The sequence below is a fragment of the Pseudoalteromonas sp. L23 genome (assembly GCF_021728455.1).
Taxonomy (GTDB): Bacteria; Pseudomonadota; Gammaproteobacteria; order Enterobacterales; family Alteromonadaceae; genus Pseudoalteromonas.
On sequence record NZ_JAKKCW010000002.1, the window covers coordinates 57,672 to 288,357 of the forward strand.

At 43.3% G+C, this 230,686-nt stretch carries 181 protein-coding genes, 1 tRNA gene, 2 pseudogenes and 1 CRISPR repeat array (2 of these 185 only partly in view); of the genes and pseudogenes, 107 read left to right on the forward strand and 77 right to left on the reverse strand.

Annotated features, from left to right (window positions below):
• The 3 genes from msrA to L3V43_RS04165 form a co-directional block, all read left to right on the forward strand.
• Window positions 1–1,100, forward strand: partial view of a peptide-methionine (S)-S-oxide reductase MsrA gene (gene msrA, locus L3V43_RS04155; protein WP_039497723.1) — the 3' portion only. The gene continues 154 nt to the left of window position 1, outside the view; the window shows 1,100 of its 1,254 coding nt (coding positions 155–1,254); its start codon lies beyond the left edge, outside the window; its stop codon occupies window positions 1,098–1,100.
• A 339-nt stretch (window positions 1,101–1,439) separates the two neighbouring features.
• Complete coding sequence (locus L3V43_RS04160) at window positions 1,440–1,931, forward strand: GNAT family N-acetyltransferase (RefSeq protein WP_010604901.1); 492 nt, start codon at window positions 1,440–1,442, stop codon at window positions 1,929–1,931.
• A gap of 583 nt (window positions 1,932–2,514) precedes the next feature.
• Window positions 2,515–3,819, forward strand: coding sequence for a hemolysin family protein (locus tag L3V43_RS04165; RefSeq protein WP_069022505.1), 1,305 nt, complete (start codon window positions 2,515–2,517; stop codon window positions 3,817–3,819).
• Here the strand turns inward: L3V43_RS04165 and L3V43_RS04170 are convergent.
• The 8 genes from L3V43_RS04170 to dapE form a co-directional block, all read right to left on the reverse strand.
• The gene (locus L3V43_RS04170; RefSeq protein WP_237115993.1) at window positions 3,814–4,599 is read right to left on the reverse strand and encodes a thioesterase domain-containing protein; all 786 of its coding nucleotides are present in this window, start codon (window positions 4,597–4,599) and stop codon (window positions 3,814–3,816) included. The two genes, L3V43_RS04165 and L3V43_RS04170, sit on opposite strands and share 6 nt — an antisense overlap.
• A gap of 2 nt (window positions 4,600–4,601) precedes the next feature.
• A complete protein-coding gene (locus L3V43_RS04175) occupies window positions 4,602–5,981 on the reverse strand; it encodes an MATE family efflux transporter (protein WP_235368144.1) in 1,380 nt (459 codons plus the stop codon).
• Window positions 5,982–5,985: 4 nt separating this feature from the next.
• The gene (locus L3V43_RS04180) at window positions 5,986–6,951 is read right to left on the reverse strand and encodes a sterol desaturase family protein (protein WP_102056896.1); all 966 of its coding nucleotides are present in this window, start codon (window positions 6,949–6,951) and stop codon (window positions 5,986–5,988) included.
• Window positions 6,944–8,608, reverse strand: coding sequence for an NAD(P)/FAD-dependent oxidoreductase (locus L3V43_RS04185; RefSeq protein ID WP_102056895.1), 1,665 nt, complete (start codon window positions 8,606–8,608; stop codon window positions 6,944–6,946). The genes L3V43_RS04180 and L3V43_RS04185 overlap by 8 nt, the downstream gene beginning before the upstream one ends.
• Before the next feature lie 79 nt (window positions 8,609–8,687).
• Entirely contained in the window at window positions 8,688–9,224 is a 537-nt protein-coding gene (fldB, locus tag L3V43_RS04190) for a flavodoxin FldB (protein ID WP_102056894.1), read from the reverse strand.
• Between the two features lie 24 nt (window positions 9,225–9,248).
• Entirely contained in the window at window positions 9,249–10,904 is a 1,656-nt protein-coding gene (locus L3V43_RS04195; protein ID WP_235368141.1) for an NAD(P)/FAD-dependent oxidoreductase, read from the reverse strand.
• 56 nt (window positions 10,905–10,960) lie between these two features.
• Window positions 10,961–20,302 carry a hybrid non-ribosomal peptide synthetase/type I polyketide synthase gene (locus tag L3V43_RS04200; RefSeq protein WP_237115994.1) on the reverse strand — a complete coding sequence of 3,114 codons (9,342 nt, stop codon included), beginning with the start codon at window positions 20,300–20,302 and terminating at the stop codon, window positions 10,961–10,963.
• A gap of 34 nt (window positions 20,303–20,336) precedes the next feature.
• A complete protein-coding gene (dapE, locus tag L3V43_RS04205) occupies window positions 20,337–21,641 on the reverse strand; it encodes a succinyl-diaminopimelate desuccinylase (protein ID WP_102056891.1) in 1,305 nt (434 codons plus the stop codon).
• Between the two features lie 728 nt (window positions 21,642–22,369).
• Between dapE and L3V43_RS04210 the strand changes: the two genes are divergently transcribed.
• On the forward strand, window positions 22,370–22,684 hold the full coding sequence (locus tag L3V43_RS04210; protein WP_010604891.1) for a hypothetical protein: 315 nt from the start codon (window positions 22,370–22,372) through the stop codon (window positions 22,682–22,684).
• A gap of 339 nt (window positions 22,685–23,023) precedes the next feature.
• Here L3V43_RS04210 and L3V43_RS04215 read toward each other — a convergent pair whose 3' ends face one another.
• Window positions 23,024–23,941, reverse strand: coding sequence for a DMT family transporter (locus L3V43_RS04215; protein WP_237115995.1), 918 nt, complete (start codon window positions 23,939–23,941; stop codon window positions 23,024–23,026).
• Window positions 23,942–24,055: 114 nt separating this feature from the next.
• Between L3V43_RS04215 and L3V43_RS04220 the strand changes: the two genes are divergently transcribed.
• From L3V43_RS04220 to L3V43_RS04270, 11 genes are all read left to right on the forward strand, one after another.
• The gene (locus L3V43_RS04220) at window positions 24,056–24,535 is read left to right on the forward strand and encodes an Lrp/AsnC family transcriptional regulator (protein WP_102056889.1); all 480 of its coding nucleotides are present in this window, start codon (window positions 24,056–24,058) and stop codon (window positions 24,533–24,535) included.
• Between the two features lie 158 nt (window positions 24,536–24,693).
• Complete coding sequence (locus tag L3V43_RS04225; protein ID WP_102056888.1) at window positions 24,694–25,893, forward strand: lipoprotein-releasing ABC transporter permease subunit; 1,200 nt, start codon at window positions 24,694–24,696, stop codon at window positions 25,891–25,893.
• Window positions 25,886–26,575, forward strand: a complete 690-nt coding sequence (gene lolD / locus L3V43_RS04230; RefSeq protein ID WP_045990679.1) for a lipoprotein-releasing ABC transporter ATP-binding protein LolD — start codon at window positions 25,886–25,888, stop codon at window positions 26,573–26,575. Before L3V43_RS04225 ends, lolD begins: the two co-directional genes overlap by 8 nt.
• On the forward strand, window positions 26,568–27,797 hold the full coding sequence (locus L3V43_RS04235; protein WP_010604886.1) for a lipoprotein-releasing ABC transporter permease subunit: 1,230 nt from the start codon (window positions 26,568–26,570) through the stop codon (window positions 27,795–27,797). The genes lolD and L3V43_RS04235 overlap by 8 nt, the downstream gene beginning before the upstream one ends.
• 569 nt (window positions 27,798–28,366) lie before the next feature.
• Window positions 28,367–29,635 carry an efflux RND transporter periplasmic adaptor subunit gene (locus tag L3V43_RS04240; protein WP_235368136.1) on the forward strand — a complete coding sequence of 423 codons (1,269 nt, stop codon included), beginning with the start codon at window positions 28,367–28,369 and terminating at the stop codon, window positions 29,633–29,635.
• 40 nt (window positions 29,636–29,675) lie between these two features.
• Window positions 29,676–30,371, forward strand: coding sequence for an ABC transporter ATP-binding protein (locus L3V43_RS04245; protein WP_010604884.1), 696 nt, complete (start codon window positions 29,676–29,678; stop codon window positions 30,369–30,371).
• 9 nt (window positions 30,372–30,380) lie between these two features.
• Complete coding sequence (locus L3V43_RS04250; protein ID WP_237115996.1) at window positions 30,381–31,742, forward strand: ABC transporter permease; 1,362 nt, start codon at window positions 30,381–30,383, stop codon at window positions 31,740–31,742.
• A 2-nt stretch (window positions 31,743–31,744) separates the two neighbouring features.
• The gene (locus L3V43_RS04255) at window positions 31,745–32,965 is read left to right on the forward strand and encodes an FtsX-like permease family protein (protein WP_174168802.1); all 1,221 of its coding nucleotides are present in this window, start codon (window positions 31,745–31,747) and stop codon (window positions 32,963–32,965) included.
• Between the two features lie 60 nt (window positions 32,966–33,025).
• Window positions 33,026–34,345, forward strand: a complete 1,320-nt coding sequence (locus L3V43_RS04260; RefSeq protein WP_237115997.1) for a sigma-54 dependent transcriptional regulator — start codon at window positions 33,026–33,028, stop codon at window positions 34,343–34,345.
• Window positions 34,342–35,679, forward strand: coding sequence for an ATP-binding protein (locus L3V43_RS04265; protein ID WP_237115998.1), 1,338 nt, complete (start codon window positions 34,342–34,344; stop codon window positions 35,677–35,679). Before L3V43_RS04260 ends, L3V43_RS04265 begins: the two co-directional genes overlap by 4 nt.
• A gap of 401 nt (window positions 35,680–36,080) precedes the next feature.
• Window positions 36,081–36,539: direct repeats of the CRISPR family, unit length 35 nt; unit sequence GTTTCTACTGCCTCTACGGCAAATGTTGCTGCAAC.
• A gap of 413 nt (window positions 36,540–36,952) precedes the next feature.
• Window positions 36,953–38,929, forward strand: coding sequence for a hypothetical protein (locus L3V43_RS04270; RefSeq protein ID WP_237115999.1), 1,977 nt, complete (start codon window positions 36,953–36,955; stop codon window positions 38,927–38,929).
• Between the two features lie 1,202 nt (window positions 38,930–40,131).
• Here the strand turns inward: L3V43_RS04270 and L3V43_RS04275 are convergent.
• The 7 genes from L3V43_RS04275 to L3V43_RS04305 are packed head-to-tail and all read right to left on the reverse strand — an operon-like array spanning window position 40,132 to window position 51,740.
• On the reverse strand, window positions 40,132–42,066 hold the full coding sequence (locus tag L3V43_RS04275) for a reverse transcriptase domain-containing protein (protein ID WP_237116000.1): 1,935 nt from the start codon (window positions 42,064–42,066) through the stop codon (window positions 40,132–40,134).
• 8 nt (window positions 42,067–42,074) lie between these two features.
• Window positions 42,075–43,931: a hypothetical protein gene (locus L3V43_RS04280; RefSeq protein ID WP_237116001.1), complete on the reverse strand. Its 1,857-nt coding sequence runs from the start codon at window positions 43,929–43,931 to the stop codon at window positions 42,075–42,077.
• Window positions 43,932–43,941: 10 nt separating this feature from the next.
• The gene (locus tag L3V43_RS04285; RefSeq protein WP_237116002.1) at window positions 43,942–46,005 is read right to left on the reverse strand and encodes a TIGR03986 family CRISPR-associated RAMP protein; all 2,064 of its coding nucleotides are present in this window, start codon (window positions 46,003–46,005) and stop codon (window positions 43,942–43,944) included.
• A complete protein-coding gene (locus L3V43_RS04290) occupies window positions 46,005–46,535 on the reverse strand; it encodes a hypothetical protein (protein ID WP_237116003.1) in 531 nt (176 codons plus the stop codon). The genes L3V43_RS04285 and L3V43_RS04290 overlap by 1 nt, the downstream gene beginning before the upstream one ends.
• Complete coding sequence (locus tag L3V43_RS04295; RefSeq protein WP_237116004.1) at window positions 46,528–47,958, reverse strand: RAMP superfamily CRISPR-associated protein; 1,431 nt, start codon at window positions 47,956–47,958, stop codon at window positions 46,528–46,530. Before L3V43_RS04295 ends, L3V43_RS04290 begins: the two co-directional genes overlap by 8 nt.
• Window positions 47,955–49,988, reverse strand: coding sequence for an RAMP superfamily CRISPR-associated protein (locus L3V43_RS04300; RefSeq protein ID WP_237116005.1), 2,034 nt, complete (start codon window positions 49,986–49,988; stop codon window positions 47,955–47,957). The genes L3V43_RS04295 and L3V43_RS04300 overlap by 4 nt, the downstream gene beginning before the upstream one ends.
• The gene (locus tag L3V43_RS04305) at window positions 49,989–51,740 is read right to left on the reverse strand and encodes a hypothetical protein (RefSeq protein WP_237116006.1); all 1,752 of its coding nucleotides are present in this window, start codon (window positions 51,738–51,740) and stop codon (window positions 49,989–49,991) included.
• A 1,172-nt stretch (window positions 51,741–52,912) separates the two neighbouring features.
• Between L3V43_RS04305 and L3V43_RS04310 the strand changes: the two genes are divergently transcribed.
• Entirely contained in the window at window positions 52,913–53,359 is a 447-nt protein-coding gene (locus tag L3V43_RS04310) for a hypothetical protein (RefSeq protein WP_237116007.1), read from the forward strand.
• A 52-nt stretch (window positions 53,360–53,411) separates the two neighbouring features.
• Here L3V43_RS04310 and L3V43_RS04315 read toward each other — a convergent pair whose 3' ends face one another.
• From L3V43_RS04315 to L3V43_RS04330, 4 genes are all read right to left on the reverse strand, one after another.
• The gene (locus L3V43_RS04315; RefSeq protein WP_102056878.1) at window positions 53,412–54,860 is read right to left on the reverse strand and encodes a catalase; all 1,449 of its coding nucleotides are present in this window, start codon (window positions 54,858–54,860) and stop codon (window positions 53,412–53,414) included.
• A 190-nt stretch (window positions 54,861–55,050) separates the two neighbouring features.
• A complete protein-coding gene (locus L3V43_RS04320) occupies window positions 55,051–56,769 on the reverse strand; it encodes an AMP-binding protein (RefSeq protein ID WP_029215772.1) in 1,719 nt (572 codons plus the stop codon).
• Between the two features lie 227 nt (window positions 56,770–56,996).
• Window positions 56,997–60,170, reverse strand: coding sequence for a multidrug efflux RND transporter permease subunit (locus L3V43_RS04325; protein ID WP_010604876.1), 3,174 nt, complete (start codon window positions 60,168–60,170; stop codon window positions 56,997–56,999).
• Window positions 60,171–60,174: 4 nt separating this feature from the next.
• A complete protein-coding gene (locus tag L3V43_RS04330; RefSeq protein ID WP_102056877.1) occupies window positions 60,175–61,347 on the reverse strand; it encodes an efflux RND transporter periplasmic adaptor subunit in 1,173 nt (390 codons plus the stop codon).
• Between the two features lie 418 nt (window positions 61,348–61,765).
• Here L3V43_RS04330 and L3V43_RS04335 point away from each other — a divergent pair, with 418 nt between their 5' ends.
• On the forward strand, window positions 61,766–62,368 hold the full coding sequence (locus L3V43_RS04335; RefSeq protein WP_010604874.1) for a TetR/AcrR family transcriptional regulator: 603 nt from the start codon (window positions 61,766–61,768) through the stop codon (window positions 62,366–62,368).
• On the opposite strand, the gene L3V43_RS04340 is transcribed toward L3V43_RS04335, so the two are convergent.
• From L3V43_RS04340 to L3V43_RS04355, 4 genes are all read right to left on the reverse strand, one after another.
• The gene (locus tag L3V43_RS04340) at window positions 62,352–64,196 is read right to left on the reverse strand and encodes an ABC transporter ATP-binding protein (protein ID WP_237116008.1); all 1,845 of its coding nucleotides are present in this window, start codon (window positions 64,194–64,196) and stop codon (window positions 62,352–62,354) included. The two genes, L3V43_RS04335 and L3V43_RS04340, sit on opposite strands and share 17 nt — an antisense overlap.
• Before the next feature lie 89 nt (window positions 64,197–64,285).
• Window positions 64,286–65,473 carry a hypothetical protein gene (locus tag L3V43_RS04345; protein WP_237116009.1) on the reverse strand — a complete coding sequence of 396 codons (1,188 nt, stop codon included), beginning with the start codon at window positions 65,471–65,473 and terminating at the stop codon, window positions 64,286–64,288.
• Window positions 65,474–65,651: 178 nt separating this feature from the next.
• Complete coding sequence (locus L3V43_RS04350) at window positions 65,652–66,098, reverse strand: DUF3010 family protein (RefSeq protein ID WP_010604871.1); 447 nt, start codon at window positions 66,096–66,098, stop codon at window positions 65,652–65,654.
• Between the two features lie 34 nt (window positions 66,099–66,132).
• Window positions 66,133–67,125: an endonuclease/exonuclease/phosphatase family protein gene (locus L3V43_RS04355; protein ID WP_235368128.1), complete on the reverse strand. Its 993-nt coding sequence runs from the start codon at window positions 67,123–67,125 to the stop codon at window positions 66,133–66,135.
• Between the two features lie 229 nt (window positions 67,126–67,354).
• On the opposite strand from L3V43_RS04355, the gene thrS reads away from it, so the two are divergent.
• The 4 genes from thrS to rplT all read left to right on the forward strand — a co-directional run bounded on the left by thrS (window position 67,355) and on the right by rplT (window position 70,642).
• A complete protein-coding gene (gene thrS / locus L3V43_RS04360) occupies window positions 67,355–69,265 on the forward strand; it encodes a threonine--tRNA ligase (protein WP_095729293.1) in 1,911 nt (636 codons plus the stop codon).
• Between the two features lie 56 nt (window positions 69,266–69,321).
• A complete protein-coding gene (infC, locus tag L3V43_RS04365; RefSeq protein ID WP_095729294.1) occupies window positions 69,322–69,885 on the forward strand; it encodes a translation initiation factor IF-3 in 564 nt (187 codons plus the stop codon).
• A gap of 181 nt (window positions 69,886–70,066) precedes the next feature.
• The gene (gene rpmI / locus L3V43_RS04370; protein WP_010604868.1) at window positions 70,067–70,267 is read left to right on the forward strand and encodes a 50S ribosomal protein L35; all 201 of its coding nucleotides are present in this window, start codon (window positions 70,067–70,069) and stop codon (window positions 70,265–70,267) included.
• Window positions 70,268–70,282: 15 nt separating this feature from the next.
• A complete protein-coding gene (gene rplT, locus L3V43_RS04375; protein WP_010376973.1) occupies window positions 70,283–70,642 on the forward strand; it encodes a 50S ribosomal protein L20 in 360 nt (119 codons plus the stop codon).
• Between the two features lie 95 nt (window positions 70,643–70,737).
• Here rplT and L3V43_RS04380 read toward each other — a convergent pair whose 3' ends face one another.
• On the reverse strand, window positions 70,738–71,571 hold the full coding sequence (locus tag L3V43_RS04380; RefSeq protein WP_235368127.1) for an SDR family oxidoreductase: 834 nt from the start codon (window positions 71,569–71,571) through the stop codon (window positions 70,738–70,740).
• A gap of 126 nt (window positions 71,572–71,697) precedes the next feature.
• Here L3V43_RS04380 and L3V43_RS04385 point away from each other — a divergent pair, with 126 nt between their 5' ends.
• The 6 genes from L3V43_RS04385 to L3V43_RS04410 all read left to right on the forward strand — a co-directional run bounded on the left by L3V43_RS04385 (window position 71,698) and on the right by L3V43_RS04410 (window position 78,528).
• Entirely contained in the window at window positions 71,698–73,485 is a 1,788-nt protein-coding gene (locus L3V43_RS04385; RefSeq protein WP_237116198.1) for a M14 family metallopeptidase, read from the forward strand.
• A gap of 2 nt (window positions 73,486–73,487) precedes the next feature.
• Window positions 73,488–74,129, forward strand: coding sequence for an MBL fold metallo-hydrolase (locus L3V43_RS04390; RefSeq protein ID WP_102056871.1), 642 nt, complete (start codon window positions 73,488–73,490; stop codon window positions 74,127–74,129).
• A 111-nt stretch (window positions 74,130–74,240) separates the two neighbouring features.
• The gene (locus tag L3V43_RS04395) at window positions 74,241–74,699 is read left to right on the forward strand and encodes an Lrp/AsnC family transcriptional regulator (RefSeq protein WP_010376979.1); all 459 of its coding nucleotides are present in this window, start codon (window positions 74,241–74,243) and stop codon (window positions 74,697–74,699) included.
• Window positions 74,700–74,903: 204 nt separating this feature from the next.
• The gene (locus tag L3V43_RS04400; protein ID WP_102056870.1) at window positions 74,904–76,460 is read left to right on the forward strand and encodes a SulP family inorganic anion transporter; all 1,557 of its coding nucleotides are present in this window, start codon (window positions 74,904–74,906) and stop codon (window positions 76,458–76,460) included.
• Between the two features lie 173 nt (window positions 76,461–76,633).
• A complete protein-coding gene (locus L3V43_RS04405) occupies window positions 76,634–77,704 on the forward strand; it encodes a histidine kinase (RefSeq protein ID WP_010604863.1) in 1,071 nt (356 codons plus the stop codon).
• Window positions 77,704–78,528: a LytTR family DNA-binding domain-containing protein gene (locus tag L3V43_RS04410; RefSeq protein ID WP_010376983.1), complete on the forward strand. Its 825-nt coding sequence runs from the start codon at window positions 77,704–77,706 to the stop codon at window positions 78,526–78,528. The genes L3V43_RS04405 and L3V43_RS04410 overlap by 1 nt, the downstream gene beginning before the upstream one ends.
• A 129-nt stretch (window positions 78,529–78,657) precedes the next feature.
• Here the strand turns inward: L3V43_RS04410 and pyk are convergent, their stop codons facing one another.
• Window positions 78,658–80,091 carry a pyruvate kinase gene (pyk, locus tag L3V43_RS04415; protein WP_102056869.1) on the reverse strand — a complete coding sequence of 478 codons (1,434 nt, stop codon included), beginning with the start codon at window positions 80,089–80,091 and terminating at the stop codon, window positions 78,658–78,660.
• A gap of 442 nt (window positions 80,092–80,533) precedes the next feature.
• Here pyk and gndA point away from each other — a divergent pair, with 442 nt between their 5' ends.
• Window positions 80,534–81,907: an NADP-dependent phosphogluconate dehydrogenase gene (gndA, locus tag L3V43_RS04420; protein ID WP_010604861.1), complete on the forward strand. Its 1,374-nt coding sequence runs from the start codon at window positions 80,534–80,536 to the stop codon at window positions 81,905–81,907.
• 98 nt (window positions 81,908–82,005) lie between these two features.
• Here the strand turns inward: gndA and ansA are convergent, their stop codons facing one another.
• Both ansA and sppA read right to left on the reverse strand, forming a co-directional pair.
• Entirely contained in the window at window positions 82,006–83,016 is a 1,011-nt protein-coding gene (gene ansA / locus L3V43_RS04425; RefSeq protein WP_102056868.1) for an asparaginase, read from the reverse strand.
• 71 nt (window positions 83,017–83,087) lie between these two features.
• Entirely contained in the window at window positions 83,088–84,968 is a 1,881-nt protein-coding gene (gene sppA / locus L3V43_RS04430; RefSeq protein ID WP_102056867.1) for a signal peptide peptidase SppA, read from the reverse strand.
• Window positions 84,969–85,180: 212 nt separating this feature from the next.
• On the opposite strand from sppA, the gene L3V43_RS04435 reads away from it, so the two are divergent.
• The 5 genes from L3V43_RS04435 to L3V43_RS04455 all read left to right on the forward strand — a co-directional run bounded on the left by L3V43_RS04435 (window position 85,181) and on the right by L3V43_RS04455 (window position 90,844).
• Complete coding sequence (locus tag L3V43_RS04435) at window positions 85,181–87,142, forward strand: NADPH-dependent 2,4-dienoyl-CoA reductase (RefSeq protein ID WP_237116010.1); 1,962 nt, start codon at window positions 85,181–85,183, stop codon at window positions 87,140–87,142.
• Between the two features lie 63 nt (window positions 87,143–87,205).
• Complete coding sequence (locus tag L3V43_RS04440; protein ID WP_102056865.1) at window positions 87,206–87,913, forward strand: DoxX family protein; 708 nt, start codon at window positions 87,206–87,208, stop codon at window positions 87,911–87,913.
• Window positions 87,914–88,098: 185 nt separating this feature from the next.
• Complete coding sequence (locus L3V43_RS04445; protein ID WP_237116011.1) at window positions 88,099–88,647, forward strand: NAD(P)H nitroreductase; 549 nt, start codon at window positions 88,099–88,101, stop codon at window positions 88,645–88,647.
• 12 nt (window positions 88,648–88,659) lie between these two features.
• Window positions 88,660–89,292: a uracil phosphoribosyltransferase gene (upp, locus tag L3V43_RS04450; RefSeq protein ID WP_010377000.1), complete on the forward strand. Its 633-nt coding sequence runs from the start codon at window positions 88,660–88,662 to the stop codon at window positions 89,290–89,292.
• Between the two features lie 124 nt (window positions 89,293–89,416).
• Window positions 89,417–90,844, forward strand: a complete 1,428-nt coding sequence (locus L3V43_RS04455) for a M1 family aminopeptidase (protein ID WP_237116012.1) — start codon at window positions 89,417–89,419, stop codon at window positions 90,842–90,844.
• Window positions 90,845–90,912: 68 nt separating this feature from the next.
• On the opposite strand, the gene L3V43_RS04460 is transcribed toward L3V43_RS04455, so the two are convergent.
• Window positions 90,913–93,366 carry a TonB-dependent receptor gene (locus L3V43_RS04460; RefSeq protein ID WP_237116013.1) on the reverse strand — a complete coding sequence of 818 codons (2,454 nt, stop codon included), beginning with the start codon at window positions 93,364–93,366 and terminating at the stop codon, window positions 90,913–90,915.
• A 174-nt stretch (window positions 93,367–93,540) separates the two neighbouring features.
• Between L3V43_RS04460 and L3V43_RS04465 the strand changes: the two genes are divergently transcribed.
• Window positions 93,541–94,065 carry a YaeQ family protein gene (locus L3V43_RS04465; protein ID WP_235368121.1) on the forward strand — a complete coding sequence of 175 codons (525 nt, stop codon included), beginning with the start codon at window positions 93,541–93,543 and terminating at the stop codon, window positions 94,063–94,065.
• A 59-nt stretch (window positions 94,066–94,124) separates the two neighbouring features.
• On the opposite strand, the gene yfaE is transcribed toward L3V43_RS04465, so the two are convergent.
• The 5 genes from yfaE to ubiG form a co-directional block, all read right to left on the reverse strand.
• Window positions 94,125–94,397, reverse strand: a complete 273-nt coding sequence (yfaE, locus tag L3V43_RS04470) for a class I ribonucleotide reductase maintenance protein YfaE (protein WP_010604851.1) — start codon at window positions 94,395–94,397, stop codon at window positions 94,125–94,127.
• Window positions 94,397–95,527: a class Ia ribonucleoside-diphosphate reductase subunit beta gene (gene nrdB / locus L3V43_RS04475; protein ID WP_102056861.1), complete on the reverse strand. Its 1,131-nt coding sequence runs from the start codon at window positions 95,525–95,527 to the stop codon at window positions 94,397–94,399. The genes yfaE and nrdB overlap by 1 nt, the downstream gene beginning before the upstream one ends.
• A 53-nt stretch (window positions 95,528–95,580) precedes the next feature.
• The gene (nrdA, locus tag L3V43_RS04480; RefSeq protein ID WP_174168816.1) at window positions 95,581–97,866 is read right to left on the reverse strand and encodes a class 1a ribonucleoside-diphosphate reductase subunit alpha; all 2,286 of its coding nucleotides are present in this window, start codon (window positions 97,864–97,866) and stop codon (window positions 95,581–95,583) included.
• A gap of 355 nt (window positions 97,867–98,221) precedes the next feature.
• Window positions 98,222–98,869: an HAD-IA family hydrolase gene (locus tag L3V43_RS04485; protein ID WP_102056859.1), complete on the reverse strand. Its 648-nt coding sequence runs from the start codon at window positions 98,867–98,869 to the stop codon at window positions 98,222–98,224.
• Window positions 98,866–99,576 carry a bifunctional 2-polyprenyl-6-hydroxyphenol methylase/3-demethylubiquinol 3-O-methyltransferase UbiG gene (ubiG, locus tag L3V43_RS04490; RefSeq protein ID WP_010604847.1) on the reverse strand — a complete coding sequence of 237 codons (711 nt, stop codon included), beginning with the start codon at window positions 99,574–99,576 and terminating at the stop codon, window positions 98,866–98,868. Before ubiG ends, L3V43_RS04485 begins: the two co-directional genes overlap by 4 nt.
• A gap of 265 nt (window positions 99,577–99,841) precedes the next feature.
• Here ubiG and gyrA point away from each other — a divergent pair, with 265 nt between their 5' ends.
• The 9 genes from gyrA (at window position 99,842) to pyrF (ending at window position 110,334) form a co-directional block, all read left to right on the forward strand.
• A complete protein-coding gene (gene gyrA / locus L3V43_RS04495) occupies window positions 99,842–102,514 on the forward strand; it encodes a DNA gyrase subunit A (protein WP_237116014.1) in 2,673 nt (890 codons plus the stop codon).
• A gap of 211 nt (window positions 102,515–102,725) precedes the next feature.
• Window positions 102,726–103,808: a 3-phosphoserine/phosphohydroxythreonine transaminase gene (serC, locus tag L3V43_RS04500; protein ID WP_237116015.1), complete on the forward strand. Its 1,083-nt coding sequence runs from the start codon at window positions 102,726–102,728 to the stop codon at window positions 103,806–103,808.
• A complete protein-coding gene (gene aroA / locus L3V43_RS04505) occupies window positions 103,808–105,088 on the forward strand; it encodes a 3-phosphoshikimate 1-carboxyvinyltransferase (RefSeq protein ID WP_237116016.1) in 1,281 nt (426 codons plus the stop codon). Before serC ends, aroA begins: the two co-directional genes overlap by 1 nt.
• Before the next feature lie 254 nt (window positions 105,089–105,342).
• On the forward strand, window positions 105,343–106,059 hold the full coding sequence (cmk, locus tag L3V43_RS04510; protein ID WP_235368117.1) for a (d)CMP kinase: 717 nt from the start codon (window positions 105,343–105,345) through the stop codon (window positions 106,057–106,059).
• A gap of 96 nt (window positions 106,060–106,155) precedes the next feature.
• Entirely contained in the window at window positions 106,156–107,823 is a 1,668-nt protein-coding gene (gene rpsA, locus L3V43_RS04515; RefSeq protein WP_010604841.1) for a 30S ribosomal protein S1, read from the forward strand.
• A 61-nt stretch (window positions 107,824–107,884) separates the two neighbouring features.
• On the forward strand, window positions 107,885–108,175 hold the full coding sequence (ihfB, locus tag L3V43_RS04520; protein ID WP_010377033.1) for an integration host factor subunit beta: 291 nt from the start codon (window positions 107,885–107,887) through the stop codon (window positions 108,173–108,175).
• Between the two features lie 17 nt (window positions 108,176–108,192).
• On the forward strand, window positions 108,193–108,456 hold the full coding sequence (locus L3V43_RS04525; RefSeq protein ID WP_010377035.1) for a LapA family protein: 264 nt from the start codon (window positions 108,193–108,195) through the stop codon (window positions 108,454–108,456).
• A gap of 2 nt (window positions 108,457–108,458) precedes the next feature.
• A complete protein-coding gene (locus tag L3V43_RS04530; protein ID WP_010604840.1) occupies window positions 108,459–109,595 on the forward strand; it encodes a lipopolysaccharide assembly protein LapB in 1,137 nt (378 codons plus the stop codon).
• 28 nt (window positions 109,596–109,623) lie between these two features.
• Complete coding sequence (gene pyrF / locus L3V43_RS04535; RefSeq protein ID WP_010604839.1) at window positions 109,624–110,334, forward strand: orotidine-5'-phosphate decarboxylase; 711 nt, start codon at window positions 109,624–109,626, stop codon at window positions 110,332–110,334.
• Window positions 110,335–110,408: 74 nt separating this feature from the next.
• Here the strand turns inward: pyrF and L3V43_RS04540 are convergent, their stop codons facing one another.
• The 3 genes and pseudogenes from L3V43_RS04540 to L3V43_RS04550 form a co-directional block, all read right to left on the reverse strand.
• Window positions 110,409–110,729, reverse strand: a complete 321-nt coding sequence (locus L3V43_RS04540) for a hypothetical protein (protein WP_010604838.1) — start codon at window positions 110,727–110,729, stop codon at window positions 110,409–110,411.
• 42 nt (window positions 110,730–110,771) lie between these two features.
• Window positions 110,772–111,059, reverse strand: coding sequence for a hypothetical protein (locus L3V43_RS04545; protein ID WP_010604837.1), 288 nt, complete (start codon window positions 111,057–111,059; stop codon window positions 110,772–110,774).
• A 264-nt stretch (window positions 111,060–111,323) separates the two neighbouring features.
• Window positions 111,324–112,350 (reverse strand): annotated as a pseudogene (locus tag L3V43_RS04550) (IS3 family transposase).
• Between the two features lie 1,177 nt (window positions 112,351–113,527).
• Between L3V43_RS04550 and tssJ the strand changes: the two are divergent.
• The 31 genes from tssJ (at window position 113,528) to L3V43_RS04705 (ending at window position 158,221) form a co-directional block, all read left to right on the forward strand.
• Window positions 113,528–113,959 (forward strand): type VI secretion system lipoprotein TssJ, encoded by a 432-nt coding sequence (tssJ, locus tag L3V43_RS04555; protein ID WP_010377046.1) that lies wholly within the window; start codon window positions 113,528–113,530, stop codon window positions 113,957–113,959.
• Entirely contained in the window at window positions 113,959–115,299 is a 1,341-nt protein-coding gene (gene tssK, locus L3V43_RS04560) for a type VI secretion system baseplate subunit TssK (protein WP_237116017.1), read from the forward strand. Before tssJ ends, tssK begins: the two co-directional genes overlap by 1 nt.
• 16 nt (window positions 115,300–115,315) lie before the next feature.
• The gene (gene icmH, locus L3V43_RS04565; protein WP_010604831.1) at window positions 115,316–116,038 is read left to right on the forward strand and encodes a type IVB secretion system protein IcmH/DotU; all 723 of its coding nucleotides are present in this window, start codon (window positions 115,316–115,318) and stop codon (window positions 116,036–116,038) included.
• A 4-nt stretch (window positions 116,039–116,042) separates the two neighbouring features.
• Complete coding sequence (gene tssM, locus L3V43_RS04570; RefSeq protein WP_102056854.1) at window positions 116,043–119,753, forward strand: type VI secretion system membrane subunit TssM; 3,711 nt, start codon at window positions 116,043–116,045, stop codon at window positions 119,751–119,753.
• Window positions 119,754–119,760: 7 nt separating this feature from the next.
• A complete protein-coding gene (gene tagF / locus L3V43_RS04575; RefSeq protein WP_010604829.1) occupies window positions 119,761–120,753 on the forward strand; it encodes a type VI secretion system-associated protein TagF in 993 nt (330 codons plus the stop codon).
• The gene (locus tag L3V43_RS04580) at window positions 120,750–122,333 is read left to right on the forward strand and encodes a TssA family type VI secretion system protein (protein ID WP_237116018.1); all 1,584 of its coding nucleotides are present in this window, start codon (window positions 120,750–120,752) and stop codon (window positions 122,331–122,333) included. Before tagF ends, L3V43_RS04580 begins: the two co-directional genes overlap by 4 nt.
• A gap of 58 nt (window positions 122,334–122,391) precedes the next feature.
• The gene (tssB, locus tag L3V43_RS04585) at window positions 122,392–122,910 is read left to right on the forward strand and encodes a type VI secretion system contractile sheath small subunit (protein WP_010604827.1); all 519 of its coding nucleotides are present in this window, start codon (window positions 122,392–122,394) and stop codon (window positions 122,908–122,910) included.
• An 11-nt stretch (window positions 122,911–122,921) separates the two neighbouring features.
• Complete coding sequence (gene tssC / locus L3V43_RS04590) at window positions 122,922–124,448, forward strand: type VI secretion system contractile sheath large subunit (protein ID WP_174168826.1); 1,527 nt, start codon at window positions 122,922–122,924, stop codon at window positions 124,446–124,448.
• An 80-nt stretch (window positions 124,449–124,528) separates the two neighbouring features.
• Complete coding sequence (locus tag L3V43_RS04595) at window positions 124,529–124,861, forward strand: hypothetical protein (RefSeq protein WP_102056852.1); 333 nt, start codon at window positions 124,529–124,531, stop codon at window positions 124,859–124,861.
• Entirely contained in the window at window positions 124,854–125,342 is a 489-nt protein-coding gene (locus tag L3V43_RS04600; protein ID WP_233525154.1) for a hypothetical protein, read from the forward strand. The genes L3V43_RS04595 and L3V43_RS04600 overlap by 8 nt, the downstream gene beginning before the upstream one ends.
• A 165-nt stretch (window positions 125,343–125,507) precedes the next feature.
• Window positions 125,508–125,993: an Hcp family type VI secretion system effector gene (locus tag L3V43_RS04605; RefSeq protein WP_010377064.1), complete on the forward strand. Its 486-nt coding sequence runs from the start codon at window positions 125,508–125,510 to the stop codon at window positions 125,991–125,993.
• Between the two features lie 82 nt (window positions 125,994–126,075).
• Window positions 126,076–126,477, forward strand: coding sequence for a type VI secretion system baseplate subunit TssE (tssE, locus tag L3V43_RS04610; RefSeq protein WP_010604823.1), 402 nt, complete (start codon window positions 126,076–126,078; stop codon window positions 126,475–126,477).
• Entirely contained in the window at window positions 126,477–128,201 is a 1,725-nt protein-coding gene (gene tssF, locus L3V43_RS04615) for a type VI secretion system baseplate subunit TssF (RefSeq protein WP_010604822.1), read from the forward strand. Before tssE ends, tssF begins: the two co-directional genes overlap by 1 nt.
• Entirely contained in the window at window positions 128,202–129,167 is a 966-nt protein-coding gene (tssG, locus tag L3V43_RS04620) for a type VI secretion system baseplate subunit TssG (protein ID WP_233525153.1), read from the forward strand.
• A 28-nt stretch (window positions 129,168–129,195) separates the two neighbouring features.
• Window positions 129,196–131,883 (forward strand): type VI secretion system ATPase TssH, encoded by a 2,688-nt coding sequence (gene tssH, locus L3V43_RS04625; RefSeq protein WP_237116019.1) that lies wholly within the window; start codon window positions 129,196–129,198, stop codon window positions 131,881–131,883.
• A 26-nt stretch (window positions 131,884–131,909) separates the two neighbouring features.
• Window positions 131,910–133,949, forward strand: a complete 2,040-nt coding sequence (gene tssI, locus L3V43_RS04630; RefSeq protein ID WP_237116020.1) for a type VI secretion system tip protein TssI/VgrG — start codon at window positions 131,910–131,912, stop codon at window positions 133,947–133,949.
• 16 nt (window positions 133,950–133,965) lie between these two features.
• Window positions 133,966–134,388 carry a hypothetical protein gene (locus tag L3V43_RS04635; RefSeq protein ID WP_045963381.1) on the forward strand — a complete coding sequence of 141 codons (423 nt, stop codon included), beginning with the start codon at window positions 133,966–133,968 and terminating at the stop codon, window positions 134,386–134,388.
• Between the two features lie 17 nt (window positions 134,389–134,405).
• Complete coding sequence (locus L3V43_RS04640; RefSeq protein WP_235368108.1) at window positions 134,406–135,557, forward strand: hypothetical protein; 1,152 nt, start codon at window positions 134,406–134,408, stop codon at window positions 135,555–135,557.
• Window positions 135,544–136,584: a DUF2169 domain-containing protein gene (locus L3V43_RS04645; RefSeq protein ID WP_010604816.1), complete on the forward strand. Its 1,041-nt coding sequence runs from the start codon at window positions 135,544–135,546 to the stop codon at window positions 136,582–136,584. Before L3V43_RS04640 ends, L3V43_RS04645 begins: the two co-directional genes overlap by 14 nt.
• Window positions 136,574–137,476, forward strand: coding sequence for a hypothetical protein (locus L3V43_RS04650; protein ID WP_235368107.1), 903 nt, complete (start codon window positions 136,574–136,576; stop codon window positions 137,474–137,476). The genes L3V43_RS04645 and L3V43_RS04650 overlap by 11 nt, the downstream gene beginning before the upstream one ends.
• Complete coding sequence (locus L3V43_RS04655; RefSeq protein ID WP_235368106.1) at window positions 137,473–138,495, forward strand: DUF4150 domain-containing protein; 1,023 nt, start codon at window positions 137,473–137,475, stop codon at window positions 138,493–138,495. Before L3V43_RS04650 ends, L3V43_RS04655 begins: the two co-directional genes overlap by 4 nt.
• Window positions 138,492–142,301: a toxin VasX gene (locus tag L3V43_RS04660; protein ID WP_237116021.1), complete on the forward strand. Its 3,810-nt coding sequence runs from the start codon at window positions 138,492–138,494 to the stop codon at window positions 142,299–142,301. Before L3V43_RS04655 ends, L3V43_RS04660 begins: the two co-directional genes overlap by 4 nt.
• Before the next feature lie 13 nt (window positions 142,302–142,314).
• Entirely contained in the window at window positions 142,315–143,271 is a 957-nt protein-coding gene (locus L3V43_RS04665; RefSeq protein ID WP_235368104.1) for a hypothetical protein, read from the forward strand.
• Between the two features lie 50 nt (window positions 143,272–143,321).
• A complete protein-coding gene (locus tag L3V43_RS04670; RefSeq protein WP_237123925.1) occupies window positions 143,322–144,278 on the forward strand; it encodes a hypothetical protein in 957 nt (318 codons plus the stop codon).
• A gap of 51 nt (window positions 144,279–144,329) precedes the next feature.
• Window positions 144,330–145,286, forward strand: a complete 957-nt coding sequence (locus L3V43_RS04675) for a hypothetical protein (RefSeq protein ID WP_237116023.1) — start codon at window positions 144,330–144,332, stop codon at window positions 145,284–145,286.
• A 136-nt stretch (window positions 145,287–145,422) separates the two neighbouring features.
• Window positions 145,423–148,137 (forward strand): DUF5666 domain-containing protein, encoded by a 2,715-nt coding sequence (locus tag L3V43_RS04680; protein ID WP_237116024.1) that lies wholly within the window; start codon window positions 145,423–145,425, stop codon window positions 148,135–148,137.
• Between the two features lie 319 nt (window positions 148,138–148,456).
• A complete protein-coding gene (locus L3V43_RS04685) occupies window positions 148,457–150,496 on the forward strand; it encodes a bifunctional 2',3'-cyclic-nucleotide 2'-phosphodiesterase/3'-nucleotidase (RefSeq protein ID WP_237116025.1) in 2,040 nt (679 codons plus the stop codon).
• Window positions 150,497–150,566: 70 nt separating this feature from the next.
• Window positions 150,567–152,735 (forward strand): DUF6359 domain-containing protein, encoded by a 2,169-nt coding sequence (locus tag L3V43_RS04690; RefSeq protein ID WP_237116026.1) that lies wholly within the window; start codon window positions 150,567–150,569, stop codon window positions 152,733–152,735.
• 277 nt (window positions 152,736–153,012) lie between these two features.
• Entirely contained in the window at window positions 153,013–154,053 is a 1,041-nt protein-coding gene (locus L3V43_RS04695; protein ID WP_237116027.1) for an efflux RND transporter periplasmic adaptor subunit, read from the forward strand.
• A 9-nt stretch (window positions 154,054–154,062) separates the two neighbouring features.
• Window positions 154,063–157,179: an efflux RND transporter permease subunit gene (locus tag L3V43_RS04700; protein ID WP_237116028.1), complete on the forward strand. Its 3,117-nt coding sequence runs from the start codon at window positions 154,063–154,065 to the stop codon at window positions 157,177–157,179.
• 160 nt (window positions 157,180–157,339) lie between these two features.
• Window positions 157,340–158,221: a patatin family protein gene (locus tag L3V43_RS04705; protein ID WP_102056833.1), complete on the forward strand. Its 882-nt coding sequence runs from the start codon at window positions 157,340–157,342 to the stop codon at window positions 158,219–158,221.
• A 288-nt stretch (window positions 158,222–158,509) separates the two neighbouring features.
• Here the strand turns inward: L3V43_RS04705 and L3V43_RS04710 are convergent, their stop codons facing one another.
• Window positions 158,510–159,340, reverse strand: a complete 831-nt coding sequence (locus L3V43_RS04710) for a S1-like domain-containing RNA-binding protein (protein WP_010604803.1) — start codon at window positions 159,338–159,340, stop codon at window positions 158,510–158,512.
• 2 nt (window positions 159,341–159,342) lie between these two features.
• The gene (locus L3V43_RS04715; protein WP_102056831.1) at window positions 159,343–160,674 is read right to left on the reverse strand and encodes a DEAD/DEAH box helicase; all 1,332 of its coding nucleotides are present in this window, start codon (window positions 160,672–160,674) and stop codon (window positions 159,343–159,345) included.
• 208 nt (window positions 160,675–160,882) lie between these two features.
• Between L3V43_RS04715 and L3V43_RS04720 the strand changes: the two genes are divergently transcribed.
• From L3V43_RS04720 to L3V43_RS04760, 9 genes are all read left to right on the forward strand, one after another.
• On the forward strand, window positions 160,883–161,866 hold the full coding sequence (locus tag L3V43_RS04720; protein ID WP_017217357.1) for a rhodanese-related sulfurtransferase: 984 nt from the start codon (window positions 160,883–160,885) through the stop codon (window positions 161,864–161,866).
• 303 nt (window positions 161,867–162,169) lie between these two features.
• Complete coding sequence (locus L3V43_RS04725) at window positions 162,170–163,552, forward strand: NAD-dependent succinate-semialdehyde dehydrogenase (RefSeq protein WP_237116199.1); 1,383 nt, start codon at window positions 162,170–162,172, stop codon at window positions 163,550–163,552.
• Between the two features lie 107 nt (window positions 163,553–163,659).
• Entirely contained in the window at window positions 163,660–164,670 is a 1,011-nt protein-coding gene (locus tag L3V43_RS04730; RefSeq protein ID WP_237116029.1) for an L-threonylcarbamoyladenylate synthase, read from the forward strand.
• A 198-nt stretch (window positions 164,671–164,868) separates the two neighbouring features.
• Complete coding sequence (locus L3V43_RS04735) at window positions 164,869–165,906, forward strand: efflux RND transporter periplasmic adaptor subunit (RefSeq protein WP_237116030.1); 1,038 nt, start codon at window positions 164,869–164,871, stop codon at window positions 165,904–165,906.
• A 45-nt stretch (window positions 165,907–165,951) separates the two neighbouring features.
• On the forward strand, window positions 165,952–169,002 hold the full coding sequence (locus L3V43_RS04740; RefSeq protein WP_172439979.1) for an efflux RND transporter permease subunit: 3,051 nt from the start codon (window positions 165,952–165,954) through the stop codon (window positions 169,000–169,002).
• Window positions 169,003–169,236: 234 nt separating this feature from the next.
• A complete protein-coding gene (locus tag L3V43_RS04745) occupies window positions 169,237–169,608 on the forward strand; it encodes a hypothetical protein (protein WP_010379077.1) in 372 nt (123 codons plus the stop codon).
• 90 nt (window positions 169,609–169,698) lie between these two features.
• Window positions 169,699–169,789 (forward strand) — tRNA-Ser (locus L3V43_RS04750).
• Between the two features lie 53 nt (window positions 169,790–169,842).
• A complete protein-coding gene (locus tag L3V43_RS04755; protein ID WP_010604797.1) occupies window positions 169,843–170,226 on the forward strand; it encodes a hypothetical protein in 384 nt (127 codons plus the stop codon).
• A gap of 119 nt (window positions 170,227–170,345) precedes the next feature.
• A complete protein-coding gene (locus L3V43_RS04760; protein ID WP_010604796.1) occupies window positions 170,346–170,960 on the forward strand; it encodes an FKBP-type peptidyl-prolyl cis-trans isomerase in 615 nt (204 codons plus the stop codon).
• A gap of 213 nt (window positions 170,961–171,173) precedes the next feature.
• Here the strand turns inward: L3V43_RS04760 and L3V43_RS04765 are convergent, their stop codons facing one another.
• The 5 genes from L3V43_RS04765 to asnS form a co-directional block, all read right to left on the reverse strand.
• Window positions 171,174–172,136 carry a Gfo/Idh/MocA family oxidoreductase gene (locus tag L3V43_RS04765; protein WP_237116031.1) on the reverse strand — a complete coding sequence of 321 codons (963 nt, stop codon included), beginning with the start codon at window positions 172,134–172,136 and terminating at the stop codon, window positions 171,174–171,176.
• A 9-nt stretch (window positions 172,137–172,145) separates the two neighbouring features.
• Complete coding sequence (locus L3V43_RS04770; RefSeq protein ID WP_237116032.1) at window positions 172,146–174,539, reverse strand: TOMM precursor leader peptide-binding protein; 2,394 nt, start codon at window positions 174,537–174,539, stop codon at window positions 172,146–172,148.
• Window positions 174,540–174,609: 70 nt separating this feature from the next.
• Entirely contained in the window at window positions 174,610–175,065 is a 456-nt protein-coding gene (locus tag L3V43_RS04775; protein WP_237123926.1) for a hypothetical protein, read from the reverse strand.
• A 552-nt stretch (window positions 175,066–175,617) separates the two neighbouring features.
• Complete coding sequence (locus tag L3V43_RS04780) at window positions 175,618–176,628, reverse strand: heme-binding protein (protein WP_237116034.1); 1,011 nt, start codon at window positions 176,626–176,628, stop codon at window positions 175,618–175,620.
• 279 nt (window positions 176,629–176,907) lie between these two features.
• Entirely contained in the window at window positions 176,908–178,305 is a 1,398-nt protein-coding gene (gene asnS / locus L3V43_RS04785) for an asparagine--tRNA ligase (protein ID WP_102056823.1), read from the reverse strand.
• A 228-nt stretch (window positions 178,306–178,533) separates the two neighbouring features.
• Here asnS and L3V43_RS04790 point away from each other — a divergent pair, with 228 nt between their 5' ends.
• Window positions 178,534–178,968 (forward strand): AAA family ATPase, encoded by a 435-nt coding sequence (locus L3V43_RS04790; RefSeq protein WP_026000942.1) that lies wholly within the window; start codon window positions 178,534–178,536, stop codon window positions 178,966–178,968.
• Between the two features lie 272 nt (window positions 178,969–179,240).
• On the opposite strand, the pseudogene L3V43_RS04795 reads toward L3V43_RS04790, so the two are convergent.
• Both L3V43_RS04795 and L3V43_RS04800 read right to left on the reverse strand, forming a co-directional pair.
• Window positions 179,241–179,414, reverse strand: a pseudogene (locus L3V43_RS04795) (tyrosine-type recombinase/integrase); the annotation flags it as partial.
• A complete protein-coding gene (locus L3V43_RS04800) occupies window positions 179,395–179,538 on the reverse strand; it encodes a phage integrase N-terminal SAM-like domain-containing protein (RefSeq protein ID WP_323054422.1) in 144 nt (47 codons plus the stop codon). The gene L3V43_RS04800 and the pseudogene L3V43_RS04795, both read right to left, overlap by 20 nt.
• Window positions 179,539–179,873: 335 nt before the next feature.
• Between L3V43_RS04800 and L3V43_RS04805 the strand changes: the two genes are divergently transcribed.
• Entirely contained in the window at window positions 179,874–181,331 is a 1,458-nt protein-coding gene (locus L3V43_RS04805) for a hypothetical protein (protein ID WP_237116035.1), read from the forward strand.
• Between the two features lie 66 nt (window positions 181,332–181,397).
• Complete coding sequence (locus L3V43_RS04810; protein WP_237116036.1) at window positions 181,398–181,703, forward strand: hypothetical protein; 306 nt, start codon at window positions 181,398–181,400, stop codon at window positions 181,701–181,703.
• A 409-nt stretch (window positions 181,704–182,112) separates the two neighbouring features.
• Here L3V43_RS04810 and L3V43_RS04815 read toward each other — a convergent pair whose 3' ends face one another.
• Both L3V43_RS04815 and bioA read right to left on the reverse strand, forming a co-directional pair.
• Window positions 182,113–183,450: a lysine 2,3-aminomutase gene (locus tag L3V43_RS04815; protein ID WP_102056818.1), complete on the reverse strand. Its 1,338-nt coding sequence runs from the start codon at window positions 183,448–183,450 to the stop codon at window positions 182,113–182,115.
• Window positions 183,451–183,638: 188 nt separating this feature from the next.
• The gene (gene bioA / locus L3V43_RS04820) at window positions 183,639–184,928 is read right to left on the reverse strand and encodes an adenosylmethionine--8-amino-7-oxononanoate transaminase (RefSeq protein ID WP_174168854.1); all 1,290 of its coding nucleotides are present in this window, start codon (window positions 184,926–184,928) and stop codon (window positions 183,639–183,641) included.
• A 148-nt stretch (window positions 184,929–185,076) separates the two neighbouring features.
• Between bioA and bioB the strand changes: the two genes are divergently transcribed.
• From bioB to bioD, 4 genes are read left to right on the forward strand one after another with little or no spacing between them, the layout of a single operon-like run.
• Window positions 185,077–186,120, forward strand: coding sequence for a biotin synthase BioB (gene bioB / locus L3V43_RS04825; RefSeq protein ID WP_010604783.1), 1,044 nt, complete (start codon window positions 185,077–185,079; stop codon window positions 186,118–186,120).
• A 3-nt stretch (window positions 186,121–186,123) separates the two neighbouring features.
• On the forward strand, window positions 186,124–187,266 hold the full coding sequence (locus tag L3V43_RS04830; protein WP_237116037.1) for an 8-amino-7-oxononanoate synthase: 1,143 nt from the start codon (window positions 186,124–186,126) through the stop codon (window positions 187,264–187,266).
• Window positions 187,263–188,042 carry a methyltransferase domain-containing protein gene (locus L3V43_RS04835; RefSeq protein ID WP_010604781.1) on the forward strand — a complete coding sequence of 260 codons (780 nt, stop codon included), beginning with the start codon at window positions 187,263–187,265 and terminating at the stop codon, window positions 188,040–188,042. Before L3V43_RS04830 ends, L3V43_RS04835 begins: the two co-directional genes overlap by 4 nt.
• Window positions 188,039–188,734, forward strand: coding sequence for a dethiobiotin synthase (gene bioD, locus L3V43_RS04840; RefSeq protein ID WP_237116038.1), 696 nt, complete (start codon window positions 188,039–188,041; stop codon window positions 188,732–188,734). The genes L3V43_RS04835 and bioD overlap by 4 nt, the downstream gene beginning before the upstream one ends.
• Window positions 188,735–188,981: 247 nt before the next feature.
• Here bioD and L3V43_RS04845 read toward each other — a convergent pair whose 3' ends face one another.
• Window positions 188,982–190,487 (reverse strand): hemolysin, encoded by a 1,506-nt coding sequence (locus L3V43_RS04845; RefSeq protein WP_237116039.1) that lies wholly within the window; start codon window positions 190,485–190,487, stop codon window positions 188,982–188,984.
• 187 nt (window positions 190,488–190,674) lie between these two features.
• Window positions 190,675–190,878 carry a hypothetical protein gene (locus L3V43_RS04850; RefSeq protein ID WP_010604778.1) on the reverse strand — a complete coding sequence of 68 codons (204 nt, stop codon included), beginning with the start codon at window positions 190,876–190,878 and terminating at the stop codon, window positions 190,675–190,677.
• A gap of 115 nt (window positions 190,879–190,993) precedes the next feature.
• Between L3V43_RS04850 and L3V43_RS04855 the strand changes: the two genes are divergently transcribed.
• The gene (locus L3V43_RS04855; protein ID WP_102056813.1) at window positions 190,994–191,473 is read left to right on the forward strand and encodes a GNAT family N-acetyltransferase; all 480 of its coding nucleotides are present in this window, start codon (window positions 190,994–190,996) and stop codon (window positions 191,471–191,473) included.
• Between the two features lie 43 nt (window positions 191,474–191,516).
• Here the strand turns inward: L3V43_RS04855 and htpX are convergent, their stop codons facing one another.
• Together htpX and L3V43_RS04865 are read right to left on the reverse strand one after the other, a co-directional pair.
• Complete coding sequence (gene htpX, locus L3V43_RS04860; protein WP_010604776.1) at window positions 191,517–192,377, reverse strand: protease HtpX; 861 nt, start codon at window positions 192,375–192,377, stop codon at window positions 191,517–191,519.
• A gap of 147 nt (window positions 192,378–192,524) precedes the next feature.
• Window positions 192,525–193,049 carry a TetR/AcrR family transcriptional regulator gene (locus L3V43_RS04865; protein WP_010604775.1) on the reverse strand — a complete coding sequence of 175 codons (525 nt, stop codon included), beginning with the start codon at window positions 193,047–193,049 and terminating at the stop codon, window positions 192,525–192,527.
• A gap of 129 nt (window positions 193,050–193,178) precedes the next feature.
• On the opposite strand from L3V43_RS04865, the gene L3V43_RS04870 reads away from it, so the two are divergent.
• The 4 genes from L3V43_RS04870 (at window position 193,179) to L3V43_RS04885 (ending at window position 197,991) form a co-directional block, all read left to right on the forward strand.
• Window positions 193,179–193,385 (forward strand): hypothetical protein, encoded by a 207-nt coding sequence (locus tag L3V43_RS04870; RefSeq protein ID WP_010604774.1) that lies wholly within the window; start codon window positions 193,179–193,181, stop codon window positions 193,383–193,385.
• Between the two features lie 132 nt (window positions 193,386–193,517).
• The gene (gene purE / locus L3V43_RS04875; RefSeq protein WP_010372883.1) at window positions 193,518–194,000 is read left to right on the forward strand and encodes a 5-(carboxyamino)imidazole ribonucleotide mutase; all 483 of its coding nucleotides are present in this window, start codon (window positions 193,518–193,520) and stop codon (window positions 193,998–194,000) included.
• A gap of 1 nt (window position 194,001) precedes the next feature.
• Window positions 194,002–195,150: a 5-(carboxyamino)imidazole ribonucleotide synthase gene (locus L3V43_RS04880; RefSeq protein WP_237116040.1), complete on the forward strand. Its 1,149-nt coding sequence runs from the start codon at window positions 194,002–194,004 to the stop codon at window positions 195,148–195,150.
• Window positions 195,151–195,507: 357 nt separating this feature from the next.
• Entirely contained in the window at window positions 195,508–197,991 is a 2,484-nt protein-coding gene (locus L3V43_RS04885; RefSeq protein ID WP_102056810.1) for a prolyl oligopeptidase family serine peptidase, read from the forward strand.
• 26 nt (window positions 197,992–198,017) lie between these two features.
• Here L3V43_RS04885 and rrtA read toward each other — a convergent pair whose 3' ends face one another.
• The gene (gene rrtA, locus L3V43_RS04890) at window positions 198,018–198,602 is read right to left on the reverse strand and encodes a rhombosortase (RefSeq protein WP_010604771.1); all 585 of its coding nucleotides are present in this window, start codon (window positions 198,600–198,602) and stop codon (window positions 198,018–198,020) included.
• A gap of 82 nt (window positions 198,603–198,684) precedes the next feature.
• Between rrtA and ggt the strand changes: the two genes are divergently transcribed.
• The 8 genes from ggt (at window position 198,685) to L3V43_RS04925 (ending at window position 206,511) form a co-directional block, all read left to right on the forward strand.
• Window positions 198,685–200,445, forward strand: a complete 1,761-nt coding sequence (gene ggt / locus L3V43_RS04895; RefSeq protein WP_237116041.1) for a gamma-glutamyltransferase — start codon at window positions 198,685–198,687, stop codon at window positions 200,443–200,445.
• Window positions 200,446–200,617: 172 nt separating this feature from the next.
• On the forward strand, window positions 200,618–202,312 hold the full coding sequence (locus L3V43_RS04900) for an NAD-dependent malic enzyme (protein WP_237116042.1): 1,695 nt from the start codon (window positions 200,618–200,620) through the stop codon (window positions 202,310–202,312).
• Window positions 202,313–202,437: 125 nt separating this feature from the next.
• On the forward strand, window positions 202,438–202,653 hold the full coding sequence (locus tag L3V43_RS23790) for a hypothetical protein (RefSeq protein ID WP_323054417.1): 216 nt from the start codon (window positions 202,438–202,440) through the stop codon (window positions 202,651–202,653).
• 137 nt (window positions 202,654–202,790) lie between these two features.
• Window positions 202,791–203,495, forward strand: coding sequence for an SIMPL domain-containing protein (locus L3V43_RS04905; RefSeq protein WP_174168866.1), 705 nt, complete (start codon window positions 202,791–202,793; stop codon window positions 203,493–203,495).
• Between the two features lie 56 nt (window positions 203,496–203,551).
• A complete protein-coding gene (locus L3V43_RS04910; RefSeq protein WP_010604767.1) occupies window positions 203,552–203,926 on the forward strand; it encodes an MAPEG family protein in 375 nt (124 codons plus the stop codon).
• A 23-nt stretch (window positions 203,927–203,949) separates the two neighbouring features.
• A complete protein-coding gene (locus L3V43_RS04915; RefSeq protein ID WP_237116043.1) occupies window positions 203,950–204,582 on the forward strand; it encodes a sulfotransferase family protein in 633 nt (210 codons plus the stop codon).
• A 42-nt stretch (window positions 204,583–204,624) separates the two neighbouring features.
• Window positions 204,625–205,197: a tRNA-(ms[2]io[6]A)-hydroxylase gene (locus L3V43_RS04920; RefSeq protein WP_010604765.1), complete on the forward strand. Its 573-nt coding sequence runs from the start codon at window positions 204,625–204,627 to the stop codon at window positions 205,195–205,197.
• Window positions 205,198–205,242: 45 nt separating this feature from the next.
• Window positions 205,243–206,511, forward strand: a complete 1,269-nt coding sequence (locus L3V43_RS04925) for a S41 family peptidase (RefSeq protein WP_237116044.1) — start codon at window positions 205,243–205,245, stop codon at window positions 206,509–206,511.
• Between the two features lie 60 nt (window positions 206,512–206,571).
• On the opposite strand, the gene L3V43_RS04930 is transcribed toward L3V43_RS04925, so the two are convergent.
• The 21 genes from L3V43_RS04930 to L3V43_RS05030 all read right to left on the reverse strand — a co-directional run bounded on the left by L3V43_RS04930 (window position 206,572) and on the right by L3V43_RS05030 (window position 227,323).
• Window positions 206,572–206,940 (reverse strand): hypothetical protein, encoded by a 369-nt coding sequence (locus L3V43_RS04930; protein ID WP_237116045.1) that lies wholly within the window; start codon window positions 206,938–206,940, stop codon window positions 206,572–206,574.
• Between the two features lie 2 nt (window positions 206,941–206,942).
• On the reverse strand, window positions 206,943–207,614 hold the full coding sequence (locus tag L3V43_RS04935) for a hypothetical protein (protein WP_237116046.1): 672 nt from the start codon (window positions 207,612–207,614) through the stop codon (window positions 206,943–206,945).
• Between the two features lie 10 nt (window positions 207,615–207,624).
• Window positions 207,625–210,354, reverse strand: a complete 2,730-nt coding sequence (locus tag L3V43_RS04940) for a hypothetical protein (RefSeq protein WP_237116047.1) — start codon at window positions 210,352–210,354, stop codon at window positions 207,625–207,627.
• 8 nt (window positions 210,355–210,362) lie between these two features.
• Window positions 210,363–211,745 carry a hypothetical protein gene (locus L3V43_RS04945; RefSeq protein WP_237116048.1) on the reverse strand — a complete coding sequence of 461 codons (1,383 nt, stop codon included), beginning with the start codon at window positions 211,743–211,745 and terminating at the stop codon, window positions 210,363–210,365.
• A gap of 2 nt (window positions 211,746–211,747) precedes the next feature.
• Window positions 211,748–215,917 (reverse strand): phage tail protein, encoded by a 4,170-nt coding sequence (locus L3V43_RS04950; protein ID WP_237116049.1) that lies wholly within the window; start codon window positions 215,915–215,917, stop codon window positions 211,748–211,750.
• Window positions 215,910–216,308 carry a hypothetical protein gene (locus L3V43_RS04955; RefSeq protein ID WP_237116050.1) on the reverse strand — a complete coding sequence of 133 codons (399 nt, stop codon included), beginning with the start codon at window positions 216,306–216,308 and terminating at the stop codon, window positions 215,910–215,912. Before L3V43_RS04955 ends, L3V43_RS04950 begins: the two co-directional genes overlap by 8 nt.
• On the reverse strand, window positions 216,292–216,879 hold the full coding sequence (locus tag L3V43_RS04960) for a hypothetical protein (RefSeq protein ID WP_237116051.1): 588 nt from the start codon (window positions 216,877–216,879) through the stop codon (window positions 216,292–216,294). Before L3V43_RS04960 ends, L3V43_RS04955 begins: the two co-directional genes overlap by 17 nt.
• On the reverse strand, window positions 216,879–217,484 hold the full coding sequence (locus L3V43_RS04965) for a hypothetical protein (protein WP_237116052.1): 606 nt from the start codon (window positions 217,482–217,484) through the stop codon (window positions 216,879–216,881). Before L3V43_RS04965 ends, L3V43_RS04960 begins: the two co-directional genes overlap by 1 nt.
• Window positions 217,485–217,561: 77 nt before the next feature.
• The gene (locus L3V43_RS04970) at window positions 217,562–218,569 is read right to left on the reverse strand and encodes a hypothetical protein (RefSeq protein WP_237116053.1); all 1,008 of its coding nucleotides are present in this window, start codon (window positions 218,567–218,569) and stop codon (window positions 217,562–217,564) included.
• 17 nt (window positions 218,570–218,586) lie between these two features.
• Entirely contained in the window at window positions 218,587–221,532 is a 2,946-nt protein-coding gene (locus tag L3V43_RS04975) for a tape measure protein (protein ID WP_237116054.1), read from the reverse strand.
• Window positions 221,492–221,893 carry a DUF1799 domain-containing protein gene (locus L3V43_RS04980; RefSeq protein ID WP_237116055.1) on the reverse strand — a complete coding sequence of 134 codons (402 nt, stop codon included), beginning with the start codon at window positions 221,891–221,893 and terminating at the stop codon, window positions 221,492–221,494. Before L3V43_RS04980 ends, L3V43_RS04975 begins: the two co-directional genes overlap by 41 nt.
• A complete protein-coding gene (locus tag L3V43_RS04985) occupies window positions 221,854–222,177 on the reverse strand; it encodes a hypothetical protein (protein ID WP_237116056.1) in 324 nt (107 codons plus the stop codon). Before L3V43_RS04985 ends, L3V43_RS04980 begins: the two co-directional genes overlap by 40 nt.
• Before the next feature lie 12 nt (window positions 222,178–222,189).
• On the reverse strand, window positions 222,190–222,354 hold the full coding sequence (locus L3V43_RS04990; RefSeq protein ID WP_237116057.1) for a hypothetical protein: 165 nt from the start codon (window positions 222,352–222,354) through the stop codon (window positions 222,190–222,192).
• A gap of 26 nt (window positions 222,355–222,380) precedes the next feature.
• Window positions 222,381–223,280, reverse strand: a complete 900-nt coding sequence (locus tag L3V43_RS04995; RefSeq protein ID WP_237116058.1) for a hypothetical protein — start codon at window positions 223,278–223,280, stop codon at window positions 222,381–222,383.
• Window positions 223,277–223,444, reverse strand: a complete 168-nt coding sequence (locus L3V43_RS05000; RefSeq protein ID WP_237116059.1) for a hypothetical protein — start codon at window positions 223,442–223,444, stop codon at window positions 223,277–223,279. The genes L3V43_RS04995 and L3V43_RS05000 overlap by 4 nt, the downstream gene beginning before the upstream one ends.
• Complete coding sequence (locus L3V43_RS05005; protein ID WP_237116060.1) at window positions 223,441–223,878, reverse strand: hypothetical protein; 438 nt, start codon at window positions 223,876–223,878, stop codon at window positions 223,441–223,443. Before L3V43_RS05005 ends, L3V43_RS05000 begins: the two co-directional genes overlap by 4 nt.
• A gap of 11 nt (window positions 223,879–223,889) precedes the next feature.
• Window positions 223,890–224,333, reverse strand: coding sequence for a phage virion morphogenesis protein (locus tag L3V43_RS05010; protein WP_237116061.1), 444 nt, complete (start codon window positions 224,331–224,333; stop codon window positions 223,890–223,892).
• Window positions 224,333–224,797, reverse strand: coding sequence for a phage protein Gp36 family protein (locus L3V43_RS05015; protein ID WP_237116062.1), 465 nt, complete (start codon window positions 224,795–224,797; stop codon window positions 224,333–224,335). Before L3V43_RS05015 ends, L3V43_RS05010 begins: the two co-directional genes overlap by 1 nt.
• Before the next feature lie 60 nt (window positions 224,798–224,857).
• Window positions 224,858–225,802, reverse strand: a complete 945-nt coding sequence (locus L3V43_RS05020) for a capsid protein (protein WP_237116063.1) — start codon at window positions 225,800–225,802, stop codon at window positions 224,858–224,860.
• An 11-nt stretch (window positions 225,803–225,813) separates the two neighbouring features.
• On the reverse strand, window positions 225,814–226,197 hold the full coding sequence (locus tag L3V43_RS05025) for a hypothetical protein (protein ID WP_237116064.1): 384 nt from the start codon (window positions 226,195–226,197) through the stop codon (window positions 225,814–225,816).
• Window positions 226,190–227,323, reverse strand: coding sequence for a hypothetical protein (locus tag L3V43_RS05030; protein ID WP_237116065.1), 1,134 nt, complete (start codon window positions 227,321–227,323; stop codon window positions 226,190–226,192). Before L3V43_RS05030 ends, L3V43_RS05025 begins: the two co-directional genes overlap by 8 nt.
• 151 nt (window positions 227,324–227,474) lie before the next feature.
• Here L3V43_RS05030 and L3V43_RS05035 point away from each other — a divergent pair, with 151 nt between their 5' ends.
• From L3V43_RS05035 to L3V43_RS05050, 4 genes are all read left to right on the forward strand, one after another.
• The gene (locus L3V43_RS05035) at window positions 227,475–227,759 is read left to right on the forward strand and encodes a hypothetical protein (RefSeq protein ID WP_237116066.1); all 285 of its coding nucleotides are present in this window, start codon (window positions 227,475–227,477) and stop codon (window positions 227,757–227,759) included.
• 6 nt (window positions 227,760–227,765) lie between these two features.
• Entirely contained in the window at window positions 227,766–228,173 is a 408-nt protein-coding gene (locus tag L3V43_RS05040) for a hypothetical protein (RefSeq protein WP_237116067.1), read from the forward strand.
• A 267-nt stretch (window positions 228,174–228,440) separates the two neighbouring features.
• Window positions 228,441–228,689, forward strand: coding sequence for a hypothetical protein (locus L3V43_RS05045; RefSeq protein WP_237116068.1), 249 nt, complete (start codon window positions 228,441–228,443; stop codon window positions 228,687–228,689).
• Between the two features lie 7 nt (window positions 228,690–228,696).
• Complete coding sequence (locus L3V43_RS05050) at window positions 228,697–229,239, forward strand: hypothetical protein (protein ID WP_237116069.1); 543 nt, start codon at window positions 228,697–228,699, stop codon at window positions 229,237–229,239.
• Window positions 229,240–229,296: 57 nt separating this feature from the next.
• On the opposite strand, the gene L3V43_RS05055 is transcribed toward L3V43_RS05050, so the two are convergent.
• The 3 genes from L3V43_RS05055 to L3V43_RS05065 all read right to left on the reverse strand — a co-directional run.
• Window positions 229,297–229,782, reverse strand: a complete 486-nt coding sequence (locus L3V43_RS05055) for a DUF3775 domain-containing protein (RefSeq protein ID WP_237116070.1) — start codon at window positions 229,780–229,782, stop codon at window positions 229,297–229,299.
• A gap of 426 nt (window positions 229,783–230,208) precedes the next feature.
• Window positions 230,209–230,631 carry a hypothetical protein gene (locus L3V43_RS05060; RefSeq protein ID WP_237116071.1) on the reverse strand — a complete coding sequence of 141 codons (423 nt, stop codon included), beginning with the start codon at window positions 230,629–230,631 and terminating at the stop codon, window positions 230,209–230,211.
• Window positions 230,628–230,686: the 3' end of a hypothetical protein gene (locus L3V43_RS05065; RefSeq protein ID WP_237116072.1), read on the reverse strand. Its footprint extends 646 nt past the window's final position; 59 of the gene's 705 nt are visible here — the last part of the coding sequence; the start codon falls outside the window, past its right edge — the gene reads right to left on this strand; its stop codon occupies window positions 230,628–230,630. Before L3V43_RS05065 ends, L3V43_RS05060 begins: the two co-directional genes overlap by 4 nt.

Genomic DNA, 230,686 nt, shown 5'->3' on the forward strand with positions numbered 1-230,686 from the left:
ATGCTGAGTCTGGCTATGCCGACGGTAAAGGGTTTAAGCCAAGTTATAGAGAAATTATTAAATCGAGCCGACGCTTTGATGAAGACAACTATGCGGAAGTGGTAAAGGTAACTTACAACGCAAATCTTATCACCACCGATGCGCTGCTAAAGTACTACTTTGAAAGTCACGATCCAACCCAGAAAAACCGTCAGGGTAATGACGTTGGAACGCAGTATCGCTCGATCATTCTATACACAGATGAGCAGCAAAGTGACAAGGCCCACACATTAAAAGCGCAGTATCAACATTTATTATCTGAGCAAGGCTATGGCGACATTCAAACCAAGATCAAGCCACTTAGAAAATTCTATCCAGCGGAAGAGTATCATCAAAACTACTTAACCAAGAACCCTAAGGGATACTGCCCAGATCACAGCACGGGAGTGACCTTTGAAAAGGTGGCGAAAGATAAAGCTGATAACACTATGCTAGCCCAAGGTAAGCATATTGTGATTGTTGATGCTAAAAGCTATTGCCCTTATTGTGAAAAGCTAAAAAAAGAGGTGTTAAACGACTATCAAGGTGATATCCCACTTCATTTTCGCTATGCAGATCAACTCGAGGGACTAATGATAAAAACCGCGACTTGGGCGACGCCAACGATCTTATTTATTGAAAATGGTGTTGAGTCCCTTGGCTTTCAAGGTTTTATGGCGAGAGAAGAGTTTTATAAGGCACTTGGTGCTTTTAAGCTGGGTCGTTCAGAAGCTTTTGACATTGCTTTTCAAAAAGGCACAGAAAGACCATTTTGCAAGCAGTATGATATCTTTAAAAACACACCAGATGGCGTATTTATCGATAAATTAAGCGGCAAGATTCTTTTTGACACCCGAGATAGATTTAACTCAGGCACTGGGTGGCTGTCGTTTACTCACCCAGTAAAAGACAGCGTGACCTATCACAAAGATTTAAGCCACGGAATGGTAAGAACCGAAATACGCTCAAAAAGCAGCGGCATTCATTTAGGCCATGTATTTAAAAATGAAGGGCCAAAGGGTCAAGACCGCTATTGTATCAATGCCCAAGTACTTGAGTTTAAAGCGAGAGAGGCGCTTTAGGCATTACGCCTAAAGTTACCTTTTGCTCCGGAGCCAGAGATAAATTTAAGTCGAAGTTACTTTTGTGCATTAAGAGAGCGTGTTTACTTGTTAACTTTTCAAAGTGGTACTTTGGTTATTTTCTCCTCAAATTTGATCTGCCATTTAAAATACGTAAAAGTAATTCTCATGCACTGTATACATATTCTATGTCTGTTTTGTTTGTGGTGGCTCATTTCGGTACCGACAGCTTTAGTTTAAATAAGGGAGTAAAGACAGGTTTTATTGCCCGTAAACTTATTGGGAACGAATGAGGGTATTATGTTATGGTATAACTCTTAGACAACGAAGGATTTAGTCATGCTGACCTTAGCGCCATTCACCGCAACTCATGTAGAGGCAGTGAAACGAGTACACCTTGCGGAGGAGCAAATTCAATTTGCCGGTACCGCTGAATCATTTTTAGAAGATCAAAGTGAGACCACCCATTTGCATGTCATAAAGGTGGCTGATGAAATTATCGGATATTTTAAGTTTGATATTGCATATTCGAACACATATTCGTTTTGCCCAAAAAGCGGTTTAGGTTTAAGAGCATTTGTCATAGATAGCCAGCGACAAGGTCAGGGTCTAGGGACATTAGCCGCGAGTACATTGGTCCCTTATGCGCAGGCAAGTTATCCAGAGTTTGAGTCAATATATTTAACCGTAAATTGTAGAAACCCAGCGGCGATTACCTGTTACCTAAAAGGTGGATTTGAAGACACAAATGAAAAATACCTCGGTGGTCCTGCTGGCCCTCAACATATTATGAAAGCGTCTCTGATAAAAAAGCACAGTAGTGCATTATGACGTTGTACTATTTCTTTATCATTTAGTGCTTGAAGCACCTATATTTACCAAGAAATATAGTGGCGATAACAGAGATGGCAAGGAGGAAAAAGCACCTTTGGCTGTTTTTTTAAAGGTGTTGTAACCGCTTTAGATGCTTTTTCAAAGAGGCTCCTCTTAACATCGAAATTAATTGCGAGTAGATAACTCAATTTTCCGAAGTGCGTAAAGTTGAGCTCGCCATTGTCGTATTTGTCACCAACAAGCTTTGCAGAAGCGCGGCCGGATTTAAAACCATAAACTTGCGATTTGGCTCTTATCTCGCTTGGTGCTCTTGGACTTAACTTAATAGCATTTGTGCTTTACACGCCTCGTAGTGATCTCATGATAGGTTGAACATGCCGTTGACAAGCATATCATACCGCTAATTTGAGAGAGTGTATCAATTTTGTCATTTTCCTTCCTTGACGTACTTTTTTATTCGTCGCGAACAGTACGAGATAGGCGACAAAAATTTAATTATTTGACGCGAATTACATTGCTAAAGTCATAAAATAGGCGTATACATCGCGTCGAATTCTCGCTTTCTTTTTTAGGTGTATCTGTGGACTTTTTTTGGGTGTTGTTACTCATTAGCTTGAGTGCAGTTTTCGCGCTGTGTGAAATATCATTGGCAGCGGCACGCAAAGTTAAATTACAAACCTTATTTGATCTTGGTGACGTTAGAGCCAAGAAAGTATTGTATTTGCAGGCTAATGCGCATCAGTTTTTTGCTGCGGTACAGGTGGTACTCAATGCCTTGGCAATTGTTGCGGGTATGATAGGCGAGTCGGTGTTTACTCCTTATGTATTACAACTACTAAACTGGGTTGCGAGTTTTATGTTTGCCGATGTTGCAGCTCATGCCTCGATGTTATTGCAAATATCCACAGTGGTGTCGTTTTTACTGATCACATCGTTATTTGTACTGTTTGCTGATTTATTGCCAAAGCGAATAGCTATGGTTATCCCAGAAACTATCGCGATGCGATTTATCCATCTTATGCTTGCCAGTGTATGGATTTTTAAGCCTATTATTTGGCTATTTAACGTGTTCGCTGATTGGATTATAAAGCTATTCAATTTACCAAATGAGCGTGACGAACAGGTAACCCGTGATGATATTTATGCGGTGGTTGATCAAAGTGCTGAGCAGGGGGAACTGTGTGAACACGAGTACAATATCATTGGCAATGTGCTCGACCTTAACCAGACTAATATTACCCAAGCGATGATCAATCGCGATGCAATCGTGTGGTTAGACATTCAAGAATCAGAAGAAAACCTGAGCACGTTAATTCAAGCGCACAGTTTTCAACAATATTTGCTGTGTGACGGCTCGCTCGACAAAGTGATAGCTGCACCTGAAGCCAAACAACTGCTTAGTAATATTTTGGCTAAAAAGCCGTTACTGGATGGTCAACAACAAGAATTCCATAAGCCGGTCATTTTACTTGATACTCTAAGCCTTTCCGATGCGCTAGATGGGCTGAAAAGTCATGAAAGCAACTGTGCGGTGGTGATCAATGAATTCTCAACAGTGGTTGGGATGGTAACGTTATCCAGTATCTTGAATTTAATTGCACTGAAAGACGACCAAGCAATAGAAGCCCAATTTAGACAAAAGGATAACACCCGATGGCTAGTGCAGGGTGATATGTCGATTAAGGACTTTCAAGCTTCGGTGATTGAGTACGAGTTTGAACCGATTGAAGCCATAGAAACCTTAGCCGGTTTTGTGATCCACAGGCTAAAGCATTTTCCTGTCGAAGGAGAGGCGTTAGAAGTTGATGGCTTTAAGTTTAAAGTAATAGAAATTCAAGGATTGGCCATTAGGCAAATTGAAGTAACCAAAGAGCCCCAACTATAAGGGGCTCAGTGTTTCTAACACCGCGTTGATTTCTTTTAGCACCAAAGCCGAGGAATCCAGCATAAAAAAGTGCCGTCCAGGTATCGCTTTAGGCGTGATACCTTGTTTAAAGCAACTTTCCCAATGGTGCATATCCGTCCCTGTTGCTGCTTTATCCCGAGTACCATATAACACGGTTGCAGGCACGTCGAGTTTACAAGCCGAGTCGTATTGATAGGTCTCTCCCAGCTTAAAATCCGCTTTTAACGTTGGCAGCATCAGTTGTTGCAGTTCGATATCGTTGAGCAAAGCCGGTGGTAAACCGCCCATTAAATTTACCGCCGCAATGAACTTCTTATCGTCAAGAGTATGGTAGGGGGATTTTCTTATCGCATATTGCGGTGCCTTCCTTGCAGCAATAAACAGGTGTTTAACTATATTGCAGCTGCTATGTTGAAGTGCTAAGGCAAGCTCATACGCAATATAAGCGCCATTGCTATGACCGTAAAAAACGCTGGGTAATGGCGTTGCTTCGCTCAAAATAGATGCTATTGCTGCGACCAAGGTATGAATATTATCAATGGCAGCTTCATGACTTCGCTCCTTTCGTCCGGGTGCTTGGAGAGCATATAAAGCGACATCTTCAGGCAGTTTTCCTGCCCAGTTTTGATAAACAGCTGCATCTGCGCCAGCAAAAGGAAAGCAAATGAGTTGTTTGCGAATGGTGTTAGGCTTATTTAATAAAACTAGCCATTTTGAATCTATGCTATCTCTACATGTTTGTAATGCGACTTGGCTCATTGTTAACTCAATAGGTTCTTTTTAGTTGCTGTGAAAGTGGCTGGCAGTTTGTAGGTCGCGCGTAGCGAGAAAGCCACAAACGTAAGGCTCACGAGGGCTTGAACTACCACACTTAACACCGTGATATACCACAGTTCCGTAATCGTAAGTTGCTGTTGTTTTACTAACCAAATGATTGGCAGAACAAAGGTAAATAACCTTGTGGTGTTACTGTAAAGTGGTGGCCACGTATTACCTGAGGCTTGAAACAATCCCGAACAAGTGAAAATAACCCCCGTTGCGATAAAGCTCCAAGCGACGACATATAGAAAGTAACGGGTGTGTTCGATGACTTGTGGGTCTTCTGAAAATGGCATGGCGAGTTGAGCACCTAAGTGTGCTGCGAGTAAGGAAACTCCCAACATCAAGCTACACGTCGCGACCAGAGACCAATAGAATGCCTGTCTAAATCGTTTGAAGTTCCCTGCGCCGTAATTTTGTCCTGCTATTGCAGGCAGTGAAAATGCGACGGCCATCACGGGCAAAAACAGAGCTTGGATCACTTTCGAGCCAATTCCAAATCCGGCTTGTACATTGGTGCCAAAATCTTTTAATACCCAAAATGTTGTCGACATATAAACAAACATCAGAATAAGTTCTGCACCTGCTGGAAAACCCACTGAAAATAGCCTTTTTATGGTGTGACGATGAAACGTTAGAAACAATTGGCTATCTAGCACCAAATAACGCCTGTCGTAATTGAGATAAAACCAAAGTGAAAGCATGGCTATCACAACAGAAATGGAACTGGCCAGCCCCGCACCTGCAATGCCCATTTCTATTCCGAATAGCCATCCCGAGATTAAGATGGGCGACAGAATAATATTAATAATAAGAGAGCCGATTTGCGCGATCATCATTGGCTTTACAACACCAGTTCCTCTCAGTGCAGCACCGATTGTAGTCATAATAAACTGCAGCACTAAACAGGGTAAAAACCAGTATGAGTAGCTTAATGCTGCCTCTGTGGTGGCGGGATCTTCGCTGGTGATGTGCAGATAAGATTTGATGCCATAGATACCAGTTAGTAGCAAGATGGTACCAAGTACCACGGAAGCGAATAGTGCTTGGTTAAATACAAGATTGGCGCTGGACTGATCCTTTTCTCCTACCGCATGTGCAACTAATGTTGCGGTTCCGACATTCAAAATCTGGCTGACGGCGAAAATCAAAAACATGATATTGCCAATTAAACTGAGCGCTGCGACTGGAGCACTGCCCAAGTCTGAAACAAAATAGAGATCGGTAAGCACATAAAGTGTTTGCACAAACATCCCAATTGACATGGGTAGCGCCATAGCTACTAGATGCTTAGGTAAGGAACCTTGAGTTAGATCTTTCATGCAGCTACCTTTTCCTAATATCTACTGTTGAGGGAGTGGAACGTGACTCGATGTCATATTCTTGAGGTAGCGGAGTTGATTTGGTGTATCTTGGTCTATTTCCACGTTTACTGATGAACCATCGAAATGGATGAAGAATACCTTTAGCAACCTCAAAGGCACTTGGAAATAAATATGGCTTAGTAACTCCAACTTGAATTGGACTACTATCTGGGCGGTAAAAGAAACTTCCGAATAACTGATCCCAAATACTCAAATCAGAACCAAAATTTCCAGCCTCTTTCAATTCTACGCTATGATGGAAACGATGGAGCTCTGGTGTTGCCACGATGTAGTTTAGCCATCCCATACGAACGTTTACATTGGCATGAATGAAATATCCGTGCAGAGCAGTAAATTGACCGGCAATGAACATTCCTTCGGCTGAGAAACCAAGCAATAGAAATGTAGTCTGTATAACTAGCGCGCTTAACAATACTTCCAGAAAGTGAACGACAGAGTTATTACTTACCGTAACTTTGTTAGGCCGATGATGGATCCCATGAAAGCTCCAAAGAAACAGATGCCGATGTTCTAATCTATGTAGCCAGTACCCGATAAACGAGCCGACGAGAATGGCTAGAATGGCATTTTGTGCCAAGCTCAAAGTATTTTCGATAGGGGCGAGCTGGAGTGCAATTACTCGCACTAGTGTCTCGCTAAACGCCCCGTATACGATGACGAGAATAAAGCACAAGCCATCTCTGCTCCATTCCTTTTTACTGGGATGCCATTGTGTTTTAAACGGGTTTAGTCTTTCCATGATAATAAAATAGGCAATGATGATAAGCACACTAGAGAATGCTGCTAATCCAAGGTCAATGCCTTGTTGTAAGACAAAGATACTGTAACCAATAAGGATCAAAACGATCAAAGGGTAGCAAGTAATAGCAAAAAACCTACGAAGTTGGTTTTTGAGTGGACTAGGCATAATTGTCTGCCTCATTGGTGATGTGCTGCTTTGTGTTTTGCTGTTCTGGATAACAAACCCTAAATGGTTTTTTATCTTGTCGACAAAGGTATTGTGCAACATAGCGGCCACTTGCCGTTGAGTGTGTTACGCCGCTAAATGTGCTCCATTGCCCCGTATAATAAAAGTTGTCTAGATTCGGGAAAGTAGGACCATGCTTGATTTGGTAATTCTCTAATTCTTCTGTCAGTGGCGCAAAAGGGTGCCAAGCTAAAACGGTCCCATTGTGGTTCTCGGTATAACGTTCACTGGTTAATGGCGTTACAACATCTATAAACTCAACTTTATCTGTAAGGCCTTCAAAATATTGGTTAAGGAACTCGACTATCGCCTGACCCACTTTTTTCTTTGCTTGCTTATATTCGGGTGAACGGCGTTTACGTGTATATGGATTACGACTTTGCCCTGAAGAGGTAGATTGCACGACGCTTTGCTCCATCGCTTGCCATACGTCACTTTTTGATAAATAAGTGACGTAAAGAACTGACTTGCCACTTGGTGCATGATCTGGATATAGCGTATTGCGGATTTGCACACCAACCCCACTATGATAATTACCGACCAGTTGGTGCGAAATCGATTCGGGTAATAAGTAAGAGGTATAAGGGTCATGGTCTGAATAGTCTGCATTTACCGCAATAAATACCGCAACACAGCCCGGAAATACCACGCTGTTTGCATCTTCTTCTAGCTTTGTGAAAAGCTTATCCAGCACAGGGTGAGGGTAGCGATTTTGCAACATCTTACGAGTGAGTTTGTAACTATCACAACTGGCGACAACATAATCAGCGTAATGGACAGAGCCATCGGCTAATTGCACACCAACCGCGCGGTTATTGTCGGTGAGAATGTGCTCGACTTTACTTTTATAATGAATGTTTGTCCCTAGTTCTTTTGCCCGATTTGCCAATCGCTTTGCAAGGCCTAATGAACCAATACTAGGCACTCCTGCATTTTGGTTTGCAGCACAAGCTAAATTAAAGACAAAGGGCATTAATCGTAGCTCGCTATGGCGGTCAAAAATAATCCAGTTGAGTGCTTCCGCAAGCGTGGGGTTTGAAAAGCGCTTAGAAAAGTCTTCCATAGTGACAGCAAGCGTTTTCATAAAGGTGCGCATATAGGGTAGCAATTGCCACATCATTTTGCTTTTTTCCCACCATGTCATCAAGCCACCACTTTTAAGAAAAGGGAAATACGGCATACACTTGCGTAGTTTTCGGATATGTCCACACAATTCAATGATTAGTTTGCTATCTTCAGGAAAGCGCTCAATCAGGGTGGACTCTAACTTGTCTGGATCCACATAAAAGCGGATCTTTTCGCCGTTAGCCGTGACGACTGAGTTAAATATCTCAGTGTTGTAAATAGGCACGTTTTCAAGGCAGCCTAGCTCACCCCAGATGGTTGCCATTTCGTTGTTGGTTCCCGTGCCGTTTAACCAGCTGATACACCAATCGAAAGTGTATTCTTTTCGTTGCCAAGAGGTGCAACACCCTCCCGGCGTTTCATGCAGTTCGAAGACGGTGCATTGATAGCCATTCATTTGGCTATAAGCAGCGGTACCAAGACCAGACATACCAGCACCAATGATAATCACAGACTTTTGTTGTTCGGACATAGTTTCGTTCTTTTAATGATGCTCGACTAGCCATTTTAAATATCGAATTAGCCCGCCGAGCGAAAACACAAAGTGCGCCTTAAGCTGTTTCGCAGGTAAGTTCTTGAAGCACGGCGGCAATCTCTTGGCACCAGTCGTTGATGCGCTGCTCGGTGAGTTCTGGTTGGTTATCATCATCAAGCGACAAGCCGAGAAACTCACTGCCGTCTTCACTTAACCCTTTAGACTTGGTGAAGTGATAACCTGAATTTGGCCAGTAACCAATTGCTGTGGCGCCTTGTTCGGTTAGTTTATCGTGTAAGATGCCGATACCGTCTTGAAACCACTCATCATAACCAACTTGATCGCCTTGACCGAAGATAGCCACGATTTTTCCGCTGAAATCCTGTTGTGCTAGGCTTTCCCAACGTGACTCCCAATCATCCTGTAAACCACCGTATTCCCACGTTGAAATACCAAAAATCAAAAATTCATAGTTCTCGGTTAAGGTTAATTCAGTATCTGCTATATCAAAGAGATCGATGGTAAACTGGTTTAAGCTTGCTTTTATTAATTCTGCTGCGGCCTCTGTGTTACCTGTTGTGCTGCCATAAAATAGGCCAATACGAGTACTCATAATATTTCCTTTTAATTCTCTTGGTTAAGCAACATGCTGCTTTTGTTCTCTATAAGATTGAGGTTGGTGTAGTGGGTTTTCACCGATCCAAGCCTGAAACGGCTTGTCATCATCACGGCATACAAAGTGCAGAACATGTCTGCCTGTAGCTGCAGCGCGGATCAACCCGCCGGTTGTCACCCAGTGACCAGCCATATAAAAGTTGCTAAGGCCTGGCAGTCCCGTTGTCCCGTTGGCATTTATTTCGTCTTCTAAACTTTCACCACTTTCCAAAAATGGCTGCCACGCCAATACCGTTCCTTTGCTGTTGCGGGTATAGCGAACTTGAGTCAACGGGGTTGCGATGTCGATATATTCGATATGCTCTTTTAGTCCCTCAAAATGAGTGGAGAGCTTATCGATTATAAATTCACCTAAGGTCTTTTTAGCGAGGCGATATTGAACGCTACGCTTGACTCTAGTGTGATGGCGTTTAGTCGCCGTTGTTTCTTGAAAATTATTTAATTCAGCCCACGGCTCATAGGTTGAGAAGTAAGTGATATAAAGCACGGATTTGCCCTCTGGGGCGATATGGGGGTAGTGTACATTGCGCACCTGCACATTGATCCCCGGATGCGTCATACCTGGGCAGTGGACAAGATCTTGTTGGTCTAACAAGTGGGTGCGGCAATGGGGGTGATGGGTATAGTCCTTGTTTACCCCTAAAAACACAGAGACGTATCCTGGGAACATTTGACCATCGGTCTCTCTTAACTCGTCATATAACTTGTCTAACACTGGGCTGGAATACTGGCCATCAAGCATGTTTTTTACCACATCCGTACCGTCACATGCTGAGATCACGATATCGGCATACATTTTTTGGCCGTCGCTGAGTTCAACACCGATGGCTTTGTTGTCTTCGACCAAGATCTTATGTACTCGGGTGTTGTATATGATGTCACCCCCCAACTTTTTATATCTTGCTTCCATCGATTGTGCGAGACCTAACGAGCCACCTTCGGGCACACCTGCATTTTTTTTTGCCGCGCAGGCCAAATTAAAATAGAAAGGTAATAGCGGGAAACTAGGATGTTGCTCATAAAAGATAACGTTAAATGCCTTTTGCAGCAGCGGATGTGAAAACTTAGCGGCAAAGTCCGACATCAATGTCGCCATGGATTTGCGGATTAAATTGAATTTTTTGATAAATGGCCACATCATTTTTAGCTTCTGCCAGCGTGACATAATGCCAACTGGCACCAGAAAGGGATAAGCGTCTATCATTTTGACGAATTCACGAATGCCATCGCAAAATTGTGTGATGAGTTTCTTGTCAGCGGGAGAAATACTTAAGAGGTGGGCTTCGAGTTTATCTGGATCTGCATAGAAATGCACTTCTCCTAATTCTTCATCAATAACTGAATTGAAGATTTCAAAGTCTCTAATTTCTTTATCATCCAGCGCACCTAACTCTTGCCAGATTTGATTCATGCCGTTGCCTGTGCCACTACCCAGTAGCCAGCTAATACACCAATCAAAAATATAATCTCTGCGTTCCCACGATGTGCAGCAGCCGCCGGGAATATCGTGCAGTTCTAAGATCACGCTCTTGTAGCCGTTCATTTGTGCATAGCTACCGGTTGAGAGTCCACCCATACCGGCACCTATGATGATCATAGATTGTCTTTGTGTGGTCATAATTCTGTCCTTAAAGTCGTTAGAAAGCCCCAAAGCGATGGCTTTGGGGCGAGCTGTTACTCCACGTTTGTTGCTATTACCGCTTGGCTTTGGGTATCCTGTAGAATACTTTGCATAATTGCGCCGTTGCCTGCCTGCATCATATCTGGCATCAACATTTCCTCATGTTTACCAACTCCCTGATAGGTAATGACTTCGGCGTCTGATGCTGCATCCCAACTGGTTAGACGAGCAGCTTCTGCATGTGCATTTTGCTCGACGATAAAGTGCAGTTTTGCGTGAACCTGACCTAGGTTTTTCACTTTATAACACCAATCGATATAGTCTCTCGCTTGTGCCAGTGTATGCTCGTGTACCGTATTTGAGCCGGTGTGGCGGGCGAAATGTGCTTTTAACTCTTGCTCAAAGTGCGCGAAGTCTTGCTCCCGCATTTTGACTGTTTCGGTGATCCTGAATGAGTCTAAGATCACCACATCCCCGACACGTTGACCTCGGTTTTCCAGCTCCTTAGCAATCTCAAAGGCTAAATTACCGCCAAGGGAGTATCCAAATAGGGTATAGGGGCCATGAGGTTGAATTTGCATAATTTGGTCGGCATAGTCGCTAACCTTAGTGTCACTTTCGAGGTAATTAAAAGAGATCACTTCAGTGTTAGGCAATGCGTCGGCAAATGCCTTGTAAACGATGCTGTAACCACCCGCTGGTGGTAGCGCAAATAAACGAGTAGATTGACCCGCATTGAAGATAAGGTAAGGGGATGCGCCCGTTTCTTTTCCTGTTACTACATCTTCAATTGCACTCGCCATGCCATGTAAGGTTGTAAATCTAAATAGCTGATTAACTTCCATTTTGATGCTGAAGGCTGATTGGATCCTGACCATTAGCTCAATCAAATATAAAGAGTTACCGCCAAGGGCAAAAAAATCATCATGAAGACTAATGGATTTTTGCCCTAGCATATTGGACCAAATCTCAGCGAGCTGCTGCTCAAATAAGGTGGCAGGCGCTACGAATGCTCTTACCAACTCTGCGAGTTCAACCTGTGGTAATGCCGCTGCATCGATTTTACCGTTACTCAGTAATGGAAATTGCTCAATAGCAACCAGCTTACTAGGTACCATATAGCTTGGTAGCTGGTTCTCTAACTGCTCGAGGACAAACTCAGTACCGACCGCAAGATCCGACTCAAAGTAGGCAATTAATTGGGTTTGCCCGTGTACTTCTATCCCTTTTACATAGCTTCGCTTAATCCCTGGGATCTGGTTGATGCTAGACTCAATTTCTCCAAGCTCAACGCGGTGACCTCGTATTTTTACTTGGTTGTCGATACGTTGCAGAATATGTAGGTTGCCGTGTTTGTCCCACTTACCTAAATCACCTGTTTTATATACCCGTAGGGTGCTATTTTCTGACACGGGAAGTTGGATAAATTGGCTGGCATTTTTCTCTGGATTATTGAGATAGCCAAGACTTATGCCTTGCCCCGCAATTGCAATTTCGCCGACTGCGTTACTGGATACTAATTGGTTTTGCTTATCGAGCAAGATAAGTTGCGTTGCATTGAAAGGCTTGCCGATAGGCACCGTTGCACTGGTTTCTAAGTACTGCTCTGATTCCTCAAAGAAACTACTGTCTATGGTTGCTTCAGATGTGCCGTAGGAGCTAAATAGTCGAGCATCTTCTTGTAGCAATCCTTTGAGTGCGCGGTATTCAGCGATTTGCCATTGCTCAGAGCCAACAATCACTCTACGTAAGCTGGTGAATCCAACCTGACTTTGCTTTGCGAATAAGATGAGATTACGAACCACAGAGGGCACAAACTCAACCGTATCAATCTGCTGTGTCTCAATGAGGTCATACAACACCGGCATGTTCAGCATCATATTTTTAGGACACAACACTAAGTGCTTCGCATTGTAAAATGCGCGCGCGAGATCGCCACAAAACACATCAAAGGTTGGGCTGGCCAATTGTAAATGATGAGAGGTGGGTGCTAAATCAAATTGGGCTAACCAGTCCACAGCGATCGTAGCCCAGTTTTGATGGCTGACCTGGACAGCTTTTGGCGTACCCGTAGAGCCAGAAGTAAAGACAATATACGCGATGTCATTTGGCTGATGATTTAACGCCAAATTGTGCTCGCTGATTTCATCTCGTTGGCTTTGGAAGCTTTCCCAAAGTAGTGTAGGGTGATCTGATGTTAGCGCTTCTTCGCAAAGTAGTAACGTGCAGCGACTTTGCTCAAGCAACAGTTGCTTGCGTTCATTGGGTTGCTGCGGGTCAATTACCACAAAATGATGACCTGCTTTTAACGTAGCGATACAAGCAACAACTAATGCGATAGATTTTTCAAAATGTAAGGCAATCGTTTGACTAGGTTGGTTATCTAGCTGCGAATTAATTAGTCGCGCCAACTGATTTGCCTGACCGTTCAGTTCGCAATAGCTCAAAGTAGCAGCCAGTTCTCCGGCATTTGTTCCACAGGCAATGCTGAGGGCAGGAAGCTCAGGACTATGTTGCGCCGCATTTTCTATTTGGCTGACCAAAGTCGGTAATGCAGGTGCCTTTTGTTGACTTTCAGCAAATGTCGCCAAGGCGTCTATTGCGTCAGGACTTGTTAAGGCAAGCTCCGAAAGTGGCCGATTTGGACTATCAACGACCATTCGCGTCAGTGCGATATAGTCCCGAGCCAGCTGCGCTATCGTTTCGGTTTCGAATAGATCGGTATTATATTTTAATGTGCCTTTGAACACGCCATTTTCTTCATAGGTCGAAAGCGTAATGTCAAATTGACCTTCTTCTTCAGGCAGTTCCATGAATTGCATAGGAAAGCCCTTATAGTACGCGACATTATTTTCATCCATATGCGATTGCTCAACGCGGTGATTGAGCATTACAAACATGACCTGAAATACCGTAGAGCGGCTGGCATCATGTTCAATACCAAGCTTATCCACTAACAGCGCAAACGGATATTCTTGGTGATCTAGTGCGTTGAGGGTAATGTCTTTCACCTGCGCTAAAAGCGAAGTAAAGTGCGTTTCAGGATCAAACCTTGCGCATAGCGGTAGGGGATTCACAAAGTAACCATAGACGTTTGAAAACTCTGGATTTGTACGACCGGCCACGGGACTGCCAATAATGATCTCATCCTGCTGAGTATATTTATGCATGACTGCGTAATAGATGCTAAGCAACGCCATGAACATGGTGGACCCTTGTGCCTTTGCAAGGGTATTCAATGAAGACGTGAGGGCTTTATCCAACTCAAAATGATATGAATCACCAACGTTGGTGAGTACCGCAGGTCTAGGTTTGTCGGTTGCAAGGTCTAATACGGGGATCTCAGCAGGTAAGTGATTCTGCCAAAACTTATAGTTTGCCGCGCCGCGTGGAGAATGAACAAAGCGTGTTTCCCAATCGACAAATTTTTCATAGCTTGACGTTATCTCGCTGAGTGCTAACGGTTCACTTTTTGCAAAATGCGTATACAGTGACTGCATTTCATCGATAAACATGTAATTTGACCATGCATCTGAGATGATGTGATAAATCGTCACTGCAAAGTAGTAGCTTTGATCATTCTGCTTATACAAATACAGTCTAAACAGCGGGTCGTGCTCAAGGTCGAAAGGCTGTTCATTATCTGCAATCATCATAGGTTGAATATCTTCCCAAGACTTACCATGTACATCAATGACTTGCAGTGCATCCTCGCGATGAGTCCAGACTCTTTGATAGGGTTCGCCATCTTTAAAGAAGAAGTTTGTTCTTAACATTGGGTGGCGAGCAACTACAGCACTAAGGGCTTTTTTCAGCGCGTCGATATTCAGGGCACTAGGAATGTGCATCGCGCCGCCGATATTGTAGGAAGCGCTACTTGGGTTGAGTTGATTGATAAACCAAATCGCTTTTTGTCCATAGGAAAGTGGGAATTCAGCTTCCACATTGGCATCAGATACGATAATAGAGTTAACCTTGGTCTCGGAAACCGGCTGAACCTGCGATGTTTCTGTGGTTATGACTTCAAAGCCAAGCGACTCAACGAGTTTGTCATTAAGCTCTATACTTAATTCGTTGATAGATGCACCACTTAGAAGGCGTACAATCGTTAGGGTTTCACCAAAATGGGTGGTGATCTTATTTCTCAGTTCTGTCGCCATAATAGAGTCAATACCGAGATTACCGAGCGATAGATCTAATTCCACTTGCTCTCGTTTACAGCGTAATACTTGGCTGACAGCATTAGCGAGATGATCGGCAACAAGCGGTAACCGAAGCGCGCTGTCTGTTTGCTGGTATAAAGGAGCAAACTCTTGCTCTTGGTGGCTTTGCTTGTCGTTTTCTTGGGTAGCCAAGTGACTAAATAAACTCGGCTTTCCTGCATACCAATTGGTTACTTTGGACCAATCGGCGTCACACACTAAGAGTTGAGGTTGATCTTGGTCTAGAATACGTTCAAGCACAGCCATCCCCGCACTTGGTGAGATGCAGTTCATGCCCCTTTGGTTCTTGTAATGTTCGGCGAGACCCAACTCTTCAATCATACCAATAGCCCAAGGACCCCAGTTGATACTCAGCGCCGGAAGACCCTGATTGCGACGGTAGTGGGCGAGGGCATCTAAGAAAGCATTGCCAGAAGCATAGTTTGTTTGTCCTGCGGTAGTGACTTGAGCCGCGACAGAGGAGAAGAGCACAAAATGTTCGAGGTCAACTTTACTGAGTGCTTTGTGAAGCATCAACGCACCAATCGCTTTGGTGTCAAACACACCGTCAAATGCTCTGGTATCCATATTGCCAAGTAAGGTGTCATTGACGATACCAGCACAGAAAAATAATCCGTTGATCGGTGCTTGTGCACTTAGATGATAAGACTCAAGGGCCGCGTGAAGTTCACGCTCTCGAGTTAAGTCTGTCTGCCATAACGAGACATTAACGCCCTGATCTTCAAGGTGTTGAATAAACCGAACGCGATCATAGTTACGGTCGCGTGAGGTAAGTTCTGACCAACTCTTACGCTCAGGTAATTGACTCCTACCAAGCAAAATGAGGTTTCGTGCACCTCTATCGACGAGTAGCTGACAAACTAACTGACCGATTGAACCAAATGCACCAGTGATCAACTGTGCTTTATGGCTTTGCACGCGAGTTGGGAAGGCGGGTTGAAGTGACATTGCCTGCTCTAAACGAGCAACATAGGCCTGATTTTCCCTAAAAGCAACTTCCCCTTCTTGGCGGTCACTTAATAATCTAGCTGTGATATGTTCGGCATCATTTTGGCCATCAACATCGATGAGGCCACCCCAATTATCAACCAGTTCTTGCTGTGCGAGCACTCGGCTAAATCCAGTTAACGAAGCGGACATCACCGCGGTAAGTTGCTCACTATTAACGAGGCTGGCGTTGCGTGTTACCACGTAAAGCGGGAATTTACAGTCTTGTTCAATTACGGTTTTGGCTAGATTTAACAATGAATGTAGCGACTGACGTTTTTCTCTTTGCAGTTGAGCAAGGGTCAGTGATTCTATCGCGCTGTTATCTAGACTAAAACAATGCACAACGCCACGAATTTCTTGTTTGCCCAAAGTCTCGATAAGTTGTGACAGGTGATCCCGTGAATCGGGAACTAGCCATGCATGACAATGGTCTCTGTCGATATCAAAGTATTCTCCAGATTTAACGATACAGCTAGAGTGGCCAAGCTTTGCTAAACGTTCGGCTACCTGTTCGGCTGTTCCTGATTGATCTGCGAGGAGCACCCAACGCCCCGATGTGTCAGTTTCTTGTATTTCCTGATCAGGCTCTGCAAGCCAATTGACTTGGTAAAGCCAGCTATCTATGGTTCTGGTGGTGATCCCACTTGCAGCGGAGTCAACGCTTTGTGCAATAAAGTTTTTGATAACACCAAAGACTTGACCAGACTCATCACAGAGGTATAAATCACCGACCGTTTTTTCGTCGTCACGATGAGTGATTTGGGTATAACACCAAAAGTCAGTATTGTTCTGCCCGCAAAGCAGGATCTGCTCTAGCATCACTGGTAAGCGGATAGAGAATTGCTGAGCATTAGCACTTGCAAGCTCTGTAAATACTAACGTCTGGAAGCACGCATCTAGTAGACTTGGGTGTAGGGTAAATTGTGTTGTTCGCTCAAGTTGAGTAGGCCAAGAGATTTTGGCAAGCACGCCGTTGTCTGTTGCCCAGATCTGTTCAATGGCTCTAAAACATGGACCATATTCGTAACCAAACTCTTTTAGGTGTGCATAAAACTCATCGTGCTGCTGCGCGCTGGTAGCGGCACTACGAATAGCATTGAGATCAATAGGCTCAGCAAGGTTGGCGCTTTGTACTCGGCGGATTGTCCCTTGAACATGGCGGGTCGTTTTACCATCTTCAAGGCTTACCACTTTAAAATTCGGTTCATCATGGTGCAAAATGAATTGCACATTGGGAGCGTGTTCATTATTCAAAAATAACGCTTTATCGATGACAAAGTGGTCGAGTGCATAGCTGCCATTGCCCCAAGTCTCTTTGGCTGCAGCATACGCCATTTCAATAAAGCCAGCAGCGGGGAAGAGGGTATTGCCTTGGATTTGGTGACAGCTTAAAAAACTATCGCGATTTGTGTCGGTTACCGCGTTCCAAACATGTTCAGCTTCACTGCGTTTACGGCCCAAGAAAGCATGGTTACTTTGCCCTAAACGCACTTGATTAAAGTACTCAGGCTCGGTCCAAAAGCGTTCTTGCAAGAACGGGTAAGTTGGCAACGTAGTGAACTTACCTCGACCATTTATGGCTGACCAATTTAATTCAAAGCCTAAACCAAACAGTTGAGCTACGGCGTGGTAATAGGTGTGTTGTTCGTCGGATTTACGGCGCATACTCGAGACGACAACGCTTGAGCAACTTTGTTCTTCTGCGGTTTCGGCAATAGATGCGCCAAGCACAGGGTGTGGACCTAGTTCCAAAAATGCTTGATAACCTTGTTGTAATATTGCGCGGGTGGCATCAACAAAACGCACGGCTTGGCGGACGTTGAGCCACCAGTAGTTAGCATCAAGCTCAGGTCCCTCTGCAAGTGTGCCTGTTACCGTTGAATACAATGGAGTATGTGCGGTGTTAGCTTGAATACCAGCTAAACACTCGAGCAATTCGGTCTTAATCGGTTCCATAAACTGGCTGTGATAGGGCACTTCAACGCGGAGAAACTTGCAAAACACACCAGCTTCGCTCAGTTGTGTTTCGATACTGTGTAACGCATTTTCTTCACCAGCTAGGGTGACAGAGTTTGGACTGTTTACTGCTGCAATTTCAACTTGGTCGTTGAGATAAGGCGTGACATCACTGTCAGAGAGTCCTACCGCCATCATTTTACCTGTGTTGCGGCATTGATGTTGTAAACGGCTACGATGGACTACGATGGTGCAAGCATCTTTTAATGAGTAGACCCCGGCTTCATAAAATGCTGCTGCTTCACCAGTACTGTGGCCAACAATGACATCAGGTGAAATGCCGTGTTGACGCCACATTGCTGCAAGTGCAACTTGCACGGCAAAGTTTGCCGTTTGAGCGAGCCAAGTATATTGCATGTTTGACGCTGATTCATCGGCAAGCATTTCATCAGCCAATGACCAATTTGTAAGTGTTGACATATAGCTATCACACTCATCGATCATCGCTTTAAAAGTTGGCTCTGATTGGTACAGCTCACGGCCCATTGCCCACCATTGTGGCCCCATGCCGGTGAAGACCCATACGAGTTTTTGCTCATCTTTTTTCAGCGTGCGCAATGTACTGGCCGCAGCAAATTCAGCATCATGAGTTAGTGTTTGCAGTTGTTGTTGCAGATCCTCTGCATTTCTGAAACAAATTGCATGACGATATTGGTGATGTTCACGGCGCTCACCCAGTGTGTAGATAATATCACTGAGTGATGCATCGCTGTCTTGCAAAAATTCATTATGCGCTTTGGCAAAGCGATGGATCCCGTGTTGATCTCTTGCACTCAATGGATAAAGTTTTAGGCCATTCTCATTTGCTGGAGGTATTGATGGTACTTCTGGCGCAACAAATTCTTGAATAACCGCGTGGGAATTGGTTCCACCGAAACCAAAGGAGTTTACCCCCGCAACGGCTAAACCTTCATGCTTAGGCCAAGGTGTAAGTTTAGTGGGGATCTCATACGGCGCGTTGGCGTAATCAATCTTAGGATTAATTGATTTTAAGTGTAAATGCGGTGGGATCTGTTTGTTTTGAATGGCTTTGACCGCCTTGAACAAACCAGCCATACCAGCGGCTGCCTCGGTATGGCCAATATTGGTTTTTACCGAGCCAATGTAGCATTTATCGTCTTGATTACGGTTGATCCCAAGGAGTGTTCCAACTGACTTTGCTTCAATTGGGTCGCCAACAGGCGTGCCTGTGCCGTGCATTTCAATGTACTGCACTTTACCGGGGTCAATATTCGCTTTGGCATAGGTTTCCTTCATCAAGCGCAATTGGGCATCCCCATTCGGCACCGTGATCCCTTGTGTTTTACCGTCTTGGTTTACACCAGTGGCTAAGATCACCGCATGAATTGGGTCGCCATCCTTAATTGCATCATCTAAGCGTTTGAGCACAACAACGCCGGCGCCTTCAGCGCGGACATAGCCGTTTGCGGAGTCGTCAAAAGCATGAGAAAAACCAGTCGGAGATAAGAAACCGCCTTTAGACTCGGATACTGTGTATTGTGGTGCCAAATGTAATAGCACACCACCTGCGAGTGCCATATTACTTGCCCCGGTCTGTAGGCTTTTACAGGCCATATCTAATGCGACAATAGAGGAGCTACAAGCAGTATCGATGGACATGCTGGGGCCATTAAAGTCAAAAGTATGAGAGATGCGATTAGAAAGCATCGTCATCATAACACCCGTCGCAGTGTGAGCATCAATGTTGTCAAAATCTGGGTTAGTGAATTGCATGATTTTATAATCAAGCGTAAACCCACCCATAAAAACGCCGACCGACTCTCCTGCGAGTTCAGATGGCTTTTGCCCACCATCTTCCAACGCTTCCCAAGTTACCTCCAGCAGTTTACGTTGTTGAGGGTCCATAAACTCGGCTTCACGAGGCGTGATCCCAAAAAATGCTGGATCAAACTTATCGATATCATCGATATAGCCACCCCATTTTGAGCTCAACTTGCCTTTATTCGCTTTGACAGACGAATAATGAGTATCGATATTCCATCTCGATTCTGGGGTTTCTATGATGCAATCGACACCATGTTTAATATTTTCCCAAAACAATTCAGGACTATTCGCGTGACCTGGGAAACGACAACCCATGCCAATAATTGCTATCGGTAGCGTGTCGTTTGCGGGGCGAACAGAGCGTTCATTTTCGATTGCCATAATGCATTCCTTGAAGTTATCTATTTTCTGTTAATTAGCGAAGTTGCAGCAGTTCATCTTGAGTGGTTGAGTGAACATGAAGCGTAGGGTAGAGCAGGCGTTTATAGATGCCGTAGTAAAGTTGTTGAAGCTGGATTAAGTCGGATGTTGTTGTGTGTTCATCTATTTGATGAATGGTTTTGTTCACCAATCCAAGTTCTAATACTGAGGTTGATATTTCAGCAATAAAGCGGCCATCCGATGTTCCCCCTGCGGTCGATAGTTTTGGTGTGAAATGACATTGGTTGTTGATTTCATCGCAGACGATAGCGAGGGATGGAGAAGGGATCTCATCATTATTTACGCAGTAATAGGGTTTACAGGAGTTATTGGTCGTTAATGCATAATTGAGTGTATGTTTTTCGATGGTTTCTCTGACCAGCTGGACCAATTCATATTCGTTGTATGCGGGTGTATAACGGATATTAAAATTTAGCTGACATTGGCTTGGAATGATGTTGTCAACAAAATCGCCAGAATTTACATGAGTGAATTGTAGTGTGGTCGAGTCAAAGTTATCACAGTGCTTAGGCCAATCCATTGACAATAATGCTTGCATAATATTTTGCGCTAGATGGATGGCATTGGTCGCTTTTTGAGGGTAAGCCACATGTCCACTTTTACCATGTAAATTGATGGTAAAAGACAAAGCACCACGGCGGCCGACTTTCAGTGTATCTGCTACTTGCGCTTCTGAGCTTGGCTCTCCGACCAAGGTAAAATCAAATGTGATACGCTGCTGTTTTAAAAACTGAGTGATCCGCTTGGTTCCGTGTTCCGCTTCGCCTTCCTCGTCGCTAGTGAGTAGCAACCAAAGCTCTTTTTCCGGTATTCCAAATTCTGTCACTAGAGCCTCAATTGCACAGAAAAATGCGGCAATAGCGCCTTTCATATCAACAATACCTCTAGCGAAGAGGCAGCCATTGTGTTCTGTCAGCTTAAAAGGGTTAAACTGCCAATCTTGTGCACTTCCGGCCGGTACTACATCGGTATGACCAAGAAAAGCAAATCTAGCATCGCTGTTGTTACCTATGCTTGCGACTAAGTTACTTACATCACGAACGGGTAAGTGTTTGATTGAAAAGCCCAAAGCTCGTAACTCTTGTGCTAACCACAGTTGACAACCAACGTCATCTGGTGTGATCGACTTAAATGCGACTAACTGCCTTGCGATGTCAACAACGCGGTGGCTGGTATGTTTATCCTCATCAATACCTTGAAGCTCGTCATGAAGAGCTTCGATATCCTCTAGTGCTTCAGAGACAAGTTCAAAGCAAGTGCTTGAAGAAAAGTCATTCATCTCAAAAAACCTTAATGCAGAAGTATGATAAATAGGCAATTAAAAGCTCGCTTGTACACATTTTAATTACACTTCGTTCACAAGTTGCGTATTCAAACATTGAAATTCTTTAGATGCTAATGATTTTATTTTGACTAAATTAACCTAGATAATTTTATTGTTGTTTTTTATGAAGTAATAAAGTTTGTTATTTTTAATGCTGTTTGTCTAATTTTGATATTTGAGTTTTATTGAATTAATTTTGGTGTAAATGCTCTATGTACTAATATTCTGAATGTGTGAAAAGTAATTTATCTTAATAATCATGGGCGGGTTTTTGTTTCTTGAGTTATGTCTTGTGTTATTCGGAATTAAAAAAATGATGGTGTTTACGTTAATGAAATTGTTATTTTTTAAAGTGTGCGAGCTTGTTGTGTAAATTGCGCTATTAAGATAAATGGAATTAAACTTCGTTATTCATTTTTGTTATTTTAACTATGTTTTATATTTCTATTTATTCTAAATGTAGGAGGCCTAAAAGGTGTGGGCATACGTATGTGGGCAAGATTTTTTATGATGAAGTTTTAAGGTTTAAATTGTTTTTTATAAATTTAATGAATTTATTCTTGAGTTGTCATATTTAATGAATAAAATAGCGAGCGCTATAGAGCTTTTATTCAATATTTTGATTACTGTTACAGTATTTTGCTGTTTTTATCTATAGCGCTGACTTAAATTAAGGATGAAAAATGAAAAAGCTAATCACCGCACTCGTTGCATTCACCGCATTGTCTGTATCTGCTCAAGAAGTAGAAGAGGCGAAAGCACTCGTTACTCAACAAAACATTAAAATTGTTGCCATTGGCCAAAGCGGCTGGGATCCAATTTGGAGAGAGCCTACCTGTAGCATCCAAAAAACGGATGAAGATGCTGTAGGTAATGCTTACATGATCAGTCATTACGACATGTGTTTATGCCAAAACAGTAAAAAAGCGAGCTATCTGATTGAAGATACACAAAGCAACCCTAAGCAAGCAGCGGTTATTTGTTACCTAGAGCAGTAAGCTAGTCAACAGCAGCAGAGCAAAGTACTTGCACTTTACTCTGCTTTTATTACTGGTGTTTCCTTTAAGTTCAAATTAGCTAAATTAACTGATTTTTTGCTTTGGTGTGCTAAATAACCTGAGCTGCGGATAATTAATGCCTTTCTAGCAGCCAGTTTTAGCGCTAACTGCGTTGAATTCACTTCCAATAGCCAGCTATTGGTGCGTAAATTCGCCTTGCCTACAGGATGTAGGTACCTTAGCGAGAGCAGGACGCGGAAGCGGTGTTTTCCCTAAAACTCTCTGGCTAGACAAGGAAAAACTAAGTTGTGCTTTAGCAACAATGAGTTGGAACACTCCTTATCCAAACCTCAGGTTAAATAACTTGCCTAACTTCCAATCGAACTTTACAGCGCTGACGGCCGTTAAGATTAAAACAATCCCAAGCGTTTGTAGCATCGAAATCGTGTGCTCGAATGCAATAAAATCTACAAACAGCGCCACGACCGGATAAATAAAAGAAAGAATAGCGATTAATGTGGTGCTTAAGCGTTGAAACGCATCATACATGATCACATACATAAACCCTGTGTTGACGATGCCTAAGAATAGGATATTGCCCCAGCTCGATGAAGTCTCTGGGAAATGTGCAAAGTCAACCCAAGGCAATAAAAATAAACCGCCCAAAAAGATTTGGATCACAGCAACCACACCGGATGGCACTTGGCTTACCTTTTTTGTCATCAGCGTTGTAATGGTATACAGAAATGCAGCTCCAAGCGCCAGTAGCAGACCAAAAACGGCTTGATTGCTCTCTTGTGCAAAAATAACTGCGACTATTTCTTGATACGGGATCCCCACAACCAACCATAACCCCACCACGGCGATGGTCAACCATAAAAGGATTGCTTTACTTGGATACTGACGATAAAGCACCGCGCTTAGTAATACCAACATCAGAGGTTGTAGATGGTATGCGATGATTGAAATTGAAAAAGGAATATAGTCAAATGAGGCGAATAACAGCACCCAGTTTCCGACCAGCGCGATACCGCCGAGCAAGATGGTTATAAAAACGGGACCTTTAAACACCTCTTTTGTCAGTTGCTTTGTTACGAGCACGTATCCAAGAAGGCACAACGCGCCAATAACACAACGTAAAAATACCACGTTCCAATAGGATTGTTGTGCACTGACGACAAAGTATCCTATGGTGCCAGATAGCACCATAGCTATTACCATCTCTATCGAACCTTTTTCTTTATCTGAGCCAAACATTGTTCACACCTTGTCATATTCAATTCTATACTTGCATATTACTTAGGGTTTGCCGTATTGCTAATAGACAATAAAAGGCTAATTTTTCTATTTTCCTAAAAATGAAAGGCAAAAATGCGAAAATTAATTAATAATGAAAAATGGTCGCTTGATGCGATAGATAGCAAGCTTATAGCGCTGTTAGAAAACAACAGCCGAGTGTCTGTTGCTGAAATGGCTCGTGCTGTGAATATGTCTTCACCGAGTGTGAATGAGCGCATGAAACGTATGGAAGAGTATGGGGTAATTAGTAAATACAGTATTGAATTAGACCCAGCAAGCTTTGATTACCCGCTGACAGCGATTGTGCGTATTCGTCAGCATCCTGGTAAACTAAAACAACTTGAAGCGATGATCCAAAACATTCCTGAAGTGATTGAATGTGACAAAGTGACGGGAGAGGATTGTTTTTATGTGAGGTTGTGTTTTGAGAGTATGCCTAAGCTAGACGAAATTCTGGATAAAGTCTCCACGCTGGGTGATACCCACACATCGGTGGTGAAATCAACAGTAGTCAAACGCAGAAACGTGCCATATCAGATCCGCAAAAGGTAATCGCTAAGTATGGCGAGTAGTAACGTTTTGACGGGATAAGCAATGCACAGCTAAACGTCAACAAATTTATAGTTTGTCACACTTTTTATAGCAATCCTGCCATCAATCTGGTTTTGAGTATGTTAGTATCCGTGCAGCAGTTTTTTACGAGATAGATTATGTTTCAACCAGTTAGCCTCTTTGTTGGGTTAAGATATAGCCGTGCTGCGAAAGGCAATGCATTTATATCGTTTATCTCATTTTTCTCAATTGCGGGTATCGCCCTTGGCTTGATGAGTTTGATCACCGTCAGCTCAGTGATGAATGGCTTTGAGCAAACCTTAAAAGCCGCCATGCTTGATTTGATCCCGCATGTGCAAATTAAGGAAAATGAGCAACTTGATCAAAATAAATTACAAGCCATTGAAAATCATCCTTTGGTTAAGCAAGTTTCGCCATATGTTGCAAGTGACGTAATTCTACAAACCAATCAAGATTTGGTGGGTGTGCAACTTCAAGGACTATTTCAAGGGTATGAAACAGCGTTAGATGACGCCGTACGCGCAGGTAGCTTAACTCGATTGTATGAGCAAAAATACCAAGTGGCGCTGAGTCGCTATTTAGCCAATAAACTTGGTGTAAGCGTTGGTCAACAACTTCGCGTGATCATGCCTGAATTCACCACATACACACCGCTTGGCCGCACACCGACGCAGCGCTTATTCACCGTAGCTGCCATATATGATGGCCAAAGCGAAGCTGACACTTATTTGGCATTTGCCGACGGGAAGAGTTTACAGCGGTTAATGCGCAAGAAGCCAGAGCAATACGACCTTAACATTCATTTATATGATGCCTTTAGTCTGCCTGATTTTTATCAGCAAGCGGATAGCTTGTTACAAGGGCTCGAGGTACAGGATTGGCAAACTCAGCAAGGCACATTGTTTGCGGCGGTTGCAATGGAAAAGCGCATTATGTCGCTATTACTTGGCCTTATTGTGATAGTGGCTGTATTTAATATCATTTCAGCGCTATCTATGATGGTGAGTGAAAAGCAAGGGGAAGTGGCTATTTTGCAAACGCTTGGCTTTACACCACAAATGATAGCTAAAGTATTTATGGCGCAAGGGATGTATAACGGCATTTTTGGCACACTCATTGGTGTTGCTGGTGGATTATTGCTTTCGAACAATATTAATGAGGTACTCCACCTCGCAGGCCTTCAGTTGCTTGGTGGCGCTGAACTTCCGGTCAAAATAGAACTAACAGATTTAACGATTATGGCAGTGGGCAGCATATTGCTAAGCTTTTTAGCAACCTTGTATCCAGCTAAACGCGCGTCGAGTGTGCTGCCAGCAGAGGTATTAAGATATGAGTGATTTAGTCATTGACTGCCAAGATTTGGTCAAAAGCTACCAAGATGGTAAAGCCGAAGTAACGGTACTAAAAGGCGTTGATTTATCTGTAACCCAAGGTGAGATGCTTGCCATTGTAGGTAGCTCGGGTTCAGGTAAAAGTACTTTACTGCATATTCTCGGTACCTTGGATAAAGCATCCACCGGCAGTGTAAAAATCAAAGGTGTGGAAGTTGGCAAGCTGTCACGTAAAAAGCAGGCGGAATTTAGAAATAAGCATTTGGGTTTTATCTATCAGTTTCATCATTTGTTGATGGAGTTTAGCGCGGTTGAAAACGTGGCGATGCCATTACTAATTGCCGGTAATAAAGCAAAACAAGCCCGCGAAAAAGCATTACTCATGCTTGATAAAGTAGGCTTGAGTCATCGTGCTGATCATAAGCCTTCAGAGCTTTCTGGGGGGGAGAGACAGCGTGTTGCGATAGCGAGAGCGTTAGTAACAGAACCTGATTTGGTGCTAGCTGATGAACCAACCGGCAATCTTGATAAGCATAATGCGCTAAGGATCTATGACCTCCTAGCTGAACTCAATCAGCAACTAAAAACCAGCTTTGTTGTTGTAACACACGACCTAGAGTTGGCAGATAAGCTTGGTCGTGCAGTGCAACTGGACGATGGCAAAGTAGGTGTGTATCAGCATGCTTAGTTATTTTTTAAGCAAACGTTTTAGAGAGTCTAAACGTCAGCTTGGCTTTATTGGTTTTTTAACCCGTGCTTCTACGCTTGGTGTAATGCTGGGTATGGCAGTATTGATAGTCGCACTTTCTGTGATTAATGGTTTTGAAGAACAATTAGAGCAGCGGCTGTTGTCGGTGGTACCGCAAGTTAGTTATCAAGCACCTTACGACCCTATTCAAGCGTGGCAGCAAAAAGTAGAGATCTTGGAGAGTCAACGTGGCGTCGTAAGCGCGACGGCTGAAATTAACTTAACAGCCATGCTGCAATACAAAGGCACCTTAAAAGCGGCGCAGTTAAAAGGGATCGCACCGAATAGGCATCATACGGTGTCGAGCATAGGTGATTTTATAAAAGGCGCAGAACTAAAGGCACTAAAACCGGGTGAAGTGATCATCGGCAAAGGGATAGCTGACAAGCTTGGCGTCGTGGCTGGCGATAATATCCAGCTCTTGGTTGCTAACAAACATTCGGATAATCCACTCGCTGCGCCAAAGCGATTAACGGCGACGGTGGTGGGGCTTATCGATATGGGCGGGCCACTTGACCAAACATTATCCTTAGTGCCACTTAACGCACTGCAAGAAGCGATGGATTTTAGAGAAGACCAAGTAACGGACTTGCGTGCCAAGGTGAGTGATGTGTTTCAGGCACAGCAAATTGCGACATCAGCGGGCAGGGCATTACCCGATTTAGTGTACGTATCGTCTTGGTTTCGAACGCAAGGCGGACTGTATCAAGATATTCAGATGGTACGCACTATCGTCTATCTCGTGGTATTTCTGATCATCGCTGTAGCGAGCTTTAATATCGTCTCTTCTATGGTGATGGAAGTAAAAGAAAAGCGGGCGGATATTGCCATTTTGAAAACCATGGGTGCACAGGACAGTACGATTTTTTCGACTTTTGCGCTACAAGGTGTGACGTATGCAGGGATAGGTGCACTGCTAGGCACAGGGATCGGCATTTTTATTGCTATTAATATCCCCGATATTTTTAAAGCCTGGATCAATATGAGTGATACCAATCCGCTTGAAGGCGTCTACTTTATTGAGTACTTACCGAGCAAAATTATTTGGACAGACATTTATATCAGTTTAGTCACGACTTTTGTTATGGCTGTCGTCGCAAGCTTATATCCCGCTTGGCAAGCCACCAAAACGGATCCTGCCAAAGTACTGGGAAATGGCTGATGATGGCAAAAATTTATAGCCGGTAAAACCGGCTATAACAAGTTTATATTGGCTGCAGATAGATTAAATTCCCAATAGAAGAGGAAACGTTTGATCAAGTATCAAGATGTTTGCATGTGTTCACATCACTAAAATGTCAAAGTGACTCGCACGGCTGGACAGGCCCTAACCATCAAGCTTAAACATATTTTTTAATACCAATTTGTCTTAATACTAGCTCAATTTGAAGGTGTAAATCTGACGCTACCTGCGTTAAAAATTTCTTATTTAGAACAACTCAATAGCAAAATCTTTGCCTTGCAGATATGGATGTAGGCACCTTGGCGGTAGCAGGATGCAGTAGCGGTGTTATCGACAAAATTTTCTCGCTGCAGAATAGATCACTTAATTAAGCAAATTGATATAAAGCTCCCTTGTCCGCAAACTGTCCGGTGTCCGTCCAAATCCTCTCAATAAAGCCGTTAAATTACATAAATGGTATATAAAACAGTAAGATAAATTATGGCACGCTACTTGTTATTAGTTACTCATAATAATCGCGGACACCCTCTTGTCCGCAAGGAGGTAGCATGATTAAAGATACAAGTGCGCAAGATAAACAAATCGCAAAGAAACGAACCATAAAAAAGCCTGTGCTTGCGTTGTTGGCCGTTGGCATCACCTTAGGTGGATTGACCAGTGCTTGGCCAAGCATTAACACAATTTTATCTGCAGAGCAGACGGTATCGCGGGAGCAAGTACGTCTCGCCACGGTAGTGAGAGGTGATATCAGCGAAGATATTCGTGTTGAAGGGCGTACGCTGGCTGCGAATAATCCCGACTTATATGCCATCGCATCGGGCACAGTGACGCTAAACGTTAAACCAGGTGATGCCATCAAAGCAGGGCAAGCGTTGCTTAGCATAGACAGTCCAGAGCTTACCAACCGTTTACTGCAAGAAGAGGCGACATTTGAACGTTTACAAACGGAAGTTGAGCGCCAACGGATCTCGATTAAACAGCAGCTACTTGATACTAAACAACGCATGGAAATGGCGAAAGTAGACTTAGAAGCGGCAGAGCGGGAAATGGCACGCTCAAAACAAAGCATCGAAAAGCAAATTATCTCAAAATTAGAGCTTGAACAGTCAATGGTTGAACTTAAGCGCGCGCAGCTACAAGAGCGTCACGCCATCGATTCGCTAAAGCTTGAGCAAGAGCGACTTGCGTTTGAGCTAAAAAGTAGCGAGCTGAGCCTAACCAGACAACAGCATATTTTAGAAGAAGTGCAGCGTCAGGTAGCGGCACTTAACATTATATCGCCGTTGTCGGGTATTGTTGGTACGGTGCATGTCCAGCAAAAGCAGTTTGTACAGCGAGATGCGGCGCTAATATCCTTGGTTGACCTTTCAGAGCTTGAGGTTGAAGCGCAAATACCAGAAATTTATGCCGACAATCTAGGTGTCGGCATGGCCGCTGAAGTAATTATCAATCAATACCAATACCATGCAAAGCTGGTCGCTATTTCCCCTGAAATCGAAGCTGGCCGTGTCAGTGCGCGAGTACGCTTTGATGAACAACCAAGTGGTCTTCGCCAAAACCAAAAGGTATCTACAAGAATTATCCTGTCGCAAAAGCAAGACGTGCTCAAAGTAAGGCGTGGTGCATTTGTTGAAACTGGCGCAGGGCGTTTTACCTATACGGTTGTCGGTGAGCAGGTCGATCAAACACCCATTCAGCTCGGTGTAAAAAGTATTTCTGAAGTTGAAATTATCGAGGGCCTGAGTGAAGGACAAGAAATCGTGATTTCAAGTTTAGATCCGTTCAATAACAAAGCGCGAGTGTTACTCGGGAAGTAGCCCATCTCGCGTACCGAATAAGAATGAGAAGGAATAGACAATGTTAAAAATGAATGAAGTAAGCAAAATTTATCGCACAGATCTGATTGAGACTCATGCGCTCAGCAATGTTAATTTAACCATTGAAGAAGGGGAGTTTATTGCGGTCACAGGCCCGTCAGGGTCGGGTAAAACGACCTTTTTGAACATTGCCGGTTTGTTAGAGCGTTTTGAGCGCGGTGACTATTTTCTAGATGGTGAAAACGTTGCCAATCTTAACGATAAAAAGTTGTCTCAGCTAAGAAACGAAAAAATTGGCTTTATCTTCCAAGGCTTTAACCTTATCAGCGACTTATCTTTATATGACAACGTTGAAGTGCCGCTCATTTTTCGTGGGATTAAGGCCAGTGAGCGTAAAAAGCGCATTGAAGAAGCGCTTGAACTCGTTGGGCTTGCAAGCCGAATGAAACATCATCCCGCACAGCTAAGTGGCGGGCAACAGCAGCGTGTGGCTATTGCCAGAGCTTTGGCGGGGAAACCGCGATTCCTTTTAGCGGATGAGCCAACGGGTAACTTAGACAGCTTAATGGCAAGGCAAGTGATGGATTTATTACAAGAAGTGAATCAGGCGGGTACAACATTGATTATGGTAACCCATGACAATGAGCTGGCACGACGAGCGGGTCGTAACATCCAAATTCTTGATGGTGAGCTAACCGACATCACCAAATCTCAGCTAACTGAACTGGCAGTGTAGGAGTAAGCAATGAAAGAGCTAATACTATTAGCTTGGCAGGGATTAAAGCAAAAACCCAAGCTAAGCGCACTGATGGTGATCAACCTTGCAGTTGGGATCACGTTAATGTTGACGATGTCAGCCATTGTAAAACAAAGCAGCAGTGAGGTGATTGGTTATAAGGGAGATCACTTGTACACCGCAGGCCTGAATTTTTTTGATGGCGACCAAGACGTTGTCGATTTTAACCAATTTCCACGCTGGACATATCAAGATGCAGAGGCGCTTAAGCAAGCGGATTTACCATACGAGCATCTATCATTTAACTACACCACAGAGTTTATTGTGGGGCTGGCGGATAACTCAGTTAGACCTATTAGTGTAGAAGCTTCTGGTACAGATAGAGAAATGTTTAGTGTACTAGATGCGCCGTTTATCCACGGAGCTTCTTGGAGTGAACAAAGCCAGCAAAGTGGTGAAGCGGTCGCTGTGATCAGTAAAAACGCTAATGACCATCTTTTTGGTGGGGCGAATTCTGTCGGGCAGTTTATTCAAGTTCAAGGCGAACAAATACAAGTCGTGGGCGTGGTTGATTTAAGCAATTATAAACGTCGTTTCCAAGATTTGAGCTTTAGTAATAATTACAATCACGATGCATTTATCCCGCTAAATTATGCCTATGCGCAAAACTTTCCAAGAACAGGGCAAGTATCGTGTAGAACCGACGATTTATACACCGCAACCAACCCACGCAGCGGCAGTATCGACATGCTGAAAAGTGCTGAATGTGGTTATTTGACGGTTTGGTTCCAGTACCAAAATGATATGGGGGTGGCACATCTTGCAGAGCTAAAAACTTGGTTGAATAACTATACTGCAAATCAGCAAGTGGTTGGCCGTTTTCAACACAACAATCTCACCGATTTTTATAGCATGGGTGAGCTCTATATTTTGATCCAGCGTTTTATGGCATGGGAAGCCATTTACCTAACGTTTTCATATTTACTATTTGCCATTTGTCTAGTGAACACTGTGGGGATCCTACTGGCCAAATTCCAAGCCAATCGTAAGCTTATTTCCCTTTACCGAGCCCTCGGTGCAAATCGTGGGGTGATCATGAAAATTCATTTTCTAGAAATTCTCATGCTCACAGTTGCATCTGTGTTGCTTGGTTTTGTACTCGCATTTGCAGGACTCGAGTTGATGTTCCATTTGCGTATGTATCAGACGGATTATATGGCATTTGCCGAGCAGGTTCGTCAAATCTATCAGTTTGATGGTGAGCTGGCACTTTTGACCACCATAGGTATTTTCTTGGCGGTTGGGATATCTGGATTATATCCGGTATACCGTAGTAGCCGTGTATCACCAGCTGCAGAGTTAAGGGGGTAAGTATGGCGATTAAACATATTTTAAAACTGATCTTAAAACAAAAAAGTATTGCGCTGTTAATTATTCTACAAATCGCGATCACCGTGATGATTGTCAGCAATACCGCGTTTATCAGCTATGCAACGCTGCAAAACTGGCTAATTCCTTCAAAGTTGGAAGAGCAACAAATTCTCAATGTAACGACGCGTGTGTTTGATACCTCGGTAGACGTGCAGTCACTTATAGAAAAGGATATTCAAGCGATTGAAAATGTGCCTGGGGTCGTTGCCGCATCTTATGCTGGTAGAGAGCTGGTATTAAACAGCTTAGGCCCTGGATGGACTATTTTTAAAGATACCCAACCAGAAACGGATTACAGCGTGTTTGGCTACTTTGGCTTGGATGAAAAAGGGGTAGATGTACTTGGGCTTGAACTTGTTGAGGGGCGGAGATTTTATGCCAGCGAATTTATAAAAGGTGATGAGGCAACAAAAAATGCAGGCGTTATTATGATAAGTGACGACCTTGCCACGTCTTTATTTGGTGGTGACTCTGCCCTTGGGCAGACGGTGTATATTTCAAGACAACGCATTCCACATCAAGTGATTGGTGTTTATAAAGGTAAAATGCTTGGGGAAGGCGCAACGTACAATCAACAACACTACAATTCAGGGGTTGTACCTGAGGTCATATGGGGTAACCGTCAACGGGCAAATTATTTAGTCAGGGTTGAAAAAGGTGTGTCTGAGCGAGTGCTAGAAGAAGTTGAAACGGCACTGTATCACACCAGCGGACGAATGGTTGAGCGAGTAGAGTTTGTTGCTAGGGCAAAAAAACGTTTGTGGGATGGCCGTAGCACCTTTGCACTCACCATGGCAGGTATAAGCATCATAGCATGCGTGGTCACCGCGCTTGGTATTGTCGCACTTGTCAGCTTTTCTGTTAGCCTAAGAAAGAAAGATCATGGTGTACTTCGTGCGTTAGGAGCATCTAAAGGCAAAGTGATGTGGTCTTTAATTAAAGAAAATACAATTTTAGTCTTTATCGGTTTAGTGCTAGGCTTTGGTCTCTCGATTTTGCTTTACTATTTTTTGATGAATAATGTTCGCGTGCAAAGTGTGGTAGAGATCCCATTATTGGTTGGGGTCGCTATTTTTACTTGGCTTGTGAGTACATTGGCGGTGTACCTGCCTGCCAAAGAAGCTGCGAAAGTGTCGCCGGCACAAGTAACTAAATCGAGTTAATAATAAAAACAACAAAGCCCCGAAAGGGGCTAAATCTACAAATTAGGATCAAAAGCGTTCATGAGTGTATTGGTAATTGACGATAATCCGGATGTAATTCAAGCCATTAAAGTCCTTTTGTTACTCAATGATATTCCGTGTGAAGGTGTTACCTCTCCGCAGCTGGGCCTAGAGAAGGTTCGTAGCAAACAGTTCGACTTAGTTATTCAAGATATGAACTTTACCCGAGACACCACCCGCGGGGCAGAAGGTAAAGCCCTGTATAAAGCTATTCGAGATTTAGAGCCCGACTTACCCATCATCTTACTGACCGCTTGGACGAATCTTGAAATGGCGGTAGAGCTTATTAAAGATGGTGCGGCAGACTATTTAGCTAAACCTTGGAAAGACCATAAACTCGTCACCTCAGTGAAAAACTTGCTCGAAATGCGAGAATTACAAGAGCAAGTAAGTAGCGCCGCGAATCAGCGCAACGCCAGGTTACAAAAGCTAAAAGCGCAATACGAACTGTGTGGTGTGGTGGTTGCCGATCCTGCCATGTTGAGCTTGCTTGAAATGGCGACGCAGGTTGCGCACTCCGACGCGCCAATTCTGATCACAGGACCAAACGGCGCTGGTAAAGAGAAAATTGCAGAAATCGTGCAAGCCAATAGCAGCTATAAACATAAACCCTTTATTAAAGTGAATGCGGGGGCTATTCCGGCGGACCTCATTGAGGCCGAGTTATTTGGGGTTGAAAGTGGTGCTTATACAGGTGCACAAAAATCGAGGGCTGGACGTTTTGAAGCCGCCGATGGTGGCACTTTGTTTTTGGATGAAATCGGCAACTTGTCTTTGACAGGGCAACAAAAATTGCTAAGGGTTTTACAAAGCGGCGAGTTTGAGCGCGTTGGCAGTAACGTGACCAAAAAGGTGAGCGTTAGGGTGATCAGTGCTACCAACAGTAATTTACCAGAGGCCATTCGCGCAGGTACTTTTAGAGAAGACTTGTATTATCGGATCAATATGATTGAGCTTAAATTGCCGCCACTATCTGAGCGAAAAGAAGATATTGCCGTGTTAGTGGATCACTTTTTACCTAGCAATAAGAGTTTGAGTAACGCAGCAATGAAGCAGTTAAAGCATCATACTTGGCCTGGAAATGTCAGGGAGCTTGAAAACACCATAGGCCGTGCTGTGTTGCTGAGTCCCGGGCAAGAAATTGAGTGTGAGCATTTAGCAATTCAAACACCACAACATGAAGAGCCGCTTGAATATACACAAGCAGATATCGAAGCCGCATTAGACAGCGCTGATGGCGTAGTCAGTAAAGCCGCAAGAAAGCTAGGGTTAAGTCGGCAAGCACTATACCGGAGAATGGAGAAGTTTGGTTTAAAATGACGGTGTCTCTTCAAGCAGCGGTGTCTGCATGCTTATTTGTATCACTATTGGTGTTTGCGGCTATTCTATGGCTGGCAGCTTCATTTGCAATACCAATTACTCTGTCAATTCCGGTGGGGTTGCTTGTTGCAACGGTAGTAGGCGTTGTCGGTATCAGTTACTTTTTCTCTCGCCAACAACGGATCATAGATTGCTTAACGGACGGGATCCGCAGTTTTAAAGATCAAGACTTCTCAGTTCAAATTACACATTTTGAAAGCATAGAAATGTCTGATCTAATTTTGGAATATAATCGTTTATCGACAACACTAAAAAAGCAGCGCCACGCTACTAGCCAAAGGGAGTTACTACTCGATACCATTTTGCAGGTGTCGCCGGTGTCGATTATATTACTCAATCAGTTTGATCAGGTTGTATATGCCAACGACAAAGCTGGGAAATTACTCAATAACAAAAAATCTTTAAGTGGCCTTGTACTTCATCATGCCATCGCGAATGCAGATCCTAAGCTGCAAACAATTTTGCTACAAAAAGAATCCGGGTTTGTGACCTTTCAAGCCAATGATGAAAAGCAGAGCTATTACTTTTCAAGGCAGAGTATCACACTCAACCACCAGCCGCATGTATTGCTTATGTGTCAAAATCTATCTAGCGAAATGAGCCGCCAAGAGGTAGGACTTTGGAAAAATGCGATCCGTCTTATCAGTCATGAACTCAATAATTCATTAGCGCCCATTTCTTCGTTGACTAACTCCGCAAACACGATTGTTGAGCGCAGTGTTAAAGAACAAAATCATACCCTAGTCCAGTTGCTGCCTGATATGCTGGCAACCATTAATCGCCGCACGGAAAACCTCAGTGAGTTTGTGGCTAAATATAGCGAGTTTGCAAGATTACCTGCGCCACATATTACAGAACAACCGTTGCAGAGCTTACTTGATACCGTTAGTAAGCTTTATGACTTTACTTTGCTGGCACCACTTCCTGTGGAGCACGCCTTTTTTGATTCGGTACAGGTAGAGCAGGTGATGATTAATTTGGTTAAAAACGCCCATGAGTCAGGATCTAAAATAGAAGAAATAGGCGTTAAACTGCTGGTTGATTATCAACGCCTGATAGTCGTGGTTGTTGACAGAGGTGTAGGAATGGAAGAAGAAAAGCTAGCAAACGCAGTACTGCCATTCTTTTCCACTAAACCAAGTGGCACAGGGGTAGGATTGAGTATTTGTAATGAAGTCGCCATTGCCCACGGTGGACAACTTAAACTCTTTAATCGCAAAAAAGGTGGCTTAATGGTGCAGTTTGATTTACCACTCGTCGCACCAAAAGCATAGCGTTGTAATGACACTGACCCATATCTGGTAGGAGCGGGTTCACCCCGCGATCTTTTAGGTTGTAATGCCGCACCCTAAGCGGCGGAAATCTTTTTGCTTGGATAAATCAAGACCTACAAATAACATGCTTCATAGGTTTATCCTGTTGTCTTCATTTTTTGCTAAGCTCATATCTGGTAGGAGCGGGTTCACCCCGCGATCTTTTAGGTTGTAATGCCGCACCTTAAGCGGCGGAAATCTTTTTCCAGATAAATCAAGACCTACAAATAACAAGCTTCATAGGTTTATCCTGTAGGTCTTGCTTTATTGTTAATCTAGGGTGCTCACGAGGGCTTTTTAACGCTGTGTAATGTCTTAAACACCAATCATCATTTCTAGGTAGCGATAAACAATGCACCTAACCTCACACTGCCTCTACGGCAAATGTTGCTGCAACGTTTCCTTAATTCAGATGGAAATTTAAATAATTTTGAGTTTCTACTGCCTCTACGGCAAATGTTGCTGCAACTCAGGAGAAAAACTACCTAAAAATAGCCAAATGAAGGTTTCTACTGCCTCTACGACAAATGTTGCTGCAACCCAAGTTGTGGGTACTCAATGTACTCCTGACGAAGTTTCTACTGCCTCTACGGCAAATGTTGCTGCAACTTAATGAAATCAAAGTATCTATAAACAAGATTAGCGTTTCTACTGCCTCTACGGCAAATGTTGCTGCAACTGACCCATTTGTTTATAAGTTCGGATTAATTCAAAGTAGTTTCTACTGCCTCTACGGCAAATGTTGCTGCAACGGAGTATCGGTCAACATCGCTTGACGAGTGATAAGTTTCTACTGCCTCTACGGCAAATGTTGCTGCAACCCTACCTTCTGTAGCCCTTGACTGACACGGCCTGTAGCGGCTAATTGGATGAACCTCCAGCGCCAATCAAGAAACTGTGTTGATATTAGCAAAAAACAGCCATTTTGGAAGTAAAAATTTAAGCTAACTAATTGATTTAATTGAAATGGATGAACCTAAGGGTGGGTTTTTAGGCTAACAGTATGATAGTTATAGTATTTTTAAAAAATCCCTATATCAGGAAAGAGGTTCATCCAGAACCGTATTACCTTTTACTTATAACCTACTGCTTTATATTAAAAATACCTAAAAATTATACTTAAAATAAGTGAGATTTGTTTGCGTGATTAGCTTTTGTGAATATCACTTTACCTTACTCAAGAACTTACCTATTCTGCTAACTCAATTAACATTACGAAAGGAGTCAGTAAACGATGGGGTTAAATCAAGAAGCAATCACCGGCTATCTTAACGAGCTGTTACCAGACTCACAGCCAGACTTACTCAAAAGTGCAACCGACTACCTCAACCACCATGGAGAAATAGCAGGGTGGATAGCTGAGCAATCACCGCCAGTACAGCAACGCCTAAGTGCGCACTATATTACTGCCGAGCAGCCAAGGGCATTACAACAGCCGCTTAATCGAGAGGTTAGTACTAAGGTGGGTAATAATTGCTATCGGTTAATTATTCCCTCTACCCTTAGCGCAGATCTTACCAGTAAGCTGCCTTGCAGCGCACAAATTGACAAACATAAAGCGAATTATACGGCACTCAAGGCGTTAACTATCGCGCAGATTTTTGGTGAATTAGGCTTAAATACAAAGCATAGGCCTTGCCATAAGCAGCTTGTGTGGGAAGTTCGCCCGCTCACTCGTACGCTTGATGATCTTCATGATGAAATAAAGCTGCGCTTTTTACCAAAACTAGACGAGCCAACCTACAGTTTACCGTCATTGGGGTTAACTGCATCGGCCAAGCAGCAGTTACATGACAAGCACAATCGTTTGTGGCTAAAACTTGTTAAACCGGCACGGCACTTTTCTTATCAAAGTGTTGATAATGGCGAGTATTATTGCGAAATGCGTTTAGCAGATATGCAGCTGGTTTACATGCCAACAGGGTTGGTACTTACCATACTCTCAATACAATTTAACGACATTGTTCATTTACAAAACACCACACAAACAGAGCCAATTCTTACGCGACACGCCATTACATTGCAAGATTTAGTTGAACTGAATGCTGCGTTTTATCGCACCAAAGGGCAGTTAGCACTGTTTAATACTCAAGCGCGCTGGCAACAAAAAGCTGCGCCTTTTAGTTGGCTCGACATCATGAGTTTGTTACTTAATCAACGTAATTTAAATACAAACGAGCAAGTCAACAGTCCTTTCGCTCAGCAGTGGCAGCTTGCACGGCCACTTGGGTATATGCAAGCCTATTTACAGCAAACAAAGCAGCACTTAAACACACAGGTACAAAAGCTCATGTTTGCGCAAACAATGGCACTGCAATTGCGTTTAGCAAAGCGGCAGAGTATGGCCTATTTGATAACCGAGGATGAACTAGAAAGTGGCATTGGTGGGGCAGACATCCGACATCAGTTTTCACGGGAAGGGGGCTGTGTACTCATCAACCCCAACCGAATAGGGCAGCAACAGCGTATTTTTCATCAAGGCTTTATTGCCAACCAAGGTACGCAGTATGTAGCGGTATTGGTATTGGCGTATGCGGAATACTGCTTTTTACAGGCAATGCAAAATAGTACCCAAATGGATGGTGCGATAAGGCTTGAACAACAGGTTATTACTACCATAAAAGAGCAGCAACAATTATTATTGAGTCACCGCATTAATAACCGGTTTGCTGAAGTCAGTGTGTTGACCATGCTCAATCAGGTGTATTGCCAGTGGGATAACATATTTAATATTAACTTGTACCACCAGAGATTGGCTGAAGATATTCGCGAATATCATGAATTAATAGCGCTGTACCACCAGCAGCAATCTCATACACATAACGCAAAAATGGAGCAAGAAGCCAAACAGCTCAGGGAACAACAACAGCAACATCAAAATAAAATAAAAAATATCGCCACGTTAGGCACCGCACTTATTTTTATTGCCAGCGTGTTTGGCACTAACTTTGTAGAAATGACTACGCTATATTATGGTGAGCCAATTCGGTTTTTCTCAAGTGATTGGCATGCCGTATTTATTGGTTTGGTGATGCTCACGACCTCAGCTTTTGTCTATTATTCAAATCTAAGTATTAACAAACAAATTGCGCGAAAAGCCAGTGTCACACACCAAAAACAAAGCCATCCTAAGCGCAGCCGCTTGTCACTTACTTTACTAATATTTGGGCTTGTTTGCGTATTTGGCTGGGGTCATAAAATGTGGTTTTAGTCAATCACACACTAACATAGCTGCTTAGCAACCTGTAAAAACTACCTTTCGTTTTGCCAAAACCGCTCCTCAAGTAGGAGCGGGTTCACCTCGCTCGCTTTTGATTTAGCTGCCTTTACGGCAAATGTTGCTGCAACATGGATATAGTAGAGAGTCTGGATCAAGAAGAAATGTTTCTACTGCCTCTACGGCAAATGTTGCTGCAACGTAAATTTAAATGATTGTTACTACCAAATGCAAAAGTTTCTACTGCCTCTACGGCAAATGTTGCTGCAACACACAGCCCTTGAAGAACTGTGTGAAATCAAAAAACTGTTTCTACGCCTCTACGGCAAATGTTGCTGCAACGGAATTATGTATGCATGTCTTGGTGTTATCAGTCAGTTTCTACTGCCTCTACGGCAAATGTTGCTGCAACTCAAGGGGCTGTAATTGTAAATTTAGAGTCAGATCGTTTCTACTGCCTCTACGGCAAATGTTGCTGCAACAGAATTAGCGAGAAAGACGCTATTAGAAAGGCACGTGTTTCTACTGCCTCTACGGCAAATGTTGCTGCAACCCTACCTTCTGTAGCCCTTGACTGACACGGCCTGTAGCGGCAAATTGGATGAACCTCCAGTGTCAACCAAGAAACAGTATTGATTCTAGCAAAAAACAGCCGTTTTGGAAGCAAAAATTTAAGCTAACTAATTGATTTAATTGAATTGGATGAACCTAGCAACTGCTTTTTAGGTTAACTATATGATATTTTTAGTATTTTTAAAAAATCCCTAAATTAGGAAATAGGTTCATCCAGAATGGTATCAACTTTTGATTATAACCCATTGTTTCTTAATATAAGTTCCTCAAAAAAAGTGATAAAAGCTCCGCCCCAAAATAAAAGGTACAAGATTTTTAATATGGCGTTTACTCATACCGAGTAGGAGCGGGTTCACCCCGCGATCTTTTGTGATTTAGCTGCCTCTACGGCAAGTGTTGCCCCAACTTAAAGATAAATGGTCTCCTAGAAAAAACAAATTCGTTTCTACTGCTTCAACCACAACCACACTCAAAGCAGTCGCTAAGCTGAAAATACTCGCCGCGTAAAGCGGCTCCTACTTGGAGGAGTTAAATATTGGAGCTATATGCCAAGCACGAAGGAAATTTCTTGTGATGACCAGTAAACCTTATAATGTAGAAGGTTAAAGCGCGCTTGCGTTAGGTTATGAAAGTTCACCTTTTTTATTTTTTTGTTTACTGCGGTTGATTGTTTTATTAAGTGTAAACGACTTAGCCTGTGTTTCCTTATTTTGAGCATAAAATCGGATGGTTACACTCTCGTTGTGTGCAGTCTGCAGAGCAGAAAGTTGCTGCTTAAGCAGGTTGAGTGCATGGTTATCAAGTATTTTTATGTCGTACAACCCCATTTGTACTTTGTAACCATATTTAATTAAGAGCAACTCTACATATTTATTTAATACACTATTTGTGGTCTCTATGGCGACTAAATAGCGTAGGCTATATTGCAGCTCAATTAATGGATAAATACGTGGGCGACAAGTATCCAATCCCTGATGTGCGATTACTTTTTTCACATTTTCTAGCGTGCGCTCGGCTTGTTGTTTGGTTCGGCATAAAATCAAAAAGTCATCAGCGTAACGTACTAAACGCTGCTCTTGGTTACCTAAAATAGCATCGAAGGGAACGAGCATAAGATTGGCAAGTACAGGACTCAGTGAGCTGCCAAGGTTTAGCCCGCTTACTTGCGAAATATCATGTTGTTGTGTGTTGGCTATGGGGGCATGTAACATGGCGTTGAGTATTGCCCATAGCGGGTCATCACCATAGAGCGCCCTTAAGCGGGCGATAACTTGGCTAGGCTGCAAGCTGGCAAAAAATTGTTTAATGTCGGCATCTAGCACGTATTCATAACCGGCTCTTACTGCTTGCACAATGCTATCGCGTGCAGTTAAGCGCGAATATCCACGGCGGTAGGCATAACTTGATTTACTGTAGAGCAGATCAAGTGAGGTGCCGAGCCAAGTACTAAGTGCTTTATGGGCAACTTTATCTATAAATGATGGTAGTAATAATAGTCTTTGCTTTTGCCCCGGTTTATCTAGCATTTTGGGGTTAAGTGCACCCGGTTGGTAGTGCAGGTTTTGTAACGCGCTTAAGAGTCGCTCGAACGCTTGTTGCCCCCATGTTGATTGCGCGCTTTTTGGCAGTTTTTTAATTTCGTGTTGCCAAGCAAGTTCTAACGTTTGTAAGTTAAACACTTGTTTTAACAAAGGGGTAGTACGGGTAAGGGGAATAAATCCCAGCTCGCCTTGCTCACCGCACAAGTGGTATCGTCCCATCCCAAAATTGCGGTTTTGCCCAATCCCTATATATTGCCCTAATACTAAGGTTACCCAATTATCGTAACTAAGCTGGTGCGTATTTAGAGTGAGTGTACCTACTAAACCGCCAAGTTGTTTGGTCTGTTTTCCTTTGCTTTGGTAGCTGGTATCAGCCCAGTGCAGATCGGCGGTCATATCGCACTCTACTGGCGCTTGCCTTGCCGGTCTGGTATAGCCTAGTGCTTGGCACAAAGACGCATAGGCATCAAAACAGCGGTCAATAATAAGGCTGCCGTGAAGTTCATCACTTTGTTGATAAACTCGTTTCCCCGAGTGGCTGAGTCTAACTGGGCTTTGAAATGAAAGGGTGACGCTGTGGTGTTGTTCACTGTAGCGTTGCCATTGCTCTGCCTCTAGTAAAATCGAGTGGTGATCGTATTGCGTGGTCATTAATGGGTGCGCCACAGGCATTTGAGTCAGTGGGTCAAAAATTTGATGCAGCTTAATGTTATGGGCAAGCGCGCCGTAGCAATGAGCGGCGGAGCGTGGTAAGTTAGTTAGCTGAGTAAATAGCTGCTCAAGGTGTATTTCCGGTAGATTAATACTTATCAAATAAAAGCGATACCGCGTGCCCTTTTGATATTGAATAACGCCGCTCTCGGGCGCGTGCACTAATACGCGATTTTGTATTTGCTCAGGAATATTTAATAAGGTGTTGATAAAGCCCCGCAATACCGCTTGATGAAAAAACGGTATCGAGGTAGTCGCACTAAACTCAAGCTCTACACCATATACTCGAATGGGGTATAGACTCATTACGGCAATTAATCCTCGGTAAAATTAATAGGGGCGTTTAGCATCTGTTGGCATAATGTCTTTACTAGGTTGCTGTATAGATCACTTGCGCGCTGCTTGTTTGTTACTAAAAGGTCAAAAATATCCAAAAACAATGGCTGAGTTAAGAAGGCATACTCTCTATCCTCATCCCACAGTTTTGCGTGTATAAAGGTATTTTTTGCCTCTTTAACGTCAGTGGGCGAGAGGTAACCATGGGTAATACGGTTGCGGTACCGCTGTGGTGTTGATTCACACTTTTCCGGCTTAGTACGCAATGTATGTTCAAACTGTAGCAGTGGGTGATTGTTTAGATCCTCCCATCTAATTTGCTCGTTTTGTTTGAGTTTGGAAAGTGCAATAGCAAAGTCAAACAGCAAGTTGCGGTCAGAACCTTGTTCCGCTTTATATTTTAAAAAACGGTCAATTTTCAAGTCAAAACAACATGTTAATAACGAGTCAAGTGGCTTCTTTGTTTTACGTTGGAAGAGCGTGGTTATTTGCTCTTCATATTGCTTTTTAATGACTTCACACTGCGCTTTGGCTGCGTTTATCTCGAACTGGTTAGGTGTAAAACTATGACAGAGTAAATCTTGTGCTGCGACTTCTACAAAATCACAGGTAAAGCGGATGGCTTCTTGGTAATTACCCATCTTTAGTGCGGCTTCAATTCTAAATGCTGCCCACAAGCAGTTGGGTAATTCGGCCTCTGTGTTAAAGGGGAGGGCGGCTGGTAGTGTGGCGTTGAGTTTATCAATACTTACACGCCCTTGGAGCCATTCACTTGCTGTAATTAGGTTATGTGCCCAGCCTTTATCGCACCGATTTTTATTTTCGTCATCAACAAAAGGCTGTGCCAATGCTGCTGCCCCTTGAAAGTTGCCATGCTGTATCAGTGCAATACATTGTTTGCGCGCGCGCAGTGACACATCTGGACTTGGGTAATGGTGGGTATTGGCAAGTGTTACTGCTGGCGCTGAGCTTGAGCGCATTTCTGGCTCTGAGTAAGCCAAGACTTTATCAGCGTATAGTTCACAAATGGCCTCCAGTTGTGCCTTGAGCTTTGGAAAGCCGCCACCACAAGACAAGATTAACTGGTTTTGTGACGGTTCTACTCTTGAGCATAAGGCTTGAATTGCTGTAGAGATCTTTTCAAGAGCTTGGCGGTTTATGGGGTCGTTTTGGTCAGCGCCCTCTAATAGGTCATCGCCAGTTAAAAAGTTAAGATAGTACACGCCTTGTTTAATGTCAGCGCTGGTGCAGTAGGTATGGTCAAACTCTTGATTATAGGGCAGCTTCAAGCTTTTGCTTAGCCGGTTTGCGATATACGGGCCATAGGCGAATGGCTCTTTCTTCTTAATGAATGTGCTGAGTTTATTGCTTGCTTGTCGGTTGGTATTTAGCACTAGAACATAGTTAGGTGTAAAGTCTATGTGTTGTAGTTCATTCACTAAAGGGGCAATTTTTGGCAATAATAGCTCAGGGCAGTCTGGGGTTCTTAAGGTGCAGAATTTTGGTGCTGTAAACTTTGCTTTACCGTCATTAATGGTGAAGTCAAGATAAAGCGGCTTTTCTTGTTGCTCAAAGTCCTGTGCAGTTAACACATCTAGTGCTTCGTTGGGTTCGAGTAAAGTAAACGCCAGTTTCTGAGATGACGATCCTACATCAATACAGTGCTCAGCAAGGTAGCCACAAAACTCCGGGCGGCTGTGGTCGCCTATTGTCGCTAAAGTGGTGATGGCCTCGGTTTGGGCTTTATCCTGATCTTCACCTGCTTTTTTCGTCTCTTTAATTACTGCTTTAATATCGGTATTACCGATGGTGATAATTAGAATTTTGTTAGTCATTGCCAGTTCCCTATAGCGGACGAAGTATGTTGTCTTCAGTAGTGGTTTTTTGCCTAGACCCTCTTCTTACTCCTAATTCGTCTCGTTTCACGTTCGAATGGAACCGGTATGATTCGTTGCCATTATTTGGGAATGTATAGGTTTTTGAAAGGTCAAAGGTGTGTATTTTTATCCATTGTTTAATGTGGTTAAACGATTGTTGAGTAGATAAAAATGAGTTTATGAGCGCCGCCGCGGTTAAGTCGCTTTTACACTGTGTCGTGATTGAGTGAATTTTGGTTTGCACACTACCAAAGCCCAAGGAACGGGCATAACCGAGCTTAATTGCTAGGGTATCTGTGCTAATGAGAATATGATTTAAGTCTTTCTTACAATTATCTGGTAGCTGGCGATATTCCAAACTATTTGGACTTAACGCGAGTAATAAAAGGCCAAGCTCAGATTTATTAAGGTTTTTAAACCTTAACGTTGCCCTGTATTCAGTGCCTTCTGGGGTGATAAAGTTCGTTGTAGTCGCTAAGTGGTTTTTCTTATTGCTAGCAGCTTCTTGCACCGTGGGCGGCGAGTAGGGTCTTTGATGTAAATAAAACTTACGACCATTTAGTTCGTATTCTGGGTTCTCATCTGGACTATAGCCGTAGTGTGGTATTTTATTGGCGCTGTTTGAGGTCTTGGGTTTTAAATAAAACTCTCCAGCGCTGGGTTTTGGTTGCCCTAGCGGTTTAAGGGGGATGGTAATGCTTTTTTGCTTTACGCTGTTAGCTTTGTTGGTTATCTGTTCCAACGCATGATTTATACTCACTAAGCCTGCGAGTTTATCATCTTGGCTTTTGCAAGTTTCATTTGCATAGCCAAACAGTTTTTGCACTAGAGGCAACGCTTCTGGGGTAAATGACTGTTGAATTTGTGGTCGTAATTGGCCTTTTACGGTATGAATAGAGTTCTGATATGCCCAATAGTAGTTGTAGTTATTACCGATACTATTTATATCATTTAATGTGAGTTTGCCACCTGTTGATTTTACTTCGGCAAAAATGACTTGCCCAACTTCTACACATCTATGTTGATGAATGTCTTCGGGAAGTGAGCCGAGGGAGCTAGGAACATTTGGATGACGACTAGAAATATGACCACTAACCTGATTTTTTAAATGCTCTGTGGTGTTTTCATACTGGTTAGATAACTCCTCACTTATTTTTATATCGCTGTATTCACACCTCCTTACATTTAGCAAAATACCGACATAAGGTCTTGGGTTTGTGTGGCCTTTCGTTTGAGCTAATACCCCTGAGTATTCGATGCCGCCCTTATACATGTGGTATGTATAGTGTTTAAAATGATTAGTATCATGATACTTGAAGAATCTGTATCTTATCTGACCACCCGCAGCCTCAAGGTTAGCTATTTGATTTGGTGCTATTTCATCTGCTAGATAGATGCTACTACTTATAACTTTATTATTGAAGCTAAGATATTTTTCTTTGACCAAAAGCGTGGGCTGTTGCGTAAGGTTATGCTCACTCAAAGTGGTGTTTGGGTCAAAATATTTACTCGCACGTTCTGAGACAAAGATAAACTTAGGCTGGCCTTTGAATATTCTGAGTGTAAAGGGGGGGTTACTAATGATAATAGCAGGAAGGGTTTGAAAGGCACTGCCATTGCCTATACTTGGCCGGTATGCAAAGGTTTGCTCGCCAATATGCTCCATGGGGGCGTTGGTTAAGGCTGCACAATTATGGCGAAGTGCCCCCAAAATAGAAGACCCTAATATCATGCTCTGGTCTTGATAAAATGCAGGGTATAAATATGTTTTTTCTCTATTTTTACCCTCTACAGTTATTGTCTTTTTTTCTTGATAACAGCCAAAAATGCTTTGAGTTAATGTTGTTAAACTAAACTTTATTTCCCCGCTGAATAATCCGCTTTCTTTACTATTATGTGCAACCCGCTCAGAGCGCAAGACACGAGCTGGGTCATTGTATACAAAATGATAAGGCGGTTTGTTATCTGTTTTATTATTTTGAGGGTTACTAGGAACTCGCCCACGTTGGTGATTATTATATCCTTTTGGCATCACTGTCTCTCCCATATAAGCTCTGCGGTACCCTTGGTGGTTTCAACGGTAATAAATTTTAGTTGCCCGTTATGGCTCAACGCTTGTAACTCGGTAATCGTCTCGCTATCAAAGCGACCAGAGTCAGTGAGTAAATAGGGCGTATGGTAAAGTAATACGCTGGTCTTATTTTGCTCTGGTAGCGCTACATGTTTGAGCAATGTACATTCATTTGTTGCAATCATGGTTAGAGTACTGTGCGGTAAAAATAACTGGCATTGAGCAAACTCAAACTTGCCTTTTTGTAATAGTTCGCTTAGCTTGCTCTTTGTGTTAATGACAGTAGGGCAACGCTCTTTAGCTGTGGTCGATGGTTTTGGGTCTAGTACCAAAATGAAGCTTGTATTGTTGTCTAGGACATAGTTTTTTAGTAACTGTACCGTATCTTGGTCTTGGCTGTCCGCTGCTGTGAACCCTAGGTTAACCAGCTGGTTTAACAGCGCTGAAATTGGCGCATTAATGCGTTGTACTTGTAAATCCGCTTTAGTCATTATCAGCTCCTTCTTCTTTTTGTTCCTGTACTTTCCAGCGCAGCCAACCAGAGTCAACCCATTGCTTGGCGCCAATAGCAAGCTGTGACTGAGCGCCTTGTTGTAGCGCGTTGCACAGCGCATCATATTGCGCTTTTACCTCACTTTTCATGTGATCTGCATTGTTCGCATCTGGGTCTTTGATATATTCAAGTACCAGCTCTGTGACAAAACTACCGCGTACAACCGCAGTGCGAACAAACTTATTTGAGCCATACACCCCAGCGGTAAATTCATCTTCAGCGTGGTTATGAAATACCATCGCTTGCCAGTCATCATGTTGTAAATAAGCGGGTTTGATATAGAGATTAGAGCTTTGCACTTTGCCATTTTGTTTGTTTAGCGAGCCAAATAAACTGTGAGCGATTTTGCTCTCGTTTGCACGGACCAACTGGTGGTTTAACACACCGCGAATACTGGCTCCGGGTATATAAGGCTGATGATTTTCATCCACAACAAAAAAGTTATCAGGGGTATCTTGGTCTTGTAATTTGTAGCTACTGCCTGTGCTAAAGTGCGATAACACTGAGTCGGGCAGCTCGTGTATACTCTCAGGGTTATCTTGGCTATGCCCACCAATAAAAAAGCCATCGACTCCCCATTGCTCCCCCGATTCATCCAAATTTGCCCCTGCACTTAACGTAACTCGTAGTGTTTTTCGTAAAACGGGGGCGTTTGCAAGCGTTTTATTTTTCACAAATTGATCTAGTGGCGTGCTTTGAACTTGCAATTGTTTGCATAGTTGCGCCTTATTTTGGGTAAAATCACAGGTGCTATTTGGGTAATCAAATACATGTTCGTTTGTGAGCGTTACCACCTCGGCTTGTTGTACTTTAAACCAGCCATAGCCTGCCACAGGGCGGTGGCCTAAAAATAAATAATTTGTTTGCCAATAGTGTAATACATGAGCAACTAACTCATCTGGGGCGATGCTACGCGGTGTACAGTCAATCATATCTACTTCAATAAAGCAGTGCCATAAGTTCCCCTTTGGCAGTACTTGTACATCAAATAAGGCGTTAGGCTTTGCTGCACCAGTTACTTCATCTATGGCAACATGCTGGCGAACAATGGCATCATGTAAAGGGGACTTGAGGCTTACAGTGTCGACCCGTAGCCGTGAAGGAATACAGATTGGCTTATTATTTTTATCTTGAGCAGGAGCCTCGCCTGAAATATCAAACTCTACTGGGATGCCTAATTTTTTGGCTTGATCCACCATAGCACCAGCAAGGGTCGTACCGCGAATAATATAGTTATCATTGCCATCTTTGGCCAGAGCAATATCAACATCGTTACCTTGCTCTCCAGAGGCAGTATTAAACTCAGTATGTTGCTCTAAGGTCACGTAAAACAGGGTGTAATAGGGTACATGCTCGCTCATGCTTGCTCTCCTTGTTTGGCACTATGGTTTGCTAGGGCAACTAGCACACAATCGCAGGCCAATATCGCAGGTTCATGTTGCGCGCTACATAAGCGTTCAAGCTCGGATAAAAAGTCAGTAATACTCAGCCACGCATGTTTGGATTGATTCTGTTGTGTTTTCAGTTCAGCAAAAATGTTGCTTAACGGTTTTGGATCCGAGCTTACTTTTTGCCGTTTGAGTTCATTTTTTAGCTTTTGCCATTGAGTTACGCTGGGGGAGCGGTTAAAAAAAGACGTATCATTTTGGATCAGCTTGTCAATATTATCTATCTGTTGCTCCACTTCCTTGTCGCACAAGCGGGGGGTGAAGCTCGTATCAAGGGTGGCGGTGAGGTTTTGCTGTGTTAATAAAAATTGCCCGAGCCCTTGTGTTTGGCGCTCTCCTATTGCCCGTGTGTGCTTGAGGTAAGCGGCCAGTAACTGCGCTTTTTCAATATTGGTAATTTTTATACAACTACCCGCTGCAATAACTTGAGTGGGCGTTTTAGGTAGGCCAGTTTCAAAGCTATATCCAGTTAAAATATCTTGCTCCGAAAACGCAGTGTAATCTTTTTTGTCTAAGTTTAGCTCTGGGCAAAGTTGGTTTAATGCTTGTTCAAGTTGAGTATAGGGCTGACCAGTATGATAGCTGTAACATAATAGTGGTGAAGTTAGCACAACGGTGAGTGGCTTAGTGTTATTAAACTCAAAAGGTGTTGACGCTTCGGTGGTTGTGGTTAATTTACATGGTGCTTTGCCTCTACCTAGCAGCAAAGGCCAAGCATTTTGCGCAATTAAGTGAGCAAGTTGCGCAATCAACTCTTTGTTTGTGCTACAAGATAAGGTCGCCATAAATTGGGTTTGCTCAGGTATGACGTCCTCGGCGAATAAATCGGAGTCATCAACGATGTCAGCGCCATTATCTTTTTTATGCCCAGGCATGCTAAATTGCGTGCGTACTTTGTTGCGCATGTGTATGGCGACACCTTGCTCAAATAAGGTTTGGCTTTGTGGTTGGTAATAAAAGTGACCTTTTAATCGCTTAAGCGGCGCAGAGGTACTAGACTCAGCAAATTGATCAGCAAACTCATTGGCTTGTGTTTGTTGCGCCCACCACGGTATAGCACCTTCTGCATGAGATTTTGGCGCGGCAATACATAAAGGCGCGGGAATATAACGTATGCCTTGCCTACTTGGGTAGGCATAACTTACCGATATCACCTCGTTTACTAGTGCTTCAAATAACGCCTGTTTGCCTTGCAGTAAGCACCAATTTGCCAACGCTGCTTTTAACCGCTCTCCAGAAATATACGTATAAGTTGGAACAATATTGCCTGGGACATCGGTATTTGGCAGCCGCAGAGGCTCAAGGTTAGTCACGATTATATTTAGAGATTGTTGCGTGTTAACTGCAGAAACATCATTGGCAGCCAGTAAGGTATCATCCATTTTAATATCACATCTTACCCGTCCAGCACCTCGATTTCGGTTGGCACCGATGCGATCTAAATGATTGATCAACACTGTGAGTGCTTGGATATAATTTGTGGCAACTTGCTGCTTACAGAGTAGCTGCCATGTTGCCTCAAATTCAGAGCCTGCTTTAATATATTCATGATTACGCAAGCTGCCTTTTTTAGGCGCTCGATTAATAATATCTATCGCGTTATTTTTGTAACTAACCCCTTCTCGTGCTGTACTGCTGAGTATATGTGTTGGGTTAGGGGTTAGGTTGCTTTTGTAAAATGAGCCTATCACTAAGGTGCAGTTAGACTGCGGCGAGTCACTCAGCAAATCTTCAAAGCAGTCTTTGTATTTGCTGTTTAGTTTGGTTATGGTGGCGCTAGCCGCTCTCAATAAGCCTTTAATATGTTGCCGCCAGATCACAGGTTGGTCGTTTGCATCTTTCGTTTGCAAGCTATCAATTAGGTGCGTTCCTAAACCGTTACCGGTGTGTAGATCTTCTAAAAGTGTGAGTGAAACCTTGATGGTAGTTAATTGAATCGCCATTTAGCTGACCTCCTTTTCACGAGACAAGTATTGTAATGATACAAGCTCTAACACATCGCCAAGTTTGGTGGTGTAGTAATTTGATGCGCCCTGAAGCGGATAAAAAGCGTAACCTGCTTTGTTGCTATCAACCTTAGCGAGTGCTTGAAATAATGCGCAAAGTGTATTGGGCGCTGGGCTAGCGCTATCATTATTATCAGTTACTTTGAGCTCAGCGTGTTGCTTATCTCTGGCAATCATTTTATTAATCAGCAGCTCTGTTTGTCGCCAACCTAAAGGCAGGGTGTGCATAAGTTGGTACACATGTGCACGGGACATAATATGGTACTGCGCCTCTTCTGCTGTTATTGGGTCGCCAAGGGGGAGCGCTGCATCTTGATGAGAGGCTGGTAAAAATCGCTCAGCGAGAGACATAATATCGTTAAATTCTTTATGCTCTCCAAGCAAGTAAGGCTTTTGGCTTAACAGTAAAGTCTCCGTGCTATCGTTGATTTTGGTTACTTTTATTTGCTGCTTACGAGCGTTAATAGGATTGTCGAGCCACGCTTGGGTGACAATTTGCCAATCAACACAACTTGGTTGTACCTCGGTATCGGGGGTGCCTCGGGCTTTAACCTTGGCACTTGCGTTAAGTTTTTCAGCTGCATAATGCAGCCGATAAAAAGGTAAATTATGCGAGGCGATACATACCCCAAAAGACATCGTCAGTGGCTTATTATCTGCAATGGGAGTGGCAGATAAATAACTGTCTATATGTTTGACTAACTCAAAGGCATACTTGGCTTGGCATACCAATAATAAGTCATCACCGCCAAGCATAAGCACTTGAAATGGCATAGGGCTTTTAAGCGGGAGGGACTTGAATGTTGCAATAATGCCTTGCTTAACCGCGCTTTTTAATTGCTCCCTTGCAGAGCCAAAAAATGCTTCTGCAATACGTTGTTTGTCGCTAAAAGTGCCATTGTGAGTGTTTTCTTTTTTAGTTAGGTGAGTGATAAAGCGCTGACCCATATTATTACCATCAGCGCTTATCACCGCAAGGTAATCATCACCCACTAGCTCATCAAAGTCGGTGGGCAGCATGTAGCCTTGACTAACAAAATCGGCGGAGATGGCACTTGCAAAGTCAGCAACAATACGGCCTTCGTTAGCTTGTGTATCTGCTTGAGTTGCCTCAATGTTTTGGTCGTCATCTGGTGCTTTTTTATATGTAGTAAGCTGTTTGTAATAATTGTTTTTAAGTGCGGTTTGTTGGCTTATTTTTATCTTTTTTTCAAGGTCTTGTGTTCGTTTTGACTTTTGCTCGGCAACGCCAATGTTTGATTGCTCACACTTTTTAAAAAGTGTTAACGGGGAGAGAGAGGGTAAAGTCATTGTCTCAAAAGGGACATCATCTGCACCCTTGGCCTCGTTAAAGATGCGAGTGTGTACTGTTAAGCCCGCTAGATTGTTAATTAAAATGGTGCGAGCCTCTGCAATAAACCGTTTTGCATTGCTACAACTTGAAAATAGCGCATAAAAATGACCACCATCGCGGCTTAGGATCCCAAGTTCAGCGAGTGCGTCTGAGTTGTTGTCGCACAGGAGTGCTTTGTCTGGGACTGTGGTTTTCTCTATTTGTATGGCGGCGACAACCAGGTCGTAGCGAATAGTCTTAGCAAGTAAAGCGTTGGCGGCAACCATATCGTGCAGGCGAGAGGAAGAAAACAAAAAAGTTTGAATTCGCTTAAATTTGATTTGTGCAACAAACATAGATGTCCTTGTGTGATGAAGCGATCCTTATTTGTCAGCATAAAGTAATTTTTATGTATTTGAAATAATTTGTAATCAAATAATTCACTTTATTTTCATTTTATCTTTACGTGCTATTCGTGCACTGAGGAAGAGATTTTGACTGAATGTTGGACTGTGTAATGTTTTGCTACTTGCTCAAAGTCGTACATTCACTGATAAAAGCTTACCGCGCTATTGAGTAGCGCGAACTAAGCCGCTAGCTTTTCAAGGTACTTACTTTTAGGGTAAATGTTGCTGCAACAACAAATAAATGGAACATTTTCAGAAAGTTTTTCTGTTTCTACTGCCTCTACGGCAAATGTTGCTGCAACCATTTTTAGCTATTTTTTATTCTTTCATTTCTATTGTTTCTACTGCCTCTACGGCAAATGTTGCTGCAACTTATTTTTCTAACAATACTTGCAGTAAGTTCTACAGTGTTTCTACTGCCTCTACGGCAAATGTTGCTGCAACCCTACCTTCTGTAGCCCTTGACTGACAAGGCCTGTAGCGGCAAATTGGATGAACCTCCAGCGTCAATCAAGAAACTGTATTGATTTTAGCAAAAAACTGTCATTTTGGAAGTAAAAAGTTAAGCTAACTAATTGATTTAATTGAACTGGATGAACCTAGCAACAGGTTTTTAGGTTAACTATATGATATGTTTAATATTTTTAAAAAATCCCTAAATTAGGAAATAGGTTCATCCAGAATGGTATCAACTTTTGGTTATAACCCATTGGTTCTTAATATAAATCACTCAAAAAAGGTTATAAAAACGCCCCCTAAAATAAAAGGTACAAAATTTTTTAAATGGCGTTTACTTATTGCGAGTAAAAGTGGGTTCACCCCGCGATCTTTTAGGTTTAAATACCGCACCCTATGCCACGGAAATCTTTTTGCTCGGATAAATCAAGACCTACAAATAACAAGCTTCACAAATTTATTTGGTTGATCTCATTTTTTGCTAAATCTATATCGGGTAGGAGCGGGTTCACCCCGCGATCTTTTTGGTTTTAATGCCGTACCTTAGGCGGTGGAAATCATTTGTCGTGATAAATCACGACCTACAAATAATTCCTGTTGAGCGCATATCTATCGACAGGCAAAGGCAGAGCAGCGATACTTAAGCAAGTTGACAATATAGGGAAATGAACTTGAACACGAAAACTCAAACGACCAACTACTTTTTACTCTTCGCGGGTGTGTGTACAGCCATTGCGGCAGTGGCGCACATTGGCTGCATTATCTTTGGCGCGCCTTGGTATCGCTTTTTTGGTGCGGGCGAGGAAATGGCTACTATGGCCGAACAGGGGCTTATTTATCCGCACATTGTCACTGCCGTTATCGCTACGATTTTACTGCTCTGGTCATGCTATGCGTTTTCAGGGGCGAAACGGATCCGACAATTACCTATGCTTAAAATCGCCCTGTGTGTAATAAGTGCAATCTTTTTAATAAGGGGAATTGGGTTTGTTTTTATCATGCCAACGATCCCAGATAATAGCATGACGTTTTGGCTGGTGAGTTCATCAATTTGCTTGGTTATAGGTGGGGCTTATGCGTTTGGAACCCAAAAGGCATGGTCACAAATCTAGCAGCTTTAAAAGCTAGCACTTCAGGTGCTAGCTTTTTGTTCAGATTAGGCAGTTAACCTTTTTCATTCAGTGCCGTTCTAACACCGGCTTCAAGTTCTTCGTGAACAGATTTAAATAACCCAAGTTGGCGTTCAATGATATATTCAGGTACACCCTCCATAGCGCGTGCTATGTTGCCGTACAAGCGCTGTTTTTGGGCATCATCAAATAGGCAATATAGGGCACGAGGCTGTGAAAAATCATCATTGTCTTTGCGGTGGTCGTATCTATCCGCCATTCCTTCAAGCTCAAGAGCAGGGCGTTTATACTCTGGGCTCTCTTTTGGGCCTCCCATCGAGTTAGGCTCGTAGTAAGCATCTTCGTTACCACCCGGCTCATTGTTAAAGAACCGCATTGCACCGTCTTTGTGGTAATGGTGCACTGGGCATTTTGGACGATTAACGGGTAATGCCTCATAATGCGTACCGAGTCGGTAGCGGTGAGCATCAGCATAGGAGAAAATGCGTGCTTGCAACATTTTATCCGGAGAAAACCCAATGCCAGACACCACGTTAGACGGACTAAATGCAGCTTGTTCTATCTCTGCAAAATAATTGTCTGGTACGCGATTTAATTCGAGTGTGCCAACATCGATGAGTGGAAAGTCGCCATGCGGCCAGACTTTGGTTAAATCAAACGGATTGTGTTGGAACTGTTTTGCTTGTGCTTCAGTCATCACCTGAATTTTCATATCCCATTTCGGATAATTTCCGCGCTCTATGGCCTCAAGCAAGTCCTCTTGAAAACTCTCTCTGCTTTCGCCAATTACTGATTTTGACTCTTCATCGGTATGATGCTGGTGGCCTTGTTGGGTTTTCATATGAAACTTCACCCAAACTCTTTGGTTTTCCTCGTTAATCAAACTAAAGGTGTGAGAGCCATAGCCATTCATATGTCTCACATCCGTTGGCAAACCACGGTCAGACATTAAAATCAATACTTGATGCAGGCTTTCTGGCGACAGTGACCAAAAATCCCATTGCGCGGTGTTGGAACGAAGGTTGGTTTTTGGGTGGCGCTTTTGGGTGTGAATAAAATCTGGGAATTTATACGGATCACGGACAAAAAATACGGGGGTATTATTACCAACTAAATCCCAATTTCCTTCATCAGTGTAAAACTTTATCGAGAAACCTCTTACGTCACGCTCCGCATCGGCAGCCCCTTTTTCACCGGCTACTGTTGAAAAGCGCATCAGAATGTCGGTTTGCTTATCAACCTCAGCAAATAGCTTTGCCTTGGTATATCGGCTTATATCGTTTGTTACCGTAAATGTTCCAAACGCACCCCATCCTTTAGCATGCACGGTACGCTCTGGAATACGTTCTCTATTTTGATGCGCCAGTTTTTCGATTAATTGGTAGTCCTCAACCAATAATGGGCCTCTAGGACCTGCGGTAAGACTATTTTGATTATCGGCGATTGGATTACCAGCTGTGGTGGTTAATGGACACTTGGTCATTGCTCGTTTCCTTCATATAAAATTTAGAAACTAACAGCAAGAAATGAACCAAAGAAAAATTCAATTTAAACAATTAGTTGAGTTGTAGCTTAGCGGTGATTGTGATTTTTACAGAGCAAAGTTTTCAAACGCGTTGTAAGAGCTACGTAAGTGGTGAGCTAGGATATTGCTCACCACTTACTCATCTTAGTTACTGAGATTCGGCAAATGCATCAAGCTCACTTTCCATTTGCTCTCGCATTTTGAACTTTTGTAGCTTGCCTGTGACTGTCATCGGATAATTTTCAACGAGCTTGATATGTTTTGGGACTTTGAAATAGGCGAGTTTATCTTTTAAAAATATACGAATATCTTGTTCCGAAATATAGTGTCCGGGCTTAAGTTGAACCCAAACACATACTTCCTCACCATATTTTTCGTCTTTGATCCCAAATACAGCGGCGTCTTGAATATCATGATGATGATAAAGCACTTCCTCAATTTCTCTGGGGTAAATATTCTCGCCACCGCGAATGATCATGTCTTTTATGCGGCCGACGATGCTAACGAACCCTTCGTCATCCATTACCCCTAAATCGCCAGAATGTAGCCAGCCATCGTTATCAATGGTTGCTGCTGTTTTTTCTGGGTCTTGCCAATAGCCTTTCATTACGCAATATCCTCGGGCACATACCTCACCAGGCGTACCAATTGGGGCAATATGTCCTAGCTCGTCAATAATTTTGACCTCGGTATGTGGCATAGCGCGACCAACAGTCTGCACGCGTTTCTCAACAGGCGAATCGATTTCGGTAATATTATTGATTGGGCTGCACTCGGTTTGCCCGTAACCAATTAGTACATCGGTCATATGCATTTGGGTTTGTACTTGGCGCATGACCTTTTCAGGGCAGGTAGAGCCTGCCATCACGCCAGTGCGCAGCGAAGATAGATCAAACTGTGTAAAGTCTGAGTGCTCTAATTGTGCGATAAACATTGTTGGTACACCGTGAAGCCCAGTGCACTTTTCTCGTTCAACAACTTCTAAGGTGACAAGCGGATCAAAGCTATCGTTAGGGAATACAGCGCACGCCCCTTTACTGATACAAACGAGATTACCGAGCACCATGCCAAAACAATGATAAAGCGGCACGGGAATACAAAGCTTGTCTTGCTCTGTGAGCTTCATGGCATTGGCGACGAGTAATCCGTTATTGAGGATATTACTGTGGGTGAGGGTGGCGCCTTTCGGGTTGCCTGTAGTACCTGAAGTGAATTGAATATTGATTGCGTCGCTGGCACTGAGGTTGGCTGCAATCGCATTTGCCTCAAGATAGTGGGCATCATTAGCTTTAGATAACAGGGTGCTGAAATTCATTAGACCTGGTTCAATATCCTCGTCAATCAGCACAATCTGTTTGAGAGAGGGAAGGCGCTGTGAAGACAATTCGCCAAACATGCAGTCATAAGATTCTGGTGCCAGCTCTCTTATCATGTCAACGTAATGGCTATGTTTAAATGATTTCGCCATAACTAACATCTTACACTCAACGTTGTTTAGCACGTATTCAAGCTCGCTTGGACGATAAGCTGGGTTAATGCACACCATGATCGCGCCAATTTTAGCGGTTGCAAATTGCACTAGACTCCATTCAAGATTGTTTGGAGACCAAATCCCAACTCTATCCCCTGGTTGTATGCCTACAGCTAAAAGGCTTGCGGCAAGTTGATTTATTTTGGCGAGATACTCTCGATAATTTAAGCGAACAGATTGATGAGAGACAACAATGGCTTCTCTTTCTGGATAATTGTCGACAATATCTTCTAGGTATTGCCCTATGGTGAGTTGAGTAAGCGGTGCTACTTGGGGGCCTTTGAAGTAACTCTTTGTAAGTGCACTTGCATTTATTAATTGGCTCTCTGTTGTCATATCTTGTCCTTGCTGTTGATCTCTAGTTTTTATCATTATGCTTTATCAGTGATAACCTAATTGTCGACAAAATCAAGTGCATTTGGACGAAAAGCATGAAATTACGACTAATGGCTAGTGATAAAGTGTGTGATGGTGAGGTAGTGGAAAGGTCAAGAGTAGCTTTTTTGGGGTATAAAAAACGCCTGAAAATTCAGGCGTTTTGTGGTTTCACTTAAGGGATGTTATTAAGCTAATCCTTCATCTGTATCGACATGCTCATCTTTATGATGCTTCGCGATTTCATCTGAAAGTTCTTGCTTAGAACGCTTCTCTGACATCCGTCTTGCCATTAGCCAGTAAAAGAACAGTGGCAAGAAGAATACTGCGAGGAAGGTAGCCGAGAGCATACCACCCATTACGCCAGTACCCACACTGTGTCTTGCTCCTGCGCCAGCTCCAGAACTCATAACCAGCGGAACTACGCCAAGTATGAAAGCAAGTGAAGTCATGATAATAGGTCTAAAACGCAGTCTTGCCGCTTCAAGGGCTGCGGTTGCTGGACTCCATCCTTCTTGATATTTCATTAGCGCGTACTCGACAATAAGAATGGCATTTTTACTGGCAAGGCCAAGTAGGGTAACCAAACCGATTTGGAAGTAAACGTCGTTGGTTAGCCCCGCAATCCAGATTGAGACCAGTGCACCAAAAGTACCAAACGGTAGCGCTAACATAACCGAGAATGGTAATGACCAGCGCTCATAAAGTGCTGCGAGGATCAAAAATACCATGATCACGGCCATACCGAGTGCAATACCGGTTGTACCAGAGTTTTGCTTTTCTTGGAACGCGGAACCCGTCCACTCGTAAGTCATATCAGGTGGTAGCACTTTGTTGGCGATACGCTCAAACTCCGCGATAGCTTGACCTGAGCTGTAGCCAGGTGCTGCTTCGCCCATTAACTTAACTGCAGATAAGTTATTGTAACGATTCATGGTTTCCGGGCCGCGACTATACTCAACATCCGTAAATGCAGAAATTGGTACCATTTCGCCACGATTGTTTTTCACATAAATGCGGCCAACATCTTCCGGTGTCATTCTAAATTCGGCTTCAGCGGACATAATCACTTGCCATGCACGACCAAATTTATTGAAGTCGTTGACGTAGTAATTACCTAAATTGGCTGCAAGTGCGTTAAACGCAGAATTGATATTAACCCCCATGGCACGCGCTTGTTCACGATCCATATGCACTTTTAGCTGTGGTGCATCAGGACGCCATAGCGTTTGAATGCCTGTAAGGATAGGGCTCTTCTGCGCCTCGGCCATGATCATCTGCATGCCTTGCTTCAATTTAGCGGGATCAGAGCCGCCTTTATTTTGCAAGAAGACTTCAAATCCGCCTGTTGTACCCAAGCCGAAAATTGGCGGTGGGTTAAACGCCAGCACTAATGCTTCGTTAATATGCGCGGTTTTCATAAATAACTCACCAACAAGTTCCTTCGCCGACACATCGCGTTCATCCCAATGTGTTTGCGTCACGAACATAGTCGCCGCGCTATTTTTGAAGCCACCACCGATGAAGTCCATCCCCGTAAACGCCACGACGTTTTCGTTAGCTGGGTTTGACTTTGCAGCCGCTATCACTTCATCGGCCACTTTAGCAGTGCGCTCTAACGAAGAGCCATCAGGCAAGAACACCGCTATCATATAGTAACCTTGGTCTTCATCTGGTACCAACGAGCTTGGTGTTTTTTGCCACAGGAATACCGTTGCACCAATCATCGCTACCATTAAGGTTAGGCCTACAAAACCACGGCGAACCATAAAGCTAACCGCGCCAACATAGCGTCCGGTCACACGATGGAACCAGTCATTGAACCACAAGAAAAACTTGGCATCTTGTTTGTGCTCGTGCTTAAGCAGCAATACACAAAGTGCAGGCGTCATTGTCAGTGCAACCACACCGGATAAACTTACAGAGATGGAGATTGTGATCGCAAATTGGCGGAATAGCTCGCCTGTTAACCCACCCAGGAAAGCGATAGGTACAAACACCGAACACAATACCAATACAATCGCGACTACGGGGCCGCTTACTTCCTGCATCGCTTTAACTGCTGCTTCTCTAGCCTGCAAGCCTTGCTCATGCATAATACGCTCGACATTCTCAAGTACTACAATGGCGTCATCTACCACGATACCAATCGATAACACCATGCCGAACAGCGTAAGCGTGTTAATCGAGTAACCGAGCATATAGAGACCTGCAAATGTACCAAGTAACGAGACCGGAACTGCAAGCGTTGGAATTAGCGTTGCACGCCAGTTTTGCAAGAACAGGTAAACCACTAAGAATACCAAAATCATTGCTTCACCAAGCGTTTTTAACACCTCGCGAATTGAGACTTCTACAAAGCGTGTGGTGTCGTAAGAGTTAACGTGGGCGAGGCCTGTAGGGAACTGAGGTTTGATCTGTTCAATTTCAGCCTCTACTGCTTTAGCCACGTCAAGCGCATTCGCGCCCGGTTGCAAGAATACACCGAGCAATACCGCTTCTTTACCGTTAATAGTACCTTGGAAGTTATAGTCTTTAGAACCAAGCTCTACGCGAGCAACATCCTTAAGGCGCAGTGTTGAGCCATCTGGGTTTGCTCGAACAATGATATTTTCGAACTCTTCAGCCGTCGATAAACGTCCTTTCGCGGTGACACTATAAACGAGCGATTGCGCGTCTTGAGATGTCGGTGTTGCACCAATACTACCCGCTGCATACTGAGAGTTTTGCTCTCTAATTGCACCCGCAATATCGTCTGCTGTGACTTGCAGTTGACTCATAATATCCGGGCGCAGCCAAATACGCATGGCATAGTCTTTAGCACCGAAGATCTGCACGTTCGTCGTACCAGGAATGCGTTTGACGCGGTCAAGGATATTCATGGTGACGTAATTAGATGTCCAGAGACTTTCTCGAGTGCCATCTGGCGAATAGAACGCGTGTACTTGCAAGAAGTTGGAAGATGTCTTTTGAACCACAACGCCTTGGCGTCTAGTTTCTTCAGGGAGACGAGCTTCAACTTGCTTCACCCGGTTATTTACATCTACGGCAGCCTGATCAACATCCGTTCCAATCTCAAAAGTTACTGCAATAGTTGTTACGCCGGAGTTGGTACTGGTTGATGTCATGTACATCATGCCTTCAACACCCGTAATCGCGTTTTCGATAGGGGTTGCAACGGTTTGTTCTAATACATCCGCTGATGCACCAGGGTATACCGCACGTACCTCAACTTGAGGTGGAGCGATTTCGGGATACTGCGCAACAGGCAAACTGCGCATGGCAGCAAGGCCCGCAAGTACAATCACGATAGAGATAACAAAGGCAAAAATAGGCCTGTTTATGAAATATTTGGAGAACATCAGATTATTCCCCTTGCTCGCTCACAGACACTGGCATACCAGGGAAGAAGATCCTCGCCATGCCTTCAACGATGACAGGTTGACCTTCTTTTAAGCCTTCGCGAATAACCCACATATTCTCATTATTAAGCTTGACCCACTCACCAACTTTGACCGGTGCAGGCAGGGCTACGGTTGTGCCTTGTTCATTTTTGGTGGCAATGTATACAAATTTACCCGTGCCGTTGTCTAATACCGCTCTTTGCGGAAGTACAATGGCGTTATTGCGTACCGCACCAGAGAGTTTAACTCGAACAAACTGACCCGGTCTTAACTCGCCATTTTCATTAGGAATACGAGCTTGTAACTCACTGGTACCCGTGAAGCGGTTTACCCGAACGTCGCTAAAGTTTACTTTACCGGCTTGTCCGTATAGTGAACCGTCTTGCAGAATAATCGTGGTATCAAATTCATTATGATCTGGTAATGACAATGAGCCATTTTCTACATCTTGGCGCATTGTTAGCTGCTCACGCTCTGAAAAGCCGAAGCGAGCACGAATGGTGCTAATGTCGGTAAGTTCAGTTAATAGTACACTCGGACCAGAAACATAACTGCCTTCTGACATCAGTTCACGACCAACAATACCAGAAACAGGTGCTTCAACTTTGGCGTATTCAAGGTCTAGCTTGGCTTCACTCAATGCGACTTTTGCAGATTCTAAATTCGCAACTGCAATATCGTAGGCCGATACTGAGTTATCAAAGTCGCGCTTTGATACTGAACGCTCGTTCTTCAAACGCTCAAGCCTTTCGCTCTCGCGCTTAGTTTGATCAACGTTTGCTTTTGCTGCCTGAAGTGCTGCCTGCGCTTTTTCTACCGCTAATTCAAAAGGTTTAAGCTCGATGGTGAATAATGAATGACCAGCTTTTACAAATTGACCTTCCTCAAAGTTGCGAGATTCGATGATCCCAGAAACTCGAGAACGAATTTCGACTTCTTTATCACCCGCGAGAGTGGCCGGAAGTTCGATATCGAAAGGCACTGATTGAGTAGTAACTTGTTGTACACTCACTTGCGCAGGTGGCATTGCATGGCCCCCTTGCTGTGGTGCTTCTGAACACGCTGACAAAGTGCCTAACGTGAGCATTAAAAAAGATAGGTGTTTAACACGACTGCGTATTGATGCTGGATACATGAACACTCCAATTCCTATATTATCATTTTATGCTGCCCCGGCTTTGACGGGGAACTACCTTGCAATTTGCCTTTAATAACGCACACTCAACTGGATGCAATCAGTCAAGTGAGTTCATTTCATACCTTAACCACACCAAAGTAAAGGCTATTTGTTCGACAATTAAACAAGTAAACGGTAGTGTATACTTAAAGAAATAAAAGGTAAACGGTTGCGTGTACTTTTCTTCAATTTAGGTATACGATCATGTGTACTTTTTATTAACGACTTTATTGATTAAAATAAAGGGAATGTTGATTTATTACGAAGAAGGCTTATCTCTGTATAGAGAGGTGATTCTCGGTATACAACTGACCATGTGAGTAGCAGCTATCAATGGCTCGCTTTTCCCACTATTAATTAAAGACAGAATAAGTAAATGACGCAACTTTCACCAAAACAGCAGTCAATTTTATGTGCAGCGATAGAAGAGTTCGCTCAAAAAGGCTTGCAGGCGACGACGATGGAGTCGATTAGTCAATCAGCGGAAGTATCAAAGCGCACGTTATACAAGCATTACTCGACCAAAGACGAGCTCTTTGATGCCGTTGTTGAGCTGTTAATTGAGCGAATTAAGCCGATAACTGCGATACAATTTATCCCAAACTATGACTTTTCAGTGCAACTGCAACATCTTGCGAAAAGCGCAATGACTTTGTTGAATGACGAGGATTATATGCGTTTGTCGCGTATTGTGATGATTGAATCGATGCGTAGCTTTGAGCAAGCACAGAATTTAAATGAAAAGTTTAGTCATTGTGAAGCCGCGATGATCCAATGGTTCGAAGATGCTGCGAATTCAGGGTGTCTTGGTAGTTTTGATGCGGACTTTGCCGCAGCGTACTTTTGGGGCGCACTGAAAAAGCTAGGCTATTGGGAACGCGCTATAAAATGGCAAGCTCCGCTTCCAGAAGCAGAGCTTGATATATTAGTTGAAAAGGCGGTCTCGCTATTTTGTAATGGCGTTACTCAACGCCAATAAATCCACCGGTTTGATGCGACCACAGTTTGGCGTAAATACCACCTAAAGCTAGCAAGGATTGATGGCTTCCTTCTTCTACTATCCGACCTTCATCCATAACGATTAATCTGTCCATTTGTGCAATCGTGGATAACCTATGGGCAATTGCAATAACGGTTTTACCTTCCATCAGTGCATCTAAGCTCTCTTGGATAGCTTGCTCAACCTCAGAATCCAAGGCTGAAGTGGCTTCGTCTAAAATTAAAATTGGCGCATTTTTTAGTAATACACGGGCAATGGCGATACGTTGGCGTTGGCCACCTGATAGTTTCACACCGCGTTCACCTACTTGTGCGTCAAAGCCAGTATTACCGTGACTGTCTTCTAAGTCTTGGATAAAATCGTAAGCCTGCGCTTCTTTTGTTGCGGCTATTAATTCTTCTTCTGATGCATCAGGGCGACCATAAAGAATATTGTCACGCACGCTGCGATGGAGCAAAGAAGTATCTTGCGTCACCATGGCGATATGACGTCTTAAGCTTTCCTGTTTTACTTTCGCAATATTTTGGCCATCTATTTCGATGCTGCCGCCGTCGGTATCGTAGAATCTCAGTAATAAGTTCACTAAGGTCGACTTCCCCGCACCTGAGCGGCCAACTACACCAATTTTCTCGCCGGGCTTGATATGTAGGTTCAGGTTGTCGATGACGTTATGTTGTCTCGCTGCATCTTTACGCTTATAAGCGAAGGTAGTGTTACAAAAGTCGATTTTTCCGACTTTAAAATCTAACTGTGGCGCTGTCTGTTGGTCAACAATATCAAGCGGTCTTGAGAGTGTGTTCATGCCGTCTGCAACGGTACCAATATTTTCGAATAGGCCGCTAATTTCCCACATTATCCACTGTGCCATGCCATTTAGACGTAAGGCTAAACCTACTGTAATCGCAATTGCACCAGCGGTTATTGCATTAAATGACCATAAGTAGATGGAAAGTGCGGCAACGGAAAATACCAGTAGATAATTTAAGGCCTGAATACTAACGTTTAAGCTAGTTGCTAAGCGCATCTGCTTATAAACAGGTTGAATAAACACATCCATGCTGTCTTTGGCATATTCTTCTTCTCGTTTGGTATAAGAGAAAAGCTTTACGGTTGAAATATTGGTGTAGCTATCCACTATCCTTCCCGTCATTTCCGAGCGCGCGTCAGCCTGCTCACTAGAAACGCGTTTTAGTTTAGGAACAAAATAGAATTGGAAACAGATATAGCAGCCAAGCCAAATAACCAGCGGGATCATCAAACGTATATCACTGCTTGCAACAAGCGCGAGCATTGCGGTGAAGTACACTAAAATATAAACCAGCACATCGAGTAGCTTCATGACCGATTCGCGCACGGCTAGGGCAGTTTGCATCACTTTAGTTGCAATACGTCCTGCAAACTCGTCTTGATAGAATGTCATAGACTGCTTTAGCAAGTAGCGGTGTGCCTGCCAGCGAATAGACATTGGGTAATTACCCAATAAACTCTGATGCAAAATGGCGCTGTGAAAAAAGACTAACAGTGGCAGCGCCACTAACGTGATCACAGACATTCGGATTAACTCGGTTTGTTTGGCTTCAAATAGAGTTTGTGGTGTATAAGTGGAGAGCCAGTCAACTAAATCACCCATAAAGCCAAATAATGTTACTTCCAAAATTGCGAGGAGCGCAGCACTTAGCGACATAAATAACAAGGGTAATTCCATTCCCTTAGTATAGAAGCGACAGAAAGCCAACAAACCTTGTGGTGGCTGACCAACTTCTTGCTCGGGAAAGGGTTTGGTAAAGCGTTCAAATACTCGATACATGGATGATCCCTAAATTTGTTCAGAAGCTAGTCTACCTTGATAGTATGAAATGCGCGAGTCACAGATTGGTGCTCAATTTGCACGAATGATTATAGTTGTTTTTGGTTGAGTAGTTTTTGTGTAATGAGCTCACCAGTGACAGCATTATAGCTACTCAAAGTCAGTGACGTAGAATAGTGCTTTAAATAGACCTGATCATGTGGTTTTTCTACTGTAATTTTATCGATTGGGACGAGTTTATTACCTTCCTCGACAAAAAATGACAGCTCTAAATAGCATGGAAACACCTTTTTACATACACCGAGTGATTGTTGTTGTAAGTCAAACGTTGAAGAGAGCCAACTTGGCCTATTATTGATTTTAGTGGTTTTGGGCCAAGTTACAGAAAGATCAAACCTTTGCGGGTCTGAAGAGTAGTGCTGAGATTGGCTTGCTACTCGTGCGAGGAGCAAAGGAGTATTGCCACTCACTGATTGAACCTCAGATAAGCGAACCTGATCAACTGTGAGTGGATTAATTTTCAATGTTTGCTTGAGTTCACTTGCCAGTTGGTTTTGTTCATCTAGTTGAGAAAATCCGAGGTGAACGAGTAATTTTGCATCGCGATTGTTATCAAATACCTTTTCTTTTATGTGTTTAGCCGCGGCTTTGGCTCTACCTTGTTGTGAGTCGTGATCGTAACTAATAATCTCGTAGCCAAGCGATTTGGCTTCAAATATCAAGCTAGCGTAAGTCGCCTCCATGGTGTAGATCCCATGCTCATATGTTGTAAAGCCGTGTTTATTGATTTGCTGCTCAACGCTTACCTGTGGGGTAAGCGCTTCTAATGCAAGATAGCGATAGCCTTGTTCATATAAAGGCTTCAACAGGGCAATCGTTAGCGCTCGGTGTTTAGCATTATGATACGCCTCGTTTACCATAGTGATACGCGTGTCAGCAGCCTTTTGTGCTATGATTTCTAGCGCAGGAACTAGCCGATAATCGTTTAGCAACATATCTGGGTTGATCACCCCAGAGGTGAGTTTTTCTGCTTCAAAATAATTGCCGACAATAGAATGATAAGTTGCTGCATATTGAATGTTTGCTGAGCTGCTATCTAAATGCCCTTTGACTGGAATTTGGCTTTCAAGTGACTGTGTGTTTTCAAACACACGTTTATCTGAGTTAACACCAAAGATTAAGGAAGCAGGGTTAGCGCTTGAATTTGCTAATGCTGTTACGGATATCAGCGAACATGCGCAAAAAATAACGGCTTTTCCATATTGTTGAGGTAACACCTAAATCCACTCCTTGCGGTTTATTACGGTTATATTAATAGCATAAAAGCGCGGAGGGCTGAATCAAATAAAAGCAAATTTTTTACAAGTATTTTATATTTGAATTATTTACAGGGGACATAAATGTGGAAGCAAATAAAAAGGCCAGTAGCTAAGTAACTGCTGGCCCTTGATATGATTATTCTTCTTTGCCGTATGTTTTACGAAGAATATAAACATAGGCATTGATGAAAGCTTGCTCTTGAAACTTTTTCAACCCAGTGTCTTCATAGTCAACAGGAATTGGGTTTCTTTTTAATTGCTCTTTTACTTCAGTGCCAGAAAGTAACTGCACGTCGACACCTGAAATTAACTGGATTGCAGCTTCCATTTTAAAACCAGCCGCACTACCTGCGAATTTGCCTTTGTGTGGGCGTTGACGAATGGCGATAGAATCTACGCCGTAATCTTCTACTAGTTTTGCAAAGTCGAATTGGAACTTGCGCATTTCATCAAGTTCTGTCCCTTGATTACTTAACGTAAAGCGTCGCTGACGAATGTCTCTGATATCAAAAACATCATCTTCTTTCGTTAGCATACAAAGCAGAGCTTCGCTGCCTGAAATTTCAACCCCAAGTGTTCTCATTTTCGTGTCCAGATTATGCAAAAATTGAATTATCTCACAGTGTTATTTCTATTGCTATCGCTGCATGGTCAGAATAGCAAATATCTTCGTCTATACGCTTCGGATCAAGGTGAGCATCGTAACTGTAGTAATGTAACGACTTCACCTTGGGCGTTTCTCGGTTGGGATTGAATTCTTTTGAACAAAGAATGTAATCAAGTACGTTACCTTCACCTTGATAGTAATGACTGGCTGGTTTTTCTTTATGGTTGTTGTCGGCGTAAAGAAAACTGTCGAACAACCCGACACTATCAAAGCCATTACTAGCAAGGACGGGTGGAAAGGCTTGCGTCATAAAAGATAATGCCGGGCTGTCTAACGCATCATTGAAGTCGCCCATCACTAACGTTGCAGCCTGTTTCTCCCTTTGTGTCTTTAATGCATCGTAATAAATGATGGAAGCTTCGAGTGAACGTGAGATCTGCGACTGCATCGTACCAACGGTTTCGTGAAGCAATGTAAGTAGCGGGTCATCTTGATTGGAATCTCCCAGCATGTGGGCCATTGAATGCACGCGTTGAGACTTGAAGTGGACGGCATAACACGCCAGTAACCCGAAGCCTGGAATGTCGAATTTACATTTTATCGGGGTGCGATTGAATTTAAATTGATGTTGATTATTAAGGTATTCGAGTAATTCGGGGCAGGGCTCTAACGGCGCAAAGGATTTAAATGGTAGTTTTGATGCGATAGCGACCACGGGTTTAAACAGTACCGACGGGTAGACGTGATCAGGACTTGGCACATCTACAGTGGCAAAGTGGACAAGACCCAAGTCTTCGCACAGCATCTGTAAGCTATCAGGTGAGAAGACCTCTTGAAACACAATGACATCGGGGTTTATATGCTGAATGAGTCCCGTGATGAACTGAGTTTTGGTTTGCCACTGTGTTTCATTATAGTGCTCATGAAGTTGATAAAAAGAATAAGGCGGCGCTGCAAAATTTAGTAGATTAAAGGTTGCAAACCGATAACGCTTTTTGGCCACGAAGAATCCCAAAATAGTTTTTGTAAATTAATAGATTAATTTTAGCTCTAGGCTTGCACTTAGCCAAGTAACACGCGAGAATAGTGATTCTTATTCGAAAGTCCTCGGATGAGCCGCGATAATTCGCGCAAGACAATGCTTATTCGTAAAAGCGTTGATAGGCACACTTTAAAATTAATTAAATACATGTGATGCATTGTAGGTGTCACCACTGTAAATAGGATTTATCATGCCAGTTATTACTCTCCCTGACGGCAGTCAGCGTATTTTTGAAAACCCTGTCACTACTCTAGAAGTCGCTCAAGACATCGGTCCAGGCCTTGCGAAAGCAACGATTGCTGGCCGTGTAAATGGCGTTCGTGTTGACGCTTGTGACCTCATCGAAAATGATTCAGCACTTGAAATCATCACCGCAAAAGACGACGACGGTCTTGAAATTATTCGTCACTCGTGTGCGCACTTGATTGGTCACGCTGTAAAACAATTGTTCCCAGAAGCTAAAATGGCGATTGGTCCTACTATCGACAACGGTTTCTATTACGATGTTGACTTAGAGCATTCGCTTACTCAAGAGGACCTTGAAGCGATAGAAAAGCGTATGTTGGAGTTGGCAAAAACCGACTACGACGTAGTAAAGAAAAAGGTGAGCTGGCAAGAAGCGCGCGATGCATTTGCAGCACGCGGTGAAACCTATAAGATGGAAATCCTAGACGAGAATATCGCGAAAGATGACCGCCCAGGTTTATATCACCACGAAGAATATGTTGATATGTGTCGTGGTCCGCACGTACCAAATATGAAGTTCTGTCACCACTTCAAGATTATGAAAGTGGCGGGCGCATACTGGCGCGGCAACTCAGAAAACAAGATGTTACAGCGTATCTACGGTACAGCTTGGGCTGACAAAAAGCAGCTAAAGGCGTATCTTAAGCGTCTAGAAGAAGCTGAGAAGCGTGATCACCGTAAAATTGGTAAAGCACTCGATCTGTGGCATTGGCAAGAAGAAGCGCCAGGCATGGTATTTTGGCACAATGATGGCTGGAGCATTTATCGTGAGCTTGAAGATTTTGTTCGCGAAAAACTACGCGAATATCAGTACGAAGAAGTAAAAGGTCCGTTGATGATGGACCGTGGTTTGTGGGAAAAATCAGGCCACTGGGACAAGTATTCAGATGCCATGTTCACGACTGAGTCAGAGAAACGTGAGTATGCTATTAAGCCGATGAACTGCCCAGGTCACGTGCAGATCTTTAACCAAGGTCTAAAGTCATACCGTGATTTACCATTGCGTATGGCTGAGTTTGGTTGTTGTCACCGTAATGAACCATCTGGTGCACTACATGGTTTGATGCGTGTTCGTGGATTTACACAAGATGATGCGCACGTATTCTGCACAGAAGAACAGATCATGGACGAAGTATCAGCATGTATCAAAATGGTGTATGATACGTATTCAACTTTTGGCTTCGAAAAGATCGTTGTTAAATTATCGACGCGCCCTGAAAAACGTATCGGTGAAGATGAAATGTGGGACAAAGCAGAAGCTGCACTTGCAGATGCTTTGAAAGCCAATGACATCGAGTTTGAATATTTACCTGGGGAAGGTGCGTTTTACGGACCGAAGATTGAATTTACGCTATATGACTGTTTAGAGCGTGCATGGCAATGTGGTACAGTGCAATTAGACTTTGCACTACCTGGCCGTTTAGGGGCAACATATGTTGCGGAAAATAACGAGCGTAAAACCCCTGTAATGATCCACCGCGCAATTCTAGGCTCACTAGAGCGCTTTATTGGTATCCTAACGGAAGAATACGCTGGTCAATTCCCAACTTGGCTTGCACCAAAGCAAGTTGTGATCATGAATATCACGGACAAACAAGCCGATTATGTCCACGAAGTTGTACAAAAGTTGAATAAACTTGGAATAAGAGCTTGTGCCGACTTGAGAAATGAGAAGATTGGTTTTAAAATCCGCGAGCATACTTTAAAACGTATACCTTATTTACTAGTGGTGGGTGATAAAGAAGTCGAGCAACAAGAAGTTGCAGTAAGAACCCGTACTGGTGAAGATTTAGGTAAATTCTCGGTTGACGATTTCATCGCGAAAGTTAGCGAAGAGATTAAAAATCGACTATAAATATAAACTTGCGTGTACTTTACTTTTTCTGGTGCACGCATTTACTTTTGAATTTTTTGGAGGAACGTACCATTAGAGGCGGCAAAAAAGGGCAAAATAACGCTCAGAAAAATCGTATTAACGAAGAGATTACAGCGAAAGAAGTTCGCTTAATTGACGCTGAAGGCGAGCAAGCTGGCATTGTCTCAACAAGAGACGCACAAAACATGGCGGAAGAAGCCGGTCTAGATCTAGTTGAGATCAGTCCAAACGCTGAACCACCAGTTTGTAAAGTGATGGACTACGGTAAGTTCCTTTTTGAAAAAGCAAAAATCCAAAAAGAACAAAAGAAAAAGCAAAAGCAAATTCAGGTTAAGGAAGTTAAATTCCGTCCTGGTACTGATGTTGGTGATTACCAAGTTAAGCTACGTAGCCTTCGCAAGTTTCTTGAGGGTGGTGACAAAGCTAAAGTCACAATTCGCTTCCGTGGTCGTGAAATGGCGCACCAAGAAATTGGTATTGACCTGTTAAACCGTATCAAGACTGAGTTGGAAGATATCGCATCAGTTGAGTCTTTCCCGAAAAAAGTAGAAGGTCGTCAGATGATAATGATGATGGCGCCTATTGCTAAAAAGTCTTAATCTCGGCATAATACGCATCGAATTTAACGCAGGTCTCAAGTGCTAACGCCACCTGCGTTATCCGGTTTTAAAGTAAGGTATTGATCCTTCACCGGTTTTAGGTAGTAAGCTAGGCCTACAAGTGAGTTTATCTCCGCCTACTTACATTGTGTTAAAGCAATATCATTCGGAGTTATTGCAAATGGCTTATAAGCTAAAATCACACAGAGGTGCTGCTAAGCGCTTCAAAAAGACTGCTTCTGGCGGTTACAAGCGTAAACAGTCGCATCTTCGTCACATTCTGACTAAGAAATCTTCAAAGCGTAAATTACACCTTCGTGCTAAGTCTATGGTTCATAAGAATGACCTAGGCCTAATCGATCGTATGTTACCATTCGCTTAATAGAGGATATCAGAAATGGCAAGAGTTAAACGCGGCGTAGTTGCACGTGCACGTCACAAAAAAGTATTAAAGCAAGCTAAAGGTTACTATGGAGCGCGTTCACGCGTTTACCGCGTAGCTTTCCAAGCGGTAACTAAAGCTGGTCAATATGCTTACCGTGACCGTCGTGCTAAGAAACGTACTTTCCGTCAACTATGGATTGCTCGTATCAACGCAGCTGCACGTCAAAATGGTCTTTCTTACAGCCGTTTCATCAATGGCCTTAAAAAGTCATCGATTGAAATTGATCGTAAGATCCTAGCTGATATCGCAGTATACGACCAAGTAGCTTTCGCAGCACTAGTTGCTAAAGCAAAAGATGGTCTAGCTGCTTAATAAGCGGAACTAGAATTAGTCTTAGGACTAGAACTGGTATTGAAAAGGAGCCTTTGGCTCCTTTTTTAGTTTTATATTCGTTATAAACTCTAACGTTAGCGGTTTTTTATTAAGATTTTATCCAGCACCTTACTGCTCAATATTCGTTTCAAGTATCCCATCAAATAGGTCGGAAACGTGACGTAATATCTTGGCTTTGCAGTCTTAGCACTCAGCGCGTGTTGCAGCACTTTATAAACAGCTTCTGGCCCCAAAGTGAATTTTTGCGGAGCTTCTTCTGAGCTTAATCGGTTAAGCTGTGCCTGATATGCATCGTGATGTACGCTATTTTCGTGATCGATATTCGCTAAAAAGACGTGTTTCGCGTTTTCTCTAAATTTAGACAAAATTGGACCTGGCTCTATTAGGCTAACTTGAATATTGCTACCTGAAAGCTCCATGCGTAGGGTATCGGTAAGTCCTTCAAGTGCAAATTTGCTCGCGTTATAGGCGCCGCGATATGGCAGTGCGACTAATCCAAGCACGGATGAGTTATGAACAATGCGGCCTGCGCCTTGCTTACGCATTTGCTCAACTGCGAGACAGGTGAGCGTATGCCAGCCAAAAAAATTAACTTCAAATTGTTGCCGTAACACGTCTGTAGGCAAGTCTTCTACCGCACCAGGTTGGCCGTAGGCTCCGTTATTGAATAAGGCGTCTAGCTGACCATTTGCGATTGTCAAAGCTTGGTTAAAGCCATCGTTTATACTTTGCTCACATGCTAAATCTAGCAGAATACATTGAATGTTTGTGCCTTCAAATTTATTCAAGTCTTTTGCATTTCTAACCGAAGCAATAACTTGATATCCTGCTTTTGACAATTGCACAGCGCAGTAATAACCAATCCCGCTAGAACAACCTGTGATTAAAATTGATTTTTGTACGCTCATTTGATCCCTAAAGTTATGGTTATCTGCGATTAACTGCAAATTTTTGTTGAATCACCGCACATTGTAAGCCGATATCTAAAATATTGATATAATTGGCAGATAAAAGCAGAGGAATAGAGAAATATGATGAGTTCCAGCATTATTATGCTTACTGCAATGCTAGGTATGAACGGTCATTTACCACCCTTGATGGAGTGGCAGGGCAAAAGCGAACAACTATTACAACAACAGGGCCCATTAACGACTGATTTTGAACTAAGCGGTGCGATAGATTCTCCTAATTACGCAGATACGATGGCATTTGTTGACCGTCTAGTGGCTGCCAATCCGACCCAATTTAAGCTAGAGACCATTGGGTTTAGCAATAGTAATCGCGCAATTAAGATGATTGTTGCAACGGAGCAGGGCGGTGATAAATCAAATGTTATTAATAATGGTAAGCCAACCATTTTAGTACAAGCTGGTATTCATGCCGGAGAAATTGACGGCAAAGATGCCATGTTTATGTTGCTTCGCGATGTTGCAACAGGTAAGCGCCGTGATATTTTGACGAAAGTGAATTTACTCTTTATCCCTATTCTCAACGTCGATGGGCATGAAAGGCGCAGTGAGTTTAACCGTATAAATCAACGCGGTCCGACTGTTATGGGCTTTAGGACCAATGCCAATAACTTAAATCTGAATCGTGATTACACTAAATTGGACACGCCAGGAGTCAAGGCGGTCATGCAGGTAATTAACGAATACAATCCGGATCTGTACATTGATGTTCATGTAACGGATGGCGCAGACTACCAATACGATGTCACTTATGGTTTTAACCCGACTTTTGCAAGTGAGTCACCGGCAATAGCTGAGGTGTTAGAGAATCAGATTTCGCCACAAATTAATGCAGCGCTTGCTGCTCAAGGACATATTCCTGGTCCACTTGTGTTTGTGATGGATAAACGAGACTTTAAAAAAGGGCTGGCTGGATGGGTGGCAACGCCGCGATTTTCAAATGGTTGGGGAGATTTAAAGGGACTGCCGACTATACTGGTAGAAAATCACTCATTAAAACCCTATAAGCAGCGTGTACTGGGCACCTATGTGTTTATGGATGGCGTTATCAGTGGCCTCTCAAGCAATATTCAGGCATTACGAGAAGCGGTTCAAAAAGAGGCCGAATTCACACCTAAACAATTGGTAGTTGAACGCAGCTATGCGAAAGAGCCCGACTACATTCAATTTAAAGGCATCCAATACAAGCAGTTTGAAAGTGCATTGTCTGGTCATTTGGAAGCTAAGTACTTAGGCGAGCCACAAAACTATGAGAAGCTGCCAATTTATTGGCAGAAGGAAGTAAAAACAGCGGTGAATGTACCTGAGCAGTTTTACATTCCACCCGCATACCCTGAAGTGGTCGAAAAATTAAAACTGCATGGAATAACCGTTTCTACATTACCAGATGGAACGGTAGTGGAAAAAGTAAGCCAAGCTACAGTAAAAGACTACAAGTTCGATACTGCTCCTTTTGAAGGGCGCTTTAGAGTGAATGCGACTTTCGACATTAAGGAGCTCCCAGATAAGGTCGATCTCAGTGGGTGGTATAAAGTGGCAACGGCGCAAAAATCTGGAGAGCTGGTGACTCACTTACTACATCCAGAAGCGCCTGACTCATTTTTTGCTTGGGGGGAGTTCAATACTATCTTCCAACGTACAGAATATGTTGAAAATTATGCACTTGAACCTTTTGCACGAAAAATGCTAAAACAAAATCCAGCTATGGCATTAGCCTTTGATAAAAAAATACGTGAAGACAAGCAGTTTGCAAACGATCCAAAAGCGCGGATGGAGTGGCTTTATGCAAGAACGCCGTTTTATGATAAAGCGTATCTTAAATATCCTGTTTTGATGTCGTTTGGAGCAAACTAACCATGCAAGTGTTTACCATTCCAGTTACACCATTTATGCAAAATTGTCGTGTCATTGTGTGTCCAGAAACACAAGCCGCTGCAATTGTAGACCCAGGTGGTGAAGCGGAAAAAATTATTGCGCAGTTGAACACACAAGGGGTAGCGCCAAGCATGATTTTGCTTACCCACGCGCACCTTGATCATGTGGGAGCAAGTACAATATTAAGTGAGCATTTTAATATCGAGATTATCGGGCCTCATCAGAGCGACCAATTTTGGCTGGAAGCCTTGCCAATGCAATCACAGATGTTTGGTTTTCCTAATCATGAAGCTTTTTTACCATCTAAGTGGTTAAATGATGGGGATAAGGTTAAAGTGGGGAACCTCGCACTCGAAGTCAGACATTGTCCAGGGCATACTCCGGGGCATGTGGTTTTTTATGAACCAAGCTCAAAACAGGTCTTAGTAGGAGATGTGTTGTTTAAAGGCTCTGTTGGTCGTACTGACTTTCCAAAAGGCGATGCAGCCCAACTAAAACAGTCTATACAAGATAAGCTGTTTACTTTGCCTGATGAGGTCGTGGTGCATTCTGGCCATGGTGAAAATACCTCAATTGGCTTCGAAAAGGCGACAAATCCTTTTATGAGTGGCCGATTTGGTTAGATATAGTGGAAGTGGCATAGTAGTGATGTGCATTTTTTAATTTGCTATGCTTCAGGGAATAACAATCAACATCGGTTAATAGACTGGTGTGCTAATTAAACTAGAATAGATATGTCATTAAACCAAGTAGATCGCCAGATACTGGCATTGTTACAGCAAGACGCAAGTCTTTCTACCGCTGAAATCGCTGATAAAGTAGGGCTATCTCAGTCACCTTGTTGGCGTCGCATCGCTAAATTAGAGCAAGACGGCTACATCAAAGGCAAAGTTGCATTGCTGGATGAGAAGAAACTCGGATTTGATATGTTGGTTTATGCGCATGTTAGGCTTTCAAACCATGGCCGCAACAACCTTGCCGAGTTTGAAAAATTGATCTTAAGTTATGACGAAGTGACAGAGTGCTACTCTATGGCAGGCACCATGGACTTTATGTTGCGTATCATTTCGAAAGGCATTGAAGGTTATGAGCAATTTGTTCGTGATAACTTACTTAATTTAGAGTTCGTCCAAGAAGTACATTCAAATGTTACAATGACTTGCGTTAAGCGCAGCACTTCCTTACCACTTTAATGCAATTTGTTGCCCTGCTTCGTTGGGTAGGGCTTCCCGTCATCTTTTCACCATTGTTCTATACTACAATACAGACCGCTTTATTAAGTTATGTATTGCAAGCGAGTTTGTGATACAGGCTTGTATCTTATTTGTTAAAGGCGCTGCTTTTTGCTAAAATCCGCCGCCTTTGTGTTCATAGTCAATTCACACCAGAGGATATTGATGTTTAATCTTATCAGCAAAGCGCCTAGCTCTGCTAAAAACGATGTACTGTCTGGGCTTACGGTCGCTTTGGCACTTGTGCCTGAGGCTGTGGCTTTCGCTTTTGTTGCACAAGTAGACCCATTAGTCGGTTTATATGCAGCATTTATTGTCGGTCTTGTGACTTCAATCTTTGGTGGTAGGCCGGGTATGATCTCGGGTGCAACAGGGGCTCTTGCCGTGGTAATGGTGAGTCTCGTTATTGATCATGGTGTCGAGTATCTTTTTGCAACTGTATTACTCATGGGGCTCTTACAAATACTCGCAGGTATATTTAAGCTTGGCAAGTTTATACGTATGGTACCGCACCCTGTGATGCTAGGCTTTGTGAATGGTTTAGCCATCGTTATCTTTCTTGCGCAACTTGGTCAGTTCAAAGTACTTAATAGTGAAGGTGAGCTGACTTGGATGCAAGGGGAAACCCTTTATGTGATGGTGGGCTTGGTAGCATTGACTATGGCCATCATTCACTTTCTACCAAAGCTAACAACTGCAGTTCCGTCTAGCCTAGCGGCAATTTTAGTGGTAACTGGTATTGTTATTGGTTTAGATTTAGACGCTCGTAATGTGCTTGATTATCTGAAAGATATGTCAGGTAACGTAGATGCAACGATTGCCGGTGGTTTTCCTGCTTTCCATATTCCAGAAGTTCCTTGGACATTTGAAACATTTAAAATTATCTTCCCATACGCGCTTATCCTAGCGGCGATTGGTTTGATTGAATCTTTATTAACGCTCACGCTAATCGACGAAATCACCGAAACACGTGGTCACAGTAACCGCGAATGTATCGGCCAAGGTGCGGCTAATGTTACTTGTGGTGTGTTTGGTGCGATGGGTGGCTGTGCGATGATTGGGCAATCAATGATCAATATTAATTCTGGTGGCCGTAGCCGTTTGTCAGGTATCACAGCAGCATTATTACTACTTGTATTTATTCTGTTTGCAGCAAGCCTTATTGAGATGATCCCGCTAGCGGCGTTAGTTGGTGTAATGTTTATGGTGGTATTGGGGACTTTTGAATGGTCAAGTTTTAGATTAATTAGAAAGATCCCTAAATCAGATGCATTTGTAATCGTCTTGGTGTCGGGGGTTACAGTGATTACAGATTTGGCCATCGCAGTTTGCGTTGGTGTCATTGTTTCGGCACTGGTATTTGCGTGGGAGCATGCGAAACATATTTACACCAATAATTATATTGATGAGCAAGGCTCAAAAGTGTACGAATTACACGGACCTCTATTTTTTGGGTCGGTGAAAAACTTTGCAGAGCTGTTTGACGTTAATAATGATCCAGACGACATCATTGTAGAATTTAAACATAGTCGTGTTGCCGATCATAGTGCAATTGAAGCAATAGATACGCTAGCTGAACGTTATAAAAAGGCTGGTAAAACGCTTCATCTTCGCCACTTGAGCCAAGACTGTAAAGTACTGCTAAGTAAGGCTAAAGATCTCGTTGAGCTAGACGGCCAAGCAGATCCTACCTATAAAGTGGCATCTGACAAGCTTGCTTAAGAGCGACAGTTTGAATAGATGAAGATAAATTAACTGGTTAATTTATTTCAAAAAAAGGCACTGAGGTGCCTTTTTTATTTGCGGCAGGGCGTGTAAAAACTGAGACCACCAGCAGTGAATAGAGACGACATGCTGAGATATAATCCAGTTAAGATAGAAGAGGTATAATCATTTTGAAGTGGCAATCACTGGTTGATAACAGGCAGAGATTTTTCTGGGTATTACAAATAGCTGGTTGGCTGGGCTACGCGCTAGTTAACTATATTGGCTCAAAAGTCTTTGAAATGCGGGATATTTATGTATTTGTCATCGCTTTAAATGCCTACGCAGGTTGTTTGATGACCGTACCGCTACGATACCTCTATCGTAAAATTTGGAATGCAACACCGTTGGTGCTGATATTCGTTGTGTTTACGGCGTCATATGTAACTGGAACACTATGGGCGGTCGTTCAGAAGTTTAATCATTGGGAAATTTATCGTCACGGGTATCGACCTGATGAATGGTTTTATTACTTACAGCAGGGACTAGACTCTGTCTATATCATACTCTGTTGGAGTGGACTGTATTTTGGTATTAAGTATTACCAGTTGTTACAAAGTGAGCGTCAAAAGGCGTTGAAAGCCAATACTATGGCCCATGAAGCGCAATTGAAAATGTTGCGTTATCAACTGAATCCGCATTTTCTATTCAATACCCTTAATGCAATTTCGACGCTTATATTGGTTGAAGAAAATAAAGATGCGAATCAAATGGTCTCAAGGCTCAGTGATTTCTTGCGCCATACATTAAATACAGATCCGATAAAAAAGGTACCGCTTGAGCAAGAGTTACATGCGTTGAGACTGTACTTAGAAATTGAAAAGGTCCGTTTTGATGAGCGCTTATCTATTGAGCTTGATGTGACAGAAGAGGCTGAACAGGCGTTGGTACCTAGCTTGATCCTACAACCACTCATTGAAAACAGCATTAAATACGCAATTGCCCATATGGAGCATGGCGGCAAAATTGAAATAAAAGCGCAGGTGTTTGCCAATGAACTACTCTTGGAAGTAGGAGACAATGGTCCTGGCGCAGAACTGGAAGATGGGCAACTGAAAAGTGCACAGGGAGTGGGTTTAGCGAATACCAAAGACCGTTTAAAAACCTTGTACGAAAACAACTATTCATTTGTGCTCTCGGATAATGAGCCAACTGGTTTGAAGGTAAACATTCGCGTTCCATATGAAAGGGCGAAGAAGTAATGAGCAAAATTAGAACACTAATCGTAGATGATGAACCGTTAGCGAGAAAAGGGCTAGCGGTAAGGTTAAGAGATTTTTCTGAAATTGAAGTTGTAGAATTGTGTGGCAGTGGTCAACAAGCAATCGATCTATGCAAATCTGAGGACATAGATCTGGTCTTTCTCGATATTCAAATGCCGAACATGAATGGCTTTGAAGTAGCGAGAGCGCTGAGTGAAAGTGTTAAACCATTGCCTGCTATCGTATTTGTAACCGCGTTCGACCAATATGCTGTAAAGGCATTTGAGATCCATGCGCTGGATTACATCTTAAAACCCGTTGATGACAACAGATTAAAACAGGCGGTGGAGAAAGTGCAAAGCTATTTAAAAACACAACAAGACAATGCGCATAAGAAAAAGCTAGCCAGCTTTGTTGCAGGGATCACTGGTAATAACTGTGAAGAAATCCTTAAAAAACTTGCAACAGGAGATACAATTGAAGATAAAAAATTCCCGGAGTCGCTCGCGGTAAAAGAACAAGGGGAAATCATTCGAGTATCTACATCGTCAATTCAGTGGATTGATGCAGCCGGTGATTATATGTGCTTACACTGTAGCGATGGTCAGACTCATATTTTACGTAAAACAATGAAAGATCTAGAACAAGAGTTAGATCCAACGTTATTTGTGCGCGTACATCGCTCTGCAATTGTTAATACTAAGCAGATTAGTAAACTAGTCACACAAAGCAGTGGCGAGTATTTATTGGTACTTGAGAATGGTCAAGAGCTTAAAGTCAGCCGTAGTTACCGTGACAAAGTAAAGGCCGCACTCGCGAGCTAATAAAAGCGAGCTAAAGTGATTTGCACCGTGTTTAGCCTACGGTGACGTAGTGTATTTTATGTGCTTGTACACTTTAGAGTATTCTAAGGAAAGATGAACTAGGCAGCAAGGCTACCTAGTTCAACGCTTTTACACTGTGACGATTTTCAGCGTGTTACTGGCGCCGATAGTTTCCATCTTATCACCGTGTGTGATGATCACTGTGTCGCCTTTTTCCAATGAGCCAGCAGCAACTAGCGTATCAAGCGCTTCGCGAACAGTTGAATCATCTGAGCATTGCGTCGAATCAAATCTTACCGGATATACACCACGATAGAGTGATGCCTGCCCAAGTGTTGATTGATGGCGAGACAGTGCGTAAATAGGCAATCCAGAACTGATACGAGACATTAATTTTGCGGTATTACCCGATTCAGTTAGTGCGACAATCGCCTTTACTGAATCTAAATGGTTCGCAGCGTACATTGCCGACAGCGCGATAGTTTCACAGGTATCGGCAAAACGGCTGTCTAAACGATGTTTAGAGATATGGATCTGCGGTTGAGATTCAGCACCTAAACACACACGTGCCATTGCCGCGACCGTTTGCTCAGGATAATCACCAGCAGCGGTTTCTGCTGAAAGCATTACCGCATCTGTGCCATCAAGCACTGCGTTTGCAACATCCATAACTTCAGCACGTGTTGGCATTGGGTTGTCAATCATTGACTCCATCATTTGGGTGGCAGTGATCACAGTACGGTTTAGTGAGCGGGCACGGCTGATAATTTGCTTCTGCTTACCAACAAGAGCAGCATCGCCAATTTCTACACCTAGATCACCACGGGCAACCATCACCGCATCAGAAGCCAATACGATATCGTCAATCGCTTCTACGGTTTCAACCGCTTCTGCACGTTCGATTTTTGCAAGTAACTGTGCATTAGAACCTGCTTTCTCCGCCAACCCTCTAACGTAACGCATGTCGTCACCACTGCGAGGGAACGAAACCGCAATATAATCCACACCAATTTCAGCTGCTGTGATCAAATCTTCTTTGTCTTTGTCAGTAAATGCAGGTGCTGTTAAGCCGCCGCCTAAACGGTTGATCCCTTTATTGTTCGACAATACGCCGCCAACTTTAACACTAGTGTGAACCAAGTGACCTTGTACTTCTTCAACAACAAGCTGAATAAGTCCATCGTTTAATAACAGCAAATCACCTTGTTTTACGTCATTCGGTAATTCTTTATAGTCGATACCCACGGCTTCAACGTGACCTTGGCCAGGCTCCATTTTTGCATCGAGCGTGAATTTTACACCCACTTCTAAGAACACTTTGCCTTCTTTAAATGTTGAAACGCGGATTTTAGGACCTTGCAAATCTGCAAGGATCGCTACATTTACGCCTAAGCGTTTAGCAATTTCGCGAACGGCTTCGGCTCTATTTTTGTGATCTTGAGCTACACCGTGTGAAAAGTTTAGTCTGACTACGTTGGTGCCGGCACGAATGATTTTTTCTAAGTTGTTATCTCTATCCGTCGCTGGCCCCAGTGTTGCGACGATTTTTGTGCGTCTAAGCATCAGATTCTCCTGTTAGCTTATCAAGGTAAGCAAAAACTTATGAATGTGTTAAAAGTAAATCAAAATTGCTGTTTTTTTACACATGCCACATTGTAAAATCACGATTTAACTAATTAGAGCATAAAGAATTATGCAAAACCCTTTTTAACACTCGAATTAAGTTATATGATCTATATGTCATCATTATGACACCGGTGTCAGTGGCCGTCAATCTCGAATATTTTACCTTACAGCTTAGGGGACCATTTGAGATTTATCACAAAATTGGTGAATTCGTGCTGCTGTCACTATATTGCTATACAGTGAATTGTGTTAGCTGTCATATTTTGGGGACTGATATGATACCAGTGAATTGTGTGTCTCGCTGGTCAATCATGGTCGCTCAGGTATAATGCACATACACGAACGCATAAAGTTTTGATGTTACCGAGGAGGAAACTAAATGCAGGTTGCATTAGTTGGTTTGGGTGTGATGGGTAAAAACCTCGCGCTAAATCTAATTGAGAAGGGGATGACCTTAGTCGCTTATGACAAGAACCCCGAAGTAGGTGCGGAATTATTGAGTTGCGCACAGTCGTTAGGTATGGCGGAGCGCTTACACATAGTGTCTGATCTCGGTGATATGATCAGAAGATTAGAGACTCCTCGCTCGATTTTATTACTCGTTCCAGCAGGTGAACTAGTAGATAAAGTTTGTAGCGATTTGGTTGAAGCTGGAGTTGAGAAAGACGATATCATCGTTGACTGTGGTAACAGTAATTACAAAGATGGTATTGCACGTAAATTGAAATATCAGAATAAATTTGAGTTTGCCACTATGGGGATTTCTGGCGGTGCCGAAGGTGCACGCCATGGTCCTGCAATGATGGCAAGTGGTTCAGAAGGTGGCTGGGAGCGTATCGAGCCTTGGTTCGAAAAAGTTGCTGCGAGCTACAACAACGAATCATGTTTCGCGCGTGTAGGGCAATCGGCCAGCGGTCACTTTGTTAAAATGGTGCACAATGGTATTGAGTATGCGTTGATGCAGCTTATTGCCGAGCTTTATCAATTGCTACGCTTGGGGACCGGTCGCTCTCCTAAAGAAGTTGCTGAGATTTTTGAATCTTGGTCTGAAGGTAAATTAAATAGTTATCTACTTGCAATTTCTAGCCACATTTTAAGTCTAGAAACAGATCAGGGCGAGTCTTTAGTCGACCTTATCGACAATAAGGTAGGAGCTAAGGGCACTGGCCTTTGGACGGCGCAAAACGCACTGGAGCTTGGTATTGCCGTACCTTCGCTTGTGGCTGCGGTACAAGCTCGCCATCTCACCAATACTATTGATACTCCCGCTGCAAAAGAAATGACGTATGCGAATAAATCAACGCAAACAATTGAGGTTGATTTAGACGAGTTAAAAGATGCGTTTTATTTTGCCAGTTTGCTATGCTACCGCCAAGGTCTTGCACTGATTAAGGGCGCGTCACGTGCACACCAATGGAAAGTGGATCTCAATAAAACGCTACAAACCTGGCGTGCGGGCTGTATTATCCGAGCTGATTACTTAGACGATATCGCTGAAGGTGTTGAATTTATCGATTCACTTGAGAAACCTGCACTTGCACTACGTAGCATTACAGGTAAAGCGGTGGCGACTGGTTTGTCTTTCCCAGTGCTTGCTGCGACGCAAACTTATATTGCAACACTGAGCACGCCAAGCAACGGACACTTGGTGCAAGCACAGCGTGATTACTTTGGTGAGCACGGTATAAAGACACACAGTGGTGAAACTTGTCACCTTACTGATCTTGTCGATATCGAAGCAAAAGTTAGATAATAATCGACGTTCGGAGTAGTTCGAGCTGATTTAAAAGCCGTGGTGAAGATATCACGGCTTTTTTGTTGCGATACTTTTCGCTTTATTGATATCGATTACTATCGAGTTAGCTCGCCGCGCAGATTGTCTTGCATCAAATGGCGGATCGTTTCAAGCTCAAGCTGCTGGCTAAATAAATAGTGTAGCTTTGTTAAGCACGCTTCTAGTGTCATATCGTAGCCACTGATCACACCACAGTTTAATAACGCATTTCCTGTCGCGTAGCCGCCCATATTCACTTTTCCTTGAATACATTGGGTGAGGTTGATAATTACCACTCCGCGATCGCTGATTGCTTTAAGCTCAGTTAAAAAGTGCTCGTCTTGTGGCGCGTTACCAACCCCGAAGCTCAATAAGATCAGCGCTTTCATTTCGCCACGCGTTAGGTTCTTAAGGATTTCAGTTGAGATCCCAGGATACAAATGCATTACTGCGATAGGTTGAGGTGAAATCTTGGTGACTTGCAAGCTTTGCTCAACGTAAGGGCTTAGCTTCCCTTCGATCAGCTGAATATTGATCCCAGCTTGTGCCAGCGGCGAAAGGTTTGGAGAGGCGAATGCATCGAAGCCATCAGCATGAGCTTTGATTGCTCTATTACCGCGGTAAAGTTTATTGTTGAAAAACAAACTCACTTCGGCAATAGGGTAGTTAGCAGCCAAATACATCGCGTTTAACAGATTTACTTGACCATCAGAGCGCAGTTGTGACAACGGAATTTGAGAGCCGGTCACTATCACAGGTTTAGTTAAGTTCTCAAACATAAAGGATAGCGCAGAGGCAGTATAGGCCATGGTATCTGTACCATGGAGCACCACAAAACCATCGTAGTCGTGATATTTTGATTGAATGTCATCCGCGATAAGCTGCCAGTGATGCGGTGACATATCTGACGAATCAATTAACGGGCAATATTCATGAATATCAAAAAGCGGCATTTCATCGCGAGTAAACTCAGCGTTATTCTTTACCGTATCTGTTAGATATCCTGCAACCGGAACGTAACCACGACTGGATTGCTTCATACCAATGGTACCACCGGTATAGGCGATATATATTTTTTTTCTTTTCATAAAAAAGCCCAGAATAAAATCTGGGCTCAGTATAACAATTACAGCACCACAATTGCAGTGCTTAATCGATTTTACTCAGGTGAAACGTTACACACTAAGCAAAGCGTATAGACATGGTTAGGATCGTTAAGCTGGCCTAACATTTGAGTTTGTAGTGCTATTGTATTGCTAACGCTGTCTAGGGCATTTAATGCAGTTTTTGCGAATATTGATTGCTCAGGTACAAGGGCACTAATGGCACTTTGCACCATAGACGCACCAAATAATTGCTGCATCAGCTTTTCTTGCTCGGTGAGTGTTTGTTCAATAGTGATAACATCATACATCTCTAAATTAGCAAGACTTGCAGCCGCTTCAATGGCATCATTTTTGTTACCTAACTTATCGACTAGGCCAAAATCAAGCGCCTGAGTTGCTAGCCATACACGTCCTTGCGCAACCTCATTAACCGCTGACTTATCAAGGTTTCGCTCATTCGCAACCATGGAAATAAACTTATCATAGGCATCTTCAACACCCATTTGGATAAGATTTTTATAGCCACCATCTATCCCTCTGAATGGAGATTGGCCTTTTAATTCGGTTGTCGCAACACCATCAGAGTATATTCCTAATGAGTTTGCTGCATTTTCAAAGGTCATTATCATGCCAAATACACCAATAGAACCCGTGATAGTGCTTGGCGATGCCCAAATTTCATTAGCTGATGCCGCAATCCAATAACCGCCGGAAGCTGCAACTGAACCCATTGATGCTATCACAGGTTTTCCAGCGGCTTTTAGTGCAATAACTTCATTACGAATGGTTTCAGAAGCAAACATGCTACCACCGCCGGAGTCAATTCTTAGTACGACGGCTTTCACTTTGTCGTTAAGGCGAGCCTTCTTAAGTAGTGCTGCTGTTGAATCGCCACCAATAGCTCCCGCTTTACGCTTGCCATCAGAGATTTGACCTTTAGCAACAACCACAGCGACTTTCTCGGTAAATGGATTTTCTGCAAACTCTTTAGGCGGTAACGTCGATAGATATTGACTGAACGAGACCTGTTTAAAAGATTTTCCCTTTGCATCAAGACCAACTTCATCGATCAGTTTCTGAGCAAATGCTTGATTGGTGGTTAATGCATCGACCCATTGGTTGTCGATAGCATATTTGGCGGAATCGCCTTGTGCAGCTTCCATTTTGTCTGTTAATGCTGCGAAGGTTTCATCAAAATTAGCCACATCAAAACCGCGGTTTTCGGCTACTTCTGTTTTATATTGTGTCCAAAGCGGGGTGATCCATCCAAGATTTGATTCTTTTGCTTCTGGTGACATATCGCTGCGAATATAAGGTTCAACGGCCGACTTGTATGTACCAACGCGGAAAATATGCTGCGTAACTTTAAGCTTATCAAGCGCCTCTTTGAAATACAGCGGGTACATGCCAAAACCGGTGATGTTAACCCCACCGTAAGGATGTAGAGAAATTTCATCGGCTACTGAGGCGAGATAATATTGAGCTTGAGTGTAATAAGCGCCGTGAGCATAGATTTTTTTGCCTGTCGCTTTGAATTGCGCGAGCGCGTCTTTGATATCTCGTAATTTGTCGAGATGGGCGCTATGAAGACGTTGTAAATCAAGATACATCACTGTAATGCGGTCATCTTGAGCTGCTTTATTGATAACATCAATGACATCATCTAACAAAATTTCACTTGGCTCTTCTGAATCGGCGAAAGCATCACTCATGGCCGCCTCAACTGGGTCAACATAGGTCAATTGTTCGACTATGATACCGTTTAGGTTTAAACGTAATACGCTTTTACTTTCGACCTCAACCTGATCCTCACCAGATACAATGCTTATCACTATGGCGATAAGAATGAATAAAAACAGCAGATTTAGAATTAATCGCCTAGAAAAGTTCAGTGTGGCCCAAATGCCCTTAAAAATATTCGCTATCAGTTTCAAAATGATCCCTTATGCTTAACTTCAATACAACTCTATACATTTATCATATATCAGAGCGAGTTTCATGAATAATAGAAAAACGTAACGAAGTATTTTCATGATTGAAATATCGCCAATGCTGCCAAATTCGTTAATTTCTTTCTTCTTAAGACTTGCCAAATAATAAAAAAACGTTAATGTTCACAGGTAAGACCAGTTTTGTGGGGCGGCAAATGTTAGAACAAGAACTACAACTTAAACATACCAGTTTGCGAAATCGCTTGGTAATGGGATCAATGCATACCGGGCTTGAAGAAGGGTGGCACAACCGAAAGCGGCTCACTGCATTTTATGAAGAACGAGCAAGAGGTGGAGTGGGCCTGATCGTAACTGGTGGTTACAGTCCAAACCTACGTGGTAAGTTGACACCAATTTCTTCTTCTTTTAACTCGTTATACGATGTAATTAAACACAAAGCATACACCGAGGTAGTACATAAACACGGCGGCAAAATTTGTCTACAGTTACTACATGCTGGGCGCTATGCTTATCATCCATTCAACACTGCACCTAGTGCGATCAAAGCACCGATTAATCCGTATAAACCAAAAGCAATGAGCTTAAGTGCCATCAAAGGTACGATTAAAGACTTTGCTCACTCAGCTAAATTGGCCGAAAAAGCAGGCTACGATGGTGTGGAGATCATGGGCTCAGAGGGCTATTTAATCAATGAGTTTATGGCGGGTCATACCAATAAGCGCACTGATGACTATGGTGGTAGCTTAGAAAACAGAATGCGATTGGCAACAGATATTGTAAAAGCGGTTAGAGCGAAAGTGAGGGATAAGTTCATTATCGTTTTTCGCCTGTCGGTCATGGACTTAATCCCAAATGGCTCAACTCCAGAAGAAGTTGTGCTTCAAGCCAAAGCTTTGGTCGCGGCAGGTGTGGATATTCTTAACACCGGTATTGGTTGGCATGAGGCGCGCGTTCCAACAATTGCATCAATGGTGCCTCCTGGTGCCTACCGTGAAGCGTCACATAGGCTAAAACAGGCTGTCGATATACCCGTTGTAGCAGTAAATAGGATTAACACGCCAGATCTTGCTAATGACATTTTAGCCAAAGGTGATGCCGACCTTATTTCTATGGCGCGTCCATTACTGGCTGATCCTGAATTCTTTAACAAATATCAAGAGCAGCGCTCGGAACAAATCAATATTTGCATCGGCTGTAATCAGGGTTGTTTAGACCACGTATTTAAAGGTAAACGAGCAACATGTTTGGTAAATCCACAAGCCGGATTTGAATTGGATTATCCACTTCATACCGCCCAAAGGAAAAAACAAGTACTCGTTGTTGGGGCAGGACCTGCTGGGTTGTCTGTAAGTTACTATCTCGCTAAAAAAGGCCACCAAGTTAAGTTGATTGATAAAGGTAGCGAGCTTGGTGGTCAGTTTAATTTAGCGATGCGAATACCAGGTAAAGAAGATTTCCAACATACGCTTAAATACTATGTCAGCGAAATAAATCGCTTAGGCGTTGAGCTTTGCCTAAATACACCATACGAAGAAACAATGGCAAACGCGTTTGATGATGTGGTATTTGCAACGGGTGTAAGCCCACGTATGTCGAAAATAGAATGCGCAGATGGGAAACGTGTGTTTGCCTATGACGAAGTTATTAAAGGTGAAGTAGAATTAGGTAATAAAATTGCTATTTTAGGTGCCGGTGGTATTGGCTTTGACATGGTAGCGTTTTTAACTGAACAGCGAGAACAAACGATCCCTGATTTTAAATCTCAATGGGGAATAGAATGCGAAGCGCAGCCTTCACAAGAGCAAAGGCCGATTTATATGTTAAAACGCTCTGAAGGACGTTTTGGTAAAGACTTAGGTAAGACCACCGGTTGGATCCACAGAGCCGTTGCAAAACACCACAATGTTCAGCAAATTGCAGAATGCGAATATATCAGCTTTGATAATCAAGGTTTGACCGTAAGAGTTGCGGGTGAAGAGCAACTGTTAGATGTCGATACGGTCATTGCTTGTATTGGACAAGTTTCTAACGATAGCTTGTTCGATAAAGAGGTGCTACCTGAAAATCAGCACGTTATCGGTGGGGCTAAACTAGCGGCAGCGATTGATGCTAAGCGAGCGATTGCAGAAGCCCTTCAGGTAGCAAGAAAGATCTAACGAAATAACCCAACCCAATCTGCGGTCTATACTGATAATTCAAACATCAACTATGGATCGCATATGCTTGCCAACCTACTAAAGCCGTATCGGCAACTACAACATTTATCTCAACATTTTTCTGGTATCGCGCCATTACTCATGCGCCTTATTCTCGCGCCAGTTATGATCATTGCAGGTTACAATAAATTAAATTTGGCTAATCCGGACGCGACATTTTTACAACGCCTCCTCGCCGATCCCGATATTGTCGCATGGTTTGGCAATAGTGAATGGGGCTTAGGCTTACCTTTTCCTGACTTACTTGCCTTTCTTGCCGCTTGGACAGAGTTTTTAGGTGGTTGGTTGATTTTGCTTGGCTTGCTTACGCGTTTAGTGTCTATACCGCTCATGGTGACTATGGTAGTTGCTGCAACGACGGTGCATTTGGAGCATGGCTGGTTTTCGGTAACGCCAACAAACCCAGACACCAGCGCCGCTAAAGTATTAGACTGGCTTGGCTTTGACGAAGCTAAAGTGAGCTTAGAAAATAGCGTAGCAGCGAAGCAACGTTTGGATTCAATTAAAGAGATAGTCGAAGAAAATGGCAGACCAAATTATCTCTATGAAAAAGGCAATATTGTTATTTTAAACAATGGAATTGAATTTGCGGCAACTTACTTTGTATTACTACTTTCACTATTTTTTACCGGTGGTGGACGTTATGTCAGTGCTGACTATTGGTTGAGGCTACTTATTGATAGGAAACAACGCAATTTACTTCCAGAGTAAAACGAAATATTGCAAGGATGCTATCCAGAAATCCGTGATGTCACGTGGTCGAATTTAAGGGAAAATGATAGACTACAAGCCACGTAATACCAATTTGCTTAAGTATTTGGTCTATTTCGGGACACGTATTAAGTCAAATTGGTATAATTCACGGCCATTTTGAAGGCACAACACGGGATGAGTTAATGGACGCCATAGAATTACTCTTAACACGCCAGTCAGATAGCAATCTGTCTTTTCCTGGACCTAATCCAGCTCAGTTAGAAATCATTAAAAAAGCAGCACTAAAAGTGCCAGATCATGGTGGCTTAACACCGTTTAGATTTATTACAGTTGAAGAAAAAGGCCGCGAAAAGCTAGGTGAAATCTATTATCAAGCGGCGGTGAAAGAGCTGCAAGAGCAGCGGGTGATAGATAGAGCGAGAGAGCTACCAGAGCGCGCGCCTATGTTGATCATCGCAGTATCTCCTTATCAAGAACATCCAAAAGTGCTTCGTATTGAGCAAATTCAAAGTGCCGGTTGTAGTGTACTTGCTATGCAGCAAGCAGCTTTTGCACAGGGGTTGTCTGGTGTGTGGCGAACGGGTTACTTTGCCCAGAGTCCAGAAGTGAAAAAGCAACTTGGTCTCGATGAAAAAGATGAGATCGTTGGCTATCTTTATTTAGGTACGCCTACGGTGCAGTGTACAAAGCCAGTAAGGCATAAACCAGAAGATTTCTTTAGCAGTTTATAAGGATACGCAGCCATGGCATTACATGTAATTGATCACCCATTAGTTCAGCATAAACTTGGACTCTTGCGAGAGCAGGGTATATCAACCAAAAACTTTCGCGAAATTGTCTCAGAAGTTGGCAACTTACTCACTTACGAAGCAACAAAAGATTTGACGTTGAGCGATCAGGTCATCTCTGCTTGGGATGGTAACGAATTAACAGTTAAAAGGCTGACAGGCAAAAAGATCACCTTGGTGCCAATTTTAAGAGCCGGTTTGGGAATGCTAGATGGCATACTGCAATTGATCCCAGCAGCTAAAGTAAGTGTTGTGGGTTTACAGCGTAACGAAGAAACACTTGAGCCAGTGCCTTATTTTGAGAAGTTGGTGGGCAATATCGATGCTAGACTCGCTTTGGTTATTGATCCAATGCTGGCAACGGGTGGCTCACTGATTGCTACTATCGACATGCTAAAAAAAGCAGGTTCAAAAGAGATCAGAGCGATTGTGCTGGTAGCTGCGCCTGAGGGAGTAAAGTTGGTGGAAGAAGCGCATCCTGATGTTGAAATTTATACCGCTTCGCTGGATAGTCATCTAAATGAAAAAGGATATATTGTGCCAGGTCTAGGTGATGCCGGTGACAAAATCTTCGGTACGAGAACCTAGCAGGTTTAGTGATTAACAGATTTTGTTTTTTGATCTAAAACAATGATACAAAAAAATATGGTAGTAAAAACATGCCTTCCGCTCTATTTTTGTTAAAACAACAAAATAATATTAAGGATAGACGATGTATTTGCTACGTATTTTTTTGTGGCTAAGCTGCATTTCTGCTTCAGCAAGCGAGCTCCCCAGCATTGAAAAAATAGAAACATTTGCAACCAACTATCATCTCAATCTCAACATACATACACAAACAAGCAATCTATCTGGCAGCGCAACGATAACGGTTAAAAATCAAGGAACAACACCAACTAGAGTAATCCCATTAAGACTTTATCGCTTGCTTAGTGTTGTCGATATCACTTCGGAAGCGGGTAAGTCCCTCAACTATACACAAGGAGTAGTAAGTAATATTGATGACTCACTATTTCAGTCTAATTATATTAAATTATCGTTATCTGAGGCGCTCCAACCCGATCAACAAACAACTTTTACTGTTAATTATTCTGGCCATATAAAGGGGTATGTAGAAACTGGGATGGCTTATATTAAAGATGACATCACCCCTTTGTTTTCTATTATTCGTATGGACGCATATGCTTATCCGCTCATCACAGTGCCTGATGATAGGGTCAATCGCGCGTCACGCTTTTGGCAGAAGCTGTATAACTACACCGCTAGCATCGAAGTGGATAGCGGCTTAGTAGTAGCAAATGGTGGAATTTTACTAGGCGTAACAGAGACCGATCAAGGAAGAAAGGTTTATTCGTACAAAAACCAGAAACCCTCATGGAGAATGGACTTCATGGTCGCACCATATACCGTGACAAAAGGAGATGGCGTTAAGCTATTTACGTTACCGGGAAATGAATATGCAACTGACTATATGGAAAAGGCAAAACAAACCATAACATTGTATGAAAGTTGGTTTGGTCAACGTCAAAGCACTGGTGAGTTTAGCTTTATAGAGATCCCAAAGGGGTTTGGTGCTCAAGCTGATGTTACCGCAATTATTCAAGACAGAGAGGGGTTTGTGGAGGTAACTCGTTTGTATCACGAACTGAGTCATCTATGGGACCCACGTTCGAATGAAAGCTACTCACCACGCTGGAATGAAGGTAAGGCTACCTTTTTAGAATATTTAACGGATTCACGGCTGAATAAAAGGGTGTCTTTAAGCTCGCATATGACAAACGTACTAAAACGAGCAAAAAACCAGTTCGTTAAACAGCCTAAATATTTAACGACTGCGTTTGAAGAGTATGGAAAAGCTGGGCTTAATGCCTATTCGGTAGGGGCGCTATTTTTTGCGCTTTTGCATCATGAGCTAGGAGAGGAAAGGTTTAATCATTTACTACGTACTTTTTATGCAGCACATGTTAAAAGCGGAGCATCAACAGGCGACTTTATCCTTGCACTGCGTGATTTGAAAGATCCTAACATTGATTGGATATTATCTCGTTGGGTGAATAGCCATAGGTTCACGCTTGATATTTTAGACGCTACCAACTTTGAGAACTTCATCACGTTGAGTATAAGAAGTAGTAAAATATAAATAATCCAAATAAAAAAGCTACCCACAAGAGGTAGCTTTTTGGCTTCTATAAAAGAAAGGAATCGGTATTAAAAGTAGCCTCTGATACCAAGCTTGATATTACGACCTGGAAGAGGGGCTTGCTCTTTGATAAACGAGCTATGCACAAAGCCTAGCTCATCTGTTAGGTTATCAAGGTTAACATAACCAACCATGTCACTGCCCATAAACTCAAAGTCATAGTTAAACGACATATCCACTAACGTATAGCCCTTAGTTTCACTTTCATAGCTCGCGATGTTGTCTTGCTTGAAGTAATGTGTCACCGTGAAGTTAGCTGTTAGGTTCTCGTAACTGTGTTCGTAATCGAGACCTAGCTTGTTGCTTGGAATACGTGGTAAATATTCGTCGTTATCTAACTTCGCTGTCAGCGAGTCACCAAACACTTTGACGCGTGCAAAGTTGCTTAGTTTGTAATGGGCATCAAACTCAAGGCCGTATAGCTTGGCATCACTGCTTTCAAACTTAAACACCGGAACAGCGCCTTCATGTGCATGATCCGCCACTTCTAAACCGTGCTCTGGACTATAGATATAGTCTGTTAATGCCTGATAGTAGAAGTTTTCGATGTCGTTATAGAAGAAATTAACGGTATAGCCAAAGTTACCTGAGAACTTTCTAAAGCTAATGTCTAGGTTGTTTGATGTTTCTTGTTCGATATCTTGCGGCTCAAAGTGTAAATGATCACCTTCTAGCTCATAACCAAGCCCTAGTTCATAGGTGCTGGTTGCGATATGAATGCCATTTGAAAGCAATTCGGCGGTTAATGGTGCGCGCTCCGAGCGAGACAGCGAAACAGCGACGTTTTGGCCTTCAGCAAAGTCGTACACGCCACCAATAGACAAGCTTAGATTGGTCATTTCCAGGTCATAAGAAATAAACCCATTATCTAAGTTACCACCATGGCCGTGGTCGTGATCATGATCGTGTTCACCTTCATGGTCATGATCTTCTTCGTACGCTTCCAGTTGATTGCCCTTGCTTGATAACTGGTAGTCTTCAATACGAGCACCTAACTCAAGTGTGAAGTCTCCAAAACGACGTTCTTCAAGGATGTAAAGTGCGTGCGTTTTGGTATTGGTCGATGGCGTGAAAGCTTCTGCACCGTTTGCGGCGTAATCGCTGTCAGAGAAATGATAACCAACAGTGCCGTGCCACTCTCCTAAGCGGTGCTCTGCCGTTAAGCGTAACTCAGTTGTATCATTTTCAAATACAGTACCTATGTTTCCATCTTCAATTTCAGCGTGTTCGTAATCGGTGTAGCCGACACGTAGGCCAACAGATTCAAGCCAGTCACTGTGTACTGCATAATTTACAAGCCCTTGCCAACGGTCTTGTTTTACTCGAGCAAATACGGATTCTTCTTCGTGGTCATGCCCTTCCTCTTCATGCTCGTGATCATGGTCATGACCAATATGAGAGTGAGCAGGAATACCATAGTCCGTATCAACACGGCCATAAGAGAAACCAACGGTCAGATGATCGCCAACGTAACTTGTACCTAAGTTAAATTGCTCAGAATCGATAAAGGTATTGTCGACGCGATTGGCGTACTCTGTTTCATGCTCTTCTGCCTCGTGGGCATGATCTTCGCCTTCATGTTCATGCTCGTGTTCTTCATGTTCGTCGTGTGGAAGCGCGAAATTAGGGGTTTCATAATCACCACCTTTGCGCTTAACGCCATCGAAATGGAAGTTAAATCCGTCAAAGCCGGATTCTAATAATACCGCAAAGGTATTGGTATTTGAGTTGGTATCATGGCTATAGTCGGCAGCGCCCTGAAGGCTATCGATCACGTCTGTCGGAATACGATTATCAACAACATTAACCACACCACCGATTGCACCTGAGCCGTAAAGTAGGGTTGCAGGACCTCTTAGCACTTCAATTTGCTGCGCAGCCAGCGAGTCATTAGTGTTGGCGTGATCTGGGCCAACGCGCGAGGCATCGCTACTGTCTAACCCGTTTTGCGTGATTTTAACCCGAGGACCATCTAAACCACGGATGATAGGGCTTGAACTCACCGGACCAAAGTAACTAGCATTGATCCCTGGTTGGCCTTTTAGTGTTTCACCCAGTGTTGGTTTGGCACGGTTTTTTAGCTCATCCCCACTTAATACACTGACCGGAGAGGTCATTTCCATACTATTTTTATGTAGGGCAGAAGAGTAAACAACAATGCTCTCAACAGATGTTGGTTTTAGTTCGACTCGAACAAATCCTTGGGCTTCATCTACATCTACACGTTTATCAAGATAATTAGGCTTAGTAACGTGTAATTGAGAATCAGCATCTATTGTAATGGTAAATTGGCCATTCTTATCTGATTTAACTGACTTGCTTTTGCCATGAAGATGGATGGTTACATTACTAAGTGGTTGATTGTTTGCGTCAACAACTTTACCTGTTAGTTGTGCAGCATAAGCTGGCGCTGCCCCGATTATTGAAATTAATGCGCTGGCGATAAGAGACTGCTTAAACATATTTTATTACCACGAGTTAGATTATGTATTGAACGAGTGAGCCTATTCGGCTAATAGAGTGATAATATAACACTACAAATTTGGAGGATCAATAACGTTATACTATAACTTAGTTATTGTTGAAATTAGAATTACAACTATAGTTAAGGAACAAGTCAAAGTGAGCACAACGTAATGAACAAACCATTTGTCTTCAAGGCAAGGATTAAGGTTGCTGACTTATTTCACCATAGCCACCATGAAGAAGCATTTACCACCGCCATGTTGTCAAAAGAAAGTAGTGAGCACTTTGCGATGAAATTACTTGGGATATGCGCACTGTCTTTTGATAAGCCGGCAAAGTGGAGCAAGGCGGAGAAAAAACATTGGCCGGACGTATGGCTAGAAGACGACAACGACCAGGTTGAAGTCGCTTTGTTTATTGGTACCTTAGAGGTCGATGAGATACTCAAGTATGAAAAGCTTTATGCTAAGGTTGTGGTGTTGTGTGCTGACGGTGAGCAATGGTTTGAAGAGCGTCGAGCGCAATTACAGTTTATTGGATCTTTCTCTGTGTTTAGTATTCCCACGGACTTTGTGGTTGAATTGTGTGAAATGCTGACGCGAAGTTTACATTGGGATGTGATTTTTGAAAATGGGGCGATGAGTGTTACTGATAGCGAACACTACATTCGTACTCGAATTACCAAGCTGATTTAAGGCATTAGTTAGGAATAATGGCTGCTAGAGAATAAATTGCTATCTCGGATTTTGGTTATTTACGGCAACTCTATTTTAATGTGGCTTGTGGGTCTGCTACAGCACAATAAAATTTCCCCATCTCTCACAAAAGCAAGTGGCTCGTTCGCGTACTGTGTTTGTCCTTCGATGAGCTTGGCGCGGCAAGCACCGCAAAAACCCTCGCGGCATTGATAGGGGACTTCAATATTTGCTGCTTCAAGGGTTTCGAGTATCGAAGACGAAGAAGCCACATATTCCAGTGGCTCCTCAATATTCTCAACCTGAATTAGGAAGGATGGCTTTTCAACCATTACAAGTCGAAATCGCCAAAGTCAGAGGCATCGACTTCAGAGTCGATTTGTCCAACAAGATATGAGCTGATCTCAGCTTCCTGTGGTGCAACCTGAACATTGTCAGAAACAAGCCAAGCATTGATCCACGGAATAGGATTCGATTTGGTCTCAAATTGCGTTGGTAAACCAACCGCTGACATACGAATATTTGTGATGTACTCAACGTATTGACACAAAATATCTTTGTTCAGGCCAATCATTGAACCGTCTTTAAACAGATACTCAGCCCATTCTTTTTCTTGCTCAGCTGCTTCAACAAACATCTTAATTGCTTCTTCACGGCATTGTGCTGCCACGATAGACATTTCAGGGTCATCTTTGCCTTCTTGCATGATATTCAGCATATGCTGTGTGCCAGACAAATGAAGCGCCTCATCACGAGCAATTAGCTTGATGATCTTTGCATTACCTTCCATAAGCTCGCGCTCAGCAAAAGCAAATGAGCAGGCAAAGCTCACGTAGAAGCGGATTGCTTCTAAGATGTTTACCGACATGATGCAAAGGTACAGGAGCTTTTTCAGCTCAAACAAGTTTATGACGACCGTTGTGCCATTAATTTCATGCTTGCCTTCACCGTACTGATTATAAAGGCTTACCTTTTCAATCAGTTCATCGTAATACTTGGTAACTGCATCCGCACGTTCAACAATTTTGTCATTGCCCACGATGTCATCAAAGATTAACTCAGGGTTTTGCGTCACATTACGAATAATGTGAGTGTAAGAGCGACTGTGGATCGTTTCACTAAAAGCCCAAGTTTCGATCCAAGTTTCAAGCTCAGGGATGGAGACGATCGGCAAAAGCGCAACGTTTGGAGAGCGACCTTGCACACTGTCTAGCAATGTTTGATATTTTAGGTTGCTCAAAAAGATATGTCTTTCGTGCTCAGGAAGTGCCTGAAAGTCCAATCTATCCTTACTTACGTCTACTTCTTCTGGACGCCAGAAAAACGATAATTGCTTTTCAATTAGCTTTTCGAAAATAGGGAACTTCTGTTGGTCGTAGCGAGATACATTAACAGTTTGTCCGAAAAACATCGGTTCTTTTAATTGGTCGTTATGATTTCTGCTAAACGTAGAATATGCCATAAATGTGTTACTCAATACCTAAAAAAGCGGGTGATGACCACCCGCATAAAAAGTTATATCTTACAAGCGCCGCCTTCACAACCATCGTCTTCTGCTTCTGGTTTCATCTCATCTTGAGCATCAGAAGCACCGTCGCGGGTGTTATGGTAATAAAGTGTTTTAACACCAAGTTTGTATGCGGTGAGTAAGTCTTTTAGCAATAGCTTCATAGGAACTTTACCTGCTTCAAACTTACTTGGATCATAATTGGTATTTGCAGAGATAGTTTGATCGATGAACTTCTGCATAATACCAACCAGCGCAAGGTAACCATCGTTAGATGGAATATCCCAAAGTAGTTCATAGTTGTTCTTGAGGCGGTCGTACTCAGGTACAACTTGCTTCAAGATACCATCTTTACTTGCTTTAACACTGATATGACCACGAGGTGGTTCAATACCGTTTGTCGCGTTTGAAATTTGCGATGATGTTTCCGATGGCATCAAGGCTGACAACGTTGAGTTACGCATACCGTGTTCTTGGATACTTGCTCTTAACGCATCCCAGTCAAGGCGTAATGGCTCTTCACAGACTTTATCAAGGTCACGCTTATAGGTATCTATTGGCATGATACCTTGTGAGTAGGTCGTCTCGTTAAACTTAGGACAAGCGCCGCGTTCTTTTGCCAGTTCATTCGATGCTTTCATCAGATAGTATTGGATCGCTTCAAATGTTCTGTGTGTTAGGCCGTTAGCACTACCGTCTGAGTACTTAACACCATTCTTTGCAAGATAATAAGCAAAGTTAATCACACCGATACCCAGTGTACGGCGTCCCATCGTTGCATTGTACGCAGCAGGAACAGGATAGTCTTGATAGTCTAATAGGTTATCAAGTGCGCGAACCGCAAGCTCTGCTAACTCTTCTAGCTCATCTAAAGACTTGATGGCTCCTAAGTTAAACGCTGAAAGCGTGCAAAGTGCAATTTCACCTTCAGGGTCATTTACATGGCTTAACGGCTTCGTTGGTAGTGCAATTTCAAGGCATAGGTTTGACTGGCGGATCGGTGCAACCTTAGAGTCAAACGGGCTGTGTGTATTACAGTGGTCAACGTTTTGTAGATAAATACGACCGGTGCTCGCACGTTCTTGCGCAAACATTGAGAATAATTCAATCGCTTTAATGCGTTTCTTACGAATAGACTCATCTTGCTCGTACTTAACATACAGTTCTTCGAATTTATCTTGATCTTCAAAGAATGCGTCGTAAAGACCTGGCACATCTGATGGACTAAAGAGCGTAATATAGTCGTCTTTAATTAGGCGGCTATACATGGTTTTGTTGAACTGCACGCCATAATCTAAATGACGTACGCGGTTTTCTTCAACACCACGGTTATTTTTTAGTACTAATAGGTTTTCAACTTCAAGATGCCAAAGCGGGTAGAATAGGGTCGCCGCGCCACCACGTACACCGCCTTGAGAACAGCTTTTAACAGCCGTTTGGAAGTGCTTATAAAACGGAATACATCCAGTGTGGTACGCTTCCCCATTTCTGATTGGGCTACCAAGTGCACGAATACGGCCTGCGTTAATACCAATACCGGCACGCTGACTGACGTATTTTACAATCGCAGAAGAAGTCGCGTTGATTGAATCTAGGCTATCAGCACATTCAATCAGTACGCAAGAGCTAAACTGACGTGTCGGCGTACGAACACCAGCCATTATTGGCGTTGGTAATGAAATCTTGAATGTTGAAACCGCATCGTAGAATCGCTTAATGTAATCTAGACGCGTTTCTTTCGGGTAGTTTGCAAACAGGCTTGCAGCAACTAGAACATATAAGAACTGCGCACTTTCATAGATCTCACCCGTTACGCGATTTTGTACAAGGTACTTACCTTCCAACTGCTTAACGGCTGCATAGCTGAAGTTCATATCTCGGCTATGGTCGATGTAGCTGTTTAGCTCATCAAACTCAGCTTTTGTGTAGTCGGTAAGAAGGTGCTGATCATAGCGCTTGTCTTCAACCAGCTTTACCACATGGTCGTGTAAGTGCGGCGGCTCAAAACAGCCATAGGCTTTCTTACGCAAGTGGAAAATAGCCAAACGAGCGGCTAGATACTGATAATCTGGAGACTCTTTTGAGATCAGATCGGCTGCAGCTTTAATAATCGTTTCGTGGATATCACCAGTACGAATACCGTCATAAAACTGGATGTGTGACTTTAATTCAACCTGAGAAACTGAGACGTTATCTAGGCCTTCTGCCGCCCATGTAATGACACGATGGATCTTATCTAGATCTAACGGTTCTTTGCGACCGTTTCTTTTGCATACAGATAGCTGTTGGTTCATGTTATGTGCCTGTATTCCTTAGGAACGCGCTTTAGATATCGCACGAATATAAAATTGTTTAGCAAACCACCACTATATATGGTGCCCTAGTGGCTAGGGATCACAAGATAGTGGGGTTGACGTGAATTTGCAAGAGAACAACTCGGGCAGAATTGTGGATAAGTTTGGGATAATTTATTTATGTAAGTATCCACTAACCTATGACAATCCACTTATCTGCCCACAAAGAAAAATCAACAAAAAGATGATGCTTTTCAGCAAAAATAAAAAAAAATTCTAACTGATTTTTTTCTACACAAATTCGTATCTATTATAGCAAAAACACAATATATGGTGTTTTATTTTTTTATCGACACTAAATATGCGATAACGTGTCTAATGGGTTAGTAAGATAGAGATCCGCATGCCAAGACTTAGCTTCGGATTCAGATGGAATGAATCCCCACATTGCTGCTGCACTAATCATTTTTGCGGATTTTGCAGCAATAATGTCTCGCTCAGCATCACCAACATAAATACACTGCTCAGGTGATACCCCCAATTTTGACGCCACTAACAGTAAAGGCTCGGGATGAGGCTTGGCCACCGCCAGTGTATCTCCGCATACTACTGTCTCGATCTTTGCAAGTTCAGGGATCTGTTTTAGTAGCGGAAGCGTTAAAAACTCAGGTTTGTTCGTCATGATCCCAACCTGAATCTCTTTTTCTAAAAGTGCCGCTAATAACTCACCAATTTGCGCAAAGCATTGGGAATGTACTGATAAATTCTCCAGGTAGTAGTCGAGTACACCCTGCCGTAATATTTGAATGTCGTAGTGCTTTAATGACTCACCAAATCCTACTTGCAACATCGCTGCTACGCCGTTTGAAATCGCACTGCTATAAACCTGTTTGCCGACAATAGGCATTTTATTAGCAGCTAAAACGTGGTTTAGTGCGGCTCCTAAGTCATCACTGGTATCCAGCAAGGTGCCGTCTAAATCAAATAGTACCGCCTGGATCATGCCAGCTTCTCAAAGTGTAGAATGTAGTTAACTGAAACGTCTTTAGTTAAGGTAAATGTTTTGCCGATAGGGTTGTAGTTAATCCCTGTCGCCGCCCTAACTTTGAGGTCGTATTTTTCAGCCCAATCAATTAAGGTCGAAGGGCGAATAAATTTATCATGCTCATGCGTGCCTTCAGGAACCATTTTAAGCAGTTTTTCTGCGGCGACGATAGCCAGTAAATACGCTTTTGTAGTTTTGTTTAAGGTAGAAAAAAATACATGACCGCCGGGCTTAACTAGCTGTGCGACTGAACGAATAATGGATTCTGGGTCTGGTACGTGTTCTAGCATTTCCATGCAAGTTACTACATCGAACTCACCTTGGTGCATGGCTGCGAATTCTTCCGCTGGCACTTTTTGATAGTCTACGTTAACGCCGACCTCTAATGCGTGGAGCTTTGCGACGTTAAGCGGCTCTTGCCCCATATCGATACCGGTTGCATTTGCACCCAGCTTAGCCATGCTTTCTGTTAAAATCCCGCCACCACAACCGACATCTAATACTGTTTTTGCGAATAGGCCTTCACACTTATCGTTAATAAAGTCCAACCTCAACGGGTTAATGTCGTGTAATGGTTTAAATTCTCCCTCTCGGTCCCACCAGCGCTCTGCTATTTCTTCAAATTTAGCGATTTCATTAGGGTCTACATTTTGATGTTCGGTCATAAAAAACTTCCTCGTCGAATTGAGCGCATTATAAAGGGGATTAGATAAAAATAGCACCTGTAAAACGGTAAAAAGTGTGTTAGCATGCTTAACGAATTTTATAATAAACAAAGCCCCCGCTGATACTCTGAGGCAATTCGGCTATTTTTTGAAGTGCGTTTAATTGGCGCTTCAGCAGAAAAAGCAATTTGCTATTCAGATAGCATCTCAACACAAGTTGTAGTGTGACACAAAAGGGGTGGACACTGAAGGAAAGTGGAGTCAAATGTCTGATCTCGCCAATGAAATCCTGCCAGTCAATATCGAAGATGAATTAAAAAATTCATACCTAGATTATGCAATGAGTGTAATCGTAGGTCGTGCATTACCTGACGTACGTGACGGCCTAAAGCCTGTTCACCGTCGTGTATTGTTCGCGATGAATGAACTTAAAAATGACTGGAACAAACCTTATAAAAAGTCAGCTCGTGTAGTTGGTGACGTAATCGGTAAATATCACCCGCATGGTGATAGCGCGGTTTACGATACTATTGTACGTATGGCTCAGCCTTTCTCTCTACGCTATATGCTCGTAGATGGACAAGGTAACTTTGGTTCTGTCGATGGTGACTCTGCAGCTGCGATGCGTTATACCGAAGTACGTATGGCGAAAGTCGCTCACGAGTTACTTGCTGACCTTGAAAAAGAAACCGTTGATTATGTACCAAACTACGATGGTACAGAGCAAATTCCAGATGTGTTACCAACTAAAGTGCCTAACTTATTGGTGAATGGTTCATCTGGTATTGCGGTTGGTATGGCGACCAATATTCCACCTCACAACTTAACTGAGGTGATCAATGGCTGTTTGGCTGTGATCCAGAATCCAGACATCACCATTGAAGAGTTAATCGACTATATTCCGGGTCCTGATTTCCCGACTGCCGCCATCATTAGCGGTAAAAACGGCATCGAACAAGCCTATAAAACAGGCCGTGGTAAGATCTATATCCGCGCGAAAGCTGAAATCGAAGTCGATGAGAAAACAAGCAAAGAAACCATCATCGTTCATGAAATTCCTTACCAAGTTAACAAAGCAAGACTAATCGAAAAAATTGCAGAGCTTGTTAAAGATAAAAAGGTTGAAGGGATCAGTGCACTACGCGACGAGTCGGATAAAGACGGTATGCGTATTGTTATTGAAATCAAACGTGGTGAAGTCGGTGAGGTTGTACTAAACAACCTATATGCTCAAACACAACTACAAACTGTGTTTGGCATCAATATGGTTGCACTAGACAACAACCAGCCTAAGTGTTTCAACCTGAAAGAAATGCTTGATGCGTTTATTATTCACCGTCGTGAAGTTGTAACGCGTCGTACTGTATTTGACCTGCGTAAGGCAAGAGACCGAGCGCACACGCTTGAAGGCCTCGCAATTGCGCTAGCTAACATTGACCCAATCATTGAGCTTATTCGTAAGTCTCCAACACCAGCGGAAGCGAAAGCGGCGCTAACTGCGCGAGCTTGGGATCTTGGTAACGTTAAATCAATGCTTGAGCGCACTGGCGAAGAAAATGTTGCGCGTCCAGATTGGTTAGCGGAAGAATTAGGGATCCGTGATGGTCAGTATTATTTGTCTGAGCAACAAGCCCAAGCAATCCTAGACTTAAGACTACACAAATTAACAGGTCTTGAGCACGAGAAAATTCTAGCAGAATACAAAGAACTACTCGATCTTATCGCTGAGCTACTGTACATCCTTTCTACTCCAGAGCGTTTGATGGAAGTGATCCGCGATGAGTTAGTTGAAATCAAAGAAACGTATGGTGATGAGCGTCGCACAGAGATCACTGCTGCTGCGCACGATATCAGTTTAGAAGATTTGATCAACGAAGAAGACGTTGTCGTTACGCTTTCTCATGAAGGCTACGTGAAATATCAACCTCTTAGTGATTACGAAGCTCAGCGTCGTGGTGGTAAAGGGCGATCTGCAACTAAGATGAAAGATGAAGACTTTATCGAACGTCTACTCGTTGCAAATACTCACGATACAATTCTTTGTTTCTCCACTTCTGGCCGCTTGTATTGGTTGAAAGTTTACCAGCTGCCGCTTGCATCACGTGCTGCGCGCGGAAAGCCAATTGTTAACTTGTTACCACTCGAAGCTGATGAGCGTATTACGACAATTTTACCGGTTCGTGAATACGAAGAAGATAAGTTTATCGTCATGGCGACGGCAAGTGGTATCGTTAAGAAAACACCGCTGACTGCATACAGCCGTCAGCGTGCAAGTGGCATTATTGCTATCAACTTGAACGAAGGCGATAGCCTGATCGGTGCTAACATCACCACAGGTGAAAATGACATCATGCTATTTACTGAGCATGGTAAAGTTGTACGCTTTAACGAGAAGCAGCGAGATTCTGAAACAGGTGAAGTGAAGCGTGATCCTGAAACTGGCGAAGAAATGTTGGCTTTACGTCCGATGGGCCGTACAGCAACAGGTGTTCGTGGTATCAAGATGCCAGATGACGTGAAAGTGGTATCACTAATCGTACCACAAGGCGATGGTGCAATCTTGACCGTAACTGAAAATGGTTATGGTAAGCGTACACCGCTTGAAGAGTACCCAGCGAAGAGCCGTGCAACACAAGGTGTTGTGTCAATCAAAGTAACTGAAAGAAATGGTTCTGTGGTTGGTGCGGTTCAAGTTGATGACAACGATGAAATCATGCTGATTTCAAACCGTGGTACGCTAGTTAGAACGCGTGTAAACGAAGTTTCTACGGTAGGCCGTAACACCCAAGGTGTTATTCTGATCCGTACGATGGAAGAAGAAAAGGTAGTTGGTCTTCAACGCATCGAAGAAATTGAAGTGGAAGCGTTGCCTGAAGGTGATGTTGCAGAGTTTGAAGGTGAAGCAACACCGGCTGCGGAACCTGACGCAGAGGAATAAAAAACCCTATCCAAAAAAAAGCGACTTCGGTCGCTTTTTTTCTTTCTGTCAATTTTTTCAATCTGTTCCTCTATGACAAGAGCCTGAAGCCTGATAAATTAAGGCTACCAACAATCCGACGTTTTAGTCGGGCAGCCCACTGTTCATCCAAAAAGTCATGAGAATAACGCTATTCTTTGGATGATCTAGATTATTTGGAATGAGGAAAAATATGACGGTTTATAATTTTTGCGCGGGTCCTGCGATGTTACCTGTTGAAGTTATGAAAAAAGCGCAAAAAGAATTTTTAGATTGGCAAAATTTAGGCGTGTCGGTGATGGAAGTTAGCCATCGTTCAGCGCCTTACTTGGAGATGGCGAAGCAGTGTGAAGCCAGCTTACGTCGTTTGATGAACATCTCTGATGAATTTGAAGTCCTGTTTATGCATGGTGGTGGCCGAGGTCACTTTGCAGCTGTACCGCTAAATCTACATGTTGATGGTGTACCTGGCGTATATATCGAGAACGGGATCTGGTCTACCGGTGCGACGAAAGAAGGTGAAAAATTCACGCAAACGCATGCGATTAATATTCGTACTGACGAAAATGGTCAATTCGATATTTTACCTGTCTCTGAGTGGAAGCTACCAGAAAACGCTTCATATATTCACTATTGTCCAAACGAAACCATCGATGGTATTGAAATATTTGACGTTCCAAAGCATGCAACCGCACCAATTGTAGCGGACATGTCTTCCAATATTTTATCTCGTGAAATTAACGTCGATGACTTTGATTTGATCTATGCTGGTGCGCAAAAAAATATCGGTCCTTCGGGTCTCAGTATCGCCATTGTACGTAAGACGTTATTGAAGCGTGAAGGGCTGCCAAGACCTGCTATCCTTGATTACGCCATTGAGGCTGATCAGCAAAGCATGTACAACACACCACCGACATTTGCATGGTATCTTGCGTTTGAGGTATTCAAGTATCTTGAAAGCATTGGTGGTGTTAAAGCTATGGAAGCGCACAATCAAGAAAAAGCAGCCATTTTATACGATTACATCGATGGCTCTGACTTCTATTCAAACAAAGTTGCAAAACATTGTCGCTCATTGATGAACGTACCATTTTGGTTAAATGATGACAGCCTAAATGCTAAATTCTTGGCAGAGGCAGAACAAAACGGTTTAATTGCACTTGAAGGCCACCGTTTTGTTGGCGGTATGCGAGCTAGTATATACAACGCCATGCCAATTGAAGGGATCAAAGCGTTAGTTGCATTTATGGATGAATTCGCACGGGAGAACAGTTGATGGAACAATTGACTCTCAAGCCTATTACTAAAGTCAGTGGCAGTGTGACGCTACCTGGCTCTAAAAGCTTATCAAATCGTATTTTGTTGCTTGCAGCATTGTGCGAAGGCACGACAAAAGTGACGAACTTATTGGATAGCGATGACATCCGCCATATGTTAGGCGCATTGTCTCAGTTAGGCGTTGAATTAACGTTAGAAGACGATAATACGGTGGCACTGGTCAAAGGAAATGGTGGCAACTTTAACACCCCCGTTGAGCCCCTATTTTTAGGCAATGCCGGTACAGCATATCGCCCATTAACTGCAGTGCTTGCAGCTATACCCGGTGATTATGAACTGATTGGTGAGCCACGAATGGAAGAGCGCCCAATTGGCCATCTTGTCGATGCCATGCAAACGCTTGGTGCCGATATTCAATATCTCAAAAACAAAGACTACCCGCCGTTAAAAGTTGCAGGTAAGCAACTTGCTGGTGGTGAAGTTGAGATTGACGGCAGTATCTCAAGCCAATTCTTAACTGCATTATTGATGGCGGCACCGCTTTTTAGTGGCGATACGAATATTGCGATTAAAGGTGAACTGGTTTCAAAGCCTTATATTGATATTACTATTGGCGTGATGGCGCACTTTGGGGTTCATGTCGAAAACCACGATTACCAACATTTTGTGGTAAAAGCAGGCCAGCAGTATCAATCTCCTGGAACACTTATGGTCGAAGGGGATGCTTCGTCAGCTTCTTATTTCATTGCTGCAGCCGCAATTGCAGGTGGTGAAATTGAGATCAAGGGAGTGGGTAAACAAAGTGTGCAAGGTGATATCGGCTTTGCCAAAGTGATGGAACAAGTCGGTGCAAACATTGATTGGCATGATGAGCGTATCGTTGTCCGAAAAGGTGAGTTAAATGGTGTGGATATTGACGCCAATGCTATCCCTGATGCGGCGATGACGCTTGCAACCGTAGCGCTATTTGCAAAAGGTAAAACGGCAATTCGTAATATCTACAATTGGCGTGTGAAAGAAACCGACAGGCTAGCTGCCATGGCGACTGAGCTAAAAAAAGTAGGCGCAGAAGTGGTAGAAGGGCACGACTTTATCGAAGTTACGCCACCGGCTAATTTTAATTTCACGGATGTAGACACATATAATGACCATCGTATTGCGATGTGTTTCTCGATGGTTGCTGTGGGTGGTCAAGCTATCACGATTAACGACCCTAAATGTACGGCAAAAACTTTCCCAACCTATTTTTCAGTGTTAGAAAGCATTAGTCAGTATTAATTTCATCCAAGGTGTTGAAGATCTTCAACACCTTAAAATCTTCTATAAAATAGTCAATCTTAACAAAGTCAAATACACGGGTGTTTGACTGAATTTCATTCAATTAAAGCCAGTTCGCACCTGACGTATAGCATTTTGCGTTGCACTAATAATTTGAGATATAACAAAAAATGACAGGTAAATAAGGATATATTCAGTAAATTGACGTATACTATGCGCCGTCAAATTCAGGTGAGCATTTTTAGGAGGTCTAAATGCAGGCAGCTATGCCAGTTATCACCGTAGACGGCCCAAGTGGTTCAGGCAAAGGAACTGTTTGTCGCTTGTTAGCTGAAACATTAAATTGGGAAGTGTTGGATAGCGGTGCGATTTATCGCGTGCTTTCGTTAGCGGCATTACACCACCAAATTGCAACTGATAACGAAGAGGGTTTAGTCCCACTCGCTGCCAATTTGGATGTACAGTTTTCTATCGATAAAGAAACTAAAAAAAGCAAAATTGTACTTGAAGGTGAAGATGTTACTAACACCATTCGCAATGAAGAAGTCGGCGCAGCTGCGTCAAAAATTGCGGCGCTACCTCGAGTAAGAGAAGCATTATTACGACGTCAGCGCGCTTTTAGAACTGAAGTTGGCTTAATTGCAGATGGACGCGATATGGGAACGGTGGTATTCCCTGATGCTGAACTTAAAATTTATTTGACTGCAAGTGCAGAAGAACGTGCTCGCAGGCGATTTGTTGAGTTGAATGAGAAAGGCCATGATGTTACACTAAGTGGTCTGTTAGAAGACATTAAAGCTCGCGATGATCGCGATATGAATCGCAAGGTTGCCCCATTAGTTCCTGCTAGCGATGCGGTAGTTGTTGATACAACTGAGCATAATGCTGAGCAAGTGTTCAAACAGGTTATGTCTTTTATTCAAGACGCCATTGTGGCCGGTAAACTTCCAAAAAGCTGTTTACCTAAGTAATTTATAATGACACAGGCAGGAAGCTAGTGTTTATTTAATAACCCCATGCAGCATGGTTGCTAATTGGTAATTTAACTTTATAGAGACGTATTTAGTATGTCAGAAAATTTTGCGCAGTTATTTGAAGAAAGCCTACAGGGTTTTGAAGTTGAGCAAGGCTCAATCGTTAAAGGTACAGTAATCGCTATTGAGAACAATGTTGTTCTTGTTGATGCTGGCCTTAAGTCTGAAAGTGCAATCCCTGCAGAGCAATTCAAAAATGCTGCTGGTGAACTAGAAGTTGCAGTAGGCGACGAAGTAGACGTTGCACTAGATGCAATCGAAGACGGTTTCGGTGAGACTATCCTTTCTCGTGAAAAAGCTAAGCGTCACGAAGCTTGGATCCGTCTTGAGAAAGCTTGTGAAGAGCAAGAGACTGTTACTGGTGTTATCAACGGTAAAGTTAAAGGCGGTTTCACAGTTGAAGTTGATTCAATCCGTGCATTCCTACCTGGTTCACTTGTTGATGTACGTCCAGTTCGCGACACAGCTCACCTTGAAGGTAAAGAGTTAGAGTTCAAAGTAATCAAGCTAGACCAGAAGCGCAACAACGTTGTTGTTTCACGTCGTGCTGTTATCGAGTCTGAGAACTCACAAGAGCGTGAAGAGCTGCTTCAAAACCTTGTTGAAGGCCAAGAAGTTAAGGGTATCGTTAAGAACCTTACTGACTACGGTGCATTCGTAGACTTAGGTGGTGTTGACGGTCTTCTACACATCACTGACATGGCTTGGAAGCGTGTTAAGCACCCTTCAGAGATCGTGAACGTAGGTGACGAAATCAACGTTAAAGTACTTAAGTTCGACAAAGAGAAGACTCGTGTTTCTCTAGGTCTTAAGCAACTTGGCGAAGATCCATGGGCTGCTATCGCTGGTCGTTACCCAGAAGGTGCTAAGCTTACTGGTCGTGTAACTAACCTAACTGACTACGGCTGTTTCGTTGAAATCGAAGAAGGCGTTGAAGGTCTAGTACACGTTTCAGAAATGGATTGGACTAACAAGAACATCCACCCTTCAAAAGTAGTTTCACTAGGTGATACTGTTGAAGTTATGGTTCTTGAAATCGACGAAGAGCGTCGTCGTATTTCTCTAGGTCTTAAGCAGTGTAAAGCTAACCCTTGGCAAGAATTTGCTCGTCTTAACAACAAAGGCGACCAAGTTTCTGGTAAGATCAAGTCTATCACTGACTTCGGTATCTTTATCGGTCTTGACGGCGGTATCGATGGTCTTGTACACCTATCTGACATCTCTTGGAACACTCCAGGTGAAGAAGCTGTACGTGAGTACAAGAAAGGTGACGAAATCACAGCTATCGTTCTACAAGTTGACCCAGAGCGTGAGCGTATCTCTCTAGGCGTTAAGCAAATCGACGCTGATCCATTCACTAACTACCTAGACGCCAACAAAAAAGGTGCTATTGTTAAAGGTAAAGTGACTGAAGTTGATGCTAAAGGCGCAACTGTTGAGCTAATCGAAGGCGTTGAAGGTTACATCCGTGTAGCTGACATCGCGCAAGAGCGTGTTGAAGACGCGACTGCTGCTGTTTCTGAAGGCGACGAAATCGAAGCTAAATTTGTAGGTGTTGATCGTAAGAACCGTACTATCAGCCTATCAGTTAAAGCTATCTACGAAGCTGAAGAAAAAGAAGTACTAGAGAAGCTTAAGAAAGATGAGCCTGCGTTCGAAAACGCAATGGCTGCAGCTTTCAAAAATGCTCAAAAAGACTAATTAATCAGTCTTTAAACTAGGAAGGGCGCTCAGCCCTTCCTTTTACACTAAAGGAAACATTATGACAAAGTCTGAATTGATAGAACAACTTGCACTGCAGCACGCTCACGTTCCTGTTAAAGATGTAGAGAATGCGGTAAAAGAAATCCTTGAACAAATGGCTGGCTCATTATCAGACTCGGAACGTATCGAAATCCGTGGCTTTGGTAGTTTCTCGCTTCACTTCCGTTCCCCTCGCACTGGTCGTAATCCTAAAACGGGCGAGACAGTAGAATTGGATGGTAAATACGTACCACACTTTAAGCCAGGCAAAGAGCTGCGCGATAGAGTAAACGAAAGCTTAAATAATTAAGTCTAACGGAGCTAAACTTGGTTGCAGTATTGAAAAAGGGATTAGCTGTTGTTGCCATACTGATTGCATTTTTAGTTGGAACACAAAATCCACAAGTTGTTAATGTCAATTTTGTAATTGCAAGTGCAGAGTTACCACTCGCAACCTTAATGAGTATTTGCTTAGCTCTTGGGATAATTATTGGTTTACTTGTAACAGCGTCGGTTTTATCTAAGCTTAAATGGCAAAATCATCGCCTAAAAAAAAGTAATAGTAAGCTTAGTCAAGCAGCCGAACGCTAGTTATGATCGAGCTACTGTTTTTATTACTACCTGTAGCTGCCGCTTACGGTTATGTTATGGGTAAAAATAGTGCTAAGAATCAAGCCCTAGAGCAAAGTAGACAAATTACCTCTGAATACAGTAAAGGCCTAAAATTCCTACTAGATAGGGAAGAAGATCAGGGTCTTGAACACCTCACCAAATTACTTGAAGTCTCAGCAGACTCCGTCGACCATTATTTAACACTCGCATCGCTCTTTAGAAAGCGGGGAGAGTTAGATAGAGCGATAAAAATTCATGAGCTACTACTTAAACAACCTAATCTAGACGAAGAAGTGGTGAAGTCCTGTCGTCTAGAGCTTGCTCAAGATTACGTCTTAGCCGGTCTATTGGATAGCGCTGAAGAACACTTAGTCATTCTTGTAAAGCTTGGGTTTAAGGATGCACTCGATCCAATTTTAAACCTATACTCTCAAACTAGAGATTGGCGAAAAGGCGTTCATATGTATGAAGCGCATCCTGAGCTTTTTAAAAAGTCGTCTCATTGCGCGACTATTGCAAACTTCTATTGTGAAGCTGCAAATCAAGAAAAGAATCCAAGCTTATTCGAAAAAGCGACAGCGCTCGCGCATGAAACAGTAAGACCCTTGTATGAAATGGGCAAAGATGCATACAAACACGATGATTACGTGAAGTGTATATATTATTGGCGAAAGCTCGTGAGCCAATTTGTATTTATGGCGCCACTAGTAATAGAAGACCTCGAATCTTGTTATGTTAAATTAAATATTCATGAGCAATTCTTTGAGTTAGTCTCCGAGCTATTAGAAAAAGGAGGAGTGCTGATCAGAATTAAGTTCTGCCAAGGATTAGTCCAAAAAGGTCATATTTCTGAGGCGATAGAGTTTCTAACTGATAGTTTAAAGCGTGAACCATCAATTAGGGGCTTTAGTTATTTGCTGCAACTCATTAGTGGCAAAGATGCTAAAATAGATCACGTACTACAAGAAATAGATAAGTTGGTAAAGTCTTATATTGCAACTAAGCCGAATTATCAATGTGGTCATTGTGGGTTTACAAGTCATACAATGTACTGGTTATGTCCCTCCTGCAAACATTGGGAGTCACTTGCTCCGAGCCGTGGGTTAGACGGTTTTTAGGTTTTTAATTTGGCCAAATAGGGTAACTATGTCGACACAAGATTTAAAAAAGGTTTTGATTGCGCTTGATTATGATAATGAAGAAGCTGCATTATCATTTGTTTCTCAGCTTTCACCTGACGAATGCCGATTGAAAGTAGGTAAAGAGATGTTTACCTATTTTGGCCCTCAGTTTGTAAAAAAACTGGTAGATATGAATTTTGATGTATTTTTAGATCTAAAATTTCACGATATTCCAAACACAGTTGCAAAAGCGGTAACTGCTGCGGCTGAACTTGGCGTGTGGATGGTAAATGTTCACGCCAGCGGCGGCCATGAAATGATGTCAAAAGCAAAAGAAGCGTTGGCAGCTTACGGTGATAAAGCGCCGCTACTTATTGCTGTGACCGTATTAACTAGTATGGATCAAGGTCAGCTACTAAAGCTTGGAATTGAAAAGACACCTCAAGAGCAAGTGCTATATCTTGCAAAATTAGCGAAAGAATCAGGTCTAGATGGCGTGGTTTGTTCTGCGCAAGAAGCCGAACTTTTAAAAGCTCAACTCGGTGAGGAATTTAAGCTTGTGACACCAGGTATCCGACCAGCAGGTGCTGATGCTGGCGATCAAAAACGTATTATGACCCCTGAAAAAGCAGTGAAAGCGGGTAGTGATTATCTAGTGATAGGGCGTCCGATCACTAAAGCTGACAATCCAGCAGGAGCTCTGGAAGCAATTAACCAAAGTATTGCTTCGCTTTAAACATGAGAGGCCAACATTATTGTTGGCCTCTTTCAATTTACGAGACCAGTTTAATCGAAGCGTTAGATTTTAACTTAATCTTCATTTTCCGTAGTTTCAAAGTTCAAACTAAATTGACCACTGCGCTGTACTGAGAAAATAGCCTTTTGCCAGTTCTCTTCTTGATTTGCTGTCGCATTTTCGAACAAGCTTAGAAAAAGGACGGAAATTTCATCACTTACAGGTATGACATGTGCTTGTTTGGGAGTGCTGGTGTCATAGTAGAAAGCGGAACACCTCGGCATATTGTCGTCATGATAGTCCAATACGAGTCGCGCTTCGCTCCACGGCTCTTTAATTTGTTGATACAGATATTGACCCAATTGTTGTGGGACTTGTCGGTTTTCTTCACGCATTCCAACTCCTTGTTATGTTCAGCGATAAATGTTGATCTGATTTTACTGGCGACTTTTGGCTTTAGTATGTGCTATGAATTTGTAGATCCCAAAACCGAATAGTATAAATATGATCGCCTGATCCGCGGCTTTACTTATCATAACCGCATTTGAGAATAGGTTTGATAGTATAGACATACAGATAAAAAACGAAAGTACTGATGTTAGTAACACGATGGCTTTTATCCAAGGTTGAACTAGCTTATGTCCCTGTTTGCTAATCGATACAGCAACGATAAAACTGATCAAAGAAACTAAAAAGCCAATAAAATATTGTTCCATCGTGATCATTGTATTTTCTTATTAATTGATGTGTAAATTATTTTATTTATTTTCTGTCGCTTTCAAGAAACGCTGAATGTTTCCGTAAGAACAGATTCTTAATCTCTTAATTTTGCTTGCGATAAGTTCAGTAAGATCTTTCGCCACATATATGAAAACGGCTGTGGTACCTAGCTCTTCCTCTGTATTTGGTCTGTCTCTGCAACGTTAAACTCATAACTAAAAAAATGATCTGATCCAGTAAAACAGGACACTTCATTAAGCTACTTTCAGTTATTCAAATCTTTCAGGGCTTAGATAGCCAATAACACTATGCCTTCTCTTTTTGTTGTAATCAATTTCTAGGTACTCAAGTATTTGCTGAAACATCGCTTAACGATCCATAATTAGTTCGTATTGAACCGCCTCAACTTTCAGTGAATGGAAGAGGCTCTCAACACAAGCGTTGACGCTCCCAGCAGTTACCTTTGCGGCTCATGCTATGAGTTAATCCGTACTGCTCAATCATATTCCGATAAGCATGAGAGCAATACTGGCTGCCACGGGCACTGTGAACAATAACTCCTTGGGCTTGTCGCGTCGCCAAAGCGCCATTTTTAGAGCATCACACCAAGATTGATGTGATGCGCTTACTCATCGACCAACTAACTACTGACCGTGAATATAAATCGGTGATGAAAGCTAAATTAAATAGAGCCAACCTTCGCTCGTTATTACATAGGTGATGTCGCCTGCCCATTTTTGATTTGGCCCATCAGTGATAAAGTCTTGCTCAAGCAAATTCGGTGCAACAGGCCATGAATGTTTACTGTACTTTGTAACTTTAAACTTGCGGGCCGCTTTGGCTACAAGCCCTTAGCGCTCCATGCTGCACATAATGGTTTTAATATCATACTTCTCACCTTGCTCTTCAAGCTCAGCTGGAATGCGTCGAGCACTGTCCCGCTCAACTCATCTTTAATTTTTGTATCGCGGGCTTGCTTGCGCTTACTCAGCTGCTGGCACGATTTTAGCCATAAATAATACCCACTTGGCGACACGGACAATATATAGGCGATCCTGTGTATTGAGAATGACCCGCAGTTGTCTTTCATAAACTCAAATCGAGTTACTTTTGGTTTTTTGCGAAGTAGGTGGCCGCCTTTTTTAAGATTTCTAATTCCTTAGCTTGCTCAGCCAACTGGCGTCTTAACTTGGCACTCTCTGCGCTCGCGACATTACGCCAAGCATAGAGCCGAGATTCATAAACAGTGAGGTCTCGTGCAGCCTGCGCAATTCCAATTTTGGTCGCCAGCTTCAAGGCTTCTTATTTAAATTCGGCTGAATAAGTTTTTCTGGTTTTCTTTGGGGGCGTTATTTTTCACCTCTACGAGTTAGTTTACTCACTTAATGAGGTGTCCAAAAGTTTTGGATCAGATCAGTGAGTCGTTTTCTAGTGCTGTACACACTGTGATAGCGTGGGTAGATCTTTAGTGACTCGCCACTTTATACGGTTTTGTAAATAGCCGGCTATTAAAATAAGAGGGTTGTTCAAAGATTGTACATTGATTTTTACAAAAGCTTGGCTTTTTTCTGTTTGTTTAAGTGGTTCTATCCTTGGCTTTAAGGTTAATTTATAAGAATAGGTACGCTCTGAAGTCATCCTTGCACGAATTTAAAAAAGAGGTATCCGTGGAAAAAGTGATTATTTGATCTGGCTTGATTGTTTCAAAAGTTACATCATTCCCAGTCGAAAGTTTGTCATGAATATCGGAACCTGGTTCTAAAGTACTATAGAAAACAAAACTTTCATTTATACAAGTGGTTAGTTCAGAACTAATGACCTTAGTACTTTGGATTGTGTCGTGAATGACCACCTTTGTGTGCATGATATTTAGCCTTGGTTGATTTGAAAACTCTCACAACAATCCATAAAGCTTGGTTAATGTGGTGTAAATGTGGTTTTTATGTGTAATTATCTGTTATTAAATTAATTTAATATAATAATGGAGGTTATTACATGGTTTTAGTGGAGTGCAAGTGTGTTTTTTTTGGTGGTTGATAATATTAGTTTGATATTAAGGTTGATCTGTAAAAAGCGTTTGTGTATCTTATGCGCCGTTCGAGAATGTACATCAAAAGTCCAGATGTTTAGTGTGGTTTTTGTTTTCAGGGAAGTGTCTATCTCAACAAGTTGTAAGAAAGCTTAATGCAAACTGAATTGCTCATTAAGTCTCGTGACTTCCTACCTGAATGCTGAATAAAAACAAAAATCACCACAAAAACAATTGGTTAAATATTTTTTAAGAAGATTTCTGAATGTTAACTTAGTATTCAGTTACAAACTGCATACTTGTGCTCTGTAATTTCTTGTTAAATAGTTAAATCAAATGTATTTTCACTATTGTACGGGAAATTAAAAAGATTAATTGTTTCCAATAATCTAATTTGGATGTCTTATAATTGAGGCGGATATGGCTAGGAATGCTTTATTTATAATGGTTTTGTTTTTGACTGGTTGTATGTCTACTTACGTTAAGCTAGATGTAACTGCTACTGATAACATAAATTTAAACCAGTTTAACGAGCCACTACCTGTGGTATTAAAAGTATATCAACTTACTGATATTCAAGCGTTTAAAAATTCTACATTTGAACAGCTTTGGAAGTCCGATAAATCAATTCTGGCTAACACCTTAGTTACGGTGGAAGAACGCACCGTAAACCCCTCAGATCGTATAAAAATTGAGTTTGAACAAGCTGAATCTGCAAAGTACGTGGCTTTTGTTGCTCTATTTAGAGACAGAACAGGCGGTAACTGGCGCGCATTTTATGACTTAAATGATTGGCCGGTGCCCTTATCTACTTCTCTAGATATTGAAATTACAAGTAACTCGCTTCGTCTACCTGAAGTTGAGGAGGATAAGTAATGCAGCACAACAACGTATACAAACCAGTTTGGGCTGAAGGTTTAATGCTAAGTCAGCAGCATTTACAACTGTTCGATCAATATCTGCAATCGCAACTAGCTGGTGTACAGCAATGCCTTAGAGACAATGCATATGGTTTAGATCGCATTGTATTTGACGAATCAGCATTGGCCAAAGGTGTAGTCAAACTGCAAAGTATTACGGCAATCTTCAAAAGTGGTCGTCATATACATCATGTTTTTGCTGATAACGAAGCACCTATGTTTGAGCTTGAAGATAACAAAAGCGAATACATTATCAGTGTAGCGCTTGCGAACAATCATTCGGTAAGCAATATCCAAGGTTACCCCCAAACAGGGCAGCTTAGTGCTTATGACTGTGATTTTGTTGAGCTTCAAGATGCACATGATCCAAACCGAAAAACTGAAGTGATGGTTGCTAAGCCTAAACTTATGCTGGTTGAGTTCAGCGCAAGTAACAGTTTTATCGAGCAATTGCCTTGTATAAAAGTGACACGTGGTGAGCATGGGCAGTTTGAAATTGATTCAAGCTATATTCCACCACTGTTAAACATCAAAGCCCATGGCTATTTAGCCGAGCGTGTAAATAAACTAGTCAACATGGTTGAAGCTAAGTACACCGCGATGTTTACAAACCGCGCAGGTATGGGGATTGTGGAAGATTTTGGTCCAACAGAACTCAAACACTTTTTGCTATTACAAACATTTAGCTCTGTTTTTCCTGAGATTAAGCAGTTAAGTACTACAGCTAAAACTAGTCCTGATGCACTGTTTATGGCGCTAAATAAGCTGGTTTGCCAACTGATTAATTTCGAACCCGAAGCGACTAAGTTTGAGTTACCTGTTTATGACCATCAAGACTTAACGCGCAGCTTTGGTTTAATCGAATCTCATATTCACACTCTTATTGGTTCGATAAGCGCAGCACGCTCGTCTGATTTAGTACTCAGCGCAATCTCCCAGTCTATTTTTGAGGTTAAAGACATAGAAAGCAGTACCTTGACTCGAGGCGAGTTGTACATTGCGGCTTTCTATGAAAACGAATCTACGCAATGGATCGAGTTGTTCGCAGAACAGGTTAAGCTGGCTGCGCCAAGTCAGTTGGAAATCTTAATTGCTTCAGCACTTGGCGGTGTGAAGCTAACGCATTGCCAGCGCCCACCGAATAGAGTGTCAGTTAAAGGTGGGTATGAGTATTTTAAAGTGGAGCCACATGGCGCTGCTTGGGAACAAGTTGTACAGGAACTAGCGTTAAGAATCTTTGTGCCATTTAGCCTTCAAGGCGTGAAACTTGAAGTGGTTTCAGTGGCGAGTAAATAGTTAGTAGGTAAAGGTCATGGAAGCGTCGAAAAATAAATCTGAACTAGTCGCCTGCATTTCACCGGTGCTTGAAGTGCTTACTTCAATTCGCCAGGGCGGGTCTGATCATCAAGGAGTTGACGGTCTACGCAGTAAAGTCATGGATGCTTTTGATGAATATGAAAAGAGCTGTTATGACGCACGGATCAGTGCGTCAGACATGCAAGAAGCCAAATTTGCACTAACTGCTTTGGTTGATGAGCAAATCATGACGGCACAGAAGCCGTATAGTATGGAATGGATGGCGCGACCTTTACAATTAGAATTATTTGGCAATATGCGTGGGGGAGAAGCTTTTTTTGAAAAGCTTGAAAATATCCGCCGTGCAGCGGCGCAGCAACGTACATTACTAGAAGTCTATTTTGTTTGTTTACAACTGGGTTTCGAAGGGATCTATAAGATAAAAGGGGTCGAGCAACTCAAAGCGTTGATGTTGGATGTTAGAGCGCAATTAGAAGAGCTTGCTGGACCTGCAAAATTACAGCTTTCTGATAATGCAAAACCACAAGAAAGTATGGTTACTAAGGTGGGAAGAAATCTACCGTACTGGGTTATTTTGTCAGTAACGCTCGCCTTACTTGCCAGTATGTATGTTGGTTCAACGTATTTCATTGAGAATCGCGCGAACCAGCAAGTCGTGCAAATTGATAAGCATATTGAAGTACTAACGCAGTTAGAGAAAACAGGGAAAGCGAGGTAACATCATGTCAGGAGTGAATCGTAGTGGACTAGTGCACCTAGTCTTAGGGTTTTTGTCATCTCGTGCGACGGCTCATTGGGTCGGCATATTCGCAATTTTGACGCTAATTTGGTTTGCAGGCCGGTTTATTGGTCTTGAAGATCAAAATCATCGTTTAATGGTGATGGGTGCTGTATTTGGTCTGTTTTGTCTTACTTTATTAGTTCGATGGTTATGGGTGAAGCGCTCTGGTGACAAGTTAGCGAAAGAAATTGCCAACAATCATGCGGGAACAGAAGCCGAAGTTGAAGAAATCAAAGCCAAAATGGAAGAAGCGCTGTCTGCATTAAAAGCTTCTCATTTGGGGGCTGGGTATCGTGGTAACGCTGCGCTGTATGCCTTGCCTTGGTATATGATCATTGGTCCGTCGGCTGCGGGTAAGAGCACATTATTTGCAAATTCAGGACTGCATTTCCCTTATTCAAAATCTAATCAACTGCATATCCAAGGTTTTGGTGGTACGCGTAATTGTGACTGGTGGTTTTCAGATCAAGCCGTTTTGATTGATACCGCAGGTCGTTATACCACTGAAGAATCAGATAACGATCAATGGTTGTCATTCTTAAAGCTGTTACGTAAATACCGTTCTAAACAACCAATCAATGGAGTGATGGTTGCTATTAGCGTTGCTGATATCTTGACTTCAGACAGCGAACAGATCCGTGACCACGTTAAACAGATCCGCGCTCGTATTGATGAGTTAATCAATCAACTTGGACTTATCTTTCCAGTATATGTGGTATTTACCAAGTGTGATTTGATCAGCGGCTTTGAGCCTTTCTTTAATGAACTAAGTGAAGATGAGCGTAAGCAACCCTGGGGCGCGTATTTACTTGAAGAAGATGGCACCAATACCGGTGAAGTGGCGAGCGAAAACTTTTCAAAGCACCTTACTGGCCTGTATGAGCGACTGTGTGATCAGCGCCTAGTTAAAATGACGCGTGAGCGTAACGCTCAACGGAAACAATTGATTTATGATTTTCCTAATCAGTTTAAAGCGGCGTCAGCTAAAGTCGAAGAGTTTATTGACACATTATTTAAAGAAAATCCATACCAAGAAGTACCGTGGTTTGCTGGTGTGTATTTTACCTCTGGTACACAAGAAGGTACGCCTATCGAGCGTAGCGCAACGAGTAAACTATCTACGTTTAGATCAGTATTGTTTGAGTATCGCCAAGAAAGCATTACCTCCGCATTTTTTATCAACCAAGTATTCAAAGATGTGTTGTTTAAATTGCAAGACCTCACTCGGGGTAACCGGAAAAAGCGCCGCGTACAAAAATGGCTAAAAGGCTTTGCTGTATGCTTATGTGTGACGTCGGTATTTGCTCTAGCGGGCTTGTTGGTTAACTCTTATACCCACAATCAGCAGCTTTTAACAACCAGTGATAAACTAACGACTGCTGTTGTTAATACACGAGTTGAAAACCAGCCGTTGGCCGAGCAATTTAACTCTACCTTGTCTCTTTTTGCACACTATCAAGAGCTAATAGGCTATGAGAAAAAGCTGCCTTGGTATTTCTTACTTGGTGTTTACAGTGCTGACAACACCATAAAGCCAATAGAACAGGTATTACGTCAGCGTGTACAAGCGCTCATTGGTGAACCAAGTTCGGAGCTTGTGCAACAAGCGCTGTTTGAAAGCCATCAAAACTGGATTGCACTGCTAAGTACAGAAGAGCAGGTTGCTAAACGTATCGAGCCAAAGCTACGTGATAAGTACTATCAAGCACTTAAGCTGCAACTCATGATGAGTAATGAGTTTGAGCGTTTAAACAAAGACTATGCTAAGTCTGAGCTATTAGACTACACGGCGGACCGCTTAGAGCTAACGCTAAACGAAGACACGCAAGTATTAACAGAACAACTGTCAGGACTGATTGATTTTTATTTAGCCCAATTAGCGGTTGAGCCTGCACCGCAGCAGCTTGCGATTTGGCAAAGTAATGATTTCTTAGTGAGTCAGGCTCGTGCAGACTTAATGAGTGCGCCAGAACCGACTGCGTTATATGAGCAGATCAAAGCAAAAGTAACGGTATCGAAAGCCGCACTAACGCTTGATCAAATGATGCAGCAAAACAACAAGACCTTTTTGCAGTCCAAGATCAGTATTCCATACGTTTACACCAAAGAAGCTTGGGAAAATGAAGTATACGACGCCATTAAGGTCATTGCGAGCAAAGCATTCTCTGGCGACTGGGTGATGGGCACAGACAACGCAGAAAGCCAAGGTTCTGTTGATGAAGCAAAAGCAAACGCTTTGGTTAAATCTATCCGTGCGCTGTACTTCAGAGACTATGCCAATGTGTGGTTTGAGTTCTTAAATTCAGTAGAGATAAGTCCATTTAATACTAGCAATGCAGCAAGTTTAACGCTCGCTCAGTTGTCATCACCTGAAGGTCCATTGGTTGATTTAATGGCTTCAATCGACAACAACGTGAACCTAATTGATTCGCCAAACAAAATGGTGGAAACAGAAAAATTAACTGAGCAAGCAAATGCGTTACTAGCAAAGTCTAAAAATAGAAAGGTTAAAGGTGCAAAGATAGAAACCGCTGCGAGAAAGCGTGTCCCTGAACTGTCGAGCCGTTTTGCCGATCTTCGTCGCTATACCGCAAAAGGAGAAGAGAACGCACGCTCTGATTACTTAGAGCAATATCTCGGTGCTTTGAGTGCATTTCATTCAGACATCAAAACGATTGCTGCGAGTAACAATGACGACTATATGGCCATGTCTTTTACTCAAACGCTGTTAAACGGTGATAGCAAAAACCATGCGCTGCAAAGTGCCTGGGTGGTGGTAGAAAGCCAAGTCAGAGCGCTTGACCCAGATACTAAGCAAGCACTTGAAAAACTACTAAAAGCACCACTTTTAGCTAGTGTGCAGACAGTAATGAACGAAGCAAAAGTGCAGCTTAATGAGCGCTGGTCTAATCAAGTATTCTTAACATACAAAGAAAATATCCGTGGTAAATATCCGTTTAATATCGACGGGCCAGATGCAGCGGTTGAAGATATTAGCGAACTGCTGAACCAAGAGTCAGGTGTTTTTTGGCAATTTATGGCTGAGAACCTATCTCCTTACCTTCGTTTAAAGCGTGGTGAGTGGGTAGAGAAAACATGGAATGGTATTGGCATTGGCTTTAAGCCCGGGGTACTAGACAAGTTAACTAAGACGAGAAAGGTAACGCGTTCGCTATTTCCTCGAGACGGTTCTGAGGTGGGTATTAGCTTCCAAATGATGCCAGTGGCGCAAAAAGGATTAAAAGAAACTTATATCGGTTTTAGTGACCAAAATTACCGTTATAGGAATGAACCTGAAGAGTGGCGTCGTTTTAACTGGCCTGCAAGATCGGGAACTGAAAAAGCAGTGATATATGGTTTAGATAGTGAAGGCCGAAGAATCGAAATCGAAAAGTCAGGACCTTGGGCATTCCTAAAAGTATTGAATGAAGCGAATGTGCAGTGGGTCCGTGGTACAGAGTTTTTGGCAACGTGGCAATTACAACGAGAAGCGGAAGCAAGCGTTGAGCCAATCCAAGTTCAAGTTGCACTTAAGTCGAGCAGAAACAGTGGCATATTCAGTAAATATTTTATGACGTCATTTGCGCTGCCGGAGTCTTTGTTTGATACCAAGGTGAGTGTTGCCTCTAATGAAAACTTGGCGTTGAGGTAACACAGGCATGTTCGGTTTTTTTAATAATAAGAAAGTCGCCAAGGTACCAACGACTCAGCCATTTGGATTTATGGGTAAGAACCCAATCCAAGCAGACTTCATTAAGTTTAACGTTGATTCAAGAGAAGCGATTACGCTTGAGCGCTGGCTTCAAGAAGGGTATGCAGACATGAGCCGACAGGCGTTGATAAAAGATGCATCTTCTCAAAAAGAGCAGTCAACGCTATTTTTTATCGCCTCAGGTCAAGACGAAAACTGTTTATTAGGCACATTACAGCCAAGCGAAGATAAAAGTGGAAGACAATATCCATTTTGTTCGTTCGTGTTATCGAGTAATGCGGACTACAAACAAAACCCTGCATTTTTATTTAGTGAATGTGGTAGTGCGTTTAAATCATTAAGCTTAAGCCATGAGCTGATCAGAAACTGCAGTAGTGTTGAGCAAATGCGTCATAGCGCGCAGGAGCTTAAGCAGGTAAGTGAGCTGGTTTCGCAACCGATTGATTTCGATAAGGCGATGTCTTCATTACGAGCTTCACCGATACAGCGTGTATGGGATGCACTTGAACTAGAAGATCTTGACCAGCGAGCACAATTAATAAGCCAAGTGATGTCTGCGCTCAAAATGATCAAAACACAAGGCTGTTTGCGTTGTCAGTTCGGGTTGAAGTTACCGATGCCACAAGTGGGTGAAGATACTCAGCTGTTAGGTGCATTTTGGCTACATCTAATTACCAATATGGTGGCCGATCATCACTGGCAGCCTTGGTGTTTTTACAACTATGGTCAATTGAGCCAGAAAGCTTCGCTGGTGGTGTATTGCAGACCTATGCCAGCCTCGTATTTTGCGTCTGTTTGGCTTGAGCACAATAGCTTGTCAACGACCATTAATCTAACAGGGACTTTGCCTCAACATCCGGTGACACCGCATATGTATGAATTGGCAAAAGCATCAAATATGAGTGTTTTCGATGCGTTAAGGAGTTGGAGTAAGTTATGAGTCAACCACATAAGTATCAGAGCTGGCAGCAGTGGCATGAAAACTTATTGGCGCCTTTAGGCGGTATGCCATGCGGTGACGATTTAAAATACGAAGAGTCATTTAAATTACTAAAAGGTTCTTCATCTGGTGTTGCCGAGCCAGACTTCAAAGCCAACTTTATTTTGGCATCAGAACTGTTAGAAAAACAAACCAAAGATATTCGCATTGCGTCGTATCTAGCGTTGGCCGCTACCAATGAGTTTGGGCTAGAGGGTTTGATCCACTCGTTAGATTTGTTTAATCAGCTTTTGCAACAGTATCAGGCGCAGATCCACCCTGTGAAAGAACGTGCGAGAGCATCGGTTCATACTTGGTTCTTACAACAACAACAGCGCTTACTTGGTGTTGCTACAGCGCACAGCGCGACAATGCCGGAGCAGTGGCCAGAATTAAAGCGTGTACTTGAACAGTATGCAACAGACTCGGTGGCGATACTTGATGCAGACTCAGGGCCGCTTGCCGATTTAAAACACTGGTGTGAGCAAGGTTTGGTTTCGCAACCAGTTCCTGTACAACCTGTTGCGACGGTACAAGAACCTGTTGAAAAGCCTGAAGTGGCAACCGCTGAACAGCCTCAAGTACAGCAATCTGTAGCGGCGACTTCACAGCCTACAGCTGTTGCTTCAAAGCCAGTTTCCACGCTTGCTATTGTAGTGGAAACACCACAGTCAGACTCTGCCTATACAGAGCAAGTTCGTAAATTATTGGCGTATGACAAAGAAAGTCAAAATTGGATGCGGGCAATTCGCTTGGCGCGCGCAGTAAGATGGGGGGCGCTTGCATTACCACCACACGATAATGAGTTGAAAACGCGCCTACCAGCTCCCAGGCAAGCCGCATTTGTGCCTATTGAAAACGCCTTAGCCGCACAAAACTTTGTTCAAGCGTTAGAAAAAGCAGAAGCCTTATTTATGGAAGGGGCGATGCATTTTAATCTTAATTTACAGAGGCTAACCATTTCTGCACTTGAGGGGCTCAAGCTATTTAAAGAAGCACAGTGGATAGAATTAGAGTTAGCGGCAATTGCTGATCAGTATCCAACACTGTTAAGTCTTAAATATGAAGACGGAAGTGAGTTCTGCTCCGCGGCGAATCGCGAGCGAATTGGTGAGCATAAACTACTAAGCCAAGGTGAAGGTGCAGGTGCAGATGGAGGCCAAAAAATTTGGCTAGACAAATTTAAAGAAGCGCAGGCGCTTGTTGACCAAAACAAGCTTGCGCAAGCACTGCAGCTAATGGAAGGGTTTGCCCAAGACAAGTTCGATTTTGCGAAGCAAAAATTATATCAAGCCCGTTTATTAATGCGTAGTGAGCGCGCTGATCTTGCCTATCCGATGTTTGAGCAGCTGTTAAAAGACATTGAACAGTATCGACTGGATTTATGGCACGAGTCGTTTGCTCTGGAGGTTTGGCGTTACGCTAAGCAATGCAATGAAGCAGTATCTACGGAGCAAGGAGATGAATTTGACCTACGAGCAACCGCGATAAAGCAGCAGATGCTCGTAACCAAAGTAAGCTCAGCGATTGACTGGGTTTGATTGTTAACCGCTGGGCTTGTAACGGCAGGCGCAACGACTGATTAAATAAGGAAAGACTATGTCTGATACGTTTCAAAAAGAGATCCCAAGAGCGCGGATTAATATAGCGCTTGAGCTGGAAACCGAAGGTGCAACGCAAAAGAGCGAACTACCGATGAAAGTTTTGGTTGTGGGTGACTATTCCAACGGCCAAAACGACAGTGACCTCGCTGAGCGTGAGCGCATTGCTATTAACAAAAATAATTTAGAGCAAGTGCTTAAAGACATGTCACCAAAAGCAAAGTTCCAAGTATCGAACAAGATTGCGGGTGACGGTGATATTGGTATCAACCTGACGTTTGATGATTTTAAGTCATTCGACCCAGAGCAGGTTGCAGCGCAAGTACCAGAGCTTAACAAGATGATGTCGATGCGTAACTTGTTACGTGATCTAAAATCTAACTTGCTTGATAACTCAACACTGAGAAAAGAACTGGAGCGTATTTTACAAAACAAACCAGAGCTAGATGAGTTAAAAGCACGCCTTAATGAGCTGGCGCCGCTTTTATCTGAGCAAGAAAAACAACCGCAAGAGTAAGGACACGACCGATGAATATGCAAGAAACGTTAAACGTTGAGGCGCGTAAAGAAGAGACTTTGACTGCTTCAGCTTACGAAACAATCTGTAATCTTGTGTCTATTGAGCCGGTTTCAAGCGAAATCAGCATTGATAACTTCCGTGACGCTAATAATCTTGCGGAAACAGACACCAATGAGCGCTTAACGGCTGCTATCAATGTCTTTTTAGACATGGCTACTAATGACAGCAAAGAAGTGTCGCGTATCGACAAGCTATTACTTGATGACTACATCGCTAAAGTCGACAAAATTATTTCTGAACAGCTGGACGAAATTTTACATCATCCACAGTTTCAAAAAGTAGAGTCAGCGTGGCGTTCACTACGTTATTTGGTGAATCGTTGTCCAAATAACTCAAACGTAAAGCTTGAGCTACTTGATGTTGATAAAGAAACACTACGTGATGACTTTGAAGAAGCACCAGATACCACGCAATCTGCGCTTTATAAGCAAGTGTATACAGCTGAATATGACACACCAGGGGGCGAGCCAATTTCGACTATGGTGTCGAACTTTGAATTTGATTGTTCAGCGCCTGATATATCGTTATTGCAAGAAATTTCAAGGGTTTCTGCAGCAGCCCATTGTCCTTTCTTAGGCAGTGTTGGTGCTAAATTCTTCCTAAAAGACTCGCTTGAAGAAGTGTCAAAAATTCAGGATTTGGGCTCTTACATGGAGCGTGCTGAGTTTTTACGTTGGAAGAACTTCCGTGAATCAGAAGATGCACGTTACATAGGCTTAGCGTTCCCACGCTTCTTACTACGCTTACCATACGGCGACTTAAACCCAATTCGTCACTTTAACTATCAAGAAGACGTTAGCAGTGAGCATCATGAACGTTATCTATGGGGTAACGCGACATTTGCGTTCGCCGCAAATATCGTCCGTAGCTTCCACCAAAATGGTTGGGCGGTAAATATTCGTGGTCCACAATCTGGTGGTCGCGTTGAAAATCTACCTCTGCATTCTTTTGAGGCAGGTCGCGGTCAAGAAACTAAGATCCCAACGGAAGTACTTATTTCTGAAACCAAAGAGCTTGAGTTTGCAAACCAAGGGTTTATCCCTCTGAGCTATTACAAAAACAGTGACTTTGCGTGTTTCTTCTCTGCAAACAGTGCGCAAAAGCCACAAATTTTTGAGACGCCGGAAGCCACCTCTAACTCACGGATCAATGCAAGATTACCTTACATCTATTTGGTATCGCGTATTGCGCACTATATGAAGGTGATCCAGCGTGAAAATATCGGCTCCAGCAAACCTCGTCACGAGCTAGAACAGCAACTTAATGATTGGTTAGGTGCATTAGTTACTAAGATGAATAATCCAGACGAGTCTCTAATTGCTACGCACCCGTTAAAGGATGCCAACGTGACGGTTTCGGAGATCCCAGGTAACCCAGGTTATTACCGTGTGAATACGTATGTGGTTCCACACTTCCAAGTGGAAGGTATCGACGTACGCCTCGCACTCGTTGGGCAAATGCCGGGTGAAAAATGAAGGCCACCTGAAGAACCAATGAAGCGTATATAGGGCGGGGAAACCCGCCTAAATTTCAAATCAACTTTAAGGATAAAAGTATGAGATGCCCAAATATAACTGGATTAGAGTTTTCTAAAAAAAATATTGAAAATTTGGAAGCTGTTCGAGATTTAACAAAAAATACTGATATGTTAGCGCAGGTCTTTAGTATAGGAACATTTGCTGCAATCTTCGTTGGAAATGGACCTCTCGTATCTCAATTTAATATCGCAAATACAGACTTTGCAAAAATGGCAGAGGCTCTAGGCGCTGTACCAAAAATGAAAAGGCATACAATATCGAGAATCTCATTTAGTGCTTACAGAAATGCTACTTCGCACAAAGAGAGAGAATTTTGGAAAGCGTTAGTTAAAGGATGTAAGAATGAATAAATTATATTATTTATTAGTGTTGTTTTTGCCAGTTGTGACCTCGGCAGAAACATTAACACCAGAGTTATTCTTTGCAAAAGTTAAATTACAAGAAACAACCATTTCCTACACAAAATCAATGGAAACATGTTTTGAACATACTCCACGAGTTACGCCAAGTCAGTTAGAAATAGACAAACTTGAAACAGAATTAGTTGTAGATGCGGTATATTATTTGCATTACGTCGCGCTTAACCATTGTATGAAAGACGAATATATTCGTTTCTTAAGTGCAGTTAACTACTACAACTCTTTGGTTAATCGTGATGAATGGTTAGAGGTTGATAGCTTTGTTATTTCCGCTTTGGAGGAAGAAGTACGTGGAGAATTCGAATTCAAACAGTTACCCGAAGCAGTTCAGCAGCACTTTTTGCAGCTGGATATACTAAAAACGCCATTTGATGCGGCGACGTTAGTGATGGAATTACGTGGTGACTTATAACATGTAGTGAAAGATTGCCCCAAGTTGGCTGCCACCAACTTGGGACATGTTCCCAAATTGGCATAAAGCGTGGCGCTTTGTTTGGGGATCAAACGTGAAAAACATGCGTTTGATCAATGCCTTTAATAATTAGGAAACATCTTATCTTAAAAGGAGAAATTAAAAATGGCAATTCCAGCGTATATGTGGTTAAAGGACGACCAAGGTAACGACGTTAAAGGTTCAGTAACTGTAGCTGAGCGTGAAGGTTCAATTGAGATTTTGCATTTCGATCACGAATTGCGTATCCCAACTGATAACGACACGGGCGAGCTAACAGGTACTCGTAAGCACGAGCCTTTTGTTATCACAAAAGCTGTGGATGCTGCTACTCCGTACATGTACAAAGCGTGTTCAAACGGTCAAACATTAAAGCAACTTGAGCTTAAATGGTACCGTATTGATGACACCGGTACTGAGCGTGAGTACTTCCGCCATACGCTTGAAGACGTGAAAATCACTTCAATCACGCCAACAATGCACAACGTTAAAGATTTGGATAAAGAGCGTTATCCTCACCTTGAAACAGTGCACATGCGTTACAAGCGCATCACTTGGACGTACCTAGACGGTAACATTGAGTTCTCTGACTCATGGACTGAAGGTCGTTAATTTCGAGTGTTGGAGGCCTGCTGGCCTCCTTTTCAAGCTTAAACTAGTTCGCGCAATGAATGAATAGAGAGCGTATTTTTCTATGGCCTTATTTGATTTGCTAGCTCAACCATCACGCCAAGCCTATAGCGATAACAATTTATCGCATCTAAGCGACAGCGTATGTAAACACCTAACGCAACTGTTGAATGCGCGTAGGGGAGTGCTTGAGCACTTAAGCGATTATGGTTTACCGGATGTGGAAGATTTATATGAAGGGCTACCTTATTCACAGCAAACACTTGCCAATGAAGTAAAGAGAACCATAGAAAAGTACGAACCAAGAATTACCAACCTCATCGTTCGACCCATCGACATAAAAGAGGAAAACTGTGTGATTCGATTTGAGATAAGAGCGCAATTAAAAACCGGCGAGATAATCAGATTGAATACTAAGTTTGCATCAGGTGGTAAAGCAAACGTCAATGCAGGAGGAGCAGACTAATGGATATGCAGCAATATTTTGATGCGCAAATGAGGCTGTTAACACAAGCCGGTAAACAATTTGCTCAGCAGTATCCCGAACACGCCGGCTTTTTAAATATTGACGCATTAAAGGATAGAGATCCTCATGTTGAGCGCTTGCTCGAAGGAGTCGCTTACTTAACAGCATTTACGCAAAAGCGATTGGACGAGACGCTACCTGAAGTGTCTGAGCAGGTACTCAGACAGATTTGCCCAATATTATTAAACTACTATCCGTCTACGACGGTGCTAGAGTTTGCGCCAAAACTCACCATGCAAGGACTGGTGAGTGTGCCAAAAGGCGCGAAAATATCTTCCCATAAAAGTGACAACGCGCCTGTGGCTTGTCACTTTACTACCACCGCAGAAACGAAAGTGCTGCCGTTTGAGATCTACTCTGTGGACTATCATGAGATCCACACTGGTGCGACGTTAAACTTGCACCTCAAGCGGTTAGGCCAAGGCAGTTTAGATGATTACGATCTCTCTAAATTGCGGGTGTATTTACGTGGTGACACGCCGCTTTGTGCCAGCCTTTATCAAATGATGAAGAATCCAAACGCAGCGATAGGGGTTGAGACAGGAAAGCTTGGTAGTACGACGCAATATACCTTGAGCAAATCAAAAATAGATGCCGCTTTTCATAAAGACAGCACCGGAATGCTGCCGAACAGCGAACAGAGTCATCCCGCTTATGCGTTGCTGCTTGATTACTTTAACTCTCGTGAAAAGTTCTATTTTGTTGAACTAACGGGACTGAATACACTAAATATTGATCCAGATACTAATACCATCAGCATCAAAATAGCCAGTGATATTAAATTACCACCCGGTAACAAAGTAAATGCGGATAATATCCTGCTTAATTGTGTACCTGCGGTAAATATCTACCCGGTAGATGCCGAGCCTATCCGAGTCAGTGAAAACCAAACCGAATACCAACTACATCCAGTGCAAAATAAGCTTGGAGAGAGTTTTTGTTATAGCGTGAAGTCGGTACAAGGCGCAAGCAGTAGCACCGGGGAAGCCATCGACTTTGTTTCTCGGTATAGCACGGTATATGAAGATAACGCCCATTTGTATTCACTGATAAGCCGCGACATTGGCGGGGTATCGCCACAGACTTACATTCAGCTTTCAATGCAAGAAGTAGGTGATATTACCACTTTATCGACGGATCTGTTGGCACATAACGCGGCGTGGCCAAGGCAAACACTGCAAGAAGGCGATATCAATGCACAAAGCGCTGATGTGCCGTCGGTACTTAGCGTTAAAAATGTCGTAAGACCGAGCAAGTTGCTTAATTCTCCTGATTTGGCTTTACATTGGCAGCTCATTAGCTTGTTGAACATGCGTTTTTCTCAGCTTGCGGAGCCGACCCAGCTGAAAAAGCTATTGGCACTGTTTGATTGGTCGGAGCGCTCTGAAAATCGAAACCGTATTGAGAGTATCCAAGGCGCTGAATCTAAACCTATCTCATTGCTACAAAAGGGCGTGTTCGTTAAAGGGATAGAGATCCATTTAACTCTAAACGAAAAGAGCTTTGTTTGTACGGCTGATGCGTATCATTTTTGTGATGTGTTGCATCAGTTCTTTAAATTATATGCGCCAATTAACGAATGTTTAAAAACCCGAGTGACGCTGCTGCCAAGTTACCACGAGTGGGAATGGGATGTGACGGCAGGCGACAGTTATCAGGTGTAAATGATGGAGCAGCAAAACCAACCCATTTGGGCAAAATTGCCAGAGCCGATAGCTAAATTGATGGCCACACCTTGGCGTTTTAGCTTGTACAAGGCGCTAACGCTTATTGAACAGCACTGGGCTAGCAATAACGAGTTACAAAGTGGCCATAGTCATCGCGTTGAAATTGCACCGTATAAAGAACTTGGGTTTCCAGCATCGGATGTTAGACGCTGCGAATTACAAGTAAGGCAACGAGGCAAGCTGAGGCTCGAAACTTCATTCCTCGGTTTGTATGGCGTTGATGCTGCGATGCCGCACTACTTGTTAGAGCAAGCCGTAGGAGACGAGGAGATAGGTGCAAGAACACGTGCATTTTTAGATCTCTTTAATCATGTGCTGTATTGCCAGTTATTTCAAAGTTGGAAGAAATCTCAGATAAACCTAGCGGGCATAGGTGCGCAGCAATTTGATCAAATAGTTGCTGCAGTATTTGAAAATAACCAGTCAGATAAGAGCAAATTAAACCTAATTAGTGCCAAACAAACCAGCGCAGCTGGGCTTGAGCAAGTATTAAAGCAAGCGCTACAAGACGAAAGCTTAACGATTAAAGATAATATCGTTGAGTGGGAAGGAATTACCGAAGCGGGTAAGTTAGGGTCAAAACAAAGCGGCTTTTCGTTGGGCGGCAATGGCATATTGGGCAAACGTGTATTGGTGACGGGCAATCGTATTTGCATTGAGCTGGGTCCAATGGACGAGGCTGAGGCGCAGCTATATGAGCCCGGTGGTGTAAAAGCCAAACGTTTATCACAATTATTAAATTGGCACACCTCCACCAAAATGAATTGGCAACTGGTTGTGCAGATCAATCGCCAAGCACGCGAGGGAACTCGGTTAGGAGCTGGCAAGCTTGGGATAAGTTGTGCGATAGGTAAAGTTAACGCACGCGTAGAGAAGAAAATATATTCACAATCACAGTTTTAATGCGAACGGGAATAGCAAGGATTAAAAGATGGACGCAACAGGCATAAAGAATCTCATAGACAAACTCAATCATCACAGCGCGACAGCGTTGGAAGCCGCGGCTGGATTCGCAGCGAGTCGAAAGCATTTTGAAGTGCTACCAGAGCATTACCTATTAAAGTTAATGGAAGAGCACAATGACGGCGATGTTGCGAAGATCTTACCTTTCTTCGAAGTTGATCAAGACGCATTGTGGAATAGTGCACTCGAGTTTATCAATCAACAAGATGCTGGCAACCCGAGCAAGCCGGTTTTTTCCCGTCGTCTCTATGAGTGGTTAGAAAAAGCGTGGCTCAGTGCAAACATGCGCCATCAGAATGATTGGATCACAGGAGCTGCGCTTATTGACTCGTTCAAAGACATGGCGATATACAGCCCTGCATTTGGGCTGGCACGCGAGTTCGACAAGATTGATACACACTTCTTAAAGCAGAATTTAAATAAGATCTGTAAAGGCTCGACTGAGCGCCAAGTATTTAGTAAGCCAAATGCTGACAACACGGTGTCGAATAGTCGTTCACAAGGTGAAAGCGCACTAGAAGCATTTTGTGAAGACCTCACTGAAAAAGCACGTTCAGGTGCAATTGACCCTGTCCTTGGGCGCAACGAAGAGATCCGCCTCGCAATTGATGTGCTGTGTCGTCGCCGAAAAAATAATCCAATTTTTGTCGGTGAACCTGGGGTTGGTAAAACGGCAGTGGTAGAAGGACTTGCTCAGCGCGTTGTTGAAGGGCAAGTTCCGCCAGAACTTAAAGAAGTAAAGATCTGCGTACTGGATATGGGCCTACTACAAGCCGGAGCTGGTGTCAAAGGTGAATTTGAGCGCCGTCTTAAACAAGTCATTGATGAAGTAAAGAGCTCAGCAACGCCCGTTATCTTATTTATTGACGAAGCGCATACCTTGATTGGTGCTGGTGGCGACGCAGGCATGGGAGATGCCGCAAACCTACTAAAACCTGCGCTTGCACGTGGAGAAGTAAGAACACTTGCTGCAACGACCTGGAGCGAATATAAAAAATATTTTGAGCGCGATGCTGCGCTTGAGCGCCGTTTTCAATTAATTAAAGTCGATGAACCAACCGAGCAAGCTGCAAAGCTCATGCTCACCGGGCTGAAAGATAAATACGAAAAGCACCACCAAATTCAAATCACAGACAGTGCAATTGAAGCCGCGGTTACTTTGTCTGCACGATATATCACAGGTAGACAATTACCTGACAAAGCCATTGATGTACTAGATACCGCAGCTGCTATGGTCAGAATGGGACCGGCAACATCGCCTGTGGTGATTGATAAAGCCAAAGAGCAGATCCGTTACTATCAAAGCAGAATTGAACGTTTGGCAATCGAGTCAAAGCTTGGGATTGCAGATCAAACTTGCATTCAAAGTCTCACCGATGCGCTTACACAAGCCCAAGAGCAGCTTGCTGAGCTTGAGCAAAGCCGTGAGCTGCAAATTGATACTTATAATGCCTTACACGGTGCAAGTGACGAAGAGAAACCTGCGATTAGACAAGCGCTTGCTGCGTTAAATCAAGATGATAATGCTATTTTCTCTGAAGTGACTAGTGATACGGTAGCGCAAGTGATTGCAAGTTGGACTGGGATCCCTGTCGGTAATATGGTGAAAGACGAGCTGGAGAACTTACTTAAGCTTGAGCAATCACTGGCACAAAGTGTAGTGGGGCAAAATGCTGGATTGACTGCGATTGCACAAACATTACGGGTTGCAAAAGCGGGTGTGTCGGCGTCGTCTGGCCCACTGGGCGTATTTTTATTAGCAGGTCCTTCAGGGGTGGGTAAAACCGAAACGGCAAAACACATAGCCGAGCTATTATTTGGTGGTGAAAAGTTCTTAACCACGATAAACATGAGTGAATATCAAGAAGCACACACGGTATCACAACTCAAAGGCTCACCACCGGGGTATGTGGGTTATGGTGAAGGCGGGGTGTTAACCGAAGCGGTGCGTCAACGCCCATATTCTGTGGTGTTACTTGACGAAGTGGAAAAAGCCCACGCAGATGTCATGAATATGTTCTACCAAGTGTTTGAAATGGGCGTAATGCGTGATGGTGAGGGGCGTGAAATTGATTTTAGAAACACGGTTATCATCATGACTTCTAATTTAGGGGCTGAGCAAATCATCAATGCTTGTACACCAGAAACCGAGCAGCAGGCCATGCAACAAATGGTGGATGGGATCATTCAGCAAGGCGTACCTGAAGATGAAGAAGCACAAGACAACAACGAGGAAGAAACACCGTTTGAGAGACCGAGCTTTCAGCAGCTAGTCAGCTTAATTAAGCCAAACTTGCTCGCGCATTTTGCACCTGCGCTTTTAGCACGTATGCAGGTTGTGCCTTTCTTCCCGCTTGATACCGATGTGTTAAAACATATCGTGGCACTTAAGCTTGAGAAGGTCGCAGCGCGACTTCGTGACAATCACGCTATACAACTGCGCGTAGATCAAACGGCGTTAGATTATCTAGCCGATAAGTGCGCTATGTCTGATAGTGGCGCACGATTGGTTAACGCAACAATTGAACAGCAAATTTTACCTGGGATCGCTCGCTCAATTTTGGGCTTTATGAGCGAAGAAGATATGCCAGATTTGCTGACGCTGACACTGGATGATAATGGTGAAATTGAAGCCGTATTCGCCGACTTAAGTTAACGGTAGATACGAGTAAGGAGACAAAAATGGAAATGTTCGCATCACTTGCCGATAAACTGCCTAAGGCAAACGAAAGTCACTTTGCAATCGAAATTGCGGGGTTGTCTGGGAGTTTATTTAAAGTATTGAGTTTTGAATCACAGAATGACAGCTTATGCAGTGACTATCGCTTCGATATTGAGGTGTTAAGTGAGGAACTAATTGAGCCTGATTTGGTGATTGGTAAAGATGTTACATTTTCCATTACATGGGCTATGTCTGACAGAACGGTTTCGGGGATTATTACCGAATATGTCTGCCATGGTCGCAGTCATCAAGGCTACGTGTATACCTTATCCTTTCAATCACTTTTGGTGTTACTCAAACATCAACGATCTAATCGCGTTTTTACCGACATGTCTGCGGATGCCATCGTTAAAAGTGTGTTAGACAAGGCAGGGTTCCCGTCAGGAAAATTGCAACTGAAGGCATCATCACCATCCCTTGCTATGACTGTGCAGTACGATGAAAGTGATTTTGACTTTGTAACGCGTCTAATGCGCCGCTACGGTTTTGTTTACGGCAGCACAGAGTCAGCGGGCAGTCAAGCCAATCTGTCAGTGTTTGGCCGCAGCAGTGATTTTTCTGCAGAGATGGAAGAGATCACCTTGCCTTATGCGTCACCTACCGGACAAGTTAGGCCAAGTGAGTCTGTCTTTGCCTTTTCTAAAAAAGCGAGCCTACTAAATAGCGGCTTTAGGCTGTACGACGAAGACTATGAAAAATGCTGTGCGTTGTCTGTTAATAGTAACAATCAAACAGAGGTTGGTGGCTTTGGTGAAGACAGTATATTTGCTGAAAACTTCATGACTGAAGGAGATGGCGACGCGCTTACCAAAGTACACCAGCAAAGCATTGATTGTCAGCGAAATCTTTTTGTTATTGATACCGACTGTCGAGCTCTTCGTCCAGGTGTAGCTTTAACCATAACCGATCACCCTAATTACAGCGGTCGTTACTTAGTGGTGTCCGTTGCCCATAAAGGCTGTCAAGGTGGCAGCGTTGAATATGGCTCCAAGGTAAAAGGCTTAACCTATAAAAACCAAGCGACGATCATCCCAATTGATGTGCAGTTTAAAGCGCCTGTCATAAAACGCAAAAAGGTCTTTGCATCGTTTAACGCCACGATCGAACAAGAAGTGGATAACAAAGGACGGTATAAAGTCAAGTTGCCATTTAACCAAGATGGTGAAGGGGAAGAGAGTAAACCGACTCGACTTATGCAGCACTATGGTGGACCGGGTGGATACGGCATGCATTTTCCTTTAAACAAAGGAACTGAGGTCATGGTGGCGGGTGAAAATGGTGATTTAGACAGGCCAATTATTCTCGGTGCGCTATTTAACGAGGAGGCACTAAGCCCTGTAACTTTTGAGAATTCCAGCGAAAACAAATTGGTGACAAGAGCGTCAAACACTTTGTTGATGGATGACAAAGAAGGCGAAGAGAAAATTCAATTGTTCACCAAATCGCAAGAAAATATACTCGAATTTAATGCCACCGAAGGTAGCGAATTTATCAAGCTTGAAACCAAAAAAGGTTACATCGATATTAAATCGAAAGAAGCGATGACGCTGCAATCACAAGCGAATATTGTGGCACAAGCCGACAAAGAAATAAGCATTCGCGCAGAAGATGCTGTTTATATCCAAAGTATTGAGTCCAATATTGAGATCAATGCCAAAGAGGCTATTCAACTCACCGCAGATACCGACATTAAAATTCAGTCTGCTGATAGCAATATTCAATTCGAAGCGCAGCAATCCATTAATCTAGAGGCCGCGCAAGACATCAGTTACTTCAGTGTTGACGGTAACGTCGAGCTTGCGGCGCATAATGGTAACTTCACTATCAATGCCGATAGAAACATTTCTATCGTTGGCCAAGGTAGCGGCTCAATTCAGCTTTCTCAAGGCGGCGGTAAAATAGAAATTGATGCGGCAGGTAATATTACCATTGATGCGAACAACTTGAACTTAAGCGCCAGCAACATTTCAGTGTCTGGCTCTGCAATTAGCCATAACTAAGCAGGGAGCAAAGTCTATGAAAACCAATGTCGTACAATTTCCACCATCGTTGAGTAACATCGTATGGCGTGTATCTGCCATTGATAAATTAGGCAAAGTGTTACGAGTGAAGTGTGACGAATCTAATGTAGAAATGAAGGTTAAAGGTCAATTAGACAGTGTGACACGCGTAAGTATTGACGACGAAGTGTTGCTACATAGCGTGGCAATGCCTATCGTTATTGGTCGCTTAGCTGCACCGCAAGACTTTCCGGCAGCGTCGGTGACAAATAACAACGGCACTGTGGTGTTAAATGGCGAGCAAAAAGTCTGTGTCAAAACCAAAAATGGCAGCATTGCGATCAACGGCAATGGTGAGATACAGCTTGAAGGTAAACTGTTAAACGCCGATATTGAGCAAGATCTCAGCCTCCAAGGCTGGCCAATTCGATTAAATTAAGCTGATACGGTGTGACTATGTTTTTAGCTGCAACCAAATTGGCCGTTCACCGTCAGCAACTCAAGTCGCTTTGGCGTCATTATCAAAAGTTTAATGCACGCCAAGTAGTTGAGACTGGGCGTTTACATGCTCTTGAAAAACAACTATTAAATCATGTGTATACCTTAGCTGCGACGGACGAAGAACACTGGATAAATCGCTCCCAACTAGATTGTATCGCGCATGGGTCGATTGACGATGTATTTACGTTAACCCAAGAGATTGATTCACCACAGCTGTTGTTACTTATTAACCATCTTTTTGGGACAAGAGCGCTTGAAGCCCAAGCTAGTGAGATCATCACGGCGATTAACAGCGAGCCTGCGCTTGCTGAGCTGCTCATTCATAACTTGTCAGCATGGCGCATTGATTTTGGTGATGCACTCAGGCAGCGAATTTTATCAACAGATGAAAATTGGCCTACGAGCCTTATCTATTTAGCATTTAGTACGGCTAACTTGTCGCGCCACCAACTCATGGCCGCACTTGAACATAGCAACCCTGAAATTGCCTACACGGCATTGGTGAATATGTGGCTGTGTAATACAGAGCAACTTTCAGAGCACTTAGTTAAGCGGTTTGCGATGACCGATGATGCCGCGCTAAAAGCAAAACTATTGCAGCTGGCAGGTTTACTCGATGAGCCAAAATGGGATGAACCATGCTTACTTTATTGTCAGCATAATCCAAGCTACATTGCAGAAGTATTTCCGTACTTTTCTCATACCCGTTCGTTACAAAATCTAGTTAAGTTACTCGAAGCCCCCAGTACCGCTCGTCCAGCTTACGAGGCGTGGAAACAAATCACCGCTCTCGACTTGCCTGAAGAATTTGCAATAAGTGATGCACAAACTGGCGTTAAGTCTCAAAAATCGCAAAAATTACCCAGTTTTAAGCAAGCAGAATACGAACGCCAAGCCCTAATTACAGCAAATATCCAACATCAACTCGCAGGGCGTAAAGTCTCTGAGCCAGCGGCTTGGTTACAACAGGGATTGGCTGGCCTTGCTATACAGCGCAAGCTTTCCAAAATTTCCTCGTATGCACTTGGCGCTGCGCTTTTTTACATGCCGATGGCTTATCTTCAATGGCAATCAGTAAAGCAGGAGTTGAACCATGCTAGTGAATGAATCCGAGTGGCAAAGTAGCACGGTTGAGGCTTGGGATGAGGAAAAAGATCCCATCGTAGTCATCGCTGTGAAGCAGAACTTTGAATACGACGTAAAGGGTAATGTGTATCCCGATCCAACTGGAGCGCCAGTTGTGCTTGCTGATGACTTTGACGGTGAGGGGCTTGAAGCCTGCCTAACCGCCGTTAGCGAAGTTCAGCCCTATAAAACCGGTTTTGAAGTATACGGTGAATTGACCTGTTTTCCACCAACCGATAAGCAAGCGCGAGTGATTGAAGTTGGACTAAAACTCGGCTGTAACGACAGTGTATTTGTTGATAAATTACTTCGAGTTACTGGTGAGCGTGTGTGGAAGCGATCGCTATTCGGGCCTGTGGCGAGCGATCCACAAGTATTATCGTCCTGTGTATTAAATTACCAACTTGCCTATGGCGGAACAAGTCCGTCGGATGAAGAACAAGTTTCTACCCAAAATCCCCTTGGTCGTGGTTATAAGCTCAAAAATAAAGAAGCGAAAGGCCAGCCATTGCCACAAGTGGAGTATGCTAATCAGGTATTAAAAAAGCCGAGCCACGACACTGCGGTTGCAAGCTTTGCAGCGATCCCGCCATTTTGGTCGCCAAGGATGGATAAACTTCCTGAGGTTGACGAAGCCCAAGCTTTAGCGGGCAAGTTTCCATTTAAAGCAGCAGTCCCCGCTGCGCATTATCAAGTCGCACCGCAAGACCAACAAACTCAAAACCTATTTAGTGATGGCTGGTGGATTGATATGATGGGCTTGACGCCAGATTTGCCTTATGGACAAAGCCTGAAGCTGACGTTACCAAGAGCTGTGCCACGTTGTCGTTTAGTTAATGGCCCAGACGCCACGCCTATTGATATGCAGTGTGATACGCTGGTAATTGACTCGCAAACACAGCAGTTTTCATTAATTTGGCGAGGAAGGGTAAAAAAGAGCCAAACAGGCAGTAACAGTGTGTTCTTAGTCGAAGAGGCGCAAGCGCAAGGAGTGGCACATGCAGTTTGAATTAATCGCGCTAGAAACCCCCGCCGGTAACCACCCCAGTGCTTTATATACCGCGGTCGCAAACAACATGCGCTTTTGCACGCCAAGCAAAGCCATTGTTAGATACGATAGAAGCCTCGATGCACCATACTTGCGCGCACAAATTGAAGAAATCTCGGTCACACTGCGTAAAGACCGCTGTTTAGCCATTCTAGAATCTTTATTAAGCCAGACTAAGCAACGGTTTGATGGCAGTGCCAACGCGTGGGATGGCACCATTAATCTAGTTACTGCCAACACAAAAGCAGAAGAGCCATATATAGAACTGTCCGATGTTAGGGCGCTTTGTGACCATCTTGATCTGAACGTTGACTATATTCAGTTGTATCAAGTGCTTGATATTGATTCGCTCTCGCCAAATAGTCTCTATGTATTTGTAGATAGTTGCGTTGGTTATGATGAAGCGTCAAAACCAAACTGGGTAGGCAAGCTACAAGTTGTTGGCGGCCCCGAAGGTGTTGTATTAAGTGAAGGCGGTTGCGTACTGCTTGGTACAAGCGCTAGTAAAAATGCATGCCAAACCAAAGCATACCAGGGCGACTTAGGTGAGCTATTAAAAGAGCTGCACGCAGAGGTAAGTGAGCCCTATATTTCAACCCGCTTACTCAGTGAACAGTGGCAAAGAGAATGGCTTAATGCCAGCCGCGCCTTGTACCAAGAGCATGACGCGTTAATTGAACTCAACAACACGGCAAATACCATTGGTTATATTGGCGCTGGCCATAATGCAATAGGACTTGCGGTTGCTAGTAGTTATCTACATAACCCGTTAAATCGCCATATTGACAGAGTGTGGCTGATCACAGAGCAAGAAAAACCACAATTAATCTCAGTAACAAGGAGTGTGTTATGAGCTTTATCGCGGCAGTAAAAGGAAAAGAGCCTGATTCAATTCAGTACGATCAAGATGCCATGTCTGCAATGCTTCGAGTAGGCGGGAGTGTGTCGTGGCGACATAATAATCCCGCATTGCTAAAGCTTACTATCGCAGCGAAAAATAATGGTGCTATTGGCTGTGTAAATGGGATTGCCGTATTTCCTGATAAAGCAAGCGGTGAAAACGCGTTTATAGATGAGATTGCGCGCGCTAAATATGGCGATATGATGCTAGGTGAAATGATAACCGAATTTGCCAATGACTATATTGTCCCACCGCCTAAGTGGAACGATGAAAAAAACGAGCCGATTTTACCTCATGAAGAACCAGAAACTGGCATGGATATGCATAAGCCCATTGACAACGCTCGGGCATTTTTAGGTTTGGTTGAACGCAAAATAGGATGGCAAGCTGGCACTGAGGAACAAATTGAAAAAGATGTAGATAGCGAAGCACAGCAGGTAGGCATCGTGAGCGGCCAAAACGTATTAATTAATGGTCGCACCGCAGTCCATAAAGACAGTGGTGGCATGCTAAATACCATAGATGTGTGCTGGACTAAGATTGGTAAGGTTGTTGTGCCAATTCCTTATAGCAATCTCGCCAAATCAGGTGATGCAGCGAGCACCGCAAGCTCGGTAAAAATTAACGGCAACCCTGCAGCCAATATAAAAAGTAACTTTTCAAAAAGCACAGGTGACCAACCCGGTAAAAAGAAAGGCATTGCCAGCGGCACTATCAAAGGCAAAGCAGAGTTTATTACTAGCTCTTTTGATGTGTATATCGAAGGAAAACCCGCCGTGCGCCAAGGAGATCTTATGATCTCTAACAGTAAAAACACGCCACCTGCTCCTCTTAACCAACCTGGCGGTGCAACCCCTAGCTCACTGTCAGTGGCAAAAAGAGATGCAACCCCCGATAAATCAGGAAGTAAAAAGTTAAAAGTAAGCGTATCAGGTAAAGAGTATTACAAGGATGGAGTGAAACTAGGATGAGTGATTTTACAGTACCAGACTTAACGAATCTTGAAACCGCTCACAGAGAGCTGGTTTTTGAAGGGCTAGCAAACGACCAAGAGAAAGTGTCTTTGATGGTTGCTGATACTAACCCAGATCTTGGCACCTCGGGATACTACAAAATACCACTTGGTACTTCTTCGGCGAATGACACTGCACAAGATGCAGAAGTGGAGTTGGTCCATATTTATCCGTTGAGAATGGGGATAGACGGAGAAGATCAGCTAAGAGAAGGATTTATCTATATTTACGTTGACGGACACTTATGGCGAGAGCTGGAAGTACTTCCAAGGGAAAATGGTGAAGGTGTCGCGTTTAAAGATGTCAATTTAGCCTTTCAAAAGGGTCATAGAGTTATTCGTGTTGCTGAATATTCTTATAAAAAAGATAACTATGGCAAAGAGTGTAGTGTAGACAATACGGAATTAGCACTTGAGATGGTTGACAAAGGTGAGCGAAAAGCCACTACAGAAGAGCTCAGTACCATCATCGTCCCAAACAAGTTGTATGGTCAACAGTGTAGTGTAGAAATTGCTTATTCAGAAACTCAATGGAGCTGGAAGCAAATTGAAGCATTTGGCGGTATGGCTGAAACGGATCCGCGTTTAAATTATGGACCAAGTGTAAAGCCCGGTCTTAACGGAGACCAAGCGACCAACAGACGTGCCAACAGAATGCAAAAACTTGATAAACTGGCAAGTTTTAAGCAGGGTTACGATAATTCGACATTACCCGATCACCTAGTTTTACCTGTTCCAGATATGTCAGGTGTGTATGTACCGGTACTAGCCGACAGTATAGGGTTAGCCCGTGACACCAGCGCCAGGGTTGCGATATATCGCAAGGAGTTGTTAAGCCTTCCCGTAACGTCAATACAACAAGATCCTGAATTTAAATCAGAGTCTAAGACTGAACGTTTCGAACCTAGTCCAAACCAATTGGCAAAGCGTTCGTTAGCAACTGCAATTCAGAGCACATTCTTTCACTATCCAAAAGGAATAGAAAAGAAGAAGGCGCTCGGAGTGGAAGTTGATGAAGACGCTGAGGATCTTGCACAGCAGTATCGGGAATATATAGAAGATAGCTTCAGCACCACTGAATTTAGAAAATATCTTCACACTGACCGCGCCTTTGAACTCGGTCTGCAAATTAATCAATCAAAAGCGAAGCTCTTTGAGATTATGAGCGACGAGCAAAAAAACAATTCTTTTTATTACTCCATTGAAGACTATGCCTACTACGATGATATACGCCGGTGCTTACTATACGCAGTATGCTCCGATGTACTCGGCCCAATAAAGGACTTAACCATTACCCTGATCAGTCATTTTGCGGTGTCAGACGATGATTTCAAAAAGTTAGATGAATTGGATGCGAATGACGTAGGGCAAGAGTGTTGGCTAAAAGTGATGGGGACGCATCCGACTGAAAGGCTAAGATTAATTGAGCTGCTCTATCCTAAAAAGATAAAGGATGAGATGACAGCGTATGAGTGCCGTCTTAAAGGTTCAAACGACGAATTTGACACGCGCTTTGATCTTACGCTTATGCAAGATAACTTGCAGCCCATGCATGACCAAGACTCATCATTTACAGATGCGGTAATACAAGTACTCCGAAGAGCCTCACAGGCGATGTGGGGATTCTTGGTGATTGGTCTCGAGGTGCCAACTGGATTAAATGCAGCGCAAGGGCAGGATATTAAATCGGTATACGGAGACCGTAAAGCCAAAGCAGAAACGCTAGCGCTTGATACAAATGCACTAAAAGATGAAAAAGTGGCACTAGAGCGCTCTATTGAAGCTAAACAAGCAGAAATTAGTGCTTACATTAAAGCGCGTAACCAAATTTTAAATGCGGCTGTTGCAGGAGGCATGAATCCTGACTCAGTAGTGGCACAGCTAGACTTACAAATAAAACGCCAAGAGCAAGCATTACGTGATATCAAAAAAACTGCCTCCAATGTGCAATACCAACTAACGAATGCAAAGAGAGAGCTTAGTGCATTGTCAAGCTCTATAGAGTATGCAAAATCAGCTAGATTTGAAAACAGTGTCAGAGGGGATCTCTTTGGTCGATTTAAGCAATTAGTAGATGTTTCGACAAATGGTTTGATAAAAGAGATTAACCTATCAATTGCAGACTATTTAGATGGCAATTTACCTGATGGATTTTTACCACTGGACTTTCAGTCAAAAGCTGAACGAGCATCTAAGCGCCTGAATGAGCTGGAAAAAGCGGCAGAGGCGTTTGCTGATAGTCATCAGAAGACCCCTGTAGCACACCCTTATGTCAGAACTGAGTTAGGTGGAGGACAGATTGTTCAGCAACAGTTAGATCATATTTTGTCTCTGGATGGTACCTTGGGTGAAATTGAAAAAACACTGGAGCGACAAAAAATAAAAGCCGAATTTGCACAAAAACGCTTACAGCAAAAAGTATTGGTGTTGGATGCGAGTAAGATTGCCAAACTTAATTTCGAAGTTGGGGATATAAGAAAAGAAGTTCAAGATTATACAAAAAGAATAAATAGAAATAACTGGAAGCTTGAGAGCCTCAATAAAGAAGCTGACTCCTTGAAGCGGCTCTCAAAGTTTAGTGTAAAACCTCAAGTTTATAATATAGCCTTAAACGGAGCACTGTCTTTTGTTGCTGCATTAGAGGCAGTTAATTTATTCGACACTATGAAAAATGTTAACGCAAGTGGTCTTGCGAAAGTGTCGGCAGTATTCGACTTTGCCGATATTATGATCAATATCGGTGCAAATGTGGTAGAAAAAAAGGCTGGGTTGCCCACTGCGAAACAAGTTAACGCTATTTTAAAGAACTCAGCAGAACACATATCTCCAATGGGAATGTTAAGAGGGGTACTGGTTTTTACAGCAAATGCGGTAACGTTAATAGCTGCAGCCGTTAGTGCTTATGTTGCGTTTAAGGATGCGATGTTAGAAAAGAAAAGCGGAGATACTGCGTTATATTACGCCAATATGACGATGATGGTGGGTTTTTTGTCACTAACCGCTTCAGCAAGCTTAGTCGCTGCAACACATTTAATTTCCGCCTTAAGTGTTGGCGCAGTCGCAACATTTGGCGCTATTGCAAGTGCGTTAGGGTTATTGGGTTTGTTGATTATCTTAATTGGTGCTGGTTTACTACTTGTTTTTCATGAGTCTGAAATTGAGGCTTGGCTAAATGCCTGTCCTTGGAGTAAAAAGCAACAACAAAAATATATAGACGATAGCAATAAGTCTTCTGCTGTAAGGGCGTCAACATGGCAACATAAAATGGAAAATGCATTAACCGATTTTTATAGTATGTTGTACTCGCCTGCGATAAATATTCAAAGATTTTTAAGTGTGTTTAAAGTGCAGGTAAGCGCGCCACTAACCAATGAATTAGAAGGGTTTTCTGCTCGTTTCTACTGGTCAAAAGAAGGTGATGATAAAATACAGGAGCTAAATCATCATCAGTTGGCCAAGCTTAGCAGTGGTTGGAAGCTATATCCTAATCGAACCGGTTATTACTTTGAGTTCACTGAAGGAAAACTCTGTGAACTGCTAAACCTAGAAGTTGGTAGCTCTATTGAGTTAATCATAGAAGTAGAAAGTTATCCCAATGGCAAAGGTAAAAAAGTGATCGAGAGCGCTACAGAGTTGTACTCCTTGCCGACGGTGGTGACTAAAAAAGACGATGGTTATTTGATCACTAAAGGGGTTAGATACATTAAAGAACTTTCAAGATTAAATCAAAAGTTCAGATTTCCTGAAAGGCCGCCAATAAGATAGAAGGAAACGAAGAATGAAAAAGATTGAAGAGATGACTCAAGAAGAACGGGATATTTATTTAATAGAAAGGGCTAAAGAAAGAAACAGAAAATACCGCGAAGAAGCTACCGAAGAAGAAAAAGAAGACTTTGCAAAAACTGACGCATATATAGATAGAGAAACAGGTTACCGTCTTAGCGGTATTTTTTATGAAGAACTACCAAAAGATCATCTTCATAACTTAAGCTATGAGGAACGCTTAGCCAAGGCTGAAGAACTAAACGGTTGTAAGTTTAAAGAAGCAAAACCCTGTAAAGACAGATTTGCGCCGAGAGACGACTTTAGTGGTGTAAGTTACTCGAGTAAATGTGATGGCCAGATTGTTTCTGTACCGCGCTCTCCAGGGCTATGGTCACTTAGATTGCTTTCATTGGTATGGGGTCCTTTGGCTGGAATAAGTTTATTAGTAGTTAGTATGACAGACGACAGTATGCCAGCTGGGCATTCATGGTTGGGGCTGTTTTTACTGACTGCATTCCCTTTAATAATGTACAAATTAGGGAATGCAATTCGTTTTATTGATGCAATAGAGTTTAATCGCCATACCGGTCTGGTAAAAACGCCTTACACCTTATTCAGAAAGCCATTTTATATCCCCATAGAAGATCTTGAGTATGTTGTTGGTCCAGAAGTAAAGAACGCACGAGGTAGCGCATCGATGCAAACGGGTTACTTAAGTTGTAGAAAATACCCAGAACATTATTGGTTGGGAAATCGTATTGGTATTGCAGGGGGAGGTGATGTTCACGATTGGTCACAAATGAATAGGTTTATGGATATTACTCAACCGATTGACGAGTACTATCACAAATCTATGGAGATCCAGTTTAAGAATAACAGGAATGCTCACGGCAATGGCCCATTTCCAGAGGTGATGAAAAAGTACTTTGATGCTGATGACTGCCAAATTAATCGCATGGAAGTGTGGTAGGCGTTAATCATTACAAGTGCTTTCTAGTGGTTGACTAAAAGGAATTGGTGATGAAAAAGATTGAAGAGATGACTGAAGAGGAGCTAGATAGCTATTTGGCAAATAAAGCGAAGGAAAGAGAGCGATATTATCGAGAAGAAGCAACTGAAGAAGAAAAAGAAAAGAAAGCACAAAGAGATGCATACTTGGCTAGAGAGACAAGTTATCGTCGAAGTGGTATTTATTATGAAGAACAAACAAAAGACTACCTCCATAACTTAAACTATAAGGAACGACTAGCCAAGGCTGAAGAACTAAACGGCTGTAAGTTTAAAGAAGCAAAACCCTGTATAGACAGATTTGCGCCGAGAGACGACTTTAGCGGTGTAAGTTACCCTAGCCAATGCGATGGTCGGGTTGTTTCCGTACCGCGTTCACCGGGATTATGGTCTCTTAGGCTACATGGGTTGGTATTAGGCCCTATTATTGGTATTTGTCTGCTAGGGGTAAGTATGACAGACGACAGTATGCCAGCTTGGCATTCATGGTTGGGGCTGTTTTTACTGACTGCATTCCCTTTAATAATGTACAAAATAGGGAATGCAATTCGTATTATGGATGCAATCGAGTTTAACCGCCATACCGGATTGGTAAGAACGCCGTACACCTTATTCAGAAAGCCATTTTATATCCCCATAGAAGACCTAGAGTATGTCGTTGGTCCAGAAGTAAAAAATATGCGAGGCAGCGCATCGATGCAAACGGGTTACTTAAGTTGTAGAAAATACCCCGAGCACTATTGGTTTGGAAATCGTATAGGTATTGCGGGAGGTGGCGATACTCACGATTGGTCACAAATGAATAGGTTTATGGATACTACTCAACCAATCAACCGCTATTATTATAAAGCTATGGAGTATACGTTTAAAAAGAATAGGAATGCTCACGGCAATGGCCCATTTCCAGAGGTGATGAAAAAGTACTTTGATGCCGACGACTGCCAAGTAAATCGCATGGAAGTGTGGTAGGGCGTTAATCATTACAAGTGCTTTCTAGTAGTCAGCTAAAAGGAGTTGTTGATGAAAAAGATTGAAGATATGACTCAAGAGGAGTTAGATAAATATCTAAAGGAAAGAGCTAAGGAAAGAGAACGGTATTATCGAGAAGAAGCCACAGAAGAAGAGAAAAAAGTAAGAGAAGAAATACGTGAATATGTTGATAGAGAAAGCAAATACCTTATTAGTGGTATCTATTTTGAGGAATTATCAAAAGATCATCTCCATAATCAAAGCTATAAGGAACGACTAGCCAAGGCTGAAGAACTAAATGGTTGTAAGTTTAAAGACGCAAAACCTTGTAAAGACGCATTTGCACCGAGAGACGACTTTAGTGGCGTAAGTTACCCTAGCCAATGCGATGGTCGGGTTGTTTCCGTACCGCGCTCACCGGGATTATGGTCTCTTAGGCTGCATGGGTTGGTATTAGGCCCTATTATTGGTATTTGTCTGCTAGGGGTAAGTATGACAGACGACAGTATGCCAGCTTGGCATTCATGGTTGGGGCTGTTTTTACTGACTGCATTCCCTTTAATAATGTACAAATTAGGGAATGCAATTCGTATTGTGGATGCAATCGAGTTTAACCGCCATACCGGGTTGGTGCGAACGCCTTATACCTTGTTTAGAAAACCATTTTATATCCCAATAGAAGACCTAGAGTATGTCGTCGGTCCAGAAGTAAAAAATATGCGAGGCAGCGCATCAATGCAAACGGGTTACTTAAGTTGTAGAAAATACCCCGAGCACTATTGGTTTGGAAATCGTATAGGTATTGCGGGAGGTGGCGATACTCACGATTGGTCACAAATGAATAGGTTTATGGATATTACTCAACCAATCAATCGATATTACTATAAAGCTATGGAGTATACGTTTAAGAAGAATAAGAATGCTCACGGCAATGGTTCATTTCCAGAGGTGATGAAAAAGTACTTTGATGCAGATGACTGCCAAATTAATCGCATGGAAGTGTGGTAACGACGAAAAACCAAAATAGGTACAACTCGGGCGTTAGTAAAGCGGGCATTCATTTTCGGCCGTCTAGAGTGCATGTTAAGTTTTTGTGGCTAGCAGCTGCATGTACTAAATGAGCCAAAATTTAGGAGATTATATAATGGATAAAAAATGGTTGTTACCATCGTTATTGGCATCGAGTAGCCTTTTGGTTGCTTGTGGGGGCGGAAGTGGAAGTGATACCGATCCGCAACCTGGTGATAACACAGGAACTAAAGGTTCAATAAAAGTCATTGTACAAGGCTTACCTGCTGGTGCAGATGCGGGCTTAACGCTAACAGGCCCTTCTAGCTATAGCGAAGACATAACAAGCACGACTACTCTAAATGCCTTAGCAAACGGGGAGTATAAATTAACGGCTACTTCTCGTTCTGTGGATCAAGCACTCTATCAGCCAAATGAAAACTCGGTTACTGTCGATTTGAGTGGTAATGAAGAAGAAACAATCACCATTACCTACCGTACATCAGTAAGTGCACAGGGAACGGTAACTGGGTTTGGCAGTGTATACGTAAACGGTGTGCGTTATGAGACGACGCCAGATCAACAAGCAAATCTTAAAGTGGGCATGCTGATAAATCTGCAAGGTAAGCAAGGCGCAGATGGCAATTTTGCAGTAGCTGACTCTATTATCTATGACGCAACTGCTAAAGGTGTGGTGACGGCAGTCGACTACGCCAAACAAACAATCACCGTTTTGGGTCAAGAATTTAGTGTTGATAAACGTACGAAATTAGAGGTAGCTTTCACAGAAATAACGACAGGTGATTTCGTAGAGATCAGTGCGTTGCATCAAGGGCAGGGTCAGTATGTTGCTACCCGCATTGATGTGGAAGAGCAAAATGGCGAATTTGAAATTGAAGGTAAGGTTGCTGAGCTAGATCTTGATGCGAAAACATTCAAATTAGGTATGTTGACTATAGACTATAGCCAAGCAACAGAAGTTGAAGGGACGCTTGAAAACAATGCAATAGTGGAGGTGGAAGCATCAAGTTTACCTATTGACGGTGTATTACTTGCAGACAGTGTAGAGGTTGATAGCAACGAGCCAGTATCAACAGGTGCGGTCGCCAAATTTGAAGGTATTGTAACTCAAGTCAGTGACGACACCTTCGCAATCGGCGGGCACAGCTTCACATTAAATGACGACACTGATTTCAAAAAAGGGGATGATGATGACCTGCAAATCGGTATGCGCGTATTTGTGCTTGCAGTTGCAACCGAAGAAGGTTTAATCGCAAAAAAAGTACGCTTTGATAAGCACTCTGAAATCGAATTAACTGGCGTAGTGGAAGATATTGACCTTGAAGCACAGACACTAACAGTATTTGGTAGCACCTATTTTGTGGATAGCTATACCCAGTTTGAAGATGACTCGGATGCAGAAGACATCGAACTTAAACTTGAGAAGCTTAGTGTAGGTGATGTCGTAGAAATTGAGGCATTTGGTTTTGAAGGTGCCTACGTTGTGAGAGATTTAGAGCGTATCTCTGCAAGCGATTTTGACGACCAGCAAGAACATGAGGTTGAGGGAAAAATCACGGCTGTTAATGCTGGCGAGCAAACAATCACAGTAGGCAAACTTGTCTTTGCCATCAATGGTGCGACAGAGCTGGAACTTGAAGATGATGTAAACCTCACGACATTTTTTGAACAAGTGGCAGCAGGTGATATCGCGGAAGTTGATTATGTGATCCAAGGAGACTCATTGATCGCAACTAAAGTTGAAGTTGATGACAAAGACGATGACTTCGATGACCGTAGATTTGAGCTAGAAGGTAAAGTGGTTAGTTTTAATCCGGTCGACGCAACTTTTAGTGTTGATGGTAAGACAGTATTTTTTGATGGAAATACTGAGTTTAAAAACGGCTTATTTGTGATTGGCGATGAAGTTGAAGTTACCGCTATTCAGCGTGCTGATGGTTCAATCTTGGCACTCAAAATTGAAATCGAGTCTGATGATGGTATTGAACTTGAAGTCGAAGGCAAAATCACAAACTTTGTCTCAGCGTCTGAGTTCATGGTGAATGGTGTCTCTATTGCAACTGATGGCAACACGGAATTTAAAGATGGCAGTAGCAATAACCTTGGAAACGGTGTAACGGTTGAAGTAGAAGGCGTGTTAACTGACGACAATGTATTGTTGGCTAAAAAGGTCGAGTTTGAGGAAGATGACGTTGACGAAGTCGAAATTGCAGGCTTAATTGAGGACCTAGTCAAAAACTCTGCGTTTGATTACGAGTTCAACCTTGGTGCGCAGCGCGTTCAAATTACGGCAGATACAAAGCTTAAGAATGGTAATTTTGAAAAGCTTTCAAATGGCTTGGCAGTTGAGGTTGAAGGTTACACAACCGACGGTGTCACTGTTATTGCTAAAGAGCTCAAATTTGAAGCCGTAAAATATGTGGAGGTTGAAGGTCCAATCACACAAGTTGAGACAGATGAGGCGTTTTACGTCCTTGGCCAAAAAGTCAAAGTATCTGAGCAAACTCAGTTGAAAGGTGGCAGTCAATCTGATATTGCAACAGGCAAAAACGTTGAAGTTGAAGGCTATTTAGTAACTGAAAATGGTGAAACTTATATTCAAGCTGAAAAGGTAGAGTTCGAAGACTACGCCTATTTTGAGCTCGAAGGTAAAGTTGCAAACTTGTCTGGCGACCAATTTACATTATTTGGAATGACGGTTCATGTAACCAATGACACCGTATTCAAAGATGGCCAAAAAAGTGACCTTAGTAATGATGTTAAGGTTGAAGTTACCGCTCAAATGGTCGAAGGCACGATCATCGCGCTAGAAGTCGATTTTGAAGATTAACTATTGGTAAATGTAAAAGTCACAATTAAAGCCTCCAATGTGGAGGCTTTTTTGTTTATATTTCACTTTAAAATTAATTCGCTTCTCCTGACTTAGTAACGTCATATTTATCCCACTGAACTGCCATAAAAGCTTAGCTTTCCTGACTTTTTTCCCTCGTATAGTGACACCCGCCACGCAAAACGCAACGGTTTATACTGACTCGCTGTGCTTCTAGGTTCAGCTTCTATGAAGTGGAGTAAGAAGAGACGTGACTTGGTATTGCTGAAATAACTAAAAGCATGCACACGGGTATGCAAACAAAGTAAAGAAAGGACTTATGAAAACAAAACTACTTCCAATCGCACTATTGTGCGGTGCCACAAGCATTATTACTGGTTGCTCAGATTCAGATAACAATGTTGATATAAACGTGCCGAAAGGACCTGATATTCCAAAAGAGGGCACTGCGGTGTCTTTGCGTTTACTAGAAACCACAGATTTGCATGCAAATGTATTGAACTACAACTACTTTTCAGACAAGCAAGACGACAAAGTGGGTCTAGTGAAAACCGCGGCGTTAATCCATCAAGCGAGAAGCCAAGTTAAAAATTCCATGCTAGTAGATAACGGCGACTTGATCCAAGGTAGTCCGCTTGGCGACTATATGGCGAAAATCAAAAACCTCAAAGAGGGAGAAGTTCATCCTGTTTATAAGGCCATGAACACACTAGAGTACGATGTCGCAAATATTGGTAATCATGAGTTTAACTTTGGCTTAGCGTTTTTAGACGAAGCAATCGACGATGCGAATTTTCCCTATATTAGTGCAAACGTATTTAAGGTTGATGGCGACGAAGATGAAACAAATGATGTGCCGTTATTTAAGCCTTACCTAATTCAAGAAAAGCAATTCTTTGACGAGAATGACAAACTTCAGGTGATTAAAGTCGGCTTTATCGGGTTTGTTCCACCGCAAATCATGCAATGGGATAAGGCCAATCTTGAAGGCAAAGTGATAGCCAAAGACATCGTAAAAATGGCAAAACACTACGTGCCTAAAATGAAAGCTGAAGGCGCGGATATTGTCGTTGCTATTCCGCACTCAGGTCTTGATGTATCTGCCGATAAGCCAATGGCTGAAAACGCATCTTATGCCTTATCTAAGGTGGATGATATAGACGCCATTATGTTTGGTCATGCGCATGCAAACTTCCCAGGTTCGGGCTATGCAGACTTAGCGGCACATGGTGTTGATAACGATAAAGGCACAATCAATGGCGTTGCGGCTGTAATGCCTGGTTTTTGGGGAAATCACCTTGGTGTAATTGACTTAGATATCCAGTTTAAGTCAGGTAAATGGACGGTGGTTGACTCACAGTCAACGCTTAAACCAATCTATGAAACGGATGAAAATCGAAACACGATATCATTGGTTGAAAGCGATGCAGCAATTGAAGCGGTAGTGCATAGTGAGCATGCTGAAACGCGCGAATGGGTAAATGAGCCTTTTGCTAAAATCACCAACACTGTGAACAGCTATTTTGCGTTAGTGAATGACGACCCCTCAATCCAAATCGTGACTGACGCACAAGCATGGTATACAGCAAAAATAGTGCAAGGTACTGAGCTTGATGGATTACCTATTCTGTCTGCGGGTGCACCCTTTAGAGCTGGGCGTGGCGGGCCAGATGACTTTACCGCAATTCCTGCAGGTGATATCGCCTATCGTAACGTTGCAGATATGTACATTTATCCTAACGTACTTAAGGTGTTGAAGCTCAAGGGCAGTGAAGTGCGCGAATGGCTTGAAATGTCTGCAGGCCAGTTCAATCAAATCACACCGAATACTGAAGGCGTTCAAGCGCTGATCAATCCAGACTTTCCTTCATATAACTATGATGTGCTAGATGGTGTGACGTATCAAATTGATGTCACTGAGCCTGCACGCTACGCGGCAAACGGTGAAAAGGTGTCAAACGGTAACCGCATTAAGGCATTGAAGTATCAAGGTGAGTTGGTGAAGGACGACCAAGTATTCTTGGTTGCAACGAATAACTATCGTGCATCTGGTGGCGGTAATTTCCCAAATATTAAGGGAGATAAAATCGTTGTCGACTCGCCAAATGAGAACCGTCAGGTCGTTGCTGACTATATTACTTTTGTTAGCGACCAAAATGGTGCCGCAGGACTTGATCCATCGGCAGATATGAACTGGTCATTTGCACCTGTAGTTGGCGCTAATATTGAGTTCTTTAGTTCAACTAGTGCGGATGCTGAAACCTACAGTCAGCAATTTAATCATATTCTACCTACTGGCAAAACCGACGAACGAGGTTTTGCACTTTATCAGCTGGATTTAACACAACCGCTGAACTAATACACTACGCCGCCATATTTTGGCGGCTTTTTTATCGCTTCTTTTTATAATTTTCAACGGGATTTGACGAATGAAACAAGTAAACTTCAAGCTTAGCAGCGTAGTTTTGGCTGCGGCTATATCCACATCTGTGTTTGCAGCACAGCCGTATGACTGGAATAACCATATTCCAGTTAAAACACCAACCACAAACAGCAATGGTAAGACAGTATTATTTGATGTGTCACACGGTGGCGTGGAGGGAAATGCCGATTGGGTTATTGACGGTGCGTTTTCAGACTTTGCGGATGCATTGGTTAATGAAGGATATACCGTAAAAGAATATCGCGGTGTTGATTTAAACAATGACGGCAAGATTAGATTCTTTGACGACCGTACCTCTCAAAGCAATCAAAATGAAGCGGTTATCAGCTACGATGCGATTAAAGATGCAGATGTCTTTGTATTGGCAGAAACTAACCGTCCTTTCACTCAATCAGAGCAAGCAGCGTTATTGCAGTTTGTAGCGGATGGAAAAGGGATATTTTTTATTGCGGATCATTATGACGCGGATCGTAATCTAAATACGTGGGATGCCACTGAAGTCTTTAACGGCTACAACCGCTCAGATCTGGCCAAGTATAATCTAGGTGGTGAGTACGGTGACTGGCGTAATCCAAAATCAGCAGACATGGGATGGCTTGCAGAAAATTTTGGGATCCGCTTTCGCTTTAATGCCGCTGACTACAAGCAAGGCGTAAGTGGTATTGAGTCTGCGAGCAAAACAGAAGGGATCACACTCGGAGTTACTCCTGTATTGATGGCCGCGGGCGCGACGCTTGCGATTGTAGATGAACAAAAAGCGAAGGGCTTGGTTTATTTTTCACCTTCAGATACACCAGCTAAGTGGCGTCATGCTAAAGATGATGGGCTTTACTTTGGTGGTAGAAATGAAGGCCCGTATGTTGCTATCTCAAAAGCCGGATTAGGTAAAGCTGCGTTTATTGGTGATTCTTCTCCAATTGAAGACGCTACACCTAAATACAAGCGTCAGGATAATGGCAATAGTAAAAAGACGTACCCCGGCTGGACGGACAGAGGTAATGCAGCTGTACTTTCGGTCAACATCATCAATTGGCTAGCAACGCCCGAGTCGTATCAGTACTTTGATGGTACTAACGGTCATGCAAGCGGCGAAGTAACACCTGTGCCAATGGCGCCGCAAGAAATGTCTGATCCAAACAACGGTCAGCCATGGGGGACGCCTGCATCGGGTTTTGATGCATGGAATACAGATAGCTATAAAAATAACTCTTTCAATGCGCCTTATGGTTCAGGGCAAACCAATCCAGATCCTAATCCCGATCCAGAGCCAACTCCTGATGGCACGATTTCTGTAGCACAGGCACTTGCTGCTTCAGCTGGGTCTAAATTTGCAGTGTTAGGTAAAGTGACAGCCGAAGTAAACGGTATCTATGGCCTATTACTCACAGATACTGCCAACGCATCGCTAAGTATCAACGTAAAGCTTGAATCTGCTCAGCGCAGTGACTTTAACCCGCAACTCAATCCAGAGATCCTTGGTCAATCAGTTATAGTGACTGGTACTCGAGACAGCTATATGGGTGAGGCTGGTATTCGTTATGTAAGCGATATTCAGGTTGCGCCAGTGGCATTGTCGGTTGAGCAGGCGCTTGTAACCGCCGAGGGCAATGAAATTGAGCTTGTTGGGCGTGTTAAATCTGCACTTAATGATATCTATGCTTTAGTACTTGAGGACAGCCAAAATCCTACTCATACGATAAATGTTAAACTTGAAAGTCACCAGCGTGCTGCATTTAGTCCGCAGCTTAATCCATCCATTCTTGATTCTACTTTAGTTATCAAAGGTGTTCGCTCATCGTATATGAGTGCACCGGGGATACGAGAAGTCAGTGAAATACAAACCGTTGGTACAACGACAGAGCCATCTAGTGATATGAGTGTTGTTGACGTATTAGCGCTAAATAATGGCTCAGCAGTGGTAGTCAGTGGCAAAATCACAGCTGCTGTAAACGATATCTATGCGCTTGAATTAAGCGACCCAACAGTTGTTGGCAACAAGCTATATATTAAGTTGGAAGCAGCTCAGCGTGATGCATTTAGTCCCAAGCTTAACCCGAGTTTGATTGGTAAATCACTGAGAGTTGAAGGGATTAAAAATGACTATATGAGTCATCCCGGTGTTCGCAATGTTACTTCACTTGTATTGTTAAATTAAATCATTGTAATTGACCCTCCTTAAAGTAGGCATAGCGACGTTTATGTCTACTTTATTCTAAGCGTTATTCCTGTATATTCTTTGTTCATTCATTATTTCACAAACTACACTTTTGAGGTCATTCATCCAGTTTGGATGGTAATGATTTTTATTTGTGTTAGTGTGTCGCGTTATAGTGACATACACTCGCCAGCTGCAATGCTTAGTCGAGATCAGTAGGTGCTATTGCCAAGTGCTTACGAAAAGGAATAGTGCTTTTAACTTTGGAACAAACTACATGAAATGCGTTTGCTTAATATTCTCTCTTTTATCCTTTAACCTTTATGCTGCAGCGGTCAACGTTGTGGTCACTGATGTAAAGCAACAACAGCTTGAACGAACACTGTCTTTAACGGGCTCAATTAGTGCAGCACAACACGCACAAGTGTCAAGTTTAACCGATGGTGTAATCACTAAGATCTCAGCTGAAGCCGGAGATATTGTTGAAGAAAATGCTGTACTGCTGAGTCTCGATGCCGCTTTAGTAAAAGCTGAGCTGAAAAGCGTAGAAGCAGCACTTGAGCGCGCCAAGGTCGATCGCAATAATGCGATAAGATTGGTAAAAGAAGCACAGTCTCTGTCGCAGCAAAAATTATTTGCGCAAACTGAGCTTGCTGACAGAGAGGCTAAGTTACAAGCATCAGAAGCCACTCTTTTAGAAGCACAAGCTAAGATAGCTTATCAGCGAGAGCTCGTTAACCGCCATCAATTAAAAGCGCCTTTTACGGGGGTGATAGCAAGGCGCACGGTTAATTTAGGTGAGTGGGTGACGCGTGGACAAACGGTGTTTGAGCTAGTAAGTAGTGATATTTTGTGGCTCGATTTGCAAGTACCACAAGAGTACTTTCAGCTTATTAATCTCGGCCGTGTCGTAAATTTTAGTGTTGCAAGCACACCAAGCGTGCAGCATCAAGCTCATGTATTGGCAAAACTTCCTGTCGTTGACAAAACCAGTCGCTCGTTTCTATTAAGATTGGCAATCCCAACAGATGCGCAGTTGCGTGTCGGCGCATCGGCTACGGCAAAACTGCCGCTAATTCGAGCACAAGACCACAGCGTGATTATTCCTAGCGATGCGATTTTGCGTCATCCCGACGGTGGGTTCAGTGTCTTTGTGGCCGTTGACGGTCAAGCAAAGCGGTTAAACGTTCAAATTGGTGAGCGAATTAATGGTCATATTGAAGTTCTATCTGGCTTAGAGATAGGGCAACAAGTGGTGGTTGAAGGCAATGAGTTATTGCAAGAAGGCCAAGCATTAAACATTGTACCGGGTTTATAGGAGCGGGTGATGTTAAGAGCCAGTGTAAATCACGCCATTTTAGTTGCAGTCACGGTATTGATCTGTTCGATATTGGGTATTGTTGCCGCGTTTAAAATTCCGGTGCAAATGATCCCAGATCTTGAAGTAAGAACCATCACTGTGGTGACCAATTGGCCCGGTGCCACGCCACAGGATGTTGAAAAAGAAATACTTATAGAGCAAGAAAGGTATCTTCGCTCACTTGCGAATCTAACTCGCATGTCCAGTTATGCCAATACCGGTGAGGCAGAGATAGAGCTTGAGTTTCCATTTGGTGTCGACGTCAACGAAGCGCTCATAAACGTGAGTAATGCGTTATCTCAAGTGCCAAATTATCCTGAAAACGTTGACCAGCCGGTGTTATACAGCAGCGCGTTTTCGAGCAATGCCTTCATGTTTTTTAATCTAAAGCCACAACCGGGAAATCCACTCAATCTTGATATCGATATGCTTCGTGATTATGCCGAAGACTTTATTCGCCCAGAAATGGAGAGAGTCAGTGGAGTATCTCAGGTTGGTGTGCGTGGTGGTGCACTCTATCAAGTACAAATTTTGGTAGATCAAGAACAATTGGCGAGCCGTGGAATTAGCTTAGTTGATGTTAGAAATGCAATACGCAGCCGTAACCAAGATGCCTCAGCGGGCGATATAGATAGTGGTAAACGTCGTTATTTACTGCGTATGGTCGGCCGCTTTGAGTCAGCTAAAGCGCTAGAAGAGCTGGTAGTCAGTCACCGTGCGGGCACCACAATTAAGCTTAAAGACATCGCCCAGGTAAAGCTTGATCATTATGAAGTGCGCGATATTGCCTATAACAATGGCGAGCGAGCTTTAATGCTCTCGGTGAGACGAGAAAGCGGCTCTAACGTGATGGCGATTAAAGAAGAAATGATGGAGGTAGTGGCTCGCATCAACCGTGACATGCTCGCAAGTAATGGACTACAACTGACGCTATTGAGCGATGATGTTCGTTACGTTAAAGGATCTGTTGAAAATGTTTGGACTAATTTAGCGCTAGGTGCGGTGCTTGCGACTCTGGTGATGTTTTGGTTTTTAAAGAGCCCACGCTCGACCTTTATTGGTGTGATGGGCGTTCCAATTTGTACCATCGCGGCATTTTTGGGTCTGTTGCTATTTGACAGAACGATCAACGTTATCTCCCTAGCCGGTGTCGCGTTTGCCATTGGCATGACGGTTGATAACACCATTGTTGTACTTGAAAACATAGAGCAAGCAAGACGCCGAGGTCTCGACAAACTTCAAGCAGCTATTACCGGTGTTCAAGAGGTATGGCCTGCGGTGCTCGCTTCAACCCTGACCACAGTGTTGGTATTCGCACCCATTTTGTTTATTCAGCAAGAAGCCGGACAGCTTTATTCCGATGTTGCAATTGCGATTTCTGGAGCAATCATCGCTTCTATGTTGGTAGCCTTGTTTGTGGTGCCTGCGGCAAATGCAAATTTTGCCTGTAAGGAGATCTCCAGTGGCATGTTGTCTACGCCTAAACTGCCAACGTTTATTCCGGCGATGTTATCAAGTTCACGTGCTCGCATAGTGTGTATTGTATTCGGTAGTGTGTTGTTACTCGGTAGTGCGTGGTTATTTATGCCTAAAGCCGAATATTTGCCAGAGGGAGAGGAGCCAAAAGCGTTCTCTATGATGATAGCGCCTCCGGGCTATAACCTCAGCCATATGCGAAAAATTGGTGATGAACTACTTCCTTATTTAAATAAGCATTTGGAAAACGATGACAGCGATTTTGTATCGGGTAACACGTCGTTGCCACCTTTAAAGTATTATTCGATGTCTGTTGGTGTTGGTAGCATTTGGCTATTGAGTGAACCATACAACCGTGAATACATCGATGAAATGATGGAGGCAATCACGACCAAGTTTAGAAGCTACCCAGGAATGCGTGCATTTTCTTCACGAGGCTCGATTATCTCCAGTAATGATGGCGGTTCAAGAGCGGTCGCTTTAGATATTAGCGGTACAGATCAAACGGCGCTCTACCGGGCGGCAGATGCAGTGTACCGGTTAGCGGGGGAGGTCTTTGATAATCCACAAGTGGATTCTGCACCATCTTCTCTGACACTCGACCAACCGTTAATAGAGATTCAACCAAGATGGCAACGGCTGGCTGAAGTGGGTATGAGTGCTGACGAACTCGGCTATACGGTCGCAGCCCTGAGTGACGGCGCTTATGTTGATGAGTTGATTTTAGACGATGACAAAGTCGACGTCTTTTTATTTTCTGAGTCGGGTAATCAGCAAAGTCTTTCGCAATTAGCGCAATCTCCAGTTGTAACCAAAGCTGGACTGATCCCGCTGAGCGCTTTGGCCGATCTACGAGAAAAAGCAGACAGTGATAGTTTGCGCCGAGTTGATGGTCGTAGAACCGTGACTGTATATATTATTCCTCCAAGAAATGTTGCCCTAGAGGAAGCGCAGGAATTAGTAAGAACGGAATTACTACCGCAGCTTCATAGGCAGGGCGATCTGCTTCCTGGTGTCAATGTGAGTATAGGTGGTGCTGCCGATCAACTAGACAAAACCAAAGAAGCGCTGGGCAGTAATTTTATCGTTGCATTAGCGCTGTGTTACTTATTACTTGTCGCTATCTTCAAGCATTGGGGCTACCCGCTATTTATCATGGCAACAGTGCCGCTTGGCATGGCAGGGGGCTTACTTGGACTAATTGCTATTAATGGCATTGGTAGCATAACAGGCACTTTCCACCAGCCTTTTGACATGATCACCATGCTTGGCTTTTTAATCTTGTTAGGGACCGTGGTTAATAACCCTATTCTGATTGTGGATCAAAGCCGCAGAAACCTTGAGAGTACCGCGATGAGTGTTTACGAGGCGGTGATCTCAGCACTACAAACGCGATTAAAACCGATTGTGATGTCAACGATGACAACCCTATGCGGTCTTGCGCCATTAGTGTTCATTCCAGGAGAAGGATCTGAACTTTATCGAGGCGTTGGCATGATAGTGCTTTGTGGTATTGCTATGGCAACTATCGTCACACTCACCATTTTACCCGCGCTATTAGTCAGCTTTTTAAAACGACCAGTAGAAAGCTCAGTAAGCAAACTTTAACCACATATTAATCACGCTGTGGATATTATGAATGCCTTGCTTGAACAACTCTGTTCTGCAGGGCATTTTTATTGCTAAGTGGTATGAAAGCTTGAATTTCGGGTTTTTGCCCACAGTAAAATAAGATGCGTACAGGTTTATATAATAAAAAGAGCACAACATGACAACTAACATACGCTCTGCAATTATCGCTGAGGGTGGAGGTCAAAAAGGCATTTTTACAGCGGGCGTGCTTGATGCTTTTCTTGAGAAAAAATTTACGCCTTTTGATTTAAAAGTGGGTGTCTCAGCGGGTGCACAAAACCTCGCAGCCTATTGTGCTCGCGCAAGTCAATATGCGCAAACTGCTATCGAATCTCTGACGACGGAGCAGCAGTTTTTCCGTCCCGCGCGATTTTTTACCGGTGGTAATGTCATTGACTTGGATTGGTATTTTCAACAAGTAGAGCACAGCGGCAAAGTACGGTTTCCAACTGAGCCTAACCACCTCACGCCGGAAAGTAACTTTTATGCGGTTGCAAGTCACTTAGACTCGCTTGAGCCACATTATTTGCATACGTGGCACGATAACATGTTTACCCATTTAAAGGCTTCTAGTGCGATCCCTTTTTTATATCGTCCAGGCGTTAAAGTTGCGGGTCACGGAATGATGGATGGAGGCGTGGCCGATCCTTTACCCGTGCGCTGGGCACACAGTCAAGGGGCAAAGACGATTTGGGTGATCAGAACCATTGAGGCACATGACGATGGCAAAATGCCAGTGCTTGAGCGCTTAAAGCCAATCATGCGGCGCGTTAATCAATCTCCTCGAATGTTTGAAATGTATCATCACTATCAAAGTCGCTATGCCGATGCGGTGAACTTTATGAATTCACCACCAGAAGATGTTAACATCATTCAAATAGCGCCCAATAGACCACTGGAATCTATGATTTTAGGCTCAAGCCCTGAGACCTTAAAGTCTGATTATAAATTGGGGTTTGAGCTGGGATTAAAAGCGGTAGATAAATGGCGTGATATGCTTGAAGTCAGTGTAATGTAACAAGCAAGTCTCAGGTTGAGACTTGCTAAGTAACCTGAGCTGCGGATAATTAATGCCTTTCTAGCAGCCAGTTTTAGCGCTAACCGCGTTGAATTCACTTCCAATAGCCAGCTATTGGTGCGTAAATTCTCCTTGCCTACAGGATGTAGGTACCTTAGCGAGAGCAGGACGCGGAAGCGGTGTTTTCCCTAAAACTCTCTGGCTAGAAAAGGAAAAACTAAGTTGTTCTTTAGAAACAATGAGTTGGAACATTCCTTATCCAAACCTCAGGTTAAGTATTATGTGCGTTTAAGACTTGCGAATTGAAATAGAATTCGCTTCGATATCAATTCGGCCATCTTTGAATAAACCACCGATGGCTTTTTTAAAGTTAGCTTTAGAGGTAGAGAAAGTACGCTTGATGGCGTCAGGATCTGATTTATCGCCTAGCGGTAAATAGCCGCCGCTTTCTTCGAGTTTGCTATAAATGATTTCCGCAAGGTCTTTAACCTTACCTATACCTGGCTTTTCTAACACGATATCAATCTTATCTTCGTCATGAACCGCTTTTACAAAGCCCTTCATGCGCTGACCAATATACATGCGCTTAAACACATCATTGAAAAAGACCAATCCAAAGTGTTTTTCATTGACGATCACTTTATAGCCAAGATCGGTTTTTGCCGCGACGATTAGGTCTACTTCTTCGAATTTTTCGTACTCGGCTTTTGATTTACTCAAAAATTTACCCAGCGCACTAGACGCACAAATACGCTTACTCGCGTTGTCTAGGTAAAGCCTAACCAAATAGCTATAGCCGTCGCGCATTTTCGGTTTTTGTTCATTGAAAGGCGCTAACACGTCTTTTTCAATACCCAAATCCATAAAAGCACCAACCTTATTGATCTCTTTTACGCGCAGCAGAGCAAACTCACCGACTTGTGCAAGTGGCTTTTTGGTTGTTGCCGTTGCGTGTCCCAAGTTATCTAAATAGATAAATACTTCAACAGAGTCACCTTCTTCGGTGTGCTTTGGTACCTCTGCTCGAGGAAGAAACACGTCACCAAGCTCACCACCGTTTAAATAAGCCCCTTCAGCGGTAAGCTCTTCAATGGTTAACATTTTGATTTGACCTAACATGATTATTCCTCGTCAGTTTGTGGTTTTGGTTTGCGACGCATCGGCATAGTACCGTCAATATCAATCGGTGGCGGGACCACTTTTCTCGGTTGTGACTTTTTCACCGGCTTTTTCTTAGGTTTACTTGTTTGCTTTGGCGCAGACTCTGCAGGGCGATTTTTACTCTGCTGTGGTTTTTGCTTAAGTCCTTTGAATTTACCAACAAGACCAGAGACTTCTTCAAAACGTAGTGGCTCATCAAGATAGTTTTTGATTGCCACATAGCTATCCCAATCTTTGGGGCCAACAAATGAAATCGCAGTGCCTTTAAATCCGGCACGTCCTGTACGACCGATACGGTGGACATATTCTTCTGCCTGCTTAGGCAAGTCAAAATTCATAACATGGGTAACGGAGAGCAAATCGAGACCACGAGAGGCAACGTCTGTGGTAACCAGCACTTTATAAATCCCACGGCTGAAGCTTTCCATAATGTCTAACCGCTTATTTTGCGGCATATCGCCCGACAACGATACCGCTTTAATCGACATCTCATTTAACAGTTTGCTTAATCGGTCTGTGTCGCCACGAGTTGCGGTAAAGATAATGCACTGTCCTACGTCATCTTGTGTGATGAAGTGCTTAAGCAGCGCTTCTTTATGATCTAAATGATCGGCAAAGTAGAGCGCTTGCTTAATGTCTTCATGCTGCTGGTGGGCATTGCTCAACATAATGCGCTTTGGCGATTTAAGTAATTGACGTGACGATGCTTCAACTTGAGTATGGTCTAGTGTGGCTGAAAATAACAGCGTTTGTCTTTGGCGGTGATCCGCAGAATCATTAATGACGTCCAACTGTTTTTCAAAGCCAAGGTCAAACATACGATCTGCTTCATCAAAAATAAGCAGTTCAAGACCGCCTAAAAATAATGAACGATTTTCAACGTGATCGGCAATACGACCAGGAGTACCCACCACAAAATGCGGGTCGCGGCGTAGCGCTTTTACCTGATCATTGTAGTTTTCACCACCCAAAATCTTACAGACTTGAATATTAGTGCCAGCACACAGTGCACGACACTCAGAGAATACTTGAGTCGCGAGTTCACGAGTTGGAGCTACGATAACAACGCGAGGATCGCGTTTACTCAGCGCTTTTTGTTTCATTACACGCTGTACGGCAGGCAGCAAGAAGGCTAGGGTTTTGCCAGAGCCTGTTTTAGACTGCGCAAAAACATCGTGGCCAGCTAGAGCCGTTGGGATGGCATGCGCTTGGATCTCGGTCGGTTCCGTGATCCCTTGGTGAGCCAGTTGTTGTTCTAGGCGCGTATCTATCCCAAGTTCAGTGAATCTCAAGTCAATTTCTCCAAGTCTTGAATTTTAAAAACACGAGATTATACCAAAGCATAGACGCTATCGGATATAGAATTTGTGTTTTTTGCATTTTAATCAAAAATCCGTAAAATACGCGCCTCAGCGCCGGGTTTGCGACTCGGTTTTCGTGCTTTACACATCGTCATGCTTAATGTGTAAGCTAATCAAAGCTTAAATCTAGGAAAATACAATGTCAGAACAATACGTTGTTTGTGCTATGTACAAGTTTGTCTCTTTACCTAACTATCAAGAGATAAGACAGCCACTTCACGATGTGATGGAAGCGAATGAAGTTCGCGGTACGTTATTACTTGCCGAAGAAGGTATCAATGGTACCGTTGCCGGTAAACGTGAAGGCATTGATGCGCTACTTACATGGTTAGACAAACAACCGGGCCTTGATAACATCGTTTATAAAGAGTCGTTCGATGAAACTTGCCCTTTCTACCGCACTAAAGTAAAGCTTAAGAAAGAAATCGTGACCATGGGTGTACAAGGTATAGACCCTAAAGAAGTGGTTGGTACGTACGTAAAACCACAAGATTGGAACGCATTGATTTCAGATCCTGACGTTGTGCTCGTTGATACGCGTAACGACTATGAAATCGAGATCGGTACGTTTAAAAATGCCATCGATCCTAAAACCAAGACTTTCCGTGAGTTCCCTGAGTGGGCGCAAAATAACTTAAACCCAGAAAAACACAAAAAAGTGGCGATGTTCTGTACTGGCGGGATCCGCTGTGAAAAATCGACAGCGTATATGAAAGAGCAAGGCTTCGAAGAGGTTTATCACTTGGAAGGCGGCATTCTAAAATACTTAGAAGATGTGCCAAAAGAAGAAACCATGTGGGAAGGCGAGTGCTTTGTGTTTGATAACCGCGTTGCTGTCGATCATGATTTAAACAAAGGGTCTTATGATCAATGCCATGCTTGTCGTATGCCAATCACGGAAGCAGAGAAACAACTTGAAGAATATATGGAAGGGGTGTCTTGTCACCACTGCCACAAAGACCTAACAGAAGAGCAAGTTGCACGATTTGCTGAGCGCCAAAAGCAAATTGAACTGGCGAAGCTACGCGGCGAAGGTCATATCGGTCATGAAGCACAGGATGCTATTCGTAAGCGTAAAGAAGAAAAGCTAGCGCAAAAAGAAGCGCAACGTCAAAAGCGCTAAAGGTGCATTGTACTAAGAATACATAAAAAAGGGACCGGATGGTCCCTTTTCTCTGCTAAACCTTTCACTGCCAGCTATTTGCGCAAGTGCCATTCGCTCTGCAAACTTTTCATATTAGGTGTGTAGCCTTTTCTAATTCCTGTTTTCAAATTCTTCGAAATCAAATTCTGAAATTTAATTAATTCATAATAATCAAAGATATACTCTTTATTTTCAGATTGGTGTCTTCCTTGCTTATTCAAAGGCTATCGCTGTAAATCTACAAATTGATTTACGCCGTTAAATTTTTGAAGGAGCTTTATGATGTCAAATACGGTAACCACAATTAATCCTGCGACAGAGCAACCCGTTAATGAATATACGTTAATGAGCTTGGACGAGGCGCAAAAGTCGGTGGACTTAGCCAATGACTGTTATTCATTTTGGAAGAAAACCACATTTACGCAAAGAGCACAAAAGCTAAACAGGCTTGCTGACTTAATTGAGCAAAATAAATCCAAGTTAGTTTCACTGATGACCGAGGAAATGGGCAAAGTGACGGAGCAGGGTGAACAGGAAGTTTCCTTGTGTGCTGAAATTTGCCGATATACCGCTGAGCATGGCGAAAAAGAATTACAGGATGAGCATCGGGTATTTGAGCAGGGACACGCCATTATCACTTATCAACCAATAGGTGTGATCTTAGGAATACAACCTTGGAACTTTCCGCTTTATCAGGTTATCAGATACAGTGTTTCGAACGTGATGGCGGGCAATACCACGGTAATGAAACATGCCTCAAATGTATTTGGCATGGCTAAATTAATTGAAGAGTTGTATTTAGAGGCCGGTTTTCCAAAAGGTTGCTATCAATCACTATTAATTGATGGTGAGACAGCCAGCGAGTTGATAAAGAATCCATATATTCGCGGTGTTACGTTTACCGGAAGCGATAAAGTAGGTAAACAAGTTGCAAAGCAGGCGGCTGAGCTTTCTAAAAAAACCGTCCTAGAGCTCGGTAGTAACGATGCCTTTGTGGTGCTAGCAGATGCTGATATTAACAAAGCGGTGTCCGCGTGTATTCAAGGTCGTATTGTCAACAACGGTGAAACCTGTGTTGCCGCGAAGCGCTTTATTATCGTTGATGAGATTTATGATCAATTTAGAGAGGCTTTTGTGGCTGGCTTTAAGCAGCTTAAGGTGGGAGATCCTACCGCAGCAGACACCGACTTAGGTCCTATGGCGCGTAAAGATTTACGTGATGAATTACACCAACAAGTTGAAGCGTCCGTTAAGGCGGGAGCGACTTGTCCACTTGGTGGAGAAATTCCAAAGCAACAGGGGTTTTATTATCCAGTCACCATTTTGGAAGACGTTAAACCCGGTATGCCGGCTTATGATGATGAACTATTTGGCCCTGTGGCGTCGCTAATTCGAGTGCAAGATGAGGCTGAGGCAATGATGGTAGCCAATGATTCACGCTATGGTTTAGGTGGCGGGATTTTTTCTGAAGACACTCAACGTGCAACAGAGCTTGCTATCAAGGAGTTTGATACTGGCATGGTGAACATCAATGGCTATTCGTTGGCACAACCAAATTTGCCGTTTGGTGGTGTTAAAGACAGTGGCTATGGCAGAGAGCATGGTGGTTTTGGGATCAAAGAGTTTGTTAACGTGAAAACCGTAATGGTCGCAAGCGCTGAATAACGCAAACCGATCCTGACGTTTGCTTATATGCTGGAGCCAGTAATACTGGCTCTTTGCGTTTTAAATTGGTTATAATTCGCGTCCATTTTTTACAGCGAGAAAGACACGTGGGCGAAGCATGCTTAACAACCTTACATTTATTGGCAACTGATCCAAGCGCAGTGGCGCAAGCGGCTGAACTTGCACGTGATGGTCATCTTGTTGCGGTTCCTACAGAAACCGTTTACGGCTTAGCAGCAGATGCAAGGCAACCCGATGCGGTAAAAAAAATCTTTGCAGCAAAAGGACGCCCAGCTGATCACCCGCTAATCGTACACCTCGCTGACAAGTCTTTGGTCACTGAGTGGGTGGAAACATTACCAGACTATTTTGACGCTTTAGCTGATGCGTTTTGGCCGGGGCCACTGACGATCGTTGCCAAAAAGCAAGCACATGTGAGCGATGTAGTCACAGGCGGCCACTCAACCGTGGGTATACGTGTGCCAAATCATCCTGCATTGATAGCATTATTGCAGCACATTAACTCCGGACTTGCTGCGCCCTCTGCCAATCCTTACAAAAAAATTAGTCCAACCACCGCCGAGCAAGTGTTGTTTGGATTGTCTGGCAAGATAGCGGCTGTGTTAGACGGCGGTTCATGTGAAGTAGGACTTGAGTCAACGATCCTCGATGTATCTTCAGACACACCGAGGATCTTGCGAGCAGGCCCTATTACTAAAGCTGCACTTGAAGCGGTGCTCAATATTGAAGTAGACGAGCCCGATGTGCACACTGTAGCGGTCCCTGGTAACGTAAAAGCCCATTATCAACCAAGCAAACCGCTTACCCTGTTGTCAACGGAAGAGTTAGTTGCTCGCCTAAGCGGCCAGTGCGAAGCGAATACCGGTGTGTTGTATTATTCATCGCAAATTGAGCGAATGATCTCTGAGAATTCAGCAAACAACGAGCTGGTGGATCTCAAACTTGGTGCTGACAAAGCCAAGTATGCGCAGGGCCTTTATCACGGGTTACATCAATTGGACCAATCAAGTGCAACCGAGATTTTGTTGGAAGCACCACCAACGGCGCCCGAGTGGCGCGATGTTAATGACAGACTGATGCGCGCGGCCGCACAATAGTCATTATTTGGCGTGGTAGTCTATCGCGCCTAACTCTGCCTCAATCTTTACATAACTTTACCTTACTTTACATGGGCTTAGCTTGCCTTTAAAACGCTGCAAGGCATACTGCATCTTATCGCACTTATCCTGTGTGTTATCGAATAGTTTATCTTGATGTGAGTGATTAACTGTTACACTCAAATATAGCTAAGAACAATGGAAATTATTAAGGTTAATATGTGTAAAGTAACGCGCTTGGTGGTTTTTACGGCCACTATGCTGATAACCAATGCCGCTTTGGCGAAACCTTCGCAAGTGATTGCAGAGCCTATTCAATTTGAAAGCAGTAGCCAGCAAATTCAGGCAGTAGGTAATGCTGAAGCTATTCAATCGGTTATTTTGTATCCCGCGATTGGTGATAGGGTGACTGCGGTACATTTTAAACCGGGCGATCAGGTTAAAGCGGGTACTTTGCTATTGGAGCTAGACTCACGCCGCCAAAAAGCGGCGCTTGAAGAAGCTAAAATTCGTCTTGCAGATGCGCAGCGCACCGTCGACCGCCTAACTGATAGCCAAAAGCGCGGCGCTGTTCCAATTAATGAATTAGATAAAGCGGTAACGGACAGAGACTTAGCAAAGGTCGCCTTGATCCAAGCTAAGAATGAATTAGAAGACCGCCAAGTGATCGCCCCTTTTTCTGGCGTAATGGGACTCACCGACGTTGAGGTTGGAGATCGCATTACCACCCAAACCGCGATTGCGAGTATCGATAACTTTGATAAGTTGTATGTTCAATTTGCGGCACCGGAATCGGCGTATGGCATGCTTAAATCGACCGATAGCGTGCTGCTGACACCTTGGAATGATAATTCAATACGGATCGACGCAAAGATAGCGCAAATGGACTCTAGAATAGACCCAACAGCCCGCACACTAAAAATCAAAGCCATCTTTGAAAACCGCAATGACCGTTTTTTGCCTGGAATGAGCTTTAGAGTATCGCTAAAGGTATTGGGTGAAGAGTTTGCCGTTATTCCTGAAGCCGCACTGCTTTGGGGCGCAACAGGTCCTTATGTATGGAAAGAAGTAGATGGCAAAGCTAAGCGTATTGATGTCAAAATCCAACAGCGGTTGCCGGGTAAATTGCTGGTATCAGGCGATTTGGCTGCAAGAGAGTTATTAGTTGTAGAAGGGGTGCAACGTCTTCGTCCTGGGCAAGAAATTGCGGTGACGAATGCACTGGCGAAGGAATAAATCGTGACTAAACCGGAGTTACCACAGCTACAAGATTTACCGTCGATGGCCATTCGCCGTCCGGTATTAATCGTTGTATTAAATTTATTGATTATTATTGCAGGTATTGCTGCTCTTGCCGGCGTTGAAGTTCGTGAACTGCCCGATGTAGATAGGCCGCGTTTAACGGTGTCCGCATCGTTTCCTGGGGGCTCGCCTGAGACTGTCGACACCGAAGTAACGAGTAAGTTAGAAGGGGCTGTTGCGCGTGTCAGTGGTGTAAAAAGCATTCGTGCACAAAGTGAAGAGAATAATGCACGGATTGTTGTTGAATTTCGTCCGGGCATTAACCTAGACGATGCAGCAAACGAAACACGCGAATCCGTTTCTCGAGTACAAAGAGAGTTACCTGAAGAAGTTGAACGGGTGTCCATTATAAAAGCGGATAATGACGCAGAAGCCGTGGTGTCTTTAACTGTAAGTAGTGCCTCTTTGACACTTGAAGGATTGACCGAGCGAGTAGAAAAAGACTTAGCGCCGCAGTTTTTAACTATTCCAGGCGTTGCCGATGTGCGCCTGAACGGTGATAGAGAGCGAGTGCTGCGCGTAAGACTTGATCCGTTAAAACTGACAAGCTTTAATCTAACCGTTCCGGATGTTGCTGCGGCGCTTAGACAAGCCCCGTTTGATGTACCTGCAGGCAGTTTAAAGTCAGACGATCAACAGCTGATTGTCCGTGCCGATGCCACCTCAGTAACCGCTGAGCAGGTGAGTGATATCATCATTCGTGGTGAGACTCGGGTGGGGGATATTGCCTCTGTGTATTTTGGGCCGGCTGATCCTCGCTCTATGGTGAGGCTTGACGGAGAGCCTGTAATTGGGCTTGAGATCATTCGCCAAGCACAGTCCAATACCATTGAAATCTCAGATGAAGTTCTGCAGCTCGTTGATAAGATAAAAGTACGCTTTCCAGATCTGGAGCTATTCGTCACCTCCGATGATGCACAGTTTATTCGCTCATCCGTAGATGAAGTCTTGAGCTCTTTGGTGATAACCATATTGCTGGTGGTATTCACGCTTTGGGTATTTATCGGCTCGTGGCGTGCGACACTTATTCCTGCTTTTGCAATCCCGGTCGCGCTTATCGGCTCTTTGGCGCTGATCTGGGCGCTTGGCTTCTCTGTTAATATTTTAACCTTGCTAGCACTTGTGTTGGCCACTGGACTTATCGTCGATGATGCGATTGTTGTTAGTGAGAATATTCAGCGTCGTCGTGGCGAAGGGATAGGTCGTCGCGCCGCGGCGGTACTTGGGACAAGAGAAGTCTTCTTTGCTGTAGTCGCGACAACCGCAGTACTTGCTGCGGTATTCGTACCGATTGCCTTTTTACCCTCGACTGCGGGCCGATTGTTCAGGGAGTTTGGTGGCGTGTTAGCTGGTGCCGTGATTATTTCTTCATTTGTGGCACTGTCATTGGTGCCAGCATTAACATCTAAGTTAAAAGTAAAGCAAGATAGCAAAAAGCATCTATTTTCGAGTATTGGTGTGAAACTCGCAGAAATGTATCGCGGTACGATCCACTGGGTACTTGACCATGCATGGCTAACCTTTGGTGTATTTGTGGTTATTGCGAGCCTATCAGGTGCGCTCTATTCGCAATTGGATAATGAGCTTTTGCCATCTGAAGACAGAGGTAAAATTCGCATTTTCGCAAGAGGGCCTGACGGAGTTGGTCTTAACTTTATGGATAGACAAGCCAAACAAATGGAAGACATTTTATTACCTTTTGTGGAAAGCGGAGAAATAGAGTCGATCTATACGGTTGTCGGTCAGTGGGATCCAAATATTGTATTTATCACTGTGCCACTAAAGCATTGGGATGAGCGTCATTTCTCGCAACAGGAAATTATCGATAAGATCAGAGGACCGCTTGGTAATATACCCGGTGCACCTGCTCGTGCCTTTGGTGCAAACAGTTTAAATCTTAGAGGCCAAGGTGGTGGTATTGAGCTTGCGCTACTTGGTAACGACTATTTAGAGATCTTTAAAGCAGCGCAACAATTTGCGGCTTTGGTTGAAAAAGAAATGCCAGACGTGGCTCCAGTGCAAATCTCTTATCAACCCTCACAACCTCAGCTGCGCGTAAACATTGACCGTCGAAGAGCAGAAGAGCTTGGCGTTAGTTTGAGTGATATCTCAACGACACTTAGGGCGGCCATTAATGGCGATGATGTTGCTGATTTGAATGTTGGCGATCAATCCATACCAATTATGCTGCAAGCTCAAAACCATACCATCAGAGACCCAAGTGATTTGGCTAACCTTTATGTTGGCAGCCGCTCTGGTGCATTAGTTCCGCTAAGTAGCCTTGCCGTTATTGTAGAAGAGGGCGTAGCTGCCGAGCTTGAACGCCATGCGCAGCGTCGTAGTATCGAGCTGGATATGAAACAGCCAGAAGACATGCCTATGGCAGAAGTGGTTGAAAAATTACGAACGCTAGCAGATCAGAGTTTACCCGACAGCGTGACGCTGGCGTTTAAAGGGGAAGCGTTAACGTTTGAAGAAACGGCCAACGAAGTGTTACTTACCTACGTGCTGGCATTCTTAATTGTATTGCTCGTACTTGCTGCACAATTTGAAAGCGTGAATAGTGCCGTTGTAGTTATGATCACAGTTCCGTTTGGGATCACTTCCGCCATATTGGCGCTGTATCTTACTGGTACTTCGCTAAACATATATTCGCAAATCGGCTTAGTGATGTTGATTGGTTTAATTGCTAAAAATGCCATCTTGTTAGTTGAGTTCGCTGATCAGTTACGTGACAAAGGACGGTCAGTAAGACAAGCCGTTGAAGAAGCGGCAGTGATCCGTTTGCGTCCTATCATGATGACTTTGGTGTCCACATTGCTTGGTGCTTTACCGTTGATTTTATCGGTAGGCGCAGGTGCTGAGTCGAGAAATGCGATCGGCTGGGTCGTATTTGGCGGTTTAGGCTTGGCAGTATTCTTTACGCTTTACCTCACACCTGTCGTTTATCTCGGTTTAGCGAGATTTACAAAACCGAGGGCGGATGAAACCAAATTATTAGTGGATGAACTTGATAAAGCTGAAAGTTAAATTCCACGGGTAAAAATAAAGTAAGGTGAGCGCAGCAATAGCTGCGCTTTTTTTATACAGCGATTAATGTTGTGGTAACACATTCTTTGATACTTTTTGTTGAACTTTTCATTATTTAAACTGTCACAACCGATGTGGTTGTTTTATAGCCAGTATGTTTGCTACTCTAAGACAGTAAATCCTGTTTTCTATAACAATAATAAAAATAACAAGCTAATTGAAAGAAGATGTGTCATGGGTAATTTATTTTTAAAAGAACGGGAAAATTGGACCGCCTGGATTATTTGGAGCTTGATAGGATGCACGGCAACCGTTGCATTATCGAGTTATACCAGTGAGATATGGATGGGGCTATTAGCGCCTATTTTGGTATTAGGATTACTAACAACATGGATGAGTTACACCAAGCGATTTGATTTTTCCAGAGCATTCAAAGTGCTTAGTACCGTTGTGTTGTTTTCATCTATTCCGGTTATCATTGAAAAAGTGCTGCCTGCAAAAAACGCAGTCATCGGTATGATTGATTCGGGGATCATCGTGATTGCAATGGTTATCGCCAGTTGTATTTTTGCTTACATTGCCAAAAGGCCAAAGCAATATTATTGATTATTCGGCTATTATTTGCGCTTTTGAATGCAAAAATCGAAATAGTGCTTTACAACCGATGGATAACTCCATAAAATGCGCGCCAACAACGGAGAGATGGCTGAGTGGTTGAAAGCACCGGTCTTGAAAACCGGCATACGTTAATAGCGTATCTAGGGTTCAAATCCCTATCTCTCCGCCACCTCATTCCCAAAACCGCCTCCAAATGGCGGTTTTTTTCGTTTGGAGGCGTGTATGTCTGCGGCTAGTAACATGGCAATAATAAAACATAGTTCTATTTGGATTGTATTTAGTTATTTTTATCTTAGCGGCCTAAACATGGCGCTAACGTTGTCGATTGATTCGCAACAAGACCCTGATATTACGATGACGCTGCTGCATGTTTTTTTATTCAATTGCCTTGTTGGTCATCTGATCACTAAATATGAAAAATCCTGGCCAGAAATCGCCAGTGTGGTTATTGCATTATTTGGTGTGGTTGGATTTGGACACTACTTTGTTGGTAGCTTGGGAGAGTACAGTGATGAGCTTAATATTGGTCTTGTATTATTGCTGCCATTTGCAACCTTTGTAATGAAAAAACTCAAACAATATGCCGAAGAGAAAGCCGCTAGTTAGCGGTTTTTTTGTGTCCGACGAATAGCTCGACTGCTTGATAATCAAGCAGCTCCGGTATCTTGCCTATTTTGGCTGTGATACAATCTAAGGTTCTTGTTAATAAAAAATATGGAAAGACTATGTCTCAATTCAACACAGACGCAGATAAAGCGAGCTACGGTATTGGTTTACAAATGGGTGAGCAACTTAAAGCAAACCCTTTTGAAGGTCTAAACCTTAACTCTGTATTCGAAGGTATGAAAGACGCTTATGCTGGTGACAGCTTCCGCGTTGAGATCCCTGAAATTCAAGCAGCATTTGAGAAGATCAATGCTGAAATCCAACAGCGTCGTGAAGAAGAAGCGAAAGTATTAGCAGCTGAAGGTGTTGCATTTCTAGAAGAAAATGCAAAGCGTGCTGAAGTAACAGTAACTGAGTCTGGTCTTCAGTATGAAGTAGTTGAAACTGGCGAAGGCGATAAGCCTGTTGAAGATTCAAAAGTACGTGTTCATTACCACGGTACTCTAATCAACGGTACGACATTTGACAGCTCTTACGAGCGCGGTCAACCAGCTGAATTCCCAGTAAATGGCGTGATCAAAGGTTGGACTGAAGCACTTCAAATGATGCCAGCAGGTTCTAAATGGCGTCTATACGTACCGCATGAGCTTGCGTACGGTGAGCGTGGTGCGGGTGCTGCAATCGCGCCTTTCTCAACGTTGATCTTTGACGTTGAGCTACTAGACGTACTTTAAGTCTATGCTTTGAGTGGATCTGTTGGATCCACTCTATTATTCCATTTAGCTTTAATATTCCCTCAAATTGAGCAACTAAAATAACAAAAACTTTTACCTTGCTGACACAGACGTCGCTACCTTGCCCACAGCTGTGCTATCGACAAGATTTTATCGCCTCAAAATGGGTCACTGAGCTACGCTAGCTGTTATTACTTTTTCGACATATTTTCTTTAACCCGCCTCATTGCTTCCATTCAATACTAAATACACATTCTCCCAAAGCTTGGCTAATGCAATTAGGTAGTCAGGTGTTTGAAAATGGGGACAGACGCTGTCGCCATAGATCACGGCTTTAAATTGTTCAAGTACGGCTAAGTTGGCTTTATCGCGCAATGTCATTATTTCATTCACCGTAAACGCATGTTGCTCCAGCAGGTAGTGGCTTCGCCACTCTTTACTAGACATAGTGATAGGTGATGGTAACCAAGTTAATGGACCATAAGTATCGCTTAGCAGTAATGTGCCATGGTTAAATATGGCTGAGACTCTATGATTGATAAATGTTGCTGAGCCATCATCAAACTCAGACGCAAAGTTTTGACAAAGCAGCGAAATGGACATTGTCCCGCGTTGTAGCAAAATACTAGCAAACGCACTCGGAGTAGCCTTGGGTTGAATGGCAACTGCCACATCGACTTCGTCGGTAAATAGACGACAAATTAAATCCAGTCCCGAATATAGTGTCCTGAGGTTGACGGCGAGGTCTAGATGCATACATTGGCCATGTGCTGCGGCACTGAAGTAGTTGTCATAGAAAGAGCGAATAGGGTACAGATCAGCGAAATGGGCGTTCACCCAGAATCTAACACCATTAGCTTTGGCAGCTGCTAGTGCCTGTGCCATCGAGGTCGGCCCAATTGGATGTTCACAAATTACATGGATATGTTTTTCTAATAGTGCGATAGTAATCTCAATACCGGCATCGCCAGCGATAGCCACACAAGCAATATCCACTTGTTTGTCTGTTATCTGCTCTGCATTGGTGTAATGTGGTACGGCAAAGGACTGAGCGTACTGTGTTGAGCGAAGACTACCAGTTGACAATATGCCACTGAGCATCAATCCCGTATTTTGAAATTGTAATGCCCGAATATAAGTAGCACCGTAATTGGTTCCGCATACTAAAACTTTCATAGCGAGTCCTTATGCAATGGGGTGTGGATACAAGTTAACCGCGCGGCCAGCCAAGAGTTTATGCAATCTTGGGTTGTCAATGCGCTTGAATTGTTCGCCAAAGTGAATGGGCTGCATATTAACACCAACAGCTCGAGCCACTCTAAATGGACTTAATGCAACGTCTGAAGCTGTGACATCAACAATGGCAATATCAACCCCCGCTTTGGTAATGCGCTGTCTTAGATCTGCGGCTCCCTCAAGAGTAGGATAAGGCCAGCATGATAGCGGTTTAGCTTCAGATTTAGGCTGTCTCATAAAGTTAAAGGCGGATAAGTGCGCGTTAGAGAAATAAAACGCGGCATGATCTTCTAACGTCCTGACCTGTTCTACGGTTTGTGGAGCTTTATGCCCACTCTGCATTAGGCTGCAAAGATAGGGCATAACATGACCTTGCTCTAATAATGCTTTGGTGACAGCCACATTGATGTTGTCATGGGTTGCTAATGAAACTGATACCGCAGGCGTGGTGATGCCATCGCCTAGACCAAGGCAAACCACCGTTGGGATATGGATGCCGACGTCAAGAAGGTATAATTCTAGTGCTATGCCTCGCTGCGTTATCGATTCGACCATGAGCTTCAACTTACCAGTTAGCAAAGAGTCGGCATCTAATCTAGTGCAAGGGAGTTGGGCGTACCAAGTAAGCATCATCGCATCTCTTTCAATGAGTTCGAAGCAAGCTCTGATAGCGGCATCTTCGTTATCTTTACCTGCCGCTAAGCCATTGGAAGAAACTTGACTGAATTGCTCTTCATAAGGGCAACTAAAATTAAAGTAGCTCACTAATGCGGGTACCCAAGTAGCGCGACTTGTGCCAATCCAATTGCCTTCAACCCAATGAATTTTTTGTTTGCTTCGCCATTTGCTAAAGGGAAACTCAGGTGTTGCATACTGCTCGGGAGAATAGAGGACCAGATCTGCTGGGTTTACATAGTCTCCTTGAAGTTGATTTACCGTGGCATAACGACAGTTACGAATATCGTATCTCGCTGCTGAATAACGTTCAAGCGCTTCACCCACGGCACTAATATGAGCTGAAAGCGAGTCTAATCCTTTGCCTGAACCAACTTGGCCTTGTGTTCTCGGATCAAACTGACCACTTGTAAAACTACTTAGGCTTGCAGATGCGGTGACAGGGAGTTCAGGCAAGTGGGGGGCATGGCCCGTTAGTTGTTTTATCACGCCAAATTCAGGGTCAACCCAACCTCGCATCATTGTTTTAAATTGTTCAACTGTCTCTAATTCAGAAATGGCTGGTAAGGTGTTATTGCTAGCAGAGATATCTTGTTCGCTAGGGCCAGAGCATACTGGGCATTCAGGCACTGGAATAATAGGGTGGAGCGAGCTTTCTCCACTAACCAAATTGGTTGTTCTGGTAGTATTTTGCAGCACAGATTGCGTGTACTGTAACAAAATGGTTTGTATATCAGTTGCAGCCTGCATTGCGATTGATGCTGACATACTACTTAAAATTGAATGGGCTCGAGCGCCGGAATGTGCTTTATTCGTGATCTCATCAATCTTGTGTGCAGTTTGCGGATTTATTGCGGTGCCAAGTTTTCGCAGCCGTAAACAGTTCCAGCATCCACCACCTTGATTGGTAACATATGGACCTACATGCCCGGTTAGTCCATCAATGGAGACGTAAAAAGTAGGTAGTGCAAGCGTAGCTAAATGCGTGGCGATGTTGGTATGCGCACTGAGCGAGTCCGATGGTAGAGAAATAACAACCAGATCCCAGTTTTGAAGAATAACTTCATCTAATGAGGAGTTCAGTTCGGCAGTTTGTGCACTAACTTCTGAGTGAACAAAGCGTTGCTTTAGGTAGTCTGTGAATGCGTCGATCGTTGTAGTATTACTTGGTAGGTGATTAACTGCATGATGATAATAGCCACTTTGGTTAGTACAATTATTATCATCAAGAATATGAATATACCCCACGCCAGCATTCAACAGCTCTTCTAGCATAGGCATTGCCCAAGGCGTTAACCCTATGCACAGAATTCGGTTATTTTTGAGTGTTCGAGGGTCACGCTTTGCCTCATTTTGCCACGCGTTATTAAAGCGGTATTGTTCAGGCCAAGGAGCTGAAGTTGAGTCGATAATAACGCGTTCAATGAGGCCTTTTTGCTCCAATAGGCGCAATAATTGCTCAACACTAGCGCTAGAGTATTGCGTTATTTGTGATGCAATCTCATCGAGGCCAAAGTCACCATTTAATAAAGGAATAATGTCGTCAACAAAAGTACTTATGTCTTTTCCGTGGAGTTGAAAGTCTCCAAGGTCAGAGCGTAACAATACTCCCTCATCGTTAGGTAAGATACTTGCGGCAGGTGATAGCCTTATTTTATCTTTATTCATATGCATCCTCTGTAAGTTATGGAAGCCCCGATAAAGAGGCTTCGCTAATGTCTTTATCCTTGAACTGCACTCAACATACAGCAATAGATTGGACCTGGTGTACAGGTATAACATTGGTATGTTGGGTTACTTCCGGCACACAATTGTGCACCTTGAAAGTGATTAACTGAGGGTTGACACAACACACACTGTGTCGGCTGGCAAGTAACACACTGCGGTTGACATAAAACACATTGTGTTGGTTGGCAAGTAACACACTGCGGCTGACATAAAACACATTGTGTTGGCTGGCAAGTAACACACTGCGGTTGACATAAAACACATTGTGTTGGTTGGCAAGTAACACACTGCGGCTGACATAAAACACATTGTGTTGGTTGGCAAGGAACGCACTGCGGTTGACATAAAACACATTGTGTTGGCTGGCAAGTAACACACTGCGGTTGACATAAAACACATTGTGTCGGTTGACAAGTAACGCACTGCGGTTGACATAAAACACATTGTGTTGGCTGGCAAGTAACACACTGCGCAGGCTGACAGGTTACACAGAACGAAACGATGCAAGGAACACACTGTATGCTTTGTGCGCATTGAGCGCTAGCGCCCCCTGAAGGTTGACACTGTAGACATTGCAGTGATGCAGATTCTGGCGTAGCTGTTGGCTGACAGTGAAAGCAGCAGTTACAGAAATTGACAACACAAGGGAGGCAGTTTGTACAAGGCGAGCATGGAGTACATGGAGTGCAAGGAGTGCAAGGAGTACATAAATAGCAAGGACTGCACGTAAGGGCGCAAGCGTCGCATTTACGTACTCCCTCTGCTTGCTGCTCAAAATATTGCTTTTCTAATTCTTTAACTTTTGAACTTAGCTCTGTGAGCTGAACCTGAAGATCTTTAACGTCATTACTCATTTTCAAATCCTTTATGACCAAAGTCATGGCTTTAGATTGATGTTTGGTGCCGGGCGATAGACACCGCTAAATTCGCCATGGCAAATAACAACAAGGTTGAGACCTGACTAACTACACTGTAGATATCAACTTATATTTTGAACCTAAGCGAAATCCTAGTATCGCTATCCCACCTTAAACAGGGTGTTTGCAGTAATGTGGGGAAACATTAGTTTGCTGTTTTTGGTGTTGTTAAACTGTAGCGAAATATTCTGTGTGTATTGCAGTTGCAACGCGCCACTGGATAACCTTTCTATCCAGTAAGTGGTAGAAAAGTTTGGAACGTCTACATGGTTTTTACAAAATGGGATACTTGAAACTAATCCATCATTGTCACTGTTAACGGTCAAAATATCCGTTTTAGTGATAGGGTTATATGCTTGGTTAACTAGCAATTGTTGTTCTAACACGATATTCGGATTGATATTTGGATTACTCGGTGAGTTTTCGCCATACAAACCCGCAATGGCAGTACCTGCCTTAGTTTCTGGTTGCGGCAGCGTGTTGGCAATGGGAATTTCTGGACGACCATCGACAAAGTGATGATTTCCAAGTGCTAAAATTGAGTTACCGTGTGGAATTGAAACCTGTTTGACTATCGCATGCTCTGGATTTTGTATTGGCACGTTTGCTCCACCTGAAGGAGCGGGGATATAAGGAGGGCGGTTGTACTTACCTGAACCTTGATTGGTGGTGGCTAAATTGAGCCAAGTGCCATTTTCAGCATGCACAAGTTGGTCTTTCTTGTCACCGTCGGCAAAAAATACACGTTGCTCATAAAAGATCGTATAACTATTTTGTTGATAATCGCCACCTCGATTTACTACTTTTCCTTGTGTGGCGCTAAAGGTGATCACCTCGTAGTAAGGGAAATTAAATAGTATAACCCCTTCTGGAGCAGTTTCTTGCGGCAGCGGCATGACGTTAAATCCCGCAAAACGAGCGCTTGCCCAAGTGCCGATGAGATCTGCCAATGGCCCAAGTGCGCTGAGGGTTTCTGGCTGGCTATTTCCTCCTCCTGTTGCGAGTAAAGGTATATTGTAATCTGGGACAAAACCTTGCTTGTTAGGTTGCAGCGCAGCTTGTAGGTGATCTGCCGTGGCTTTTGCTTGCTGATTGGTGACAGTATTAAACATAAAAAACTCCCTTTAAAAGGTTTGTTGATAAAGTGTTTTCAGTGTTTAATTTAAGTATGGTTATGCAATTTAATCGATTACATCACATTACATTGAGGGCTGTGTTGTGCATATGAATGCTTAGGCGTTTGAATTGGTAGGGTTCTTTGAACTCGGGTGAGCGCTATGTTGGTACAACTATAGTAAAGTGCTGACGTTATCATGAGAGCTCTCTAAACGCACAATGCAAAACGCTCCCATAAAAGGGAGCGTTTTTAGCAAAGCTGAGTTTGTGACGTTTTAGTAAGTCGCGCTGCCTTTAGTACGAGGGAAGGCAATAACGTCACGTACGTTGCCCATGCCAGTAACATAAGCAACCAAGCGCTCAAAGCCAAGACCAAAGCCTGAGTGAGGCACTGTTCCATACTTACGTAGGTCGCGGTACCAGCTGTAATCTTCTTTGTTTAAGCCCATCTCTTCAAGACGCGCATCTAGCACATCTAAACGCTCTTCACGCTGTGAGCCACCAATGATTTCACCAATACCAGGCGCAACGACGTCCATAGCTGCAACGGTTTTACCGTCTTCGTTTTGGCGCATGTAGAATGCTTTGATATCACGAGGGTAGTTTTTGATAACCACTGGTGCGTTAAAGTGTACTTCAGCAAGGTAACGTTCGTGTTCTGATTGTAAGTCGACACCCCACTCAACAGCGAATTCAAACTCTTTATCACATGCTTTTAGAATTTCGATAGCGTCTGTGTAATCTACCTGAGCAAAGTCTTTATCGATGAATGATTCTAGGCGAGTAATGGCATCTTTTTCGATGCGCTGTGCAAAAAATTCCATATCATCACGACGTTCGTCAAGTACTGCTTTAAACACATACTTCAACATGTCCTCAGCGAGCGCTGCGATGTCGTTAAGGTCGGCGAATGCCACTTCAGGCTCAACCATCCAAAATTCTGCTAAGTGACGAGAAGTGTTTGAGTTTTCAGCACGGAATGTTGGACCAAAAGTATAGATTTTTGAAAGGGCACTGGCGTATGTTTCACCGTTAAGCTGACCCGATACGGTCAAGAATGCTTCTTTACCAAAAAAGTCTTCTGAATAGTCTACATCGCCTTTGTCTGTGCGTGGTAGGTTGTTCATATCAAGTGTAGATACACGGAACATCTCGCCTGCGCCTTCACAGTCACTTGCGGTAATGATAGGCGTGCTGATCCACTGGTAGCCACGCTCATGATAAAAACGGTGAATAGCTTGTGCAAGACAGTTACGTACACGCGTAACCGCGCCCATAACATTAGTGCGAGGGCGAAGGTGCGCATGTTCGCGTAAGTATTCGATACTGTGGCGTTTTGCTGCCATTGGGTATGAATCTGGATTCTCAACCCAGCCTAATACCTCAACACTGTTCGCTTGGATCTCAAAAGATTGACCTTGACCTTGTGATTGTACAAGCACACCAGTCACCGCTACTGAACACCCAGCAGTAAGACGAGTCACTTCGTCATAATTATTCAGCGAATTAGGGACTACGGCTTGAATAGGGTCAAAACAAGAACCGTCATGAACGGCTAGAAATGAAATACCTGCTTTTGAATCACGTCGTGTACGGATCCAGCCTTTTACTGTTACTTGGCTGTCAACCGCAACGGTGCCTGCTAGTAGCTCCGTTATCGCTGTGTGGCTCATCTTTACTCCAAATGATTTATTTTTTATTTGTAAATTAAAAGACAGAGTGTCTTATCGTCATGTAAGCCGTATCTTACCTGCGATGGACAAATAAAAAAACACTGAAATGCAAAAAACTGGGCTGAAAAGAATGAGTAAAAGCCATGAAAAAACAGTCGGACTGTGGCATTATGAATGTTCGATGATAAAAATAGCTTTATTAATACTAACAGTGACGTTCAAAACTCGATGAAACAAGTTTTTATTTTGAGGGGTCTACCTGGCTCTGGAAAATCGCATTATGCGCAAACGCTAGCCGACGACCTAGTCTCCGGCGATGAAACACAGTATTTTATCTGTTCAACCGATGATTATTTTCTTAATGAAAACGGCGAGTATCATTTTGAAAAACAACGCCTTTCAGAATATCACAACTTAAACTTAGCCCGGTTTATTAACGCCTTAGCTGAAGGTATCCCTTTGGTCGTTGTTGATAACACCAATATCAAGAAATGGGAGTTTGTTGCTTATGCGTCAGCTGCTGTGGCAATGGGTTATCAAGTGAAAGAAGTCATTGTCGGTGAAATTAAAGATAAATCCCTACAGCACTTATATGCCAAGCGTAATAGCCATGGCATTGGCTTGAAAACAATTTCAAAAATGGCCCACCTTTTCGAATGGTGATCAAGCATAGGGTAGAGTAACCCTAACAACGCTCGCGCATGTAAAACAGGGTAGTATCATATCCGATCTTACAGTTAAAAAGAGTGGGTTTAGACTTCACCTTAGAGCAAACAAGAGACGGTCGTCAATGTTAGCCTTATTTTACATAGCGGCCGGTTAGTTAACTCATTCCTGCCCCATTGCTATTCAGCAGTGTGATATGCAACCAACTTTTTTAGCTTCAGTTGACCCAATTTTCGTAATGCTACTGAGTTTCGAAAGGGCTCTGACATTTATATTGTGCCTAACGGGCTAGTTGTACCCGCAAAATGTTGGCCAAGTACATGTGTATAGATTTGTGTGGTACTAACGTCATTGTGGCCCAGTAATTCTTGAACACTTCTTATATCACGACCAGCTTTAAGCAAATGGGTTGCGAAGCTATGCCTAAACGTATGGCAGGTGACGCTTGTGGTGAAAGTTAATGAATGCCTTAATCCAATATAGGTAGGTTTTTTCTGTTCTAATGCTGTAACCACGCATACGCATTTCTTCCTGAAGACCTTTCAGAAATGGGCTTTTTAGACTCATGATAACTCCTTAGCTCATATTGCTGTGTATGTATACAGTAATATCTGGAATTCTCGGATATCAAGGGAAATAATGAAAAAATTTTTGCGCGTTTACGCATGAATAAATTAAAAACATTATTTTTATCAAGAGGTTATTTATTTTCGATTTGAGATAATAGGTTTGGGAAACGCGCATGCGCATTTTTCTAGATGGTATATTTAGAAGAATGCTGATAAGTTCTTTACATACTGATAGTTAACTGTGCGCATTTTCACTGGTCCAACGAGGTAAACGCGCATGCGCACGAATAAAATGTTATGCGCTTGAAGCGGAATGATCTCTCAGAGACAGTTATGGAAAAGTACAAAAAAAATATTTCAACTAAGATACTCGATTTTGTAGAAGGTCTACCAAAGTTTCAAAAGGGGTTGATTCATGACCTGCAAGAAATTCGAATACGCCAAAGAAAGTGTGCTTCTAATGAAATCACGAATAGAAGCTGCCCAGATGGAATAGATGTAAAATTAAGCAACATAACGCTAACCCTAACGTTTGAGCACGAGGAATATCACACAGTAACAAAAGGGTTGAGGCACTATTTCCCCAAAAACGAAAAGGTTAAAAAGTTTATTTCGTCCTTGAAAAAATCTGAAGATCGTATACATGCTTCGAGTTGGCACAACCTCGGATATATATCCAAAGAGCGCGGCTTCTTCTTGCCCGATACAGAGATTGATGAAAATTTGCCAAATGCGGTGAAAGGTGTTTCATTATCATTTCACCGAATACTTCCCTCAATGTCCTGCATCATATTCGAATTTTACCTAAATGACCTTGTCAGTGAAGAATTACGACGAATTCAGAATAAGGATTATATCGGCCCAGTTATATTTAAACAATTCTGGCCTATTAAGCATCTGTCTAGAGGATACTCAATGGGGACAGGTAATCAATGCGCGATAGAAGCAATATCAGATTATAAAGATACTGTTAGAGAGCTTTTAGAACGGTGGATTCAAAAGGGGTTTGGTTGGGAGCCTAGAACAATAGATGCGGTTTCATATATTGATGTTTTCGAGATAAAAGGAAACCCTAAGGATATAGATGAGCGAAAAAAATGGATTCTGGAAAATAGCACATGGCTTAATGAATATGGTATTTCTACTAGAGGCTTTGATGCATATGAAGGTGAAAATTTGTTGCTATCTAGGGCAATATCTAATGATCAAAAATACATGCTATCCGACTCTATAGCAAAACTAGACTCTTGTACGGAGTCTGAGCTTGGTGATCTTATAGAGTATAAAGTGAGAGCCGTTGCAATCTCCTCAACGATATTTAGTGTAATAGAAAAATATGGTCGTAAGGTCGAAACTCTCAGGGCGCATGGATTTAAAAATCTCTACAAAAGAAAGAAGTTAACTAAAAAGAGTCAATCTAACATACAAGAGTTAAAAAGAACTATTGCGATCTTATCTAGACTTCAGCATGAACTAAGTGGGTCCAAAGTTTGGATAGCTCACTCTATTTCAGAAATTGGAGAGCTAAAAAATCTAGCTAGAGATGAAAGCTATAACTTGGCGAAAAATACAATATTAAACTCCAAATTCCAGCTAAATAAAGTTAAAGAAGCTGCAGACATTATCGACTCCGGGCTTACTAATTACTTATCCGTTCAAAGTATATATGTCATGTATAAGTTGCAGAAGTGGATGTTTATCTTGTCAATTGTAGTAACAATAGCAACTATTGTTGGGGTTCTATCAGGTTGGGATAACCTCAAGAGCTTACTTCCTGATGAAGTGGCATAACAAGCAAAAGCAGCCGGACGCATAAATGCGCCGCTGTTTTGGGCGTTAGTAGCCAAAAGGAAATCCGTGGAACCTGGAAATATTTTGAAAATTGATACTCTTAATGAAGGATGGCGGGATAAAGATTCCGTCATGCTCCATGCTTGTTTTCAGCTACTTTCTGATTGCGTAGAAAAGGAAGAGTTATTAAGCGGTCATACTGATTGGGACGCTGATGATAAACATCGAGCAGCCAAGAAGGAACTAGAAGCGTTGTATGCTTGGTGGCAATCTCATGATGAAGACGGTATTCCTTGTAGCGAAGAAAAGTATCAAGAAGAAAACCAGATGCTAATTCGTTTAATTCATATCAGGTGGGCGCTTTGGACATAGCTACTAACAAGGCCATTAACTTCGCGCCATAGAAATTTTTATGCGAAACTCACCTAATACAGACGTTCTCCCAACTCGTTTTGTCCAAATACGAGTCAGTCGAGTGCCCTTTATCGCAATTGGGTTTAAGATATGGTGTTGCTGTTGAACCGCCGAATTTGGCCCTTAAGCGATAGTCATATTTGATTAATTCCTAGCAATCAAACCTGATAGATACAGTTAAAACATTATTCAAATTAATGCTTTTCGTAGCCAGTTATCCGCAAAACGCTCTGGCTAGATAAGGAAATAATTTACTGTGATTTTATAAGCAATGAGTTAGCCCATCCCTTATCTAAATCTCAGGTTATTTAAATGCGCCAAATAAAATAAAAGCCAGTATTTTCTGGCTTTTTTGATATTTTCACATTTACATGGCGTCGTACTCGTCCTGCCAGAAGAATTTTTCTTCCCCAAATGCAGGTTTTAAGTCATCCAGCCAGTGGGCATTCTCGTCGAACTTGGCAAAGAATGGACGCTGCACCCAGTCAGGGTTTCGAGCTTGAATAAAGCGCAGCACAAATACTTTTTCGCCCGCGACTTCGGTTACGCCAGACACTTCAACTTTTCCAGGACCTGCACTCATTGAAGGGCCTCGAACTGTGCGGCTCACACCAGAGACTTGCTTATAAGCTTCACGGAAAGTTTCCCACGTTTTATGTAACGGGATTTCAAAGTAACGCTTAGCGCCGGTATCACGCTCGATAAACATGTAGTAGGGGATCATGCCAAGCTGTGTTTGCTCTTTCCACATGTCAGCCCACATGTCAGCGTCTACGTTTATATTATTTAAAAGCGGTGCTTGTGTTCTGATCTGCGCACCAGTTTTGCGGATGAGTTTAATCGCTTCACGTGTGACATCAGTACGCAGTTCTTGTTTGTGGTTAACGTGCGCCATGATTGATACATGCTTTCCGGCATCAACTAGCTCTTTTAGTAAGGCTAACAGCTCTTGTGCATCTGGATCGGTGACGTATCTAAAAGGCCAAAAAGTGAGAGATTTAGTACCGATCCTGATGGTACGAATATGGTCAAACCTTGGTTCTTTTAGCGCCTCTAGGTATTTACGCAATTTAACGGTGCGCATTACCATAGGATCGCCACCGGTCATCAGTAGATCGGTCACTTCAGTGTGTTCGGCTAAGTAGTTATGAAGTAATTCAGCGTCGTTATTATTGAAGCGAGTTGCCTTTCCAACAAACTGCGCCCAGCGGAAGCAGAAAGTGCAATATGAGTGGCAGTATTGTCCTTGAGACGGGAAAAACAACACTGTTTCTTTATATTTGTGTTGGATTCCGTCTACGCGTTCACCTTCATACTCAGGAACATTTTTTTCCATTTGACCAGCTGGGTGCGGGTTTAACTTTTGACGAATTTTGGTTGCGAGGTTAAACACTTCTTCTGGTGTATGTTCACGACTTAACAAGTTGGCCATTTGCTCGTATGACTCGTCATCCAACATACCGCGCTGTGGGAAAGTTAATTGAAAAACAGGGTCATTAGGCACTTTGTCCCAATCTATGAGCTCTTCAATGACAAAGTTATTAACGCGAAAAGGAAACACGTTGGCGACGACTTTCATTTGAAAGCGAAGGTGTTCAGGTAGTTTATCCAATTGCTCAATCTTATCAATTTGGCGGTGTTGGTAAACAGTAAAACGAGGGGGCTGATAAGCTTCAGCTGGCTGCAATTTGACGGTTTGCTGCATAGATAATATGTCTCTTTTCTCATTTGCTAATGATAAAAGCGAGCATGGTAACATACCATTGATGTCATTTCAGGTACAAAGCGAGGAAAGTTCGAAATAACGTAATTTTATTGATTATGCGCCATGATTTTAGATTGCATTGTTAGAATTAGGTCATGAAATAGACCTAATTCCAAATTTATTGTGTTTTAGAAGTGTTCGCCGTCAATGGCAATATAAATCGCGTCAATGAGTGATTCAATATCTTCATTTGAGGTGATATAAGGCGGCATAATATAAATTAGCTTGCCAAATGGTCTTATCCAGACACCTTTCTGAATAAAGAATTTTTGGATTTTTGCAACATCAACAACCCTTTCCACTTCCACCACGCCAATCGCACCAAGAACCCTGACATCTATTACTGCATTTAGATTAAGACAGCGCTTGAGTGCGTTAAGCGCGCTCGCGACTCGTTCAATATTGGCCATTGTTTCTTGGCGCTTTAAGATAGTGAGACTAGCAACTGCAGCAGCACACGCTAGCGGGTTTCCCATAAAAGTTGGTCCGTGCATTAACACTTTCGCTTCGCCTTGGCTAATACCCAAAGCCACATCTTCTGTTGCCAAAGTGGCCGCGAGCGTCATGTTTCCGCCAGTAAGCGCTTTGCCAACACACATAATATCCGGTGAGATCCCTGCGTGTTCACAGGCAAACATTTTACCTGTACGGCCAAATCCAGTCGCAATTTCATCTAAAATTAGTAGCACCTCATACTTATCGCATAGCGCTCGAATCGCCTTGAGATATTCAGGGTGGTAGAAGTTCATACCGCCTGCATTTTGTACTATCGGTTCGATGATAAATGCCGCGACCTTTTCATGATGAGCAGCAAATGCGGTTTCTAACGTGTTAAGTTCATCTTGGCTTTGGCTGCCGTAAAACTCACTTTTAGGGGCATCGACAAACACTTGCTCAGGTAAAAAGCCTTGGTACATGGCATGCATTGAATTCACAGGGTCGCAAACGCTCATCGCCGCGAATGTATCACCGTGATAGCCTTTTTTGGCTGTCATTATTTGGGTTTTGTTCTTTTTGCCTTTACTCAACCAATATTGGATCGCCATTTTGATTGCAACTTCAACACTGACTGAGCCACCGTCGGCTAGAAATACTCGATTAAGTGGGGCTGGGGTTAGCTCCACAAGTAGTTTGCATAACTCCACGGCAGGCTGATGAGTTAGCCCCCCAAACATGACATGGCTCATCGTGTCTGCTTGATTTTTTATCGCCGTGATTATTTCTGGATGACCATAACCATGCACAGCACTCCACCAGGATGCCATACCGTCAATGAGAGTTTCGCCAGTTTCAAGCTCAATTTTGTTCTCGAATGTTCTTGCGGCTGGATAGACGGGCAGAGGGTCAATCATCGATGTATAAGGGTGCCATATATGCTTGCGATCAAATTCAATATCGATTGTCTGTTTATTGCTCATTTGTAAACCTTGCGGGCGCGTGTAACGTTGACAATACTAAGCTAAGAAGTAGACTAAGCCAATCACCGTCAGTTTGACTGCGCTAAATTTAATCACTAGAAAATACTCGTGTTGTAAATTTAGGCAAGAATAAAAAGAGAATGAAAATATGGAATTAGGCGCGCTAAGACACGATTGGACACATGAAGAAGTAAAAACACTGTTCACCATGCCTTTTAACGACTTACTTTTTTATGCAGCAAGTATTCACCGCAAACACTTCAATCCCAATGAAGTTCAAATCTCCACTTTGCTGTCTATCAAAACGGGTGCCTGTCCTGAAGATTGCAAATACTGCCCACAGTCAGGTCATTACAAAACTGATCTTGAACGAGAGCGTTTGATGGAAGTGGAAAAGGTTGTAACTCAAGCTAAGTTGGCGAAAGAAAAGGGCGCGACGCGTTTTTGTATGGGCGCCGCTTGGTCTGATCCAAAAGACAGAGATATGCCTTATATCGCCAAAATGGTGAAAGAGGTTAAAGAGCTAGGTCTAGAAACCTGTATGACTTTGGGTAAACTGGATAATCAAAAAGCGCACACGCTAAGAGAAGCGGGCCTGGATTATTACAACCATAATTTGGACACCTCACCTGAATACTACGAGCAGATTATCACGACAAGAACTTATCAAGACAGACTCGATACCCTTGATCACGTAAGAGACGCAGGAATGAAAGTGTGCTCTGGTGGTATTGTAGGAATGGGAGAGCAGGCATCTGATCGTTATGGCTTGCTGATCCAATTAGCAAACCTGCCAAAACAACCAGAAAGTGTACCGATTAACATGCTTGTTAAGGTAAAGGGCACGCCACTTGAAAATGTTGATGATCTCGATCACTTTGAGTTTATCCGTACTATTGCGGTTGCGCGCATCATGATGCCACACAGTTACGTGCGTTTATCTGCAGGTAGAACGGCAATGAATGAACAGATGCAGTCGATGTGTTTCTTCGCTGGCGCTAACTCAATTTTCTATGGTGATAAGCTATTAACCACGGAAAACCCGGAAGCAGACGCCGATATGAACCTCATCAGAAAACTTGGGATGAACCCTGAAAAACGTGAAGATTATTCGGATGAGGCCTATGAGGCATCGTTAAGCTCTGCAATTGCGGACAAGGCGACATCAGAGCTATTTTACGAAGCCAACTAATCAATGTCGTTTGAGTATATTCAATCTGCCTTAGCAGCTCGTCACGCTGAAGGGTTGCTAAGAAAACGCATTGTGGTTGAAAAGACCTCTGCAAGTAGAATTAAAATTGCTGATCAGCAATATATTAACTTTGCCAGCAATGACTACCTGGGACTTGCAGACTCGTTGGAATTTAACACTCTCGCATGCACTGAAGCCGGAAGCCGTAGTTCGGCGCTTGTTACGGGTTATCTTGATATTCACCGTCAGCTAGAGGATAAGCTTTGCAGCGTTTTGGGTTATGATGCAGCACTGTTATTTCCAAGCGGTTTTGCCGCTAATACCAGTGTGTTAAAGGCATTGTTCACGCCCCAAGAAAAGCAATTAAGCGCTGCGGTGTTCCAAGATAAGCTCAACCACGCTAGCCTGTTAGACGGTGGTTTAGCGGGTAGTGCTAAGTTTGTTCGCTTTAATCACAATGATTTGACGCACTTAAGGTCTCGATTAGAAAAAACCAAAGCCGACAGTAAACTCATTGTGACTGAAGGGGTGTTTTCTATGGATGGAGACAAAGCGCCGATATCTGAAATCAGTGTGCTGGCTAAGTCTCATTCTGCGTGGCTCATGGTCGACGACGCTCATGCGTTTGGCGTTGTGGGAGCGCAAGGACTTGGCACGATTGAAAGCGGCATTAAACCTGAAATTTTGGTGATCACCTTTGGCAAAGCGATGGGCTGTCAAGGAGCTGCGGTATTAGCAAGTCATGATGTGATAAATTACATGACGCAATTTAATCGTGAGTTTATCTATACAACGGCGTTGTCGCCTATTATGGCAAGCGTTGCATTATGCCAGTTGAATAAATTGCTTGCTGCATCTGAAGCGAGACACAAATTACAAGTAAACATCGACTATTTTAAGTCGTTAGTTGCACAAACCAACTTATCTCCCATTCCAAGTGATACGGCCATACAGCCTCTTGTGTATGGTAGCAGCGAAAATGTATTAGCGGCGCAACATAAACTTAAGGAAAAGGGACTTTGGGTTGGGGCTATAAGGCCACCAACGGTTCCGCAAAATACCGCACGATTGCGAATAACAATAACGGCACAGCACAGTCACGAAGATATAGACAATTTAGTTTCGGCCTTAGTGGAGGGAGCATGAGCAAAGCACAAAAGACGCAAACAGCAAAGTGCTTTTCAAAAGCCGCGCAATCATACTCTCAACACGCCAACGTACAAAAACAGGCCGCAGATGTACTCTTTTCACGTTTAACACAGCAAAATAGCGAGCTTGGTGCGGTGCGTATGTTTCCTAGGTTGCTCGATTTAGGATGCGGGCCACATGAAAACTTTCATAGATTAAACGCCTTCACGAATCATTATGTTGGAGCGGATCTTAGCTTGGCTATGTTGGCAAGCGCTGAAAATACGACAAATAGTGTTTGCTGTGATATGGATAAACTCGCTATTCAGTCAAATTGTATCGACTTAGTCTTTAGTAATTTTGCAATTCAGTGGTCTAATTCCCCGCAAGCGTTGTTTGCGCAGTTGTATGAAGTACTAAAAAAAGAAGGACGAGTGTTGCTAAGCTCAGTGCTTGACGGCTCGTTAAACGAAATCGATAGCGCATGGCGAGCCATTGATGAGTGTGGCCATATCAATTCATTTTATTCGCTGTCGGCACTTAAATCTTTTGCTCTACAAGCCGGATTCGCAGTGACTTGGGCGGATGAAGCGTTATTGATTGATAGTTATGACACACCGTTAAAGGCGTTGCGCTCGGTAAAAAATATCGGTGCCAACGATGTAAAAACCGCTTCTCGTCGACAAGGTTTGTTAGGCAAATCAGCTTACGCTCAGCTGCTGAGTAGCTACCCTGAGAGTGAAAATGGTTTTGATGTCAGTTATCAAGTCGGATTTTTGGAGTTAAGGAAATGAATCAAGCATATTTTGTAACTGGGACCGACACAGAAGTAGGTAAAACCTATATTTCTACTTTATTACTGAAACTGTTGGCTAAGCACGGCAAAAAGGCTTTTGGCTTTAAGCCGATTGCGGCGGATGCTGAAGAGGCATTTGGTGAACTAGTGAACGTCGATGCTATCAGTTTAATGGAAGCTGCGACGGTGCACGGTACTTACGAGCAAGTTAACCCATTTTGTTTTGCACCAGCAATTGCCCCGCATATTGCAGCAAGACGGGTAAATGTTGACATCACAGTCGATAAGCTACATGAGCGCTTTAGTGAAATTCAGCAACTAGGCGCTGAGTATATATTATGTGAAGGTGCAGGTGGCTGGGCATTGCCCATTAATGACAACGAATATCTGTATGATTGGGTCGTCAGAGAACAACTTCCCGTTATTTTAGTGGTTGGCATGAAGCTAGGCTGTTTGAATCATGCGTTTTTAACGGCAGAATCTATCAAGCAAAAAGGACTGAATTTGGTTGGGTGGATTGCAAACCAGATTGACCCTGAGATGTCTGTATTTGAAGAGAACCTTGAAAGTTTAAAGCTTCGTCTAGACTGTCCGCTGCTTGCAACAGCGCCTTACAGTGAGGGCACACCAAAGCTACAGCTTCGCTCAGCGTTATTAGAGTTGTTTGAGCTTAAATCAGGTACCAGTTAGTATTAAATAACCTAAACTCGGGATAACAACTTGTTCTCTAGCAGCTGTTATTCCTTACTACTGCGTTAAATTTGCTTGCAATAGGCCAGCTATTGACGCACAAATTTGCCTTGTATTAAGAAATAACTTCTGGCTAGAGTGATATTACGCTTTTGAACTTAGTGATTTTAGTGGATTAACTAACTTCTTATCCCGAGTTCAGGTTAAACAAAGCGGCTTCTAAAGGCAGTAAGCCGCTTTGAGTCTGTTAATTACAACCTTTTTGAATGGTTTGTGTTGTCACACTGACCTCAAAGTCATTGTAATCATTATCGTTTTGATCTTCCCAACGTTGGTTGGTACCTGAAACTTGGTACTTGCTTGATAGAGCATTACTGTTACCATCAATAGCGAGCACATAGGTAAAGGATTGTCCTTGAAGGATGTCATAGCTGCCGGCACTGCCGTATTCATCAAGCAATTTAATATACTGGCCATTTACTTTGATACCCCAGTCATTATTGAATAATGAGTCTTCTCTGACGAACGCGTAATTGATCCGCGTGTAGTTGTCAGGCACACACGCGGTTTCATTGTCGAGTATGTTTCCCGATAGGGTTTCATTGCCTGAGGTATTGCTCACGCCTGTTACGCTCAAAGAGAGTTCCCGATCGCCAGTGTACTCAGTATCGTCTATTGTTGCTATTTGAATGGTAGCTGTTGTGCTGCCCACAGGTATTACCAATGAAGTAGATGGTGCTACGTAGTCATCTGATTGCGTTGTCACATCATTGACCGCCACCGAAAAGCTGACGTCCTGCTCGAAGGCTTTACTTAAGGTAATTTGATAGCTAAGGGTACTTCCTTCATAAACCGTGTTTTCAATACTCGTTAACGTAAAAGACGGTGGCGAAGGAGGGGTTGGTGTGCCGCCGCAACCAGAAACGGTATAGCATGTATTGCTACCATTTGGGTTATATGTAAGGTCATTTACTCGTATTGGTAATGTATTGATATAACAGGTGCTTCCTGTATCAGGGTTTAACTTATAAATCGCACTTTTGTTGGTGTGTCCGGCGTCATTAATGATAACGCGACTGATAATAAGCTCTCCGTTACTATTAAGGCTTGCCCCTGTAACGGCAGTTAGGTCGTGATCAGATAATTTAGTCACAGAAAAGTCGTTGGTATTAACTTGGTAAACGGTTGCACTCGTGACTAGAATCAAGCGACCATTATAAAACTCAAGATCGCCGCGGTATTTTCCCGCCAATGAGGGGAGATCCGAGAGCTTAGTCGCGTCGCCTGTGTTTTTATCTATGCTGTAAATAGAATCGTAACTCGTTCCAATGAGTCTATCGTTTGTGCCGTCATATGCCAATCCCACCAAATAAGCCGTTCTACCGACTATGGTATGAGAGGTTCCATCAAAATATGCCAGTTGAACATAGCGATGTTTTTTACCTTCAATGGGAATATCTGCGTCAGCTGGTAAGTTTAGATGGCTGGTATCAACTTTATAATCGATTGGCCTTGGTGCGGATGCATAGTACCAACGCGCACTGCTAGTATCATAGGCGAGTGCTGCCGAACTAAAAGCGGCTAAACTATTGGCGCTGGCTTGTCCTGCACCTTCATCTAGGCCAAACAAAATACCAATATCGCCGCGGCCAGCGTTAATACCAAAAACCTGACCTGGGCAACTATCTGCATAGGTGTATGTGGAAAGTAATGTTGAGAGTAAACCAAGTGTTGTGAGTGATGCTTTTAACATAGCAGGAACCCTAAAAAGTGTACGTCCTGTAACTTAAAACAACACAAAGCAATGTCTTCGCAATTGAGTCCAACTCAATGCGATGACTTAATCCTTTAAGGCGGGCGCTTCCATTATTGACTTTGCAATCTAGCGCTATAATTGATCATAATTTACACTTTTACAACAGTAAAATAGTTAAAAAGTACTAATTATTTGATTCTTGCCTATTTTTAAAGTTTGGCAATAATGACTCAACAATTTCTTTTGCTGAGATGGTATAGCGTACGCCAGAAAACATCACTGATGCATTTTCATCGATCCCTGTAATGCCCGTTAAAGTCCAGCCTTCACCTCTCTCTGGGCAGTAAACCTTTGTCGTTGGTGGGATAACGGTGAACTCTTGACTCATATTCATTCTCCAAAAATGCTAAATTATAAAGCAATGCAAGCGATCATAATATTGAAAGGTATATGTGCTGCAATAAGTGCTACCATTGCGGCAGATACTTAGACCTGAGCATTTTATGGAATTTGAAACACCAAGGCTAGTCATCAGGCCCATAAGGCACAAAGATAATCCGCAGTTATTAGCGTTACTTAATTTACCGCAGGTAAAAGCGTATAACGATTACGGCGATAACCTCACTGAAGTAGACCTTAAGTGCATGATCCAAATGGATATTGAGCGTCAATATGAAGGTATAGGTGGTCGTTTTTGCCTCGTGTGTAAAAGCACTAAAGCGGTGATTGGATGTATTGGTTTCTATCACGAAGACGGTGATATTGAGGGCCTACATATTGGCTATGAATTAATGCCTGATTATTGGGGTAAAGGCGTGATGTTTGAAGCTTTACGTTGTCTATTTGCAAACAAAAGCCAGGTTGAGTTTAAGCTCAATGTGGTTTTGGCGCATGTATCGGCTGATAATCTTCGTTCATTAAACCTACTCAAGCGTTTGGGGTTTTGCGCTGTTGGAAATAATCTGTATAAAATTGAGTTATAAAAAGGGCAACGTAATCGTTGCCCTAGTACAAATGTGAAAAGAGTTACGAAAGTGCTCGAATTCTTTCATCAAGTGGTGGGTGAGAAGCAAAGAAGTCTGCAATAGACTTACCTGAAGCAATACCAAAAGCCATCATTGAGCCTTCTAATTGCGATTCATGGTTGTGCTTCAAACGCTCTAATGCTGAACGCATTTTTTGCGCACCGACTAAATCCGCTGCACCTTTATCAGCTGCAAATTCTCGTTTACGACTAAAGTAAGCGACAACAACAGAAGCCAGAATACCAAAGAGGATCTGGAATATCATATCAAAAATAAAATATGTCCAGCTTCCACCTGACTCTTCTTCATCGCCATTCAAGAAGTTATCAACAATACCCGCCAATACTTTAGCGAAGAATATAACAAAGGTATTTACAACACCTTGGATCAAGGTAAGTGTAACCATGTCGCCATTTGCAACGTGCGACACTTCGTGCGCAAGCACTGCCTCTGCTTGGTCTTGATTCATGTTGTGGAGTAGGCCAGTACTCACAGCAACTAAGCTGTTATTTTTACTCGGCCCGGTTGCGAACGCATTCATTTCAGGGCTGTCGTAAATTGCAACTTCTGGCATCGCAATTCCTGCTTTTTTAGCTTGCTCTGCGACAGTAGAAACTAACCAATGTTCAGTTTCGTTTCGTGGTTGCTCAATAACATGGGCACCTGTTGATTTCTTTGCAATCCACTTCGACATGTAAAGAGAGATAAAAGAACCACCGAATCCAAATACGGCAGCAATAACCATAATGCCTGTATAGCTTCGGCTAGAAATACCAAACACAGACATTAAGATAGATAACACAATTCCTAACACAAGCATTACTGCTAAGTTAGTGATAAGGAATAAGATGACGCGTTTCATTTTGACCTCGTTAGACAAAAATAAGGAACTAAGTAACTTTTCCCAAGCACTTGCTTATTACACTAGTCCTAGATGCTTTATATGGTCAGAAGTTCAAAAGCACAAGTAAATTCGTATGAATATTCAATAAAGAACACATCATACAATTTATTGGTTAACCAGTTTCAACTTCTGAGATAGAGAATGCAGCATCTGGTCAACAGAACTATGCTCATTGCTTAACCCTTCTAATAAGGTCATAAAGTAGCAGTCCATCATAACGGTTGCTTTCAACTCATTGTATTCCTGCTCACTGAATAACAAGTGTTTGAACAAATTGAGTTGCCCCTTAAAGAATTCGCTATGCCAAATAATCCCACAAAGCAGCTCTTTACTGAAATCTCTATTGCTAAGATAAAAAGCAAATAAATACTTTGCATAGTGGCGTAACTTTAAGCTGGCACTATGCTGCTCATCTGATGTTTTCGCTTCATTAATTAGTTCATCTATTTGGTTATGCATTGCGACTTTGAGCATGTCGAGCTTAGTGGGGAAGTGAGAGAAAACCGTTCCCGTTGCCACGTTTGCTGCTTGGGCAATTTGCCGAGTAGTGGTGTTTTCAAAACCATTGTCTTGAAAAAGCTGCCAACTAGCACTGAGAATTTTATTGTACGTAATTTCTCTTTTTTTCATATGGTTACCTTTTTATTTGCGAAGAGAGTGTAGCACAATTCCAAATTATTTAAGAGATAAAGTTTGCAAATAGTGAGCGCGCTCATTATTATAATTGAGCGTGCTCATTAAATTTCAATAGGAGTTGTTATGCAATATTTGAGCTTATTCATCGGATACATCCTATTCATCCCTTTTATCTTTTTTTACAGCTATATTCTTGGCCCAGCTTTAAAAATTGTGCTGATCCCAGGTGGTCTCGCGGTGCTATGCCTAATTATGGGTCCCAAAACGTTTTTCTCTCACTTTAACCGTGCTAAAGCATTAAGTATTGAAGAATTGATAGTGTCTAAATAACTCAGGGTGTCATCGCGTGATAATTGCAATAAGTTGATTCTTCGCATTAAAGACGAACTCAGGTATAATGCCCGCAGCTAAGGTGTGAAGGACCTTAGCCCTGTATCGTTCAAAATTAGTCGAGGAATTATTATGACCGTTGGCATCATTATGGGCTCAAAATCAGACTGGCCTACAATGCAACATGCAGCTGAAATGTTAGATAAATTTGGTATTGATTATGAAACTAAAGTGGTTTCAGCTCACCGTACTCCACAGCTTTTAGCGGATTATGCTTCGACAGCAGCAGAACGTGGGATCAAAGTTATCATTGCCGGTGCTGGCGGTGCTGCACACCTACCAGGTATGGCGGCAGCATTTACAAGTCTGCCTGTACTTGGCGTTCCAGTAAAATCAAAAACGCTAAATGGCGTGGACTCATTACTGTCAATTTGCCAAATGCCTAAAGGTGTTGCGGTAGGTACGTTAGCGATTGGCGACGCTGGTGCTGCAAACGCCGGTTTGCTAGCAGCTCAAATTTTAGGTTGTCAGCAGCCTGAGATTTTTGCAAAAGTAGAAGCGTTCAGAAAAGAACAAACAGAAACGGTATTAGCTAATCCAGATCCTGCGAAATAACATGAATATTCTTGTTTTAGGGGCGGGACAGTTAGCCCGTATGATGAGCTTATCGTCAACTCATCTTGATATAAAAGTGTTGGCCTATGATGTTGGCAGTCAAACGGTAATAAACCCCGTTACCTTTGCAACAACACCAGAGTCATTACAGCAAGCCATTGACAATGCTGATGCCATCACTGCCGAATTTGAACATATTCCACATGATGTTTTAGCGCTTTGCGAACAAAGCGGTAAGTTCTACCCTGGCGCAGAAGCAATCGCCACCGGTGGTGATCGCGCGAAAGAAAAAGCACTACTAGATAAAACATCTGTTCCTTGTGCTCCTTTCAAAATCATTACGGATAAAGCGCATTTTCTCACTGCGATTGATGAGTTAGGCATGCCTTTGGTCGTTAAAACCTGTCAGGCAGGCTATGATGGGAAAGGGCAATGGCGAGTTAAATCAGAGTCTGAAATAGATAGTACTTGGGCCGAAATGTCCGAGTTTTTGCAAGCAGGCACTGAAGCACAGCCTCACTCTATCGTTGCTGAAAAAATGATACCGTTTGACCGTGAAGTGTCGATTATTGGTGTGCGAGCAAAAAATGGCGAATGTAAAATTTATCCGTTGACTGAAAACCAGCATACCAATGGTGTACTGACCTTATCAATTGCCGGGAAAGAGAAAGCCAATATTCAATCGCAAGCGGAAGACGCATTTGCGAAACTTGCGAATGCACTCAATTATGTTGGTGTACTTGCTATTGAGTTTTTCGATGTTGAAGGTCAATTATTGGTTAATGAAATAGCGCCTAGGGTACATAACTCAGGACATTGGTCTCAACAAGGTGCCCATGTAAGCCAGTTTGAAAACCATATTCGTGCCGTTGCCGGTTTACCGATTGGTGATACAAGGCTGCTTCGCCCAACCGCGATGATTAATGTTTTAGGGCAAAGTCACATTCCATCGCAAGTTCTTGCTGTTCCGGGGACAACCAGTCACTGGTATGGCAAAGATGCGAAACCGGGCAGAAAAATGGGGCATATCAATGTTTCAGCTGACTCACTGCATAAATTAGGTGAAGCACTGGCGGAGCTTGCTGACATCTTGCCTGAAGCAGACTACCCTGGGGTCATGGAAACCGCTCAGCAATTAATTTTGAATTAGTACTACTGTTTTTAGCAAAAAAGGTCCATTGTTAACTAAAAACCTAAGCTTCTGATAACTATTGAGTTAGCTCATTCCTTTATCGAAGAGCTCAGGTTGGATATAAAAAATTTAATTTTTTTACTGTAATTTTTGGAACTCTTTTCTGATAGTGCGGTCTACTATTGTGAGGCGCGGATAGGCCTCATTTCATACTCGTTGTCCATCAACGACTATGTGAGCGCAGAGAGTATTTGGCCAGCATCCCTATGCTGGCCTTTTTTTGTCCCACCCATTGTGCTTTTAATCTTAAATCTGTCGATATTCCGCTGGCTTTCTGCTTAAATTAGACAAATTTAACTATTATAAGAAAGTCACATGTTGAAACTCTCTCTTATCTCGATGGCAGTCGCTTCAGGTTTATTCCTTTCTGGTTGTCAGACCACTGAAGTAAGCCCAAAACCACAACAAGTTGAAGCCAATTCACCAGTCCCACAAGTTGTTGCCACTCCCGTTGATTTTGGTGGTGAGCAGATCACCCTAAAACAAGCAATGGCGCATCCTGATTGGTTGGGAAGACAACCAGAGGGCGCGTATTGGGGGGCCGATAGCAAAACCGTTTTCTATAAGCGTAAGCAAGCTGGTTCAGAGTTAAGAGATCTATTTAAAGTCAGTAGCGCACAAACAAGCGAAGCGGTTTCGCTGTCAGATTTGCATGCCGTTGGTGCTGCAAACGCGATTTATAATAAAGGTCGGACGCTACAATCTTATGAATTTAAAGGCAACATATTCGTTAAAAACCTGAAGTCTGGCGCTTTGACACAAGTTACTCATTCTTCGAACTATGAGTATGCACCGCAATTCTTAAGTGATAACCGATTAGCTTACCGTTCAGGCAATGCGCTATTTGCGTTCGATTTAGTCACTGGCTTAACCAAAGAGCTGGTAAAGTTACATTTAGCGGATAAGCCTGAAGGGGTGAAAGAGCCAAATGGATATATCGCAGAGCAGCAACACGAACTAATTCAATTCGTTGCGCTAACGCACAAAAACAGCAAAGATCGAGAAGCAAGAAATCAAGAGATAGAAGCGAATAACGCAAGTATCCAAGATAATCAGTTTTATCTTGGTAAAGGAAAAACACTTATCTCAGTTAGCTTAGCACCGACAGGTGACAAGTTAATCGCCGTGATCACCGATGATAAACCAAGCCGTTCAGACTCTGACATCATGCCTAACTACGTCAGTCAAAACGGTGACATTGATCCGGTAAAAGCTCGCCGCCGCGTTGCAGACACAAAACCAATGAGTTCTGATGTTATTTTCATTGATTTAGCAAAATCAGAGCAAGTCACGCTGAGCTATGATACTTTGCCTGGCTTTGATGAAGATGTACTAGCCGAGGTGAAACGCGAAAATGCTAAGGCAAAAGGTGAATCATATAAGAGTGAAAAAGCACCACGTGATATCAACTTGATCGACACATGGGGCTGGAGTCAATCCGCTATCCAATGGAATAGTGACGGTTCTCAAGTCGCAGTGATGCTTGGTGCTTGGGATAATAAAGACAGATGGTTAGCGACGGTTGATTTTGATAAACAACAATTCGTTTCTCAGCATCGCCTACACGATGAAGCATGGATCAATTACACCTACAATGATTTTGGCTGGTTAAACAACCAAGATGCTTTGTACTATCTTTCAGAGCAAACTGGATATAGCCAGCTTTATGTTAAGCCGCTTAACGGCAAAGCAAAAGCAATGACTTCAGGGAAGTTTGTGGTTTCTGAACCAACCTTAACCCTCGATAGTCAATTTGTTTATTACAAAGCCAATAAAGATCACCCAGGTTTATACGAAATTTATCGCGTCAATTTAGCAAGCGGTGAAGATGAGCAGTTAACTGATTTAGATGGCCTGACTGATTACCAGCTAAGCCCAGATGAGCAAAAGCTGTTGTTAACTCACTCAAAAATCATGATGCCTCCAGAACTTTATGTGGCGGATGCAGCGCCAAAAGCAGCGGTGTCACGACTCACTAATACGGTCTCAGATGCATTTTTAAATAAGAAGCTAATTGCACCTAAGATTGTCGCGGTTCCTTCAAGCCATCAAGGTGAGCCTGTCTACGCAAAAGTATATTACCCAGCAGATTATCAAGAAGGCGAAACGGGTAAGAATCGTAAGGCTGTGATCTTTAACCATGGCGCGGGTTATTTGCAGAACTCTCATATGGGTTGGTCTAACTACTTTAGAGAGTTTATGTTCCATTCACTTCTCGCGAGCGAAGGCTATGTCGTCATGGATATGGACTATCGTGGCTCTAAAGGTTACGGTCGAGACTGGAGAACGGCAATCTATCGTCATATGGGTAAACCAGAAATCGAAGATTTGGCAGACGGTGTTGAGTGGATGGTGAACAACGCTAATGTTGACCGTGGTGCTGTAGGTACTTATGGTGGTTCATACGGCGGCTTTATGACATTTATGGCGCTATTTACTCAGCCGGATCTATTCCAAGCAGGCGCAGCTTTACGTCCAGTCACCGATTGGGCCTATTACAACGACCCATACACCTCAAATATCCTTAATCGCCCAGATGTAGACCCAATTGCATACAAACGTAGTTCGCCTATCTATCATGCTGAAGGTTTGAAAAACAAGCTTCTGATCAATGCACCTATGGTTGATGATAACGTGTTTTTCCAAGATGTGGTGCGCTTGGTGCAACGCCTAATTGAGCTAGAAAAGGAAGACTTTGAAACGGCGATTTATCCAGTTGAACCGCATGGCTTTAGACAGCCATCAAGTTGGTTGGATGAATACCGTCGTATATACAAGTTGTTCAAAGAAAACTTGTAATCAAATGAGCGGATAAAAAAGCCAGCTTAAGCTGGCTTTTTTGTTTTATAAAATAAATAGATAACAGCTAAAACCACACCACCAACTGCACCAAATAGATGTGCTTCAATGGCGACTCTCGAGTCTATCAGTTTGGCTACATCTGCACTTGCACCCGCATATTGCTCCCAACATACCTTTGCCCACACACCAATAAACAACAGATATCCAGTTGTTAGCTTCCGCTTAATATCTTCAAGCGCTCCCCATACGATAAGCCCATGTAATAAGCCACTCAAGCCTGTATATACAACAATGTTTGGCGAAAATAGCAAGATCATGAGCCCGGTAAAGAGGCCAAGAAAAAGTACATTCAGCCAATATTTTCTTAGTCTTGTATATTCGGCATGTAATAGCCAAATAAATAAGATACCAAGCAGGTTTAGCATCAAGTGATACCAATTGCTATGGGTAAACTGGCCGCTCAAAATACGCCATAATTCACCTTCAGCAATCGCATTTCTGTCAAAATCTAAGTGCGGGCCAAGCCCGAACAACATCAGTATTGTTGACAATATCGCCAAAGACACAGGGCCAATGAGATATTCTTTGTTCGTTGGAAGTTCAAACATACGATTTCACGTTATTATTTTTGCATATTGTGCCTAATTGCTTTTATGATGCCAAATATAAGACGTAAGCAAAGTGGGGATTATGAAACATACACTTGCATCACTAACCGTGATTGCCGCATTCAGCTTTTCAACCAACACCTTAGCTGAGCAACAAAAAATCGAAATTAGAGAGCCGGAAGCCGCAACAGGTTTCCAATCTAAAGAAGCACGCACCGCAGAAAAGTACATGGTCGTTGCTGCCAATCCCTATGCGAGTAAAGCAGGTCAATTGATGCTCTCAAAAGGGGGAAGTGCGGTTGATGCCATGATAGCGACTCAACTTGTGCTTACCTTGGTTGAGCCGCAATCTTCGGGCGTAGGTGGGGGGGCGTTTATCCTGCACTACGACAAGAAAAGCAATGAATTAATTAGTTTTGATGGAAGAGAAACTGCACCAAAACTTGCAGGCCCTGATCTATTTTTAGATGATACGGGTAATGCGGTTAGGTGGATTGAGGCTGTTGTGGGCGGTCGCTCTGTTGGTGTGCCTGGCATTCTGCACGCGTTTAAATCAGCACATGACAAATACGGTAAATTGCCATGGCAGGAATTATTTAAACCAGCGATTGAATTAGCTCGAGAAGGATTTATCGTCTCTCCACGTTTAAATATGCTGCTTGAGAAAAAACTCAACCCAGGTTTGACAAAGCTCAGTCCCGCAAAAGAATATTTCTATCCGGATGGTAAAGCACTACAACCAGGGACCCTTAAAAAGAATCTGCCTTTGGCAAACCTATACTACAAAGTAGCAACACAAGGGATCCAAGCCTTTTATGAAGGGCAAAATGCCACCCAATTAGTGGAAGCTGTGCAAAAGTCTGAAATCGCACCTGGCAAATTGGCGCTGAGCGACTTGGAACATTATAAGAGCAAAACTAGAGACGCTATTTGTACGGATTATCGTGTATATAAAGTTTGCTCTATGGCACCGCCTAGCAGTGGTGGTATTGCCGTTTTGCAAATGATGAAGCTGTTGGAACCGTACGAGCTTGGTAAGTATAAAGCAAATGATCCAGAAGCCTTGCACCTCTTTACTCAAGCATCTCGCCTAGCGTTTGCCGATAGAGATTTTTACGTAGCCGATCCTGATTTTGTTGAAGTGCCAGCAAAAGCATTGCTTAACGAGCAATATCTATTAGGCCGTAGCAAACTTATCGGTGATATGGATAATCACGACTTTCCAATAGGCGACCCAACTTCGGGCACACTCGCTTATGCTATGGATGATAGTTATGAATTACCTTCGACCAGCCATGTGTCGATTGTAGATGCCGAGGGTAATGCTATTTCTATGACAAGCTCGATAGAAATGGCATTTGGCTCGACGGTGATGGTTAACGGATATTTGCTTAATAACCAATTAACCGACTTTGCACTTTCTCCAAAAGTAGGGGATAAATGGGTCGCTAACCGGGTAGAAGCAAACAAACGCCCAAGAAGCTCTATGGCACCCGTAATGGTGTTTAATAAAGATGGGTCGCTGAAATTGATAGTCGGCTCGCCTGGCGGTAGTCGTATTATCAACTATGTTGCTCAAACCTTAGTTGGTGTTCTGGACTGGGGATTATCTGTGCAGGCTGCGATTGATTTACCAAAAATCACCAATCGCAATAAGTACACAACGCTTGAAAAAGGCACTGAGCTGACAAAACAAGCACCTTACTTTGAGAAAAAAGGTCATGAAGTACAGATCCGTGACTTAAACTCAGGACTGCATGCCATTGAGGTTCGTGGAACACATTTAATCGGTGGCGCAGATCCAAGAAGAGAAGGTGTTGCACTCGGTGAGAGCAGCGAATAAGCCGTGGTTTCTTAAGTGCTTTTAGGCTATAATTTAGCGTTCCAGAAAAATGCGTTTAACGTGCTCTGGAGCGCGTTAATAATGGTCTGATGAGCACTAAATTCATTGTAATTTAATCCTTTTCGACAATAATGAACCCTTAGACTAAAAAATTAGTGTCAAGCTTGTAAATATGACTAAACAAACCGATCCAAATTATCTCTACATTCCCTATTCAGGTCCTACGCTATTAGAAACACCATTGCTTAACAAAGGGAGTGCATTCTCTCAACGCGAGCGTGAAAATTTCAACTTAGCAGGACTACTTCCTCCTCGTTACGAAACAATTGAAGAGCAAGTTGAGCGTTGTTATCAGCAATACTCAAGCTTTAGCGACAACCTAAACAAGCACATTTACTTGCGTGCTATTCAGGATAACAACGAAACGCTGTATTACCGTTTAGTACGCGATCATTTGGAAGAAATGATGCCAATCATCTACACCCCTACAGTAGGTGATGCATGTGAGAAGTTTTCAGATATCTATCGCAGCTCTCGTGGTTTGTTTATTTCTTATGAAGACCGTTATCAAATCGACGATATTTTACGAAATGCTACTAAAGGCAAAGTAAAAGTTATTGTGGTTACAGATGGTGAACGTATTTTAGGCCTTGGCGACCAAGGTATTGGTGGTATGGGTATTCCTATCGGTAAGCTGGCACTTTACACCGTGTGTGGTGGGATCAGCCCAGCTTACACGTTGCCTGTTATGCTTGACGTAGGGACAAACAACGAGAAGCTACTCAACGACCCAATGTACATGGGCGCAAGACACCCGCGTATCAACCAAGCTGAATATGATGAATTCCTAGATCTATTCATTAAAGCGGTGAAACGCCGTTGGCCTAATGTGCTGTTACAGTTTGAAGATTTCGCGCAACCTAACGCAATGCCACTTTTGAAACGTTACCGCGATGAAATCTGTAGCTTTAACGATGATATCCAAGGCACCGCTGCGGTTACTGCGGGCTCGCTGTTAGCCGCTTGCCGCGTGAAGGGGGCAAAGCTCTCGGAACAAAAAGTGGTGTTTGTTGGTGCAGGCTCTGCTGGCTGTGGTATTGCAGAGCAAATTATTAGCCAAATGATTTCAGAAGGGATAACCGACGAGCAAGCGAGAAGCCAAGTGTTTATGGTGGACCGTTTTGGCCTTCTGACAGAAGGCATGGAAGGGCTAAGAGATTTCCAAGAAGCGCTAGTTCAACAACAAGCCAACCTTACGGATTGGACATACAGTGGTGAATTTGCATCTTTATTAGATGTAATGCACTGTGCAAAACCAGACATCTTAATTGGTGTGTCAGGTCAAGCAGGTCTATTCACTGAGCAAGTGATCCGCGCGATGCATGCAGGGTGCGAACAGCCGATAATTTTCCCACTAAGTAATCCATCACGCCAAGTTGAAGCGCATCCAAAAGATGTGATTGAGTGGACTGATGGTCAAGCAATTGTAGCTACGGGAAGCCCATTTGAACCTGTGGTACATGGTGAGCAAACAATTATCATACCTCAATGTAATAACAGTTATATCTTCCCAGGGATCGGCCTTGGTGTACTTGCAGCTAAAGCGAACCGTATTACAGATAGCATGTTGATGGTATCGAGCGAAATGCTTGCTGAATCATCACCACGTGCTAATACGGGCAAAGGTAGCTTACTACCAGCCCTAACTGAAATTGAGCCGTTGAGTAAGCGAATTGCTTTTGCAGTTGCTAAAAAAGCAATGGAAGAGGGCGTTGCACTTGAAATGGAAGACGACGCAATTTGGGCAGCGATAGAGAAAAACTATTGGCTCCCTAAGTATAGAAATTACAAACGCTGTAGCGTCTAATTACTTTTACTTAGGGCCTGTTGATCTTTCAAGTTTGTTTTTGCAGCAGTTTGACTGGTATTTATACAAGGCAGAGCCTGCGTAGCATAGTTATTCTATGTAAGTCAGGTGATAACACAGTAGAAATGCCAGTCAAGCGCTGCCCTTTGGGTTCACCTGAGTGCGCTTTGTTCATTGTTGCTCAACTTTTGCCTAGATTACTAGGCGGCAAGTCGAGCGTCGCGACCAAAACACACTCAGAAGAACAAAAATCAAACAGCAAAGGTCAACAGGCCCTAGCTAAAACAGAAATCGCCGCCAACTCATATTGGCGGCGATTTTTGTTTATCAATCACGCGTAAAAGTTGAGAGTACCACATATAACTTCTCAGAGTGATAATCAACCATTTTGTTAAAGTTTGTTACCTTGAAATCCAATTCAGTAGTTGTTAATTGAAATATGCTTGAATATGCAGGTATCACATTTTAGGAGCAAAAGATGCGAATTTTAACTGGCTTACTGGCATTATGTTTATCTGGATTTAGCTTTGCAGGCGCATTGCCTGACTCTCCGCATTTATATGTTAAAGGCACTTCATTTATTCAAGTACAACCCGATGTTGCAACCATACGTGTCGCCATTACCGAAAAGCAAAAGTCGCTACCCACAGCTAAAGAAAACGTCGATAAGATTATGGCTAAGGCCATCGAAATCGCTAAACGCTTCGATATTAAAGAAGACGATATTCACGCAGAGCAACTGAATGTTTACAGACAGACACGCTACAATCGCGAATCAAATGAAGAAGAGTTTGATGGTTTTCGTGTGAGCCGCAGCTTGACTGTGAAACTTAAAGACATCAAAAAATACCCAGAGTTACTTCAAGAGTTTGTAGACAGCGGCATCAATCAGTTCAATAACACAGAATTTGGTGTTGAAAATGAAGGCAAGTATCTGCAAAGTCTCAAAAAAGCCGCCATTAAAGATGCAAAGAAAGCAGCTAAAGAACTAGCAGGCGAGTTTGATGTTGAATTGGCAAAACTGTACTCAGTTTCATTCCAACCAATGCAAACGCCAGTTCAGCCTTACGTGCGCTCTGCAGCGATGGCTATGGAAGCAGATCAAGGCGCATACAAAAATGCGTATAACACAGGTGCAATTACATTGAATGCGGAAGTTTATGCTGTTTACTTAATTGAGTAATACTGGCTGTGAACTAATTAAACTTATACACTAAGCCCTCCATTGGAGGGCTTTTTATGATCACCGGTTTATATGCGGCATTACTGGCAATAATCTATATTAAACTCAGTTTTAACATAATATCACTCAGACACAGACACAAAGTATCGCTAGGAGATGGCGGTGTCGATGAACTGCAAAGTGCAATACGGATCCACGGCAACTTTATCGAGTACACACCTTTCGTACTGTTAATGATGTTGTTACTCGAAACTCAACAAATCAACCCATATCTACTTCATGCTTTTGGCATTGCTTTTTTGTTTTCTCGAGTTGCACACTATGTTGCACTCGGTAAAACCAACTTTTCAATCAGAAAAGTAGCGATGGCGACAACATATGGAGTAATACTTATTTTAGCGTCATTCAACCTCGTATATTACTTTATCTAAATATGACAAAACAAAAACTTCTGGTGACGGGTTTACCCCGAACCGGCACAACAAGTCTGTGTATTGCTGCATTAGGTGCTGGATACAAAACAGCACACACGGCATACACAAGGCAAGCATTAGACTGCGCTGAGTTTATTGCTGACACGCCCGTTTTTGCTGACTATGAAAAACTATATGCTCTATATCCTGAAGTTAAAATAGTACATTTGACACGAGATTTTGAGCAATGGCTTCCCTCTATTAAGCGTTTGATGACGGCAATGAAAGAAAATTTACTGTCACAAAAAGGGGGCTTTAACGACACCATTAAGCGTTGTTATTTGGAAACTTTTCCTGATTTTGACAAACATTTTGAAGACGATGGTTATTGGCGGGATCGTTATAGCAAGCATCATGATAGGGTGCTTAGCTTTGCAAAAATGAATCATATTCCTATTATAATGGTCAATCTAACCGCGACTGATGCCGAGCAAACGCTTGCCGAATTTATAGGCGTGACTCAAGAAAAAGTGACCATTCCGCATGTCAATATCGGTGGTAAAGTCACTGCATGGAAGTGGTTTTCACACCCCAATAAAGTAGAATCGACACGTAATGGCAAAGCAGATAAAGACACAGCGCTCTTTAGCATGCAAGTTCGCTCGAGCGCCTGAGTTTGTTATACTCACCACAAGCTGTATATACAAGATAGAATTATGTTTGAATTAAAATATCACACACCTTTTAGCTGGACTGAAAAAGTCCTAGCCGACTTTGATACCTTTCTTCAAGATCACGCCGCTGCAGAAAAAAAAGCAGCCGGAATGGCGATGGCAATGCTTGGTCATTACCCAGACAGGATCAAGCTAGTAAAAGCGATGGCTGATCTCGCAATAGAAGAAATGATCCATTTTAAACAGGTACTTAAGATCTTAACCGAACGTGGTACGCTACTAGGAAACGATCAAAAAGACCCCTATATAAAGCAAATGCGCGCATTATTCCGCCAAGGCACAGATGAATATTTAATTGATAGATTACTGATTGGTGCGGTAATTGAGGCTAGGGGCCACGAGCGTTTTTCTTTAGTTGCAGAAGCGCTTCCTGAAGGCAAAGAAAAAGACTTTTATGTTGCAATCGCCAAGTCAGAAGAAAAACACAAAAACCTCTTTGTGGAGCTCGGCTACGAGTATTTCGACAAATTAACGATAGACAAACGTTTAGAGGAAATTCTCATCGCAGAAGCGGATATTTGTAAGCGTATTCCATTTAGCGCAGCGCTTCATTAGTATGAAATAACTGGGATTAAATAATAATAACAAGGACATAATAATATGAAACTAAATGCTTTTTTATGCTTCAGCTTCCTTTTAACAACAAATTTTTCTGCAAGTGCTGAGACTTTTAGCGCGTTAGATGCTTGGAAAGAACTCGATCATAACTTGCAAACCCATTACGCATATCTAGATGACTTTAAAGATTACCAGCAAACTCGGCAGCTATTTGAAAATAAGTTAAATAATTTAGATTCAAAGCAAGCCTTTATTGGCTTAAGCCAAGCATATTTACGCCACTTTACAGATCCGCACCTCAATCTTGGTCCATTAAATGAAGAGGATTACAGTGTGTATCCAACAGGTGCAGATATGTATGTCGAGTTTAATGATAACAGCGCACTTATTATTGACGTAAAACGTAGCAGCGATGCAGACGTTAAAGGGATAAAACCCGGAGATAAAGTGACAAGGATAGATGGCAATACAATATCGCAAGCCATCCAAGACGTAATGCAGGTGCCATTGAGTCAATTAAATAAGGCTCAGAAGAGTTACGCACTGAATATTGCGTTAGGAGGAAAACGTTATCAAAAACGCGAAATTGAATTTCAACGGGATACAAAGCTAGCAACTGTCGAACTTGCCGCAAGTTATGATGCGATAAATGCGCTAGGTAATGGGCCTAAAGTATCCTACGAAAAAATAGATGAATTTGGTCATATTCGATTTAATAACGCTATGGGCAACGCCCAAACCGTTGATGAGTTTAAAGCTGCATTAAAGCTTTTAGGTGAAGTGAAAGGTTATATTATTGACCTTAGAAATACACCCAGCGGCGGGAATACTGGTGTCGCAGAACCCATACTTGGACATTTTACTGCTGCGCCAAGCGTGTATCAAAAGTACCGTACTCAAACGGGATCTGTACAATTCAACAAAGCAGAGTTAAAAGACGCGCTCACTAAACCAGCAAAGCAACAAATAAAGGTACCGTTTGTTGTACTTGCTGGGCGCTGGACTGGCAGTATTGGAGAAGGCATGACAATTGGCTTTGATGCTTTGGGTGCGGACGCAGTAATTGGCGCACCGATGGCTGATTTGCTTGGCGGCATCAAACGTCTCGTCCTTGATCAAAGTAACGCTTGGGTTGAAGTTGGGTTTGAACGCTTATATCACGTAAATGGTAGTTTTCGTGAAGACTTCGAACCAAATATAATTGTAGCTGGCGATATGGACAATAATGGTAGGGATGTAGCACTAGAAACAGCGGTGTCAGTTTTATATTCGAAAACGGATAAGTGTAATGCGGCGCGAGAAATTAGATAAAAAGGCATTTGTTTTTGGACGAGCTTGATTAGCTCGTCCATTATGTTAAATAGGGCGGTTTTAAGCTGTCTTGAGGTGTTCGTTTAGCCTTTCATACGCAATCAGCTTTGCTTCATCCATATCTAATTCGCTATCAACTTTAAACTGTAAAATTGATACAAATTTATTTGAGTGCTTGTGATCTGGATTGTAATACGGGTTAAGTAACTTTAGTTCCTCTATCGCATCAAAGTCTTTCTCAAACGCTTGTTGGTCTTTAAACACCAGAAATTGAGCTTGAACAGTTGATGCCTTTTGAGAGGGCTCTAACTGTTTTGATTCTAGATTTAAGTCACTAGTTGATGAATTCGAAACTGTGAGCTTAGAGAGAATGATAAAAACATTACTATAGATTGTTCCGTTACGTGCTGTGTAATTACTTAAATTCATATTTAAACCTCTACCCAAAGTTCAGACTGCTTTTTGGCAGCTAACAAACATGCTGTAGTTAGTTGCTGCTTAGTCACTTCAACTACATCATTATTAGCTAGCACCCAAAGCTGCTTATCAGTATCGGACATTAATAAAATTGCTCTTGCCATACGTTGCTGACTTAGCTCGTCACCGTCAAACACCATATTGTCGACGTCGACGGTGATAGACTCAACATTCACAGCACGCTGTGCTTTGAATCGATTGCGCTTAATTTTATCAATATGCTCTTGTGTGTGGGCAACCGTTGCAGGGTGGTGGTATACCGTCCTAGTTTCATCGTCGTACTCTGTTCGTGCTGGCAGCTCTTCAGTTGTTAGCTCGTGATCCACTTCAGGAATGACCACGCGATAAAACTTGCGGCGTAGCGCCAAATCAATCACCGGCTCTTCCGGCAGTTTTGGTACTTCCACCGGTTCTTCAGGGTTTGCGGTGTTATGCGCATTGGCCTCATCAATTTGAGCTTGGATTTTTGGGAGTTCTACAAGCCATGATGCGTGCGCTTCAGAGTGTGCAGCCTCTTCAGCCTCGATGGCCAGTTGCAGTACCTGGTCAATTTGAGCGCGTGGGTGGCGGAGCATCACTTTTGTTTCAACGTCTTTGTATGTCACTGTTGGGTTGATTACGTCCATCTCTTACTCCTTAGCCGTTGTGGGCAATGCCGATTGGGAACATTGTGTGGTGGCAGAACACTTTTACCGTGTTGCGGTTTAGGTCAGCTTTGGTGTTTTCGCCATTGATGATTGGGATAGCTTGGTCGTCACCCCAGTTATTTTTTAGTGGATCGTACTTCAGCTCTGCGCCATTAAACTGCACGTAAATCAGGCCATTCTTTTGGACAAGAGTAAATAGCGCTTTAAATGCGGACGAATCGCTTGATGGTTCTGGTAACGATATTTCACCATGGGTTGGCTGGTCTAGTAGTGATGTTAGTGAACCGTACGAACTCGGTGTAAACGTATTCATCTCCAAATACAAACTTTCTGTCGTATTTGATCGAGCATCTTTACCTACCTTACCTACCAATGAATAGTGCAAGTGATTACCATAATTGATGGCGTTGCTTGAGCTAATATAGAGGTAATTAATGCTGTTAAGGAACGGTAGAGACTCAGCTTGCATTGTTAGTTCTGCCAGTGAGTTATAGTGCCACAAGCCAACCGCATTATCAGGGAGTTCATAGTTCACGCCATTGGTTAAATTGTTAATTGTAACGCTTTGCGATGTCCAATTATTCCCAGCATCAACAGTATTAATTAGGTGCACTGACGCATCATTCACTTTTCGGGTGAAATCCACTCGTCCCCCTTTTGCTGGAGCCCACATGGCGTAAACTCCATCGGGGTAAATAGCAGCAATATCTTCTGGTGTGCCGGTAATATCAACCCAAGGTAGGTTCTGAAATTCGGCCAGCATGCGTTTACTTTGAGCCATGATTGTAATTTCAGTTCCAATTGGGAATTTTGTATCTAACTCTTCAGTAACATCTCCAGAACCGTATAGATAGCAAGAGTTTGAGTAACCAGTGTATAAGAAATCGGTTGCCTTAGAAGTTATCCTAATTGACATTGCTTGACCATTACTACCGAAAAGTAACCAATGGCTACTACGATCGCCATTGAAGTATTTAGTGTTATCCGCTTCCTGAGTGCCAAAGGTCACAGTCCCACCAGAGTTTATAGCGCTATAAGATGAGTCGGACGTCTTTATTACCTTAACCAGCGCTCCGTTATGCATTGGTTTTAAAAATGGTAAAAACCCTTTACCTCTAAATGCGCCCGATACAATACTTTGCATTGCCTTTTCAGCAGCCCTGTTTAAATCAAGTTTTTTCGCCGGTACACGTATGTCTTCAACAAGCCCCGGGTAAACCACATCGTGGTATTTGAAAACGTCAGGCCTCACAAACTTAATGGTGGAAGATGATACGATTGACCCTGTAGAGTCATAGCTGCCTGGTAACGCTGGAGTTACGCCAGCTAACTGTTTATTAAAGCATTCAGCCAAACTAGAAATAGGCGCATTTGTATTAAACCAGTAACCTCCCCGAACTTCACCATTGTTGTTTGCCGACACACATGCCGACGTCCCCATTACATTACTAGGATGATACGCCCCTTGATTTAGACGTTGAAATGTCAGTAGAGGTAGGGCAAAACATTTACCATCAACACCTGATTCTTCATCGGGAGAGTCAGCTGAACCCATCGCTCCAAACACTCCCGCATCAGGGTAGTCGTTTGGATATTTTACGTTAGATTTACTATCACTCGCGTATAGCGGGTAACCTAATCCTAAATCAGTTAACTCAGCAATTCGTGACCCTTGGGGTCTAATATGCTCTTTAACAGACAAATCTAAGTAGCCCGACGCTTCTGTAGGCCTTGCGCAATACCAATCATCTCGCCGGCCCTCAATAACACGGGTGCGATATCGCACTTGGATATATGCCTGACGCTTTGGATCAAAATAAATATTGTGCTGCGGCTCACTTAAAAAAATAGCTTTTTGCTCTGACGTTAGCGCTGACCACTTTGCACCGCGGCCAAAAAATTTGTTGTCCCACGCTCCAAGTGCTGAGTAACGCATATCAACTAAGTCGCGCTGCAACGCAATGCCTGCATAACTCACGCCACCATACTGAACATTACCGAATGGATAAACGATGTCTTTTTCTGCAATTTCTTCGTGCCAAACTTCAAGGAATGCAAAGTCTTTGCGTGATAAAATGACTTTATTTGTGGCGGTTTCGGATGCAAATGCAACCTCAGGACTTGAATGCAAAGTTAACGTAGCGGTATTGGCATCATAGGTTTTTTTACCATCGGGCGCGGGTGGGAACTCCATCACTGATTGAGTGGTTGAGTGGCCGATACCTATAATGTAAATCAACACTCCATCAACTACAACTAATGGGTGTATTGTGCTTGACTCTCCGGTGTGGCTGTTTGTAGATGCTTCCCCCCAAATCAATCGATTTGGGGCTGATGAGCTTATCCAAGTCCAAAGCCCCTCATTCACTTTTGGATTTGAAGAATTATGATGTCCCCACTCAACAATACCTGACCCAGCATACTGCTGTTTACGCATTTCGCGTAGCGCATCAAATTCTGCTTTGGTCATAACGTGTGGGTTTGGGTTTACACTTTGCGCTTGTTCAACAAGCGCTGGTAGGGTCGGGATGTTATGCATATTTCCGGCAGCATCTTTAAATGGCACTGTCCCAGGCTGCGTTTGCCAGTTCTGCATTGCCTGGTTGTTTGCTTCTATGTCAGCTTGTTTGCCTTGAAACTGCGTAAGCAGCTGCTGTTGACCAGTTGCGACTTGATTTAGTGCCGAAACGGCGTTTTGTAGGGGGGTTGGATCTGCCATTATTCACCTCAAAATAGATCGTTGATTTGTTGAGTGGTTAATGTGCCGGCTAATACGGCACCAAATGCGGTGTTCAAGTTTGAATTAATCGATACAAGTTGCTCGGTGGCCAATACTGCAATAGCACTATGGGCCCGAGCGTGTAACTCAGATAGATGGATGCGTATAGCAACAGCGTCGATGTTATTTTTATGCTGTGTAACAACAGAGGCTGTAGCTGTTACTTCAACTGCAGTGCTCAATACACTCAGCTCTGAATCGAAAACTTTATCTGCAGAGACGATCACATTGTTTTCAGCGGCTACTGCACGGTTCTTATGCTGCAGCACCTTTGCCTCAACGATTTGTATTCCCGAGTGAAAACGTGTCATAGACTGATTGAGTGACGATACTCGGTCATCAATTGTCCGCTGTATGCCTTGCGCAAAATCGGTTATTTCAGATTTGGTTTGGTTTGCATGTACTGTTGTTTGTTGAGCGCTTTCTTGTACTGTGCTGACTGCCGCATTAATACTATTAACCGCTTGGGTAGCAGTGCTTTCAAACTCAGCCTTCAGAGTTTTAATTTCACCTTTAATTGTTGCGCTTTGGTCTTGAGCCTCAGTAGCTTCACTTTGTGCCAATACAGCTAACGAGGCTGCTGCCAGTGCTTGCTCTTGATTTAACTTGGCCTCAGTAGCACTTTGATTTGCTGCGCTTTTATACTCATAACTAGCCTCAGCGTTGTGAGTTATCGTATTTAGGCTCTGTGCTACCTCAGCCTTGGCCTGTAACACTTCACTGTGTTTGAGCACCACCTCATTATGCTTTTGAGTAACGTTGTTATTTGCGCTAACAACAAACTGATATTGTGACTCAAAGGTACCAAGCCTTGGCTCAACAGTGGCCAAGGTCGTTTGGTTTTGCTCGATAGCAGTTGCCATTTGCGCAAGCGCGTCGCTCGCTTCCATTGCCACTTGGGCTAATGCCGCTATCTTAGCTGGGGTAGGGATGTTAACTTGCTCGCCCAAAAAGCCAGTAACAGGGTAGGTGTCGGCGCTGGACTCAAACCAACCGGTCATCTGTTGCTCGCGCGTAAACCATTGAGTTTGTAAATCAGCAACACGCTGCGCTAGTTTTGCCGTAACCGTATCAGTAAAGTTTTGTACAAGCCCATATTTTAGACTTGAAGCTGAAGAACCTGGCTCAAATACAGAACCATCTAATTGTTTAACCTGCAGGGTTAAGTCATCAAGCACACTCACTAGCTGCAGGATGCGGTCTTGTCCTTCGTAATGCACAAACAGTAAATCTGCTTTTTGCGCCTTTGCAACTTGTACAAAGTAAGTGCCATTACCAGTAATTGTGCTGCTATTCGCAGTGATTGAAATAGTGCCGATGCTATAAGCCATAGCTAACCTCGCTTGTAGATGACAGCGACCTGTTTAACTTGATCTGCTGATTCAAAAATGACGTTGTGACGGGCTTGAGCTAGGGTATATCGCTCTTCAGATTGAGTGGGTTGGCGCATTCCTTTGCCAGGCATTGAGCTTGCGCAGATCAAATCACCCGTTTGCAGGTTTCCGCCTTCACCGCATACGTTCATCGCACCCTCACCGCCGGCGTTAAAACTGGCAATGTCGTACATATAGGCAAGTTGCTCCCACTCATCAAAACCAATAAGGCCAGCGGGTTGTCTATCGGTAAGCGGTCTTCTTCGGGTGTAGATACCTCGCACTGTTACTTCCATAGGAGCAGAGCTGAGTTTGGCCGTACAAATAGCATTGGAGATATTTGCGATGTGCATTAGTTCATCATCACACAAAATATCACCAACCTCTGGCGTTACTTCTATCGGGAGTAAGCACTCGTGCGCTGAGGTATGTGGGCCAATCTCTCCTTGTGTTGCATAAAACGCCCAGTCTTTTGCTGTGGCTCTTACCCCTATATAGCTAGCCTTCACATCTACGCCTACCGCATACTTTCGAGTGTCAGAGCCTGCGGTTACGCCGGTAACTTCTGCATAGTTCCCATAAAACGCTCCCGTTTGGGATATACTCCATTGATACACACCATTGGTAAAGCCCGCCATCCCACCATTACGAGACCGTATAACATGCTCTGCACTGGTATACGCATCGCTCGCATACCATTCAAACGTTTCAGCTGCGAACTTAACCTTACCCGGTGTTACATCCATGCCAGTTACAAAACCGTTATAGTTCACCCCAATTTCTGCACGAGCCTCAAGTTGGCCCAAATGATTTGCATGAGCGCTGAGGGTTAAATGCGCACTGGCTGCATCGTTTTCCGCATTGGTGACGCGGCTAGAAAGCCCCTGAATGGCGTTAGCATTACCCTCAGCTGTGGTTTCAACACTGCCAACGCGGTAGTTAAGTGCGCTCAGGCCATCATCCAAATTGCCAGCGGTTTGCTGCAACGAATTAATAGCGAGGTAGTTGCCGTAAATATCACTTTCAGCACTATTCACCCGTTGATTGACAGCAGTTACTTGACCGTCGACTTGTGCTGATAGGGTAGAGATAGCACTGGATATGGCCCCATCAGACTCAGATTTGGTATAAAATTGGTTGTTGAGGTAGGCGAGGTTACTATCCATTTGCGACTGTAGCTCTAGTTTAGACGCAGAGATGGCGGCGTCTGTGTCTACTGCGGTGTAATAGTAATTTTCTAAATGCGCAAAGTTATCATCTGCTTGTGAGCTTATCTGCTCAATGCGCGCACTGAGGGCAGCATCTTCACTCGCCATGGTTTGCTCAACCGTAACAAGCTTGCCTGCGTTCTCACCAACACTAGACTCAATCGCACTAAAGCGCTGCGCATTGGCTTCGTTTTGCGTTGCACTGGTTTGTTCAATATTGACTATCTTGCTGCTGTTATCACCCACACTAGACTCAATGGCCGACATTCTCAGTGCAGCGGCCTCGGTTTCTGTTGTAAGCGCCTGCTCAACCGTTGTGATTTGCGACTTGTTTTCACCAACTTCAGCGGTTAAATATGATATACGCTCACTGAGCGCAGCATCCTCTGTTGCAACGGTACGTTCCAGCTCGCTTAAAGTGGCTGACGCGTTTTCCAGTGATGACTGCAGTAGGGTGATTTGCTCTTGGGTGACTGCGCCATCTTCATCAATGCGAGCAATAATGGCAGCGGCTTTTTGATTAAACTCACCACGAGACTGCAAATTAGCAACCAGTGCGGCGTTATCTGCAATGGCCTGCTCTAAAATAGATTCAGCCACGGCATCAACAGCGGCCAAATTGTCCTTAATCTTATTAATGTCACCCACGGTTACGCCAGCTGCATTAAATGATTGCCGGCTCAGCACGCCATTGTAAATCGCAGTAATAGTGAGGTGGTTTGTGCCTTCCCCCTCAAACGCCAACTCAATCGGGTGAACTTGAGCCTGGTCTTCAATTTCAATACTAATGAGTCCATTGTCCGGCTCTAAATGCACTTTGAGTATCCGCTCAGACAAAGTGCTTTTTGAGACTTTATCAATAGCCTTAATCGTTACGGTATTGGTGAGTGATGGGGGCAACCAGTTTGTGGCAAGTGCTGTCCACGTGGCTTGCTGAGATAGCCCAAAAACCACATCTACCACCTCAACAGGTGTTTTGGCCTTTTTGGTAATCACCGCTACTTCTGCCCAGACGCTTTTATTTTTATGCGTTACTGCTCGGCACTTTGCAGCGTAGTGCGTATCTGGCGCTAAATTGTTTTTGGTGAGAATAGGAGTTCGCACCAAAGGCGTGGGGTTTGGCTCATCAGCAAGACCTAGCCATACCCACTCAGCTTGCACGCCAATCGCATCGCCTATATCAGCCGTGAGCGTCGCGCTATTGTCAGTGGTCTCAATTTCTATGGTGGGCGCTGTGGGCACATCTAGTGTAAACGTGAGTGCATTGGCAGCGCTAGACTTGCCTAGTACGTTTACTGCAGTGACAGTGGCTTTGTAATTACCAACCTGCAGAGGAGGTAGCACCGCCTCTATATAGTTGACTCGCTGAGCGTGTACCTTTACATATTCGTCATCTGCCTCAGGGGTATCACTCTCAATTACTTTGTGTATTACAACACCAAAGTGTTCAACGGCGTCAATGGCGTCATAGGTCCAGGTTAACACTATATAACCATCGTCCCGGGTTGTTGCCTTCAGTGTTTTTACTGGTTTTAGCTGACCTGGCACATAATCCGTATTCGGTGTTAAATCCTCGACACCTGGCACCATGCCATCAGCCCAAATCCCAGGGCCGTCTTCAATACAGCGGATAGTCACGCCACGGTCGAGCCTAAAACGCCTATCAATTACACGATAAATTTTATTATTAATGTGATATTCGGGGATATTCACCTTGATGGTGCGACCAACAGCCGCACGTAGGCCTGTGTGCCTAAGGGGTAGCTCAATGGCACCTAAGCGTGTTTGCTCTAGCTGTATTGCTGCAAGTCGTTGGGCTGTAGCGCTGCTACGTACAAATGGTAATGATAGCGTTTGCTCTAACGGTTGGGCGTCTTGCTCTAAATAAGACTGTGCAATCACTGGCGGTGCATCCGTACGCTCATAGTTTTGTTTGGGGTCAACAAACTGTGCCCGCACGGTATTGGCACGCTCGCGCAAATCTGCGTGCCATTTAATTTTTACATCACCCAGCACATCCGCCATGGTGACGGTGTAGGTCGGTGCACCATACCAGGCACCAACACGCACATACCACTGGCCCATCTGGCGGAATACTTTGCCCGCAAAGCTGCGTTCGAGCTGCTGTAAAACCTCAAGTGGTCGAGACGTAAACGCAAAGGTACCGTTTATTGTGTAGCGTGGCTCTTTATGAGTTACGCCTTGGCTATCGGTGTATTCCGCGTCTTCATCACATACATTAGCCGCAGCTATCCACCAATTCATAGGCAAGTGACTAACCGGCACTTGGTTTGCCCCATAAAACCTAACGTAGTGCAGAGTGCACAGCACGGCATTTTGTGACCACTGCCATGTATTTCTATCGTCTGGGTTTTGGCTTGCGTCTCGTGGGTCCCACACGCGCGCGCCGCGAATTAAAAACTCGCAGTCGCTCACGCCATCTGGGAATACTTCACGGTTGTTTTCAAGCTCTAAAAAAATGTGCGCTTGGTCACGGCCAATGTGCTTTTCTGTCCAACCCGCCATTTTTTGCACCGCAACAGTAATCGCTTTGGTGTGGCGGCCATCTGCAACAGCATAGTTGTATGAGGCCCGTGGGTAACTGCTGAGCGGTTTATTTGCAATGTACACATCTTCCAGTGCATCAATTGGTGCGCCATTAATCAGTATAATGAGTTGTATGAACTCCTTTTCGTCTCGTGTTTTGGTTGCTTGGTGTGCAATCACGCCCCCCACACGGTCGCGGCCAAAGGTGATACGCCTTGGTTGGTCTATGCCTTTTTGTAGCCCTTTAGCAAGCGTAGCAACATCCTGCTCAGGCTGAGTTTGGTCTGGCATCAAACCACTAAACAGCGCGCCAACGCCTGTAATATCTAGTACGCCGCCAACAACATCACCAACTACATCGACTACTTTACTCATGGATAAGTTCCAATGGGTAAACGTAACGCAAGGCATCCAGCGGCAGGGTAGTCACCCCCTCATCAGACACGCAATACACGCAACCAAGGCCAACAATGCCGCCAACCAGCTCACCGTCGTACTCACACAATGCCACATCGCCACGGCTTGCGTAGTCAATTGCAATAGGCGCTACGTTTAAACGGGTTTCAAAGGTCTGTTTAAAGTCACTTTTAATGATGTTTAAACCCTGTTTAAACGTGGTGTAAGCGCCGCGCTCGGGCGCTGGGTCAAACCCGTGATGTGCCCGTATCCAATCCGCCACAAATAGACAGCAGTCAAATTGGCCAAAATGAAATTCCTTTGTTTCGCAGCTTGCGAGGTAATTATACAAATCAGTGGCGTTGAACATAGCGACCCCCACCAATACGTCTACCCGGTTGTGTGTCTGGCAAAATAGTACTGTTCGCAGCGGCTTGCTCGTTAAAAAACTCATCCCCCGGGTATAGCGCTTTTTGTGTTGCGTCATTCCAACGTTGATGTAATCGAGCCTGCTGCCAGCGTTGAGACTCGCCAGTCACCGTTAGCTCAACCTTTGAAAGTGCACCGCGCTCACTATCGCAAGCAGCAACACTGCCACTTTCAATAAGCTGGTAGCCCTCAACACGGTAATGCTCATCGACCACAACCAGCCAAATATCTACCTCAACCCCTACAGGGTCATTGGCGGCTACTTCACCTAAAATCTCAGGGTTAGGGGTAGTGAGGGTAAGCCGAATGTTGCTCACCGAGTTGTTATCATTAGCAGGTATCTCGCTCACTTGGCCAAGTGCACCTAAGCCATACCAGGTTTGATTTAAAAAGCGGCGTTCACCCACGCCAGTATGCAAACGTAAGTTCCCGGTTTTAAACTTCAGGTCGACAAAGTAGCGAGGATTGCCACGACCTAACTGCGCAATTAGCGAACTCTTAACTGCCTCCATTAAAACGCCTCCCGCCCGCGAATACGCCAGCTGGTTACCACGCCATTTTTATACTGGGCATCGGCCAAGCCTTGCTTATTATCAATCAGTCTAAATACGCCAGCAGGGCGAACAAAATAAACAGGGGAGTTATGAGCAGGTATGCGGCGCATGGGTGACTCAAAACGAAGCATAGTCGCGCCAGTCGCAGCTGGGAGTACATTTTCGGTCAGTATTTTTAGCTCAGCTGCTGCACCCGAGCCTATTTGGATTTTTTCACCAGCTCGCGCATAAATTCGCCCAGATGGTAAATTAGTAACAGCAAGGCTCGCGCCGTCTTGATAACCACCACTAACAAACGCAATGGTATCTAAATGTTCCTGCTCACGACGGTAGTCATGCATCAAGAACCTACCAACACTGCCACGCAAAGCGGCCAAAAAGCCATCTAGCTCAAGCGCATCTACCTCTGGGACATTGGTTAGTTCAATATCAAACTCCCAATATGCGCCCTCGTTATCGAATACTTCAGAGGCATTATTGGCTTTATTGATGTGCAGTTGGCTATTGGGTACCAGTCTAAAAACGCAAGATTTTGGGGGCTTAGGTAGCGGCAGATGCTCCATTATTTCTCATCGCTCGTGTTCGAATCGTTAGAGCGAGTGTAAAAACTAATGGAGCTAAGGGGAGGGTGGAAAGTGGTTTACATGGCATCCAATTTAAATACGTCTTCAATATTCGGTAAATTCGTAGGTAAGTGATCATAATAGTCTTTTACCACTTCGAATAGCTTCTTGTTATTTCGAACTTCGGAAAATAAAAAAATACGCTTGCTGTAGAACCCGTACAAAAGATTGGTATCGTAGTCTTCCCCTAAATTTTTCCGGGTTTTTGTGAATATAATTTTTCTAAGTTCAGGAGTCTCGATTTGCGAAAGGTAATTCATGAGTTCCAAGATTGCTTTATCAAGTTTCTTAAGCATGTAACTTGATTCTGTCAAATAGGCCTTGCACAGCACTCTTTGCGCATATATTTTTGCTTTTGCTTCATCCTTACTTAAATTGGCTATTCTTCCATAACCAGCGCTGTAAAGTAAGGTTCTGATATTAACCATGTAACGCTGTCTAGATTGATTACAACCTATATTCATATAGCTCAAGCGAGGTTCTCTCCCCCACTTTTGCTCAAACGATTCCGATACAATCCAAAAACACGAGTCCCCATAAAAAGCTTGAGAATTTTTAAGTTTCTCAACTTCGCCATCGAAGACTTCATTAGTTACTTTGAAGTCTTCCGTTACAGTATTCTTCACGTTATCTGTCAAGTAATGCAGATTATCTGTAATTTTGTCAAAGAGGAGCAACTCAGTTTGAGACTTAAGAACTTTCCTAGTCTCTTTTAATTCAGTTTCACTTGTTTGCCAAGTTTTGTAGAGAAGAAATATACTTGCTCCAAGTAAAATAGGTTGCAGCATATTGTTAAGATAGACAGCCACGCTTTCCCAAAGCCCAAAGTCATCTGTGTTATCAAGGTTGAAACCAAACTTGTTCACATACACAAGTAGGATTGAGCTAGTAAAAGCGAGAAGCAGCCCGAGAAAGATGCCGTTTGATATATCTGATTTCAAATTTGGAAGTTTTATTCTTAGCATCGTTGCTATTGATATTAGCAATACCAAAAAAATAGTAATACCGATTATGGCCAATTCCATACTTTGCTCCTTTATTTTCAAGCCACACGTCGAATGCTTTGAATAATAACACCATTTTCCTGTATGTCTTGCAGGATCAATCCTCTAATTTGATTTGCCACATCATTTCCGGTTCTTTGTGCACTGGCTTCGTCGGTTGCGCCCTGGACGACTACATGGTTAGTAATGTTAAAACTTATGTTGCCACCACCTGATTGTGCTCTGTTCCCTGCGTTGTAGTGTCGAGCCATAGCGCTTACTTCAATGTTTTGCTTGGGCGATAACACCCGCTCGCCGCGTTGTAATACGTAGGTGCTTTCGTTTGGTACGTAATCTAAACCACCGTGAGCAATACCTGAAGGTTGTTGCGCTTTAATTTGGCGAACCTGTGCCATACCCATCGCTATTGCGGCAGCAGCTGCAGCCGCACCAAGGGCAGGACCAATCGGTTTAATCCATGCAAGTGCCGAGTATGCACCAGTAGCTGACTCATAGGTTTTAATTAATGCCTGGCTAATGGCAAAAGCCTTGTACATCTTAAAAGCTTTTTTACTTTGCTGGCCCATGGCTTTTAAGCCCGCCATACCAAGCCCTAAAACCGCACTAGTTCTTTCTACTGTATTTTTCTTTTCCCAATTGGCGAATTCCATTAGGTGCTGCTGAAGTGCACCGGTATTTTTGGTCTTTAACTGCATCAAGCGCTCTTGATGATCCCATTCGCGTTTCTCAACTTCTGAATGGAATCCCTCAGCAGCGAGCAGTTCCTGTTGGCGCTCGATGTCACGGATTTGATTATCGGCGTTATATTTAATTTCGCCTGACTCGTCATTGGCCGCTAAACCAATGGATTGTCTGCGTGCTGCATCGATGCGAGCCTGTTGCCTAGCTTGCTCAACCGCCAGCTCATTTTCATAGGCTGCAAGTGCCTCACGGTTAGCGTGGCCCTTAATTTGTGCTATGCGGTTTTCAAGCGCTGCGCGTAAATCATTACGGCGTTTTTCTTCTGATTGGTTTTGTATGCGGGTTTTGTCATTCTCACGCTTTTGTGCCAGGGCTTTTACGTCTTCAGCATATTTGGCGTCAAGCTGCTTTAAAATGGCATCGTATTTTGCTTTATTGGTAGCATCACTTTCACGTGCAGCAATAACCATTTGCCGGCGCTTTTCATGACTTGCTTTTAAGCGCGCTTCCTCATCCAGCAAACTCAGCTGCAAGCGCTGAATGTTTTCAGGTAACGCTGAACTTGTTGAGGTGGCATTTTCCTCCAGCATTTTCCAGTCAATGCTATTGAGGTTGCTATTCAGGTTTGCCGCTTCGTTGGCTAACTTCAACTTTTCTGCTCGTAGCTTTGATTGCGCAGTGATATAGCGCTCAACTTCCGTTATTTGTTGAGCATAGACAAACTTACTGCGGTCACTACCTGATTGAGCTTGGCGTTTTTTAAGAGTTGCTAGCTTGGTGTACGCTTCCTCAATGTTCTTGGTATAGTTCGCTGCCTCTTTTTGTGCGCGCTTGATTTGGGCAACACTGGACGCATTGCCTACCGAGTCAAACGCATCACCAAGCTCATATAAATGCACTTTTAGCTTTTTACTACTGGTACTGGCCTCGTCACTTTGGTTAGCAAAGTAGGCTATAGCTAATCCTGCCGTAACGGCAAGGCCAACAGGGCCACCCAATAACCCCATTGCGCCAGTTAGCGCCCGAGTTGCAAAACTCGCTCGGGTTGCTGCGGCTGTATACGCAGTGGTGGCTGCTGTGTGAACTGCTTGTGCAGCGGCTGCACGTTGATTTGCAAGAGCTAGGTTATGGATGGCATTGGTACGCATCATGGTATTGCGTGCCATGGCTAGTTGGCGCTGGGCGGCTTGCTGTTGTTGTATAGAGTGTTGCAGCTCAATAGCGGCGTTGCGCTTGGTCTGTGCCGCAAGTTGTACTTGTGCCTGGAGCGCTTTGTGCGTTGAAACTGCGTTAGTTGTAAATGCAGCCGCTGAACGATACGCGCTACCAGCTAAGCGGCTCCCAATCACAACCGCAAGTAGGGTGGCCGATGTGGTTAGCCCATCTACAATCTCTTCGTTCTCTCGCAGTGCTTGCATTGCCTCAGTAATGCTACTTACTACCGTAGTTACTGCAAAGTTTACGGGTTGCTCGTAGTGGCGTATGAGGCGTTGATACTCGTTGCTCATTTCAGCAAACGAGGCATTGATTTTACCCTCTGTTGCTTCAGCTGCACCGGCATACTCATCAAATGCCTTAATAAGGTACTGCTTAAACATTTGGCTTGTGACTTTACCGTCGTTCACCATTTGCCTAAAACCACCTGCAACTTGCCCCGCTGCTTTATCTAGCTTTTGCATTAAGCCTGGTAAAGGTTCAGTTACTTGGTTGAGTTCTTCAGCACGTAGCACGCCCGCAGTCATGCCTTGCGTCATACCAAATAAACTTTGTTCGAGCTGGACATTGCTCGCCCCAGTTTTAGCAGCAGCATTTGCAAAGCCCTCTAGTATTTTTATACCTTGGCTTTGCGTTACAACGCCCGCTTCTTGTAGGTTCAAGATACGAGAGTATGAATCGGCTAGGGTGGTGTACTTGGTATTGAGTCTATCTGCAGTCGCAAACAAATAGTTTTGAACGGCATTGTACTCTTGAGCAGAATCGGTGAGCCCTTGCAACCGCGTGTCTAAAAGCTGTGCATTGCCTGTATCTCGCACAAACATAGCAGCCGTTCCTAGGCTCACAATAGAGGCAATACTGCCCGCTAACTGGTCATAGCCAGAGCTTAACAGCCCCAATTGACTGCCCATTGCAGACTGCTGGCGCATCAACTGTCCTTGGCTTGCGCCTAAGCGTTGGTTAGCCGCTACCTGCCGATTTAGTGCTTGGGGTAATTGGTTTAAATCTCGTAGGTTTCTGGCGGTCCCTGAGGTAACCGCTCGACCATCATACTTTAAGCGTAACGCCAGGTTCAGTTGGTTTTTCATCGGGCCGCCTTATTAATCCTACTATTAACCGCTCCAGAGTTTGCAGCTTGCTAAAATCCGTTGGTGTGAGTGTTATGTCTGCGTAGCGCCAAGCCACTTCTGCCCGGGCATAGTCTAGGGCGAGCTCCATGCCTTGCTTACACAACTGCCACTGTGTGCCGGCAGTGCTCAGTGCCAAGACCGCCGTCCAGTTCTCCGGGAGTACATACAGCGAGTCGGCCTGTGGCTTGGTTTTACTTGGCGCACCAAAGTGCGTTTCGTCGTCATCTAAAATTGGGTTACTGGTTGCTAGGTCACCCACATACCACCTAGCAACGTCGACTAGTTTTTTTCCTGTACGCGATATTGTGCGTTTACGCATTCAATCGAGAGCCGTCCGGCGATAGCGCCATAACTCAGTAGCTCGTTAAGTACATCGTTGCTAAATGCTACTTGGGTACCGTCATCCACAAAGTTTTCCCAACCAGTCAGTAGTTCGCGCACGATGGCATCATCCTTTTTACTGCCATCGACCAATTTGCTCATCTCAGCTTCTGGTACCAGTTTTATCTTGGCGTCAAATTTGAACTCCACACCGCCAAACTCAAAGTTGATAGGAGCCAAGATAATGGCATTTTTTAGTTGCTCTAATTTCTTTAATTTCATTCCAGATCCTCGCTAGTTGTTGTGCTTTTGATTGAGTCTTTTTGCTTCACATTTGGCTTCTTTCATACTGTTGAACTTCAATAAGCCGTTATCGTCACAGCACAAGACTGGCTGACGCTTAGGCATGCGTACCAATAAGGTATAAAACTCAATCTCACCGGTTTTAATGTTCGTCATATTGACGGCTTGAAATCTCATGCAGATCACTCAAATACTAACGTTAGTTCATCGTAACCAGCGCCACTTGGCACCAGTTTGCCATCGAGCTCATAGCCCGTTAACTCACTGTCTAAATTGGTGTATTTAGGCGTAGGGAGTTGGTAACGGCCAATGAGCGTAAACTTTTTACCGGCTGTGGTACCGTGGCTAAACTCAAAGTGCTGCACCTTGCCAATGTCGTTAAATGGGTTGAAATTCCCCAAACTATCAGCACTTACCGTCATTTGGGCTTTCGATTCATGGCCTGTAAGCATAATGGCCTCATGGTTAATAGCACGATCGAAGATCACATTATTACCAACATCCACTGTGAGCTTATGCAGCACGCGCGACACCTCATTAAGGGTAAAAGCCGATGCGCATTCAACGCCCAGCACCTCAGGGCGCTGCCAACGGTTCCAGTCAACAGCTGGGGCAGCGGCCGATTGCACTGGTGGGCTAAACAAGCCTTTAAACTGCCAGTTAAGCTTAGGTATGCCTTTTTCTAAATTGAGCGACACATTGCCTAGCATTTCACTGATTTCATGAGTGTTTTGCCCAAAGCGCACTAAAGCTTTGGCTTTGCTCGCATCGCCTAGTGCATACGTCACGCTGGTAGCATCGGCCACTTGTACAAACCCGCAAGCCAGTAACAGCGGTGCGATGGCAGGGGCTTGCCCGGGTGTGCCACACATTGAGAGTGGCGTTTTAAAATTCAGCGTTACGTGCTTACCAAAAATCACATCCAGGCTTGCACCACTGTGTGCGGTTTCAAGCTCATCAGCTTCAGTCTCAGATTCAATAGCAAACTCCACTTCGCTTGCATACACGGCATGTTGGCCTGTGAGTGTGGTGCCAAGGGCATCTACTAGTAATAGCTTGTCTTTAAATCGCCAGCTGCTCATGCATCACCTCCTGGTAGGAGAGTGTTGCCCTCAACTTTGTATGCACCGCTTACATCCTGCGAGCGGCGCTTTTCAGCCAATAGGGCAAGCGCGTGGTTTGCCACATCTCGCGTTACTTGTGTTGCTTCTGGCGGCTTGGTTTCTGTTGGTTTAGGTTTTGTCATGGCATTGGCCTCGCGTTTACGGTTACATAGCCGGTTACTTTGAACTGGCACTGGTAAATTAGGGTATTGGTCGTACTGTTAAACTCCACAATCCGGCCTCTATGGGGTGCTATGGGTTGCCAGTCGTCAAATTTAACGCCAGCAAGCGCAGCTTTTATTTTGTTACGCAGCTCAGCAATTTGGTTATTGGCGTATTGGTTGCCACCATGGCACGGTATTACAATCATCACGGCAAACAGCTCTGTTATGTTGTAAACCTGCTGGCCTGTTACCGCGTCTTCCGGTGCATAGTCATCATCTAACGGCAGCACAAACACAGAGGCAGTTTGAATGGGGTTATTGCGTACCTCGTTAAAATCGGCAGCGGCTCCCACGCGTAAATTAAGCTGCTTTAAAAGCCGCTCCACCTTGTTTAAATCAAAATTAAACTGCATTTAAACCTCGTTTAAACTAGCCACCCGGTCACCATTTCAACCGCTGTACTGGCTTGCTTTTGCTCAATACCAATAATCTTGCGCGCGGGCAGGGTAACCTTGTGATTACGGCCAGCCTTACCGCCAAAATGCTGAATGGCGGCGTACTCTTCTCCCAAGCCATGTATTAGTTCATCACCCTCAACTTTGTGCGTTACCGAGCCTGCCAAATCTCGTGTATCGGTAAGCGTTAGTCCTGGCTTTTCTGGGTTTCGGCCTTTTCCGGTTCTCGCCGCTTCAGACTGCTCCCATCTGGTACCGTCTGGCGCAAGCTCGTTTAAGAAGCGGGTGGTTACGTCCTGATCTAAAAATGCACCTATGTCGTCTAGGATGTCAGTTGGGTCGCCGCTCTTATGGCGCAGCAACTGCAGTATGTCGAGCGCATCACCGGATACTTCAACAAACACCCCAGCCATTAGAACCGGCTCCAATCAAAGTTAGAGGTAGGCTTTGCGGTGCGCATTGTGCCGTGGCTTTTCTGTATCGGTTTTTTAATTTGAATGGTGCCAGCATTGATTTTATCCAGCATCTGCAGCGCAGCTTTTTTACGGGCCAGTAACTCATCGCCCGGATTATTGCTGAGCTCATACCACATTAAATCTGTGGCAATGCTTGGGAGCGGAGAACTATTAATTTGCAGCTCAGTTAACTCAAACTTAGCCACATAACCCATTATCACCGCATTCACATTGGCGGCCGCCGCATTAAACCAACTGGCGATTTGTACTTGGTTCTCACCAACCGGCTCACCTAATAGTGCCGCGTTAATGTCATCTGCAGTCAGGCGATTATCGTAGTCTGGCTCTATCCGGCCAGACGCAAACTGCAGCAGGGTAGACACACCAAGTAAACTAATAATGTGGGTGGCAGATACAAACATAGTGACCTCATAAAAGGCGGGCGACCCCGCCTTTGGCTCTACTTTAAGGAGTAATTAAAATTACGGTGCTGGTGTAAATAGGTTGTTCAGCAACATGCCAAAGTCTTTAGCAATGGCAAGCTCTCGCACTTTCTCACCCACTAAAACCTCTATGCCACCGTCTAAACCGGCTGCTACGTCACGCTTACTTGAGATGCGATCACCATATTGAGCCGTAAGGGCAAAGGTCATTCTGTTATTAGAAGTACTCGCAAGCGGGTCAACACGAGTAAAGCTCATTTGGTCTATACCCCAAGCTGCTTCAAATTTAGGTGTTTCACCTTTTTTGGCAACGTTAACCCAAGCTTGCCCAACATGTACTTTGTCTATCCCCAAGGTGTCTTGAATAAAGCCCAAAGGCACCAAGCCGCTGTCGCCCAACGAGCCGTTATACGCTTTGATCACATGCTTATTAGAACGCAGTTTAGTTAGCGCTTTTTTAGGAATAGTTATCTGATTAGGCGATGACAGCATGTCATCCATTAGCTCTTGTAAAAACGGTAAAACATCTAATGTTGGGTCATCTAAATGTTTCAGGTCGCCAGTACCAAGCGTATGCTTATAGCCGTAGTTGTTTTCGTTTCTATATAACGATGCAACTCGCACTTCTCTGGCCAATAGCATCAAATCAGCAACGCTTTCTGTTGCGTGATGCAATGGGTCATAATTTGCTGGGGCGTTTTTAATATCCTCATTTGGTACCACGTCTGACAAACCATGGTCTTCGCATGAAGCTGAAGCTGGCTCAGATGTAAACTCAACTTGATTCACTTTTGACTTACGGCCAACCAATGTATCTGGAATAGTCATACGCTCAGCTTTGTCGAATACGCGATACTCAAATGTGCGCTTACCAACAGGTGATCTTGGGCAAACCGCATCGGCAATCAACTCAGCGTTTCGATAAGCTATCGCAATCGCGGTTTGTTCAACATCGGGGGTAAAAGGCATACCATTGTCGCTCATGGTGCTACTCCTTATTTAACGATTAAAAATGGGTTAATTGTTGAGGTACCAATGGTGCCAGCACGGCCATCCTCTAGCGCATTACCTAACACCCATATCTGAGCATCTTCAGCGTAAGCCGAAATATCTAGCGCAATCGCCTTACCATTTTCATCTGGTACGATTGGATCACCATTTTTAATATCTCCACCATATTCAACGTTGCCAGTTTGCGTCATGACAATATCAACACGCCCATTTCGGTCGCTACCATGCTCTGTTAAACCAACAATGGGTTTGCTTGGATCTGCAGACTGCGCAACGGTAAAGTCTTTTTGGTCGAAGTAAGCCGCAATACGGTAGGCACCTAAGGTTCCCGCCGCATGGAAGTTTTTAATAAACCCAGGATTAGCCATTGTTGCTCTCCTTTTTAACGTGCTTCAGCGCTTCAGAAATCGAGATAGTTACCCCTTTTTCTTTTTGTGAGCGTTGATAGTCAGACGCTTTTGCAGCCAGCGCATCTGAGGTTAATGTGGTGTCGTCAGGCTCATCTTGTTTACTAAAGTCTTTAGTTAAGCCTTTTTGCTCTGGCAGTGCTTTTAAAAAGCCTTTAAACCATTGTGCGGGGTCATGCGCTTTCGCTTCACCGTCGTTTTCCGCAAACTCAAAGGTTTGTGAACCGCCAGAACTTAAGTGCGCCATAAACTCAGCCACGCCAGATGTGTTTGTAAGGCGAGGCGACTTGCCACCATTTACCTCTTTATCAATAAAGGTCTGCGCATCCATGCGTCGTTGATTAAATTCAAGCTTTGCGTTTTTTTCCTGCTCAGCTTTTAGCTTGTTTTCCAGATCTTTCTTTTCTTCTTCAGTCACGGTGTTTTCCTCATCTGTGGGGCTTTGCGCAGAAAACTCCGCGCTTTGTTCAATTCGTTTTTCATGCTCTGCCAACGTCACTTGCTGCTGAATATGCTCAGCTTCCCAGTCGGCAAAAACTTTGCTGGCTTCTTCGGCACCAAATCGGTCTGTAATAAAGGTTTTAAGGTTGGTAACAAGGCGAACTAAGCCTTGCGCGCCATCAAGGGCGACTTGTTCAATTCGGTCACTGGCAGCAAACTCAAGCACAACGGCTTCACCGTCTTCATCTTTGCTAAACAGCCATTGCATGCCGTCAATGGCAGGGGGCTTACCGCCTAAAAATCCAATATGGCCGAGTTCGTAACCATTGTCGGTTTTACGTAGGCGCACAGAGCGGTTAGGGTAGCGGGCCTTTTCAACCGCCTCAGCAAAGTCAGCATCCACTTCCTCTGCTTTGGCGTAGAGGGTATCTCCCTCAATTTTTAGCTCTTCAGCCCAACCCCACGCTGGGTCGTCTGTTTTAGGGTGGCCAACCACCAAAGGCGAGCTGCGCTTTTTAAAATTGCTTACCACGCTTTGTAGGTCTGTTTGGCTAAACTCCGCCGTTTTGCCGTTTGAGTCGGTATGTTCACCGGCTCTAAAAATTTCAAACCAATTAAGTTTTGTGTTGGGTCGTTTTTGCGCCATTGCCTTTGCTCACGTTTAAATCTTGGAGCTAGGTTAGCGATGGAATAGCGGGGAGGGAGTAGGGAAACTGGTTTACATAGTGTGCAACTGCACCAGTTATTTAGACTAAACAGGCTGTAAAAAACGATCAACAACTTTTTAAGAGGTCCCAATGAACCAATTTGCAAAACTGTTTGAGTCTAACGGCTTTCAAGTGCTCGTTAAAAAATCAACGCACGACACCAACGACGGCACGGTTCCTAAGGTGTCAATCATTACCCGCTTTAGTGACGATGTAGAAATGGATTTTGGTATAGAACTGGAGGCCGACATTGACCGCTGCTGGGAGCAACGAGACAAGCTTTTTGACGGTATAAATCAAACCTCAGTTGACAACATCTTTGAAAATCTCTCCCCAGACATGAGCTCTGAGGAAGTACTTGAACATATTTGGTAAATCACAATGACTATGTACTATCTACATGAGCAACACAGTAAAGCCCTAGCGTTGATTGCTGAAGGCAAAACCGGTCTCTCCTCACAAGCGCTGGCGTTTAACCTGCTTAGCCTTAATACCACTAAAACAGACCACCCACACGACCCCGCAGACTTTAACCGTTGCCTACGGATGATTTATGCCGTTCCTGCAGTTAAAAGCAACCTACAAAGCATGAGTAAAGTCAGTGCCTACTGGGAGGCATTAGTCGAGCATTGGGATCAAATAGAGCAATGCTTTTTGGATGAGGCAGGGTTTGAGTGGGAAAAGTCTAAAAAGGCCCCAAAAACCTACAAGTTAATGCGCTCAGTTCTCGATGCCGTAACACCCCGTAAAGGCGATATACCCACGTTTTCCATTAATTTGTCTAAATAGGAGATGACCATGTTTAACCTATTCAAACTTTTTAAAAAGAAGCCAAAGAAACAGTACAAACTGTCTGAGTTTAGTTTTCGCCGTGTGCACAACGGTAGAACTCAGGTCTATCATACTCCCACGAATGAATGGCTGTATTAGTATGTAATTGTTGGAGACGTCACAAATGAAGCAGGAGATAAAGTTGTTGAAACTGACTTACACCGCGCACTCATTGATACCATAGGCAACGTTACGCAAAGTGTTGTTCATGAGGGTTTAGACCACATGCCAAGCCATTATGATGTAGGCTGTGACCTCGCTAAATCTGACGATACATCACGCACCGTTGACGCCTCCAACATTCCGTTTACTAGTGAACACAGCCCGTTATCTAGCGATAGCGCATCACGCGCCTTTGATTCTGCCGTGTCTAACCTACCAAGTGGCAATAGCAGCTCAAGTTGGTCATCTGGCTATGATTCGGGTTCGAGCTCATCATGCTCTAGCAGTTCTGATAGTGGCTCGTGGGATTAGGTTAATTATGCTAGTTGAATTTAACCCTTACGGCAAAGGCGCTCCGGTATACGTAAACACAGCACGTATTTTAACTGCTGAGCCCTACCACTCAGGTGAAACAGACTGTGGCTCTATCATCTATTTAGACAATGGCACTACGGTATTGGTAGGTGACTACCCGCGTGCAGTAGCGTTAAAGTCCGATAAAGTGATAAGTCGGTTTGTAAACGGAGCCCTATTGATAACGCGTGAGCGTAACCGCCAGCTTATTGAAGAGGGCCACAGTACAGAGCAAGACGACCAATATAAAAATGGCGCACTTGCAATGGCTGGAATTGTATACGCAACTGTTGCCAGTGTTTCTCCTGAGCTAAGGGAAGAATACAGGCAGGTTTTTAAACAAGGGCAACGAGTTCATCATTGGCCTTGGGACGGAAGTAACCCCAAGTTAGAGCCTAAAGACGATCTAGAGTCCAGGATAAAAGAACTGACTAAAGCGGGGGCGTTGATTGCAGCAGAAATTGACAAGCTACAAAGAAAACTGCGAGCACAACAAGAAAACACTTAAATAAACAGATACAGGCTTAAACAAGCCTGTATCTTAAAACTTGCTTAGAAGAACTTCTTAATTTGCAAAGCCCAATTTACTTAACCCGTTTTTAAGGTATGTAGCTAAGGGCGTTTTTTCAGAAATATAGTTCGCATATGCTCTTGTATCACTAGGAGCCTCTGCAACTAAATCGTCAAAGTCTGCTACCGTTTCTCCACCCGCACCTCTGCCTAACACCATGAGAGCACCTAGTTCCGCTAACTCATTGTTTGTAAGTGCTGCGATAGCTTCTTTTAGCGCTTTTTCTTCATCAGAAATAGATGAAAGCTCTTCTATGGATATATCCTTACCACATATGACATTCGATTCATTGGTTGGAGGGTAGGCTAGTTGGGCCTTGGCCATTATATCTTGAACAGTTTCGAGGCTGATGCTTAACATTTTAATCTCCTTTATAGCTTTTGCTTCATATTCCCGAATATCCTTGCGCCAACATAATTTATCTATTGCCACAAAAACAGAATGAATATAGTTATATTTTAGTTTTATGTATAGCAACAAGCGCGGTAACTCTTACCGCGCTTTTTACCACCCAACCACAAACCAACCCAACACATTCAACTGCAACCATGTTTAAAACACGTTTAAACGGTGTTTAAATTTGTTTAAACCACTTCGAGACGAATCAGTCTACTGTAAATTAGTTAGCGCCCGTTAGAGCGCGTTTGAGGCGTTATTTTTAAAAAGAGGGTAAGGCTGTCTACAAAACTTACTTTTTACACAAGTACCGGTGACATAAAAAGCAGATACTAGGTTTACCCTTTCAATAAAATGTTGAACCGCTGCACATTAACAAAAGTATCGGAAGAGCATCTTAAACAAATTCTAGCTACTTTCGGTCAACTTTAGGAACAGAATCCAGAGATATTTACGTTTCGTGTTATTAAAAAATAATTCCCAAATTTGAGCTAGCGAGTTTCGGAACTGTTAAGCTCCGTCACCTTTCTCTGGATTTGGCTCATCAGATTCAGAGGAAAAAGAGCTTGGCTTTACATTAACGTTAGCTAACACTTTCTTGTACAAATCGTTGTACATTAATTTAGCACGTACTTGGTCAATCCTTCCTTCTTTTACGCCAATTTCAATATATTCAATAGCACTGGTAATAGAAGGATCTATATCATGGCGAGAGTTGTAGCTTTTAATATTCATACCAAAAACACCAACAGCAATGAGGTGATAGAGTTTAACAACACCTATGCTTAATATATTAAAGAAACTGATCATTATGTTTAAAACTGCTTCAAGCATGACTCCAATTAACACTCCTAACCCTGTACCTACCGGGTTTTGAATAAACAAAATGTTGACTGCTTTTCTAAAAAACAATGTTACATCAAAGTCTTTCATGCATGAGCGCCTCTTCCTGTATCTACTTCACTGTATTTTTCAAACAACTTTTCTG

Coding starts and splice junctions, on each gene's coding strand:
- L3V43_RS04160 (WP_010604901.1), top strand. CDS start 1,440: ATGCTGACCTTAGCGCCATTCACCGCAACTCATGTAGAGGCAGTGAAA.
- L3V43_RS04170 (WP_237115993.1), bottom strand. CDS start 4,599: ATGAGCCAAGTCGCATTACAAACATGTAGAGATAGCATAGATTCAAAA.
- L3V43_RS04175 (WP_235368144.1), bottom strand. CDS start 5,981: ATGAAAGATCTAACTCAAGGTTCCTTACCTAAGCATCTAGTAGCTATG.
- L3V43_RS04180 (WP_102056896.1), bottom strand. CDS start 6,951: ATGCCTAGTCCACTCAAAAACCAACTTCGTAGGTTTTTTGCTATTACT.
- L3V43_RS04185 (WP_102056895.1), bottom strand. CDS start 8,608: ATGTCCGAACAACAAAAGTCTGTGATTATCATTGGTGCTGGTATGTCT.
- fldB (WP_102056894.1), bottom strand. CDS start 9,224: ATGAGTACTCGTATTGGCCTATTTTATGGCAGCACAACAGGTAACACA.
- L3V43_RS04195 (WP_235368141.1), bottom strand. CDS start 10,904: ATGACCACACAAAGACAATCTATGATCATCATAGGTGCCGGTATGGGT.
- L3V43_RS04200 (WP_237115994.1), bottom strand. CDS start 20,302: ATGGCAATCGAAAATGAACGCTCTGTTCGCCCCGCAAACGACACGCTA.
- dapE (WP_102056891.1), bottom strand. CDS start 21,641: ATGAATGACTTTTCTTCAAGCACTTGCTTTGAACTTGTCTCTGAAGCA.
- L3V43_RS04210 (WP_010604891.1), top strand. CDS start 22,370: ATGAAAAAGCTAATCACCGCACTCGTTGCATTCACCGCATTGTCTGTA.
- L3V43_RS04215 (WP_237115995.1), bottom strand. CDS start 23,941: ATGTTTGGCTCAGATAAAGAAAAAGGTTCGATAGAGATGGTAATAGCT.
- L3V43_RS04220 (WP_102056889.1), top strand. CDS start 24,056: ATGCGAAAATTAATTAATAATGAAAAATGGTCGCTTGATGCGATAGAT.
- L3V43_RS04225 (WP_102056888.1), top strand. CDS start 24,694: ATGTTTCAACCAGTTAGCCTCTTTGTTGGGTTAAGATATAGCCGTGCT.
- lolD (WP_045990679.1), top strand. CDS start 25,886: ATGAGTGATTTAGTCATTGACTGCCAAGATTTGGTCAAAAGCTACCAA.
- L3V43_RS04235 (WP_010604886.1), top strand. CDS start 26,568: ATGCTTAGTTATTTTTTAAGCAAACGTTTTAGAGAGTCTAAACGTCAG.
- L3V43_RS04240 (WP_235368136.1), top strand. CDS start 28,367: ATGATTAAAGATACAAGTGCGCAAGATAAACAAATCGCAAAGAAACGA.
- L3V43_RS04245 (WP_010604884.1), top strand. CDS start 29,676: ATGTTAAAAATGAATGAAGTAAGCAAAATTTATCGCACAGATCTGATT.
- L3V43_RS04250 (WP_237115996.1), top strand. CDS start 30,381: ATGAAAGAGCTAATACTATTAGCTTGGCAGGGATTAAAGCAAAAACCC.
- L3V43_RS04255 (WP_174168802.1), top strand. CDS start 31,745: ATGGCGATTAAACATATTTTAAAACTGATCTTAAAACAAAAAAGTATT.
- L3V43_RS04260 (WP_237115997.1), top strand. CDS start 33,026: ATGAGTGTATTGGTAATTGACGATAATCCGGATGTAATTCAAGCCATT.
- L3V43_RS04265 (WP_237115998.1), top strand. CDS start 34,342: ATGACGGTGTCTCTTCAAGCAGCGGTGTCTGCATGCTTATTTGTATCA.
- L3V43_RS04270 (WP_237115999.1), top strand. CDS start 36,953: ATGGGGTTAAATCAAGAAGCAATCACCGGCTATCTTAACGAGCTGTTA.
- L3V43_RS04275 (WP_237116000.1), bottom strand. CDS start 42,066: ATGAGTCTATACCCCATTCGAGTATATGGTGTAGAGCTTGAGTTTAGT.
- L3V43_RS04280 (WP_237116001.1), bottom strand. CDS start 43,931: ATGACTAACAAAATTCTAATTATCACCATCGGTAATACCGATATTAAA.
- L3V43_RS04285 (WP_237116002.1), bottom strand. CDS start 46,005: ATGCCAAAAGGATATAATAATCACCAACGTGGGCGAGTTCCTAGTAAC.
- L3V43_RS04290 (WP_237116003.1), bottom strand. CDS start 46,535: ATGACTAAAGCGGATTTACAAGTACAACGCATTAATGCGCCAATTTCA.
- L3V43_RS04295 (WP_237116004.1), bottom strand. CDS start 47,958: ATGAGCGAGCATGTACCCTATTACACCCTGTTTTACGTGACCTTAGAG.
- L3V43_RS04300 (WP_237116005.1), bottom strand. CDS start 49,988: ATGGCGATTCAATTAACTACCATCAAGGTTTCACTCACACTTTTAGAA.
- L3V43_RS04305 (WP_237116006.1), bottom strand. CDS start 51,740: ATGTTTGTTGCACAAATCAAATTTAAGCGAATTCAAACTTTTTTGTTT.
- L3V43_RS04310 (WP_237116007.1), top strand. CDS start 52,913: ATGAACTTGAACACGAAAACTCAAACGACCAACTACTTTTTACTCTTC.
- L3V43_RS04315 (WP_102056878.1), bottom strand. CDS start 54,860: ATGACCAAGTGTCCATTAACCACCACAGCTGGTAATCCAATCGCCGAT.
- L3V43_RS04320 (WP_029215772.1), bottom strand. CDS start 56,769: ATGACAACAGAGAGCCAATTAATAAATGCAAGTGCACTTACAAAGAGT.
- L3V43_RS04325 (WP_010604876.1), bottom strand. CDS start 60,170: ATGTTCTCCAAATATTTCATAAACAGGCCTATTTTTGCCTTTGTTATC.
- L3V43_RS04330 (WP_102056877.1), bottom strand. CDS start 61,347: ATGTATCCAGCATCAATACGCAGTCGTGTTAAACACCTATCTTTTTTA.
- L3V43_RS04335 (WP_010604874.1), top strand. CDS start 61,766: ATGACGCAACTTTCACCAAAACAGCAGTCAATTTTATGTGCAGCGATA.
- L3V43_RS04340 (WP_237116008.1), bottom strand. CDS start 64,196: ATGTATCGAGTATTTGAACGCTTTACCAAACCCTTTCCCGAGCAAGAA.
- L3V43_RS04350 (WP_010604871.1), bottom strand. CDS start 66,098: ATGAGAACACTTGGGGTTGAAATTTCAGGCAGCGAAGCTCTGCTTTGT.
- thrS (WP_095729293.1), top strand. CDS start 67,355: ATGCCAGTTATTACTCTCCCTGACGGCAGTCAGCGTATTTTTGAAAAC.
- rpmI (WP_010604868.1), top strand. CDS start 70,067: ATGGCTTATAAGCTAAAATCACACAGAGGTGCTGCTAAGCGCTTCAAA.
- rplT (WP_010376973.1), top strand. CDS start 70,283: ATGGCAAGAGTTAAACGCGGCGTAGTTGCACGTGCACGTCACAAAAAA.
- L3V43_RS04380 (WP_235368127.1), bottom strand. CDS start 71,571: ATGAGCGTACAAAAATCAATTTTAATCACAGGTTGTTCTAGCGGGATT.
- L3V43_RS04385 (WP_237116198.1), top strand. CDS start 71,698: ATGAGTTCCAGCATTATTATGCTTACTGCAATGCTAGGTATGAACGGT.
- L3V43_RS04390 (WP_102056871.1), top strand. CDS start 73,488: ATGCAAGTGTTTACCATTCCAGTTACACCATTTATGCAAAATTGTCGT.
- L3V43_RS04395 (WP_010376979.1), top strand. CDS start 74,241: ATGTCATTAAACCAAGTAGATCGCCAGATACTGGCATTGTTACAGCAA.
- L3V43_RS04400 (WP_102056870.1), top strand. CDS start 74,904: ATGTTTAATCTTATCAGCAAAGCGCCTAGCTCTGCTAAAAACGATGTA.
- L3V43_RS04410 (WP_010376983.1), top strand. CDS start 77,704: ATGAGCAAAATTAGAACACTAATCGTAGATGATGAACCGTTAGCGAGA.
- pyk (WP_102056869.1), bottom strand. CDS start 80,091: ATGCTTAGACGCACAAAAATCGTCGCAACACTGGGGCCAGCGACGGAT.
- gndA (WP_010604861.1), top strand. CDS start 80,534: ATGCAGGTTGCATTAGTTGGTTTGGGTGTGATGGGTAAAAACCTCGCG.
- ansA (WP_102056868.1), bottom strand. CDS start 83,016: ATGAAAAGAAAAAAAATATATATCGCCTATACCGGTGGTACCATTGGT.
- L3V43_RS04435 (WP_237116010.1), top strand. CDS start 85,181: ATGTTAGAACAAGAACTACAACTTAAACATACCAGTTTGCGAAATCGC.
- L3V43_RS04440 (WP_102056865.1), top strand. CDS start 87,206: ATGCTTGCCAACCTACTAAAGCCGTATCGGCAACTACAACATTTATCT.
- L3V43_RS04445 (WP_237116011.1), top strand. CDS start 88,099: ATGGACGCCATAGAATTACTCTTAACACGCCAGTCAGATAGCAATCTG.
- upp (WP_010377000.1), top strand. CDS start 88,660: ATGGCATTACATGTAATTGATCACCCATTAGTTCAGCATAAACTTGGA.
- L3V43_RS04455 (WP_237116012.1), top strand. CDS start 89,417: ATGTATTTGCTACGTATTTTTTTGTGGCTAAGCTGCATTTCTGCTTCA.
- L3V43_RS04460 (WP_237116013.1), bottom strand. CDS start 93,366: ATGTTTAAGCAGTCTCTTATCGCCAGCGCATTAATTTCAATAATCGGG.
- L3V43_RS04465 (WP_235368121.1), top strand. CDS start 93,541: ATGAACAAACCATTTGTCTTCAAGGCAAGGATTAAGGTTGCTGACTTA.
- yfaE (WP_010604851.1), bottom strand. CDS start 94,397: ATGGTTGAAAAGCCATCCTTCCTAATTCAGGTTGAGAATATTGAGGAG.
- nrdB (WP_102056861.1), bottom strand. CDS start 95,527: ATGGCATATTCTACGTTTAGCAGAAATCATAACGACCAATTAAAAGAA.
- nrdA (WP_174168816.1), bottom strand. CDS start 97,866: ATGAACCAACAGCTATCTGTATGCAAAAGAAACGGTCGCAAAGAACCG.
- L3V43_RS04485 (WP_102056859.1), bottom strand. CDS start 98,869: ATGATCCAGGCGGTACTATTTGATTTAGACGGCACCTTGCTGGATACC.
- ubiG (WP_010604847.1), bottom strand. CDS start 99,576: ATGACCGAACATCAAAATGTAGACCCTAATGAAATCGCTAAATTTGAA.
- gyrA (WP_237116014.1), top strand. CDS start 99,842: ATGTCTGATCTCGCCAATGAAATCCTGCCAGTCAATATCGAAGATGAA.
- serC (WP_237116015.1), top strand. CDS start 102,726: ATGACGGTTTATAATTTTTGCGCGGGTCCTGCGATGTTACCTGTTGAA.
- aroA (WP_237116016.1), top strand. CDS start 103,808: ATGGAACAATTGACTCTCAAGCCTATTACTAAAGTCAGTGGCAGTGTG.
- cmk (WP_235368117.1), top strand. CDS start 105,343: ATGCAGGCAGCTATGCCAGTTATCACCGTAGACGGCCCAAGTGGTTCA.
- rpsA (WP_010604841.1), top strand. CDS start 106,156: ATGTCAGAAAATTTTGCGCAGTTATTTGAAGAAAGCCTACAGGGTTTT.
- ihfB (WP_010377033.1), top strand. CDS start 107,885: ATGACAAAGTCTGAATTGATAGAACAACTTGCACTGCAGCACGCTCAC.
- L3V43_RS04530 (WP_010604840.1), top strand. CDS start 108,459: ATGATCGAGCTACTGTTTTTATTACTACCTGTAGCTGCCGCTTACGGT.
- pyrF (WP_010604839.1), top strand. CDS start 109,624: ATGTCGACACAAGATTTAAAAAAGGTTTTGATTGCGCTTGATTATGAT.
- L3V43_RS04540 (WP_010604838.1), bottom strand. CDS start 110,729: ATGCGTGAAGAAAACCGACAAGTCCCACAACAATTGGGTCAATATCTG.
- L3V43_RS04545 (WP_010604837.1), bottom strand. CDS start 111,059: ATGATCACGATGGAACAATATTTTATTGGCTTTTTAGTTTCTTTGATC.
- tssJ (WP_010377046.1), top strand. CDS start 113,528: ATGGTTTTGTTTTTGACTGGTTGTATGTCTACTTACGTTAAGCTAGAT.
- tssK (WP_237116017.1), top strand. CDS start 113,959: ATGCAGCACAACAACGTATACAAACCAGTTTGGGCTGAAGGTTTAATG.
- icmH (WP_010604831.1), top strand. CDS start 115,316: ATGGAAGCGTCGAAAAATAAATCTGAACTAGTCGCCTGCATTTCACCG.
- tssM (WP_102056854.1), top strand. CDS start 116,043: ATGTCAGGAGTGAATCGTAGTGGACTAGTGCACCTAGTCTTAGGGTTT.
- tagF (WP_010604829.1), top strand. CDS start 119,761: ATGTTCGGTTTTTTTAATAATAAGAAAGTCGCCAAGGTACCAACGACT.
- L3V43_RS04580 (WP_237116018.1), top strand. CDS start 120,750: ATGAGTCAACCACATAAGTATCAGAGCTGGCAGCAGTGGCATGAAAAC.
- tssB (WP_010604827.1), top strand. CDS start 122,392: ATGTCTGATACGTTTCAAAAAGAGATCCCAAGAGCGCGGATTAATATA.
- tssC (WP_174168826.1), top strand. CDS start 122,922: ATGAATATGCAAGAAACGTTAAACGTTGAGGCGCGTAAAGAAGAGACT.
- L3V43_RS04595 (WP_102056852.1), top strand. CDS start 124,529: ATGAGATGCCCAAATATAACTGGATTAGAGTTTTCTAAAAAAAATATT.
- L3V43_RS04600 (WP_233525154.1), top strand. CDS start 124,854: ATGAATAAATTATATTATTTATTAGTGTTGTTTTTGCCAGTTGTGACC.
- L3V43_RS04605 (WP_010377064.1), top strand. CDS start 125,508: ATGGCAATTCCAGCGTATATGTGGTTAAAGGACGACCAAGGTAACGAC.
- tssE (WP_010604823.1), top strand. CDS start 126,076: ATGGCCTTATTTGATTTGCTAGCTCAACCATCACGCCAAGCCTATAGC.
- tssF (WP_010604822.1), top strand. CDS start 126,477: ATGGATATGCAGCAATATTTTGATGCGCAAATGAGGCTGTTAACACAA.
- tssG (WP_233525153.1), top strand. CDS start 128,202: ATGATGGAGCAGCAAAACCAACCCATTTGGGCAAAATTGCCAGAGCCG.
- tssH (WP_237116019.1), top strand. CDS start 129,196: ATGGACGCAACAGGCATAAAGAATCTCATAGACAAACTCAATCATCAC.
- tssI (WP_237116020.1), top strand. CDS start 131,910: ATGGAAATGTTCGCATCACTTGCCGATAAACTGCCTAAGGCAAACGAA.
- L3V43_RS04635 (WP_045963381.1), top strand. CDS start 133,966: ATGAAAACCAATGTCGTACAATTTCCACCATCGTTGAGTAACATCGTA.
- L3V43_RS04640 (WP_235368108.1), top strand. CDS start 134,406: ATGTTTTTAGCTGCAACCAAATTGGCCGTTCACCGTCAGCAACTCAAG.
- L3V43_RS04645 (WP_010604816.1), top strand. CDS start 135,544: ATGCTAGTGAATGAATCCGAGTGGCAAAGTAGCACGGTTGAGGCTTGG.
- L3V43_RS04650 (WP_235368107.1), top strand. CDS start 136,574: ATGCAGTTTGAATTAATCGCGCTAGAAACCCCCGCCGGTAACCACCCC.
- L3V43_RS04655 (WP_235368106.1), top strand. CDS start 137,473: ATGAGCTTTATCGCGGCAGTAAAAGGAAAAGAGCCTGATTCAATTCAG.
- L3V43_RS04660 (WP_237116021.1), top strand. CDS start 138,492: ATGAGTGATTTTACAGTACCAGACTTAACGAATCTTGAAACCGCTCAC.
- L3V43_RS04665 (WP_235368104.1), top strand. CDS start 142,315: ATGAAAAAGATTGAAGAGATGACTCAAGAAGAACGGGATATTTATTTA.
- L3V43_RS04670 (WP_237123925.1), top strand. CDS start 143,322: ATGAAAAAGATTGAAGAGATGACTGAAGAGGAGCTAGATAGCTATTTG.
- L3V43_RS04675 (WP_237116023.1), top strand. CDS start 144,330: ATGAAAAAGATTGAAGATATGACTCAAGAGGAGTTAGATAAATATCTA.
- L3V43_RS04680 (WP_237116024.1), top strand. CDS start 145,423: ATGGATAAAAAATGGTTGTTACCATCGTTATTGGCATCGAGTAGCCTT.
- L3V43_RS04685 (WP_237116025.1), top strand. CDS start 148,457: ATGAAAACAAAACTACTTCCAATCGCACTATTGTGCGGTGCCACAAGC.
- L3V43_RS04690 (WP_237116026.1), top strand. CDS start 150,567: ATGAAACAAGTAAACTTCAAGCTTAGCAGCGTAGTTTTGGCTGCGGCT.
- L3V43_RS04695 (WP_237116027.1), top strand. CDS start 153,013: ATGAAATGCGTTTGCTTAATATTCTCTCTTTTATCCTTTAACCTTTAT.
- L3V43_RS04700 (WP_237116028.1), top strand. CDS start 154,063: ATGTTAAGAGCCAGTGTAAATCACGCCATTTTAGTTGCAGTCACGGTA.
- L3V43_RS04705 (WP_102056833.1), top strand. CDS start 157,340: ATGACAACTAACATACGCTCTGCAATTATCGCTGAGGGTGGAGGTCAA.
- L3V43_RS04710 (WP_010604803.1), bottom strand. CDS start 159,340: ATGTTAGGTCAAATCAAAATGTTAACCATTGAAGAGCTTACCGCTGAA.
- L3V43_RS04720 (WP_017217357.1), top strand. CDS start 160,883: ATGTCAGAACAATACGTTGTTTGTGCTATGTACAAGTTTGTCTCTTTA.
- L3V43_RS04725 (WP_237116199.1), top strand. CDS start 162,170: ATGTCAAATACGGTAACCACAATTAATCCTGCGACAGAGCAACCCGTT.
- L3V43_RS04735 (WP_237116030.1), top strand. CDS start 164,869: ATGGAAATTATTAAGGTTAATATGTGTAAAGTAACGCGCTTGGTGGTT.
- L3V43_RS04740 (WP_172439979.1), top strand. CDS start 165,952: ATGGCCATTCGCCGTCCGGTATTAATCGTTGTATTAAATTTATTGATT.
- L3V43_RS04745 (WP_010379077.1), top strand. CDS start 169,237: ATGGGTAATTTATTTTTAAAAGAACGGGAAAATTGGACCGCCTGGATT.
- L3V43_RS04755 (WP_010604797.1), top strand. CDS start 169,843: ATGTCTGCGGCTAGTAACATGGCAATAATAAAACATAGTTCTATTTGG.
- L3V43_RS04760 (WP_010604796.1), top strand. CDS start 170,346: ATGTCTCAATTCAACACAGACGCAGATAAAGCGAGCTACGGTATTGGT.
- L3V43_RS04765 (WP_237116031.1), bottom strand. CDS start 172,136: ATGAAAGTTTTAGTATGCGGAACCAATTACGGTGCTACTTATATTCGG.
- L3V43_RS04770 (WP_237116032.1), bottom strand. CDS start 174,539: ATGAATAAAGATAAAATAAGGCTATCACCTGCCGCAAGTATCTTACCT.
- L3V43_RS04780 (WP_237116034.1), bottom strand. CDS start 176,628: ATGTTTAATACTGTCACCAATCAGCAAGCAAAAGCCACGGCAGATCAC.
- asnS (WP_102056823.1), bottom strand. CDS start 178,305: ATGAGCCACACAGCGATAACGGAGCTACTAGCAGGCACCGTTGCGGTT.
- L3V43_RS04790 (WP_026000942.1), top strand. CDS start 178,534: ATGAAACAAGTTTTTATTTTGAGGGGTCTACCTGGCTCTGGAAAATCG.
- L3V43_RS04800 (WP_323054422.1), bottom strand. CDS start 179,538: ATGAGTCTAAAAAGCCCATTTCTGAAAGGTCTTCAGGAAGAAATGCGT.
- L3V43_RS04805 (WP_237116035.1), top strand. CDS start 179,874: ATGGAAAAGTACAAAAAAAATATTTCAACTAAGATACTCGATTTTGTA.
- L3V43_RS04815 (WP_102056818.1), bottom strand. CDS start 183,450: ATGCAGCAAACCGTCAAATTGCAGCCAGCTGAAGCTTATCAGCCCCCT.
- bioA (WP_174168854.1), bottom strand. CDS start 184,928: ATGAGCAATAAACAGACAATCGATATTGAATTTGATCGCAAGCATATA.
- bioB (WP_010604783.1), top strand. CDS start 185,077: ATGGAATTAGGCGCGCTAAGACACGATTGGACACATGAAGAAGTAAAA.
- L3V43_RS04830 (WP_237116037.1), top strand. CDS start 186,124: ATGTCGTTTGAGTATATTCAATCTGCCTTAGCAGCTCGTCACGCTGAA.
- L3V43_RS04835 (WP_010604781.1), top strand. CDS start 187,263: ATGAGCAAAGCACAAAAGACGCAAACAGCAAAGTGCTTTTCAAAAGCC.
- bioD (WP_237116038.1), top strand. CDS start 188,039: ATGAATCAAGCATATTTTGTAACTGGGACCGACACAGAAGTAGGTAAA.
- L3V43_RS04845 (WP_237116039.1), bottom strand. CDS start 190,487: ATGTTAAAAGCATCACTCACAACACTTGGTTTACTCTCAACATTACTT.
- L3V43_RS04850 (WP_010604778.1), bottom strand. CDS start 190,878: ATGAGTCAAGAGTTCACCGTTATCCCACCAACGACAAAGGTTTACTGC.
- L3V43_RS04855 (WP_102056813.1), top strand. CDS start 190,994: ATGGAATTTGAAACACCAAGGCTAGTCATCAGGCCCATAAGGCACAAA.
- htpX (WP_010604776.1), bottom strand. CDS start 192,377: ATGAAACGCGTCATCTTATTCCTTATCACTAACTTAGCAGTAATGCTT.
- L3V43_RS04865 (WP_010604775.1), bottom strand. CDS start 193,049: ATGAAAAAAAGAGAAATTACGTACAATAAAATTCTCAGTGCTAGTTGG.
- L3V43_RS04870 (WP_010604774.1), top strand. CDS start 193,179: ATGCAATATTTGAGCTTATTCATCGGATACATCCTATTCATCCCTTTT.
- purE (WP_010372883.1), top strand. CDS start 193,518: ATGACCGTTGGCATCATTATGGGCTCAAAATCAGACTGGCCTACAATG.
- L3V43_RS04880 (WP_237116040.1), top strand. CDS start 194,002: ATGAATATTCTTGTTTTAGGGGCGGGACAGTTAGCCCGTATGATGAGC.
- L3V43_RS04885 (WP_102056810.1), top strand. CDS start 195,508: ATGTTGAAACTCTCTCTTATCTCGATGGCAGTCGCTTCAGGTTTATTC.
- rrtA (WP_010604771.1), bottom strand. CDS start 198,602: ATGTTTGAACTTCCAACGAACAAAGAATATCTCATTGGCCCTGTGTCT.
- ggt (WP_237116041.1), top strand. CDS start 198,685: ATGAAACATACACTTGCATCACTAACCGTGATTGCCGCATTCAGCTTT.
- L3V43_RS04900 (WP_237116042.1), top strand. CDS start 200,618: ATGACTAAACAAACCGATCCAAATTATCTCTACATTCCCTATTCAGGT.
- L3V43_RS23790 (WP_323054417.1), top strand. CDS start 202,438: ATGCCAGTCAAGCGCTGCCCTTTGGGTTCACCTGAGTGCGCTTTGTTC.
- L3V43_RS04905 (WP_174168866.1), top strand. CDS start 202,791: ATGCGAATTTTAACTGGCTTACTGGCATTATGTTTATCTGGATTTAGC.
- L3V43_RS04910 (WP_010604767.1), top strand. CDS start 203,552: ATGATCACCGGTTTATATGCGGCATTACTGGCAATAATCTATATTAAA.
- L3V43_RS04920 (WP_010604765.1), top strand. CDS start 204,625: ATGTTTGAATTAAAATATCACACACCTTTTAGCTGGACTGAAAAAGTC.
- L3V43_RS04925 (WP_237116044.1), top strand. CDS start 205,243: ATGAAACTAAATGCTTTTTTATGCTTCAGCTTCCTTTTAACAACAAAT.
- L3V43_RS04930 (WP_237116045.1), bottom strand. CDS start 206,940: ATGAATTTAAGTAATTACACAGCACGTAACGGAACAATCTATAGTAAT.
- L3V43_RS04935 (WP_237116046.1), bottom strand. CDS start 207,614: ATGGACGTAATCAACCCAACAGTGACATACAAAGACGTTGAAACAAAA.
- L3V43_RS04940 (WP_237116047.1), bottom strand. CDS start 210,354: ATGGCAGATCCAACCCCCCTACAAAACGCCGTTTCGGCACTAAATCAA.
- L3V43_RS04945 (WP_237116048.1), bottom strand. CDS start 211,745: ATGGCTTATAGCATCGGCACTATTTCAATCACTGCGAATAGCAGCACA.
- L3V43_RS04950 (WP_237116049.1), bottom strand. CDS start 215,917: ATGAGTAAAGTAGTCGATGTAGTTGGTGATGTTGTTGGCGGCGTACTA.
- L3V43_RS04955 (WP_237116050.1), bottom strand. CDS start 216,308: ATGTTCAACGCCACTGATTTGTATAATTACCTCGCAAGCTGCGAAACA.
- L3V43_RS04960 (WP_237116051.1), bottom strand. CDS start 216,879: ATGGAGGCAGTTAAGAGTTCGCTAATTGCGCAGTTAGGTCGTGGCAAT.
- L3V43_RS04965 (WP_237116052.1), bottom strand. CDS start 217,484: ATGGAGCATCTGCCGCTACCTAAGCCCCCAAAATCTTGCGTTTTTAGA.
- L3V43_RS04970 (WP_237116053.1), bottom strand. CDS start 218,569: ATGGAATTGGCCATAATCGGTATTACTATTTTTTTGGTATTGCTAATA.
- L3V43_RS04975 (WP_237116054.1), bottom strand. CDS start 221,532: ATGAAAAACCAACTGAACCTGGCGTTACGCTTAAAGTATGATGGTCGA.
- L3V43_RS04980 (WP_237116055.1), bottom strand. CDS start 221,893: ATGCGTAAACGCACAATATCGCGTACAGGAAAAAAACTAGTCGACGTT.
- L3V43_RS04985 (WP_237116056.1), bottom strand. CDS start 222,177: ATGAAATTAAAGAAATTAGAGCAACTAAAAAATGCCATTATCTTGGCT.
- L3V43_RS04990 (WP_237116057.1), bottom strand. CDS start 222,354: ATGACGAACATTAAAACCGGTGAGATTGAGTTTTATACCTTATTGGTA.
- L3V43_RS04995 (WP_237116058.1), bottom strand. CDS start 223,280: ATGAGCAGCTGGCGATTTAAAGACAAGCTATTACTAGTAGATGCCCTT.
- L3V43_RS05000 (WP_237116059.1), bottom strand. CDS start 223,444: ATGACAAAACCTAAACCAACAGAAACCAAGCCGCCAGAAGCAACACAA.
- L3V43_RS05005 (WP_237116060.1), bottom strand. CDS start 223,878: ATGCAGTTTAATTTTGATTTAAACAAGGTGGAGCGGCTTTTAAAGCAG.
- L3V43_RS05010 (WP_237116061.1), bottom strand. CDS start 224,333: ATGGCTGGGGTGTTTGTTGAAGTATCCGGTGATGCGCTCGACATACTG.
- L3V43_RS05015 (WP_237116062.1), bottom strand. CDS start 224,797: ATGTTTGTATCTGCCACCCACATTATTAGTTTACTTGGTGTGTCTACC.
- L3V43_RS05020 (WP_237116063.1), bottom strand. CDS start 225,802: ATGAGCGACAATGGTATGCCTTTTACCCCCGATGTTGAACAAACCGCG.
- L3V43_RS05025 (WP_237116064.1), bottom strand. CDS start 226,197: ATGGCTAATCCTGGGTTTATTAAAAACTTCCATGCGGCGGGAACCTTA.
- L3V43_RS05030 (WP_237116065.1), bottom strand. CDS start 227,323: ATGGCGCAAAAACGACCCAACACAAAACTTAATTGGTTTGAAATTTTT.
- L3V43_RS05035 (WP_237116066.1), top strand. CDS start 227,475: ATGAACCAATTTGCAAAACTGTTTGAGTCTAACGGCTTTCAAGTGCTC.
- L3V43_RS05040 (WP_237116067.1), top strand. CDS start 227,766: ATGACTATGTACTATCTACATGAGCAACACAGTAAAGCCCTAGCGTTG.
- L3V43_RS05045 (WP_237116068.1), top strand. CDS start 228,441: ATGCCAAGCCATTATGATGTAGGCTGTGACCTCGCTAAATCTGACGAT.
- L3V43_RS05050 (WP_237116069.1), top strand. CDS start 228,697: ATGCTAGTTGAATTTAACCCTTACGGCAAAGGCGCTCCGGTATACGTA.
- L3V43_RS05060 (WP_237116071.1), bottom strand. CDS start 230,631: ATGAAAGACTTTGATGTAACATTGTTTTTTAGAAAAGCAGTCAACATT.